Consider the following 225,835-nt stretch of genomic DNA (forward strand, 5'->3'; position numbering starts at 1 on the left):
CCAGCGGCCAGGGCCTGTGCCTCAGCCACCTTTTGCACACAGCAGCCGCTGGCGCCAGCGGCCACCAGGCGCTGGGCGATGCGCGCGCTTTTGTGCAGCTTGGCATGGGGCCGCCATTGCACGCCATGGGCGGCGGCAAACTCGGCCATGCGCTGGATGTTGCGCTCCATCGCGTCCAGATCCAGCACCAGCGTGGGCGTATCCAGCTCGGTCAGCGGCATGCCTGGCGCCACGCCGACGGCACCATCGAAGCCCTGTTCATGCATGCTTGTTGTCATCCGTCTTCCTCGATCTTTTGCCTGGCATCCCTCTTGCAGCAAAGCAGCGCACGCGCTGGCAAACAGTATGATGCCGCCCAATGCCACCAGCAACGCGCCGGGCGCCTGAGGCAATGCCCAGCGCCCGCGATTATTGCCATGAAAATCATCATTCTCGGCGCAGGCAGAATCGGCCAGGCCGTGGCCGACAGCCTGGTGCTCGAACGCAACGACATCACCGTCATCGATACCAACCGCGCCTTGCTGCAGGAGCTGGAGTCGCGCTACGACTTGCGCGGCGTGGTGGGTGACGGCATCGACCCCTCGGTGCTGGCCGAGGCCGGCGCCGACGACACCGACCTGCTCATCGCCTGCGCCTCGGCCGACGAGACCAACCTGGCCTGCTGCAAGATCGCGCACATGGTGTTTCGCATTCCGGTGCGCATTGCCCGCGTGCGCTCCAACGCCTGGGCCGAGGGCTCGGCCGTGCTGGGGCCGGAGGGTTTTGCCGTGGACCAGTGCCTGCGACCGGAGGATTCGCTCACCCGCTATCTGAGCAAGCTGGTGGAGTTCCCACAGGCCATGCAGGTGCGCGAGTTCGCTGGCGGGCGGGCTGTGCTCACCGCTGCGCGCGCGCGCGCAGCGGCGCCCATGTGCAGCCGCACCATCGCCGAGATCCGCGCACTGCACCCGGAAGTGCCCATGCGCGTGGTGGCCATCTACCGGCGTTTTGCCGATCAGCCCGACCGTTTCGTGCCCAGCGAGGGCAACACCCGCATCGAGCCCGACGACGAGGTGTTCGTGCTGACCACGCGCGAGCGCGCAGCCGAGGTGCTGACGCTGCTGACCAAGCCCGTCGAGGCGCCCACGGCCACCGTGCGCCGCATCATGATCGTCGATGGCGGCGTGGTGGCGCAAAAGCTGGCCCTGCAGCTGACGCAGCAGCGCAAGGGCTACTACCGCATCAAGGTCGTCGAAAGCCAGCGCGAGGCCAGCATGGAGCTCTCGGCCAAGCTGCCCGAAGACGTGCTGGTGTTCCACGCCGAGGCCACCGATGAGGACTTTCTCGACCAAGAGAACATCGAAGAGGTCGATCTGCTGCTGGCGCTGTCGGACGACGACGAGCGCAACATCATGACCAGCCTGCTGGCCAAGCGCATGGGCGCCAAGCGCGTGTTGGCGCTGATCAACCAGCGCAGCTATGCCGACCTGATGCACGGCACGCAGATCGACATTGCCCTGACGCCGGCGCAGGCCATGCTCGGCGATTTGCTGACCTACGTGCGCCACGGCGACGTGCAGGCCGTGCACAGCCTGCGCCGTGGCGTGGCCGAAGCGCTGGAGATCGTCGCGCGCGGCGACAAGAAGACCTCCCAGGTCGTGGGCCGCACCGTGGGCGAGCTGCGCCTGCCGCGCGACGTGCACATCGGCCTGATCGTGCGCGGCCTGGAGCCGCCTGTGCTGGCCCAGCGCAGCCCTGCCGCGCCGCAGCCAGAGGCCGAGCGCGACGCGTTCGCGCGCGCAGCGCCCGAGCACGAGGCTGCCGCCATGCAGGCTGACGCCGCCGCCGAGCCGCCCGAGCCCCAAGCGCTGGCCCCGCGCCTGCCCGAGGTGATCTTCCCGCACCGCGACACGGTGATCGAATCGGGCGACCACTTCGTTTTCTTCCTGCCGCACAAGCGGCTGGTGCGCGAAGTGGAAAAAGCCTTCAGCGTCAAACCCACCTTCTTCTGACCCCTCCCTCGCATGACTGCCCACACAATGCGCGCCATGCGCTGGCCTGCGCCGCAGCGCCCGGCCACCGATGAGCAAGCCTTTTTGTCATGAGCGACTACCTGCCCGTACTGCGTGTGCTGTGTGGCCTGCTGCTGCTGTTTTCGGCCTGTCTGGCCGTGCCGCTGGCCGCCTCGTTGCTGATGCACGAACCCCTGTGGCTGGACTACGCCCTGCCCGCGCTGGTTGGCATGGTGCTGGGCGCCGTGGGCTTTTACCGCCTGCGCCGCTGCCGCCAGGAGCTGCAGCCGCGCGATGGCGTGCTGCTGGTGGGCGCCGTCTGGGGCCTGCTGCCGCTGCTGGGCAGCGTGCCCATCTGGCTGGTCACGCGCCAGGTTGGCCAGCCGCTGAGCTTTGCCCAGGCCTACTTCGAGGCCGTCTCCGGCCTGACCACCACCGGCGCCACCGTGCTGGCCGGGCTGGAGTATCTGCCGCTGTCGCTCAACATCTGGCGCTGCTTCATGCAGTGGCTGGGCGGCATGGGCATTCTGATTCTGGCCGTGGCCGTGCTGCCCATGCTGGGCGTGGGCGGCAGCCAGGTGTTCAAGTCCGAAGTGGCCGGCCCGCTCAAGGACACCAAGCTCACGCCGCGCATCACGCAAACGGCCAAGGGGCTGTGGTCGGTCTATCTGGGCTTGTCGGTGCTGTGCTTTTGCGCCTACTGGGCCGGCGGCATGCCGCCAGTGGATGCGCTGCTGCACTGCTTCACCACCGTCAGCCTGGGCGGCCTGTCTTCATACGACAACAGCTTCGGGCACTTCAACTCGCCCGTGCTGGAGGGCATCGCCATTGCCATCATGCTGGTGGCCAGCTGCAACTTCGCGCTGTACTTCGTGGCCCTGCGCCGCCGCAGCCTGACTGGCTTTTGGCGCGAGGCCGAAGTGCGCGCCACATTGGCCACGCTGCTCATCGGCGGGCTGGTCATCAGCCTGTTCCTGTGGTCGCGCAACGTCTATGAGCTCGGCGACGCCGTGCGCTTTGGCATGTTCAACACCATCTCGCTGGCGACCACCACCGGCTATGCCACCACGGACTACCTGCGCTGGCCCGCCTTTGCGCCGCTGGCCATGCTGCTGCTGTCCTCGGTGGCCTCCAGCGCCGGCTCCACCGGCGGCGGCATCAAGATGATCCGCGCGCTGATCCTGGTGCAGCAAGCCAGGCGCGAGCTCACCCGCCTGGTGCATCCGCGCGTGGTCAACCCGGTACGCCTGGGCCAAAGCCCGGTGGACAACAAGATCATCTTCTCCGTGCTGGCCTTCATCCTGTTCTACATCATGGCCATTCTGGTGCTCAGCCTGGCGCTGGTCATCACCGACATGGATCTGGTGACGGCCTTCTCGGCCGTGCTGGCCAGCATCAACTGCGCCGGCCCGGCGCTGGGCAGCGTCGGCCCGGCCTCCAACTTCGGCGGCTTGAGCGACTTCCAGCTCTGCGTCTGCAGCCTGGGCATGCTGCTGGGCCGACTGGAGATCCTCAGCCTGATGGTGCTGCTGCTGCCCTCGTTCTGGCGCCGTTGATCGCCGGCCCAGGGCCTGCCTGCTCAGCCTCACCCACGCGCCGAGGTTGCATAAGTGACTGGAGCGGCCAGGCCCACGCGGTAGGATGCGCGGCATTTTTTGGGGCCTGTTCACGCTCTGTGCTTGAGGATTTTTGAGGACAGCCCCTTCAAGAAGCGCTACGGCCAAGCCGCAGCGATTGCCGCATCCCCTACGCAATTTGCACATCATGAGCCTGCGCGACACCCTGGACTTTCTGCTCTACGACTGGATCGACGTTCAATCCCTGAACCAGCGCCCGCGCCATGCCGATCACTCGCGCGAGACCTACGACGCCGTGCTGCAGACCTGCGAGCGCATTGCGCGCGAGAAATACGCGCCTTTCAACCGGCTGGTCGATACCGAGGAGCCGCACTTCGACGGCGAAAAAGTCATCCTGCCGCACGCCACCTACGAGGCGCGCCAGGCCTATGCCGAATCGGGCATGCTCAGCGCCGCGCAGGATTACGACATCGGCGGCATGCAGCTGCCCTTCGTGGTCGAGTCGGCGGCCAACACTTTTTTTGCCAAGGCCTCGATCAGCATCGGCTCGAACATGCTCACCAGCGGCAACGCCAATTTGCTGATGGCGCACGGCAGCGCCATGCAGCAGCGGGTGTTCGCGCACAACGAGTTCAACGGCCGCTTCACCGGCACCATGTGCCTGTCCGAGCCGCAGGCCGGCTCCTCGCTGAGCGACGTGACCACGCGCGCCGTGCCCGATGGCGCGGATTTCGAGGCCGACCCGCTGGGCCCGCGCTACCGCCTCAGCGGCAACAAGATGTGGATTTCCTCGGGCGATCACGAGCTGGCCGAGAACATCGTGCACCTGGTGCTGGCCAAGGTGCCAGGCCCGGACGGCAAGCTGGTGCCCGGCGTCAAGGGCATCTCGCTGTTCATCGTGCCCAAGCACCTGGTGGATAGCGACGGCCAGTGCACCGGCGAGCGCAACGACGTGGCGCTGGCCGGGCTGAACCACAAGCTCGGCTGGCGCGGCACCACCAACACCTTGCTCAACTTCGGCGAGGGCAAATACCCGGTGCGCGGCAGCGCCGGGGCCATTGGCTACCGCGTCGGCGCCGTGGGCGATGGCCTGCGCTGCATGTTCCACATGATGAACGAGGCGCGCATTGCCATCGGCATGGCCGCCACCATGCTGGGCTATGCCGGCTACGAGGCCAGCCTGGAATACGCCAAGACCCGCCCGCAGGGCCGGCCGCTGGGCGCAGCCGGCAAGGATGCGGCCAGCGCCCAGGTGCCCATCATCGAGCACGCCGACGTGCGCCGCATGCTGCTGGCGCAAAAGGCCTATTGCGAAGGCGCGCTGGCGCTGAACCTGATGGCCGCGCGGCTGGTGGACGAGCAACACACCGGCGCGCCCGAAAGCGCCGCGCAGGCGCGGCTGCTGCTGGAGGTGCTGACCCCGATCGCCAAGAGCTGGCCCAGCGAATGGTGCCTGGAGGCCAACTCCCTGGCCATCCAGATCCACGGCGGCTATGGCTACACGCGCGACTTCCCCGTCGAGCAGTACTGGCGCGACAATCGCCTGAACATGATCCACGAGGGCACGCACGGCATCCAGGCCAACGACCTGCTCGGGCGCAAGGTGCGCATGGAAGGCGGCGCCGGGCTGGCGCTGCTGGGCCAACGCATTGAAGCCACAGCCGCCGCCGCCCAGCACCACGAGGCGCTGGCGCCGCTGGCCGCGCAGCTGCGCGCGGCCTGGCAGCAGGTGCTGGGCACCACTGAGGCCGCCTGGCAATGGGCGCAGCGCACCGGCGATGCCAGGCGCACGCTGGCCAACGCCGTGCCCTACATGCAGGGCTTTGGCCACACCGTGCTGGCCTGGGTCTGGCTGGACCTGGCGCTGGCCACGCTGCGCGCCGATGCCGCCCTGCACAGCCCAGCCGCGCAGGGCCGCATGGCCTGCGCGCGCTACTTCTTCGCCTACGAGCTGCCCAAGATCGGCGCCTGGCTGGGCGTGGCCGCCGCCGGCGACATGACCTGCGCCGAGCTGGACACCGCCGCGTTCTAAGCCCGCCAAAGATCACCCCGAGATCACCCCAAAAGATCACTCCCGAGGAGACCCCGACATGACCCGCACCATCCAACAACTGTTCGACCTCAGCGGCAAGACCGCGCTCGTCACCGGCGGCTCGCGCGGCCTGGGCCTGCAAATGGCCCAGGCGCTGGGCGAGGCTGGCGCCAAGGTGCTGATCAGCTCGCGCAAAGCCGCCGACCTGGAGGAAGCCGCCGCCGCGCTGCGCGCCCAGGGCATCGATGCGCAGTGGCTGGCCGCCGATGCCTCCAACCCCGAAGACCTGGGCCGCCTGGCCGCCCACGCCCAGCAGCAGCTGGGCCAGGTGGACATCCTGGTCAACAACGCCGGCGCCACCTGGGGCGCACCCGCGCAGGAGCACCCGCTCGAAGCCTGGGACAAGGTCATGAACCTGAACGTGCGCGGCTACTTCCTGCTCAGCCAGCTCATCGCGCGCCAGAGCATGATCGCGCGGCGCAGCGGCAGCATCATCAATGTTGCCTCCATCGCCGGCCTGGGCGGCAACCCGGCGCAGATGACCACCATTGCCTACAACACCTCCAAGGGCGCGGTCATCAACTTCACGCGCGCGCTGGCCACCGAATGGGGCGCGCTGGGCATTCGCGTCAACGCCATCTGCCCTGGCTTCTTCCCCAGCAAGATGACGGCCGGCACGCTCAAGGCCATGGGCGGAGCCGATGCCGTGGCCCGCCACGCGCCGCTGCAGCGCCTGGGCGATGACGAAGACCTCAAGGGCATCACGCTGCTGTTTGCCTCCGACGCGGGCAAGCACATCACCGGCCAGCTGATGGCCGTGGACGGCGGCGTCAGCGCGCAGATCGGCGCTTGAGAGCCACACACGCAAAAGGCCATCCCATGAGCACCACATACGACCTGGCCCACGCCAGCCCCGCCCAGCAAGGCCAAGCCCAGAAGGCGCTGGACAACCTGGGCTTTACCGTGCCCTTCATCGAGCACCTGGGCATCGAGTTTCTCAGCTACGGCGAAGGCGCCTCGCACCTGCGCATTGCGCCGCTGCCCGAGCACATGAACGCCTACGGCATGGCGCACGGCGGCGTGGTCATGACGCTGCTGGACGTGACCATGGCCTTTGCCGCGCTGGAGCCCGATCGCCCCGGCCTGGGCGCCATCACGGTGGAGATGAAAAGCACCTTTTTGCGCCCCTCCACCGGCGTGCTCACGGCGCGCGGCCGGTTGATCCATCGCACCCGCACGCTGGTGTTCCTGGAGGCCACCGTCTTCAACGGCGATGGCCAGCCCAGCGCCCAGGCCAGCGGCACCTTCGTGCTCAAGGAGCGCCCTGCCACCGAACCGAGCCCACACGCTGGCGACGCAGACCGCGCCAGCAATCCCAGTGCCACCAGCGGCTGAAGCCGTGCGGCGCTGCCTTTTCTGATTCCCTCATTCCATACCGCAAGGAGACCCCGCCATGCCAAGCAACCGTCAAATTCTGCTGGACAACCGCCCCCAGGGCGAGGCCACGGCCAGCAACTTCAAGCTGGTGACCAGCCAAACCCCTGAGCTGCAAGACGGCCAGGTGCTGGTGCGCCACCACTACCTGAGCCTGGATCCATACATGCGCGGGCGCATGAACGACTCCAAAAGCTACGCGGCCTCGCAGCCGCTGGGCGAGGTGATGATCGGCGGCACCGTCGGCGAGATCGTGCAAAGCCGCAGCGACAAGTACGCCGAGGGCGATCTGGTCGTGGGCATGGGCGGCTGGCAGGAGTACAGCGTCGTCGATGCCAGCCAGAGCGGCATGCTGCGCAAGGTGCCGGCCGGGCCGGTGCCGCTGTCCGCTTACCTGGGCGCAGTGGGCATGCCCGGCGTGACGGCCTACTACGGCCTGGTGCACATCATCGACCCCAAGCCTGGCCAGACCGTGACCGTCACCGCCGCCTCCGGCGCCGTGGGCAGCGCCTACGCCGCGCTGGCCAAGGCGCGCGGCTGCCGTGTCGTGGGCATTGCCGGCGGGCCCGACAAATGCCGCTATGCCGAGCAGGAACTGGGCTTTGACGTCTGCATCGACTACCGCGCCCACAACCAGGACGTGCGCTCGCTGGCCAAGGCCCTCAAGGACGCCTGCCCCGACGGCATCGACGGCCACTTCGAAAACGTCGGCGGCTGGATCCTCGACGCCGTGATGCTGCGCACCAACGCCTTCGCGCGCATTGCGCTGTGCGGCATGATCGCCGGCTACGATGGCCAGCCACTGCCCATGCTCAACCCCGCGCTGATCCTGGTCAACCGCATGCGCGTCGAAGGCTTCATCGTCAGCGAGCACATGCACGTCTGGCCCGCCGCCCTCAAGGAGCTTGGCGAGCTGGTGGCCAGCGGCAAACTGCGCCCGCGCGAATCCATCGCCCAAGGCATCGAGGCCGCCCCGGAAGCCTTCCTGGGCATGCTGCGCGGCAAGAACTTCGGCAAGCAGCTGGTCAAGCTGATCTGAGCGCGCTCCCCAAGCCGCTACGCACGTAAAAAGGAGGACCGCCATGATCCGCGACTTCGATGGCAAGACCGCCGTGCTCACCGGCGCAGGCTCGGGTTTCGGGCTGGAATGCGCGCGCATTGCCGCCGCGCGCGGCATGCACCTGGTGCTGGTGGACGTGCAGCAGGACGCGCTGGCGCGCGCCGCCGCCGAGCTGCAACCGCAGCTGGCCGCGCGCGGCCGCCAACTGCTGGCCCAGCGCGTGGACGTCAGCGACGCCACCGCCATGCAGGCCCTGGCCCAGCAGGTGCAGCAGGCGCTGGGCGCGCCGCACTTCGTGTTCAACAACGCCGGCGTCTCCGCCGCCGGCCTGGTGTGGGAGAACACGCCCCAGGAATGGGCCTGGGTCATGGGCGTGAACCTGATGGGCGTGGTGCACGGCGTACACAGCTTCACCCCCATGATGCTGCAGGCCGCACGCCAGGATCCAGCCTGGCGGGGCCACATCGTCAACACCGCCAGCATGGCTGGCCTGCTCACGCCGCCCAACATGGGGCTGTACAACGTCAGCAAGCACGCCGTCGTGGCCCTGACCGAAACGCTCTACCAGGACCTGCGCCTGGTCACCGAGCAAATCGGCGCCAGCGTGCTGTGCCCCTACTTCGTGCCCACCGGCATCGCCGACAGTGGCCGCAACCGCCCACAGGCGCTGGCCGGGCAAGCGCTGACTGCCAGCCAGCGCGTGGGCGAAGCCATGGGCAAAAAGGCCGTGCAATCGGGCAAGGTCAGCGCCGCCGACGTGGCGCAGATGGTGTTCGAGGCCATCGCCCAGGATCGCTTCTACATCTACAGCCATCCCCAGGCCCTGGGCCCGGTGCAGACCCGGCTCGAAGACATCATGCAGCAGCGCAATCCCAGCGACCCCTTTGCCCACAAGCCTGAAGTGGGCGAGCAGCTGCGCCAGCAGCTGCGGCAGTGAAAGCCTGCTCCAATCTCGGCGCAAGCGGGCCTGAAAGCCTGTGCCCACGGCTGCCGCCCACCGGGCGGCAGCGCCGCTACCTCACGCCCACACGAGACACGCCATGCCTGCCTTCGCCCTCACGCCCGCCACCGCTGCCCTGCTGACCATCCCGCCGCTGCTGTGGGCCGGCAATGCCGTGGCCGGGCGCATGCTGGCGCCGCTGGTGCCGCCCATCACGCTGAACCTGCTGCGCTGGGTGCTGGTGGCGCTGCTGCTGTTGCCGCTGGGCTGGCGGCTGTGGTCATTGCGACATCAGGCGCTGGCCAGCCTGCGGCCGCTGTTGCTGATGGGGCTGCTGGGCATTGGCTGCTACAACGCCTTGCAGTACATGGCGCTGCGCAGCTCCAGCCCCATCAACATCACGCTGGTGGCCGCCAGCTCGCCCATCTGGATGATGCTGGTGGGCGCGCTGTTCTTTGCCGAGCGCCCCAGCTGGCGCCAGGGCCTGGCCACGTTGTTCTCGCTGGCGGGCGTGCTGCTGGTGCTCACGCGCGGCAGCTGGCAGCAGCTGGCGGCGCTGTCGCTGGTGCCCGGCGATTTGCTGATGCTGCTGGCCGCGCTGTGCTGGGCGGGCTACAGCTGGCTGCTGCTGCGCGCCCCAGTGGCCTCTGCATTGCGCAGCGACTGGGCGGCTTTTTTGCTGGTGCAGGTGCTGCTGGGCATCGGCTGGTGCGCGCTGGCCGCCGGGTTGGAATGGAGCAGCGGCGCGCAACCCATCCGCTGGGGCCTACCGTTGGCCGCAGGGCTGCTGTTCATCGCCCTGGGGCCGGGGCTGATTGCCTACCGCTGCTGGGGCATAGGCGTGCAGCGCGCCGGGCCGACGCTGGCGGCGCTGTTCTCCAACCTCACGCCGCTGTTTGCCGCGCTGATGTCGGCCCTGCTGCTGGGCGAGGCCCCCCAGCCCTACCACGCCGCCGCGTTTGCGCTGATCGTCACCGGCATCGTGATCTCGGCGCGGCGCTGAAAGCGCCTGTCAGGGCCGGGCGCACCCCTTGCCCTGGATGCGTCGCGCAGATCGTCGCCGTCAACCCGTGTTGCGCAGCGCGGCGGCGATGCCGTTGATGCTGATGTGGATGGCCGTTTGCACGCGCTCGTCGGCCCCGCCGGCGCGCCAGCGTTCGAGCAGTTCAACCTGGATGTGGTGCAGCGGGTCGATGTAGGGGAAGCGGTGGCGGATGGAGCGCGCCAGGCCAGGGTTGCCCGCCAGCCGCTGGCGCTGGCCGGTCAGCAGCTCCAGCGCGGCCACGGTGCGCTGCCATTCGGCGCTGATCTGGGCAAACACCGCCTGCGCCAGCGCGGCGTCGGGCACCAGGCGGCTGTAGCGCTCGGCCAGCACCAGATCGCTCTTGGCCAGCACCATGTCCATGTTGGAGAGTAGGGTCTGCAGGAAGGGCCACTGGCTGGCCATCTCTTGCAGCAGGGCCTGGCGTTGGGCGGGCGTGGCCAGCGGCGGCAGGGGCTGGCCGCCGGCCGCCGCAGCCGGCTGGGCCTGGCCTTCTACAAAAGCCTGCACGGCGCTGCCAAAGCCATACCAGCCCGGCAGCGTCAGGCGGCTTTGGCCCCAGCCAAAGCTCCAGGGGATGGCGCGCAAATCCTGCAGGCGCTGGCCGGGCTTGCGCGAGGCCGGGCGCGAGCCGATGTGCAGCTCGGCGATTTCGCGCACCGGCGTGGCGTTGAAGAAGTAGCGGGCAAAGTCGGGCGTCTCGAACACCAGCGCGCGGTAGGCGCGCATGCTGGCCTCGGACAGCGCCTGCGCCACGGCCAGATAGTGCGCAGGCACAGGCTGGCGTTGCGGCAGCAGCGTGGCCTCCAGGGTGGCGGCCACCAGGGTTTCCAGGTTGCGGCGGCCAATTTCGGCGTTGGCGTATTTGGAGGCGATGACCTCGCCCTGCTCGGTCAGGCGGATTTGGCCGCGCACGGTGCCCGGCGGCTGCGCCAGGATGGCGTCGTAGCTGGGCCCGCCGCCGCGCCCGACGGCCCCGCCGCGGCCGTGGAACATGCGCAGCCGGATCTGCCCGCCGTGGCGCTCGCCAATGTCGGCAAAGCACTGCACCAATGCAGTGCCAGCCATGTACAGCTCCCAGTGGCTGGTGAAGATGCCGCCGTCCTTGTTGCTGTCGGAGTAGCCCAGCATGATGTCCTGCTCACCGCCCGAGCGCAGCATCATGGGCGCGATGCCGGGGCAGCCGTAGTAGCCCTGCATGATGGCCGGGGCCTGGCGCAAATCGGCAATGGTCTCGAACAGCGGCACGACGATCAGGCTGGCCTGCGCCTGCTCGCTCAGGCGGCCTTGCACCAGGCCGGCTTCCTTGAGCAGCAGCAGGGCTTCGAGCAGGTCGCTAACGCTCTCGGTGTGGCTGATGATGCAGTGGCCAATGGCCTGCGGGCCGTAGGCCTGCAGCATCTCGCGTGCGGTGTCGAAGATTTCCAGCTCGCTGCGCGCCAGGGGCGAGTAGGCGTGCTCGGGCACGCGCAGCGAGCGCGGCTCATCCAGCAGTTGCAGCAACAGCGCCTGGCGCTGGGCTTCGTCCAGCGCACCGTAGTCGGGCGCCAGCCGCGCCACGCGCAGCAATTCGGTCAGCACGGCCTCGTGCTGGTCGGAGCTTTGGCGCAAATCCAGCGTGCTCAGGCAAAAGCCGAATACGTCCACCTTGCGCATCAGCGGCAGCAGGCGCTCGGGCATCAGGGCCTGGCCGTGGTGGGCGTGCAGCGAGTCGGCAATCACCTGCAAGTCGGCCAGCAGCTCGCCCGCATGCGCGTAGGCCGGGCGCGGCATTTGCATGGGCCGGGGCGCAGGCAGGGGCGCGCTGCCAGGCCCGGCATCGCCCAGTTGCGCCAGGGTGGCGGCCAGGCGCGCGTAGATGCCGCTGAGGGCGCGGCGGTAGGGCTCATCAGCGCGGTGCGGGCTGTCGTCGCCCGAGGCGTCCGCCAGGGCCTGCAAGGCGGCGCTGACAGGCACGCGCCGCTCGGACATGGACAGCTCCGCGCCCAGCGCATGCACCTGGGCCAGGTAGTGGCGCAGCGCCACGCCGCTTTGGCGCGCCAGCGCGTAGCGCAGCGTGTGCGCGGTGACGTTGGGGTTGCCGTCGCGGTCGCCGCCAATCCATTGGCCCATGCGGAAAAAGCTCGGCAACGCCAGGCGCGGCGATGCGGGCTGGCCAGGCAGCAGCAGGGCCTGCAAATGGGCGTACAGCTGCGGGATTTCCTCCAGAAAGGTGGCCTCGTAATAGCTCAGCGCGTTGTCGATCTCGTCGTGCACCGTCAGGCGCGAGTAGCGGTTCAGCCGCGTTTGCCACAGCTGGGTGATGCGCGCGCGCAGCGCCGCTTCGTTGGCCGCCAGCCGCGCTGGCAGGCGCGCGTCGGGCTGGCCCAGCGCCGCGTCGCGCTGCGCCTGCTGCTGCAGGCGGCCGCGCTCGGCCAGCAGCTGGGCGATGCGCTTTTCCGTATCCAGAATGCTTTTGCGCTGTACTTCGGTAGGGTGGGCGGTGAGCACCGGCGAGACATAGGCCTGCGCCAGCGTCGCCAGCACCTGCGGCGCATCGACGCCGGCTGCGCGCAGCCGCGCCAGCGCATCGGCCAGGCTGCCGCGCGGATGCTCGCCGCGGCGCTCGTGCACCTCGCGCCGGCGCAGAAAGTGCTGGTCCTCGGCCAGGTTGGCCAGGTGGCTGAAGTAGGTGAAGGCGCGCGCCACCGTGACGGTGTCGTCGTTGCTCAGGCTTTGCAACAGCGGCTGCAGGCCGCTGCTGGCCTGGCCTGCCTCAGCCTGGCTCGCCCGGCGGTCGGCCACGGCCAGCTGGCGGATGCGCTCGATCATCTCGAAGGCGGCATCGCCATCCTGCTCGCGGATCACCTCGCCCAGCAAACGCCCGAGCAGGCGGATGTCCTCGCGCAGCGGCTGCTCCTTGTCCGGCTCGTGCGTGTGCTGCAGGGCTGCGTCTGTGGGCTCTTTGGTGTGCATGGCGCTCAATCTCCCAGTCGAAAAGCAAAGTGCATATGGTAGGGCCCGGCTGGCAAACCGCGCGTCACACGCGCCGGCGCGCTGTGCGCTATGCGTCAGCGCGCGCCAGGTGCCGCTCCAGCCTGCGCAGCCCCAGGGTGAGCAAGAAGGTCATCAGCCAATAGGCCAGGGCGATGGCCAGATAAGGCTCCCAATAGCGGCTGTAGGCGCCGGCCACGGTGCGCGCGGCGTAGGCCATCTCGGCCAGGCCGATGGCCGAGACCAGCGAGGTGTCCTTGAGCAAGGCAATCATGTTGTTGCCCAGCGGCGGCAGCACGCGTCTGAAGGCCTGCGGCAGCACGATGTAGCGCATGCTTTGGGCGGGCGTCATGCCCAACGACAGCGCAGCCTGGCGCTGGCCGCGCGAGATCGATTGGATGCCGGCGCGAAACACTTCGGAGATGTAGGCGCCGGAGTTCAGCGTCAGCGCCACCACGCCCGAGAGCAGCGCGCCGTAGTCCTGCTTGAGCTGGCGCGCCAGCTCGCCGCTGACCAGCAGGCCGTCCTGCGGATGGATGAACACCGGCATCACGGCAAAGTGCATCAGCATGATTTGCACGAACAGCGGCGTGCCGCGAAAAAAGCTGACGTAGGCGGTGGACGGCCAGCGCAGCAGATAGCGGCACAGGCCGCGCCAGGGCGCATGGCGTGCCTGGGCCAGCCTGGCCAGCGCCAGCAGCAGGCCCAGCATGCAGCCCATGAGCACGCAGGCCAGCGTCATGCCCACGGTGATCAGGGCGCCGTGCCAGAACAGGGATTGGTATTCGACCAGGATGTCGGCGCGGAACCAGCCGAACCAGGCCGTGGCGTTGTCATTCATGGCGGGTGGGGGCCGGCGCGCCTGTGGCGGCCAGCTGGGCAAGCAAGATCGGTTGTTTTGGTAAGTGCGGCGCAGGCCGAAAAACAGGCACCAGCCCAAGGCCGAGCGCAGCGATGGCCCGGGCAAAGCCCCCTTCTGCCAGCGCCTGTGACGGTGGCCTGACAGGGCGGGCAGGCCCACACACAGTGGGCCTGCTTCGTTCATCAAATTTCGCTGCGGCTGTTTGAGCGCAGCGGCAAAGCCGCGCAGCGAGTTTCCGCAGCATCCGCCCTGGCAGGCCATCGGCACAGGTCGCCCCGGCGCGCAGCGCCGGGGTCGCGGGCAGTGGGGTCGCCTTCTTTTGCCTCCTTTTCTTGGCGAGACAAGAAAAGGAGGTGCGCCGCCGGGCGCACATCCCGGCCTCTGCACTCAACACCGGCGCAGGCGGCAGCTACTGGGTGCCCCTGCGCAGGTTGGCGCTGCACGGCCGCAGCGCGAAACTGGCAGAGCGGCGGCTCACGCCCCGCCCTCACGGCATCACTGCGCAACGTAATCCTTGTCGAACCACTTCTTGTAGAGGCGGTTGTAAGTGCCATCGGCGCGGATGGCGGCCAGGCCGGCGTCGATCTTGGCGCGCAATTCGTCATCGCCCTTGCGCACCACAATGCCGAAATACTCCTTGGGGAAGTTGGGGTCGTCCACCGTCTTCAGCCCTGGCGTCTGCGACACGCGGTAGGCGATCACGCCGTTGTCGCCAATGGCCGCATCCACGCCGCCAGCGGCCAGCTCGGCAATGATCAGCGGCGTGCTCTCGAAGCGGCGCACGTTCGGGCTGGTCTTGCCCAGCTCGCGGCTGGCCACGTCGTCGCCAGTGGAGCCGCTGACCACCGCCACCTTCTTGCCGGCGATGTCCTTGAGCGAGGCAATGGCGCTGTCCTGCGGCACGGCAATGAGCTGCTTGGCATCGAAGTACGGGGCCGAGAAATCAAAGCTTTGCTTGCGCTTGTCGTTGATGGTCACGCCAGAGATCACCAAATCCACATCGCCGTTGTTGAGCGCGGCAAAGATGCTGGAGAACGGCGTGTTGACCAGGCGCACCTTGAGCTGCTGCTGCTGCGCAATGGCGTTGATGATGTCGATGTCGAAGCCGACGATTTGCTTTTCCTTGTTCTCAAAGGCAAACGGCGCGTAGGTCGCGCTGGAGCCCACCACCAGCTGGCGGGTCTGCTCGGCCTGGGCCGGCGCCTGAGCAGCAAACAGTGCCGAGACAGTGAACATCAGTGCAGTGAAAGTACGTTGAAAGCGCATGATCTTTAAGCTTTGTTTGACAAATAAAGAGGGCGGCGAGTATGACACGAAGCAGGCCTTGCAACCGCGACCTGGCCGCCCTTGCGCAAGTTGCGCGAGAGGGCCTGCGTGCACCAGCGCATCGCGCGCCCATGCGGATTCGTACAGCCCTCCCCCTTGAGCAAGATGGGCAAGTTCTGCGGCCTACACTTGCGCCTACCTTGAGAATCTGACCCAAGCCTTTACTTTGTTGCCATGAAGCCTGCCAGCACTGCCCCCTCGGCCCATGATGCCGCCCCCGCCACCACCATCGAACTGGCCGTCAGCGGCATGAGCTGCGCGGCCTGTGTCGGACGCGTCGAGCGTGCGCTGGGCGCCGTGCCCGGTGTGGAACAAGCATCGGTCAACCTGGCCACGCAACGCGCCACGGTGCGCGGCGCCGCCAGTGGCCAGGCGCTGCTGGCGGCCATCGAGCGGGCCGGCTATGCCGCGCGGCAATTGGACGGCCCGGCCGGGCTGGAAGATGCGCAGGCCCAGGCCGAGCAAGAGGCCGAGCGCGTGCAGCTGCAGCGCGACTGGCTGCTGGCCACGCTGCTGGCACTGCCAGTGTTCGTGCTGGAGATGGGCGCGCACATGGTGCCGGGCATGCACCACTGGATTGCGCAGCACATCGGCGAGCGCAACAGCTGGCTGCTGCAATGCGTGCTGACTACGCTGGTGCTGCTGGGGCCGGGGCGGCGCTTTTACCGCCAGGGCATCCCGGCGCTGCTGCGCGGCGCGCCAGACATGAATTCCTTGGTGGCCGTGGGCACGCTGGCGGCCTATGGTTATTCGCTGGTGGCCACCTTTGCGCCGCACTGGCTGCCACAGGGCGCGAGCCATGTGTATTTCGAGGCCGCGGCGGTGATCGTGGCGCTGATTCTGCTGGGGCGGCTGCTGGAGGCGCGCGCCAAGGGCCGCACCTCAGCGGCGATTGCGCGGCTGCTGCGCCTGCAGGCCAAGACGGCGCGCGTGCGCCGTGGCGAGCAATTCGTCGATCTGCCCATTGACCAGGTGCTCGCCGGCGACGTGCTGCAGGTGCACCCGGGCGAGCGCATTCCGGTCGATGGTCAATTGCTCGAAGGTCAGAGCTTCGTGGATGAGTCGATGATCTCGGGCGAGCCGGTGCCGGTGGCCAAAACGCCAGGCCAGCCGCTGGTGGGCGGCACCGTCAACCAGACCGGCGCCTTCACCATGCAGGCCACGGCCGTGGGCGAAGCCACGGTGCTGGCGCAGATCATCCGCATGGTGCAGCAAGCCCAGGCGGCCAAGCTGCCCATCCAGGCGCTGGTGGACAAGGTGACGCTGTGGTTCGTGCCGGCCATCATGCTGATCGCAGCGCTGACCTTTGGGGCCTGGCTGCTGCTGGGCCCGGCCCCGGCGCTGACGCTGGCGCTGGTCAATGCCGTGGCCGTGCTCATCATCGCCTGCCCCTGCGCCATGGGCCTGGCCACGCCCACTTCCATCATGGTCGGCACCGGTCGGGGGGCGGAGCTGGGCATCCTCTACCGCAAGGGCCAGGCGCTGCAGGCCTTGCACGAGGTGCGGGTGGTGGCGCTGGACAAGACCGGCACCCTGACCGAGGGGCGCCCCACGCTCACCGATCTGGAAACCACTGGCGGCTTCACGCCCGAGCAGGTGCTGGCCCATGTGGCGGCGGTCGAGGCGCGCTCGGAGCACCCGATTGCGCGCGCCATCGTGCAAGCGGCCGAGCAACAGGCGCTGACGCTGCCAGCGGTGCAGGCCTTCGAATCCGTCACCGGGCTGGGCGTGCGCGCCGAGGTGGACGGGCAGCGCGTGGAGATCGGCGCTGACCGCTTCATGCAGCAGCTCGGGCTGGACTGCGGCGTGTTTGCCGCCACCGCCCAGCGCCTGGGCAGCGAGGGCAAGACACCGCTGTACGCCGCGCTCGACGGACGCCTGGCGGCCATCATCGCCGTGGCCGATGCCATCAAGCCCAGCACGCCTGCGGCCATCGCCGCGCTGCACGCACAAGGGCTGAAGGTGGCCATGATCACCGGCGACAACGCCCGCACCGCCCAGGCCATCGCCCAGCGCCTGGGCATCGATGAGGTGGTGGCCGAGGTGCTGCCAGGCGGCAAGGTGCAGGCCGTGCAGGCGCTGCGCGCCGCGCATGGCCCGGTGGCCTTCGTCGGCGACGGCATCAACGACGCCCCGGCGCTGGCCGAGGCGCACGTGGGCCTGGCCATCGGCACCGGCACGGACGTGGCCATCGAATCGGCCGACGTGGTGCTGATCTCGGGCAATCTGCAGGCCGTGCCCAACGCCATCGCGCTCTCGCGCGCGACCATGCGCAACATCGGCCAGAACCTGTTCTGGGCCTTTGCCTACAACACTGCGCTGATCCCGGTAGCCGCTGGCCTGCTCTACCCGCTATGGGGCGTGCTGCTCTCGCCGGTGTTCGCTGCCGGCGCCATGGCCTTGTCCAGCCTGTTCGTGCTGGGCAATGCGCTGCGCCTGCGGCGCTTTGCGCCGCCGCTGGCCGCTTAGAGCGTGTATGCACTTTGCGCGAATCGCAGCGCACGCCGCGCTTCGCGCAGGCCTTTGTTGACTCACGATTTCTTGTTCGTCTGCCGGCTGTGCGCTGCAGCCGGCGCGGGCAGCGCGCCCTGGTGCAGGATGCCACGGTGGTAGAGCAGCGGCGCCAGGGCCTGCGGGCACTGGGCCGGGTCGGCGCCGGGCAGCTCGCGCGGCCAGGCGCCACGGTAGCCCACGCGCTCGACCTGGCCGATGAAAATGGTGTGATCGCCCGCCAGGTGCTGGGCGTGGCGGCGGCATTCGAACCAGGCCAGCGCGCCAGGCAGCAGCGGCACGCCGCTGGCAGCGCGGACGGTGTGCAGGTTGCGGAAGCGATCCAGGCCCGGCGTGGCAAAGCGCTGCGCCAGCAGCAGCTGGTCGGCAGCCAGCACGTTGATGGCAAAGTGCTGACAGTGCAAAAAGTCCTGCAGGTGGCTGGAGGCGTTGAGCAAACTCCACAGCACCAGCGGCGGCTCCAGCGACACCGAGGCAAAGGAGCTGACCGTCAGGCCCGCAGGCTGGCCCTGGGCGTCCAGCGTGGTGACGATGGTCACACCGCTGGCGAAGCTGCCCAGCGCATCACGGAAGTGGCGGGTGCTGAAATGGCTTTGCAGGTGCTCGGCACTGTCGGGCATGGTCAGGGGCGCTCCCAAAGGCGGCAGGGGTGGAAGTCAAAAAACGTGGTGCGAGCAGGCCTCATCGCAGCAGGTTCAGCCCTGCTGCTGCGCCTGCACCAGCGCATCCAGCGCCTGTTCGAGCGCCTCGTCGCGCGTGAAGGGTTGCAGCTGCGCAGCCAGCGCATCCAGCGCTGCGGCCCCTTGGCGCTTAAGTTGCTGCACGGCCTGGCCGGCTTCGCGCCCGCTGGCGTAGGCCAGGCTTTGCAGCAGCGGCGCGCCGCGGGCGGTGGTGAGCTTGAAGTAGAACTGGCCGTCGGCTTCGCGGTATTGCTTGATCTGCGGCGGGGCTTCGGCCGCGGCGGCATCCGGCGCGGCGGGCCGGGCCAGCGGCTGGCGCAGGTCGCACAGGCCCACGGCGCGCTTGAGCTCTGCCAGATAGGGCGCGGCCTCGGCGCGGGCTTTTTCGGCGCCGCGCTGCAAGATGGCCTCGATGCGCGCCGGGTCGGCCATCAGGGCATCGAACTGCGCGCGCATCGGGGCAATCTCGGCGTCGATCAGCTCAAAGAGTTGCTGCTTGGCCTCGCCCCAGGCAATGCCCTGGGCGAAGGCTTGGCGCATGGCCTCGGTTTGCTCGGCGCTGGCAAAGGCCTGGTAGATCTGGAAGATGGCCGAGCCTTCGGTTTCCTTGGGCTCGCCCGGCGCGCGCGAGTCGGTGGCAATGCCCATGATGAGCTTGCGCAGCTGCTCGCGCGGCGTGAACAGGGCAATGGTGTTGCCGTAGCTCTTGCTCATCTTGCGCCCGTCCAGGCCGGGCAGCGTGGCCACGTGCTCGTCCACCAGCGCCTCGGGCGGCACCAGCAGCTCCTGCCCGTGGCCGTAGATGTGGTTGAAGCTGGCGGCCATGTCGCGCGCCATCTCGATGTGCTGCACCTGGTCGCGCCCCACGGGCACCTTGTGCGCCTTGAACATCATGATGTCGGCGGCCATCAGCACCGGGTACATGAACAGCCCGGCGGTGACGTCGGCGTCGGGGTCGGCGCCCGTCTCGGCGTTCTTGTCCACCGCGGCCTTGTAGGCATGGGCGCGGTTGAGAAGGCCCTTGCCGGTGACGCAGGTCAGCAGCCAGGTCAGCTGCGGGATTTCGGGGATGTCGCTCTGGCGGTAGAAGGTCACCTGCTCGGGGTCCAGCCCGCAGGCGATCCAGGTGGCAGCGATCTCCAGCGTCGATTGCTGGGTCTGCACCGGGTTTTGCGACTTGATCAGGCTGTGCAGGTCGGCCAGGAAGAAGAAATGCTCGGCGCCGGGCTGGGCCTGCGAGCGCACCGAGGGCCGAATGGCGCCTGCGTAATTGCCCAGGTGCGGGATGCCCGAGGGGGTGATGCCGGTGAGGAAACGGGTGGTCATGGATGGCAAGCGGAAAAGAGTGAGTGGCAGCAGGCAGCGCCCGCATCATGGCAGCGGCAGCCCCAGCCATTGCAGCGGCTGCAGCAGCACCTGCAGCCCGGCTTCAAGCAGCGGGTAGAGCCAGTAGCGATCGAGCAGGTTCAGCCACAACAGGCCCAGCACGATGAAAAAGCCCAGCGGCTCCAGCCGCGCCAGGTAGTGGGCCGGGCGCGCGGGCAGCAGGCCCACGGCGATGCGCCCGCCATCGAGCGGCGGCAGCGGAAACAGATTCAGCGCCGCCAGCACCAGGTTGACCATGATGCCGGCCCAGGCCATGCGGGCGAAGAAGGGCTCAAACAAACCCTGCTGGCCCAGCCACAGCAGCACGGCCAGCAGCAGCGTCCACAGCACGGCCTGCAGCAAGTTGGACAGTGGCCCAGCCAGCGCCACCCAGACCATGTCGTAGCGCGGGTTGCGCAGCTTGCGCGTGTTCACCGGCACTGGCTTGGCGTAGCCGAACATCAGCGCGCCCTGCGAGGCGAACAACAGCAGCAAGGGCAGCAGCACCGTGCCAAAGGGGTCGATGTGCTTGAAGGGGTTGAGCGTGACGCGCCCGAGCAAGGCCGCCGTGGGATCGCCCAGGCGCCGCGCCACATAGGCGTGCGCGGCCTCATGGATGGTGATGGCCAACAGCACCGGCAGCGCCATCACCGCTGCATTTTGGATGAAGGAGGAGAAATTCACGGCGCGCGATTCTCGCAGAAGATGCGCGCCATTGCCTGCTGCAGGGCGGTAAGCAGGCCTTGCCGTGGACTGGCGTTTTTTCTGCCCGTGCTGGGGATTGGGATAAAATCCGCCCTCGGCCCTGTGTGGGCCTGTCCATTGGTCGTGGCGATTTTTTCTATCAGTTGCGCGGGCTGCGGGCTTTGATCTCGCAGCTTTTTTTTGCACTGCAGCACCCCATGGCAGGCCCCTGCCAAGCAGGATTCTTTGATCCAGACAACGCTTATCTTTTATGAAAATCGCACAAGAAATCCGCGCCGGCAACGTCATCATGCATGGCAAGGATCCGATGATCGTCCTCAAGACCGAATACGCACGCGGCGGGCGCGGCGCGGCAACGGTGCGCATGAAGCTCAAGGCGCTGCTGTCGAACATGGGCACCGAGGTGGTGTTCAAGGCTGACGACAAGATCGACAACGTCATCCTCGACAAGAAGGAGTGCACCTACTCCTACTTCGCCGACCCGATGTACGTGTGGATGGACAGCGAATACAACCAGTACGAGGTCGAGGCCGCCAACATGGGCGACGCCCTGAACTACCTGGAAGACGGCATGAGCGCCGAAGTAGTGTTCTACGACGGCAAGGCCATTTCGGTGGAACTGCCCACCAGCGTGGAGCGCGAGGTCACCTGGACCGAGCCGGGCGTCAAGGGCGACACCTCGGGCAAGGTACTCAAGCCCTCGAAAATTGCCACAGGCTTTGAAGTGGCCGTGCCGCTGTTCGTCAACCAGGGCGATCGCATCGAGATCGACACGCGCACCGGCGAGTACCGCAAGCGCGTCTGATTTACCCCCCTGTCGCGTGGTGCACGGCACAGGCTGGCCATGCACCTGCTTGAAATCCTTGCTGGCCGATGGATCGAGGCCCTGGCGCTGATCGCCGCCGGTGGCCCAGGTGTGCGTGTGCGCATCCCCCCACGACGGGGCTTCGCACCACAGCGGCAAATTGCGTGGAGATGGCGTCATACAGCCCAAAGGCCGTGCGCGCGACACTCGCCAAGCAACCTGAGAACCCCTTGTTCTGAGACGTTGCCCCTGGGGCCTGCCCTGTGCGTGTCCGGTATCTGCCCCTGGCATGGGCAATGCAGCAGCGGCAGGCGCAAGCGGCATTTCGTTTGATTCTTTTTTTCAGGACCTCCCTACCATGTCTGATCTGTCCCTCCAGCAATTTCTCGACCACATCGCCCAGCGCAACCCCGGCCAGCCCGAATTCCAACAAGCGGCCACTGAAGTGTTTGAGAGCCTCTGGCCCTTCATCAGCAAGCACCCGCAATACGCCGAACACAATCTGCTGGAGCGCCTGGCAGAACCAGAGCGCATCATCATGTTCCGCGTCTGCTGGGTGGACGACGCGGGCAAGGTGCAAGTCAACCGTGGCTACCGCATCCAGCACAGCATGGCCATTGGCCCCTACAAGGGCGGCTTGCGCTTTCACCCCTCGGTCAACCTCTCGGTGCTCAAATTCCTGGCCTTTGAACAAACCTTCAAAAACGCGCTGACCACCCTGCCCATGGGCGGCGGCAAGGGCGGTTCGGACTTCGACCCCAAGGGCAAGAGCAATGGCGAAATCATGCGCTTTTGCCAGGCGTTTGCCGCCGAGCTGTACCGCCACGTCGGCGCCGACACCGATGTGCCTGCGGGCGACATCGGCGTGGGCGGGCGTGAGATCGGCTACATCGCCGGCTACATCAAAAAGCTCACCAACCGCGCCGACTGCGTGCTCACCGGCAAGCCGCTGAACCTGGGCGGCTCGCTGATCCGCCCCGAGGCCACCGGCTACGGCACCGTGTACTTTGCCGAAGCCATGCTCAACGAGGCGCGCAACTCCTTCCAAGGCATGAAAGTGGCCGTTTCCGGCTCGGGTAACGTGGCGCAATACGCCATCGAAAAAGCCATGGCATTGGGCGCCACCGTCGTCACCTGCTCGGACTCCAACGGCACCGTCTATGACCCCGCAGGCTTCTCGCCCGAGAAACTCGCCATCCTGATGGACATCAAGAACGTGCAGTACGGCCGCGTCAAGGACTACGCCGCCAAGGTCGGCGCCGAGTACATCGAAGGCAAGCGCCCCTGGCACATTCCGGCCGAAGTCGCCCTGCCCTGCGCTACGCAGAACGAGCTGGACGAGAACGACGCCAAGACGCTGATTGCCAACGGCGTGGTCTGCGTGGCCGAAGGCGCCAACATGCCCTGCACCATCGAAGCGGCCAAGGCGTTTGAAGCCGCTGGCGTGCTGTTCGCGCCCGGCAAGGCCAGCAACGCCGGCGGCGTGGCCACCTCCGGCCTGGAGATGAGCCAGAACGCCATGCGCCTGGCCTGGACGCGCCAGGAAGTGGATCAGCGCCTGTTCGGCATCATGCAAAGCATCCACAAGGCCTGCCTGGAGTATGGCCGCCGCGCCGACGGCAAGGTCAGCTACATCGACGGCGCCAACATCGCCGGCTTCGTCAAAGTGGCCGACGCCATGCTGGCCCAGGGCGTGGTCTGAGCCCGCTCTGCCACGGCGCAGCGCGCTGTGGCACAACAGGAGTCCCATACCGATGGCGGACATCCAGCACAACGGCCTGCTCGACAGGCCGTTTTTCATTCTCACCGGGCCCACGGCCAGCGGCAAATCCGCCCTGGCCCTGGCCCTGGCGCAGGCGCTTGCGCCTACGCAGCAGCTGGAGATCGTCAGCGTCGATTCGGCGCTGGTCTATCAGGGCATGGACATCGGCACGGCCAAACCTACGCGGGCCGAGCGCGCCCAGGTGCCGCACCATCTGATCGACATCCGCGCGCCGCAGCACAGCTACAGCGTGGCCGAGTTCCTGAGCGATTGCCTGCAGTGCATCGACCAAATCCTGGCGCGCGGCGCCTTCCCGCTGCTGGTGGGCGGCACGCTGATGTATTTGCAGGCCCTGCTGCACGGTCTGGACGCCCTGCCCCCGGCCGATGCCGCCGTGCGCGCCGAGCTGGAAGCGCGCGCGCAGCGCCAGGGCTGGCCGGCACTGCATGCCTGGCTGGCCCAGGTCGATCCGGCCACGGCCGCGCGCCTGGCGCCGCGCGATGCCCAGCGCATCCAGCGCGCGCTGGAGGTCTGGCAGCTCACCGGCCAGCCGCTGTCGCAGCTGCAGCAGCGCGCCCGGCAGGCGCAGCCTGGCCTGGCGGACTGGATCGCGCAACGCATGCTGTCGGTAGAGCCTGCCGAACGCGCCTGGCTGCACCAGCGCGTGGCGCAGCGCTTTGCGCAGATGCTGCAGGACGGCTTTCTGGACGAGGTGCGCGCGCTGCGCGCCAACCCGCTGCTGCACGCGCAGCTGCCATCCATGCGCGCCGTGGGCTATCGCCAGGCCTGGCAGATGCTCGATGGTCAACTGCCGGCAGATGCCTGGGTCGCGCAGGCCGAAGCCGCCACCCGCCAACTGGCCAAGCGGCAAATGACCTGGCTGCGCAGCATGCCCAGCCGCCAAGTGCTGCACAGCGACCAGCTCACCGCCGAGCAAATGCTGCAACAGGCCCTGCCTCGCCTGCAGCACGCCATCGCCAGCGCCGCCGATTTGCCATGATGGGGCCCGGTTTGGTTGAAATCACCGCCAACACAGGTGACAATCGCGCTCTTGCGCGCGGCGGCCGCACTGCTGACGCGCTGTTTTTGTGTCTTTTGGACTTTTTCTTTCATTGCCTTGGGTACTTCGATGTTGAACCTGAAAAAACTTTTGCTCGCCCCCGTTGTTGCTTCTTTGCTGGTGGCCCATGGCCATGCCGCTGCTGAAACCGCCAAGGCCGAGGCCAACGCAGGCACCATCGTCGTGGGCCTGGACGACAACTTCCCGCCCATGGGCTTTCGCGATGAGAAGAACGAGATCGTCGGCTTCGACATCGACATGGCCCGCGAAGTGGCCAAGCGCATGAACGTCAAGGCCGAGTTCCGCCCCATCGACTGGGGCGCCAAGGAGGCCGAGCTCAACAGCAAGCGCGTGGACGTGCTGTGGAACGGCCTGACCATCACCGAGGAGCGCAAGAAGCACATCGGCTTTACCGCCCCCTACATGGAAAACCACCAGATCATCGTCGTGGGCGCCAAGTCCGACATCACCAACAAGGCCGGCCTGGCCGGCAAGGTGGTGGGCGCGCAGGAAGGCAGCAGCGCCGTCGAGGCCATCAACAAGGAAGCGGACGTGGCCAAGAGCTTCAAGCAGCTCAAGACCTTTGCCGACAACATCACCGCGCTGATGGACCTGGGCACAGGCCGCCTCGATGCCGTGGTGGTCGATGAGGTCGTGGGTCGCTACTACGTGGCCAAGCGCGCCAATGATTTCCGCGTGCTGGAGGACAACTTCGGCACCGAGGACTACGGCGTGGGCATGCGCAAGGACGACGCCGAGCTGCTGCAAAAGGTCGACGCCACGCTGGCCGAGATGAAGAAGGACGGCACGGCACAGAAGATCTCCGAGAAGTGGTTCGGCGCCAACGTCATCAAGTAAGCCGCGCGGGCAGCGGCGGGCACACGTTTGATACTCGCCCGCTGCCGCAAACCCACCGCTTTTCGCGCCTTGCGCCGCCTGTGGCGGCACGGCGCGAAAAGCGGCTTCTTTTTGGGCCTTGCTGGCATCGCAGCAGGCCCATTGCCGTACCCGGGTGCGGCCCAGCGGCCCCAGCGGCCTTGCGCGCCGACATTCCTCTTGCCCCTTTGTCATGAACTACGTCCTCTCGATGCTGCCGGCCCTGTGGGATGGCCTGCAAGTGACACTGACGCTGTTTGCCATCACGCTGTCACTGGCCATCCCGCTGGGACTGCTGCTGGCGCTGGCGCGTGTCTCACGCCTGGGGCCGTTGAGCGCATTGGTCAACGGCTACATCTGGCTGATGCGCGGCACGCCGCTGCTGCTGCAAATTTTCTTCATCTACTTTGCACTGCCGGGCATGGGCATCACCCTGCCGGACTTTCCCACCGCCGTCGTTGCCTTCGTGCTGAACTACGCGGCCTATTTCGCTGAAATCTTTCGCTCGGGCATCCAATCGGTGGATCGCGGCCAGTACGAGGGCGCCAAGGTGCTGGGGCTGAACTACACCCAAACCATGCGCCGCATCGTGCTGCCGCAGATGGTGCGCCACATCCTGCCGCCGATGAGCAACGAGACCATCACCCTGGTCAAGGACACCTCGCTGATCTACGTGCTGGCGCTCAATGATCTGCTGCGCGCGGCGCGCCTGATCGTGCAGCGCGACTTCAACACCACCGCCTTCGTGGTGGCCGCCATCTTCTATCTGCTGATGACCTTGGTGCTGACCTGGCTGTTCCAGCGCCTGGAGCGACACTATGCCCGCTACGACCAGTAAGCCCCAGCCCCAAACCATGATCCGCGCCCAAGGCCTGGGCAAATCATTTGGTGCGCACCGCGTGCTCGACGGCGTTTCGCTGGACCTGGCCCAAGGCGAGGTGGTGGCCGTCATTGGCCCCTCGGGCTCTGGCAAGAGCACATTTTTGCGCTGTCTGAACCACCTTGAAACCATCGACGCGGGCAGCATCCACATCGAGGGCGAGGCCCTGGCCGAGACCGATGCCGCCACCGGCCAGGTGCGCTATGCGCCCGATGCGCAGCTGCGCCGCATTTGCCGCAAGATGGGCATGGTGTTCCAGAGCTTCAATCTGTTTCCGCACATGACGGTGCTGGAAAACATCATCGAGGCGCCGGTGACGGTCAAAGGCCTGGCGCGCGATGCGGCCATCGCCCAGGCCGAGGCGCTGCTGACCAAGGTGGGCCTGCTGGCCAAGCGCGACAACTACCCCGGCCGGCTCTCGGGCGGACAAAAGCAGCGCGTGGCCATCGCCCGCGCGCTGGCCATGGAGCCGCAGATCATGCTGTTTGATGAACCCACCTCGGCGCTGGATCCGGAGCTCACCGTCGAAGTGCTGCGCACCATGCGCGCCCTGGCCCAGGAGCACATGACCATGCTGGTGGTGACGCACGAAATGGGCTTTGCGCGTGAAGTGGCTGGCCGCGTGGTATTCATGGACCAGGGCCAGATCCTGGAAAACGCCCCCTCGGCGCAGTTCTTCGCCAACCCGCAGCACGAGCGCAGCCGGGCCTTTTTGTGCCAGATGCTGTAGAAGAGCCTGTTGCAAGCCTTGGCGACACCCCTCTCAGGCTACTGCCTCCCCCCAAGATTGGCCGCCTTCAGGCCTGCACCTCCCAAGGCTCAAAGCGCAGTTGCCGCAGCCGGGAGCGGTGCTGGGCATAGTCGGGCTGGATGCGCTCGACCCAGGCCCAGAAGCGCGGGCCGTGGTTCATCTCGTGCAGGTGCGCCAGCTCGTGCACCAGCACGTAATCGAACAGCTGCGGCGCGCACTGCGCCAGCCGCCAATGCAGGCGGATGTCCCCGCTGGCGCTGGCGCTGCCCCAGCGGGTCTGGGCGTTGGTCAGCGCCAGGCGGCGGGGGCTCACCCCCATCAGTGGCGCGAAATGCGCGCAGCGCTGCTGCAATTGCGCCATGGCCTGCGCGCGCAGCCAGTGCTGGGCCGCCTGGGCGATGGCGCTGGCGCTGGCATCACGGCGCAGCGGCAGGTGCAACAGCTGCCCGGCCTGGCAGGCCTCATCGCCCTCTTGCCTGGCATGGCCCAACCAGGCCGCGCGCCCGGCAATGCGCGCGCCACTGGCCAATGCCACGGGCTGGGCCAGGGGTTGCAGCAGCGCGCGCCGCCCGGCCAGGCCCAGGGCAATGCGCAGCAGCTGGCCTTGCCAGACCAGGCCACAGCCCTCGGCCCAGACCGCCGCTGCGCCAGCGCCCGGAGGGCCGTCTTGCCCCATCTTCTGCAAGGCCTGCCATTGGCCGATGAGCCAGCGCGCCCGCCCTTGCAGGATGGCTTCGAGCTGTGCCACCCCCAGCCAGTGCGGCGCGCGCACCTGCAGGCCCTGTGCGCTCACGCGCATGCCCACGCTGCGCCGCTGGGCCCCCTGCCAGTGGTAGGCCACGTACAGCGCCTGGCCGCCATGCTGCAGCACGACGTGGCGATTGGCCTGCGGGTGCCGCCACAGCGCGCTGGCCGCGCCTGTGGGCTGTTGTGACTGAGGCAGCGCCAGCTCAGCCTGCTGCATCGGACGCGCCATGCCCAGTCAGAGCCTGGTCTTGGGCCGGATAGGCCTGCGGATCGATGCGGCGCATCTCAGCCTCGATCCACTGCTCCACCTCGGCCATGACCTGTGGCGCGCTCTTGCCCTCGGTGCTGATGGGCGCTCCGATGGACACATCCACCGTACCGGGGTATTTGACGATGGCGCGCGGCGCCCAGCAACGCGCCGAGGCCACGGCCACCGGCACCACCAGCGCGCCCGTATCCACCGCCAGCCGCGCGCCGCTGGCCTTGTAATCGCCAGCCTGACCGCGCGGCACGCGCGTGCCTTCGGGGAACATGATGACCCAGTTGCCCAGCGCCATGACCCGCTGCCCCTGGGCCAGCACCTTGCGAAAGGCGCGGATGCCCTGCTCGCGGTCGATGTGCACCATGTCCATGCGGCCAATGCCCCAGCCGAAGAAGGGGATGGCCAGCAATTCCTTCTTGAAGACGTAGGACAGCACGACGTGGCGCAGCACCAGCGGCAGCAAAAAGGTTTCGTAGGTGGACTGGTGCTTGGCCAGCACCACCACCTTGGGCATCTGCCCTTGTTGGGCCTTGTCATAGGCTGGCAAATGTTCCATGCCTCGCACACGGTGGCGAATGCCCAGCAGCCAGCGGGCGCTGCGCACACACACATCCAGCCAGGCCACGCCAATGCGGTAAATGGGCTCGCCACGCACGAAAAGCGCTACCACCAGCAGCACCAAGGCATAGGGCACCATGGTGGCGCCCATCAGCAGCAGATGCAGCCAGGAGCGCAGCGCCGCCCAGGCATAGGCCAGGCCGCGCGGGCGCGACGGCAACAAGGGGGGGTGTGCGTTTGGGGGGGGCAAGGGGGCAGGCATGCGGGAATGGGGCGAGGTTAGGGGCGAGGCTGAACCTGTTCAGCCGGTCTGGGTGGTTTGCAGAAACGGGGTGTGCTGCAGTGCGTGCAGCGCCGCATCCACGATGCGCGGGGCAGTGCGCCCCAGGTCGAGCTGTTCGGGCCGGATCAGCCAAAGCTCGATCAGGCCAAACACCACCGACTTGAGATACACCGCCGCCAGCGCAATGTCCAGCGCCTGCGGCAAGCGCTGCTGTTGCACGCACAGGCGCAGTGCGCTGTGGATTTGTTCGCGCCACATGTCCTGGTAGCGATCCATCACGCCCAAAATGGCGGCATTGTCCTCGGTGTGCTCACACTTGAGGTAGAGAATGCGGCAGAACTTATGGTGCAGCGCATTGTGCTCAATGCGCTCAAAGTTGTTCAGCAGCGCCTGACGCAGGCTTTGCAGCATGTCCGGCGCCTGGTTGCGGATGTCCTCTGCCAAGCTGTGGCTGAGGTCTTCAAAAATGTGCTGGAACAGCGCATCGAACAAGTCCTCCTTGTTCTTGAAGTGCCAGTACAGCGCGCCACGCGTCACGCCGGCGCATTGCGCAATTTCATTGAGCGAGGCGCGCGAGACGCCGCGCTGGTCGAACACGTCCAGCGCGGCGCGCATCAGCTGGTCGCGGGTTTCCTGGGCCTGGGCTTTGGTTCTGCGCATGTCGGGGGTTTCAAAACGCGGGGGTTCTGCAGCGGCCCTTGCAGGCCGTGCTGCAAGGGCTCTTGGCCGCTGCGAGGCGGGATTATAAATTCATGAATGTATGTATATTTTTGGCAAAGCTGTGGCGCCCGATTTAAACATCCATTCATGCATGTATATAATTCGCCTTGCCCGATCGGGGCCTGCTCGCGCCTGGCCTGAAAGCCTGCTCAAAATCTCGGCGCGAGCGGGCAAACCGTGGTTTTGAATGGGCTGCCGCAAGGCGCAACGCCGCAGGGCGCCCCAATCCGCTGTCTTGACTGACGACACGCAGCGGCTTGGAGCACAGGCTCTGAACACACAGGCTCTGCCCCAGCCCCGCCACATCGCACATCCCCACAAGAACAGGACTTCCACATGGCGATTTCTCTGACACCGTTTCATGCCACCGTGCGGCGCACATGCTGGCTGGCGCTGGCCGCCGCCAGTACTTTGGGCCTGAGCGCCTGCAGCGATAGCCAGGCCAACGAAACGCCCGCACAGCAACAAGCGCAGCAGGCCCCATTGCCCGAGGTGCGCGTGGTGACGGTGCGTGCGCAATCGGTGGGCACCCACACCGATTTGCCCGGTCGCCTGGCCGCGCACCGCGTGGCCGATGTGCGCCCGCGCGTGGGCGGCATCATCCAAAAGCGCCTGTTCAAGGAGGGCAGCTACGTCAAGGCCGGGCAGGCGCTGTACCAGCTCGATGACGCGCCCTACGTGGCGGCGCTGGAGAGCGCCCGCGCGCAACTGGCTTCGGCCCAGGCGGCGCTGGCCAAGGCCAAGGCCGATTTGCTGCGCTACAAGCCGCTGGTGGCGGCCAATGCCATCAGCCAGCAGGAGTACGACTCGGCCGTGGCCACGCAGCGCTCGGCCGAGGCCAGCGTGAAGGCGGCCCATGCGGCGATCAAGTCGGCGCAGATCAATGTGAACTATTCGCGCATCACGGCGCCGATTTCGGGCTACATCGGTCAGTCCTACGTCTCTGAAGGGGCGCTGGTGACGGCCGGTGATGCCAACAAGCTGGCCACCATCCAGCAGACCCACCCGATGTACGTGAACGTGACGCAGTCGGCCAACGAGGTGATGCAGCTCAAGCAGGATGTTGCCGATGGCAAGCGCCAGTTGGTCGATGGGGCGATGCAGGTGAGCATCAAGTTTGAAAACGGCAAGGAGTACCCGCACAAGGGCCGCTTGCTGTTTGCCGATTTGACGGTCAATGAATCGACCGGCCAGGTGACGCTGCGCGCGGAAATCCCCAACCCCGACAACGTGCTGCTGCCCGGCCTGTACGTGCGCGTGGGCCTGCCCCAGGGTGACATCGGCAATGCCTTCCTGGTGCCGCAGCAGGCCATCACGCGCGGCAAGCAGGATGTGGCGCTGATCGTCGATGAGCAAGGCCAGATGCAGCCGCGCATGGTGACGGTGGGCGGCCAGCAGGGCGCGTATTGGATCGTCACCGGCGGCCTCCAGGATGGGGACAAGGTGATCGTCGATGGCACCATGATTGCGGGCATGAGCGGCGCCAAGAAGGTGCAAACGCGCGAGTGGACGCCGCCCGGCGCGGCGGCGCCCGCAGCGGGCGCTGCCCCTGGCGCCCATGCAGGCACCGCCCCGGCTGGCACAGACGCAGCGGCCAAGCCCGGCAGCGCCGCGCAGTAAACAGGCCATACCGCCCCCGTTCAGAACCAGGAGCTTGCATGGCCCAGTTTTTCATCAATCGGCCCATTTTTGCGTGGGTCATTTCGATTTTCATCGTCATTGCGGGCGTGATCGGCATCCGCAATCTGCCGGTGTCGCAATACCCGGCCGTGGGCGCGCCCACCATCACCTTGTCGGCCGCCTACCCTGGCGCTTCGGCCCAGGTGATGGAGGACAGCGTGCTGGCCGTGATCGAGCGCAACATGAACGGCCTGGAAGGGCTGGACTACATGAGCACCAGCGCCACGGCGGACGGCACGGGCTCGGTCAGCCTGACCTTCACGCCCGAGACCGACGAAGACCTGGCGCAGGTGAGCGTGCAGAACAAGCTCTCCGAAGTCACGGCTTTGCTGCCCGCCACCGTGCAGCAAAACGGTGTGCGGGTGAGCAAGTCGCGCTCGAACTTCCTGATGGTGCTGATGATGTCCTCGCAAACCATGGGCAGCGAGGAGGTCTCCGACTACATCGAGCGCAACATCAAGCCGGCCATCCAGCGCATCGACGGCGTGGGCGAGGCGCGGCTGTTTGGCTCCGAGCGGGCCATGCGCGTCTGGGTCGATCCGGCCAAGCTGCAAAACTACAACCTCTCGTTTGCCAACGTGACGGCGGCCATCGCCGCGCAGAACGCGCAGATTTCCGCTGGCGCCATTGGCGAGCAGCCCGTGGCCCAGGGCCAGACCATCACGGCCACCGTGGCCGTGGACGGGCAGTTGCGCACGCCCGAGCAGTTCGGCAACATCATGCTGCGCTCCACCACGGGCGGGGCCAATGTGTATTTGAAGGACGTGGCGCGCATCGAGCTGGGCAGCCAGAGTTATGGATCTTCCACCACCCTCAACGGCCAATCGGCCGTGGGCATGGCGGTGATGCTCTCCAACAGCGGCAATGCCATGGCCACGGCCCAGGCGGTGCGCGCGAAGATGGAGGAGCTGCAAAAGTTCTTCCCCGCCGATCTGCAATGGTCGGCCCCGTATGACACCTCCACCTTCGTCAAGCTCTCCATCGAGGCGGTGGTCAAGACCTTGCTCGAAGCCATCGTGCTGGTGTTCATCGTGATGTTCATCTTCCTGCAGAACATCCGCTACACGCTGATCCCCACCATCGTCGTGCCCATCTCGCTGATGGGGGCGTTTGCGGGCATCTGGTATCTGGGCCTGTCCATCAACGTGCTGACCATGTTTGCCATGGTGCTGGTGATCGGCATCGTGGTGGACGACGCCATCGTGGTGGTGGAAAACGTCGAGCGCATCATGAGCGAGGAGGGGCTGCCGCCCCTGCAGGCCACGCGCAAGGCCATGGGCCAGATCTCCGGCGCGGTGATCGGCATCACGGCGGTGCTGATCTCGGTGTTCGTGCCGCTGGCCATGTTCAGCGGCGCCACGGGCAACATCTACCGCCAGTTCGCACTGACCATGGCGCTGGCCATTGCCTTCTCGGCCTTTCTGGCGCTGTCGCTCACGCCCGCGCTGGCGGCCACCTTGCTCAAGCCCGTGGCCAAGGGCCACCACATGGAAAAGCGCGGCTTTTTCGGCTGGTTCAACCGCAACTTCAGCAAGCTCAACCGCGGCTATGAAGGCGTGGTGGCGCGGCTGCTGCGCCGCTCGGCCAGCCTGATGGTGGTGTATTTGGCGCTGGCCGCTGGCGCGGCGTGGATGTTCACGCGACTGCCCACCTCCTTCCTGCCCGAGGAAGACCAAGGCTCGCTGATCATGATCGTGCAACTGCCCTCGGGCGCGACCAAGGAGCGCACCGACGCCACGCTGGCCGTGGCCAGCCAGATCGCCAACCAGCTGCCGGAAGTGCAAAACTTTGTGGGCGTCTCCGGCTTCAGCTTCGCTGGCGCGGCGCAGAACATGGGCATGGGCTTTCTGACCCTGACCGACTGGCAGCAGCGCACCGCGCCCGGCAGCGACGCTGCCTCGGTGGCGGGCAAGTTCACCGGCGCGCTGATGGGCAGCGTCAGCGATGGCTTTGCGCTGGTCATCAACCCGCCGGCCATCTTCGAGCTGGGCAACAGCTCGGGCTTTGAGATGTACCTGCAAGACCGCAGCAATGCCGGCCACGAGGCCCTGTTGGCCAAGCGCAATGAGCTGCTGGGCAAGCTGCGCCAGAACCCCATGTTCGACCCCAGCCAAACGCGCGCCTCCGGCCTGGAGGACGCGCCGCAGGTGAAGATCGAGATCAACCGCGAGGCCGCTGCCGCGCAGGGCATCGACTTCGCCAGCATCCGCAGCGTGCTGGCCACGGCGCTGGGCTCGTCCTACGTCAACGACTTCCCCAACAACGGCCGCTTGCAGCGCGTCATCGTGCAGGCCGAGGCCACGGCGCGCATGCAGCCCGAGGACATTCTGGCGCTGACCGTGCCCAACAGCGCCGGTCAGGCCGTGCCGCTGGCCACCATCGCCAGCGCCAGTTGGCAAAAGGGCATGCAGCAAAGCGTGCGCTTCAACGGCTATCCGGCCATGAAGCTCGAAGGCGCGGCCCGGCCGGGCTCGGGCTATTCCTCGGGCGATTTGATGGCCGAGGTGCAGCGCCTGGTGGATGAAATGCCCGGCTTCAGCCTGGAGTGGGCCGGCCAATCGCGCGAGGAGGCCAAGGGCAGCACGCAAACCATGCTGCTGTACGGCTTTGCCATCCTGGCCGTGTTCCTGGCGCTGGCCGCTTTGTATGAGAGCTGGTCCATCCCGCTGGCGGTGATCCTGGTGGTGCCGCTGGGCTTTCTGGGCGTGGTGCTGGGCGCGCTGGGGCGCAACTGGTTCAACGCCCAGTTCTTCGGCCTGCCCGCGACCTACCTCAACGACATTTACTTCCAGGTCGGCCTGATCACGGTCATTGGCCTGTCGGCCAAAAATGCCATCCTCATCATCGAGTTCGCCAAAGACTTGCAGCAAGCCGGCCGCAGCGCGCTGGAGGCTGCACTGGAAGCCGCGCACCTGCGCTTCAGGCCCATTTTGATGACCTCGCTGGCCTTCATCCTGGGCGTGGTGCCGCTGTATCTGGCCAGCGGCGCCAGCGCCGCCAGCCAACGCGCCATCGGCACGCCCGTGCTGTGGGGCATGTTGGTGGGCACCTTGCTGTCGGTGTTCTTCGTGCCGATGTTCTACGTCGTCGTGCGCAAGCTCTTCAAGGGCGACAAGCCGCGCGCCGGCACGGATGGGGGCGAGGCCGCGGCCGTGGTGGCCGATGCCGCCGCCACACAGCACACGCCCCATGCCGCCTGACCGAGAGGAGAATGCCCCCATGAACCCGAACCGTCCCGCCCCGCCCTACCCCCTGCGGCCCCAGCAGCGCCGCCTGCTGCTGCGCCCTGCGCTGGGCGCACTGGCTGCGTTGGCCACGGCCGCCGCGCTGTCTGGCTGCGCCATGATCCCCGCCTATGAGCCGCCTGCTGTGAGCGTGCCAGAGCACTTTGCCTACGACACGCCAGCGCCGCAGGATCAGCCCGCCATCCAGGCCGCATCGCTGGGCTGGAAAGACTACTTTGCCGATGCGCGCCTGCACCGATTGATCGAGCTGGCCTTGGCGCGCAACACCGATCTGCGCCGCGCCGCGCTCAATGCGGAGGCCGTGCGCCAGCAGTACATGATTGCGCGCGCCGACCAACTGCCGGCCCTGGGCGCCAGCGCCGGCGCCTCGCGCGCGCGCGTGGCCCAAGACCTCAGCCCCAATGGCGCGGCCTACGTGGCCTCGTCCTACAGCGTGGGGCTGGGCATCACGGCCTACGAGATCGACCTGTTCGGCAAACTGCGCAGCGCCAGCGAAGCGGCGCTGCAGGCCTATCTGGGCAGCGCCGCCAGCCGCGACAGCGCCCACCTGGCACTGGTGGCCGCCGTGGCCAAGGCCTACTTCAACGAGCGCTACGCCCAGCAGGCCATGGCGCTGGCCCAAAGCGTGCTCACCACGCGCGAGCAAACCTACGCGCTCACACAGCTCAAGCACCGCTCCGGCGTGGTCTCCGCGCTGGACCTGCGCCAGCAGGAGGCCCTGATCGAATCGGCCAAGGCCGACTACGCCGGCGCCGTGCAGGCGCGCCAGCAGGCGCTCAACGCCCTGGCCATGCTCATCAACCAACCGCTGCCCGAGGACTTGCCCGAAGGCCTGCCGCTGGCGCAGCAGTTCAAGATCGAGCGCCTGCCCGCTGGGCTGAGCTCCGAAGTGTTGCTGAACCGGCCCGACATCCGCGCCGCCGAATTCGCCCTGAAGCAGGCCAATGCCCAGATCGGCGCGGCGCGCGCGGCCTTCTTCCCCAGCATCCGCCTGACCAGCAGCGTAGGCACCGGCTCCAACGAGCTGAGCGGCCTGTTCGGTGGCGGCAACCACACCTGGAGCTTTGCGCCTGCGATCACACTGCCCATCTTCAACTGGGGCAGCCTGCAAGCCAACCTCGACGCCGCCAAAGTGCGCCAGCAGGCCCAGATCGTGAACTACGAAGCCGCCGTGCAAGCGGCCTTTCGTGACGTGGCCAACGCCCTGGTGGCGCGCGAACAGCTCCAGCAGCGCCACGCCGCCAACACCCGCCAAAGCCAGGCCTACGAGCAGGCCCTGCAATTGGTGCGCCTGCGCTACCAGCACGGCGTGGCCAGCGCGCTGGACCTGCTCGACGCCGAGCGCAGCAGCTACGCCGCCAACATGGCGCTGCTGGCCAACCAACTCACACAGCTGGAGAACCTGGCCGATCTCTACAAGGCCCTGGGCGGCGGACTCAAGCCTTGAGTCGTTGTCCACGACCTTGGCGCGAGTGGGCTGGATCTGAGAGCCTGTTCAAAGTCTCGGCACGAGCGGGCAAGAAGCGGTTTGGGATGGGCTGCAAGGCGCAAAACGCAGCCATAGCCCCCGCTATGGCCAGGCCTTGCAACGCCGCAGGCCGCCCAAATCCGCTCTCTTGACCGCCGTGCAGAGACTTTGAACAGGCTCTGAAAAGGGCCGCGCAAAGCGGCGGCCCGGGGGAGACGGCCTACCCCTGTGCGCAGCAGCGAAGCGAAGGGGTCGCAGGCAGCAAGGTCTTTTTCTTTGGTCACTTTCTTTGTTCAAAAAAGAAAGTGACTGCGCCGCTGGGCGCTCATTCCAGCCTCGGCCCCCACAATGGCCACAAGCGGCAGCCAACGCACGCCATCTTCATGGCGCTCGCACTGGGCAGCAGGCCCGCCTGCATGAACGCAAATGCTCAACGCCCCCGGCGGCCCGGGCCGCGGCCTGCCGCGCCTGGCCGGCCTTTGCCGCCACGGCGCCCGACCATCGCCCCCAGCCCATCGGCGCCGATGTAGCCCTGGGCGGATTTGGGCTTGCCACGCGGCGCGGCCTGTGGCGCGCGCGCACTGCCAGCGCCCCGGCTGCGCGGCGCCGCTGGGCCTGAGGGCTTGTTGCGGCCGCGGCTGCGGTCGGGCGGGGCACTGCGGCCTGCGCCGCGCTGGCCCGGTGCGCTGGCCTGCGGCCGGGGCATGCCGGCCTCCTCCATCAGGCGCGCCACGTCGCGCTCGGGCAACTCCAGCCACATGCCTCGGCGCAGGCCGCGCATCAGCACCACGCTGCCATAGCGCACGCGGATCAGGCGGCTGACAGCATGGCCTACGGCCTCCATCATGCGGCGCACTTCGCGGTTGCGGCCTTCGCTGATGGTGACCTTGTACCACTGGTTGACGCCCTCGCCGCCGCCGTCCTGGATGCTGCCGAAGGCGGCATGGCCGTCTTCGAGCATTACGCCGTCGAGCAGCTGCTGGCGCTCGCTGCTGCTCAAAGCGCCCAGGATGCGCACGGCGTATTCGCGCTCCAGCCCGTAACGCGGGTGCATGAGCCGGTTGGCCAGGTCGCCCGAGTTGGTCAGCAGCAGCAGGCCTTCGGTGTTCAGGTCCAGCCGGCCCACGGCCTGCCATTTGCCATGCGCCAGGTGCGGCAGCTTGCGGAATACGGTCGGGCGGTTTTGCGGGTCTTCGCGCGTGACCATTTCCCCGGCCACCTTGTGGTAGGCCAGCACCCGCACTGCGGGCGGGGCCACGCGCAGGCGCAGGGGCTTGCCGTTGATCTTGATTTGGTCGCCATGCTGCACGCGCTGGCCAACGTGCGCAGGCTGGTCATTGACGGTGATGCGCCCCTGGGCGATCAGCGCCTCCATCTCCAGGCGTGAGCCTACGCCGGCCTGCGCCAGCAGCTTGTGCAGCTTGGGCTGCTGGGCATCGGGCTGCAGCACGCGCTTGTGCGCCTGGCGCTGCCCGGTGGCGACGGGGCTGGCTGGAGCGGCCTCAGGCGCTGCGCCCTGGCGCGGGCTGCGGCGTGGGCGGGGCGCGGGGGTGGAGGGCGCTGGCGGCCCGCCCCGGCCTGTGCCGGGCTTGCGGCTTGCTGCATTGCGGGAAGGTTTCTTGGCTTGCATGGTGGTGCTTTCGCTGGGCTGGGCGCCCTGCCCTCTTCGAGGGCTGGGCCGTGGAATTCTGGGGTTTGCCCACAGGGGCTTGGCGCTCACGAGGACAGTGGTCGTTGAGGCAACTCCGGAGGCCCCGATTGCTCGGCGGGCGCAATGGTGGTCATGCCGCCAATCACGGCATCGGCATCGGCCTGCTGCGCATCGGGCAAGCCCTCAGTCTGTAGCGACGATGGCTCCTGATGCAAGTCCTGGGGCGGCTGCTCGGCTGGCGCTGGCGGCTCGGCTTCAGCAGTGGCTGCTGGCGCCTTTTCCAATGCCGCGTCAATCGGCGCTTCGTCTGTGTCTTTGGTTGTTTCCTGGGTTGAAAGCGCTGCGGACTCGGCTGCACTGCTTTCGCCACTGCCAGCTGGCGCAGTGGCAGGGCCCAGGCCCAGCTGCTGCAACGTGGCTTCGCTGACGGCATCGATTTCGGGCAGGTCGCGCAGCGAGGCCAAACCCAGGTCATCCAGGAACTGGCCGGTGGTGGCAAACAGCGCCGGGCGACCGACGGACTCGCGGTGACCGATGACTTCGATCCAGCCGCGCTCCTCCAGCTGCTTGATGATCTGGCTGTTGACGGCCACGCCGCGGATTTCCTCGATGTCGCCGCGCGTGACGGGCTGGCGGTAGGCGATCACCGCCAGGATTTCCATCGCCGCGCGCGAGTAGCGTGGCGTGCGCTCAGGCTCGAGCCGGGCCAGAAACGGCAGCACATTCGCGCGGCTTTGGAAGCGCCAGCCACTGGCGACCTGCACCAGCTCCAGCCCACGGTGCGCCCAGTCGATTTGCAGCTGCTCAAGCCAGGCCTGGATTTGCGCTGCGTCCGGCGGCTCCTCGAACAAGGCCTGCAGGCTGGGCATGGCCATCGGTGCCGGGGCGCACAGCAAGGCCGCCTCCAGTACGGAGATCGGATCGACAGGACGGGCTGGCACAGAGTTCATGAATCACAGCAAATAGGGAGAAAGGCGCAGGCCAGGGCGCAACGCGCCGGCCTCTGCCGCGCATCAGCGATTGTCGGCGAACTGGCCAACGCCAGGCAGCTCAGCTTCAACGACCTCTGGCCAGGGCAGTTGCAGGGCCTGCAGCAGCTGCTGCATATCCTGCGGCGGCGCGGCGCAAAAGCGCAGCGGCTGGCCATGCAGCGGATGCGCCAAGGCCAGCTGCCAAGCGTGCAGGGCTTGCCTGGCAATGGCCGGATGAGCCTGACCACCATAAGTGGCATCGCCCACCAAAGGCCAGCCCAGATGCTTGGCATGCACGCGGATCTGGTGCGTGCGGCCAGTGTGCAGGGCGCAGTGCAGCAGCGCAAAACCGCCCTGCCGCGCCAGCAGGCGCATGTCGGTCTGCGCTGGCTTGCCAGGGTGGCGCTGCAGATCGACCACCGCCATGCGCAAGCGCTGCTGCGGGTCGCGCCCGATGGGCGCATCGACGCGCAGCGCCTGTCCGGCCTCGGGCCAGGCGCAGGCGCCTGGGCCAGCATGGGCCACGGCCAGGTAACGGCGCGCCACGGCGCGCTGTGCAATCTGCGCCACCAACGCCGTAGCCGCTGGCAGGCTTTTGGCCACGACCATCAGGCCGCTGGTGTCCTTGTCCAGACGGTGCACGATGCCCGCGCGCGGCAGCGTGGCAAACACCGGGGCATGGGCCAACAGGCCATTGAGCAAGGTGCCGCGCCAGTGGCCTGCGGCCGGGTGCACGACCAGCCCGGCCGGTTTGTTGAGCACCAGCAGCGCCTGGTCTTCGTAAACGATGTCCAGCGCCATGGGCTCGGGCACGAAGGCCTGGCTTTGTTCCGTGGGCTGCAGCGCCACGCGCAGGCATTGGCCCACGGCCACTTTCTGCGCGGGCTTGATGGCCGCCGCGCCATCCAGCCAGACCTGGCCGCTGCGGATGAGTTGCTGCAAATGGCTGCGGGAGAACTCCGGCGCCAGCTCCAGCAGCGCCTTGTCCAGCCGCGCGCCATGCAGCGCGGCGGCCACGGGCTGCTCGCGCAGCTCGCCGCTCAGATCAAATTCGGGCTGCGCCGCGCCCTGCAAGGATTCCAGATCGCTCATACCAAGGCGCGAAATGCCGTGCTCCCCCGACCGCCGATCGGGCTGGGGCACGGCATCAGGCAGGCAAGCCTCAGCGCTTGGGCAGATAGCCTGCAGGGTTGACGGGCTTGCCCTGACGGCGCACTTCGAAGTGCAGCTTGACGCGATCGGCATCGGTATTGCCCATTTCAGCAATCTTCTGCCCACGCGAAACGCGCTGGTCTTCCTTGACCAGCAGCACGCGGTTGTGCGCATACGCCGTCAGGTACTCGTCGTTGTGCTTGAGGATGATGAGGTTGCCGTAGCCGCGCAGGCCCGCGCCAGCGTAGACCACATGGCCATCGGCTGCTGCAACGACGGGATCGCCTGCTTTGCCGCCGATGTCGTAGCCCTTGTTGGTGGTCTCGTTGAAACCCGCCAGCAGCGGGCCGTTGGCCGGCCAGGCCAGTTGAATGCCGCCTGCCGGGGCCGCCGGCGGTGTGCCGGCCGTCACGGTGGGGATGGGGGTATTGCTGCGCACAGCCGGGGGCTCGGCGGCCGAGCCTGCCGGAGGGATGGGGCGCACCTCCACGCCACCGCCGCTGGGCGCGCTGGGCGCGCCCGTAGCGCCGCCAGCCACTGCAACCGGGGCCACGGCCGATCCGCCGGCATTGCCCGCGCCCGCCGCTGGCGGCACGGCGCCCGGCGGCACCACGCGCAGCACCTGGCCGACTTCGATCACATCGGCATTGGCCAGTTGATTCCAGGCGGCAATGTCCTTCCAGCTCTGGCCAGTCTCCAAGCCGATGCGGATCAGGGTATCGCCAGGCTTGACGGTGTAGTGGCCCGGCGGGGCAGGCACGATGGGCGCCACGCTGCCCACTTCCCCCACGCCAGCGCGGTCTTCGACGGGCGCCTGATTGAGCGAGACGCTGGAACAGCCAGCCACCAGCAAACAGGCAGCGATTGCGCTGCCCGCACCAAACCATGGTTTTTGCAATTGCATCATCGAATCTTCCCTAAGGATGTTCTGCACGGATCCAGCAGCTGTGTGCGCTGCGGATCAGGATGGGATGCCAGGCGCTAACCCCAGCGACACCAGAGAGTATCGCGAGGATTTGCGGGCTCTGCAGACTGCCCGAGCCGCAGTGCGCACAGCGCTGCGATTTGTGCAAAGCATCCCCAGCCCGTGTTATGAAACGCCGGATTTTAATGGAACGAAGTGTACGGCCTCCAGGGCCTGCTGCCGCACGCCGGCTGGTGTTTTGTCCAGCACCATCAGCACTTGTGCCCCGCCTTGAGCCACGGTGGGGGCGATGATGCGCCCCCCCATGGCCAGCTGCTCGACCCAGGCCTGCGGGATGGCATCGCCGCCTGCTGCGGAGACGATGGCCGCATACGGCGCGCCGCTGGCATAACCGGCCATGCCATCGCCAAAGAGCAGGTGCAGATTGGCCACGCGCATGGGCCGCAGATTGTGGCGGGCCCGCTCGTGCAGGCCACGCAGGCGCTCAATGGAATAGACCTCTGAAGCGATTTGGCTGAGCACCGCCGCTTGGTAGCCGCAGCCAGTGCCTATCTCCAGCACACGCCCTGCAATGCGATCGCCTCCAGATGCCATGGACAGCAGCAGCGAGAGCATCCGCGCCACGACCGAGGGCTTGGAGATGGTCTGCCCAAAGCCGATCGGCAGGCTGTTCTCGTCGTAGGCCTTGCCGCCCAATGCGGAGTCGATGAAGGCATGGCGCGGCACCTGGCGCATGGCCTCAAGCACCTGCGGGTGCATGCCTGGCAGCGTCGCCAGGCGCTTGACCATGCGCTCGCGCGCGCCCTGCTGGCTGGAGGCGTCGGCCGCCGCTGCAGGTTGGGGTTGACGCCAGCCGGCCGCTGACGTGGTCAGCGCAGGCTGCGCCATGCTGCTGCGCACGGAAGCAGCGGCGGGCCGGGCCAGCGCGCCGGGCGCGGCCACGCGCGCTGGCGATGCTGCGGGCGCTGGCAGCACCTGGGCCGGAAAGCGGGCTTTCTTCTGCATCACACCCCCATCTGCTGCCAGGCTGCGGCGCCAAAACCCGGCACATTCAGCCGACCCTGCCACGCCTGCAGCTGCGCGTGGTCGCTCAAATCCACCTGCAGCGGCGTAACGGCCACATGGCCCTGGGCCGTGGCGTGGAAGTCCGTGCCCTCGCTGGCGTCGCTGGCTGCGCCGGAGGCGCCGATCCAGTACATGGTCTCTCCACGCGGGTTCTGCTGGCGGATCACGCGCTCGGCCGCATGGCGCCGCCCCAACCGGCACCAGCGCAGGGGCCCCAAGGAATTCAGCGGCAGATTGGGGATGTTGACGTTGAGCAGCCAAGGCATCTGGCCGATGAGCTGCTGCTGGCGCAGTTGCGCCACCAACAGAGCAGCCGCCTGGGCGGCGCTTTCCAGATGGGCCCAGCCCTTGTCCACCTGCGACAGTGCAATGGCTGGAATACCGAACAGATAACCCTCCATCGCCGCGCCCACAGTGCCCGAGTAGATGGTGTCGTCGCCCATGTTGGCGCCGTTGTTGATGCCGGAGACCACCAGATCAGGCCGGTAATCCAGCAGGCCCGTCAAGGCAATGTGTACGCAATCGGCCGGTGTGCCATTGACGTAACGAAAGCCCATCGGCGCATCATGAACGTAAAGCGGCGCATTCAGCGTCAAGGCATTGGATTTGGCACTGTTGTTGTGCTCGGGCGCCACGACATCGACGCGCACATCGGGCAGAGCGCTCAAGGCCTCATGCAGCGCCACGATGCCCGGGGCCAGATAGCCATCGTCATTGCAAAGCAGAATTTTCAACATGCGCAAAGGGGATCAAAAAAGAGCCGGCACACAGGCGGGCGGCAACAGGGCAACGGCGCCTGGCAGGGCAAGGCTCAAGGCTCCAGCAGACTCTCGAGCTGCTCATCCCAGAACACCGTATGCACCTGCCACTGCGCCTGCGGCTTGTAAAAGGTGCAGGCCACGCGCAGGCCATGGTGCTGCAGCTTGAGCAAATACAGGTGCTGCACCACGCTTTTGCCGCCCTGGCGGCTACGCACCCATTCGTGGCCCAGGATCTTGCCGCCGCCGGCCAGCAGCTGACGAAACTGCCCTTCTGTCTCGGCCGCCAGCTGCGCCAGCTCGCGTTCGGGCAGCGGCCAGTGCGGCGCCAGCAACTCAAAGGCGGCGGCAATCTGCATCTGCGCCATGCGCTGCAGCGCCGCATCGCACAGCACGCGCGTGTGCTGCAACTTATCCAGACGCTGTGGCGGCGCGGCAGCAACGGATGCGGCCTGCGACTTGTCCGTCCGGGCTGTTGCCGCTACGTTCTGAGCGGGCTGCTGCGGGGAGAGCGGCACCTCCATCAACGGCACCACGCTGTCGCCGGGCAGCAGCGGCGCTTCATTAGATGCAGCTGCGCCCTGCGGCTGCGCCCAGGCCAGCGCACCGGCGGCTGCGCCTGCGACAAACAGCAGCGCCCAAAGCCTGCTGCGGCGCGCTGGCCGCGCCATGCGGACTGCCCGGGGCATCATTTGATGCGCCGCAGCGCCGGACGCTTGCCGGCCGGTCCTGGGGCACTGGGCGGGGGTGGCCCTTCATCGTCTGGCCCATGCTCGCCGCTGGGCGAAGCAGGCTGTGCAGGCGACGGCACGGCGCGCAACACCGGGCGCGGCGCAGCATCAGGCGGGGGGGCTGCCTCATGGGGCGGCTGGGCGGCAGGCGCGTCATCGGCATGCCCCTGCTCAAGACCACTGGATGCCAGCACCGTGTCGGGCACGGCAAACGCCATGCCCTGGCCGTTTTCGCGTGCATAAATGGCCATGACGCGGTTCACCGGCACGAGGATGTGGCGCAGCACGCCACCAAAGCGCGCCTGGAATTCAATGTATTCGTTGCCCAGCTGCAGCTTGGAGGTGGCGTCGTAGCTGATGTTGAGCACGATCTCGCCGTTGCGAACGAACTCTGGCGGCACACGCACCGAGCCATCGACCTTGACGGCGATGAAAGGCGTCAGCCCATTGTCGGTGCACCATTCGTGCAACGCACGCAGCAGATAAGGCTGCGTCGAAGGCAGGGGGGTATCGTCGTCAGAAGGGCTCATGGCGGCAGCAACCAGTCAACCAGTGGGCATGGTGCCGCTGGCCGATGCAGCGGCGGCGGGAGGGGCTGGAGCACAGGCGTTTTTCACGCCAACGCGGCCTACAAAAAAGCGATGCGCCCCAGGGCTAGGCTGAAGACTCTCGCCTTCAGCGACGCATGACCTTTTCCGAAGGCGTCAAGGCCTCGATATAGGCAGGGCGGGAGAACAGGCGCTCGGCGTATTTGAGCAGCGGCGCAGCATTGCGGCTGAGCTCGATGCCGTAGTGCTCCAGGCGCCACAGCAACGGGGCGATGGCCACATCCAGCATCGAGAAATTCTCACCCAGCATGTATTTGTTCTTGATGAAGTTGGGCGCCAACTGCGTCAGGCGATCGCGAATGTGGGCGCGCGCCTTGTCCTTGGCCTTGGCATCGCCAGACTCCAGCGTGCTCACGTGCACGAACAGCTCTTTCTCGAAATTGAGCAGGAACAGACGCACGCGGGCCCGGTCCACAGGATCGCCCGGCATCAGCTGCGGATGCGGGAAGCGCTCGTCAATGTACTCATTGATGATGTTGGACTCATACAGGATCAGCTCGCGCTCGACCAGAATCGGCACCTGCCCGTAGGGGTTCATCACACCGATGTCGTCGGGCTTGTTGAACAAGTCCACGTCGCGGATTTCGAAGTCCATGCCCTTTTCAAACAGGACAAAGCGGCAGCGGTGGGAAAACGGGCAGGTGGTGCCCGAATACAAGACCATCATTGGTGGGAATTCCTCAAAAAAATCAACGCCTAGCCAAGTTCTGGGCCGCTGCTCATGCACGCTTGGCTTGCCCTGTTGGGCAAACCACGCAGCGCCCCGGCAGGGCAACGCGGCATCATACAAAATTCACACTGGCGATTTCAAGCCAGGACAAGACTGCCCGCAGCGGGTTGCGGCAGGTTTTGTGCCGTTGGGCGCACGCCCTGGCCCAGGCGTTTTTTGTAACAGGACGCTTCAGCACCTATGCCGCCCAGCGCTGCGCCCTGCGGCCCCAAGCGCCCCCTGCCCCAACCCTGCCCCATGCGCTCAAGTCCCGGCTTCGAGGCAGAAAACCTTCTCATTTGCAGCCATTACAAGCAAAAATGCCGCGCATCAAGCATTGCCAGATGCCAAACCCGTGGCGCCATGGCCCAGCGCTCCCCCAGCGCTGCAAGCAGAAAGCCTGCCAAACAAGCTGTTTCCATTCTCATGCAACCATCGCCAAAACGCCGCACAACAATGGCGCCCATCATCATTAAAGAGAGGATATTTGCATGAGCTTCTTCAAGGAATTTCGCGAATTTGCCATCAAAGGCAATGTCATTGACCTGGCCGTGGGCGTCATCATCGGCGGGGCATTCGGCAAGATCGTCGACTCCGTCGTCGGCGACTTGATCATGCCCGTTGTCGGCTTGGCATTTGGCAAGCTGGATTTCTCCAACCTGTTCATCACCCTCGGCGAAGTTCCCCCCGGGACAGCTCCCTCGCTCGAAGCCTACCGCGCCGCTGGCGTGCCCGTGCTGGCCTACGGCAACTTCATCACCATTGCGCTGAACTTCCTGATCCTGGCCTTCATCATTTTCCTGATGATCAAGCAGATCAACCGCCTCAAGCGCAGCGCCCCGCCAGCGCCTGCAGCCACTCCCGAAGACATCGTACTGCTGCGCGAAATCCGCGACAGCCTGCGCCGCTGACCCCCAGGCCCAAGCCGGCCACAACAAAACAAAAGCGCTCTGCCAAGAGCGCTTTTTTCATGCCCTGGAGCAATGCGCCCACATGGCAGAGCGCAGGGCCTTACGCCGGGTTGTCGATTTCGATGAACTCATGCTCCAGGCCCAGTTGACTGGCAATGTGGCCTGCCAGCGCCGGCATTCCATAACGTTCGGTGGCGTGATGGCCTGCAGCAATGAAGCTCACGCCGCATTCGCGGGCCAGGTGGGCCTGAGGTTCGGAGATCTCTCCAGTGACGAAGGCATCGACCCCCGCATCAATGGCTTTTTGGAAATAGCCTTGCGCACCGCCCGTGCACCAGGCCAGGGTGCGGATGCTACGCCCCGCGTCGATGCAAATGGGCGTGCGGCCCAACCTGTGCTGCAACTGATCTGCCAGGGCCTGGCCATTGGCATAGGGCGTGGCCAGGTCTGCACGAAACACCAGCGATTTCTCGCGCAGCGGCGCGCCCGTCCCCCAGCCCATGTGCAGGCCCAGCTGGGCGTTGTTGCCCCACTCTGGGTGGGCGTCGAGCGGCAGATGGTAGGCCAGCACATTGATGTCGTGCGCCAGTAAGCGCTGCAGGCGCTGCTTCATCCAGCCGGTGACCGTGCCGTCCATGCCGCGCCAGAACAGGCCATGGTGCACGACGATGGCATCGGCGCCAGCGGCGATGGCTGCATCGATGAAAGCCGCGCTGGCCGTCACGCCGCTGACGATCTTGCCAATTTGCGGCTTTCCCTCGACCTGCAGGCCATTGGGGCCATAGTCGTCGAAGGCATCGGGGTCGAGAACCTGGGTAAAGGCATCGAGCAGGCGGTCGCGGGAAACAGTCATGGGGCGCGTTCAATCGTTCAAGCAATAAACAGCACACAGCGCGGGCAGCAACGCACGCTGCCAGGCCACGCAAGGCGCGCCAATCTACCACCGCTGACCGCAGGCGCTGGTGCCAGCGGTACAAACACACATCGGTGGCCCGCACATATGCTCATGCCTCATTGTTATTTGTTGCCCTGCAGCAAAGCGGATAAGCTGCGCCCGCCCTGCCAGAGCCAAAAGGATCTGGCCCCAGCCACCACACACCAAGGAGCTCACCATGCCCGAAAGCCACACGCCATCCGAAACGCAGGCCACATCCGCCGAGCGCGCCGCCCACTGGAAGCTGCAAACCATTGCCGTGCACGGCGGCTACACGCCCGATCCCAGCACCAAATCGGTGGCAGTGCCCATCTATCAGACTGTGGCCTATGCCTTTGACAACGCGCAGCATGGCGCGGATCTGTTCGACTTGAAGGTGCAGGGCAACATCTACACGCGCATCATGAACCCGACCACCGATGTGCTGGAAAAGCGCCTGGCAGCGCTCGAAGGCGGCGTGGGCGCGCTGGCGCTGGCCTCGGGCCAGGCGGCCATCACCTATGCCATCCAGACCATTGCCGAGGCCGGCGACAACATCGTCTCGGCCAGTGCGCTGTATGGCGGCACCTACAACCTGCTGGCCCACACCCTGCCACAGCTGGGCATTGGCACGCGCTTTGGCGATACGGCCGACCTGAGCAGCTTCGAGGGCCTGTTCGACGCGCGCACCAAAGCCTTGTACGTCGAATCCATCGGCAACCCACTGGGCAATGTCACCGACATCGCCGCGTTGGCCGAGCTCGCACACCGCCACGGCGTGCCCTTGATCGTTGACAACACAGTGGCCACGCCCTATCTGCTGCGCCCCTTCGAACATGGCGCCGACATCGTCGTGCACTCGCTGACCAAATACCTGGGCGGCCATGGCACCAGCCTCGGCGGGGCCATCATCGACTCCGGGCGCTTTCCCTGGGCTGAGCACAAGGAGCGCTTCAAGCGCCTGAACGAGCCGGATGTGAGCTACCACGGCGTGACCTACACCGAGGCGCTGGGCCCGGCGGCCTACATCGGCCGCGCACGCGTCGTGCCGCTGCGCAACATGGGTGCCGCGCTCTCGCCATTCAACGCCTTTTTGATTCTGCAAGGCATCGAAACCCTGGGCCTGCGCATGGAGCGCATCTGCAGCAACACGCTGGCCGTGGCGCAATACCTGCAGCAGCACCCCAAGGTGCAATGGGTCGGCTACGCCGGCCTGCCGGGCCACCCCGACCACGCGCTTGCGCAGAAGTACCTGGGCGGCCAGGCCTCGGGCGTGATGACCTTCGGCGTGCGCGGCGGCCGCTCGGCGGGCGAGCGGTTTCTTGACGCACTGCAGCTGTTCACGCGCCTGGTCAACATCGGCGACACCAAATCACTGGCCACACACCCGGCCAGCACCACGCACCGCCAGCTCTCGGCCCAGGAGCTGGCCCAAACCGGCGTCAAGGAAGAAACCGTGCGCCTGTGCATCGGCATCGAGCACATCGACGACCTGATCGCCGATCTGGAGCAGGCACTGCAGGCCGTGTGATCGGCCAGTCGCAGGGGCGCCAATCGCCTGGCGCCTTGCACAGGCCCGCGCGCCGTGTCACTGTCACTGCGGTTGACCATCGCGAGCAATGGCCGGCGGCTTGGGGCAGCCCCATCCTGCGGCATGATGCGCGCCTATGCCCCAAACCGCCCGCCCCTGCTCCCCGCTGCTGCGCACCCTGTTGATTGCCATGGCCCTGGCGGCCTTTGCCACGGTGCTGCTGCGCACGGCCTGGATTTCCGACGACGCGGCCATCACGCTGCGCACCGTGCTCAACACCATCCATGGCTGGGGGCCGCGCTTCAACCTGGATGAGCGCGTGCAGGCCTATACGCATCCGCTGTGGTTTCTGGCCCTGAGCGCGCTGAGCCTGCTGTGGCGCGGCGATGTGTTTGCAGCCAGCCATGCGCTGTCCATCGGCGTGTCGCTGGCCACGCTGGCGGCCTTATTGCTGGCCTTGGCGCCACGTGTGCCGCAGCTGCTGCTGGTGATGCTGGCAGTGCTGTTGTCGCAGGCTTTCATCGATTTCTCAACCTCTGGGCTGGAAAACCCGCTGGCGCATGCGCTGGTACTGCTGGCCTATGGCTGTGCTGCCCATGCGCTGCGCTTGAGCCCTGCTGGCGGCACGCTCCAGCCCGTTCCCTTGGTCGCATGCGCAGGCTTTTTCATCGCCTGTAGCCTGGCCTATCTGACCCGCCCGGACTTGGCCGTGCTGCTGGCGCCGCTGGCGCTGTGGCTGTCCTGGCAGCTGCGCGCACAACCCAAGACCTTGCTGGCCGCCTGGGCCTTGGGCGCATTGCCCGTGCTGGCCTGGAGTGCGTTCTCCCTGTATTACTACGGCTGGCCCTGGCCCAACACCGCCTACGCCAAGCTGGGCACTGGCATTGCTTGGGATGAGCGCGTGGCGCAAGGGCTGCGCTACCTGGCACACAGCGCACGCACCGACCCGCTGACGCTGCTGGTCATCGCTCTTGGGCTGGTTGCCGGCCTGCGCCCCCGCAAAGGCGCGCCAGCGCGCGCACTGGCCTTGGGCATTGCGCTGTACCTGGCCTATGTGGTGTCGATCGGCGGCGACTTCATGGCCGGGCGCTTTCTGACTGTGCCCTTCTTCGCAGCATTGATCGTGCTGCTGGCCAGCACCGCACACGCAGGCGGCACGCCACAGCATCTCGCCTGGACATTTGCAGGCGCTGCCCTGCTGCTGGCCCTGGGCCTGGGCGTGCCTCACACGCCCACGGTGTTGAGCGGCGCCAGCTACCACGCGCCTGAGATCGGCCCAAGCGGCATCGCCAACGAGCGCGGCCACTACTACCGCGACACCGGCTGGTTGCGCGGCCAGTTGCGCGCACCCGAGGCCGCAGCCTGGCGCGCCAGCGGCCAGCGGCAGGTCTATGCCATCTGCGGCGGCCTGGGCTTTACCTCCATCCACCAAGGCCCGCACGCGCACTTGATTGACACCTGCGCGCTGGCCGATCCGCTGCTGGCCCGGCTGCCGGCCAAGGCCAGCACGCCATGGCGCATCGGCCATTTCTACCGCGTGCTGCCGGGCAACTACATCGCCAGCATCCGCCAGGATCAGAACCTGCTCAGCGACCCGGCCCTGCACAGCGCCTACGAAACGCTGCGCACACTCACGCGCGCGCCGCTGAACGACCCACAGCGCCTGCGCCAAATCGTGCAGGCCAATCTGTTCGGGCTGGACATGGGCGATACCAGCGCCTACCGCCAGGGCGTGATTGCCGCCAGCAGCAGCGTGCACCGCGTGGCGCTGGGCGCGCTGCAGGCGCGCTTCGACCTCGGCAAGCCCTTCTACACCCAGCACTATCAAATTTTTGAGCACGCGCTGGAGATCGAACTGCCCCACCCCATGGCGCTGGACCAGCTGGAGCTCTCGCTCGACCCAGGCGATGCATACCAAGTCAGCGCCTTGGTCAATGGCCAGTGGCAGGCCATCGGCCACGTGCCCCCGGCAGCGTCCGTGGTCATGACCAACCACGCGCTGCCGGTGCCCGGCGGCCCCATCACCACCGAGCGGCTGCGTATCACCGGCAGCGGCGGCGATGGGCTGTACGTACTGGGCCATGCCATCGCCAGCCTGCAGGGCCAGGTGCTGGCCGTTGATGCGCCTGCGCGTTGATCACCGATGGTCTTGACCGGCGCACGTTTTGCATCCGTCGCCCGTGGATTGGCTCAACCTTTGCTGGCCTGCCGAAAGATGCGCAGCGCCAGCCGCAACGCGGTGCCGGGCACGGCCAGTTGGTTGACGGTGCCGGCAATGGCGATCTGACGCCGTGGGCAGTGCAGCGCCAGCGCGCCGGACAGGCCGATGTGCCCGAGCAGCGGCGGCGCGCGGCGCAGCGGGTCGAGCAGCCAGGGCAGCTTCAGCCGTTGCAGGCCCACGCCCGCCTGCATGGGAAACAACAGCGACAGGGGGCGGAACACTTGCAGCTCGTGCAAGTCGCTTGCGGGAAACAACTCGCCACCGAAAAAAGCCTGCACGAAGCGCAGCAGCTCGGGCGCGGTGGACACCATGCCGCCATCGGCGCGGAACGAGGCCATTGCCAGCGGCCGGTGCAGTGGCCGGGCGTGGTCGTAGATGTCGCGCGGTGTGCGGTCGGCAGGGTCTTGGTACAGATAGGTTTGCGTCAGCCCCAGCGGCGCGCAGATGTGCTGCGCGTAGCAGTGCGCCAGGGGCTGGCCCGTCAGATACTCGATCAACAGGCCCAACAACTGGTAGTGGCTGTCGGAATAGCGCGCCCGTCCGGTCGCGCCGGCGGGGCGGGCCGGGCCGATCTGGCGGCTGCGCGCCAGTGCCTCGGCGGCGCTCCAGCCAAAGTCCGGGCCGCGCCGCAGTTGGCGCAGCCAGCACCGGCCCTGGGCATCGGCGCCTTCGAAGTAGTCGGGCAGCCCGGCGGTGTGGGCCAGCAGTTGGCGTGGCGTGAGCGTTGCGGGCAGTTTTTGCAACAGGGCTGCGTCCAGATGGCGCGCCACAGGTTCGTCCAGCGCCAGTGCGCCTGCGCGGCGCAGTTGCATGATGAGCGCGGTGGTGAACAGCTTGGTCACGCTGGCGATGAAAAACGGCGTGTCCAGATCCAAGTCGCCCGCCGCCGCGCCATGCATTTGCCCCTGATGGCCCAGGCAGAAGGCCGCGCCGAAAATCCGGCGGCCATCGACGGCCTTGGCCAGCGTGTGGGCCAGCCGGGTTTGCAAATCCTGGGCGCCGTGTCCACTCATGCCTGGGCCTTGTCTCGCTCTTGTATGGGTGGGGCGGGCGCTTTAACGGCGGGGCAAAAACCGTGCAAAAGCTTCAGCCATGCGCGCGCCCCAGCAGCAGGTTTTCAAACGGGTGCTGGCGTTTGAAGCGGTAGGCGCCAAAGTCGCGCTCATCGGTGGTGAGGATGCGGCCATGGCCCAGGTGCTCGGCCAGCAGCACCAGCGAGGCGTCGGCCAGATCCATCGGCAGGGCCTGGTAGCGCGCCATCAGTTGCGACAGGCGCGCGTTCTGGGTGGCGGGCCAGTGCCAGGTGGCGATGCTGCCGTCGGCCACTTCGTCCAGCAGCGCGCGGGCGGCGTCGGGGCCGATCCAGCGCATGAGCAGGTGCGTGGCCTCGGTCAGCACGGGCCAGGTGGTCACCCAGCCCTCGGCCTGCGTGCCCAGCGCCGCCACGGCGCGGCTGTGCCAGGCATCGCGCCGGTCCACCAGCGCATAGAAAAAGCCGGCGTCGGCAATGATCATGCGCGGCCTTTTGGGGCGGCTTTACCAGCGCTTTTGGCGGCGCTTTGGGTTGCCTTGGGCCCGCCCTCGCCCGCCGTGGCAGGTGTGGCTGGGTACGGCGGCTGGGCAGGTTCAGCCACTTGCCAAGCCGGCGCGGCGGCGGGCGGCGCGTATTTGCCGGCCCAGCCTTCGGCCAGGCGCGCCTTGTAGCGGCCGGCCACGTCGGCGCGGCCGCTGTCGCCCTGGCCGATGAACGCGCCCAGGTGCCGCAGCCCGCTGCGCTGCGCGCGCACGGTATCGTAGTAATGCTGCACGCTGGTGCGCAGCACCTCGCTCACGCCCATGCCGGTCACTTCGGCCAGATAGGCCACTTGCTGCTGGGCTTCTTCATCAAAACGGGCATTGACACGCATGGCGCACTCCTTGGTCAACGGCAAAACGGCTTGTCATGCATTGTATGACAAGCCGTTTGGTTTGTGCAGAGCCTGTGCGCAGAGATTCTCAAACCATCAGCCGCATCTTGCGCGCGGCTTCGGTCAGCTCATCGCGGAACTTGGGATGGGCAATGGCGATGAGCGACTTGGCGCGCTCGTGCGCGGTGCGGCCGCGCAGCTGGGCCACGCCGTATTCGGTGACCACGTAGTCGATGTCGTTCTTGCTGGTGGTCACGTGCGTGCCAGGGCTGAGCACCGGGGCAATGCGCGAGATGGTGTCGTCCTTGGCGGTGGAGGGCATCACGATGAAGGCCTTGCCGCCGCGGCTGCGGTTGGCAGCGCGCACGAAGTCGGCCTGCCCGCCCGTGCCCGAGTACACCTTGATGCCCTGCGATTCGGAGCCGCACTGGCCCAGAAAGTCGATCTGCATGGTGGCGTTGATGGCAATCAGATTGTCGTTCTGGCCCGCCAGGTAGGGGTCGTTGGTGAAATCGACCGGGTGCATCTCCAGCGCCGGGTTGCGGTGCATGAACTGGTAGAGCTTCTTGCTGCCCAGGCCGAAGGTGGCCACCATCTTGCCCGGCAGGTAGTTCTTGCGGCGGTTGTTGACCACGCCCGCTTCCACCAGGGTCATGATGCCGTCGCCGATCATCTCGGTGTGCACGCCCAGGTCTTTCTTGTCGGTCAGCTGCATGACCACGGCGTCAGGAATGGCGCCGTAGCCAATTTGCAGCGTGGCGCCGTCGGGAATCATCTCCGCCACGTATTTGCCAATGGCCTGCTGCACCGGGCCAATGGTGGGCAGGCCCACCTCGAACACCGGGTCTTCGCTTTCCACCAGCGCCGCCACTTGCGAGATATGCACGTGGCAGTTGCCATTGGCAAAAGGCACGTTGGGGTTGACCTCCAGCACCAAGGCGCGCGCCTTCTTGATGGCGGCCATGGTGTAGTCCGGCCCCAGGCTGAGGGAGAACCAGCCGTGTTCGTCCATGGGCGAGGCCAGGGTGAACACCACGTCGGCAGGCATCAGGCCGCGCTCGATCAGCGCCGGCATTTCGGAGAAGTACGAGGGCCGGTAATCCACCCAGCCCTCCTGCCCGCCAGGGCGTGAAGCGCCGCCAAAGAAGTAGGCCACGTGCCGCACGTGGCGCACAGTCTCGGGATCGAAATAGTCATATTTGCGCACTGGCAGAATTTGCGAGACTGTCACGCCCTCAAACTCGCGCCGTTGCGCCGACAGCGCCTGCAGCAGCTTGGGCGGTTCGGCCACGCCAGTGGGCACGACGATGGTGTCGCCGTTCTTCACCACGCGCATGGCGTCTTCGGGGCTGCGGCGTTTTTCGCGGTAGAGGGTGTCAAAGCGCATGGGCTGTTCCTTTGGCTTGATGTCGAGAATGGTTCGCAAATTCAGCAAAGCGCGATCATGGCACAAACCATCGCCCACAGTGGCCGTACCCGATCAATAGCCGGGCTTGGATCCCTTGCGGCGCTGGGCGAACAGGCCCACGCCACGCGCACCCTGGCGGGCGAAACGCTCACGCCGCGCCTGCTTTGGGTCCACCAACAGCTCACGGTAGGCTTCGATGCGGTCGCCATCGCGCAGCACTTCATCGGGCTGCGTGCGGCGCCCCCAAATACCCCAGCGCCACTGGCCCTGCAGCGCCTGCCAGGTCTCCTCATCCAGCGAGCAGGGCCGCTGCTGCAACAGCAGCGCCACGGCCTGCGCCAGCGTCGTGCCCTGCGGCAGCTGCAGCAGGCGCTCTTCGATGCAGCGCGGCGCCAGGCACAGCGCCACCTCCACCTGCAGCATGGGCGGCGCGCTCGAGTCGCTGGCAGCAACTGGCGGGCGGGGGGCACTCATAGCGGCTTCGACTCGTGCAGGTCTTGCTCAAGCGGGCTTGCCATAGAGCTGCTCGGCGCGCTGCACAAAGGCCTGCACCAAGGTATTGGCGATCTTGTCAAACACCGGCCCGACCAGCAGACGCAAGGCGGCGGAGTCGAAGTCATAGCGCAGCACCAGGCCGACCTTGCAGGCCTGCGATTGCTCGGCGCTTTGCCCGCCGATGGGCTGGAAGGTCCACTCGCCCTGCAGCGTGGAAAACGGCCCGCGCACCAGCTGCATGCGCACCTGCTCCTGCCCCACATGCTCGTTGCGCGTGACAAACGACTGGCGCACCCGCGCAAATGCCATGCCCACCTCCGCCAGCATGCCGTGCTCGTCTTGCTCCAGCACGCGGGCCTGATCGCACCAGGGCAGAAATTGCGGGTAGCTCGCCACATCGGTGACCAGCGCAAACATTTGCGCGGGGCTGAACCAGACCAGCGCGGATTTCTCGACGTGTTTCATGGGCGCTCGCCAGCGAGCCAGGCCGGGGCAGCCAGGCCGCATTTGCATACAATGGCCGGTTTCGCAGGCGGCGCTGCGCCCGGCGCGGGCAAAGCGGCGATTCTAGCGCCGCCCTACCTGCCCAAGCCACGCACACCAAGCGGACGCGCCGCGCAGCGCCCTCGCACCCCATCCCAGCCCATGGCCAGCAAAGACAAAAAATCCCCCCCCAGCCGCATTGCCGAGAACAAGCGCGCCTTCTTCAACTACTTCATCGAAGAGCGCTACGAGGCAGGCATGGTGCTGTACGGCTGGGAGGTCAAGGCGCTGCGCAGCGGCAAGGCCCAGCTCACCGATGCCTACGTGGTCATCCGCGATGGCGAGCTGTTTCTCATCGGCGGGCAGATCAACCCGCTCAAGTCGGCCTCGACCCACGTGCGCCCCGAGCCCGACCGCACCAAGAAGCTGCTGCTGCACAAGGACGAGATCAAGCGCCTGGTGGGCAAGGTCGAGCAAAAAGGCTACACGCTGGTGCCGCTGCACCTGTACTGGAAGAACGGCCGCGTCAAATGCGAAATTGCGCTGGCCAAGGGCAAGGCCGAATACGACAAGCGCAACACCATCAAGGAGCGTGAAGGCAAGCGCGAAGTCGAACGCGCCATGAAGTCGCGCCAGCGCTGAGCCAGCTCGCGCCATCTTCTTTGCGCCCACCCATGCCCACACCCACAAACCCGACTAACCAGATTGGCAACACAGGCGCCAGCGGCCCCGCCCCGGCCGACTTCCTCAAGCGCTGCCGCCGTGCGGCGCTGGCGATGCTGCTGGCCGCCGGTATGAGCGCTTGCGCGCAAACCACCCCGGTGCCCACCACCGCCGAGCCGGCAGGCGTCTTGCCCGCGTCGGGCTTCGTGCTCATCACGCCCAATGGGCAGGCCCATGTGCACCTGTCCCGCCCGCTGGCAGCGGGCGAGCACCTGTGGGTGCAATGGCCCGATCATGCAGGCCAGCCCAGATGCTGCCGGCGCCTGGCGACCGACGCGCTCCAGCCCGTGAGCGCATCCGAGCAGAGCGCTGGGGACGACAAACCGGAGCACCCCATGGTCATGGCGCTGGATGGCAGCACGCCCGTGCACTACCGTCTGCGCGTCCCCGACGAACTCGCTGGGGACAGTTTTTTGGGCATGGCGCTGGCAGCGCCGCGCGTGCGCGCCCAAGGCGCCCATGCATTGCGCGCCGCGCCAGACATCCGCGTGCGCATGTGCGCAGGGGCCGAGGGCTTGAACCTGCTGACGCAAGCCGGCCAGCGACGCCAGGTGCTTTACCTGGGCCTGGGCTACCCGATCGAATCGCGCCACCCCTGCACGCCGCAAGACGAAGATTTCATTCGCCGCGCAAGCCAGTAAGGCTGAGCGCGTGCTGGAAAGCGCCGCCTCAGTCGGGGGTGGGCACCAGGCGCGGGATGCGCGCGCGGCAGTTGGGGTAGGCCTGCTGCACCGTCACCTCGATCAGGCGCGCGGCCGAAGGCCAGTCCTGCCAATAGTCGCCCACTTCGTCGATCACGCGCGCCGTGCCGTTGATGCGCACGCGCGTGGCGCTGGCAAAGTCGATGAACAGCATGCCGATGCGCGGGTTGGTCAGCAGGTTGCCGATGCTGTTGAAGAAGTTGTTGCCGGGGTAGTCGGGGAAGACGATGGTGCGCTCATCGGGCACGGCCAGCAGCGGCTCCGGATCGTTCGGCGGGGCGTGCTGGCGGCCCCGATAGCTGCAATCGCAATCGCCGCGGTCATTGGCGGTGGCGATGAAGAAAAAGGGCTGGGCCTTCAGAAACGCGATCAGGCGCGGGTTGAGCCGGTCGCGCACCGAGGCAGCCAGCCCGCGCGTCAGGCGCGCCGCGCCATAGCGCTGATGGGCTTGCAGCTCGCCCGCGTGGAAGACGCCGAAGCCGGGGTCGTCGTCGTGGATGGATTCGCTCATGGCGGATACCTTTGCGAAAGGTTCCCAAGAAAAAACGGCGGGCAAGCTGCCCGCCGTTTCGGCGCATGCCAGCCCGCCTGGGCCGCCGCGCGGCGCGCGCCCGCGAAGCAGACGGGCATCGCGCCATCGGTCTGGGCCGCAGCGGTCAGAAAAAGCCCATCGCATTGGCGTTGTAGCTCACCAGCAGGCACTTGGTTTGCTGGTAGTGCTTGAGGGCCATCTTGTGGTTCTCTCGCCCGATGCCCGATTGCTTGTAGCCACCAAAGGCCGCGTGCGCCGGATAGAGGTGGTAGCAGTTGGTCCACACCCGCCCGGCCTGGATGCCGCGGCCCATGCGGTAGGCGCGGGTGCCGCTGCGCGTCCACACCCCGGCGCCCAGGCCAAAGATGGTGTCGTTGGCAATGGCCAGGGCCTCTTCCTCGTCCTTGAAAGTGGTCACAGCCGCCACCGGGCCGAAGATTTCCTCCTGGAACACGCGCATGTCGTTCTGGCCGAACAGCATGGTCGGCTGCACGTAAAAGCCCTCGTTGATGCCCTCGCCGGGGCGGCTGCGGGCGCCGCCGGTGAGCACCTTGGCGCCTTCTTTCTGACCCACATCGAAGTAGCCCAGGATCTTGTCCATCTGCTGCTGCGAGGCCTGCGCGCCCACCATGGTGTTGGCATCGAGCGGGTGGCCCAGCTTCATGGCCTGCACGCGCTTGACCGCCTTCTCGATGAAGCGCTCGTAGATCGACTCCTGCACCAGGATGCGCGAGGGGCAGGTGCAGACCTCGCCCTGGTTGAGCGCGAACATCGACAGCCCCTCCAGCGCCTTGTCCAGAAAGGCGTCGTCGTGGTCCATCACGTCGGCAAAGAAGATGTTGGGGCTCTTGCCGCCCAGCTCCACGGTGCTGGGGATGAGGTTTTCCGCCGCGCACTTGAGGATGTGCTTGCCCACCGGGGTGGAGCCGGTGAAGGCCACCTTGGCGATGCGCTTGCTGGTGGCCAGGGCGTTGCCCGCCTCCTTGCCGAAGCCGTTGACCACGTTGACCACGCCCGGCGGCAGCAAGTCGCCAATCAGCTCCATCAGCAGCATGATGGAAGCGGGCGTCTGCTCGGCAGGCTTGAGCACCACGGTGCAGCCCGCGGCCAGCGCCACCGGCAGCTTCCAGGCCGCCATCAACAGCGGGAAGTTCCACGGAATGATCTGCCCCACCACGCCCACCGGCTCGTTGAAGTGGTAGGCCACGGTGTCGTGGTCGATCTCGGAAATGCCGCCCTCCTGCGCGCGCAGGCAGCCGGCGAAGTAGCGGAAGTGGTCGATCGCCAGCGGCACGTCGGCGGCCATGGTCTCGCGCAGCGGCTTGCCGTTGTCGATGGTCTCGGCCACGGCCAGGCGCTTGAGGTTCTGCTCCATGCGATCGGCAATGCGCAGCAGCACGTTGGAGCGCTCCTGCGGCGAAGTCGCGGCCCACTTCGGGAAGGCCGCGTGCGCCGCGTCCAGTGCCAGCTCGATGTCCTCCGCGCCCGAGCGCGCCGCCTTGCAAAACGGCTGGCCGGTGATGGGCGAGACGTTCTCGAAATACTCGCCCTTGACTGGCGGCACCCACTTGCCGCCGATGTAGTTGTCGTAGCTGGCGCGATAGGGGAAGTCGATGTCGATGCCCATGCGCTTGAGTTCCTTGGCGTCCATGCGTGTCTCCTTCTTTTGAAAATGCGTGGATGGTGAAGAGCCTGCCAGCGTGGCGCACCACGCTGGCAGTACAGCACACAAGGCAATATCCATACCAATATTCGCAAACTACGGGTTTATCCCAGGGCCATCCGCCTTCATCGGCCCGCCTGCGGCCCCAACGCCGCTCGCCAAGGCCATATCGGCCGCCTGACATGCTGCTGTAGGTACTGGCACCACCAGTTGCAAACAAGCAACTCTGTACCGTTTTGGCACAGCCCGGCGCGCCAAAACGGCGCAACTGCGCAGTGGCAGCAGGGTCAAATGCCCGCGTGCTAGGATGCCAGCCGCCCCGCAAAACGACGGGGCGCAATCCATGGCCTGTCCCACATTCCACGCCTGACGTGCCACGCCTGACGTGCCATCTGCCAGGCCATGCAGCACACAGACCTGGCACCCAAAAGCCAGGCTTTCCCAAGGAGACACAACATGGGAGCAATGCCTTTCCCCGCACGCCAGCGCCTGGCGCCCGCGGGCGCCGACGCGCTGCTGCAACAGGCGCGCCACGCACTGCAGACCGGAGCCCTGCCGGCCGAAGAGCTGCTGCCGCCAGCGCTGGCTTACGTCTCGCGCTCGTGGCAGCGCAGCGTCCAGGCCGGGCTGGACGCCTTCGCCCGCAGCACCCCCGCGCCGCACCACAGCCGCTTCGAGCTGGCCCGCGCCACCGAACGCCAGCACGAGCTGCTCACCCACGCCCGCCCGGTGATGGACTACCTCATGGGCCAAACGCGGGAACATCGCGGCATGGTCATCCTGGCCGATGCCGATGGACTGCTGCTGCACGCCCTGGGCGATCTGCACTTCCTGCAACGCGCCGAGCGCGTGGCGCTGGCGCCCGGCGCCTCCTGGCATGAGGCGCACCGCGGCACCAACGCCATCGGCACCGCACTGGCCGAAGCCGCCCCCGTCATGGTGCACGGGGCCGAGCACTTCCTCGAGTGCAACGGCTTTCTCTCCTGCGCGGCTGCGCCCGTGCGGGCGCCCGATGGACAGGTGCTGGGCGTGCTGGACTTCTCCGGCGAGCGGCGCCCGGCCTCGCCCCACTTGCTCGGCATGGTGTGTACGGCCGCGCACATGATCGAAAACCGCCTGTTCCAGGCCCGCCACGGTCATCAACTGCGCCTGCATCTGCACCCGCTGCCCGAAGGCTTGGGCACCGCCGCCGAAGGCGTACTGGCCATCTCCGAGCAAGGGATGATCGCCGGCGCCAACGCCGCTGCCTTGCAGCTGCTGGGCCTGCAGGCGGCCCGGCTGGGGCAACTGCATCTGCAGCGCCTCTTCCAGACCGACCTGGAGCAACTGCTGCGCAGCGCCCAGGCGGCGCAGCCACTGGTGCTGCAGCGCGCTGCCCCAGGCCAGCCCGCACAGCTGCATGCCCGCGCAAGGTTGGCCAGCCCTGCGCGCCGCCAGGACACGGCCTGCGCCACGCCCGCCCAGCCCGACACCTCCCGCCGGCCCAGCGCCCTGCCCACCCCACTGCAAGCGCTGGACACCGGCGATGCCCAATGGCGCAACCTGCTGGAGCAGGCCGCCAAAGTCTGCGATCACCCCATCGCCGTGCTGCTGCACGGCGAATCGGGCACTGGCAAGGAAGTGCTGGCCCGCGCCATCCACCAGGCCAGCGGCCGCGCCGCGCAGCCACTGGTGGCCGTCAACTGCGCCGCCCTGCCGGAAAACCTCATCGAAGCCGAACTGTTCGGCTATGCCCCAGGCGCCTTCACCGGCGCGCGGCGCGAAGGCGCGCCCGGCCTGATCCGCCAGGCCCACGGCGGCACCTTGCTGCTGGACGAAATCGGCGACATGCCCCTGACGCTGCAGGCGCGGCTGCTGCGCGTGCTGCAAGAGCGCCAGGTCACGCCGCTGGGCAGCGGCCAGCCGGTGGCCGTGGACTTTGCCCTGATCTGCGCCAGCCACCGCGACCTCAAAGCCGAAGTGGCCGCCGGGCGCCTGCGCGCCGATCTGTACTGGCGCATCAACGGCCTGACCCTGCACCTGCCGCCGCTGCGCCAGCGCAGCGACTGGCATGCCCTGGCCCAGCGCCTGCTGCAGCAACACGCCCGCGAACAAGGCCGCACCACCTGCCCCACACTGGGCGATGAACTTGCCCCCGCCCTGCGCCACTACCCCTGGCCGGGTAACCTGCGCCAGCTCGACAGCGTGCTGCGCACCGCCGCCGTGCTGGCCACAGACAGCCCGCACATCGACTGGCAACACCTGCCTGAAGACCTGCGGCAAGAGCTGCAACAGCCGTCAACGCCACACTCCCCACCCGCGCCACAGCCAAACGGCCTGCCCTCATCTGCCCAGCCCATGCCAGAGCAGCCCGCCACCGGCACCATGCCGCTGGCACAGCACACTCTGCTGGCTCTGCAACGCGCCGTGGCCGAAGCCGGCGGCAACATCTCCCAAGCCGCACGCAACCTGGGCATCAGCCGCAACACCTTGTACCGACACCTCAAGCGTCAGCGCTGAACAATTGCAGTCAGGCCCTGTCGCTGCAGTTGCGCGCTTGATTGACGAGGTCTGGGCCGCAGCAGAGAATCCACACCCTTTGCTGCGCGGGTTGGGCTCATTGCCTTGCCCGCTGGCATTGCGTTTTGCTTTTGTTTTGTTTTCCCCATCTGCTGATCACTGCCGCCTGGGCGCAGGGCTTTGCGCCCGGCGGTTGACGATGTGTCCCCTGCCATGACATCTAACGCATCCATTGCCACTTCCGAATCCGCCCACAACACCACGCCCGGCGCGGCGCATCTGAGCCCCGATGAAATCCGCACGCGCTTTTCCAGCGCCATGTCGGCCATGTACCGCGATGAGGTGCCGCAGTACGGCGCCTTGCTGGAGCTGGTGGTCCAGGTCAATGCGCAATACCTGGAGCAGCATCCCGAGGAACAAGCCTCGCTGGCTGCGCAGCAGGAGCTCGAACGCCTGAATCTGGAGCGCCACGGCGCCATCCGCCTGGGTACGGCGCAGGAGCTGGCCATGGCGCGGCGCATCTTTGCCGTCATGGGCATGCACCCGGTGGGTTACTACGATTTGTCGGTCGCTGGCGTGCCCGTGCATTCCACGGCCTTTCGCCCCATCAGTGACGAGGCGCTGCGCAAGAACCCGTTTCGCATCTTCACTTCGCTGCTGCGCCTGGAGCTGATCGAGGATGCTGCGCTGCGCGAGCAGGCCGCGCAGATCCTGGCGCAGCGGCGCATCTTCACGCCGCGCGCCATCGAGCTGCTGGAGCTGGCCGAACGCAACGGCGGCCTGGACCAGGCGCAGGCCGACGAGTTCGTTGCCGAGGTGCTGCACACCTTCCGCTGGCACAGCGAAGCCACGGTGGATGCGGCCACTTACCAGCGCCTGCACGATGCGCACCGCCTGATTGCCGATGTGGTGTGCTTCAAGGGCCCGCACATCAACCACCTCACACCGCGCACGCTGGACATCGATGCCGTGCAGCGCGCCATGCCAGAGCGCGGCATGGCTGCCAAGGATGTGGTCGAGGGCCCGCCTGCGCGCCAACACCCGATCCTGCTGCGCCAGACCAGCTTCAAGGCGCTGCAGGAGCCCATCCGCTTCGTGGGCGCCGATGCCACGGCCAGCGCCGGCACGCACACGGCGCGCTTTGGCGAGATCGAGCAACGCGGCGCAGCGCTCACGCGCAAGGGCCGCCAGCTCTACGACGCGCTGCTGGCGCGCGTGCGCGAGATCGGCAACGTCGGCAGCTCCGACGCCGGCTATGCCCAGCGTCTGCAGGCCGTGTTCGCCCAGTTCCCGGACGATCTGCAGCAGCTGCGCCAGCAGGGGCTGGCGTTTTTCCGCTACCGCGTGCTGGATGCCGCCCAGCTGCAGCGCCTGGCCCAGGCCAACGATGCGCCACTGGATCTGGAGCAGGCCATCGCCTGCGGCGCGGTGCAGGCCAGCCCCATAACGTATGAAGACTTCCTGCCCGTCAGCGCGGCGGGCATCTTCCAATCCAATCTGGGCGGCGCCGAGCAAAAAAGCTATGCCGCCAACGCCGCCCAGGCCGCGTTCGAGCAGGCGCTACAGGCGCCGGTGCTCGATGAGATCGAGCTCTACGCCCGCGCCCAGGCCGATTCGCTGCAGCAGCTGCAGCAGCAGTTTGCGCAATGCCGCGCCGCCGCCGCGGCCTGCGCCTGACAGGCTAAGCCGCACACCATCGCCATGACCGATTTGCCCAAGCCAAGCCCTGCGCCGCAAGTGCAGGATCGCCGCCGCAGCCACGGCCTGTGGGCCGCCAGCGCCCCGCCCGCACCGGCCACCAGCGCGCTTGAAGGCTTGGCCGAAGCCGACGTGGCCATCGTCGGCGCGGGCTACACCGGGCTGTCCGCCGCGTTGCACTTGAGCGAAGGCGGCGCGCGCGTGGTGTTGCTGGAGGCCCAGGAGATCGGCTTTGGCGCTGCCGGGCGCAACGTCGGCCTGGTCAACGCAGGCCTGTGGGTCATGCCCCAGCGCCTGCCCGAGCTGCTCGGCCCCATCTACGGCCCGCGCCTGCTGCAATTGCTGGGCCAGGCGCCGCAGTTGGTCTACGCGCTGGTGGACAAGCACGGCATGGACTGCGAGGCCGTGCACCGTGGCACGCTGCATTGCGCTGTCGGCGCCAGCGGGCTGGAGGAAATCCGCCAGCGCCACCAGCAATGGCAGGCGCTGGGCGCGCCGGTGCAATTGCTCGACGCCCAGGCCACGGCCCAGGCCACGGGCACCACGCTCTACCACGGCAGCCTGCTGGATTTGCGCGCCGGCACCATCCAGCCGCTGGCCTATGCGCGCGGCCTGGCGCGCGCGGCCATGGCCGCAGGCGCGCGCATCCACACGCACAGCCGCGTCAGCGCCGCCGAGGACGCAGGCAGCCACTGGCTGCTGCATACGGCCGCTGGGCGCGTGCGTGCGCCCTGGGTCATCGTGGCCACCGATGCCTATACCGGCGCGCTGTGGCCGCAGCTGCAGCGCGAGCAAATCCGCCTGCCTTACTTCAATCTGGCCACCCGTCCTTTGAGTGCGCAGCAGCGCGCGCGCATCCTGCCGCAGGGCTACGGCGCCTGGGATACGCGCCAGGTGCTGGCCTCGCTGCGCTGCGATGCCACCAGTCGCCTGGTGCTGGGCAGCGTTGGCGCGCTGCGCGGCCTGGGCGCGCAGCTGCATCCGCACTGGGGGCGCAAGGTGCTGGCGCGCTGGTTTCCGCAGCTGGGGCCGGTCGAGTTCGAACACGCCTGGTACGGCCAGATCGGCATGACCGGCGATGCCCTGCCGCGCTTTCACCAACTGGCGCACAACACCATCAGCTTCAGCGGCTACAACGGCCGCGGCATTGGCCCGGGCACCACGCTGGGGCGCGAGCTGGCGCGCCTGATACTGGGCCAGATCGACGCCACGCAACTGCCCGTGCCCGTCACCGAGCCACAGCGCCCCGCACTCAAGCCGCTGCGCGAAGCGGCCTACGAATACGGCGCGCTGGCGGCACACGCCACCGACCGCCTGCGGCCGCCGGCTTCGGCCTGAATCCCTTGCCGGCAAGGCGAGGCTGCAACTCGTAGCGTTAAAGCCTGTTCAGTCAGAGCCTTGCTGCGTTGCGCCGCCCGTGGCCACGCTGGCCAACTGCACCGGCGCGTGCTGCGCATCGCCGGCCAGAAACAACGACCGCGTTGGATAGGCAAACTGCGCGCCATGCTCGGCCACGATGTCCATGATCTTGAGCATCACCTGCTCCTTGATGGCGTGAAAGCGCACCCATTCAGTCGTCTTGGTGAAGCAATAGACCATGAAATCCAGGCTGGAGTCGCTGCAGGCATTGAAGTGCACGATGATGGTTTGCTCCGTGGCAATGTCCGGGTGGCTGCGCAGCATGGCGCGTACCGCATCGCAGATGGCTGCCATCTTGTGCTGATCCTCATAGCGGATGCCCATGGTCTCGTGGATGCGCCGGTGCAGCATGCGCGAAGGGTTCTCCACCACGATGCTGGTGAACAGCGAGTTGGGCACGTACAGCGGGCGCTTGTCGAAGGTGCGAATGCGCGTGATGCGCCAGCCGATGTCCTCCACCGTGCCTTCGATCTGGCGATCGGGCGAGCGGATCCAATCGCCCACGGTGAAGGGCTTGTCCAAATAAATCATCAGCCCGCCGAAGAAGTTGGACAGCATGTCCTTGGCGGCAAAACCAATGGCCATGCCGCCAATGCCGCCAAAAGCCAACACGCCCGAGACGGAGAACCCCAGCGTCTGCAAAGCCACCAGCGCCGCCGTGATGACCACCGACAACCGCAGCAACTTGCCCACGGCATACACCGTGGTCTTGTCCACCGGGCGCTGGTTGCGCTGGGCATCGGTCAGGTTCGCCTCCATGTTGCGGATAAAGCGCAACACGAACAGCGCCGCAATGGCAATCAACAGCACGCGCCGGGCCGCATCCACATGCGCAAACAGCGCATTGCGCTCAATGGCATTGAGCAAGGCCACTGCGGCCGACAGGCCAATGACCCACACCATCAGCCGCAGCGGCAGGCGCGCCGCCTGCAACAGCGCATCGTCCCAGATCGAACGTGTATGGCTGGTGACGCGAGCAAAAAAATCCAGCACTCGCAGCAGCACGAAGTTGCAGCACACCGTGGCAAACACGATGGCAAACAGCTGCACGGCCCAGATGCTGGGATCGCTGGAAACCTGAAGATAAGAAGCAAGCAAGCGCATAGAGCAAATGTTGAGTCACAGTCCGCAATGACAGCCCGAACAGCGCGCCCTGACGCGTGATCGGCCCGGCCACTGGGCGCGCGCTGCAGGCGCCCAAAAAGCCACTGCCGCCGGGCGGGCGATGTTAACCGCGCCATCCATCCATAGAATGCTGGCGCCCCACGCCCATCTGCCCGCCACCATGCCTTCTTCCACCACCACCTTTCTCTCCGGTCTGGCGCTGTCGCTGTCGCTCATCATGGCCATTGGCCCGCAAAACGCCCACGTGCTGCGCATGGGGCTGCTGCGCCAGCACGTGCTGCTCACCGTGCTGATGAGCGTGGCCGCCGACTGCCTGCTGATCTTCATCGGCGTGTACGGGCTGGCGCAGTTCGGTCACATGCCCGATAAGGTGCATGGCGCGCTGGTCGGCGCCGGTGTGCTGTTCTTGCTGATGTACGGCTGGCAGGCGCTGCAGCGCTTTTGGCGCGCACAGCGCACGGCACGCCACCAGGATGCCGCCGCCCAGGCCATTGATGATCTGGTGCAGGCGCCCGCTGCGCCGCTCATGGGCCGGGGCCAGGCCATGGCCACGGCACTGGCGTTCTCCTGCCTCAACCCCCATGCCTGGCTGGACACGGCCGTGCTCATCGGCTCGGCCTCGCTGGCCTATGGCAGCCAGGCCATGGTGTTCGGCCTTGGCGCCATGGCCGCATCGCTGCTGTGGTTCACCTGCCTGGGCGGCGCCTCGGCCTGGCTGGGCCAGCGCATCAACACGCCACGGCTGTGGATCTGGCTCGATGGCCTGGTCGCCGTGATGATGTGGGGCCTGGCCTGGTTCCTGGCCCGCAGCCTGTTCAAGTCATGACTTCAAAACGCACCATGCTCATTGCCCCAGCCACCGCCCCCGAATGCCCGCGCCGCGCTGCCGCGCCCGATGCCCGCCTGGCTGGCCTGCTGGAGCAGGCCAACCGCCCCGATGCCCCGCTGCAATCGGCCCAGCTCACGCCCACACTGGCGCGCGATGGCCTGGCCGGGCTGACCCACTCCCTGTGCGCCCCCGGCCCAGACATCGCCCAGGTGCACGAAGCCACGCTGCCCGGCGCCGATGGCCCCATCGCCCTGCGCCTGTACGACCCCGCACCGGCTGAGGCCAGCCTGCCCGTTTGCCTGTACCTGCACGGCGGCGGCCACATGGCCGGCAGCATCGCCGTGTACGCCCCCATTTGCCGCCGCCTGGCCATACAGGCACAGTGCCGTGTGCTCGCACTCGAATATCGCCTGGCCCCGGAGCACCCCTACCCGCAGGGCCTGCAAGACTGCGCACAGGCCCTGGCGGCACTGCCCGCATGGCTGGCCGCGCAGGGCCTGGCACTGCCTGGGGGGCTGGCCGGTGGGCTGACCGTGGCCGGCGACTCGGCCGGCGGCGCGCTCACTGCCAGCCTGGCCGCGCTGGCCCAGCAGCGCGCCGAGCTGCGCTTTGCGCGCCAGATCCTGATCTACCCCAGCCTGGACTACACCATGGCCCTGCCCTCGATCGAGGAAAACGGCAGCGGCTACCTGCTGGATGCGCGGCGCATCCGCTGGTACTTCGAGCAGTATTTCCAGAACGCGCAGCCACCACAGCGCCGCGCCGCCTCGCCGCTGCACATGCCCGCCACCGCCGCGCTGCCGCCCACGCTGCTGTTCACGGCCGGCTTCTGCCCGCTGCGCGACGAAGGCTACGCTTATGCCCAGCAGCTGCAGGCCCAGGGCGTGCAATGCACACACTGGCACCTGCCAGGCATGATCCACGCCTTCATGAACATGCAGGCCCTGGTGCCCGATGCCTGCGATGCGGTCTATCAGCGCATGGGCCAGTTCATGCGGGCTTGAGCGCCCGTTCGAAGCCTCTGCCACGGGCGGCAACCATGCGCGGTTGGACAGGTCTGGGCGTGACGAAGCCCCGCCATGCCTTCCCTGTAGGGCCAACGCTTATGCCTGCATGCCGGCATCCATGTCTCCCAGATACTCGGCCATGACCTGTTCGTAGTATTGCTGCGACAAGGGGGCCAGCAAACGATGCAAGTCGTTGAACACACGGCGCGCCGTGATGCCGATCCAATTGGCCGGCAGCAACTCGAGCGGCAACCCCGGATCCAGATAGGGCAGCCGGCGCCAACACGTCACCATGGGCAGGTAGCTTTTGAACGCATCCTGCGCGCTGAACTGCCCCTGGCGCATGCGCTTTTGCCAGCGCTCGAGCTCGGCCTGATAGGGCTCGACGAAGCTTTGATATTCCTTGCCCAGCGCTTGAAGATTCCACCAGCGCGCGACCTTGGCCTGCAGATCACCCAAGCCACAGGGCTGGCAAGTGAACATCTCCACGTAGTCCCACAGGCCATGCTCGCGGATGTATTCAATGGTCTCCTCCCGCAAGCGCGCCGGGCCGATATAAAGCGCCGCCCCCACGCTGCCGAACCCCAGGCGCGCCAGGCCGATGCGAATTTTGTGGCGATACTGGCGCTCACTCTCCGGCACGGAAAAAGACACCAGCAGCCACGGATCGCCCACCCCCATGGGGCGTGATGAAAAAATGCGCGCATCCCCTGCGCGCATGTGCGGCTCCAGGCCATCCGATAGCGCATAGCCATTGCCCGCCGGGGTGCTTTTGCTGACCAGCACACCTTTTTTCTTCATCCGTGAGATGGAGGAACGAATGCTGGACGGCTCGCAATCGAGCTCTGCCAGCATGCGCACAGCGGCGGCAATGGGGATGGCCGAGCCGGCCGGCCGGCCATAAATGCCGAAAAACGTCATGACCAGCCGATAGTGCGTCGGCTGCTCGTGCGCCTCATGGGCGCGGCCGGCGATGAACTCATCCAGGGCGATGGGGTGTTTCATGGCAGACGATTCTATTGACCTTTGCCAGCGGCCAATTTCCTGCTTGCCATGTCCCGGGGCGAGCCTTCTGCCCGCCGCCCTGCTTTTCAAGCCATGGGGCCAATGCCCAGCGCGGCCTGCGACCGGGCGCATCACGGGCGATGACAGGGCCGCTCATCAAGAGGGCTTCTGAAAGCCCGCCATCTTCACCATTGCCGCAAATGCCTCATCCGTCGCAAGGATGCGCGCCTGCAGCTCCTCGGGCGTGCTGCTGCTGGGCTGAATGGCCAGCTCAGAGAGCTTTTCCGCAAAAGCGCTCGATTGCACGACCTGGGCAATGGCCGCGTTGTAGCGCGCAATCATCTCGCGGGGCGTCCCGGCCGGGGCCAATGCCGAGACGAAATTGCTGATGCCATAGCCCTTGACGCCCTGCTCCACATAGGTGGGCACATCCGGCAGTAGCGCAAAACGCTGCGGCCCACTGATGGTAATGATGCGCAGGCGCCCGGCCTTGACGTGCTGCAGCATGACGGCAATCGAGCCGATGCCAGCAGGAATCTGCCCGGCCAGCAAATCCTGCACGATGGGCGCATCCCCTTTGTACGGCACGGGGCTGAGCGCCAACTGGTAGTGATTGGAGAGCATGTGCACACCGAACTCCGGATCACTGGCAGGTGCGGGAACGCCGATATTGGCCTGCTTTGGCTGCGCGCGCATCCATGCCATCAGCCCGGCCAGATCGTGTACCTGACCCACGATTTCCGGGTTGACCACCAGCACATCGGGCGAGATGGCCACCAGGCCCACCGGCGCAAAATCCCGGTGCGTCTCATAACCGGGTTGGCGCACCGTCAGCGGAATCATCGACAGTGCATGGCTGTTGGAAAGCAACAGCGTCGCGCCATCGGCCGGGGCCTGTTTCAGCGCATTGGCCGCAATCTGCCCGCCCGCGCCAGGCCGGTTCTCCACAATCACAGGGCGATCCAGGATGCGTGCCATGCCTTCGGCCAGTACGCGCGCCACCACATCGGTGCTGCCACCGGCCGGAAACCCGACCAGGATGCGAATTTGAGACGTCTGCGCCCTCGCTGGAGCCAGGCTCATGCCCAGGAGGCCCAAACCTGCTGCGCTCAGCACGCGGCGACGGGTGATGTAAAGCTTGCTCATGACAGAACCCTTTCTTTCAAGTGGCAAAAGGCACGCCGTTTGCAGGCGCGTGGGGCGCAAGGTCGCGCACGGTAAAACTCACAATCTCGGCCATCCAATGGCGTGACACCGCCTCAAGCATCTCCAGCCGCAGGCCAGCCAGCATGGGCGCATCCGCCCAGGCACTCAACTGGCCGAATTGAAAAGGCAGATCCAGACAGTGCCCGCTATGGAAACCGTCCAGCGGGCTTTCCAACGTAAACCGTGCCAATTGCACTGACTTGCCCAATTGCCGCAACTGTTTTGCGTATTCATGCGGGAAACGCTGGAACTGCCGCCACGACGCGGCAGCAACCAGTTGACGGTACGGGGACAGCCCACTTTGCGCCCCCAAGAATCGCCCGTGCCGGCACAAGCTGGGAGGCAAATCGGCCGCGGGCCAGCTCGCCAGCGCCTCATCGACCTGTTGCTGCGTTACCTGCCGCTGCGCTGGTGTTTGAAAAAAGAAAGCTGCGCATTCATCGGCCGTATGGCGCAAATACACGGCCCGGGCGTGGCATGCCTGAGCCGCCCAGCCTGGCTCCAGCAGGCCCTGCGGCAGGCCCGCACTGGCCACTGGCAAAAAAGCCGCCGCTGCATACCCCAAACGAAAAGCTTCGTGGGGCAAGGCACTCAGGCCGGCACGCAATACCAGCGCAGCTGACGCTGAATGCAAATCAGCGCCTCCACTGCTCAGATCGGCGACGCGCGCTGCTGCCGCAGCAGTCACCATGCGCTGGCGTTCGGTTGGCCAAGGCTGTCTCACCCCCATGCTCAGCAGCGCCACGCGATCGAGCATTCCACGCGCCTGCGGCAGCACCGACAGCAGATGCGCATACCAGCCGCCAGCGGACTGCCCCATCAGCGTGATGCGGCCGGCATCACCGCCATAGGCATGCACATGCTCGGCGACCCACTGCAACGCCAGCAACAGATCGGCTGCAGGCAATGGCAGCTCATGCGCTTGCGACCATCCCAAATGCCCCAGCGCGCCAATCCGGTAATTGACATTCACCACCACCAATCCTTGGGCCGCCAGGCGGGTGGCGTCGTACCAGGCCATGCTGCCGCCCCCGGTCATCCACGCCCCGCCATGAATGAACAGCAAAACAGGCAGACCCTGGGCCTGCGCAGGCGCCCAGACGTTCAGAAAAAAGGCATCTTCGTCCTGCGGGTTGGCTCCCCCCTCGCCCATGGCTGCTGTCAGCCGGCTCGGCAGTTGGGGGAACACGGGCACTTGCTGCAGGCACTGCACCGACAATTGCCCGCCGGCCGCCTCGGCAGGCGCAAAGCGCCTGGGCGCATGTGCATAGCGCAGGCCATACCAAGCCTGGACGTCCACGCCATCGACCCGGGCCTGGGATGAGGGGAAAGCCACGACCGTGCGCATCGTTTACAGCTTCAATGAAATATAGGGCGTGCCCGTCAGCGCATTGCCGTGCAGCTCATACCCCATCGGGGCAGTGATGGAGGCATGGCGGGTGCCCGTATTGATGTCACGCCACATGCGGCCCAGCAGACTGTTCTCGGCAAAAGCGGCTGTGCCATGCAACCAGCACAAATCGTTGACGGCATCGACCAATTCATGTCCAGCATGGCCAATGCCTCCCCGATGCGCGGCCCGGTATTCCAGCGGAATGGGGACGACGCCGCACGCGGCCGCATCAATCGCATCGGCCGCGCGCTCCAGCAGCAGGCGCGCGCCATCCACCTTGGCACTGACCATGCCCAGGTTTTGCACAAAGGCCCCCGAGTCGATTTGCCGTTTGTAGTGGGTATAGGTGATGCCACGCTTGCCAGCCAGCTCGACGACGTGATCGAGCGCAGCATAGGCAGCGCCCAGCGAGGGGGCCTGGATCGTGGTGGACATGGTCAGATGCGGTGTCAGCCGACGCCCGAAGGTCGCCGAGCCATCCTGCTCCATTCCGGGGCCCATCAATTGCTCAAAGGTGATGACCCGATCTCTGGGCACCCAGAGGTTTTCGGTCGCCATGGTGTTGGAGCCCGAGCCGCGCATGCCGATCGTGAACCAGGTGTCTTCCAGCCTGTATTCGCTGCGGTGCATCAGCACAAAGCCCACCTGCGGCACAGTCTGGTTCGCTGGTGCCGCCTCGGAATCCTGGATGAACAGAATGCCCAGCGCCCACTCGGCATGGCTGCTGTTGGAGGCAAATGGCCACTTGCCGGTAATACGCCAGCCATCACCATCTGGCGTGGCCGTGCCCTGTGGTTGCGCAAAGATGGAGGCTGCGCGAATCGGCCCATTGGCAAAGACCTCGTCGAGCACGGCATCGCCAAAGCGATTGGCCAGCATGACCGAGCCGTTGGAGATGACTACGCACCAGGCAGCCGCAGGATCGTAATAGGCCACCGTCCTGGCCACATCCAGCAGCATGCGCGCCCCGCCCTCGTAGCCACCATAGCGCTTGAGCGCAGAAATGCGCCACACATCGGCCTGCTCCAGCGCCTCGACGCTGGCCAGGGGCAAATCCCGCTCGCGATCGGCAACCACTGCCTGCTCTCGCAGTCGCGCTCCGACCTGATGCACACGCTCAATCAGCTCTGCCGTCGCGTCGGGCACAGGCGCCTGGGTAACAGTCAGGCGTTGATGGGTTGCAGTCACATCAGTCATGGCCTCTCCTTCCTTGTCAATCATCTTCAATCGAATCTCGCGAGAACAGGCCCTGGGGATGCTCTGCACGAATCGCCGCGTCGTGTGCATTTGCGAATTCGGGCAGCCCGCTTCGTGACTTCATCCTCGCAATGGCCGAGGCCGTTGCTGCGCCTCGCGCCTCGCGCCTCGCGCTCCATCCCGAACCGCAACGCACACTGGCCGCTGATTCATGCAGAGCACCCCCTGTGTGTTGTCCCGCAGGCGCCTGCCCACAATCGAACCGATGGCTTTCGCGTCGGGGCAAGGCGCAGTTTGATGTGCAGGCATTTGCAGCAGACAGCAGCACACTAGGCCAATACCCCTTGCAGCACACCTTCGCGCACCACCTCTTGCCCGTCCAGGCTCACCGTGCAATTGCGCATGGGGTAATCGAAGTGGCAGGACGTAAAGCGCCCAGCGGCCGGATTGGCTCCGGTGGAGATCAGAAAATTACCGGCAAAGGCGCGCAGTTCCGTACCGTTCGTATCGCGCTTGTCATACATCACCAATGCATCCCAACGCGCCGCTGGCGCCATGCCCCAACCCACGTGGCTGATAGCATAGGCATCACGACCTTCCCAACTGCTGTAGTACGAGCACAGCAATTGCGCGTCCAGTCCATCGCCCTCTATGGCAACGACGAAGTCGTTCTCGATGCGCAGCGTCACCGGCGCCTCCAGATAGCGCTTGAAGGTCAGATTCACATCCCCACAATCGAGCACCAGCGTGCCGTTGACGCTGCCATTGCTGGGATAGCAAATGCACAGGCCTGCAGGCCAATAGCCAAAACTGCCTGGACGATCCGCAATGCCGGCGCTGCCCCGGCCAGGCACCTGTGTCAAGTCCACCGTCAGATCCGTGCCGGCACGGGATGTGACGCGCATGGTGCGTGCATCGGTAATCATCTGCGCGCCCAGCTGGCATTTCTCATGCACCACGGGACAAGGCTTGAGCCGCTCCAGAATCTCCGGGTGCTCGTTGCTGATCATCATGATGCGCGCGCCCCTGGCCAGCAAAGCCGTGCGCTCCACCGCATGCAGCAAACCCTCCACCGTGCAATCGACGATGAAGTCACTGGAAGACAAGGCCGCAATGACCGGCTCCAGACCCTCGATGGCCAGTGAGGTGCCCGTGGAGCGCAACGGCGCCGCCTCCTTCAGCCGCGGCGAGGGCAAGCGGACATGAAACACCTTCGCCCCCATTTGCTCAAGCGCCAGCTCAGCCAGCTCCACCAACACCGAGCGCGACTGCGACTCCGACAAAATTGCCGCCACCTCGCCGCGCCGAACTTTGCACAAACCGAACACCTGCACAAAGTCGGCAACCCATTTGCCTTCCACACGCTCGATCAACATCACACACCCCCTTCGCCGTCCCTGGCCTCGATAGCAAAAACAATCGGCAGACCCACCCATTAAGGCGCACCACCCGCACAAGACGCCTGCTGCACCGGTGGCATCAAATGGGTGAATCGAGAGCAGTGAAACACCAGCGGATCCACCGCTTCATCAATGCGAAAGTCGTGCACCAGCAGCTGCACGGCATCGTGGTCCCCCGCATCGTGCAAGGCATGCACGCTGCAATCGAACCAGACCGAAGCCCCTTCGATCCGCACAGCCCCCATCGGAGTCTCCCGCGTTGGCACTCCGCAAAACCGCACCTCCTTGTCGCGACAGGCCAACTGCCGGCAAATGGCCGCATGCTTGGCCCCCAGGATGGACACGCCCAACCGAGGAGCTCGAACAAGCACCCTCCAGGTCGATGAGCCCTTTTGCACAAAAACACCAGCCAACGGAGGATCCAATGAGACCCCCACCGTGAAGCTCGATGCGACCAGCACCTGCAAGCGCCCCTCGCACCGTGCCGCAATGGCCGCCACTCCCGAAGGAAAGCGGCTGAACGCATCTCGCACCCGCTTGCCATCAAGCATCACCGACTTGCACATCTCCCCCACCCCTTCCATCAGACACATCCCCAACATCCATACATTCATGACGATCGAAAGATTAATGCAATAAGCAGATACGCAAAACAGGGGTTAACACCTAACTCCCCATGCGCCAAAGATATCAACATCAACCTAAGAATTGGAACAGCGTCCGCTCCGATCAGAGAGACGCCTTTTTGGTCTTTGGCAAAGAATGTCTTCCAACGCTGACGATCGCAACAATATCGATGAACACATTTTTTTCTGCATCATGCAGACAATCCCAAGGCGACAAGCCCTCCTCTGTAATGTCGCCGCCGCTACAAGGAGATCCCCGATGCAACTACACATCGTCCTGATGGCCTTCCACGCCACTCCATCCGACGAGCTGCAGCAACACATCGACACTGCATTCCGGCGCATGCCCGCCCTTTGCGAAGGCCTGCTTCGCTATGAATTGGTGAAAAACCATTCCTCCACCTCCGCCGAGTACAGCCATGCCCTGCTTTCCGTCTTTGCCAGCCCTGGCCACCTCAGCGCCTATCGCGTCAGCCCTGAACACGATGCCTTGATGCAACTGCTCAAGCCCCATGTCCGGGAAATCGTCGTGCTCGACACTCCCTGGCCCGCCAGCCTGTCCACACTGCCCGCCTGAAGCCAGGGTCGTTCGGTGCCTGGCCCATGGCCTCAGTCGGCGGCAATAGGCGCGCGCCTGCGCTCTTGGCAAGCCTAAACCCTTGATGAACGCGGGCTTCAGGCTTGATTTAAAGGTCACGGCCTATCATCGGTTCTTTATGCGCTGCCTGGGCTCCGGCTTGGGTGCCACGCTCTCATTCAACATACTTTGGAGGATTTCCCCATGAACCGTGCATTCCTGCTGGCGTTTCTGGTTGGTCTTGGCGCTACTGCCTGTGGCGGCGGCTCGGACAGCCCTGCTCCCGCTCCGGCCCCTGCTCCGGCACCGGCGCCCACACCTGCGCCGACGCCTGCGCCCACCCCGGCACCGACACCTGCGCCAGCGCCAGGCCCGCAGCAGCCTGCGGCAGCTTTGTTCGACTACTCGGGCACCTGGAGGGAGCACGATGAACGCTGCGAGTGGAGCAGCGCCGGTTACTACAAATGGGATGTGGATGTGGTGACGAAGAAGTCCGCCACCTTCTTCGAGCGCCAGGAACACACCCTGGCCTACAACAACCCACAGTGCACGGGCACGGTGTTGCACACCATCCCGAAAGAGGTGGAATACCTGAGCGTAGTGGGCCAGGGCCAGCTGGCCGATGGCACGCGCGTGGACTTGATCGACGAGAAGCGCCACCCCAATGGCCCGGTGGTCGAGAAGTGCGTGGCCGTCATTCAGGATGGCAAGCTGTTCTCCGAGTGCCATGATGCGCCTCGTGGTTACCCCACGTATGTGGAGCGCCATGAGTGGGACGTGCGTCTGCCCTGATGCTGATCGCCTGATGCCTTTGGCCGGCCAGCGCCGGTGCAAGGCATCGCAGTGGCCAGAGGCTGCTGCCCAGACATGAAAAAAGCGGCCTTGCCTGTGGGCAAGCCGCTTTTTTCATGCGCACAGGCCGGCGCAGCGTTGCACACCTCAACAAGCCGTGTTGCTGCGCTCAATGTCTGCGCCCAGGCCGCGCAGTTTGGTTTCGATGGCTTCGTAGCCCCTGTCGAGGTGGTGCAGTTCACCCACGATGGTCTGGCCATCGGCCACCAGGCCGGCGATGACCAGGCAGGCCGAGGCGCGCAGATCGGTGGAGCTGACGGCCGCGCCGCTGAGCTGGGCGCCGCCTTCAATGACGGCGACCTTGCCATCGGCCTGGATGTGCGCGCCCAGGCGCGCCAATTCGCTGACGTGCATGAAGCGGTTCTCGAAGATGGTTTCGGTGATGGTTGAGATGCCCTGCGCCACGCAGTTGAGCGCCATGAACTGCGCCTGCATGTCGGTCGGGAAGCCCGGGTATTCGGTGGTGCGAAAGCTTTGCGCCGTGAGCTTGCCCGAGGCCGCTCCCGGGCTGCGCACGCGGATGCCCTGCGGCTTGCACTCGATGTCCACGCCCATGTCGCGCAGTTTGTCCAGCACGGCGCCCAGGTGCTCGCATCGCGCGCCGCGCAAGAACACGTCGCCGCCGGTGGCGGCCACAGCGCACAGGAAGGTGCCCGCTTCGATGCGGTCGGCCACCACGCTGTGGCTGCAGCCCTGCAGTTGCTCCACGCCCTGGATGCGCAAGGTGGCTGTGCCATGGCCTTCGATGCGCGCGCCCATGGCAATGAGCATCTCGGCCAGGTCGATGATTTCGGGCTCTAGCGCGGCATTGCTCAACACGGTTTCGCCCTCGGCCAGCACGGCGGCCATGAGCAGGTTTTCCGTGCCGGTGACGGTGACCATCTCGGTGGTGATGTGCGCGCCGCGCAGCCGCGACATGCCCTGGGGCAGGCGCGCGACGATGTTGCCGTGCTCGACCGCGATCTCCGCCCCCATGGCCTGCAGGCCGCGGATGTGTTGGTCCACCGGGCGCGAGCCGATGGCGCAGCCGCCGGGTAGGGCCACGGTGGCGCGGCCGGCGCGCGCCATCAGCGGCCCCAGCGCCAGGATGGATGCGCGCATGCTGCGCACCAGCTCATAAGGGGCTTCGGGCTCGCCCAGCTGTTGCGCCCGCAAGCGCACCGTACCCTGGGCATCGTGCTCGGCCTGCACGCCCATGTGCTGCAGCAGCTGCAGCATGGTGCGCACGTCCTGCAGGCGCGGAACGTTGTGCAGCGTCACGGCCTCGCTGGTGAGCAAGGCTGCGCACAGCAACGGCAGCGCCGCATTCTTGGCGCCGGAGATGGGCACTTCGCCCTGCAGGGCTCGGCCGCCACGGATCAACAGTTGTTGCATGGTCTTTGTTCAATCGGCAAAGGTTATTGCGCGTTCTGCTGGGCTTGCCACTGCGAGGGCGTGAGCGTTTTCATCGACAGGGCGTGCACCTCATCGGTGTGCAGGCGCTGGCCCAAAGTGGCATAGACCAAACGCTGGCGCTGGATCAGCCCCAAGCCTTCGAAGGCGGATGAGACGATGGTGGCAAACCAATGGCGGCCATCGCCTTGCAGCTCGATGTGCTGGCATTCGAGGCCTTGCTGGATCAGCGATTGAAGTTCTTCGGCGGTCATGGCAGAGGCAATGTGTGTGAGTGAACGGGGCGAGGGCAGCAGGCCTTGGGCGGCGTGCGGCCATCAATGGCGGATTTTGTAGCCGATCTTGAGCAGGTGCAGCGCCAGCCAGCTCGTCAACGCCCAGGCGCCGCCGGTGATGGCCAGGCTCAACAGTGGCGAGAAATCGCTGTGCCCCAGAAAGCCGTAGCGAAAACCGTCAATCATGTAGAAGAACGGGTTGAGGTGGCTGATGCCCTGCCACAGCGCTGGCAGCGAGTTGATGGAGTAGAACACGCCGGAGAGGAATGTCATCGGCATGATGAGAAAGTTCTGGAAAGCGGCGAGCTGATCGAACTTATCAGCCCACAACCCGGCGATCAAGCCCAGCGTGCCCAGCAGGCCCGCGCCGATGATGGCAAACAGCAGCGCCCACAGCGGATGGGCCAGGCGCAAGGATGTGAACAGCAACGTCACCAGCATCACCCCCAGCCCGACGGCCAGACCACGCAGGATGGAGGAGCCCACGAAGGCCACGTACCAGGCGCGATGCGACAGTGGCGTGAGCAGCAAGAACACCAGGTTGCCGGTGATCTTGCTCTGGATCAGCGAGGAGGAGCTGTTGGCAAATGCGTTTTGCAGCACGCTCATCATCACCAGGCCCGGCACCAAAAAGCTGGTGTAGTTCAGACCGCCATAGACGGTGACGCGGCCATCGAGCACGTGGCCAAAGATCATCAGGTACAGCAGCGCCGTGAGCACCGGCGCTGCGATGGTTTGGAAAGCCACGCGCCAGAAGCGCTTGACCTCCTTGATCAGCAGCATCTGCCAGCCAAAGGAAGGTGGGGCGGGGGTCGGGGGCATGTTCGATGGAAAAGGCAAAGAGCAAGAGAGGGGCTGGGGTGGCGCCAGGCCGGGCGGCCAGCGCGGGCAGGATGGGGGTCAGTGGCCGCTGCCGTCTGGCGACTCGCCCATGATGGAGACGAACACATCTTCCAGATCGGCGCGGCGGATTTCCATGTCCTGCAGCTGCACACCCGCTTCGCGCAGCTGCGCCAGCAGCCGCTCCACATCACCGGGCTCGCGCGCCGGAATCTGCACCACGCGGCCCGTCACACGCGCCTGTGCCGCCAAGGCCTCGGGCAGCGGCTGATCGGTTTTGAACTGCAACACGCTTTGCGTGGCGGCCGCCAGCAAGGCGGTGGTGTCTTCCAGAGCGATGATGCGGCCGCGCTTGAGCATGGCAATGCGATGGCACAGGGCCTCGGCCTCCTCCAGGTAATGGGTGGTCAGCAGCACCGTATGGCCTTCGCGGTTGAGGCGGTCGATGAAGTGCCACAGCGTCTGGCGCAGTTCCACATCGACACCGGCGGTGGGCTCGTCCAGCACGATGATCGGCGGCTTGTGCACCAGCGCCTGCGCCACCAGCACGCGGCGCTTCATGCCGCCCGAGAGCTGGCGCATATTGGCATCGGCCTTGTCGCTCAGCCCCAGGTGGTGCAGCAGCTCGTCGATCCAGGCCTCATTGCGGCGCACGCCGAAATAACCGGACTGAAAGCGCAGCGTCTCACGCACCGAGAAGAATGGGTCAAAGGCCAGCTCCTGCGGCACGATGCCCAGCCGGCGGCGCGCCTGAGCGTAGTCTTGCTGCACGTCGAAGCCTTGCACCGTCACTGTGCCCGAAGTGGCCTTGGCCAGCCCAGCCAGAATGGCAATCAGCGAGGTCTTGCCCGCGCCGTTGGGCCCCAGCAGGCCAAGAAATTCGCCTTCGCGGATCTCCAGGCTGACCTCATGCAAGGCCTGAAACGGGCCTCGCGGCGTGGGATAGATCTTGCTGACGGACTGAAAGGAAACGGCGGCATGGGTCATGGTGGGCGCCGATTGTAGGTCAAGGCCTGATCTGCCGCCCTGCCCGCCCGCAACCGGGCATGGATCGGCCAGGCGCAACCGATACAATGCCCCGCGCATGATGCCCAGGCCCGGTCGCCGCTGCCTGTTCGCCCATTTTTTCCAGCCATCTTCGTGCCTGCCCTACCTGTTTTGCCATCCCGGCCCGCCGCCCGACCCAAGCGGCAGCGCACGCGCTCCTGGCTGAGTGGCGGCGCCAGCCACGTCCGTTACGACCATCGCCAACGCCCTGCGCAGCTCGATGTGCGCTGCCCACGCTGTGGCCAGCGCGCGCTGGCCACGCCGCCGCCGGCTCTGCTCGATGCCATGCCTGATGACGATGTGCGCATCGCCGCTGACGGCAACGCCTTGTGGGACCAGCCGTTTGACCTGCGCTGCACCGCCTGCCTGTATCGCGCGCAGGGCGTGGCCTACGCCCAGTTGCCTCCGCTGTTTCACCAAATCAGCGTCGGCGGCCGCACCCTGTGGGCCTGGAACAGCGAGCACCTGGACATGATTGCCCAGGCCCTGCAAGGCCGGGACGTGCGCCGCCACCCCTATGGCTTTTTTGCCACCTACATCCAGCGTGGTTGGATGCTGTGGCGCCACAAATTCATCCACGCCATTTCCCAACACCAACGAAAGCACAGCACATGAAAATCGCCATCCTCCCCGGTGACGGCATCGGCACCGAAATCGTCGCCGAAGCCGTCAAGGTGCTCCAGGCCCTGGGTCTGCCGCTCGAAATGGAGCAAGCCCTGGTCGGCGGCGCGGCCTACGCCGCGCACGGCCACCCGCTGCCCGAGGCCACGCTGAAGCTGGCCAAGCAAGCGGACGCCATCCTGTTTGGCGCCGTGGGCGATTTCAAGTACGACACGCTGGAGCGCCACCTGCGCCCCGAGCAGGCCATCCTGGGGCTGCGCAAGGAGCTGGGGCTGTTTGCCAACTTCCGCCCCGCCATCTGCTATGAGCAGCTCACCCACGCCTCCAGCCTCAAGCCCGAGCTGGTGGCTGGGCTGGACATCCTCATCATCCGCGAGCTTACCGGTGACATCTACTTCGGCCAGCCGCGCGGGCGCCGCACCGCCAGCGACGGGCACTTCCCCGGCAACGAAGAAGCCTTCGACACCATGCGCTACAGCCGCCCCGAGATCGAGCGCATCGCCCACGTAGCCTTCCAGGCCGCACGCAAGCGCGGCAAAAAAGTGCTGTCGGTGGACAAGGCCAACGTGCTGGAGACCTTCCAGTTCTGGCGCGACGTGATGACTGAAGTGCACCAGCAATACCCGGACGTGCAGCTCGAGCACATGTACGTGGACAACGCCGCCATGCAACTGGTCAAGGCGCCCAAGAACATCGACGTACTCGTCACCGGCAACATGTTCGGCGACATCTTGAGCGACGAGGCCGCCATGCTCACTGGCTCCATCGGCATGTTGCCCAGCGCCAGCCTGAACGAAAAGAACCAGGGCCTGTACGAGCCCAGCCACGGCAGCGCGCCCGACATCGCCGGCCAGGGCATTGCCAACCCGCTGGCCACCATCCTCAGCGCCGCAATGATGCTGCGCTACTCGCTGAACCAGCCCGAGGCGGCCGAGCGCATCGAGGCCGCCGTCAAGAAAGTGCTGGCCAGCGGCCTGCGCACGGCCGACATCTACAGCGAAGGCACGAAAAAAGTCGGCACCGCCGAAATGGGCGACGCCGTGCGCGCCGCGCTGTAAAAGCCTGTTCAAGGCACACACGCAAGCCCGCAGCATCAGAACGCCATGAGCCACGCCCTGCCCCCAACGCCAGAACCACCCCAGCCCGCCGCCCAGGGTCACACCGCCAGCCCCGGCCCAGCCGGTCAGCTCTCGGCCAGCGAAGTGCTGGTGCAACTGCTGGCGCGGCTGGACAAGCCCTCGTTCTCGGTGCGCGAGCTCATGGCCTTGATGGGCGACAAAGGCCTGCTGATGCTTTGCGCGCTCATGACGCTGCCCTTTCTTTTCCCGGTCTCCATCCCGGGCGTATCCACCGTGTTCGGCTGCGCCATCTTGCTCATTGCGCTGTCCATCAGCCTGGGCCGGCTGCCCTGGTTGCCGCCCTTCATCGCCGACCGCCAGCTCAGCGCCGAGCGGCTGCGCCCAGTGCTGCAGCGCGGCCTGGGCGTGTTGCGCAGGCTGGATTCCATCCTCAAACCGCTGCGCATGCACCGCCTCACCGGCGGGCCCATGCGCAACCTCAACGGCCTGGCCATCATGTTTGCCGCCGTGCTGCTGATGCTACCGTTGGGCCTGGTGCCGTTCTCCAATACCCTGCCGGGCATCGCCATTTTGCTGCTGTCGCTGGGCGTGGCCCAGCGCGATGGCCTGCTCGTACTGGGCGGCTACCTGGTCACGCTGGGCTCGGTGGTGTACTTCGGGCTACTGGCCTGGGCTGCCTGGAAAGCCGGCAGCCATTTTTTCATCTGATCTTCATCTGATGGATGGCCCACACGCAAAAAAGCCAAGCCCGAAAGCTTGGCTTTTTCACATTGCAGTGCGATAACTTTTGCGGGAAATAATGCGGGAATCTTTGCGGGAAACGTCATTTAAAAATGACGAAAAAAGCACATAACCCATTGATGTATATGGTGGGCCCCCTGGGAGTCGAACCCAGCACCAACGGATTATGAGTCCGCTGCTCTAACCAAGCATGAGCTAGAGGCCCGTGTGCCGCTTGCCCCAAAGCCTGCGCCAGGCCTGGGCAAGCCCACGATTGTAGCGGCGATCAGCTCTGCCAAAGCCTCGCGCGCGCAGGCTCATCGGGGCCTGCTGAGCGCATTGCTCAGCAGGCGGGCGGTGATGTCGACGATGTGCACCATGCGCTCATAAGGCATGCGCGTGGGGCCGATGACGCCCAGCGTGCCAACGATCTGGCCATCCACTTCGTAAGGGGCGCTGACGATGGACAGCTCGGAAACGGGCACGGTCTGGCTTTCCCCGCCGATGTAGATCTTCACGCCCTGGGCCTGGCCGGTCACGTCCAGCAGTTGCAGGATCTGGGTTTTTTGCTCGAACAGGTCGAAGGCGCGGCGGATGCTGTCCATGTCCTTTGAAAAATCGCTCACGGCCAGCAGATTGCGCTCGCCGGAGATGACCACATCCTGACCTGCGGGCTGGGCAGTGCTGGCCGGGTCGCCAATGGCCGCTTCCATCAGCGCCGCAATTTCGCCGCGCAGGCGGTTGATTTCGCCGCGCAGCCGCTCGCGCACCTGATCGACGCTCAGGCCGCTGTAGTGGGCGTTGAGGTAGTTGCTTGCCTCCAGCAGGTGCTCTTGCGCGATGTCGTCCTGGGTGTGCACGAGTTTGTTCTGCACATTGCCATCGGGCGAGACGAGGATGACGAGTACGCGCTGGGCCGACAGGCGCAGAAATTCGATGTGGTGCAGCACAGCGCTTTTTTGCGGCGCCACGACCACGCCAACGAATTGCGACAGATTGGACAGCAGCTGCGCAGCGCTGGCGATGACGCGCTGGGGCTGGTCGGGGCTGAGCGCAGCCGGGGCGCAGCCCTCGTGCAGCTGCTCGTGCCAGCGCTCGCGCTGTACGGTCATCATGCTGTCAACAAACAGGCGGTAGCCCTTGGGCGTGGGCACGCGCCCGGCCGAGGTGTGCGGGCTGGCAATCAGCCCGAGCTCTTCCAGGTCGGCCATGACGTTGCGGATCGTCGCCGCCGAGAGTTCCAGCCCGGAGGACTTGGCCAGCGTGCGCGAGCCCACCGGCTGGCCGTCCTCGATATAGCGTTCGATCAGTGTGGTCAACAAGACCTTGGCGCGCTCATCCAGCATGGCGGCATCTTTCCTTGCAGCGCGCTTCAGCAGTCCTGCTGCCCCGGCCCCACCTGGGCGCCCAGGGCCTGCAGCTGCTGGCGCAATGCCGCCACTTCTTCCATCAGGTCGGTGGTCAATGCGGCCAGTTGCGGGTCGGCATCGAAGGTGTGCTCCAGATGGGCGATGCGCCGCGCGCGCACCAGCGTGGCGCTGGCAAAGCGCCATTGGCCTTCGCCGGCGCCCGCTTCGGCCTGCAGCACACCGGCCTGCACGCGCGCGCGCACCCAGTCGGGGGCCATGCGGCAGCCGTTGGCAAATTGCTCCAGCGACAGCGCGGCGTCATCGAGCAGCTCAATCAGTTCTTCAGAAATCAGCGTCACAGCAGTGGTTGCTCTCGTCATGGCGTGGGCTCCTCGTTCTGTCCTCGTTCCGATTCAGGCGCGGCGCGGGTCAAAGCCGGGATAGGCCTCGCGCAGCGCCGCCCAGGCAGCTTGCTGCGCCTCGGTCACGGCGCCAGGCACGGCCAGATCCAGCTCCAGGTACAGATCGCCCGCAGCGCCTGCGGCATTGGCCGCCGGGATGCCGCGCCCTTTGAGGCGCAACCTACGGCCGCTGTTGGAGCCCGCAGGCACGCCCACCTCCACCGTGGTGCCATCGGGCGTGCGCACCTGCACGCTGGCGCCAAGCACAGCTTCCCAGGGCGCTACGCGCAGCTTTTGCGTCACGTCGCGGCCCTGCACCTGCCAGCGCGCATCGCTGCGCAGCTGCACTTCAAGGAACAGGTCGCCGGCAGCGCCGCCGTTCAGGCCCGGGTTGCCCTGGCCGGCCAGGCGGATGAGCTGGCCGGGCTTGACGCCCTTGGGGATCTTGACTTCCAGGGTGCGCTCCTCGGGCACGGGCTGGCCCTGCGCATCCAGGCGCATACCGCGCAGCGTCAGGGTGCGCATGGCGCCCTGGTAGGCGTCGGGCAGATCGAGCTCGATGCGCGCGTGCTGGTCCTGGCCGCGCAGCGGCCCGGCCGCTGCGCCCCGCGCCTGGCCCTGGCGGGCACGCGCAGCGCGGCCGAAAAGCTCCTCGAAAAAAGCACTGCGCGCATCCTCATCGCCTGCGGCATCGAAGCCGCCAAAGCCCCCGAAACCGCCAAAGCCATCAAAGCCTTGCGCGCCCTCTTGGCCGGAGAAGTCAAAGCCCGCATTCCAGCCCGGCGGCGGGCGAACGTCATCGCCCGAGCGCGCCCCTGCCGCCCAAGCCTGGGCCCCAACGGTGTCGTAGGCAGAGCGCTTTTCAGGGTCGGAGAGCACGGCATGGGCCTCGTTGACCTCGGCCATGCGCTGCGCCGCATCGGGCGCCTTGCTCACATCCGGGTGGTATTGGCGCGCCAGCTTGCGGTAGGCCTTTTTGATGTCGTCGGCGCTGGCGCTTTTGTCCACACCGAGGATTTGGTAGTAGTCCTTGTATTCCATGCGTTGCTGTGCTGTGGTGCAAGCGGCTGGCGCTTGCTGTCATCTCCCTCATGAGCGCTCAGGCCTTGCTTTGCAAAGCAGCAGGCATATGGCGCATCGCATCACGCCCATCACATGGGGACATTGCCGGGCTTGTCAAGCAGCACAGGCATTTTGCCCAAAAAGAAAGGCTGCGCCTCGATGCGCAGCCTGTTCATGCAGATGGTGTGCGCCTGTACAGCGCAGCGGGTGGGCTTTTTCAGCGGCCAGTGGTCAGCGATCGCTTGACGCGGATTTCCTCGAATTTGGTGCCGCCGATCATGGCGATCTTGGCGCTGCTGGCCTCGCGCTCGAAACCGGCGGTTTCGTGGAATTTCAACGCGCGCTCATTCTGTACCGGCACCCAGGCGGTGACGTTGGTGCAGCCTTCTTCGTGCAGGCCCTCCCGCGCAGCATCCCACAGCGCAGCGCCCACGCCCTTGTTCCAGTGGTTGGGGGAGATGTAGATGGCCCAGATCTCGCCGGTGGTGGGGCGGGTCTTCTCGTCGCGCGAGCGGTCAAAGCCGACGAAGCCGACGATCTTGTCGTTCTCGATGGCGACTTTGACCTGAGGCTCGCAATACTCGATGGCTTCACGCCAGTAGGCGATGCGCTTTTCCAGACTGATGGACTTCAGGTGCTCGTCCGGCACCAAGCCCTTGTAAGCGGCTTGCATGGCGGCAGTGTGGATCTGGGCGATGGCTTTGGCATCACGAAGCGTAGCGGCGCGAACCTGAATGTCAGACATAACGAATGCAAAAAAGAACGATCAGTGTGTGAAAAAACGGCGTATTCTGCACTCAAGGGCTGGCAAATATCAATAGCCAAAAGGGCTTGACAGACAAAATCCGATGACAATTGCGCCGCCCGCTTGCACCCGCACTGCATTTGATTCAGCACTGTTTTCGCGCCCGGGAAGGTCGGCACGAATCCAGCGGTCAGACTGCGCTGCGATTCGTACAACCCTTTCTTGAATTATTCAGTGCTTGCTCTACACTTTCGGGCTTTTTGTGCGCCCTGGTCGGCAGGCTGACGGCATCTGTGGATGCCTGCCAGGGCACTGGTTGTGTGCTCATGAAATCGCTGCTCTCGGATCTGACCGTGCTCTGGCGCATGCGTTCACTGCTGCGCGTGCTCACGCGGCGCGAATTGGCCGCGCGCTTTGCCGGCTCGGCCGGCGGCATCGTCTGGGCCTGGGTGCAGCCGATTTTGACGATCGCCTGCTATTTCATCGTCTTCGATCTGGTGTTTGCCATGCGCCTGGGCGAGCACGCCCCGGCCGAGCGCGTGGGCACGTTTCTGATCGTGGGCATGGTCGGCTGGATGGCCTTTGCCGAGATGACCCAGCGCGCCATGCACAGTCTTGTGGACGTGGGTGGGCTGCTGCAGAAGAACCCGCTGCCGCCAGTGCTGTTCCCGACCCGCTCGGTGCTCACCAGCGCCCTGGTCTACATCCCCTTGTTCCTGCTGCTGGCGCTGGCCTACTGGCCGCAGCACCACGGCCGCAGCGCGCTGCTGGCGCTGCCCGTGCTGGTGGGGCTGCAGGTGCTGCTGGCCTGGATGCTGGGCTTTTTGTTGGCCATGCTGATGGCGGCGCTGCGCGACGTGGCGCAAATCGTGACCTTTGCGTTTTCAATCGGCGTATTCGCAGCGCCCATCCTGTTTCCGCTGACGATGTTCCCCGAGCGCTGGCGCTGGCTGCTCTGGCTCAATCCGATGACGCCTTTTGTGCTGGGCTATCAGCATATTTTGCTGGGCGGACAATGGCCACCCGCCAGCATTTGGGCGGCCGTGGCTGCGGGGCTGCTGTTGGCGGCCTGGCTGCTCGATACCGTGCTGCGCCGCAGCCGCGATCAATTGGTGGACTGGCTATGAGCAGCGCCGCCGCCCAAACCCAGCCCAGCAGCAGCGCCATCGTGCTGCGCGCCAGCGGTATCGGCAAGGAGTACAAGCTCTACGACTCGCCGCGCCAGCGCTTCAAAGCCTTGCTCACCGGACGCGCCTACCACCGCAGCCACTGGGCGCTGCGCGATGTCTCGTTCGAGCTGCGCCGCGGCCAGTGCATTGGCATCATCGGCGATAACGGGGCAGGCAAGAGCTCGCTGCTCAAGCTGCTGGCTGGCACGCTGCAGCCCTCGACCGGGAAGATCGAGCGCCTGGGCCGCATCACCGCCATCCTGGAGCTGGGCGCTGGCTTCCATCCGGAGTTCACCGGGCGCGACAACCTGTATTTCGGCGGCAGCATGATTGGCATCAGCCATGAGCAAATGCGCGCGCTGGAGCCCGAAATCATCGCCTTTGCCGGGCTTGGCGATGCGCTGCAGCGCCCGGTCAAGACCTATTCCTCGGGCATGGTGGTGCGGCTGGCCTTTGCGCTGATGACGGCCGTGCCGCCGGACGTGCTGATCGTCGACGAGGCCCTGGCCGTGGGCGACCAGGTGTTCCAGAAAAAATGCGTCGAGCGCATCATGGCCTTCAAGGAGCAAGGCTGCACCATCCTGTTCTGCTCGCACAGCCCCTACCACATCCGCACGCTGTGCGACCAGGCCATGTGGCTCGATGGCGGGCGCATCAAGGAGTTCGGCCCGACCGAGCCCGTGCTGGGCGCATACGAAATGCACACCCGCCTGCGCCAGCAGGCCGAACAAGAACAGGCCGAGCCACCACCCGCACCCGCTGCGCCTACCGATGCCACCGATGCCATGGCCGGCACCGCGGCCCCCAGTGCAGCGCACACACCAGCGGCTGCGCCCGAGCCCAATGCTGCCCATCTGCTGTCGGTGGTGATGGCCCACACCGATCCGCACGAAGAGATCCCGCTGCTGCAAAGCCGCGATCTGGTGGTCACCATCACGGCGCGCGGCCAGGGCGATGAGCGCCCCAACATCGGCTTCATGCTGGAGCAATCCAAGGGCGTGGGCATTACCTCGCTGGCCACGCACGAGGAGGGTGCCGCGCCGCGCCAGCTCGCCGATGGCAGCTGGCAATCGGTGCTGACATTTCCCGATCTGCCCTTGCACAGTGGCCAATATGTCATCAGCGCCTTTTTGTTCGATGCCAGCGGCCTGGTCGTCTACGACGAGTGGCTGCGCTTCAAACACTTTCGCTTCGTCACACCCACGCTGATGCCCGGTCTGGTCAAGCTGCCGCACCATTGGTCCTGACCGCAGCGCTTGCGGTTTTCCTGTTGCCCCCCTAAACCCATTGCCATGATGCCCATTACCGACCCCGGCGCCGCGCAACAGTTGTTGGCGCAAGGCCAGGCCGCACTGCAACGCGGCGATCTTTCGGCCGCAGCCCAAGCCCTGGGCGCCGCCCGCGGCCATGCCGACACGCGGCTTGCGGCCCACAATTTGATCGAGCGCCACCGGCTCGATGGCGCTTTCGGCGCTTGGACCGGGCTGGACTGCACGATCTCGCCCGCCGACGATATCTTCCATTTCTTCGCCGGCCACCCCACCTCCATCAACCCGCTGCGCGACTACTTCGCCGATGGTTGGCGCACGCTGGCGGAGTTGATGCTGTTGATGGAGGCCGCAGGCAAGCCGCTTCTAAGCACGCAGCACTTCCTGGAGTTCGCCAGCGGCCACGGGCGCTTTACGCGGCATCTGGTCAAGGCCCTGGGCGCGCCGCGCGTGACGGTCTCGGACGTGGTGCCCGATGCCGTGGCCTTCGCCCGCCAGACCTTTGGCGTGGCCGGTTTCGTCTCCAGCAACGACCCGCAGGCCCTGGCCTGGCCGCGCCAGTGGGATGTGGTGTTCGTGCTGTCGCTGTTCAGCCATTTGCCCGCTTCGCGCTGGAGCCCCTGGCTGGCACATTTGTACGCTGCCGTGCAACCCGGCGGGCTGCTGATTTTCACAACCCACGGCGCCGAGGCGCTGCGCAAGCAAAACGTCCAGCTCGACGAGGGCGGCTTTCGCTTCTTTGCTTCCAGCGAATCGCACGCCATCGACGCCCAGGAGTACGGCACGACCTTCACCTCCAGCCAGTTCGTACGCCAGCAGATCGCGCAGCACCTTCCCGGCAGCCGCCTGCTGTGCCACCAGGAGGCCTGCTTCTGGAGCCATCAAGACGCCTTCGTGCTGCAAAAGCCGCAGACCGCAGGCTAAGACAGCTGAGCAGCAATGTGCCGCATGTGCAGCGCCAACCCGAGCATGCCCGCCGCCACAGGCCACGGTCACCACCGGCCTGCCCGATCGTTGCCGCCGGCGCGCTGGCTCATGGCCCTAATGCTGGTACTAGCATTGCTGATCGGGCCAGGGCAGGCCCGCGCAACAACAGCCCCTGCTGACAGCATCGCCACCGAAGCTGCCAGCCAAGCAGCCCCGCTCAAGGCACAGCAACCGCCGCTGCAGCCCGGTCAGGCTTTTCTGGAGAGCGTGCAGCTCGATGCCCAACGGCGCCTGACGCTCTCGGGCTGGGCCGGGCTCTACCACGGCAACGCCTTCATCACCCAAGCCACCGTCTGGGTCGACGACACCCCCATCTACACCGGCCGCCTGGGCTATGCCCTCGACCGGCCCGGCGTGGCCCAACACACCGGCCGCGCCCTATGGCAAAGCAGCGGCTTTGCCTTGCCAGTGCGCATCCCGGCGCACATCGCCGCCGGCCCGGCGCGCCTGCGCATGCAGGTGCTGGCCACCGATGGCAGCCGCATTGATGTGGTGCCGCTGCACGGCAGCGAACAGATCGACATCCCCCCCGCAGCGCAGGCCTCGCTCGCTGCGCGCTGGATGCTGTGGCTGGCTCTGGCGCTGCCCCTGCTGGCCTGGTGCCTGGGCCTGGAGCGCCCGCGCCGCGCCGCCGACCAGCCCTTGGCAGAGCCGCCCACACAAGCTGGCACCGCGCAGGCTGCCGATACAACAGGCGCACGCCGCTTCGGCCTGGCCTTGCTGGCATCGCTGGCGCTGCTGGTCGGCGCCGGCTGGACGGGCTCCTCACTGCCGCTGTTGCTGGAGCAAGCCAACCGCACTGCACCGCTGGTAGCGCACGACGCCCAGCTGCTCTACGGCCAGGCGCAGGCCGTGCGCTCGGACGAGTGGCTGGTGGTCACGCCACTGGCCATCAGCCAGGCGCACGCCACGCCACGCTGGCCGAGCATCAACCCCTTGCACGGTTGGCCGGGCCAGAACATGAACGTGGTGGGCATGACGGGCGTGCCCATTGCCAACTGGGCTGCCCTGGCGCGCCCTGCCAGCTGGGGCTTTTTCCTGCTGCCGCTGCGCCAGGCCCTGGCCTGGGCCTGGTGGCTGCCATTCTTTCTGTGCTTTGCCACGCTGTGGTGGCTGCTGCGCCGCACGTTTGCCCTGCCCTGGCGGCAGGCGGCGCTGCTGGCTGCCAGCGTCAGCGCCTCAGGCTATGCGGTAAGTTGGTCGGGCTGGCCTGCCTATGCCATTGGCCTGGCTGCGGCCGTTACCCTGGCGGCCCAGCAGCTGCTGCGCAGCCACAACTCCGTGCAGGCCGGGCTGGCCGCCATTGCCCTGGGCTGGGCCGGCGCGGCGCTGGTGCTGTTGCTTTACCCCGCCTGGCAGGTGCCTCTGGGCTATCTGATGGGGATGTTGGGCCTGGCATGGGTTTGGCAACAACGCCGCCAATTGCCCATGCTGCAAGCGCCGCAATGGCGGGGCCTGGCCCTGGCTGCCGTGCTGGCAGCACTGACTGCCACCGCCTTGCTGCTGGCCTGGCTGGGCGAAGGCCGCCCGGCCATCGAGGCCTTGCGCCAGACCATCTACCCCGGCGCGCGCTCCACCGACCTGGGCGGCTATGTCGATCCCTGGCACTTGCTCAAGGGCATGACCAACTTGGTGACGCTGCACACCTCGTCGCTGTGGTCCATCCCCAGTGACTCGGGCGGCTATATCTATGTGTTGCCGCCGCTGGCCCTGGCCACGGCGCTGCGCTGCTGGGCCTTGCGGCGTGTGGATGCCATTGCATTGGCGTTGTGGCTGTTCATCGCCTGGCTGCTGGCCTACATGTTCATCGGTCTGCCCGGCTGGCTGAGCAAGGCCTCGCTGTGGAGCCTGGCGCCTGCATTCCGCACCGACATCGCACTGGGCCTGGCCCAGGCCCTGGTGTTGGCATGGCTACTTGCACCAGCCAATCAGGCCACGACCGGCCAAGCCTGGCAACAAGCTCCGCGCTGGTTGGCGCTGCTGGCTGGCCTGGGTTTTGCCTGGCACACGCACCAGCTGCTGGGCATGCAACCCCTACCCAGCCAGGATTGGCTGCTGCCCGGCAGCTGGTGGCTGATCTGCGCCCTGGCAGGCCTGATCGCAGCCTGGTTGGTGCGCGGCCAGACCATGCAGGCCATGACCTTGCTTTGCCTGTGGGGGCTGGCCACGGCCTTGCCCTTCAATCCACTGGGCCTGGCGCCCAGCCAGCTGCGCCCAGCGCCCGCCTTGCAGCAGGCCCTAAGCGATTGGCCAGCCGCGACAGCCTCATCGCCCCAAGGCAACAACACAACAGGCCCAAGGCTGGCCGTGGTGGGTCAGCCCGCCTGGGCCAACGCACTGGCTGCCAGCGGTGTGGCAGTGCTCAACACCACCTTCTATGAGCCGCCGCTGGCCTTCTGGCACAGACTCGATCCACAGCAGCAGCTGCGCGAGCAATACAACCGCTACCAGCACCTGCATATCGTGCTAAAGCCCCAACCCACAGCAGCTGGCGGCTGGAGCGCTGCGGCACCAAACATGGATCGGGTCGAGCTGCGCTTGGATGCGGAGCGCTTCGATTTCCGTCTGCTGCCCATCGACGCCGTATTGGCCAACTGGCGCGACGCACAGCAACTGCAGGCCAACCCCAGCTTGCAGGAACAGGCCAAGCAAGCCGGCCCCAGCCAGGCCAGGGATGGTGCACAAGACGGCTGGGTACTGTTTGCCGTGCAGCGCGCTGAGTGAAACCGCATGTAGAACCACATGCGCAAAATCCCAGCGGAGAGGACAAAAGCGCTTGGAATGGGCAAAGCCGTCGCCTATCCCCCTTTGAGCAGCGCGGGCGGCTTGCGATCTCCTCATAGCGCGCAGGCTTTGTGCGGCACCACAGGCTGCCGCCCAGGTCACATGACTGCTCGCTTGCAGAGATTTTGAGCTGACTCCAAATACGCCAAACCCGAGCGCATCGCATATCACTTGCACTCCTTGCGATTCAGGCCGATAAGCGACAACCAGACAAACAATGCATAAAAAAAGCAAGCCACACTTTTGTGTGGCTTGCTTGCATTTGGTTGCGCGAGGAGGATTTGAACCTCCGACCTTTGGGTTATGAGCCCAACGAGCTACCAGGCTGCTCCATCGCGCGGTAAGCCGCTAGTATAGCACCGTTTTATTCTGCTGCTTGCTTTTCAGCAGAAATTTCTTCCTGCTCTTCGGGGCGGTCGACCAGCTCCATCAGCGCCATGGGGGCGTTGTCGCCCACACGGAAGCCCATTTTCAGGATGCGCGTGTAGCCACCGGGACGGGCCTTGTAACGCGGGCCCAGCTCGGTAAACAGCTTGGTGACGGCCTCACGATCGCGCAAGCGGCTGAATGCCAGGCGGCGGTTGGCCACCGAGTCGTTCTTGGCCAGGGTGATCAGGGGCTCGACCACACGGCGCAGTTCCTTGGCCTTGGGCAAGGTGGTCTTGATCAGTTCATGATGAATGAGCGAATTGCTCATGTTGCGCAGCATGGCTTGGCGATGTGCGCTGGTACGATTCAATTTACGAAGTCCGTTGCGGTGTCGCATAGTGTTTCCTTATCAAAATGGCTGCGGGCCGGATCAGGTACCCGCAGGTGCAACAAAAACAGGGATAGGTCAAAAAGATTTGTCTGGAAGGCCAAAGGCCCTTTGGGCCTAGCTGAGCGGCAGGCATAGAGAAGGGGGGCCAGGCGCGGCGCCCTTCACACCCAAGCATTCGCCCGCTGCCCAAGGCATCACTCGAGACCAGCAGGCGGCCAGTTCTCCAGCTTCATGCCCAGGGTCAGGCCACGCGAGGCCAGCACTTCCTTGATCTCGTTGAGCGATTTGCGCCCCAGATTCGGGGTCTTGAGCAGCTCGTTGTCGGTGCGCTGGATCAGATCGCCGATGTAGTAGATGTTCTCGGCCTTGAGGCAGTTGGCCGAACGCACCGTCAGCTCCAGCTCGTCCACCGGACGCAGCAGGATCGGGTCGAAGGTCGCGGCGCTGCGCGAGGCAGCAGGCGCATCGAAGGCGGCCAGATCGCCATCGTCAAGCTGTGCAAACACGGCCAGTTGCTCCACGAGGATCTTGGCCGAGGTGCGCACCGCATCTTCGGCCGTGATCGCGCCATTGGTCTCGATTTCCATGACCAGCTTGTCCAGGTCGGTGCGCTGCTCCACACGGGCGTTTTCCACTGTGTAGTTGACGCGCAGCACCGGCGAGAAGGAGGCGTCCAGCACGATGCGACCGATCGACTTGTTCGACTCATCGCCAAAGCGTCGCACCGTACCGGGCACATAGCCGCGGCCTTTCTCGACCTTGATCTGCATATCCAGCTTGGCGCCTTGCGACATGTGGGCAATGACGTGCTCGGGGTTCACGATCTCCACATCGTGCGGCGTCTGGATGTCCGCCGCCGTGACCACGCCTTCGCCGTCCTTGCGCAGGCTCAGCGTCACTTCATCGCGGTTGTGCAGCTTGAAGACCACGCCCTTGAGGTTCAGCAAGATGCCGACCACGTCCTCTTGGATGCCATCGATGCTGGAGAACTCGTGCAGCACGCCCGCGATCGTGACCTCGGTGGGTGCATAGCCAATCATCGACGACAGCAGGACCCGGCGCAGCGCGTTGCCCAAGGTGTGGCCATAGCCACGCTCGAACGGCTCGAGCTCGACCTTGGCTCGGTTGTGGCCGATTTGTTCCACGCTGATGGTCTTGGGCTTTAGCAAATTGGTCTGCATATTTACTTCCTGTCAATACCCCCGGCTCGTTACACCGGTAAGGCTGGTGAAGCGAATAAACCGCGAACGGAGTCGCGGTTCAAATGAGTGATTCCATTTCCCGATGAAGGCTGCACACGAAGTGTTGCTGTAGACATTGGCAGGCCAAGGCCGGCGGGTGCTCCAGCAGCAATGCTTGCATCGAAAAATGGAATGAATCAGGCCGGATCAACGCGAATACAGTTCGACGATCAGCGATTCGTTGATGTCTGCACCGAACTCATCACGATCGGGAGCCTTCTTGAAAGTGCCCTCTGCCTTGTCGACAGCCACTTCCACCCAGCCCGGGAAGCCCAGTTGCTGTGCCAGTTGCAGCGCTTCCTGCACACGGGCCTGGTTGCGCGACTTCTCACGCACAGCCACCACGTCACCGGCCTTGACCTGGTAGGAGGGAATGTTCACCGGCTGACCATTGACCAGGATCGCCTTGTGCGAAACCAGCTGGCGCGCCTCGGCACGGGTCGAGCCAAAGCCCATGCGGTAAACGACGTTGTCCAGGCGCGACTCCAGCAGCGAAAGCAGATTGGAGCCGGTGTTGCCACGGCGGCGGTCGGCCTCGGCGAAGTAGCGGCGGAATTGCTTTTCCAGCACGCCATACATGCGGCGAACCTTTTGCTTCTCACGCAGCTGCAGGCCATAGTCGGAAGTGCGCGCACCCGAAGTGCGGCCATGTTGGCCGGGCTTGGTATCGAACTTGGCCTTGTCGGCAATGGAGCGGCGAGCGCTCTTGAGGAACAGGTCCGTGCCTTCACGGCGGGACAGCTTGGCCTTGGGCCCAATATAACGTGCCACTTGATTTCCTTTGATTCAACTGCTGCATGGCCCAAAGCCATGCAGGAGCCACACGCGCCTTGGCGCAGCGACGGTGGCGGTGGTCTTGACGAAGAGATTAGATGCGACGGCGCTTTTGCGGGCGGCAGCCGTTGTGCGGAATCGGGGTCACATCGGAGATCGATGTGATGCGAATGCCCAGGGCGCCCAAGGCGCGCACCGAAGATTCGCGACCGGGGCCAGGCCCCTTGATTTCCACATCCAGATTCTTGATGCCGTGCTCGATGGCGGCGCGGCCAGCCACCTCGGAAGCAACCTGGGCAGCAAACGGGGTCGACTTGCGCGAGCCCTTGAAGCCCTGGCCACCGGAGGAAGCCCACGACAGAGCGTTGCCCTGGCGATCGGTGATGGTGATGATGGTGTTGTTGAACGATGCATGGATGTGAGCAACACCATCCGCAATGTTCTTGCGGACTTTCTTGCGCACACGCTGCGACGCGGAAGAGCCTTTAGCCATTGTGTTCCTTCAATGCCAACTGGATGAATCGCGATCCATTCCTATTGCCCACCCATAAAAACTGAAGATGGACATACCGCACTCTGAGCAGTGCGGCACATATTGCGCCGCGTTTGCTCATGCGACGGCAACAAGAATGGAAGGTCGAGGTAATTACTTGACGCCCTTGCGCGGACCCTTGCGGGTGCGGGCATTGGTGCGGGTACGCTGGCCACGCATGGGCAGGCCACGGCGATGACGGAAGCCACGATAGCAGCCGATATCCATCAGGCGCTTGATGTTCATCGTGGTTTCACGGCGCAGGTCACCCTCGATCGTGAACTGGGCGATCTGGTCGCGGATCTTCTCCAGGTCGGCATCCGTCAGGTCCTTGACCTTTTTGGAATACTCGATGCCTGCAGCCTCGCAGATCTTGCGTGCGCGCGAGCGACCGATGCCATAGATTGCCGTCAAGCCGATCTCAGTGTGCTTGTGCGGCGGTACGTTGATACCAGCAATACGTGCCATAACCGTCCTCTAATTCCTCAACCCTGACGCTGCTTGTGGCGCAGGTCTGTGCAGATCACGCGCACCACACCATTGCGGCGAATGATCTTGCAATTTCTACACATCTTCTTCACAGAAGCGGAAACTTTCATTGCGAACTCCCAAAATCCAAAAAGCCAAGATTCTCAAAAACCAATCCGAGCATGCAGGCATTCAAGACAACAGCACCTCAGCGGGCTGTGAGCTTGAAGTTGCCTTTTTTCAGCAGCGACTCGTACTGCTGCGACACCACATAGTTCTGCACCTGCGCCATGAAGTCCATGGTCACGACGACCAGAATCAGCAACGAGGTACCGCCAAAGTAGAACGGCACGTTGTACTTCAGTGTCAGGAACTCGGGGAAGAGGCAGACGGCAGTGATATAGATTGCACCTGCCAGCGTCAAGCGGGCCAGGATTTTATCAATATATTTCGCCGTTTGCTCGCCTGGACGAATCCCGGGCACGAAGGCGCCGCTCTTCTTCAGGTTGTCTGCCGTTTCACGGCTGTTGAACACCAGCGCCGTATAGAAGAAGCAGAAGAAGATGATCGCCGATGCCAGCAGCAGCACATAGATGGGCTGCCCTGGCGTGAGCTTGGCCGCCGCATCGCGCAGACCGCGCATGAACCAGTTCGACGACTCGCCGCTGCTGAGCCAGCTCACCAGGGTGGCCGGCAACAGAATGATCGAGGAGGCGAAAATCGGCGGAATCACCCCTGCCATGTTCAGCTTGAGCGGCAGGTGCGATGCCGGGCTGGCGTACATCTTGTTGCCGACCTGACGGCGCGCATAGTTCACCAGGATCTTGCGCTGCGCCCGTTCGACGAAAACCACGAAATAGGTCACCAGCACCACCAGGGCCATGATGAACAGCAGCGTGACGATGTGCATCGCACCTGTGCGAACCAACTCCAGCGTCCCCGAAATGGCGCTGGGCAAGCCAGCGGCAATGCCAGCAAAAATCAGAATCGAGATCCCGTTGCCGATGCCTCGTTCGGTGATCTGCTCGCCCAGCCACATCATGAACAGCGTCCCTGCCGTCAACGACACCATCGTCGTGACCTTGAAGCCCAGGCCTGGATTGAACACCAGACCAGGCTGGCTCTCCAGCATCACGGCAATACCCATGGACTGGAACAAGGCCAGCACCAGCGTGAAATAGCGCGTGTACTGCGTGATCTTGCGCCGGCCTGCCTCTCCATCCTTTTTCAGGGACACCAGTGCGGGCACCACATAGGTCATCAGCTGAATGATGATCGATGCGGAGATGTAGGGCATGATCCCCAGCGCAAGCACCGAGAAACGCTCCAATGCACCACCGGAGAACATGTTGAAGAGGTCGAGGATGCCCTGCGAGCCCGAGAACATCTCCTCAAGCCGCGCAGGATTGATCCCAGGCACGGGCACATGCGTGCCGATGCGGTAGACCACCAGCGCCAGCAGCAAAAACACCAACCTGCGGCGCAGGTCGGCAAATTTGCCGGGTTTTGCCAATTGAGCGGAATTCGTTGCCAAGATCAAGCCCCATTCATGGTAGGTCGATGCAGTGCAAGCCGTGCTGTGCAGCCTCTGCCTGGCTTTCTTGTGGAAACACCAGAAGAACCACACCCCACAGACAGAGCCGGCCGCTGGCCGGCTCTGTCACTGCAGCCTTGTCGCGCAAGATGTGCCAATTCAGGCCAGCGAGCCGCCGGCAGCTTCGATCGCAGCCTTTGCCCCGGCCGTGGCGCCAATGCCTGTCAGCTTAACAGCCCGGGTCAACTCACCGGACTTGACCACTTTGACCACCTTGGCGATGGAGCGCACCAGACCGGCCTGCTTGAGCACCAGGATATCGACCTCGGCGGCACCCAGGCGCTCCAGTTCGGCGAGTGTGACCTCGGCATTGAACTTCAGCGTCGTGGACTTGAAGCCGCGCTTGGGCAGGCGGCGTTGCAGCGGCATCTGGCCACCTTCAAAACCGACCTTGTGGTAGCCGCCGGCGCGGGATTTCTGACCCTTGTGACCGCGGCCTGCTGTCTTGCCCAGGCCAGAGCCAATGCCGCGACCGACACGGCGCTTGGCATGCTTGGCTCCCGCTGCGGGCTTGATGGTATTGAGTTGCATCATCCACCCCTTAGAGGACTCGGACCAGATAGCTGATCTTGTTAATCATTCCACGCACTTCGGGCGTGTCCTTGAGTTCACTGACGCTGTTGAGCCTGCGCAGGCCCAGGCCGCGCACCGTGGCGCGGTGCGATTGATTCGTACCAATCGGGCTGCGAACCAGTTGAACCTTGATGGTTTGGTTTGTAGACATCGTGTGCACCTCTCTCAGGCCAGCAGGTCTTCGACCGACAGGCCACGCTTGGCGGCGATTTCTGCCGGCGTCGTCGAGCGCTTGAGCGCATCCAGGGTGGCGCGAACCATGTTGTAGGGATTGCTCGAACCGTGGCTCTTGGCCACGATGTCGGTGATGCCGACCACTTCGAACACGGCGCGCATCGGGCCGCCGGCGATGATGCCAGTGCCCTTCGGGGCCGGCGCGAGCATGACGCGCGCAGCACCGTGCTGACCATGCACGCCATGGTGCAGCGTGCCGTTCTTCAGCGAGACCTTGATCATGTTGCGGCGCGCTTCTTCCATGGACTTCTGCACAGCCGAGGGCACTTCCTTGGACTTGCCCTTGCCCATGCCAATGCGGCCATCGCCGTCACCCACGACGGACAGCGCAGCAAAGCCCAGAATACGACCGCCCTTGACCACCTTGGTGGTGCGGTTGACGGAGATCATCTTCTCCTTCATGCCGTCATCACGGCTGTCGTCTTGCATTTTTGCTTGGTTTTTGGTTGCCATTGCCATTCGCCTCAATCAGAACTGCAAGCCTGCTTCGCGCGCGGCTTCCGCCAGCGCCTTCACACGGCCGTGGTATGCAAAGCCAGCGCGATCGAACGCCACTTTCTCGACACCGGCGGCCTTGGCCTTCTCGGCAATGCGCTTGCCCACAGCAGTGGCGCCTTCGGCGCTACCGCCCTTGACGGAGCCGCGCAGCTCGCCTTCGAGCGAGGATGCCGTGGCCACGACCTTGGCGCCATCCTCGGAGATCACGGTGGCATAGATATGCTGGTTGGTACGATGCACCGTCAGGCGTGCGACGCCTTGCTTGGCAATGCGTACGCGGGTTTGACGGGCACGGCGCAAACGCTGTTCTTTCTTGTTCAACATCTTGCAGCCCCTTATTTCTTCTTGGTTTCCTTGATCGTGACCACTTCATCCGAATAGCGGATGCCCTTGCCCTTGTAGGGCTCGGGGGGGCGCACTTCACGCACAACGGCAGCGAACTGACCCAGCACCTGCTTGTTCGCGCTCTTGAGCACAATCTCGGTGGGCGTGGGCGTTGCCGCCGTCACGCCTTCGGGCAGATCGAATTCGACCGGATGCGAGAAACCCACGGCCAGATTGAGCTTGTTGCCGCTGACAGCAGCCTTGAAGCCCACGCCTACCAGGTTGAGCTTGCGCTCAAAACCCTTGGAGACACCGACCACCATGTTGTTGACCAGCTGACGCAGCGTACCTGCCAGGGCATCGGCCTCGCGCGACTCGTTGGCAGGGGCGAACGTCAGCACGCCACCATCCTGGCTGATCTTGACCTGTGCGTTATCGGCCACAGACAGCTGGCCGCCAGAACCCTTGACAGCAATCTGACCATCCTTGATCGTCACTTCGACGCCAGAAGGGATCACCACAGGTGTTTTTGCAACTCGAGACATTTCAATATTCCTCCAATTGCACATCAAGCCACGAAGCACAGCACCTCGCCACCGACACCGGCGGCACGGGCTTTGCGATCGGTCATCACGCCTTTGGGCGTGGTCACGATGGCCACACCCAGACCATTCATCACCTGCGGAATGGACTTGCTGGGCTTGTAGACACGCAGACCCGGCTTGCTGACGCGCTCGATGCGCTCGATCACCGGACGGCCTGCGTAGTATTTGAGATCGACGCGGATGTCGGCCTTGGCGCCATCGCGCACAACTTCGAAACCGTCGATATAGCCTTCGTCCTTGAGCACCTGCAGGATGGCCTGCTTGAGCTTGGAGGAAGGAACCGTCACGGAAGGCTTGGAGACCATTTGCGCATTGCGGATGCGGGTCAACAAGTCGGCGATAGGATCACTCATGCTCATGATTCATTACTCCCGTCTGCTTACCAGCTTGCCTTGATGACACCGGGGATATCGCCCGACATGGCCAGCTCGCGCACCTTGGCACGTGCCAGACCAAACTGGCGGAAGGTGCCACGCGGACGCCCCGTCATTTCGCAACGATTGCGCTGGCGCGTCGGATTGGCGTTGCGCGGCAGCTTCTGCAGCGCCAGGCGAGCCTGGTAACGCTCTTCGTCGCTGCGCTTGGCGTCATCGACGATGGCCTTCAGTTCGGCGCGCTTGGCAGCGTACTTGGCCACCAGCTTCGTGCGCTTGAGCTCTCTTTCAATCAATGCTTTTTTAGCCACACTGCACCTCAATTCTTGAACGGGAAACGGAACGCAGCCAACAGCGCCTTGGCTTCCTCGTCCGTCTTGGCTGTGGTCGTGATGCTGATGTTCAGGCCACGCAGCGCATCCACCTTGTCGTACTCGATCTCGGGGAAGATGATCTGCTCTTTGACGCCCACGTTGTAGTTGCCACGGCCGTCGAAGGACTTGCCCGAAATACCACGGAAGTCGCGCACGCGCGGCAGCGCAATGGTCACGAAGCGATCAAGGAATTCGTACATGCGCACGCCACGCAGCGTCACCATGCAGCCGATGGGCTGGCCTTCGCGGATCTTGAAGCCCGCAATAGCCTTGCGCGCCTTGGTCACCACAGGCTTCTGGCCGGCGATCTTGGTCAGATCGGCCACGGCGTTTTCCATGATCTTCTTGTCGGCCACCGCTTCGCCCACACCCATGTTCAGGGTGATTTTGGTGATGCGCGGCACTTCCATGACCGACTTGTAGCCAAATTGCTTGGTCAGGTCGCCGACGACTTTTTCACGATAGAACTGTTGCAGACGCGCCATTTATGCCACCTTGATCGCTTCACCGCTGGAGCGGAACACGCGCACACGGCGCGCACCCTTGTCCGCCGACAAATCCACCTTGATCGCCACGCGATCGGCCTTGCCGGTCGCGGGGTTGTAGATCGCCACATTGGACTGATGGATGGGCATGGTCTTGTCCACGATGCCACCCATCTCACCCTTCATCGGGTTGGGTCGCACGTGCTTCTTGACCACATTGACACCCTCGACGATCAGATAGCTCTCATCCTTGCGGGACAGCACCACACCGCGCTTGCCCTTGTCGCGACCGGTCAACACGATGACTTCATCGCCCTTGCGAATCTTGTTCATGCCACACCTCAAATCACTTCGGGAGCCAGAGACACGATCTTCATGAAGCGCTCGCTGCGCAGCTCACGCGTGACCGGGCCAAAAATACGGGTACCAATGGGCTCAAGCTTGGCATTGAGCAGCACAGCCGCATTGCCATCAAACTTGATCAGCGAGCCATCCTGGCGGCGGATACCCTTGGCAGTGCGCACCACGACGGCGTTGTAGATTTCGCCCTTCTTGACGCGACCGCGCGGCGCAGCCTCTTTGACGCTCACCTTGATAATGTCGCCAACGCTGGCATAGCGGCGCTTGGAACCACCCAACACCTTGATGCACAGCACGGACTTGGCGCCCGTGTTGTCGGCAACCTCTAAACGAGATTCTGTCTGGATCATTTGATTTAATTCCCAACTTAACCTGCGCTCATGAACGCAGCCGCATACGGCAAGCCGTCATGCGCCATGCGCCACACAGTCAGTCTTGGACCCGTCGCCGCAATCGACGCCCCTCAGCGCGGAGCACATAGCCCACACCATAAAAGCATCGCCCGCGTCGTTTGGGCAGATACCCACCTAAGAACCACCAACAGAGGCCGCCATGCTTTCCACAGCGCCCTATACCAAGCAGTCAAAAGGCGAAGCTGGCGATTATCGCGCGCAATCCTTTTACACGTCAAGACTTTTTGTGCAATCGGGCCCAGATACGCCCCTATCACGATGGTCTGCCCGTCAAAATATCCCAGCGCAGCACCAGCAAAACCGCAAACGTTGCTTCTAAGCAACGCGCAGTACGCATCAGGCCAGGCCCTGGTATTGCTGGCACAGCGGCTCGAACTCGGCAGCCGAGACTGGCTGGCCCAACTCTTCGCTGAGGATTTGCGCTACGCGCGCACTGGCCTGATGCGCCGCGCTGGCGTGCAGAAACAGCAGGCGGCTACGCCGCGCCAGCACGTCTTCCACGGTGCGGGCGTATTCGTGCCGTGCGGCAAAGCGCACCATGGCTTCGGTCAGGCCGCTTTGTGGCGCCAGCATGACATCAGCGCCAGGCAGGGCCTGCACCCAAGCGGCCTCATCGCCATAGGTGGCCAGGCCTTGCACGTCGCCCAGCCCAGCGGCTGTCGCGGCCTGTGTCTGGCTGCGGTGGCCCAGCAACGGCAGCTGGCGCGTTGCGCAAGGCGGCAGCTTGGCCGGCAGCAGCTGTGCCAATTGACAATGGCGCAGCACGTCTTCAGCCATAGCGCGATAGGTCGTCCATTTGCCGCCCGTGACCGTCACCAGGCCGCTGCTGGCCACGTGCACCGTGTGCTCACGGCTGATGCTCTTGGTGCCGCCCGCATCGCCCAGCGGCTTGACCAGCGGCCGCAGCCCAGCCCACATGCTCAACACGTCACTGGGGCCTGGGGCCTGGGCCAGGTAGCGGCGCGCTTCGTCCAGGATGAAGCCCACCTCCTGCTGCAAGGGGTGCGGCTCCAGCGGGGTGTCGGGCCGGGCCGAGTCGGTCGTGCCCAGGATGACCTTGCCCAGCCAGGGCACGGCAAACAGCACGCGCCCATCGCGCGTCTTGGGCACCAGCAATGCGTGCTCGCCGGGCCAGAAGCGGCGATCGACCACCACGTGCGTGCCCTGGCTGGGGCTGACCATGGGCTGGGCAGCCTGTCCGTTCTGGGCTTCATCGAGGTTGCGCACAACATCGACCCAAACGCCCGTGGCGTTGATCACACAGCCTGCTTCGAGGCGCAACTGCGCGCCCGTTTCCTCATCCTGCGCCTGCGCGCCGCACACGCGCCCAGCACCGTCCTTGAGCAAGCCGGTGACGCGGCAGTAATTGAGCAGCAGTGCGCCATGCAGCGCAGCCGTACGCGCCAGCGCCAGCGCCAGGCGTGCGTCGTCGAACTGGCCATCCCAATACTGCACGCCGCCGCGCAGCTGCTGCGGGTTGACGTTGCCCAGCAGCGCCTGCACCTGCGCGCGCGACAGGAACTGCGTTGCCCCCAGACCTTGACCAGCGGCCAACATGTCGTACACGCGCAGGCCGGCGCCGTAGAACGGCGTCTCCCAAAGGCGGTATGAGGGCATGACAAAGGGCAGCGGCCGCGCCAGATGTGGCGCGTTGCGCAACAAGATGGCCCGCTCCTGCAAGGCCTCGCGCACCAGCGCGATGTTGCCCTGCGCCAGGTAACGCACGCCGCCGTGTACCAGCTTGGTGGCGCGAGAAGAGGTGCCCTTGGCGAAATCGTGCGCCTCCAGCAGCGCCACCGAAAGGCCGCGCGCGGCCGCATCCAGCGCCACGCCCAGGCCGGTGGCGCCGCCGCCGATGACCAGCACGTCAAAGCGCCCGGCGGCGGCCAGAGATTGCAGGATTTGCGCTCGGTCGGTCACGGCCGGGGCGGCGGGGTTGTGGGGGGCGGAAGCGGCGGAAGAAGCGGACTCGTTCATGGATCAAGCAGCCCCGCGCCAGGCGGCGGGACGAAGCGATGGCAAAGCCGCTTATTGTGCCCCGGGATGGGCCGCGCCCTGCCCTGCCGCAGCCTCTGCCACAGGCACAGCAGACCCAGGCGTGGCAAACCACTGGGGCACGGCATCGGCCATGCGCGCGAACACGGTTTGCACATCCAGCGCATCGGCGCCCAGCAGGGCCTGCAGCGCTGTGCGGTTTTCGAACAGGCCATGCAGATAGCAGCCCAGCACGTTGCCCGGGCCATTGGCCCAGGCCAAGCCAGGCAGCAGCGTTTGCAGGCCGTGACCGTTGGCCAGCATGGCCGCGTATGGCTGGGTCTGGCCCTGGTGGATTTCATAGGCCGTCAGCTCCAGCCCAGCCAGGGCCTGCCAATGGCCTTGCAGCGCGCCCAGGCGATAGCGCCCGTGACGCACCTGCTTGTGCGGCGCGAACTGCGTCACCAGCGGCAGCAGGCCCAGGCCGGGCTGGTTACCCTGCGTATGCTGCGGGTCGATCAGGCTCTCGCCCAACATCTGCAGGCCGCCGCAAATGCCCAGCACCGGCTTTCCAGCCTGGGCGTGGCGGGCGATGGCCGCATCCACCCCGTGCTGGCGCAGCCAGAGCAAATCGGCCACCGTGGCCTTGGAGCCCGGCAGCACGATCCAATCCGCCCCGGCCAGCTCTGCCGCGCTGCGCGCCCACACCAGGCGCACGCCAGGGGCCTGCTTGAGCGGCTGGAATTCATCGAGGTTGCTGCTGCGCGGATAGGCCACGATGGCCACGGTGCGCAACGTTTCGCCCACGCCGCCTGGCGTGCTGCTGGCGCTGGCGTCGAACACCCCGTCTTCCTCAGGCAGGCCGTGGCGCGGCCACATCGGGATGGTGGCCACCACCGGCACGCCGGTGCGCTGCTGCAATTGCTGCGGCGCAGGCGCCAGCAGGCGGGCATCGCCGCGAAACTTGTTGAGCACAAAGCCCTTGATCAGCGCCCGATCGGCATCATCGAGCAAGGCCCAGGTGCCATACAGGTGCGCGAATGCGCCGCCTCGGTCGATGTCCGCCACCAGCAGGCAATGCGCCTGGCAATGGCGCGCCACGCGCATGTTCACCACATCGCTGCGCGCCAGGTTGATTTCCGCTGGTGAGCCCGCGCCTTCGATCACCACGACGTCGTAGGCGGCGCGCAGCCCATCCAGCGCCTGCGCGATCACTGGCCAGACGCGCGGGCCGCGCTCACGCCAGGGCAAGGCCGTCAGCTCGGGCTCGACCTGCCCCAACAGCACCAACTGGCTGTGCGTATCGGCCTCGGGCTTGAGCAGCACCGGGTTCATATCCACCTGCGGCACCACGCCCGCGGCCAGTGCCTGGAAATACTGCGCGCTGCCGATCTCGCCGTAGCCGCCGTCAGGCCTGGCCACCACGCGGGCGTTGTTGCTCATGTTCTGCGCCTTGAATGGCGCAACGCGAAAGCCCTGGCGGCGGTACCAGGCGCACAGCGCCGTCGCCAGCCAGCTCTTGCCAGCGCCACTGCTGGTGCCCAGCACCATCACGCACAGCGCGCTGCGCTGGCCCGGTTGCGGCACAGGCAGGTTGGGAAGTTCGGAAGCGGACATGGAATTCAATGGACAAGCAAGAAAGCAGCCGAGGCGCAGCCAGCGCGCATTGTTGCAGGCTGCGGCCCGCGCCCAGCGCATCCGCGCATCACCCCCCGCCCGCACCCAAGGCCTGCCAGGCGCGCGCCAGGGCCCGCTGGCTGGCCGGCGGCTGCACGCTCAGGCGCCAATGCCCAGGCAGCCCCATGGAGCTGGTGTCGCGCACCTTGATGCCTTGCGCCCGCAGCGCCTGCTGCCACGCACCCAGCGCCTGCGGCGGGCCGGGTCGCACCACGAAGTAATTGGCCAGGCTGCCCGGCAGCACCTGCCACCCCAGGGAGCGGCACAGCGCCAGCTGCGCGCGCTTCCAGTCGCGCAGCTGCGCGCGGCTGCCAGCCAGCCACTGCTGCACTGGCGCCTGCATCCAGGCCTGCAGCAAGGCCACGCCGTGCGCGCCCAGCGGCCAGGAGGGCGCCAACGCATCGAGCTGCGCCAGCGTGGCCTGCAATTCCTGGCGCGCCGCCGCATTGGCCAGCTGCGGCGCAATCGCATAGGCCGCGCGCACGCCCGTCAGGCCCAGGGCTTTGTTGGGCGAGAACAGCTGCCAGCAGGCTTTCTGGCGCAGCTGCACGCCGGTCAACCAATCGGGCCAATCGGAACCAGGCGCGTCGGGCGCGCCGTCCTCAGGCTCGTCATCGGACCATTCATCGGGTAGCAGCATCAAGGGGGCATAGGCCGCATCCAGAAAGCGCCGCCCCGCCTGCGGCGAGCCGGCCTGGGCCATCCAGTGGGTCATCCGCGCATCGGCTGCGCCCAGCGGGCTGGAGGGCACGCACAACCATTCCAAGTCGGCCACGCTGGCTTGCTGCCCTGGGCCATCCTGCACGGGCCGGTGCGGCACATGCCGCACATTCAGCCCCAAGGCCTGGGCCTGCTGGGCGTAGTCGCCGTAGGCTGGGCTGGGCACTGCCACCGTGTGTAAGCCATGCAGCCGCGCCCAGACGTGGATGCGATGAATCAACTCGCTGCCGCTGGCGCCCAGCAGCAGCCGCTGCACCGGCACGCCATGCCAGGCGGCCAGCGCGGCGCGCAGCTCGGTGTAGTGCGGGTCCGGGTAGTGGCGCGCATCGGCCTGCTGCACTGCCTGCAAGGCCTGCGGGCAAGGGCCGCAGGCATTGCTGTTGGTGGAAAAGTCCAGCGGCGCCAGGCCCTGCGCATCGGCCCCGCCATGCTGGCGGCCCAGCCCTAGGCTCTTTCCGGTCAGCGGCATCACAACGCTCCTTTGACGCTGGCGCTGGCCGCCAGCGCCCACAGCCCACACAACGCAGCCAACAGCCAGGCAGCCAGCAGCCACAGGGCCAGCGCGCGGCCAGCCAGGGCTAGGGCCTGCGCCGTTTGCGCCGGCTGGGGTGCGGGCGCTTGCGGGTGCAGCACATAGGCCCCGGGCTTGCCCAGCCGGCAGCCCAGCAGCAAGGCCGTGGCGGCCATGGGCCAGCCGCCGTTGGGCGAAGGGGTCTTGCGCGCCTGCGCGCCCAGCTGCTGCCAGGTGCGCCTGCGCCAGCCGCCCTGGGCCGGGTTGGCCAGCAGCAGCAGCAGCGCCGTCAGGCGCGCCGGCAGCCAGGACAGCACGTCATCGGCGCGCGCAGCCCATTTGCCGGCCCATTGCCAGTCGCGCCCGCCGCGCTGGCCTGGGTAGCCCCACATGGCATCGGCAGTATTGGCAAAGCGGTACAGCGCCGCGCCGGGCAGGCCCAGCAGGGCGAACCAGAACAGCGGCGCAATCACCGAATCGCTGAGGTTTTCCGCCAGGGTTTCGATGGCGCTCTCGCGCACCTGGGCCGCGTCGAGCCGGGCTGTCTCGCGGCTGACCAGCCGCGCCAGCTGCGCCCGCCCGGAGGGCAGCGATTGGCCCAGCGCCTGCTCCACGGCCTGCACCTCCTGGCGCAGCATGCGCCAGGCCAGCAAGGGCTTGAGCAGCGCGCCCAGCAGCAGCGCCAGAGCCAGGCCGACCAGCAGCGGCGGCACGCGGCCCTGGGCCTGCCAGGCTGCCTGCAGCAAGGCGGCTTGCAGCGCCCAGGCCAGCGCCGTCCACAGCAGCGCCAGCGCCAGCCAGGCCAGCGCACCGCGCCGCAGCCGCTGACGCTCCTGGGCCGCGCCCTGCGCCCGGCCGCCAAACAGCCAGGGCTGCAGCCGCTGCAGGCTGCGCCCCATCCAGACCACTGGGTGCCAGCGCACGGGCGGCTCGCCCAGCCAGCGGTCCACGAGCAGCGCCACGCTCATGCCCAGCGCCAGCATCAGCGGCCAGGCGCCTGGGGGCCAATGCCATGCGTCCGTCATCAATGCCGCCCGTTGGTGGATTCGTTATTTGCCCCAACCACTGCTCTTGCTCATCGCGCAAAGACCATGAGCAGGCGCTCAGTCTTCAATACCGCGCTGCGCGGGCACGCCAGCCTGGTAGGCGTGCTTGACCAGCTGCATTTCCGTAACGGTGTCGGCCAGCTCGATCAAGGCCTGCGGGCAGCGCCGGCCGGTGAGCACCACGTGCACCTGCTGCGGGCGCTCGCGCAGGGTTTGCAGCACCTCCTCCAGCGGCAACCAGCCGTAGATCAGAGGGTAGGTGATTTCATCGAGCACGACCATGAAGTATTCGCCGCCAAGAATGGCCTGGCGCGCCTTGGCCCAGCCCGCGCGCGCCAGCTCGGCCGAGTGCTCCAGGTCGCGGCTCTTCCAGCTAAAGCCATCGCCCAGCCCTTCGATGGGCAAGCCCAGCTGCTCGAAACTGCGATGCTCGCCAAAGCGCGCCGAAGGCACTTTGACGAACTGATAGATTTGCACCGCCTTGCCGCGCCCATGCGCGCGCAGCGCCAGCCCGAAGGCCGCGGTGCTCTTGCCCTTGCCGTTGCCGGTATTGATCAGGATCAGCCCTCGGCGCTCGCCCTGGGGCTTTTGCCGCACCCGATCTACCGGGGGTTGCTCGATCTGGATGTCCATTGCATTGCTCCTTGTCTTGAGGGTTCAAAGCCGCGGCAAGGGCTGGGCCAGGGCCTTGATGTCGATGGCCTGGCCGGCTGCCACCAGCAGCACATGGCGGCAGTGCTGCGCCAGGGCCTGATTGAGCAGGCCCAGCTCATCGGCATAGGCGCGCACGGCCCGCCCCAGCGGCATCACGCCCCAGCCCATTTCATTGCTCACCAGCACCACCGGCCCGCGCGCCTGGGCCAGGGCCTGCAGCAGCGCGGCCTTGGCAGTGGCCAATGCGGCGCGGCGCTGGCGCAGCAGCGCGGCCTCGTCCGGCGGTGCGTCCAGCAATCCGCCCTGCGTTGCACCCTGCGCCGGGGCGGGCGCGGCGGGCTCGGCGGGCATCAGCCAGTTGGTCAACCACAGCGTCAGGCAGTCCACCAGCAGCAGGCGCTGCGGCCCGCTGTGCGCGGCAATGCTGGCGGCCAGCTGCAGCGGCTCTTCCAGCGTCTGCGCCGCCGGCAGGCGCTGGAGGCGCTGCTGGCGGTGGCGCGCGATGCGTGTGCGCATTTCCTCGTCCAGCGCCTGGGCCGTGGCGATCACCAGCACCTCGCGCCCGGGCTGCTCGGCCAGCCAGGCGGCGGCCAGTTGCTCGGCATGGCCGCTCTTGCCGCTTTTCTGGCCGCCCAGCAGCAGCACATGGGCCGGGCCAGGCGACCGCTGCGGCACGGGCTCATGCGACATGGCCGGCTCCTGCATGCGCTGCCGCCGCTTGCGCCGCGCCTGCCGCATCATCTGCGGCCCCTGGCCCAAGCAGGCGCAACACGGCCTGCGGGCTGGAGGGAAACCAGGCATGAAAGTAGCTGGCCGTGAGGCTGCCCAGGCGATAGACGGCCTCGCCCGCATCGGCGCGCGCTGCGGCCGTGGCGCGGCGGTGCGCCGGGCGCTGCGTGCGGCCCCAGGCCGGTAGCTCGGTCTGCAGGCGGCTGTAGTGGAAGGTGTGGCCGCGCAGCGCAGGCTCTCCCGCAGCGGCATCGGGCGGCAGCCACTGCTGCGGCCCCAGGCCGGCCAGGCGCGGCTGCATCACGGCCTGGGCCGGCAGCAGGCCCCACAGCGGTTGTAAAGCCCCATCGACCTGCTGCAGCTCGGTACACAGCGCCACCATGCCGCCGCATTCGGCCCAGATGGGCTTGCCCTGCGCCCAGTGATCGTGCAGGGCCTGGCGCAGCCCGGCATTGGCGTGCAGGCGCGCGGCATGCAGCTCGGGGTAACCGCCAGGCAGCCACAGCGCATCGCAGGCCGGCAAGCCATCGCCGGCCAACGGCGAGAACCACGCCAACCGTGCGCCCAGCGCCTGCAACAGCTCCAGATTGGCCGCGTAGATGAATGCGAAGGCCGCATCGCGGGCAATGGCCACGGTCTGCCCGCGCAGCGGCTGGCGCTGCAGCAGCGCCGGGGCGGCGGCCAGCGCCAGGGCGTGTTCGGGCGGCTGGACATGGCGCTGCGGGCCGCTGCTCACGCCCGCAGCGCCAGCGTCTGACGCGGGCGCGGCTGCGCGCGGCTCTTGCGCTGGCGCAGGCTCAGCAAGCGCAAAGGCTGTCTGCCAACGCTGCAGGGCGGCGCCATCCATCTGGCCCAGCGGCGTCTGGGCCAACGCATCGGCGGCCAGATCCAGACGCGCCAGCGCATCACGCAGCTCACCGCTGGGCACCAGGCCCAGGTGGCGCTCGGGCAGCAGCGACAGCGGCTTGGCGCCCGATGCGCCCTGCGGCGGCTGCGGCGGCTGCGGCACATCCTGCAGCTGCAAGGGCGGCAAGGCCCCGAGCCAATCGCCGCTGGGCTCCAGCGCCGCCTGCAGCAATTGCGCATGGTGGGCGCTGGCCACGCCATTGCACAGCACGCCGGCCCAGCGCAGGTCGCTGCGGTAATGCTTGAGGCCATACACCAATGCCGCGCAGGTCTGCGCCATGGCACCGGCCTGCAGCACCGGCATCACGGCAATGCCCCATTGCTGCGCCAAATCGGCGGCGCTGGGCGTGCCATCAAACAACCCCATCACGCCTTCGATGAGGATCAGATCGGCCTGGCAGGCGGCCGCGTGCAGACGCGCAGCCACGTCCTGCGGACCGGTCATCCACAAATCCAGGTTCTGCACCGGCGCGCCACTGGCCAGCTCGTGCCAGTGCGGATCGAGAAAATCCGGCCCGCACTTGAACACCCGCACCCGACGCCCCTGACGGCTGTGCAGGCGCGCCAGCGCCGCCGTCACCAGGGTCTTGCCCTGGCCCGAGGCCGCAGCCGCCACCAACAAGGCCGGGCAATGGGCCACGGCGGCGGACTGGGCCTGCTGCGGCCCGGCGGCCTGAACGCCCACTGCGGGCTGCTGCTGCGCTGGCATGGTCTTGGTCATCTCCTGTGGGGGGCTGGTGCGGCGGCGATTGTAGGGCGCACAGGCCGGCCTGCCGCGCCCTGCGCTGCCGGTGCTTGCCAGAGTTGGCCGATTGCGCTGCAATGACCGGACCGCGCCAGCCCGGCGTGGCATGACCACAAAGCCTGGCAACCTGCCCAAAGGAGATGAAAGATGCCTGAATTTCGCACGCTGCTGTCTGGCTACAGCTTTCTTGAGGGCCCGCGCTGGCGCGAGGGCCGCCTGTGGCTGTCGGACTTCTACACCCACCAAGTGCTGGCCTGTGACATGCAGGGTCAGGTCGAGCAGATGGCCCACGTGCCGGGCCAGCCCTCCGGCCTGGGCTGGCTGCCCGGCGGCCGCCTGCTCATCGTCTCCATGCGCGATCGCAAGATCCTGCGGCGCGAGCCGGACGGCCAATTGGCGCTGCACGCCGATCTTTCACACATTGCCAGTGGCCATTGCAACGACATGGCCGTGGATGCCCAGGGGCGCGCCTGGGTGGGCAATTTCGGTTTTGACCTGATGGGCGGCGCGGCGGTGCGCACTGCCGCACTGGCGCGCGTCGATCCCGACGGGCAGGTGCATCAGGCTGCCAGCGGGCTGTACTTTCCCAACGCCATCCTGCCCACGCCCGATGGCCGCTCGCTGATCGTCAACGAGACCCTGGGCAATCGCCTGTCGGTATTCGACATCGCCGCCGACGGCAGCCTGGGGCCGCGGCGCGACTGGGCCGTGTTCGGCCCGCTGGTGCAAAGCGCCGCGCTGGACGATTTCATCGCCGGCGGCAAGGTGGCGGCTGACGGCGCAGCGCTGGACGCCGAAGGCGCCGTCTGGGTGGCCGACGCCATCGGGCAACGCGTGCTGCGCGTCGCCCAGGGCGGGCGCATCCTGCAGGAGGTCTCCACCGGCGCCATGGGCTGCTTTGCCTGCGCGCTGGGCGGCCCAGACGGGCGCACACTGTTTCTGTGCGTGGCGCCCGACTTCCTGGAGCACCAACGCCGGGCCGCGCGCGAGGCCCAGGTCTGGACGCTGCAGGTCGATGTGCCAGGACTGTCAGGCTGAAACCCCCTGCATGCCAGCGGCACACGCCTGCACCGCTGTCGCGGCAAGCGCTTTCCCGCATTGCATTCGGGCATGCTCGCCGCTATGCTGCGCGGCCCGCAGCGTTGGCGCTGCCTGCGCGCGCCTTGATGAATCGAACCCGGTCGGGCTTCGTGGCGCGACCCTCATCCCATTGCAACCGAAAGGAGACTTTTTCCATGACACAGAACTCTTCCCGCCCCAGCCGTGGCCTGGCCCTGCGCGGCATTGCCTGCGCCAGCATGCTGGCCCTGGCCGCTGGCGGCGGGGCCCAGGCCGCCGAGCCCAAGCTGACCGATGGCCTGGTCAAGATCGGCGTGCTGACCGACATGGCCGGCCCTTACTCCAGCATGGGCGGGCCAGGCTCGGTGGTGGCCGCGCGCATGGCCGTGGAGGACTGCCTCAAGGCCGAGTGCAAGGGCATGAAGATCGAGGTGGTCAGCGCCGACAACCAAAACAAGGCCGACATCGCCGCCTCGCGCGCGCGTGAGTGGCTGGATGTGCAGCAGGTCGATGCGCTGGTGGATTTGACCAATTCCGCTGGCGCCCTGGCCGTGCAGCAGATCATCAAGGAGCGCGGCGGCATCGCCATGTACTCCGGCCCAGCCACCACGCGCCTGACCAATGCCGACTGCGCGCGCAATGGCTTTCACTGGATGTTCGACACCTATTCGCTCTCGGCCGCGCCCGTGGCGGCCATGACTCAAGCCGGCGCGAAGAAGTGGTTTTTCGTAACGGTGGATTACGCTTTCGGCCACTCGCTCGAAAAGGACGCCACCGAAGTGCTCAAGGCCAACGGCGGCGAGGTGGCCGGCTCGGTGCGCCACCCGCTCAATGCCAGCGACTTCTCCTCCTTCTTGCTGCAGGCCCAGGCCTCGGGCGCCGATGCCATCGCGCTGGCCAATGGCTCGCAGGACACGGTCAACGCCATGAAGGGCGTGCATGAGTTCGGCCTTTCGAGCGGCAAGCAACAGGTCACGGCGCTGCTGGTGTTCCTCTCGGACGTGCACGCCATGGGGCTGGAGACGGCCAAGGGCCTGAAGTTCTCTGAAGGCTTTTACTGGGATCTGGACGACAAGACGCGCGAGTTCTCCAGCCGCTTCGAGCAGCAGCACCGCGGCAACAAGCCAACCATGGTGCACGCCGGCGTGTATTCGAGCACGCTGCACTATCTGAAATCGGTGGCCGCCGCCGGCACCGACGACTGGAAGGTCGTGGCCGAGAAAATGCGCGAGCTGCCCATCGAGGACGCGGTGATGCGCAATGCCTCGATCCGCGACGATGGCCGCGTGATCCACGACATGTATGTGTTCCAGGTCAAGACGCCCGAGGAATCCAAGGGCGCCTGGGATTACTACAAGCTGGTCAGCACCATCCCGGCCGACAAGGCCTTCCAGCCGCTGGCCACATCCAGCTGCCCGCTGGTGAAGAAGTAAGCGCCAGCTCGCCCGCAAGTAGCCTGCAGCTGGCCTGCGCTGCACGCGCAGGCCAGTTGCAGATCTTCTCTTGCACACACGCCCCCACCGGCTTGCCCAACAGGCCCGGCGGGGGCGTGTGCCTTCATAGAATCGTGGCTTTGCGCCTTGCAGCCCATCCCAAGCCGCTGCTTGCCCACTCGCCCCAGATTTTGAGCAGGCTCTCAGCGCCTGCCGAACACACATGAGCACCCTCTCCCTCCGCGCCACCCAGACTCGCCCGTTTTACGTCATGGAGGTGGCCAAGGCCGCGCAACGCCTCATCGCCGAGCGCGGCAACACGCCGCCGATGCGCTATCTGAACATTGGCGAGCCCGATTTCACCGCTCCGCCGCGCGTGCAGCAGGCCGCCATCGCGGCCATCGAGGCCGGTCACAGCCAATACACCGCCGCGCTGGGGCTGGATGCGCTGCGCCAGGCCATCAGCGGCTGGTATGCCACGCGCTTTGGCGTGCAGGTGGCGCCCGAGCGCATCGTCATCACCGCTGGTGCCTCGGCCGCGCTGCACCTGGCCTGCCTGGCGCTGCTGCAAGAGGGCGACCAGGTGCTGCTGCCCGACCCCTGCTACCCCTGCAACCAGCAGTTCGTGCAGGTTGCCGGCGCGCAGCCGGTGTGCATCCCCGTCGATGCGGCCAGCCGCTTTCAGCTCACGGCCGAGCAGGTCGCGGCGCACTGGGGGCCGCAAACCCGCGGCGTGCTGCTGGCCTCGCCCTCCAACCCCACCGGCACCTCGATGCCGTTTACGCAGCTGCGCGCCATCCACGATTTTGTGCGCGCCCGCGGCGGCGTGACCCTGGTCGATGAGATTTACCTGGGCCTGTCCTACGACAGCGAGTACGGCCAGACGGCCCTGGCCCTGGGCGAGGACATCATCAGCGTCAACAGCTTCAGCAAGTACTTCAACATGACCGGCTGGCGCCTGGGCTGGCTGGTGGTGCCGCCAGCGCTGGTAGCGCCCATCGAGCGGCTGGCGCAAAACCTGTTCATCTGCCCCAGCACCATTGCCCAACATGCGGCGCTGGCCTGCTTTCACCCCGACAGCATCGCCGAGTACGAGCGCCGCCGCGCCATCTTCCGCGAGCGGCTGCAAAGCTTCATCGCTCCGCTGCCCGGCCTGGGCTTGCAGGTGCCCGTGCAGCCCGACGGCGCGTTCTACGTCTGGGCCGACTGCCGCGAGGCGGCCCAGCGCCTGGGCGTGCAAGGCAGCTGGGACTTTGCCTTTGCGCTGCTGGAGCAAGCGCGCATTGCCGTAGCCCCCGGCAAGGACTTCGGCCAGAACGGCATGGAGCATTTCGTGCGCTTTTCCATCGCCACCTCCAACGACAACCTGCGCGAAGCCATGGCGCGCATGCAGCAATTGCTCGAGCGTTGACTCTGCCCAGGCCGTTGGGCGCTGCCGCCGGTGCCGCCGGTGCCGCCCCAGGGCGGCGGGGCATCGGTTCTATAATCGCCATTTCCCCCATCCCCCGAGACATGACCAAATTCGTCTTCGTCACCGGCGGTGTGGTGTCGTCCCTGGGCAAGGGCGTCGCTGCCGCCTCGCTGGCTGCCATCCTGGAATCGCGCGGCCTCAAAGTCACCCTCATCAAGCTCGATCCGTACATCAACGTCGATCCGGGCACCATGAGCCCCTTCCAGCACGGCGAGGTGTTCGTCACCGACGACGGCGCCGAGACCGATCTGGACCTGGGCCATTACGAGCGTTTCATCGAAACGCGCATGAAGCAGGCCAACAACTTCACCACCGGCCGCATCTACCAGAGCGTGCTGGAGAAAGAGCGCCGCGGCGACTACCTGGGCAAGACGGTGCAGGTGATTCCGCACATCACGGGCGAGATTCAGGAATTCATCAAGCGCGGCGCAGGCATTGGCACGCCCGACGCGGTGGACGTGGCCATTGCCGAGGTCGGCGGCACGGTGGGCGACATCGAATCGCTGCCTTTCCTGGAGGCCGTGCGCCAGCTGGCGCTGAAGCTCGGGCCCAACAACAGCGCCTTCGTGCACCTGACCTATCTGCCCTGGATTGCCGCCGCGGGCGAGCTGAAAACCAAGCCCACGCAGCACACGGTGCAAAAGCTGCGCGAGATCGGCATCCAGCCCGATGTGCTGCTGTGCCGCGCCGACCGCGCCATTCCGCAGGACGAGCGCGACAAGATCAGCCTGTTCACCAACGTGCCGGCCTGGGGCGTGATCTCCATGCCCGATGTGGACACCATCTACAAGGTGCCGCGCCTGCTGCACGAGCAGGGCCTGGACGGCCTGATCTGCGACAAGCTGCGCCTGAACACGCCGCCGGCCAGCCTCAAGCGTTGGGACGACCTGGTGCATGAAACCGAGCACCCGCAAGGCGAGGTGCGCGTGGCCATGGTGGGCAAGTACGTGGAGCTGAGCGACAGCTACAAGTCCGTCAACGAGGCGCTGCGCCACGCCGGCATGAAAAACCACGTGCGCGTGCGCATCGACCACATCGACTCCGAAACGCTGGAAGGCCCGGCAGGCGCCGCCGCGCAGAAGCTGGCCGCCTACGACGCCATCCTGGTGCCCGGCGGCTTTGGCGCGCGCGGGGTGGAAGGCAAGATCGCCACCGCCCGCTACGCGCGCGAGCACCAGGTGCCCTACCTGGGCATTTGCTTAGGCATGCAGGTGGCCACCATCGAATACGCGCGCCACGTGGCCGGCTTGGGCAAGGCCAACAGCACCGAGTTCGACCCGCACACGCCCGAGCCGGTGATCGCCCTCATCGACGAGTGGGAAGACCAGGACGGCAGCATCCAAAAGCGCGACGCCAGCAGCGACCTGGGCGGCACCATGCGCCTGGGCGCGCAAAGCTCCGACGTGCAACCCGGCACGCTGGCGCACCAGATCTACGGCGACGTGGTGACCGAGCGCCACCGCCACCGCTACGAGGCCAACACCAAATACCTCGACCAATTGCGCAAAGCCGGCCTGGTGATCTCGGCGCTGACCCAGCGCGAGCACTTGACCGAAATCGTCGAGCTGCCGCAAAGCGTGCACCCCTGGTACATCGGCGTGCAATTCCACCCCGAGTTCAAGAGCACGCCCTGGAACGGTCACCCGCTGTTCAACGCCTTCATCAAGGCGGCGCTGGCGCGGCAGAAAAAGGCCGCTGCTGCCGCTGCGCCCGGCACATCCCCTGCTCGCAAGGCCTGAACCAAGGGCGGCTTGCCAAGCCCGCGCCCGGCATCTAGCATCGTTGCGTCAGCATGATGCTTTGATGCAAAGGAGAACACCCCATGCGCAGCACCTTCAACCTGGACGACGACATGCTCATCCTCGCGCAGCAAACCGCCCAGCGCGAGCGCATCACGCTGGGCCAGGCCGTCTCGCAATGGATGCGGCGCGGCGCGCAGCACATGGCCGACGCCCCTGCGCCCCTGGCCAGCCAGCCGCGCAGCCCTTACAGCGTGTACCCAGCGCGTAGCGGCCCGCCCATCACCTCGCAAGATGTCTATCGCCTGATGGACGAGGACGGCGTGTGATGCCAGCCACTTCCCGCCGCCTGCTGCTGGACGTGAACGTCTGGGTCGCGCTGCTCGACGAGCAGCACGTGCACAACCAGACCGCCATCGCCCTGTGGCAGCGCCCCGGCCTGCGCATCGCCACCTGCCCGCTGACCGAAAACGGCGCGCTGCGCATCTGCGCCATGCCCGGCCTGGGCCGGGGGCGGCCCGCCAGCCTGGCCACCATCCGCGCGGCCATGCAGCGCGCCTGCGGCGACGTGGACCACCAATTCTGGCCCGATGCCCTGTCACTCATCGGCGGCGACGCGCTGGACTTCAACCGCATCAGCGGCCACAACCAAATCACCGACGCCTACCTGCTGGCCCTGGCCGTCCACCACGGCGGCACCCTGGCCAGCTTCGACCAGCGCATCGCCCTCTCGGCCGTGCGCGGCGCCACCTCTGACCACTTGCTCCTGCTATGAACCTCTGCGGCTTTCCCATCGGCCTGGATCGGCCCTTCTTCCTCATCGCCGGCCCCTGCGTGGTCGAATCCGAACAGCTGCAAATGGACGTGGCCGGGCAGCTCAAGGAGATCACCGCGCAGCTGGGCATCCCCTTCATCTTCAAAAGCAGCTACGACAAGGCCAACCGTTCCAGCGGCGCGAGCTTTCGCGGCCCCGGCATGGAAAAGGGGCTGGAAATCCTCGCCAAGGTGAAGAAAGAACTGGCCGTGCCCGTGCTCACCGACGTGCACACCGAGGCCGAAATCCCTCAAGTTGCCACCGTGGTGGACGTGCTGCAAACCCCCGCCTTCCTGTGCCGCCAGACCGATTTCATCCGCGCCGTGGCGCAGTCGGGCAAGCCGGTGAACATCAAGAAAGGCCAGTTCCTCGCGCCCCACGACATGAAAAACGTCATCGACAAGGCCCGCGCCGCCGCGCGCGAAGCGGGCCTGCCCGAAGACAACTTCATGGCCTGCGAGCGCGGCGCCAGCTTTGGCTACAACAACCTGGTGTCCGACATGCGCTCACTTGCCATCATGCGCGAGACCGGCGCGCCCGTGGTGTTCGACGCCACCCACAGCGTGCAACTGCCCGGCGGCCAAGGCACCTCAAGCGGCGGCCAGCGCGAAATGGTGCCCGTGCTCGCGCGCGCGGCCGTGGCCGTGGGCGTGGCTGGCCTGTTCATGGAAACCCACCCCGACCCGAACAAGGCCCTCTCCGACGGGCCCAACGCCGTGCCCCTCAAACACATGAAGGCGCTGCTGCAAACCCTGCTGGCGCTGGATGCGGTGACCAAGCGAAACGGTTTTCTGGAAAACGACTTCAGCGCATGAGCGAGCACGCCCCGCCCAGCCCACAGCAAGCCCGCCAGGCCATCCGCCAATGCCTACCGCAGGCGCGTGCGGCCTGGCTGTTTGGCAGCGCCGCGCATGGCGGCGCGCGCTTTGGCGCGGGCAGCGACATTGACATTGCCGTGCGCCTGCCACACCCCCTGGGCGGGCCAGCGCAGCTGCACGCCGCAGAACAGCTGGCGCAGCGCCTGGGGCATGAGGTGGACTTGCTCGACTTCGACCGCCTGCCCACCGTGATGCAGGTGCAAATCATGTACACGGGCGAGCTGCTGTTCAACGACAGCGGCGCAGAGCACCTGGACCACTGCAGCCGCATCCTGACCGAATACCAGCACATCCAGCGCTGGCGCCAGCCCATGGTGCAGCAGCTGCTGGCGCAACTGCAGCAGGCCCAGCCATGAACGCCGCCTTGCAAGACGCCCTGGCCCAAAAAGCCGACCGCATGCAGCGCTGCATCGCGCGCGCCCGTGAGGAGCTGCGCCTGGCCGGGGCGCATTTTGCCAGCGATTTCACCCGGCAGGATGCCGCTATCCTGAACGTGCAACGCGCCTGCGAGCTGGCCATCGACATGGCCAATATGTTCATCGCCCACCATCAATGGGGTCTGCCGCGCAGCGCGCGCGAGGCCTTTGCGCTGCTGGGCGAGCACCAGTTGCTGCAAGGCGAGCAGGTGCAGGCGCTGCAGCACATGGTCGGCTTTCGCAACATTGCCGTGCACCAGTACGATGCGCTGGACATGGACATCGCCGCCGCCGTCATCGCCCATCGGCTCGATGCCCTGACCCAGTTGGCCGCCGTGCTGCTGCAGCGCAGCCTCGATAGCAGCGCCCCTGAAAGCCCCTGATCCATGCCGCCAACGGCGGCCACCGCCCCAAAAAAGAGGAACAAACCCATGCCCTACGGCTACGTCATCGCCAACGTCCACGTCACCAACCCCGAGCAAATGGCCGAGTACCGCGAATGGAGCACCCAGGCCGCCCAAGCCCACGGTGGCGAGTTCATCGTGCGCGGCGGCCAGCAGCAGGTGCTCGAAGGCCAGGCCCACGCACGCACCGTGGTGCTGCGCTTTCCCAGCTACGCAGCGGCGCAGGCGTTCTATGATTCGCCCGAATACCGCAAGGCGCGCCAGGTACGCGAAGGCGCGGGCGTGTTCAATATGCTGTGCGTCGAAGGGCTGTGAGCGCTTCTTTCTGAACCCAGGCGCGCCCGCTTTTCATTTCCCAATTCACTTGACCTGAAACCCGCAAAGGAAACCATCATGAGTGCCATTGTTGACATCGTCGGCCGCGAAATCCTCGACAGCCGCGGCAACCCCACCGTCGAGTGCGACGTGCTGCTGGAGTCGGGCGTGATGGGCCGCGCCGCCGTGCCCTCGGGCGCATCCACCGGCGCGCGCGAAGCCATCGAGCTGCGCGACGGCGACAAGAGCCGCTACCTGGGCAAGGGCGTGCTCAAGGCCGTGCAGCACATCAACACCGAAATCTCCGAGGCCGTGCTGGGCCTGGATGCGGCCGAGCAGGCCTTCCTCGATCGCACGCTGATCGACCTGGACGGCACCGACAACAAATCGCGCCTGGGCGCCAATGCGCTGCTGGCCGTGTCCATGGCCGTGGCCCGCGCCGCCGCCGAGGAAACCGGCCTGCCGCTGTACCGCTACTTCGGCGGCATGGGCGGCGTGACCCTGCCCGTGCCGATGATGAACGTCATCAACGGCGGCGCGCACGCCAACAACAGCCTGGATCTGCAGGAGTTCATGATCATCCCCAGCGGCGCGCAGAGCTTTCGCGAGGCGCTGCGCTGGGGCGCCGAGGTGTTCCATGCGCTGAAGAAAATCATCCACGACAAAGGCATGAGCACCGCCGTGGGCGACGAAGGCGGCTTTGCCCCCAACGTGGAAAACCACGAGGCGGCCATCGGCCTGATCCTGCAATCCATCGAGGCGGCCGGCTACCGCCCCGGCGAGCAAATCGCCCTGGGCCTGGACTGCGCTTCCAGCGAGTTCTTCAAGGACGGCATCTACACCCTCGAAGGCGAAGGCGGCCTCAAACTCTCGGCGGCCGAGTGGACGGAAAAACTCTGCACCTGGTGCGAGAAATACCCCATCGTCAGCATCGAGGACGGCATGGCCGAAGGCGACTGGGACGGCTGGAAGCTGCTGACCGCGCGCCTGGGCAAGAAAGTCCAGCTGGTGGGCGATGACCTGTTCGTCACCAACACCAAGATCCTCAAGGAAGGCATCGACAAGGGCATTGCGAACTCCATCCTCATCAAGATCAACCAGATCGGCACGCTGACCGAGACTTTCGAGGCCATCGAGATGGCCAAGCGCGCGCGCTACACCGCCGTCATCAGCCACCGCTCGGGCGAGACCGAAGACGCCACCATTGCCGACATCGCCGTGGGCACCAACGCCGGCCAGATCAAGACCGGCTCCTTGAGCCGCAGCGACCGCATGGCCAAATACAACCAACTGCTGCGCATCGAGGAAGACTTGGGCGACGTGGCCGTCTACCCCGGCGCCTCGGCCTTCTACAACCTGCGCTGAGCGCTGGCGCGCCCCCAGTCTGAACCCACTGCAAGACGGCCCCTGCCATGCGACTGCCCCTGCGCCTGCGCCATCTCACCACCGTCGCGCTGCTGCTGCTGCTGGCTTGGCTGCAGTGGCAACTCTGGACTGGGCGCGGCAGTTACCCCAACGTCGAGCTGATGCGCGAGGAAATTGCCGTGCAGCGCCACTCCAACGCGCTGATGCGGCAGGACAACGAGCGCCTGCTCAACGACATCGCCGACCTGCGCGAAGGCCGCGAGATGATGGAGGAAATCGCCCGCCAGGAGCTGGGCATGATCCGCCCCAACGAAGTCTTCGTGCAATACACCAAGCCCTGAGAGTCTGTTCAACATCTCGGTGCGAGTGGGCAAGAAGCGGTTTGGGGTGGGCTGCAAGGCGCAAAACGCAGCCATAGCTGGGGCTATGGCGAGGCTTTGCAACGAAGCAGAGCGCCCAAATCCGCTCTCTTGACCGCCGTGCAAAGATTTTGAACAGGCTCTGTGAGTCTGTTCAACATCTCGGTGCGAGTTCGGATTGGGCAGGCCAAACCCGCTGCCATGACACCCAGCATCGCCAATTCCCCCGCACTGCTGCGCCGCCTGCTGGATGCGGCCATCGCCGCCGCGCAACCGGCGCAGCAGCTGGCGCGGCACCTGCCACCGCTGCCGCCAACCGTTGCCGCCGGCAAGGGCCGGGTGCTGGTCTTGGGCGCTGGCAAGGCCTCGGCCGCCATGGCTGCGGCGCTGGAGCAGGCCTGGCCCCAGGCGCCACTGGGCGGACTGGTGGTCACGCGCTATGGCCATGCCGTGCCCTGCCAACGCATTGAGATCGTGCAGGCCGCACACCCCGTGCCCGATGCCGCCGGCCAGGCTGCCGCGCAGCGCATGCTGGCGCTGGCGCACAGCGCCGGCGCGCAGGATCTGGTCGTGTGCCTGTTCTCCGGCGGCGGATCGGCGCTGCTGCCGCTGGCCCTGCCGGGGCTGACGCTGGCCGACAAGCAGGCCCTCAACCAAGCCCTGCTGCGCAGCGGCGCCAGCATCCAGGAAATGAACTGCGTGCGCCGCCACCTCTCGGCCATCAAGGGCGGGCGGCTGGCGCTGGCTTGCTCGCCCGCGCCAGTGCTCAACCTGCTGATCTCCGACGTGCCCGGCGACGAGCCGGCCGACATCGCCTCCGGCCCCAGCGTGCCCGATGCCAGCAGCTGCGCCCAGGCGCTGGAGATCCTGCAGCGCTACCACATCGCCGTGCCCGAGGCGGCGCGGCAGCTGCTGCAATCGGGCGCGGGCGAAAGCATCGCCCCGGGCGACGCCCGCCTGCCGGCCATCACCACGCGACTGCTCGCCACCCCGCAGCAAGCCTTGCAGGCCGCCGCCGCCGCTGCGCGCCAGGCTGGGCTGCACGCCTACATCCTGGGCGACGCGCTGGAGGGCCAGGCCGCCGAGCTGGCCCGCGCCCTGGCCGGCATGGCCTGCTACGCCCAGCGCCATGCGCCGCAGCCCACCCTGCCCTGGCAGCGGCCCTGCGTGCTGCTCTCGGGCGGTGAAACCACCGTCACGCTGGCGGCCAGCAACAGCCCCACGGCTCGGGGCGGGCGCAATGCGCACTTCCTGCTGGCGCTGGCTTTGGCGCTGCGCGGCGCGCCAGGCATCCACGCGCTGGCGGCCGACACCGACGGCGTGGACGGCAGCGAAGCCATCGCCGGCGCCTGCATCGGCCCGGATACACTGGCACGCGCGCGCCAGCAGGGGCTGGGCGCCCAGCAGGCGCTGGACGGGCACGACGCGCACAGCTTCTTCGAAGCCCTGGGCGATGCCATCGTCACCGGCCCTACGCGCACCAACGTCAACGACTTTCGCGCCATCCTGATCCTATGACGCACGCCGCACGCCGCCGCCCGAACGCGCCCCCCAGCGCCCTCCACACCCAGGCCAAGATCGTGGCCACCATCGGCCCGACCACCGACGACAAGGAGCGCATCCGTGCGCTGCACGAGGCCGGCGCCAACGTATTCCGCCTGAACTTCAGCCACGGCAGCCATGCCGACCACCAGCGCCGCCACGCCTGGATCCGCGAGATTGAGGCCGAGAGCGGCCGCCCCATCGCCATCCTGATGGACCTGCAAGGCCCCAAGCTGCGCATTGGCAGCTTCGCGCAAGGCTCGGCGCTGCTGGAGCCAGGCCAGCCCTTCCGGCTCGATATGGACACGGCCACCCCCGGCAGCGAGCAGCGCGTGGCCATGCCGCACCCGGAAATCTTCGCCGCGCTGCGCCCGGGCACGGAGCTGCTGCTCGACGACGGCCGGCTGCGCCTGCGCGTGGCGCACTGCGGCGCGGACTATGCGCACACCGTGGTGACCGTGGGCGGCGTGCTCAGCAACCGCAAGGGCGTGAACGTCCCGGGCGTGCTGCTGCCCATCTCTGCGCTGACCGACAAGGACTGCGCCGACCTGGAATTCGGCCTCTCGCTGGGCGTGGACTGGATAGCCCTGTCCTTCGTGCAGCGCGCCAGCGACATCGCCCAGCTGCGCCAGCGCATCGCCGGGCGCGCGGCCATCGTCGCCAAGCTGGAAAAGCCTGCCGCCATCGACGCGCTGGAGAGCATCGTCGCCGAAACCGATGCCGTGATGGTCGCGCGCGGCGACCTGGGCGTGGAAATGCCCGCCGAGCAAGTGCCCGCCATCCAACGCCGAATCATCCGCGCCTGCCGCCGCCAGGGCCGCCCGGTCATCGTCGCCACGCAAATGCTCGAATCCATGGTCGGCTCGCCCGTGCCCACGCGCGCCGAAGCCTCGGACGTGGCCACCGCCATCTACGAAGGCGCCGATGCCGTCATGCTCTCGGCCGAATCGGCCTCGGGCCACTACCCGCTGCAGGCCGTGCAGATGATGCAACGCATCATCGAGCACAGCGAAGCCGACCCCACCTGGCGCGAAGGCCTGCAGGCCAGCCAATCGCCCCCCGAAGCCACCGTTGCCGACGCCATCGGCCTGGCCATGCGCCACGCCATCGCGCTGCTGCAAGCCTCGGCCACCGTGGCCTACACCAGCTCCGGCTACGCCGCGCTGCGCACCGCACGCGAGCGCCCAGCCGCGCCCATCATCGGCCTGACCCCACACCTGACCACCGCACGGCGGCTGACGCTGGTCTGGGGCGTACACCCCATCGTCACCCCAGAGCTGGCCGTGGGCACCAGCGTCGAACACATGGCCGAGGTGGCCGAGCGCAGCGCCTGCGACGCCGGCTTTGCCGGCCCGGGCGACTATTTGGTGATCTCCGCCGGCCTGCCCTTTGCCACGCCCGGCACCACCAACCTGCTGAAAATCATCCGCATCGCCGCGCCCGCCGCCGGCAGCGCAGCAGCGCCATGAAAGTGCCATGAAGATCGACCTGACTTGCCAACTGCCCTGCAGTCTGGCCCAAGCCGCCGCCCAGGCCCGGCGCCCCGGGCTGCTGCACCACGTGGCCCACCCGCTGGTGCAGTTTCGCGCCCAACAACCGCCGCAACTGCCGGACACCTGGCAGGAAGGTTGCTATGAGATGCGCATGTATTTATTCAGACTGATTCCGCTGGGGCGGCAGACCATCGTGATTACATTTCCGGACCACGGCGGCGGCTTTGCGCTGCGCGACAACGGCCATGGAAGCCTGGTGCGCCGCTGGGATCACCTCATCACCCTCACCCCCAACGATGCCGGCACCTGCTACCGCGATCAGGTCGCCATCGAAGCTGGCTGGCTGACTGGGCCGGTATGGCTGTTTGCCCAGCTGTTCTACCGCCACCGCCAGCGGCGCTGGCGGCAATTGGCAGCGCGGGATTTCAAGGGGATTTAAGAATCTGCTCAAAAGCACTCCACCGCGCCGCGACCAGAAATGAGGCGAGCGGCAAGCTCACAGATGTTGAGCGACGCGCCCCCACGCGTTCACCGTTCACGCCCCGAGAGCCTGGGCCAGTGGCGGCTGCGTCCACACCGGTTGCAGATCGGGCGGCAGCGGCGGCAGGCGGCCCAGCTCCACGCCGCAGTCGGTGGCAGGCGGGCGGTGGAAGTCGCTGCCGCGCGAGGCCAGCAGGCCGTGGCTGCGGGCCATGGCGGCCAGCTCGGCGATGTGCTCGGCCGGCTGTGGGCCGGAGATGACTTCAATGCCCTGGCCGCCGCTGGCCTTGAAGTGCTGCAGCAGGGTTTGCAGAGCTGGCGGCGGCAAGTCGTAGGCCAGCGGATGCGCCAGCACGGCCAGGCCGCCGGCGGCGCGGATGGCGGCGATGGCCTGCTCCAGCGGCAGCCATTGCGTGGGCACGAAGCAGCGGCCCTGCTCGCCCAGATAGCGCTGGAAGACCTGCTGCTCGCTGCCGGCCTGGCCGCTGTGTACCAGGTAGCGCGCCAGGTGCGGCCGCGCCAGCTGGCTGGGCTGGCCGCCGGCCTGCGCCAGCGCGCCTTGCCAGACGCCGCGAAAGCCGGCCTGCTCCAGGCACTGCGCCATGCGCCAGGCGCGCTGCACGCGCAGTTGCTGGTTGGCCGCCAGCGCCTGCTGCAGCGCGGCGTGGTCAATGTCCATGCCCAGGCCGACGATGTGCAGGGTGCGGCCTTGATACAGCGCCGAGATTTCCACCCCGCTGACCCAGGCCAGCCCCAGCGCACGTGCGGCCTGTGCAGCCTGCCGTTGGCCGGCCAAGGTGTCGTGGTCGGTCAGCGCCCACAGCGCCACGCCCTGGCGTTGCGCGCGCGCGGCCAGCTCGGCCGGAGCCAGCGTGCCGTCCGATGCGGTGGAGTGGCAGTGCAGATCGGCCGCCAGCGCGGCAGCATCGCCCTGCGCCGGCGCGCCGGGCCGAGGATCCGGCCAATGTGCTGGCCCATCAGCCGGCCGATCGGTCTGCCTATCAGTCTGCGTAGGGGTTGGCATAGCCCAGCCGCTCGAGGATGCGCACTTCCTGCGCCTCCATGGCTTGTGCGTCGGCCTCGCTGGTTTCGTGGTCCCAGCCCTGGGCGTGCAGCACACCATGCACCACCATGTGCGCGTAGTGCGCCTCCAGCGTCTTGCCTTGCTGGAGCGCCTCTTGAGCGATGACAGGGGCGCACAGCACCAGATCGGCCATGACCAGCGGCTGCTGCGCGTAGTCAAAGGTCAGCACGTTGGTGGCGTAGTCCTTGTGACGGTAGCTGTGGTTGAGCGCGCGCCCTTCCTCGGCATCGACGATGCGCACGGTGATTTCGGCATCGCAGTCCAGCGCGTGGCGTATCCAGCGTGCCACGCGGTGGCGCGGCAGGGCCTGGCGGTGCTGGCGCACCTGCTCGGTGGATGCGAATTGCAATGACAGCGACAGTTGCGGCAAGGCCATGGCGTCACTCCTGCGGCGCGCCTGACGCCCCTGCGGCGTGCTGGCAGCCCTGCAGCAGCGGCACTTCCATGGCGGTGCTGCCTGGGGCCTTGATGCTCAGGCCGCCAGCGCCATCGCCCTGCCCTGCGTGCCAGCGGTAGCTGGCCTGCTGCGTACTTTGCGCCTGGGCCACGTAGTGCGGCTGCAGCGCTTGCTCCACGTGCTGCATGGCGATGCGCTGCCCGCCAAACTCCACGATGGCGTTGCCTGCCGGGCTGCTGCCCTGGTGTTCATAGCGCACCTGCAGTTGCTGGCCATCGGCGCAGCGGTACTGCACTTGCCGCACCTGAGCGGGGCGCTGCGGCTGCGAACGTGAGGAGGGCTTCGCCAGCGCGGCAGCCGCCGTGCGCGCCGACGGGCGGTCGGCCTGGCCTGTCGGCGCGGCACTGCAAGCGGCCAGCAGCAGCGCGGCGCTCAGCCAAAGTCCTGCCCAAGGCCATGCGGCGCGGCGCGCCTGCATGGTTGCGACTGCGGCGATGGCGGGGGTGGGGGGCGGTACGTCACGCATGGCCGGCCTGCTCCTGCGCGTCGTCACTGCCTGCTGCCGCTGCTGCGGCGCGGGCCGGGCTGGCGGCCTTGGCCCCTGCCTTGCCCCCGGTTTGAGCGGCAGCGGGACGCGGGGTCACGCGGTCGTAGGCATCAACGATGCGCGCCACCAGCGGGTGGCGCACCACGTCGCCGCTGTCGAACTGCGTGAAGGCAATGCCCTGGACGTTCTTGAGCACGCGCCGCGCATCGAGCAGGCCGCTGACCGCGCCCTTGGGCAGGTCGATCTGGCTGGCGTCGCCGGTAATCACCGCCTTGGCGCCAAAGCCGATGCGGGTGAGGAACATCTTCATCTGCTCTGGCGTGGTGTTTTGCGCCTCGTCAAGGATGACGAAAGCGTTGTTGAGCGTGCGCCCGCGCATGAAGGCCAGCGGCGCGATCTCCAGCGCGTTGCGCTCAAAGGCTTTTTGCACGCGCTCAAAACCCATCAGCTCATAGAGCGCGTCGTACAGCGGGCGCAGGTAGGGGTCAACCTTCTGCGTCAGATCGCCGGGCAGAAAGCCCAGGCGCTCGCCGGCCTCCACCGCCGGGCGCGTGAGCACGATGCGCTGCACGGCATTGCGTTCCAGCGCATCGACCGCGCAGGCCACAGCCAGATAGGTCTTGCCAGTGCCGGCCGGGCCAATGCCGAAGGTGATGTCGTGCTCGGCAATGTGGCTGAGGTAAACGCTCTGGTTGGGCGTGCGGGCGCGCAAATCACTGCGCCGCGTGGACAGCCGGGCCACGCCGTCCTCGCCCTCGTTTACGCTGGCCGCATCACCCGCAAGCATCAGCTGCACGTGCTCGGCCGAGATGGCGCGGCCGGCCATCTCGTACAGCGCCTGCAGCACCTCCAGCGCCTTTTGGGCATTGCGCTTGGCCCCTTCGATCTTGAAGGCGCCCTCGCGGCGGCTGATGGCCGTTTGCGTGGCCGCCTCGATGGTGCGGATGTGGGACTCCATCGGCCCCACCAGATTGGCCAGGCGCTGATTGCTGGCCGGCACGAAAGCATGGCGCAAGACTGTGGACAAGTGCGGACTCTCCCAAAGTGAAAAAACTCCAGCCGGACTCTGCGGCACCCTCTGCCGTGCAAAGTAGACTGCGCCTGCATTATCGCGGCGGCCGCAGCCTCTGCAGCCCAGTTCAAACAAGCTTGCCATGATCGGAAAACTCACTGGAACCCTGGCGGAGAAAAACCCGCCGCATATCCTCATCGACTGCCAAGGCGTGGGCTACGAGGTGCTGGTGTCGATGAACACCTTCTACCACCTGCCCGCACCGGGCGAACGCGTCAGCCTGGCCACGCAGCTGATCGTGCGCGAGGACGCCCACCTGCTCTACGGCTTTGGCAGCGCGCAAGAGCGCAGCTGCTTTCGCGAGCTCATCAAAGTCTCAGGCCTGGGGCCCAAGACGGCGCTGGCCGTGCTCAGCGGACTGACGGTGCAGGAGCTGGCCGCGGCCATTGCCCAGCAAGAGCTCGGCCGCCTCACGCGCATCCCCGGCATTGGCAAGAAAACCGCCGAGCGCCTGCTGCTGGAGCTCAAAGGCAAGATCGGCGACGCCGCCGATGCCAGCCTGCCTGCAGCGGCCGGCCAGCAGGCCTCGCCAGAGCATGCCGACATCTTGCAAGCGCTGCTGGCGTTGGGTTATTCCGACAAAGAGGCCCAACAATCGTTAAAAAATCTACCAAACGCGATAAGTGTAAGTGAAGGTATCAGGTTCGCCCTAAAATCGCTCTCGAAGTGAGTTTGCGCATTGCCACGGCGCCCCGCTCTGGCCATGCGGGCAGAGGCATACATCGTTTTCCAACTGGAGAGGCACATATGAAGAAACTGAACATCCATGCCGCGTTGGCTGCAGCCATCGGCCTGACTGGCGCGCACTGCGCCAGCGCCCAGGAGGCCGCGTTTGCGCCGTCCTATTACGCCCACGAGCAGGCCCCGCAGGCCAATGCCACATTCACGCCCGCCGTTGCCAAGCAGGCCCGCGTCGCCCCCGCCGCCAAGCTGATCGCGCTGGGCGCCATGGATGAGCAGGCCCTGTTCACCAAGCTGGCCAGCGCCCCCATGGCCGGCGCGCACCAGGTCGGCGCGGCCCGCGCCAGCGCCGCCACCGGCACCGCCAAGGCCACGGCCCAAAACCTGCAGTGGCAGGCCCTGCCCAGCGGCGCGCACGCCGCCGCGCTGCAATACCAGTCGGACAACGCCTTCGCGCTGCGCCTGGGCCTGCTGGTCGATGCCCTGCCGGCCACAGCCATCGTGCGCGTTTACGCGCCCGGCCAGGCCGATGCCGCCATCGAAATCAGCGGCGCGCACATTCAGGAAACCCTGGCTCTGAACGCCAGCAACAGCGTCGGCGCCGCTGGCCTGACACCCGAGCAAATCAACACCTACTGGCTGCCCACCGTCGCTGGCGATGCGGCCGTGCTTGAAATCGAAGTGCCCGCCGGGCTGGATCCGGCCGGCGTGCAGGTGGCCATGCCCACGCTGTCGCACTTCTTTGAGTCGCCCGAGCTGGCCCTGGCCCAGATGGAGAAGCTCGAACGCATCGGCATGTCCGAAGGCTGCAACTACGACGCCACCTGCGCCACGGAAATCAGCGAAGTGCGCAAATCCGTAGGCCGCATGCTGATGACCGTGGACGGCAACAGCGGCTACTGCACCGGCACTCTGGTGGCCGATCAGGCGCGCTCGGGCACGCCTTACTTCATCACGGCCGAGCACTGCATCAGCACCCAGCCCGTGGCCTCCTCGCTGGAGACCGACTGGCGCTTCCACACCGAGACCTGCACGCCTGACAGCGGCGTCTCCAAGGAGCACAACCGCCTGTTTGGCATCGAGGCCGGCGCGCGCCTGGTCTATTCCGAGCGCCGCTTCGACACCACCTTGCTGGTGCTCAACGCGCTGCCGCGCGGCAATGTGCTGTTCTCCGGCTGGTGGGCCAGCCGCGAGCTGAACCAATCGGTCTATGGCATCAGCCACCCCAGGGGCGACCTGCAAAAAGTCAGCTACGGCCGCATCAGCAGCTACGCCGTGTGCACGCCCTTCAATGCCGACGGCCTGACCTCCTGCCGCCCCGGCACGGCCGACTACAGCGATTTCTTCAACGTCAACTACAGCTACGGCACCACCGAGCCCGGCAGCAGCGGCTCGGGCCTGTTCGCGCGCCATGCCGACGGCAACCACTACCTGATCGGCGTGCTCAGCTCCGGCAGCGCCTCGTGCAGCATGCGCGATGGCTCCAGCGTCTATGGCCGCTTCGACATGGCCTATGCCGATGGCCTGAAGTACTTCCTGGGCGAGAAAAACAGCACCTATGCCACGCTGCGCCCGATCTACCGCTTCTACAACCACGCCAGCGATTCGCATTTCTACACCCAAAGCCCTGAGCAGCGCGACATCGTGATCCGCAACATGCCGGGCTTCACCTACGAGCATGAGCAATTCATGGCCTACACCTACCAGGCCCCTGGCACCGTGCCGGTGCACCGCTTCTACAACCATGTGGTCGGCTCGCACTTCTACACCGCCAATGAGGCCGAAGCCCAGACCATGCGCACCCAGTTCGCCGACAGCCACGTCTATGAAGGCGTGGCCTGGTTCGCCCGCACCACCCCGGGCGATGGCACCAGCCCGGTGATGCGCTACTTCAACACCCATCGTGGCACCTACTTCTACACCATGATCCCCGAACAGCAACGCATCATCGAGCTGATCATGCCCTACTTCCGCAAGGATGGCGCGGCCTACTACGCCTGGCCCATGACCAGCCAATGACCGACCAGTAGGCACGCCAGTGCGGCCCAGCGCCCCACTGCCCACACAGGCCCCGCAAGGGGCCTGTTTTTTTGCGCTGGCAGCTTGTGCATGGCGGCCCTTGCCCAGCCCTACAATGATTCGCAACAGGTTTTCAGGCGCGCCGCAGCGCGCGGCTGCAAGCCTTTGCCAACAACACCAAAGAGGGGCAAATCCATGGCACACAGGCAGACACCGATCCGCACCCACCTGCGCCGCAGCCGCGCATGGCTGGCCGGGGCCCTGGGCGCGCTAACAGCGCTGGCAGCGCTGGGCGCGCAGGCAGCGCAGATCACCTCCATCACCCCCGCAGACGTGGCCAACCACCCCAGGCAGGTGCTGGTGACGCTGAGCGAGGCGGTCGTGCCCATCGGCCAGCCGCAGGCCACGCCGCCGGTAACGCTGCAATGCGATGGCGCCCAGCCCAAGGGCCAGGGCCGCTGGCTGCACGAGCGCCAATGGGCCTACCAGTTCGAGCAGCCGCTGCCCGGCGGCATGCGCTGCCAGGTGGCGCGCAACCCGCAGTTTCGCGACCTGGGCGGCCAGCCCCTGGCCGAGCTGGCCGAACACCGCTTCAACACCGGCGGCCCCAGCATTGTGGACATCCACCCCTCGCACTGGGATGGCGTGATCGAGGAGGAGCAGTACTTTCTGCTCACGCTCAACAGCCCCGTCGATCCGGCCAGCCTGGCCAAGCACGCCTGGTGCCAGATCGAGGGCGTGGGCGAGCGCGTTGCGCTGCGCGTGCTGCCCGATCAAGAGCATCAGCAGATGCGCGAGCTGCTGCGCGAGCGCCGGCGCAGGCACGATGAGCACACCGGCCCAACCCTTGCCGTGGCCTGCCAGCGGCGCATGAGCCCCGGCGCCACCTTGACGCTGGTCTGGGACAAGGGCATGGCCGCCCCCAACGGCGTCACCACCGAAAAACGCGAGCACTACGACTACACCGTGCGCCCGCAATTTGCCGCCACCTTCAGGTGCACGCGCGAGAACGCCAGCAAGAAATGCATCCCCATGCTGCCCATGGATTTGCACTTCAATGACGACGTGCCCATGCAGTGGCTGCCGCACATCGTGCTGCGCGCCGGCGATCGGCAATGGCTGCCCAGCGTGGAGCTCGATGACGGCAGGCTCACGCCCGAGCAATGGCAGGCCCAGGCCAAGCAGCTCGAAGGCCGCCACATGAATTGGCTGCGCTTTGATGGGCCATTTCCTGAGAACACGCGCTTTGAGCTCGTGCTGCCCACCGGGCTGCAGGACGACTCCCAGCGCCTGCTGAGCAATGCCAGCGCCTTCCCACTGCAGGTGGCCACCGATGCCGCGCCAGCGCTGGCCAAGTTCGCCACCGGCGACTTTGCCATCATCGAGCGCTTTGCCGAGGGCTACCACCAGGCGCCGCTGCTGCCCATGACGCTGCGCAGGGTCGAGCAGGAGCTGCCGCTGCGGGTGCTGCGCCTGGACAGCGATGCCGAGATCATCGAGTGGATGTACCGCACCGAGCAGCTGCGCCCGGGCGACTACGTGCATCGCCACTATGCACAAAGCCTGGGCCTATCGCCCCTGCCCACGCGCTCGAAATTGAGCGACCCGGACGAGCGCGAGCCCAAATTCATCCGGGCGCGCATGCTCGGCCTGCTGGAGCGCCAGCCCCAGGCGCAAAGCCGCAGCATCGCCCCCAGCCCAGGCAATGCCGATCGCCAGGCCACGGAGGTCATCGGCATCCCGCTGGAGCCGGGCTTTCAGGTCATTGAAGTGGCCTCGCCGCTGCTGGGCAGCGCGCTGCTCGACCCCAAGTTCGATGCGCCGCGCACGCTGTACGCGCGCACCACGGTGCTGGTGACCAACCTGGCCGTGCACTTCAAGCTCGGCGCGCACAACTCGCTGGCCTGGGTCACCTCGCTGGACACGGGCAAGCCCGTGGCCGGCGCGCGCGTGCAGGTCAACCAATGCGATGGCAGCGTGGTCGCCCAGGCCACCACCGATGCGCAAGGCCTGGCGCGTTTCGACGACGTGGCCGGCATGCCCGAATGCGAGCGCGCCGAAACCCGCTACTGGCACCGCAACGCCTACCTGGTCAGCGCGCGCTCGCCCGACGGCAAGGATCTGGCGCTGGTCTGGAGCGACTGGCAGCGCGGCATCGAGCCCTGGCGCTTCCAGCACAGCTACAGCGACCACCTCCAGCCCCAGAGCAAGACCAAGCTGCACACGGTGCTCGATCGCAACCTGCTGCGCGCCGGCGAAACCGTGTCCATGAAACACTACGCCCGCGCCGAGGTGCCCAGCGGCCTGGCCAGCCCGGCCGCCGATGCCCTGCCCGAGACCTTGTTCGTGCGCCACCACGGCAGCCAGCGCGAGTTCGAGCAAAAGCTGCAATGGGAGCGCACCGCCGGCGGCGGCATGGTGGCCACCAGCAGCCTGAAGCTGCCGGCCATGGCCCCGCTGGGGCGTTACAGCATCAGCCTGCAACGCCAGGGCCCCAACCATATGGATACCACCACCGCCCAGTTCCGGGTCGAGGAATTTCGCCTGCCGGTGCTGGAGGGGCGCATCACGCCCCTGGCCGCAGCCGAGGGCAAAGCGGCCGAGGGCGGGGCGCTGGAGATGGCCCTGCAGCTGTCCTACCTCAGCGGCGGCCATGCCTCGAACTGGCCGGTGAAGATCTCGGCCATGCTCGAGCCGCATTGGCTGCAATTCGACGACTACCACGACTACCAATTCACGCCGCCGGCCCGGCCCAGCGAGCGGCCAGATGGCCACGGCCCACACGAGCAGGACGGGCCATCGTCCAGCGAGCCGCGCCGCCTGCTGCTGGACAAACACCCGCTGACGCTGGACGCCCAGGGCCAGGGGCGCTTTACCGTGCCGGCCGCGCCCGCGCAGTATGCGGCGCAGCCGTACCAACTGCGCATCGAGGCCAACTTCGAAGACCCCAGCGGCGAGACGCAGACCATCACCCGCCTGCAGCCCGTCTGGCCCAGCGATGTGCTGGTGGGCATCGCCACCGAGGAGTGGATCTCGGTCAAAAAGCCGCTGAAGGTGCGCGCCATCGCGCTCTCGCCCCAGGGCCAGCCGCTGGCAGGCCAGGCCATCACCGTGCGCGCCCGCGCCCACACCACGCTGAGCACGCGCAAGCGCATGGTCGGCGGCTTCTACAAGTACGAGCACCACCACGAAACCCAGGATCTGGGCACCGTCTGCGAAGGCCGCAGCGACGCCCTGGGCCGCTTCGATTGCACGGCCGAGCTGACGCAGCCCGGCGAGATCGAACTGGTGGCCAGCGTGCAGGATGCGCAGGCGCGCCCCTTCAGCGCCGCCACCAGCATCTGGGTCACGCGCGAGGGCGAGCAGTGGTTCGATGCCGACTCCTCCGACCGCATGGACGTGTTGCCCGAAAAGCCCAGCTACCAGCCCGGCGAGACTGCACGCTTCCAAGTGCGCATGCCCTACCGCCAGGCCCAGGCGCTGCTGACCGTCGAGCGCGAGGGCGTGCTGCACAGCCAGATCATCGAACTCTCGGGCAAGGACCCGAGCTTCTCCCTGCGCATCGACCCGAGCTGGAGCCCCAACGTCTACGTCAGCGTGCTGGCGCTGCGCGGGCGGCTGCGCGAGGTGCCCTGGTACAGCTTCTTCACCTGGGGTTTTCGCTCGCCCATCCTGTGGTGGCGCGCCTGGCGCAGCGACACTGGTGAGGCCGTGCCGCCCACTGCGCTGGTGGACTTGAGCAAGCCCAGCCACCGCCTGGGCGTGGCGATGCTGCGTGTGGGCGACGACGGCCACCGGCTGCGCGTGCAGGTCACGTCCGACAAGCCGCGCTACCAAAGTGGCGAGACCGCCACGCTGACGCTGCAGGCCCAGCTGCCCGATGGCCAGCCCGCAGCCCATGCCGAGGTGGCGCTGGCCGTGGTGGACAAGGCCTTGCTGGAGCTCTCGCCCAACCCCAGCTGGGCGCTGCTCAAAGCCATGATGGGCGAGCGCGCCTGGCGCGTGCAAACCGCCACCGCGCAGATGGAAGTGGTCGGCCGGCGCCATTACGGCCGCAAGGCCGTGGCCGCAGGCGGCGGCGGCGGCGAGGGCGAAGGCCAGCACGCCACGCGCGAGCTGTTCGACACCCTGCTGCTGTGGCAGCCGCGCATCGCGCTGGACGCCAACGGCCGCGCCAGCGTGCAGGTGCCGCTCAACGACAGCGTCACCACCTTCCACGCCCAGGCCGTGGCCGATGCGGGCGTGCAGTTCTTCGGCGAAGGCAGCGCCGAGCTGCTGGCCACGCGCGATCTGCAAATCATCAGCGGCCTGCCGCCCGTGGTGCGCGAGGGCGACCGCTACGACGCACGCTTCACGCTGCGCAACACCACCGACCAGCCGCTGACCGTGCAGCTCACGGCGCGCCACGGTCAGCAGGAGCTGCCCGCCAGCAGCGTCAGCCTGGCCGCCGGCGCAGCGCAAACCGTGCAGTGGCAGGTCACCGCGCCCATGCTGGAGGGCGACTTGGCCCAGGCCAGCCTGGACTGGCAGCTGCAGGCACAGGCCCAGCAGACTCAGGGCAATGACAAGGCCGCCCCGCAGGACAGCCTGCGCATCACGCAAACCCTGCTGCCGGCCGTGCCCATGACGGTGCGCCAGGCCAGCCTGCGCCAACTGGGCGCGGCCAGCGAAGCGCCGTTGCAACTGCAAGTGGCCATGCCCGAGGGCGCGCTGGAGGGGCGCGGCGGCATCGTGCTGCAGGCCCAGAGCCAGCTCGGCGGCGACCTGCTGCCTGGCCTGCAGCGCTGGTGGAAGCACTACCCCTACGCCTGCCTGGAGCAGCGCCACAGCAAGGCCATCGGCCTGCTGGACGAGCAGCTGTTCCAGTCCGTGCAGGCCGATCTGCCCAGCTTCCTGGACGACAACGGCCTGGCTGGTTACTTCCCGCCCAGCAGCCGCTACCCAGGCAGTGTGCCCTTGACGGCCCATTTGCTGCAGGTGGATGCCGTCATGCAGCAGCTGGACATGCGCCACATGCGCATCAACGCCGACTCGCGCCAGCGCATGCTCAAGGCGCTGGAAGACTTCGTGGTCGGCCGGCTCGATCTCAAGGCCCCGCCCTACTACCCGAGTGCGCCGCATGAGCGCAGCGCCGAGCGCCTGATGGCCCTGGCCGCACTCAGCATGCACGGCGCGGCCCAGCCCAGCATGATCGAAAACCTGCAGATCACCCCCAGCGCCTGGCCCACCTACGCCGTGCTGGACTGGCTGCAAACCCTGCGCAATCTGCCCAGCCTGCCCCAACGCGCCAAGCTGCAGGCCCAGGCCGAGCAAACCCTGCGCAACCGCCTGCAGCACACCGGCACGCAGCTGATCCTGAGCCAGGACGGGCCGCACCGTGGCTGGTGGCTGATGCAAAACCCCGACAGCGACGCCGCGCGCCTGCTGCTGCTCACCGCCGACCTGCCCGGCTGGAAGGACGATGCAGGCGCCCTGGCCAGCGCCCTGCTGGCGCGCCAGAGCAACGGCGCCTGGCGCACCACCACCGCCAACCTGTGGGGCCAGCTGGCACTGCGGCGCTTCTCCAACCTGCACGAGAGCGAGCCCGTGGGCGGCGCGCTGCAGGCCCGCCTGGGCGGCGAGCAGCAGCAGCGCGACTGGCCCGCGCCCTCGACCAGCGAAGGCCAAGGCGCAGCGCGCGGCGAAGGCAAGGGCATATCGCGCCTGCAAATGCAGTTTGCCTGGCCCGACGCCATCGCCCGCCTGGGCGATGCCCAGACCGCCGCGCAGCTGGAAGTGGCGCAGCTGGGCACCGGCCGACCCTGGCTGACCATCTCGGCGCTGGCGGCCATGCCGCTGACGGCCCCGGTGCACAGCGGCCTGCGCGTGGAAAAGCGCATCACCCCCGTGGTGCAGGCTACGCCCGGGCGCTGGAGCCCTGGCGACGTCTACCGCGTGCACCTGCTGCTCGACAGCGCCGCGCAGCTGAACATGACCGTGCTGACCGACCCTATCCCCGCCGGCAGCACCATCCTGGGCAGCGGCCTGGGGCGCGATTCGGCCATCGACAGCCAGGCCGGAGGCGACGAGGGCCACGATGACAGCTGGTGGCGCATCGCCTGGGTCGAGCGCAAGCACGACGCCATGCGCGTGTACTACCACGGCCTGCCCGCCGGGCAGACCCGCTACAGCTACACCGTGCGCCTGAACCAGCCCGGCCAGTTCCAGCTGCCGCCTACGCGCGCCGAGGCCCTGTACATGCCGCAGTTCTTCGGCGAGACCCCCAATGCCCAGTTCAGCGTGGCCGCGCCCGCAGCGCAGTAAGCGCTATCTGCGCTATCTGCGCAGTTGGCGCGGCGCGGCGCGGCGCGTGCTGGCCAGCGGCCTGCTGCTGGCTGGCCTGGCGTTGGCAAGCGCGGGCGCGCCGGCGCTGGCCGATGCCCTGCCCAGCTTTGAGCAGGTGCGGCAGGAGTTCCACTCCTCCGAAACCTGGCTGCTGGACCGCCACGGCCAGCGCCTGCAGCGCCTGCGCACCGACTTCAGCGTGCGCCGGGGCGATTGGGTGGCGCTACAGGCCGTCTCCCCCGCGCTGCTGCACGCCATCGTGCTGACCGAGGACAAGCGCTTTTACGAGCACAGCGGCGTGGACTGGGCCGCCGTGGGCGCGGCCGCCTGGGGCAATCTGTGGAACGAGCGCACGCGCGGCGCCTCCACCATCACCATGCAGCTGGCCGGCCTGCTCAACGAGGCGCTGCGCAGCCGCCCCGGCGGGCGCAGCTGGGGGCAGAAGTGGCGCCAGCTGTGGTCCGCGCGCGATCTGGAGCAGGACTGGAGCAAGGCCCAGGTGCTGGAGGCCTATCTGAACCTGGTGCCCTTTCGCGGCGAGCTGCAAGGCATCGACGCGCTCTCGCGCAGCCTGTTCGACAAGGCCCCGCATGGTCTGGACCAACGCGAAGCCGCCATTGCCGCCGCGCTGCTGCGCGCGCCCAACGCGCCCGTGGCGCGCGTGGCCGAGCGCGCCTGCCTGGCGCTGCAAGCGGCCCAATCGCCCTGGGGGCGCGACTGCAAGGCGCTGGCCTTCTACACCGAAGCGGCCCTGCGCCGCCGCCATTTCGAGCCCGAGCAAGGCGATGCACCGCACTTCGCCCGCTATGCGCTGCAGCAATACCAAGAGCAGCAAGCGCCGCAAGGGCTACAAGATCAGCCACTACCGACCGAGCTCCCCAGCTCGCTGGACGCCGGGCTGCAACGCCACGCCGCGCACACGCTGCGCCGGCAACTGCAACAGCTGCAACACCAGAATGTGCGCGACGGCGCCGTGCTGGTGCTGGACAACGCCAGCGGCGAAGTGCTGGCCTGGGTCGGCTCCTCCGGAGCGCAGCTGAGCCAGGCCGCCGAAGTGGACGCCGTGCAGGCGCTGCGCCAGCCCGGCTCCACGCTCAAACCCTTCCTCTACGCCCAGGCCATTGCACAGCGCCGCCTGACGGCCGCCTCGCTGCTGGACGACTCGCCCGCGCGCATCCCCACCGCCTTCGGGCTGTACGCGCCAGAGAACTACGACCTGCGCTACCGCGGCTGGGTCTCCGTGCGCCAGGCGCTGGGCAGCTCGCTGAACATCCCGGCCGTGCGCACGCTGGGCATGGTCACGCCCGATGCCTTCGCCCAGCAGCTGCTCGCGCTGGGTTTTGCCCTGCCCGAGCCGGCCGGCTTCTACGGCTACAGCCTGGCGCTGGGCGGCGTGGACGTCAGCCTGCTGCAACTGACCAACGCCTACCGCACCCTGGCCAATGGCGGCCTGCACGGCGCCGTGCGCAGCGCCCGCGCGCCAGCCAATGCGCTGCACCCGGCCGATGCGCAGCCACGCATCTGGGACGAGCGTGTGGCCTTCATCGTCGGCGACATGCTCTCGGACCGCCACGCCCGTCTGCTGACCTTCGGCACCGACAGCGCGCTGGCCACGCGCTTTTGGAGCGCCGTCAAGACCGGCACCAGCAAGGACATGCGCGACAACTGGGCCATCGGCTACACACCGCGCTTCACCATCGGCGTGTGGGTCGGCAATGCCGATGGCTCGCCCATGCACGACGTCAGCGGCATCTCCGGCGCGGCCCCGGTCTGGGCCAGCGTGGCCGCCTACCTGCACGCCCGCCACCCGGCCGCTGCGCCCCAGCCGCCTGCGGGCTTGGTGCGCCTAGGCGTGCACTACCAGCCAGAAAGCCCCGATGCCCCGCCCCCCATCGACAGCAGCCGCCAGGAATGGTTTTTGCCCGGCACCGAGCAGGCCATCTTCACCCTGCCCACGGCCACAGACCATGCCGCCAGCGACAGCGCCGGCCACGCCACGGCTGCGCGCATCATCGAGCCGCAGCCGGGCACCATCATCGCGCTGGATCCGGACATCCCGCCGGCCAACCAGATGCTGCGTCTGCAAACCCAGGCTGCACAGGCACAGTGGTGGTTCAACGGCCAGCGCGTCACCGGCCTGGCCGATGCGCACCGCTGGTACTGGCCCCCCATGCCCGGCCGGCACCACATCGAACTGCGCAGCGCCGACGGCCGCACCGTGTACGACCAGGTTCACATCGAAGTGCGCGGCGCCTTCCTCAAGACCGATGCGCCTTGAGCGCCTCAAACGCCCCAAAAGAAGAAAAGCCCCGGCAGCGAGAACGCCAACGGAGCGCTTGTCGCGCGCATCAGCCCTGTGGCTCGAAACCTGAAACGGACGGCGCATCCGGATGCAACCAAGCCGGCATGTCGCGCCGCTCATGCAGCACGCACCAGACGTCGATGCGATCCGATCGCGCAACGTAAAACACCAGACAGTAGGGGTAGCGCATTCAGGCTTTCGGGCAGGGAGATGCTCATCGTGCGCATGGCGCCGCATGGTTCTGGCAGGCGGGCCAATCGTCAAGCGCCTGTACGCTCACGCCCTGTTCACTCACACATCCAAGGGCTGCACCGAAAACGGCACGCGCTGGGCCACGGCGCACATCAGCTCATAGCCTACGGTCTGCGCGCAGGCGGCCACCTCGTCGATGGATAGCAGCGCGCCGCCGTGCTCGGCGCTGGCCTGGCCCCAGAGCACGGCCTCGCTGCCAATGCCGCTGGCGCGCCCGGCCGCCAGCGGCGCGCTCAGATCAACGGCCAGCATGTCCATGCTGATGCGCCCCAGCGTGCGGCTGCGCACCCCGTCGATCAGCACCGGCGTGCCGGTGGGGCACAGGCGCGGGTAGCCATCGGCATAGCCGCAGGCCACGATGCCCAGCGTCATGGCCTGCGGCGCGGTAAAGCATGAGCCATAGCCCACCGTCGCGCCGGCCTGCAATTGCTGCGTGGCGATGATGCGGCTGCGCAGGCTCATGGCCGGCTGCAGGCCCCAGCTGGCGGCCGTGCCGGCCGGGTAATCGGGCGCGCTGCCGTACAGCGCAATGCCGGCGCGCACCCAGTCCAGATGGGTGTGCGGCGCGCGGCCAAAGCGCAGTGCGGCGGCGCTGTTGCTGATCGTGCGCTCGCCCGGCAGGCCTTGCGCGGCCTGCTCGAACAGCGCCTGCTGCGCAGCGATGCCGCCTGGGCCATCGGCATCGCTGAAGTGCGTCATCAGCGAGATTTCATCGACCTGCGGCAAGGCATTCAGCCGCGCCCAGGCGGCGCGAAAGCCCGTCAGGCCAAAGCCCAAACGGTTCATTCCGCTGTTGAGTTTGAGAAACACCCGGTGCGGCACATGTGTTTTGTGCGCGGCCAGCATGTCGATCTGCTCCTGGCAGTGCACGGTGTGCCACAACGACAGGCGCGAGCACAGCTCCAGATCGCGCGGCTCGAACACGCCTTCGAGCAGCAAGATGGGCCCGCGCCAACCCAGCTCCCGCACGCGCTGCGCCTCCTGCAGATCGAGCAGTGCAAAGCCATCGGCGCCGCGCAGCGCCTCATAAACCCGCTCAATGCCATGCCCATAGGCATTGGCCTTGACCACCGCCCACAGCTTGGCATCACCTGCATGGGAGCGCACCACAGCCAGGTTGTGCCGCAATGCAGGAAGATGAACAGTGGCTTGGATGGGGCGCGGCATGGACAAACAGCAGTCAAAAGGGCCAAAACGGCGCGCGTATTGTGGCACCCCTGAGAGCCTGTGCGGAGTCTCGATGCAGGCCAGCAAAGGGCTGAGTCACCCCAAGCTGCAAAAAGATTTTGACGATGTTTCGCGACTGGCCGGGCGCGCCTACAATTTGTTGCGCTCCGCAGTTCAGCACTCTCTGGGGCTGCATGCTTTTTTGACTTTACGGATTTTTTGCACCATGACTTCACTACGCTTTCAACTGCAGGCCACTGCACTCGCTGCTCTGCTGTGCGCCACAGGCGCTGCCCAGGCCAAAACCTGGGTTCTGTCCTCCGACAAGAAAGGACTGTCCAGCTACGACACAGGCATCAGCATCGTCAACTCCATTTACAACACGTTTGAAGCAGCATCTGGCGGCGCTGCGAAAACCATTGACGGTCGCGGTCTGCTGCATGCCAGCGCAACCGAGGCCTTGCCTGCCGACGTGCCCGCCGGGGTGGACATCGTGGTGGTTGCCACCGTCCAACCCAATCAAACCGTCACAGGTGTGCAGCACGGCGTCGATGCCGCGCGCTTTGCCAAAGTCATGAATTGGGCCAAAACCCGCAGCGATCTGACCTTCGTCTTCCTCAACGACGGCTGCTGCCGCCCTGCGGACACTGGCAGTGTAGCGGACTTTCTCAACAACAGCCTGGGCCTGAGCGGCGCGGACGAGATCACCAGAGTCGGTAGCGTGCCCCCCCAAGGCAACTCCGTCTATCTCAACACCAACTCGCCTTACAAAGACAGCTTCGCTGCACTGGACCCCCTGGCTGTCGAGGTCTATGGCAAATACGTCAACGTCCCTGCTCCCTACGCCGTCTATCTGGCCCCCGCCGCTGCCGACACCCCGCCCGCCCCCATGCCTGCAGCTGCGGACAAAGTGCAGGCCTATGGCGTCGTCGTCCCCCGCGCAGCCACCAATGGCGGCGCTTGTGTGATCGCCTTTACCGACACCAGCCAATTCGCTCTGGCCTCCGCCCAGGCACAAGCTGGCCAGCTGGCCAATAGCATCATGGCTGCCGCGAAAGACTCTGCGGGCGCCTGCCAGGTGAAAACTGTGGCGACTGCCGATCTGGTGCCCTCCATCACCCTCTCTTCGCCCCTGCAAGTAGGCGGCAGCGGCACGCTCACCGTCAAGGTGGACAACCTCGGCCAAAGCGACAGCGCCGCTGGCGGCAAAGTTGTGGTTACTTTGCCAGCACAGGCGCAAGTGGATGACACGGCCTTGCCCGCAGGCTGCACCAAACCGGCGCCCTCGGAAGTGGAATGCACACTGGGCGCCATCACCGCACAAAGCCACAAAACACTCACGCTGCCCATCACCATCGTTGGCTCTGGCGCAGACAGCACATTCAAGGCCCAAGTCATCGGCGGCTCCGCCGACACTGGCGAGCTTGCCCCCCAGTTGCAAAACAACGGCCCCATCGACAGCAAAATCACCATCGCCGCTCCCACAGCCACCATCACCGGCCCGGCAAGCGCCCAACCCAACAAAGCCACCACCGTCACTGGCTCAGCCGCCAACCTGGCCGATGGCACAGTCATCAATGTCACCGTCAATGGCACCACCGTGCAGGCCACAGTGAATGGCGGCCAGTTCTCCGCCAGCTTCCCCAAGGGCTTCCCTGAAGGCCAGCACCCCGTGACCATCACCGGCCCTGGCCCGCTGAAAATGACCGCGCCGCACAGCATTGAAGTCAAGGCGGCTCCTGCCACAGCCACCATCAGCGGCCCAGCCACCGCCCAACCCGATGCAGCCACTACCATCACCGGCACCAGCAACGCCGCTGACGGCACCGTCATCCAGGTCACCGTCAACGGCACCACCGTGCCTGCTACCGTCAACGGCGGCCAATTCAGCGCCCTCTTCCCCAATGGCTTCCCTGCTGGCACCCACGCGGTGACCATCACGGGCGCCACGCTGACTGCACCGCACACCATCAATGTGACGGCTGCACCCACAGCACCGAGCAACGCAGCACCCGTACCGGCGCTGAACGTTTGGGGCTTGGGCGCCCTGGCGGCCTTGCTGGGGGCAGCTGGCCTGCGTCGCCAGCGCAAGCGCAGCTGATTTCACGCCCCCATACTGCTCTTCAACCAGATCAGCGCAGGCAAACAATGCCGCGCACGCATGATTTGGCGATTGAACATGGGGGCATGAATTGCATAAGCCACTTTGTGCGGCTACAGGCCACAGCACACACAGCGCCCTGCGGGGCGCTGTTTTTTTGCGCGCCAACAGGCTGGGCCATTGGCGCTACCCCATGACAGTAGTGATATAACCAACCGCTTTGCTGCCCGTGGCGCTGACGCGCCGCAGACATCCCCTGCCCCACCTGCGGCCGCTGCGCCTGCCTGTCATGAAACCTGGCTTTTCCACCATCATGTCCGCCCAGTTCTTCAGCTCTCTGGCGGACAATGCCTTGTTCGTGGTGGCGGTGGAATTGCTGCGCCGCAGCGGCGCGCCTGAGTGGCAAAGCGCAGCATTGGTGCCGATGTTTGCACTGTTTTATGTACTGCTGGCGCCGTTCGTGGGCGCTTTTGCCGATGCGCAGCCCAAGGGCCGGGTGATGTTCATCAGCAATGCCATCAAGGTCGTTGGCTGCCTGATGATGATTTCCGGCGCGCCGCCGCTGCTGGCCTATGCCATCGTGGGCCTGGGGGCTGCGGCCTATTCGCCAGCCAAGTACGGCATCCTCACCGAGTTGCTGCCCCCGTCGCTGCTGGTCAAGGCCAACGGCTGGATTGAGGGGCTGACGATTGCCTCCATCATCCTGGGCGTGGTGCTGGGCGGCGCGCTGGTCAGCGATGCGGTCCATGCCTGGCTGCTGGCGCTGCAATTGCCAGGCATGGCGCCGGCCCTGCACAACCCGGTGCAGGCGGCCATGGCCTGCATCATCGTCATCTACGCGCTGGCGGCCTTCATCAATCTCTTCATCCCGCGCACCAGCGTGGCGCGCCGCCCGATGTGGAAGGGCTCGAACCTGGGCGTGCTGGGCAGCTTCCAGGCGATGATGCGCGACTTCGTCACCTCCAACAACCGCCTGTGGAACGACCGCCTGGGCCAGATTGCGCTGGCCACGACAACCTTGTTCTGGGGCGCCTCGGGCAATTTGCGTTACATCGTATTGGCCTGGAGCGCCGTGGCCCTGGGCATGGGCACGACCGAGGCCTCGTCGCTGCTGGGCATCGTGGCGCTGGGCACGGCCGTGGGGGCCGTGGTGTCGTCAACGCGGGTGCGGCTCGAACGCGCCACCAGTGTGCTGCCGGTGGGCGCAGCCATGGGCGCAGTGGTCATGCTGATGCATTGGGTTGGGAGTCTGTACGGTCACTTCCACACACCAGCGCATTGGAGCGGCCACCTGTACTGGGTGGTGCCCATCTTCGTGCTGGTGGGCTTGCTGGGCGGATACATGGTGGTGCCCATGAATGCGCTGTTGCAGCACCGTGGCCATACGCTGATGGGCGCAGGGCGCTCCATCGCGGTGCAGAACTTCAACGAGCAGGCCTGCATCCTGGCGCTGGGCCTGCTGTATGTGCTGGCTACGCACCTGGGGCTTTCGGCCCCGGCGGCGATGACGGCATTTGGCGCCGTGGTGCTGGGCATGACGCTGCTCATCATGGCCTGGCATCGGCGCAACCTGCGCACCGACGGCGCGCGCATCGCCCACGATCTGGAGATGATTCGCCAAGACCACCATCGCCTGGACTAGAGCGTGTTATGCACTTTTCGCCCCCCGCACTGGCACAGGCCATGATCCTGGCCGCCGGCCGCGGCCAGCGCATGCGCCCGCTGACCGACAACACCCCCAAGCCACTGCTGGTGGTGCGCGGCCAGCCATTGCTGGCCTGGCACCTGGCGGCACTGGCCAGCGCCGACATTGACTGCGTGCTCATCAACACCGGCTGGCTGGGCGAGCAAATCCCGGCGCGCCTGGGCAAGCGCTTCGTCCCCATTGAGGCCAGCACTCCCGCCAGCGCCGAGTGCCTGGGTTCGCCAGCGCCTGCACCGGCTGCCGTACAGCTGCTCTATTCGCGCGAGGATCTGGACTTTGGCGGCGGCATCGAGACCGCCGGCGGCATCGCCCGTGCGCTGCCGCAGCTGCAAGAGGTGTTCTGGCTCATCGCCGGCGACGTGTATGCGCCGCAGTTTCGCTTTGATCCGCAGGCGCGCGCGCGCTTTGCCGCCAGCGATGCGCTGGCACACCTGTGGCTGGTACCCAACCCGCCGCACCACCCGCGCGGCGACTTCCTGCTCGAACATGGGCTGGCGCGCCCATTGCCCGAGCACGCCAGCGATGCGCAGCATGGCCAGTCGTACACCTACAGCACCATCGCACTGCTCAAGCAGGCCTTGTTCGCCCCGCCCTGGTGCGAGCTGCCGCGCGGCAACCCCCAAGGCCAAGCCGCCGCGCTGGGGCCGCTGCTGCAGCGCGCCGCGCGCGCCGGGCGCGTCAGCGCCAGCCTTTACCAAGGCGACTGGACCGATGTAGGCACCCCGCAGCGCCTGGCCGCCCTGAACCGGCCGCCTGCCTGAGAGCCGGTTGAAAACACATTGCACAGATCTTCTGGCTGGCGCCACGTCATCTTCCATGGGCCCCAATTGGCATTTGGTAACGAGTCCAGCGCAGCGCAGCCCGCGGGAGTGCGCCACATTCGATTAGTATTGCCGCAGCGCATGGGCATCCGCCATGCATCGTCCGTCCAAGAAAAGGCCCTTGACCCATGTGGGATCGCATCAAGCAGCTCTGGAGCAAAGCCCCTCGTCCGCCGCAAACCCTTCAGCTGCCAGAGCAAGAGCAGCGCGCCTTGCTCGCGCAGGCACAGCAGGCCCTCGATCAAGGCCAGTACGCCCAGGCCGAGCGCCAGGCCCATGAGCTGGCAGGCTCCAGCATTGCCGAGCTGTCTGAACAAGGCATACGCCTACTTGGGCTGGTGTACTTCCATCAGCAGCAGTATCTGCAGGCCTGGCCAATCTTCCAAAAACTGGCCCAGCGCACCGGCAGCGTCAAAGACTGGTTCAATGTCGCCACCTCGGCCACGCTGGCCGGCGAGATCGCTCAGGGCGCCAGCGCCTTCGAAAGCGCTCTCAAGGCCCATGACGGCAGCGACGAAAGCCCCGCCCTGAGCGCCGCCAGCATGCACCTGTACTACGCCTGCGCGCTGCGCGACCGCAGCGAGCACGCCAAGGCATTCGAGCACGTGCAGGTGCTGCGCGCCCTGTACGAAAAACTGCCGCAGACCGATGCCCGCACGCTGGAGCTGCGCAACTTCCCGCGGCTCGATGCCGTGCTGGACATGATGGCCGATGTATTGGCCCACTCCGGCGACATCCCCGAGGCCGAAGCCTGGCTGCGCAGTTTCGGCCAGCAGCTCAAAGGCAGCAGCATCCATAAGGACATCGCCCAGGCCATCGAACGTCTACACCGCAAAGCCCCGCCTGCACCGCCCCCGCAAGAGACAGCGGCTGCCGCCGCCACGCCCGGTGCGGCCCCGGCATCAGCGCCAGAGCCAGCTTCTGCCGCCCATGCACCCCTGGCCGAGGACAGCACCGCACAACAAAGCCTGCCCCTGGAACGCCAGGACAAAGAGCCTAGGCTGGACTGAGCGCCGCCGCTGGCGCCCGAGCCACTACAGCGGCGAGAGCGCGCCGGGGCCGTTCAGAGCCTGCCCGCCAAAAACCCCGGAAGATGCGGGAATCCAGCCGGACAGGCGCTGCGCGGGCAGACACACGAATCAACAGACAGCGCTTCGGCCCTAGGCAGGGCCTGCTGCCTGACCCAGGCGCCGCCGCGCCAAGGCTTGCACAGCCAGCCACAGCAACCCGGTCAACCCAGTGTACAGCCCGACCAGAAAGCCGACGGCATGGCGCGGCACTTCGACGTAGCCATCGCCAAACACCGAGGAAAACAGGCTGTAGAACATCACCATGCCGCCCAGGCCCAGCAGCATGTATGCGGCCCGCACGCTGCCATTGCCGCTGCCGCGCAGCACGGCCAGGCCCAGGCACAGCGGGCTGGCCAACGCCGCCAGCCAGAACAGCGCCTGCCAGGCCCAAGGGGCCTGCTGCAGACCCAACCAGGCCGCCAAGGCCGTGGACAGCGAGCTGCCGCGCGCCACCTGGCGGCGCAGCGCAGCGCTGCTGCCATCTGGCGAAGCCGCCTCGAAAGCGATGATGCCTGGATGGGCATGGAAGGGGCTGAGATTGGCCAGGCCTATGCGCATCGGGGTGAAGAAGGTGGCCGGTTGCTGCACGAACAGCGCCAGCAGGCGCTTTCTGGAGAACTGCTTCAAGGCCGGGCAAGGGTGGTTTTCGATCATGCCCGGCGCGTACCAGTTCAGGCCCTTGCCGGCCATGCAGCTGGGCGGCAGCTGCAGCGTCTGCAGCGCGGCCTGCGGGTCAGGCGCTGCGGGCAGCACGGCCTCCAGCACGGTGTTGGTGCTGTTGACCCAGGGGATCACGGCGTGAATTCCTTTGGGCTTGTTCATCTGCCCGTAGGCCAGCGGGATCAGCAGCGCCAGTGCCAGCATCAGCGCGCCGGGCCGCCAGATGCGCCAGCGCGCCAGGCACAGCGCGGCCAGCGCACACAGCACTGCCGCCAGCGGCATGTACTGGTGCTTGCTCAAGCCCAGCCACAGCAAGATGAGCACCCACAACAGCCAGTAGCCGCTGCCGCGCTGGCTGGCCCTGCCCTGCTGCTGCGCCAGATCGGCCAGCAGCAGCAGCGCCAGGCACAGGCCGGCGATGGTCGAGACCTCGTGGTAGAGGGTGTTGAAGTACAGCAGGTGCACCCAGTCGCCCAGCACCAGCGCCAGCAGGAAGGCCGCGGCCAGGCGCAGCGGCGCGCTGCCCAGCGCCCCCAGCACGGCGGCGGCCATGGCGGCCACAGCAGCGATCTTGATCAGCCCGATGACGCGGATATCGAACACCGCGCCTTTCTCGAACACCCAGGTCGTCGCCTTGGAGAACAGGTTGTCGCTGGAGCGCGTGCAGTTGGACTTGGCTTTTTCGCCATCGAAATGCAATTGGGTGTGCACGTGGCCGATATCACCCTGCACGCGCTGGCCTTGCGCATCAATGAGCCAGACACCGTGGCAGGAGGATTGGCGCACGAAATCCCAGTTGTCGGCGTAACCGAGCACGGGCGCGCCCAGCACCGCCCAGCACATCTTGGCCAGCGTCAGGGCCAGCAGCAGCGCGGCCAGCCAGCCGGCGATGCGCGTATGGCGCTGCGTTGCGGGACGCTGCGCCGCGCCCGCCTGGGTTTTCAGCATGTCCGTCCTCTCTTGTGTCGTGCCGTGCATGACGCTCAATCGTTTCAACGGCGTGCGCTGCCGCCAGGCGTCTTGGCCTGGCGCTCGAAGCTGAAGGGTGCCGAGATGGCGCAGGACTGCAGCAGCGGCATTTGCACTCGGCCCTGGCCACGCATCTGCGTGGGGCTGAGCACATGCAACTCATAGTGCACGTCCAGCGGCAAGGCCAGGCCCTGCACTTGCACGCCCTGTGCCGTGGCCACAAAGTGGTTGGGGCCAGGCTGCTGCCAGCGCACGGCCTGGTGCTGCACCAGCTGCGCGGGGTGGAAGGGTTTGCCAAAGCGCACTTGCTCGCCGCGCTGCTGCGGCAGCAACTGGCGCAGAGTTTCTGCCAGGCCGGGCATGCAGGTGGCACTGGACTGAGTCGCGCCCATGTCCCAGCGCCAATAGCCATCGCGCGGCTGGATGCGCTTGGGCTGGGCAGCGGGCTTGGCCGTCGCATTTTTCACGCCCTGCGCAACGCCAGCCGCTGGCCAGGCCAGCAAGGCCAAGGCCAGCCAGGCCGCGCAGATCGCCCAGAGGGCAGGCAGGCTGCGACGCATGGGCCGGCAGTGGGCTGGGTTGGCAGGCTGGGCTGCAGCCTGACGGAGCAAATTCTTCATGGCAATGTCTTGGGGGATGGGAGGGACAAAAGAAAACCCATGGCAAAGGCCTGCGGGCAGGTCTGGGGCCTGGGCCTGGAGCTGGCGCTGCGCCGGTGTTGCTATAGCTCCTCCACCCGCCGGGGCGGGAAGCTCTCCCAGCTCTGGCAGCCGGGGCACTGCCAGAAGTAATGCTGGGTCTCGAAGCCGCATTGCGTGCAGCGGTAGTGCAGGCGTGGTTGCAAGGCCTTGTACAGCGAGGCCTGTACGGCGGCGGCGCTGTCGCCACCCTCTTGCGCGGCAATGCCTTGCAGGCTATCGAACTGGGCCTGCATCCAGCGCGCTGCCGCCACCAGCGAGGGCCGGCGGCGCACGTGCTCCACATACCACTGCGTGGCCTGCGGCCAACCCAGGCGCTGTTCGATGGCCACCAGCGTCAGCAGCACGTCCAGGCTGGGCTCGCGCTGGTACTGCGCACGCAGCAGTGTGTGCAGCTGCTGCAGCGCGGGCTGCTGCGCATCGACACGGGGCAGCAGCTCACGCACGCAGGAGGCCACCAGCGGCATGGCCTCGGGCTGCTGCCGGGCCAGCTCCAGCCCAGCTTGCAAGGCCTGCAGATGCTGGCCCTGCTGTTGCAGCAGCTGGATGTGCTCCATGGCCGGGCGCACATGCTGCTGCGCGCCACCGGCTGCGGCCAGTGCACTGGCCTGCGCCTGGGCCTGCTGCAGCAACGCCTGGGCCTGCGGGTAATCGCGCGCACGGGCGGCCTGCTGGGCCTGTTCGCACCAGTAGTGCACCTGGCGGCCGAGCATTCTGGGTTGCCGGCCAGCGGCATCGGCGCCAGGCGCGCTATTGGCCTGCGCATCAATGCGTTCGAGCAGCGCCAGGGCCTGCGGCCAATCGCGCAGGCGTTCATAAACGTACAGCAGCGCCGTCTGGGCCTGGGGCTCCAGCTCGGTGCCAATCAATGGTTGCAGGGCCTGCTCAGCGAAATCGAACAGGCCGATCTTGAGGTAGTCCTGCGCCAGCCCCCATTGGGCGCGCGCGCGATCAGCGGCGCTGAGGTCGGCGCGGGCCAGCAGGTGCTCGTGTACGCGCACAGCGCGGTGGTATTCGCCACGGCGGCGAAACAAACTGCCCAGGGCAAAGTGCAGCTCAATCGTCTCGGGGTCGGATTGCACCGCCTCGACGAAGACGTCAATCGCCTTGTCCTGCTGCTCGTTGAGCAAATAGGTCAGGCCTTGAAAATAGGTACGCGGCGAGCTGCGCTGCAGCACGCGCATTTGACGCCAATCCAGGCGCGAGGCCAGCCAACCCAGCATGAAGGCCAGCGGCAGGCCCAGCAACAGCCAGCTCCATTCGAAATCCATGCTTACTCCTGTGCGCCCTGTCCGCCTGCCGCGCGGCGAGCCCCGGCCTGATGCACGCCTGCGCCCGGCGGCATGGTGGGAGGGTACATGCTGGGTTGGTAGGCGCTGCTTTGAAACATGCTGGGCATGGCCGCCGAGGCTGCATGCTGGCGCCAACGGCGCCAGCGCCCGATCGCCGTGGCCAGGCCCAGTGCCAGGCCCAGTGCAAACGCCACCAGCATGGCCAACACCAGCGGTCCTTGCCATTGCAGGCCGAAAAAGCCATGCACGGTCACGCGATGCTGGTTGTTCAACGAAAAGGCGAACAATAAAAAGAAAAAGGCTGCCCGAAGCAGCCACACGAGGTATTTCATGGGAATGGGCAATGGGTCTCAACAGCGGCGGCAAGCACAGGATGCAAGCAACGCCAGCCATCATACCCACTGCTGCACAACGGCTGCCGGGCCAGTGTCACTGTGGCTTGGTGGCCTGTTGCTTGGCGGCCTGATCCACTGCCTCGCGCAAAGCCTTGCCGGGTTTGAAGTGCAGCACGCGCTTCTCGGGCACTTGCACGGCCGCGCCATTGCGCGGATTGCGCGCAGTGCGCGGTGCGCGGCGGTTGACGGTGAAGCTGCCAAAGCCGCGGATTTCAATGCGATGGCCCTGCTCCAGAGCATCGCCCATGGCCTCCAGCAGCACCTTGACCGCGTATTCGGCATCGGTCTGGCTCAGCTGGCTGAAGTGGGCAGTGAGTTCTTCGACGAGATCGGATCGGGTCATGGCTCGCAGCGTCCAGTACGACATTCCATGCGGCCTGGGCGGCATCCGCCTGCAATGTGAGCGGGCCGGGCCATACAGGCCCGGCCCTGCTGACTGACTACCAGCGGATGGCCGTGCGCACAGCCCTCAATCATGGGGGCGTGTGCTGGCCGTCACGGCATCACTTCTCTTCGACAGCGCCGCCGAGCTTGGCCTTGAGCAGCGCGCCCAGGCTGGTCGTGCCGGCATTGCCAACCGATTGCTGCGCCAGGTGGTCCAGAGCCTCTTGCTGATCAGCGGCGTCCTTGGCCTTGATGGACAGCTGGATGCTGCGGTTCTTGCGGTCGATGTTGGTGATGACGGCGGTGACTTCGTCGCCTTCCTTGAGCACGTTGCGGGCATCCTCGACGCGGTCAGCGGAAATGTCCGAGGCGCGCAGGTAGCCGGTCACGTCCTCGCCCAGTTCGATCTCGGCGCCCTTGGCGTCCACGCTCTTGACCTTGCCGGTGACGGCCTGGCCACGGTCATTGACGGACACGAAGGTCGTGAACGGATCGGCGTCAAGCTGCTTGATGCCCAGGCTGATGCGCTCGCGGTCCACGTCCACGGCCAGCACGATGGCCTCGACTTCCTGACCCTTCTTGTAGTTGCGCACGGCCGATTCGCCCGGCTCGTTCCAGGAGAGGTCCGACAGGTGCACCAGGCCATCGATGCCCGAGGCCAGGCCGACGAACACGCCGAAGTCGGTGATGGACTTGATCGGGCCCTTGACGCGATCGCCACGGTTGGTGTTCTGGGCGAAGTCTTTCCAGGGGTTGACCTTGGTCTGCTTCATGCCCAGGGAGATGCGGCGCTTGTCCTCGTCGATGTCCAGCACCATGACTTCGACTTCCTCGCCCAGCGAGACGACCTTGGAAGGCGCAACGTTCTTGTTGGTCCAGTCCATTTCGGAGACGTGCACCAAGCCCTCGATGCCGGGTTCGAGCTCGACGAAAGCACCGTACTCGGCAATGTTGGTGACCTTGCCGAACAGGCGGGTATTGGCCGGATAGCGGCGCGAGACGCCGATCCACGGATCTTCGCCCATTTGCTTCAGGCCCAGGGAGACGCGGCTCTTCTCGGCGTCGAACTTGAGCACCTTGGCCGTGATTTCCTGACCGGCCTGCACCACCTCGGAGGGGTGACGCACGCGGCGCCATGCCATGTCGGTGATGTGCAGCAGGCCATCGATGCCACCCAGATCGACGAAGGCGCCGTATTCGGTGATGTTCTTGACCACGCCATCGACGATGGCGCCTTCCTTGAGGGTGGCCAGCAGCTTTTCGCGCTCTTCGCCCATGGAGGCTTCGACCACGGCGCGGTGGCTCAGCACCACGTTGTTGCGCTTGCGGTCGAGCTTGATGACCTTGAACTCCATGGTCTTGTTTTCGTACGGAGTCAAGTCCTTGACCGGACGGGTATCGACCAGCGAACCGGGCAGGAAGGCGCGGATGCCGTTGACCAGCACGGTCAGGCCGCCCTTGACGCGACCAGAGGTGGTGCCGGTGACGAATTCGCCCGATTCCAGCGCCTTTTCCAGCGCCAGCCAAGAGGCCAGGCGCTTGGCGGTATCGCGCGAGAGGATGGTGTCGCCGTAGCCGTTTTCGATGGAGCCGATGGCCACGGAGACGAAGTCCCCGACCTGGACTTCGACCTCGCCTTGGTCGTTCTTGAACTCTTCCAGCGGAATGAAGGATTCGGACTTCAGGCCAGCGTTCACGACCACGAAGTTGTGCTCGATGCGCACGACCTCGGCGGTGATGACCTCACCGGGGCGCATTTCAGTGCGCTGCAGAGACTCTTCGAATAAGGCGGCAAAAGATTCAGACATGTGTTTCCTTGGCCAGGCTGCCCGCTTCCGCCAGCACCATTGCTGGGCGTTTCTACCGTGGCAGCCGGCAGTGTGGGCCGAAGCCCTGGGGGATGATGAAAAAAACCAGCCAAAAGCTGGCTGGGCGAACTTCGCAGCCGGGTTTTAGGCGCTGGCCGCAAACGGCTGCCGCTGCTCCCACCACTGCAGCACCTGCTCGGTGGCGGCGGTGATGCTGAGCTCGGAGTTATCCAGCATCAGCGCGTCGGCAGCAGCAGCCAGCGGGGCGACCGGGCGCGTGGCATCGCGCCGGTCGCGCTCCTCAAGCTCGGCGCGAAGGTCGGCAAGTGTAGCCGTAAAGCCTTTGGAAATCAATTGCTTATAGCGGCGTTCAGCGCGTTTTTCGGCGCTGGCCGTCAAAAACACTTTCAGCTGCGCCTGCGGGAACACCACCGTGCCCATATCGCGCCCGTCGGCCACCAGACCGGGCGCCCGCGCGGCCTGGTGCTGCCAGTCCAGCAGGGCCTGGCGCACTTCGGGCAGGGCCGAGATCAGCGAGGCGTCGCGGCTGGCCGCATCGCTGCGGGTGGCATCGCTCACATCCTGGCCGTCCAGCCAGATGCGCTCACCCTCGAACACCAGCGCCATGCCGCGCGCCAGCGCTGCCAGGGCCTGAGCATGGGCGGGCTCGATCGTCAGCCCGGCGTGGCGCGCGGCCAGCCCGGCTGCGCGGTACAGCGCGCCCGAGTCCAGCACGGCATAGCCCAGGCGCTGCGCCACCTGCGCCGCCAGCGTGCCCTTGCCCGAGGCGCTGGGCCCGTCGATGCAGATCACGGGCACGGCTCCGGGATGGGCCTGCACCACGCTGAACAAAGTCTCGAAATATTCGGGGAAGGTCTTGCCCACGCAGCGCGGATCCTGGATGCGCACCGGCAAGCGCGCCGGGTTGAAAGCCGCCAGCGAGAAGCACATGGCCATGCGGTGGTCGTCGTAGGTGGCAATGGTGGCGGCGCGCCACTGCCCGGCATCGGCCGGGGGCGTGATGGCGATCCAGTCCGCGCCACTGTCCACTCGCGCGCCCAGCTTGGTCAGCTCGGCGGCCATGGCGGCGATGCGGTCGGTCTCTTTGACGCGCCAGCTGCCGATGTTGCGAATGCGCGTCGTGCCTTGCGCGTACAAGGCCATCACCGCCAGCGTCATGGCCGCGTCGGGGATGTGATTGGCGTCAATGTCAATGGCCTGCAGCGGCCACCGACCGCGTTGCACCTTCAGCCAATTGGGGCCAGCCTGCACCTGCACGCCCATCTGGCGTGCGGCTTCGACAAAGCGGATGTCGCCCTGGATCGAGTCCTCCCCCACGCCCTGGATGGTCAGGCTCTGGCCCTGGGCTGGGTCGCAGGCGATGCCGCCCAGCGCGATGAAGTAGCTGGCCGAAGAGGCGTCGGCCTCCACATCCAAGCGGCCGGGTGACTGGTAGCGGCTGCCCGCCGCAATGGTGAAGCGCTGCCAGCCTTCATTGGCCACGACCACGCCAAAACGCTGCATGAGATTGAGCGTGATGGCGATGTAGGGCTGGGAGATCAGCTCGCCCACGACCTCGATGCAGCAATCGCGCTGCTGCGCCGCCAGCGGCAAGGCCATCAGCATGGCGGTGAGGAACTGGCTGGAGACATCGCCACGAATGCGAACGCACAGCGGCCCCTCGCCCTGCGCCCCGGCCTGGGCTGCGCCGATGCGCAGCGGCGGATAGCCCTCGCGCCCGATGTAGGCCACGTCAGCGCCGAGCTGGCGCAACGCATCGACCAGATCGCCAATGGGGCGCTCCTGCATGCGCGCCACGCCGGTGAGGGTGAATTGCTGGCCCGCACCGGCCAGCAACGCCAGCGCAGCGGTCAGCGGCCGCATGGCTGTGCCGGCGTTGCCCAGGTGCAGCTCGGCGCTTTGCGGCAGTGCGGCGCGGCGCAGCGCCGTGATGCGCAGCGCGCCGGGCGCACCTGGCAGCGCACCTGACGGCACATCTAAGCGCTCGATGCGGCAGCCCAGCGCCTGCAGCGCGCCGAGCATGGCTTCGGTGTCGTCCGAGTCCAGCAGGCCGTGCAGCTCGGTGCTCTGGCCCTCGCACAGCGCCGCCAGCAGCAGCGCGCGGTTGGAGATGCTCTTGGAGCCAGGCAACGCCACGCTGCCATGTGCCGCGCACAGCGGCGGGAGATCGAGAAACGGGATGGAGAACATGGGCAAGGGGGCGCAAGGGGCTGCGCCAGCAAAGCGATGAAGGGCCAGAGAGGTTGCCGCTCGACGGCGGCAAGGCTCAGTGCTGCTGCCACTGGCCGCGCGCGCTGCTGGCGCTGGCGATGAGCTTTTCCAGCGCCTGGGCATCCTGCGCGTGCAGCGCGCGCTGGAACTCCTGGATGCTCAACACCAACTCACGCAGCCGGCCAGCGACTTCGGTGCGGTTGGCCAGCAGCACGTCGCGCCAGAGCACCGGATCGCCAGCGGCAATGCGGCTGAAATCGCGAAAGCCAGGCCCGGCCAGGCGCAACAACTGCTCGCTGTCGCGCTGCGACAGCAGGCTGTTGACGTAGGCAAAGGCCACCAGATGCGGCAGGTGACTGACGGCGGCCAAGGCGCTGTCGTGCTCCAGCGCCGACATCACCTGTACCTGCGCGCCCAGCGCCGTCCACAGCGCCTGGGCCTCCTGCACCTTGTTCAGGTCGGTGGCCGGCGTGGGCGTGAGCACCACCTTGGCGCCTTGGTAGAGCGCGGCATCGGCATGCTCCACGCCCGAGCGTTCCTTACCGGCGATCGGGTGCGCGGGCACGAAGTACTGGGCGTTCCAGCCCAGCAGTTTTTCGGCGGCCTGCACCACGTCCTGCTTGGTTGAGCCCAAATCCATGGTCAGCGCATCGGCCTGCACGAATTGGCGGATGGTCTTGAACATCTCGGCCGTGGCCGCCACCGGCACGGCCAGCACGATCAGGTCAGAGCCGGCGCAGGCCTGCATGGCCGACAGCGCCTCGGTGTCGATGACGCCCATTTGCCGCGCGCGCGCCGTGGTCGAGGGTGACTTGCTGTAGCCGACCACATGCCGCACGAGCTGGGCCCGTTTGAGCGCCAGCGCCAGCGAGCCGCCCATCAGCCCGCAACCGATCAGGCCAAGTTGGTTGTATGTTTTTGCCATGAAATGAATGCCATCAATTGGCGCAGCGCAGAGACTGCGCGCAGTCAGTCCTTGACGGGATAAGCCCCCAGCAGCTTGAAGAAAGCGCTCAGGCCGCGCAGCTCCTGCAGCGCTTGAGCGACCTCGGGCTGGCCGGGGTGGCCGTCAATGTCGATGTAGAAGTAGTACTCCCACTGGCCGGTGCGCGCCGGGCGCGATTCAAAGCGCGTCATCGACACGCCGTGCTTTTTCAGCGGCGTGAGCAGGTCGTGCACTGCGCCGGGGCGGTTGGGCACGGCAATGACCAGGCTGGTGGAGTCGCTCCCGCTGGGCTCGGGCATGGGCATGGTCTGCGGCAGGCAGATGATGCCAAAGCGGGTGCGGTTGTAGGCATCGTCCTGAATGGCCGGGGCAACGATGTGCAGACCGTACTGCGTGGCCGCGCGCTCGCTGGCCAGGCCGGCCCAGGCTGGATTGGTGGCCGCCAGACGCGCGCCCTCGGCGTTGCTGGAGACGGGCCTGCGCTCGGCATGCGGCAAGTGCTTGGCCAGCCAGGCATGGCATTGTGCCAGCGCCTGCGGGTGAGCCAGCACGGCCTCGATGCCCTCGGCATCGCCGCGCAGGCGCAGCAGGTTGTGGCGCACCTGCAGGCTGACCTCACCGACCATGTGCACCGGCGATTGCAGCAGCAAGTCCAGCGAGCGCGTGACCACGCCTTCGTTGGAGTTCTCCAGACCGACCACGCCGTACTGCGCATTGCCAGAGAGGGTGGCATGGAACACTTCGTCGAAGCTGTTGCAGTAGACGATGTCGGCCGCGCCGCCAAAGTACTGCAGCGCCGCCTGCTCGCAAAATGTACCTTCGGGCCCGAGCACGGCCACGCGTTGGGGCGACTCCAGCGCCAGGCACGCCGACATGATCTCGCGCCAGATGGCGGAGACATGGCCATCCTTGAGCGGCCCGGCGTTGGCCGCCTGCATCTTCTCGATCACCTGGGCCACGCGGTCGGGGCGGAAAAAAGTGCTGCCCTCCTTCTTCTTCAGCTCGCCAACCTCCTGCGCCACCCGTGCGCGCTGGTTCAGCGTCTCAAGCAGTTGGCGATCCAGCGCATCGATGCGCTGGCGCAGCGCCAGCAGCTCGGGGGTAGCAACGGGTTCGGTCATGGTCTTGTTCATGCAAAGCAAGGGGGAAATCAATCGGGCCAGGCCCTCAAGGCCACGTGGGCCGCAAGGCGGCGCGCATCATGCAGCGCGCTGCTCGAACTCACGCAAATAAGCGATCAGCGCATCCACCCCAGCTTCGGGCATGGCGTTGTAAAGGCTGGCGCGCATGCCGCCCACGGAGCGGTGGCCCTTGAGTTGCAACAGCCCGCGCGCCTTGGCCCCGGCGAGGAAATCGGCATTGCGGCTTTCATCGGCCAAAAAGAACGGCGCGTTCATGCGCGAGCGCGCGGCAGGCTGCACGGGGCAGCGGTAAAAGCTGCTGGCGTCCAGAAAATCGTACAGCTTGCCGGCCTTGCGGATGTTGCGCGCCTCGATGGCGGCCAGGCCCGTCAAATCGCCTTCTTGCTGGCGCAGCACCCAGTCGAACACCAGCCCGGCAACGTAAATGCCCCAGGTGGGCGGGGTGTTGTACATGGAGTCGTTCTTGGCCACGGTGGCGTAATCGAAGGCGCTGGGGCAGATGGGCAGGGCGTGGCCGATCAAATCCTCGCGCACGATGACGATGGTCAGGCCCGAGGGGCCGAGGTTTTTCTGCGCCCCGGCAAAGGCCAGGCCGACGCGGCTCCAGTCGATGGGGCGCGAGGCGATGTGCGAGGAGCAGTCGATCACCAGCGGAATGTCCGCGCCCAGCGCCGCCAGATCGGGCAGCTCGTGGAACTCCACGCCGTGGATGGTTTCGTTGCTGCAAATGTGCAGATAGGCCGCATCGGGGCTGATCTGCCAGGTGGCAGGGTCGGGGATGGCGGTAAAGCCGCCCGCCTCGCCGCTGGCGGCGCAGCGGGCGGTGGCGTATTTGGCCGCTTCCTTGAGGGATTTCTGGCTCCAGCCGCCGGTGACGACCACATCCACCACGCCGCCGCGCGAGAGGTTCAGCGGCACGAAGGCGTTTTCGCCCAGGCCGCCGCCTTGCATGAACAGGATCTTGAAATGCTCGGGCACGGCCAGCAGCGTGCGCAGATCGCGCAAGGCTTTTTCATAGATGGCGATGAACTCGGGACCGCGGTGGCTCATCTCCATCACGCCCATGCCGCTGCCGTGCCAGTCGAGCATTTCGGCGGCGGCGGTTTGCAGGACTTCTTCAGGCAGCACGGCCGGGCCGGCGGAGAAGTTGTAGGGGCGCGAATTATTGGTGGGCATGGTCGGGGTTAAAAAACAAACGTGGCAGCCTGCGGCGCTCAGCGCTGGCGCGGGCGGCCTTCAGGGTGGGTGAGAAATGCATTGGCGGCGGCCAGAAAGGCCGCCTTGGCTTCGACGTGAGCGCCGTGGCCGGCAAAGGGCAAGCACAGCAGCCCGGCGCCCGCAATGCGCTCGCGCAGCGCCAGGGCCTCGTCCAGCGGCATGTAGGGATCGCGGTCGCCGCAGGCGATCAGCACCGGCGCACTGATCTGCCGCACCTGCTCGCCGGGATAGCCGGTGGCCGGGTCGGTGTCCAGCCACAGCGCGCGGATGTCGTCGATCAGCGCCCCCAGATCGGGTTGGGGGTTGCCGGCCTCGTAGCGCGCCACCACGGCCGGGAAGCGCGCCTGCCAATCGGCCTGGTTCAGACCATGCAGCAGCGGCAGCGAGGGGTCATCGGGCAGCAGCCGCCATTGCGAGCCCACCGTGACCAGGGCGCGCACGCGCTGCGGCGCATGCACGGCCAGCCGGTAGCCGACGATGCCGCCATCGCTGAAGCCCAGCACGCGGGCACTGGCAATCTGCAATTGATCAAGCACGGCCAGCACATCGGCCTGGTATTGCACGTAGCGCAACGGCGCCGCGCCCCGGCTGGATCGGCCCTGGCCGCGCAGCTCCAGCGCGATCAGGCGCAGCTGCTGCGGCAGCTCAGGCACGATGCGGCGGAAGTCGTAGGCATCGCCCAGGCCGCCGTGCAGCAGCAACAGCGGCTCGCCGTTCGGGTCGCCAGCCTCGGCCACGAACAGACGGGCATCGCCCACGTCCACATAGCGACTGCGGCGGGCGTCATAAACCTCATGGGACATTGGGAGCGCTCCTTTGCATCAGTTGGGCCATCTCGTGAGCCATGGCCGTGCCATTGGCCTGCAGCCCGGCGATGACGCCTTGCCGGTTGGCTTCGGGCTGGTTCTGGCTGGCCTTGCATTTGCCTTGCAGGCGGGTGATGACCATTTCGATGCCGACCACGGCGCGCAGCATGGCGTCGATGTAGTCCGCCGGCGCATCGCCCACTTGCCAGGGCTGGGCCAAAGCGGCTTCTTGCTGCTGCGTCAGCGCCTGCACTTGCTGCATCAGCCAATCGGCATCGCGCACCACGCGCAGCGCGCCCCAGGCGTGCACGGCCAGGTAGTTCCAGGTGGGCACGACTTTGCCGGTCTCGGCCTTGGTGGCGTACCACGCGGGGCTGACGTAAGCCTGCGGGCCTTGAAAAATCACCAGCGCCTGGGCCCCTTCAGGGTGCTCGCGCCACAGCGGGTTGGCCTTGGCGATGTGGCCGCGCAGCACGCCCAGCTCGCCCTCGTCGGCGCTCAGGTGCAAGGGGATGTGGTTGGCCTCCAGCGCGCCGCCTTGGGCCAGAGTGACCAAGGTGGCCAGCGGCTGCGCCTGCATCAAGGCGTGCAGCGCGGCGGTGTCGTTGTGCTGGAAGTGGCGCGGCTGGTACATGGCCTGAACGGGATGCGTGGGGGGATGGGCGGCCTATGCGGCCTATGCGGCAGGGCGGGCGGCCAAGGCCAGCGACCCCGGCCTTGGCATCGCCCCCAAGCGCATCAGGCGCTGCCGCCTTCTTCGGGGGGGCTGGCCTCGTCGTCGCCAGCGGCATTGGGGGCAGCATCGCCAGCATGGCCCTCTACCGGCGGCGGGGATGCGGCGCCCTGGCCCTCGCTTTCGCCCGCCTCGCCGCGCTCGTCACGCTCGCTATTGGCATCGTTTTCGACGATGCGTTGCAGGCCGTTGAGCTTGGCGCCTTCGTCCAGCGCGATCAGCGTCACGCCCTGGGTGGCGCGGCCCAGCTCGCGGATTTCCGCCACCCGGGTGCGCACCAGCACGCCGGTGTCGGTGATGAGCATGATTTCGTCCTCGGGGCCAACCAGCGTGGCGGCAACGACCTTGCCGTTGCGCTCGGATTGCTGGATGGCGATCATGCCCTTGGTGCCACGGCCGTGGCGGGTGTATTCGGCAATGGCGGTGCGTTTGCCATAGCCGTTTTCGGTGGCGGTGAGCACGCTTTGCGCGCTGGGGTCGCCCTCGGCCTGGGCCACCAGCATGGCGATCACGCGCTGGCCTTCTTCCAGGTTCATGCCGCGCACGCCACGGGCGTTGCGGCCCAGCGGGCGCACGTCGTTCTCGTCAAAGCGCACGGCCTTGCCGCCGTCGGAGAACAGCATCACATCGTGCGCGCCATCGGTCAGCGCCGCACCGATGAGGAAGTCGCCCTCGTCGAGCGAGACGGCGATGATGCCTTTCTTGCGCGGGTTGCTGAACTCAGCCAGCGCGGTTTTCTTCACCGTGCCCTTGGCCGTGGCCATGAAGACGTAGAGGTGCTCGGGGAAGGTGCGCGCATCGCCGGTGAGCGGCAGCACGACGGTGATTTTTTCGCCGTCTTCGAGCGGGAACATGTTGACGATGGGCCGCCCGCGCGAGCCGCGCGAGCCTTCGGGCACCTCCCAGACTTTGAGCCAGTACAGCCGCCCACGGTCGGAAAAGCACAGGATGTAGTCGTGCGTGTTGGCGATGAAGAGCTGGTCGATCCAGTCGTCCTCTTTGGTGCTGGCCGCCAGCTTGCCGCGCCCGCCACGGCGCTGCGCGCGGTATTCGGACAGCGGCTGGCTCTTGATGTAGCCGGTGTGGCTGAGCGTGACCACCATGTCGGTGGGGGTGATGAGGTCTTCGGTGGATAGATCCTGCGCGCTGTATTCGATCTGGCTGCGGCGCGCGCCCAGCTTGGTCTCGCCATACTCGGTTTTGATAGCGGCCAGCTCCTCGCCAATGATGGCGGCCACGCGCGCGGGCTTGGCAAGGATGTCCAGCAGGTCTTCGATCTGCGCCATGACCTCTTTGTACTCGGCCACGATCTTGTCCTGCTCCAACCCGGTCAGCCGCGCCAGGCGCATGGCCAGGATTTGCTCGGCCTGCACTTCGGAGAGGCGGTACAGCCCATCGCGCCCCAGGCCGTACTGGCGGCCCAGCGATTCGGGGCGGTAGTCGTCGGCGTTGACCACGCTGCCGTCCTCGCGCGCGCGGGTGAGCATTTGCTTGACGATCAGACTGTCCCAACTGCGCGCCATCAGCTCGGCCTTGGCCACCGGCGGCGTGGGCGATTCGCGGATGATGCGAATGAACTCATCGATGTTGGCCAGCGCCACGGCCAGGCCTTCGAGCACGTGGCCGCGCTCGCGCGCCTTGCGCAATTCAAAAATCGTGCGTCGCGTGACGACTTCTCGGCGGTGCTCCAGAAAGACTTGCAGCAAATCCTTGAGGTTGCACAGGCGTGGCTGGCCGTCGATCAGCGCGACCATGTTCACGCCGAAGGTATCCTGCAACTGGGTTTGCTTGTAGAGGTTGTTGAGCACCACCTCGGCGACCTCGCCGCGCTTGAGCTCAATCACCAGACGCATGCCGGATTTGTCCGACTCGTCCTGAATGTGGCTGATGCCTTCGAGCTTTTTCTCGTGCACCAGCTCAGCCATGCGCTCCTGCAAGGTCTTTTTGTTCACCTGGTAGGGCAGCTCATCGACGATGATGGCCTGGCGCTGGCCGCGGTCGATGTCCTCGAAATGCACCTTGGCGCGCATGACCACCCGCCCGCGCCCGGTGCGGTAGCCATCGCGCACGCCATTCATGCCGTAAATAATGCCGCCGGTGGGGAAGTCCGGCGCGGGCATGAATTCCATCAGCTCGTCGATGTCCGCCTCCGGCTTGTGCAGCAGGTGCAGGCAGGCGTTGATGGTTTCCGACAGGTTGTGCGGCGGGATGTTGGTGGCCATACCCACGGCAATGCCGCCCGAGCCGTTGACCAGCAGATTGGGAAAGCGCGCCGGCAGCACCAGCGGCTCCTGCTCCGAACCGTCGTAGTTCGGGCCGAAATCCACGGTTTCCTTGTCGATGTCGGCCAGCAGCTCGTGGGCGATCTTGGTCAGGCGCACCTCGGTATAACGCATGGCCGCAGCGTTGTCGCCATCGACCGAGCCGAAGTTGCCCTGCCCGTCCACCAGCATGTGGCGCAGCGAAAACGGCTGGGCCATGCGCACGATGGTGTCGTACACCGCGCTGTCGCCGTGCGGGTGGTACTTACCGATCACATCGCCCACGATACGGGCCGACTTCTTGTAGGGCTTGTTCCAGTCGTTGCCCAGCTCGCGCATGGCATACAGAGCCCGGCGATGCACTGGCTTGAGGCCATCGCGCGCATCGGGCAGCGCCCGCCCCACGATCACGCTCATGGCGTAATCCAGGTAGCTGCGGCGCATCTCCTCTTCCAAACTGATGGGCAGGGTTTCTTTGGCAAATTCGGTCATGACACCCCAGCAAGTACACAAGATATAAAAAACAGCTGTTTATTGTAGCCCTGCACCCAATGTTGCAAGCTAGCAACACAGCAGCTGAGTTTCCGCCCTTGTGCCGCGCCAACAGGACATTAACAGTGGCAAGCGCGCAATGCGCTATGGCACAATCGGCTCCAGCGTTCTTGGTGCAAGCACCGAAAACGTTCTTTTTTCGCAGCGAGGCTGCGGCCCTTTCCCCCAAGAGGAGAACCATGAAGAAACTCAACAAAGTGGCGGTTTTGTTTGCCTCTGCTGCACTCGCAACAGCCGCCGCACACGCACAGACCACTCTGGCCAACGGCTCCCAAGTTCGCGTGCAAGCTGCTGATGGCGGCAACGTGATCGACAACTGGCAAAACGGCAGCGGCGAGCTGATCTGGGTCAACGGCACCAACGAATTGTGCTGGCGCAATGCCTTCTGGACGCCGGCCACCGCTGCCCTGGGCTGCGATGGCGCTCTGGTTGCCAAGGCTCCGGAACCTGCTCCGCAAACGCCCCCTGCTCCCCCGCCAGCTCCTGAGCCCCAGTGGATCAAGGAAACCTTTGCTGCTGATGCGTTCTTCGACTTCGACAAGTCCACGCTCAAGCCCGAAGGCCGCGCCAAGCTCGACGAGCTGGCCCGCCGCGTGCAATCCGAAAACTTCCGTCTGGAAGTCATCGTTGCAACTGGCCACACCGACTCCATCGGCTCCGACAAGTACAATCAAGGCCTGTCCGAGCGCCGTGCTGCCACTGTCAAGGCCTACCTGGTCAACAAGGGCATCGACGCCAACCGCATCTACGCTGAAGGCAAGGGCGAGAAGCAGCCTGTGGCCACCAACAAGACCCGCGAAGGCCGCGCACAAAACCGCCGCGTGGAAATCGAAGTGGTCGGCACCGCACTGGAACAGCGCGTGCGCTAATCCTGGCTTTCCCGCCATTCAAAAGCCCCTGCATGCCCAGCCTGCAGGGGCTTTTTTACGCCCGCCACCTCTCGCATCACATTTCGCAGCCCTGGCTTACGGGCATAATCGCCGCATGGATTCCACACCACTCCCAGACAATGCCGATGCTGGCGAACTGAAAAAATTCTCCGACCTGGCCCACAAATGGTGGGATCCCAATGGCGAATTCCGCCCGCTGCACGCCATCAATCCGCTGCGTCTGGACTGGATTGTGCAAACCGCTGGCAGCCTGCAAGACCGGGCCATCGTAGACGTTGGCTGTGGCGGCGGCATCCTGGCCGATGCCATGGCGCGCGCTGGCGCCGCGCGGGTGCTGGGCATCGACCTGGCCGACAAATCACTCAGTGTGGCGCGCCTGCACGCATTGGAGGCGCAGACCCCAAACATCGAATACCGCTCCATCAGCGCTGAAGCCCTCGCGGCCGAGCAGCCCGCACAGTTCGACGTGGTCACCTGCATGGAAATGCTCGAACATGTGCCCGACCCTGCCGCCATCGTGCAAGCCTGCGCCGACATGGCTAAGCCCGGCGGCTGGTTGTTCTTCTCCACCATCAACCGCAACGCCAAATCCTGGCTGTTTGCCATCCTCGGCGCCGAATACATCCTGCGCCTGCTGCCACGCGGCACCCACTCGCACGCCAAATTCATCACCCCCGCCGAGCTAACCAGCTGGCTGCGCCGCAGCGATTTGGACCTGCAGGCCAGCAAGGGGCTGCAATACAACCCCTTCACCGACCGTTACTGGCTCAGCGACAACACCGACGTCAACTACATGCTGGCAGCACGCAAGCCAATTTGATGGCGCATTGCCAAAACCCCACATCGCATGGCCCTGACTCAAGCCATGTTTAGCGACTCATGGCTCGTTCACGCCTGCACGCATTTGCACCACCATCATGTCAGCACCGCGCCAGCACGACATTCGCGCCGTCTTGTTCGATCTCGACGGCACCCTGATCGACAGCGCCGTTGAGCTGGCTCAAGCCCTCAACCACATGCGTGCCCAACGCGGGCTGCCTACCCTGCCCGTGGAGCGCTATCGCCCCCACGTGGGCAGCGGTGCGCGCGGGCTACTGCCCATCGGCCTGGACATAGGCCCTGCGCACACCGCATTCGAAGCGCTGCGCGAAGAATTTTTCGACACCTATGCCCAGTGCCTGGGCGCGGGCACCCAGGCCTTCGAAGGCGTCGCGCCCATGCTGCAGCGGCTGCAGGCACGCGGCATCCGCTGGGGCATCGTCACCAACAAAATCGAGCGCTTTGCGCGCCCCATCGTCGCCCAGACCCCGGCGCTGGCGCATTGCGCCGCGCTCGTGGCCGGCGACACCACCGCACACACCAAGCCCCACCCCGAGCCCCTGCTGGAAGCAGCCCGGCGGCTGGACATCGCACCGGCACACTGCATCTACGTCGGCGACGACCCGCGCGACATGCAAGCCGGCCGCAGCGCCGGCATGGGCACCATCGCCGCGCTGTACGGCTACATCGCCCCAGGCGAAAACCCCGCGCAATGGGCCGCCGACCACAGCATCCAAGCACCGATGGAACTTCTGCAAAAACTGGGAATCGACTAGAATCGCTTCTTCTTCGGGGCTGTCCTGGTTTCGACGTGGGTACGGATCTGGAGTGGCGCATGCCGAGCTTGAGTCACGCTCGTAAATCTCGATTCACTAAACTAACTGCAAACGACGATCGTTTCGCACTCGCCGCCTAAATCCGGCGAGACTTGCAACAGCTCGCTGATGGGCTGGGCCAAAGCCGCAAGGTAATGGCTGCAAGTGAATTCACATCAGCTGGCCACATGCCGGGCATCTTGGCATGTGGCGAGACCCAAGGATGCTGGCCTGATCGATAGCGTGTGGCTGCGCGATCGACCCGGCGAGATCAAAACAGACCACTAAGCATGTAGAACTGCCCGGCAAAGGCTTGCGGACGCGGGTTCAACTCCCGCCAGCTCCACCAATACCTTGTACAAAGGCCGCTAGGAAAGACCACCTAGCGGCCTTTTTCATTGGGAAATCAAGGCATTACACAGCAGGAAAGTACAAGAAAGAACATGAGCAGCCAGAGAACGCGAGAGGGGACAGCGCGCAGTGGAACAAGCCGCAGAAGCCCCCAACAGAGCTGCTTTATCGGATTGCCCATGTTGACGAGGCCCAATGCAAGAACGGCGCCGGCCCACGCGCCCTTGATCAGATCGCCCAGCCAGTGCACAGCCATGAGTCGGCATGGCAACGGGCGAAGGGGTACGGGCGCAGATGGATGCTGACCATCCCGGAAATTTGCCTGCGTTTGCCGTTTGTCTTTAGCTGCCCATGTGGCCTGAGCGTGCTCTTGCCCTGGCCCAGCCAGGCAATGAATTGCTTGCGCAAACTCACCTCTGGGGTTGGCGTAGACGATGGTGTCAGTGCTCTCGCAGCAAGATGTGTCAAGCGCGATCATCGGGGTACACGCGTTTGAGTGTGCGTGAGATTTGCTCGCGGCGATTTGTGGCACCACTCACGGCTGATGTCGCAGGGACTGCACACCCCATCAAGGTAGCCGTGGCCCTGTGGCTCAAGCCCTGCTGGTACAGCGACGCCAGAGTGATGCGCTACTCTGGCTGCAGTTGCTTGTGTCGTGCTGCCTTCTGTGCAGCTTGCCCGTTTTAGCATGTTGCACTTCGGGTTTGAGATCGCCCGCATATTGATTGATGAACAGGCCGCCTTCAGCGCAGCGCAAAGTGCTGCTCCCATCAGGCCGAAATGACAGCAGCGTCAGCATCGGAAATGACGTCCGTATCGGAAACACCAGAAACAAGCCGCACACCCGTGATGCCAGTAATGCCAGTGACAAAATCCTGAATGTTGCAGCCATTGACCTGCCCAGCCGGTCACATTCAACAAGGAGCGTGTCATGACTCAAGAAATCAACGATTTTTCCCGCCGTATTCTGGACAAGATCCTGGCAAGCGCCCAACAGCACGATGTCGCCATCATCGGCATCCTGGACGACCAAACCGACGAACCGCAGCGGCAAGCCCGCCTGCTGCGGGCGTTCTTGGAGCGCCGCCGCTACGGCGTGCAGGTGCTCACCCTTCACTGGCCATCACCGCAGACCCATTTTGTAGTGAGCAATATCGGCAAGCGGGATGACTTTCGCCTGACTTTGGCGCGGCTTGGCCGCCACTTTGGCTCCCGTTGGGTGCTCATCATTCCCGAGGGGGGCGAAGGCATCCACACCTTGCAGACCGATGAAAGGCGTTACGGCTGGGTCAAGCCCATCGAAAACGGCAGGATCATCCAATACTTTTGCCGCATCAACCAAAGCAGCCGTCCGCCGGACGTTGCCAGCTTGGCCGAAGTCATGCCGATCATGGACGGCATCGGCACCATCATGGGCAAATTCGGGCTTGACGTCTCCGTGAAAAAGCTGGAGAAGACCCTGGCCGACATCGAAGCGCCGCCGGAAAAGCCAGCGCAATCGCCAAGCCTCCATCTGCAGGATGAGCAGGCCTCGTTGCATGAGGCTTGATTGCATCATTGCCTGTGATCTGCATGGCGCCCATATGTCGCTCCCAACGATCTGTATGTAATCAGTCAGCGCCATGAAGCTGATGGCCACTCCATCGGGCAGATCGACTTCGCGCTGCGCCGCCGCTTTCTGTGGCTACTGTGCCTGTTTGATGCCAAGGCGCTGATCGGTGCCGCCAAAATCCAGGTGGCGTTATCTGAAGTCGGGGTTTGTGAAAGGTTGCCCAAACTGCACTTGCGCAAGTTGGCGGCGACTGCAGCAGCTTTGAACAAGCAAATCATCACGACCCGCTGCTTGGCACGCAGTACGAGATTGGGCAAACACCGGGCTGCTCGACGACTTGATCGTATTCCTGCGCAATTTCCCCTCATCGCGAGCTACACAACTGGGCACAAATTTCGAATCCTGCAGCGCCAGAGATGTGCACAAAAAAAGCCAAGTGAGCAATCACTTGGCTTTGTATTTGGCGGAGACGGAGGGATTCGAACCCTCGATGCAGCTCATCACCGCATACTCCCTTAGCAGGGGAGCACCTTCGGCCTCTCGGTCACGTCTCCGCAAAGCATGCGATTATGCCTGATTTTTTCGCCCGCTTTGGCAAGTTGCCAGCTTTTCTCTTACTTTTCGTCGTTGCGCTTGGGCACTTCGATGCTGACCTCGCCGTCCAGGCCGAAGGCGGTGTGCAGGCTGCGCACGGCCAGCTCGACGTATTTCTCGTCGATGACCACCGAGGTCTTGATTTCCGATGTCGAGATCATCTGGATGTTGATGCCTTCCTGGCTGAGGGCGCGGAACATGGTGCTGGCCACGCCGGCGTGGCTTTTCATGCCGATGCCGACGATGCTGACCTTGCTGATTTGCTTGTTGCCGTCGAGGCTGGCGCCCTGATCCAGGTTGGGCAGCACTTTCTCGTTAAGCACCTTGACTGCGCGGTCGTAATCGGCGCGGCTGACGGTGAAGCTGAAGTCGGTCTTGCCGTCCTTGCTGAGGTTCTGGATGATGACATCGACCTCAATGCCGGCCTCAGCCACGGCCCCGAGGATGGCATAGGCAATGCCGGGCGTGTCGGGAACGCCCAGCACCGAGATTTTGGCTTCGTCGCGGGTGAAGGCAATGCCTGAAACGACTGCTTTTTCCATTTTTTCGTCCTCTTCGAAAGTGATCAGTGTGCCCGAGGCGGCTTCCTCTGCCAGGTCGATGTCCCAGGGGGTGAAGCTCGAGAGCACGCGCAGCGGCACGCGGTATTTGCCGGCGAATTCCACGGAGCGGATTTGCAGCACCTTGGAGCCCAGGCTGGCCAGTTCGAGCATTTCCTCGAAGCTGATGGTCTTCAGGCGCTGGGCGTTGGGCACGACGCGCGGGTCGGTGGTGTAGACGCCATCGACATCGGTGTAGATCAGGCATTCATCGGCCTTGATGGCGGCAGCGATGGCCACGGCGGAGGTATCCGAGCCGCCCCGCCCCAAGGTGGTGATGTGGCCTTGCTCGTCGATGCCCTGAAAGCCGGTGACGATGACCACGCGGCCCGCGTCAAGTTCTTTGCGGATGCGCGTGCTTTCGATGGACTCGATGCGCGCCTTCATATAAGCGCTGTTGGTGCGCACTGGCACCTGCCAGCCAGTGAAGCTGATGGCTGGCTGGCCTTCGGCCTGCAGCGCGATGGCCAGCAGCGCGGAGGAGGCCTGCTCGCCCGTGGCAGCCAGCGCATCGAGCTCACGGCAAGTCTGCGCGCTGCGCTCGGCCGGTTCGAGCTCGGCGGCCAGGGCCAGCAGGCGGTTGGTCTCGCCGCTCATGGCGCTGGGGACAACGACCACCTGGTGGCCGGCCCTCACCCATTTGACGATGCGCTTGGCCACGTTGCGGATGCGCTCGGTGGTCCCCATCGAGGTGCCGCCGTATTTATGAACAATCAGTGCCATCTTCGTACATGAATGAAATGCGGTGCCGCGCGCTGCTGCACCAAGGCGCGCCACCCTGCAGCGGGCGCCGCGCAAAGCTGACTATTCTATCCACAGCAGGTGCTCGCCCTGGCGCTGCACGCGGCCGCGCCCCAGCCGCAGGTTGATGGCATGGCCGCGCGTGGTGCAGGCCATGATCTGGCGCTGCAGCTCTTGCAACTGCGCAGCGCTGGGCACGGTGGCGTGGCTGTGCCACAGCCAGTGGCGCAGCGCATTGGCCTGGCGCCCGGGGCTCAGTTGCTGCAGGGCGCCGATGGCTGGCGGCGCGCCCATGTGCCGCAGGTCTTGCTCGGCCAATTCATGCAGGATTTGCTGGGCCTGCGCCGCGTGGGCGCTGCTGCGCGCAAAGGTCTGGCGAAAGCCCGGGAAGGCCAGCTCCAGCACGGGCAGCAGTTGCTGACGGATGCGGTTGCGGGTGTAGCGCACATCGGTGTTGCTGGGATCCTCGACCCAGCCCTGCCCCTGAGCCTGCAGCCATTGGCGCAGTTGCGCGCCAGGCACGGCCAGCAGCGGCCGGTGCCAGTGCAGGCCCTGGCGCTGCCAGCTGGCGGGCATGGCCGCCAGGCCGGGCAGGCCGGCGCCACGGCTCAGGGCCAGCAGCAGGGTTTCGGCCTGATCGTCGGCGTGGTGCGCCAGTGCGATGTCCGGCTGTTGTGCCCAGCCCTGCTGCAGGCGCAGCGCCGCCACACCACGCGCCAATGCGGCATAGCGCGCCTGGCGCGCAGCGTCTTCGGGGCTTTGGCCGCTGCCAGGGCGTGCGTCGCAATGCTCGATCTGCAGGGCGATGCCGTGCTGCGCGCAGAAGTCGCGGCAGAAGCTGGCAAAGTCGTCAGCGGCCTGTTGCAGGCCGTGGTGCACGTGGATGGCCGCCACTTGCTGGGGCCAGCGCCGCCAGCAGGCCAGCAGCAATGCGGTGGAGTCCGCGCCGCCGCTGAAGGCCACAGCCAGCGGCAGCCTGGGGGCAAAGCGCGCCAGAGCCTGCTCGAATGCCGCCTGTGTGGCTTGTGTAGTCACAAACGCTGCTGCGCCGCCGCCATCGGCCCGCTGCATGGGCATGGCATCAAGCGCCGGGCCTGCCCCGCCCGGCAATGGCTTGGCAATGCGCCCCATCCAACTCCTCACCGAAGCCCCCGTGCCGGGGCGTTAGCGCCGGGTTGGGGCAGCTGTTTCGTTGAACTTGCCGTAGTGCATGATGCGCTGGTAGCGGCGCTCCAGCAGATCCTTGAGCGGCAGCTCACGCAGCGTGCCCAAAGCTGCCAACAGCTCGCGCTTGAGCTGGTAGGCCATGTGCTTGTGATCGCGGTGTGCGCCGCCGGCCGGCTCATCGACCACGGTGTCGATCAACCCCAGGCCCTGCAGGCGCTGCGCGGTGATGCCCAGCGCCTGTGCGGCTTCTTCGGCTTTCTCACCGGTCTTCCACAGGATGGAGGCGCAACCCTCGGGGCTGATGACCGAGTAAACCGAGTACTGCAGCATGATGACGCGATCGGCCACGCTGATGGCCAGCGCGCCGCCAGAGCCGCCCTCGCCAATGATGGTGCTGATGATGGGGGTTTGCAGCTGGGCCATCTCGAAGATGTTGCGGCCGATGGCCTCGGACTGGTTGCGCTCCTCGGCATCGATGCCAGGGTAGGCGCCAGGGGTGTCAACGAAGGTGAAGACGGGAAGACGGAATTTCTCCGCCAGCTGCATCAACCGCAGCGCCTTGCGGTAGCCCTCGGGCTTGGTCATGCCGAAGTTGCGGCGCGCGCGCTCCTTGGTGTCGCGGCCCTTCTGGTGGCCCAGCACCACGCAGGGCTGCTCATCCAGGCGCGCCAGACCGCTGACGATGGAGGCGTCCTCTGCAAAGTGGCGGTCGCCGTGCAGCTCGGTGAAGTCGGTGAAGATCTCGCGCACGTAGTCCAGCGTGTAGGGCCGGTCGGGGTGGCGCGCGACCTTGGTGGTCTGCCAGGGCGAGAGGTTCTTGAAGATGTCGCGCGTGAGCTGCTGGCTCTTGCGGGTCAGCTGCTCGATTTCGCTGCTGAGGTTGACCGATTCATTGCCTTCGTGCAGTAGGCGCAACTCGTCGATGCGCTGCTCCAGATCGGCAATGGGTTGTTCGAAGTCGAGGTAGTTCTTCTTGGCCATGGTCGAGAAAAGGCGAGTGCGGGCAATGCCAGCCGTAGGGCAACAGCCCGGCCAGGCAAGGCCGGTGCGCAGCGCTGTGGCGCGCACCGGCAAAGGCGTTCAATTGTAGGGCGCACGCATCACGGCGCGGCTTTTTCCCAGGTCGTGCCCTGGGCCGAGTCCTTGAGCACGATGCCCTGTGCCAGCAGCTGATCGCGCAGCGCGTCGGCGCGGGCAAAATCGCGCGCAGCCTTGGCTGCGGCGCGCTCGGCGATCAAGGCCTCGATGGCTGCCGCATCCACGTCATCGACGCCACCTTGCAGGAACTGCTGCGGCGGTCGCTGCAAAATGCCCAGCACGCCGCCCAGGGCCTGCAACAGACCGGCCAGCTGCGCATCCTGGCTGCGATTGACTTCACCGGCCAGCTCGAACAACACGGCCACCGCCTCGGGCGTGCCAAAGTCCTCGTCCATCGCCGCCTTGAAGCGTGCAGCCAGCGGCTGCGCCCAGTCGATTTCCACAGCAGCCGGCGGCACGGCATCCAACGCTGTGTACAGGCGCTTGAGGGCGGCGCGCGCGTCCTTCAGGTGTGCGTCGCTGTAGTTCAGCGGGCTGCGGTAGTGGCTGCGCAGGATGAAAAAGCGGATGGTTTCGGCGTCGAAGGCCTTGAGCACGTCGCGGATGGTGAAGAAGTTGCCCAGGCTTTTGGACATTTTCTCGTTGTCCACATTGATGAAGCCGTTGTGCATCCAGACGTTGGCCAGCGGCTTGCCGTGTGCGCCTTCGCTTTGCGCGATCTCGTTCTCGTGGTGGGGGAAGGCCAGGTCAGCCCCGCCGCCGTGAATGTCGAAATGCTCGCCCAGCAGCGCGCAGCCCATGGCCGAGCATTCGATGTGCCAGCCAGGGCGACCCGGGCCGAAGGGGCTGTCCCACTTGGCCTGCTCGGGCTCCTCGGGCTTGGCGCTTTTCCAGAGCACGAAGTCCAGCGGATCTTGCTTGCCATCGAGCACGGCCACGCGCTCGCCCGCGCGCAGCTCCTCAATGGACTTGCCCGAGAGCTTGCCGTAGCCGGGGAATTTGCGCACCGAGTAGTTCACATCGCCACTGCCGCTGCGGTAGGCCAGGCCCTTGGCCTCCAGCGTCCCGATGATGGACAGCATTTGCGGCACGTAGTCGGTGGCGCGCGGCTCGTGCGTGGGGCGCTCGATGCCCAGGGCATCGGCGTCCTCATTGAGCGCGGCGATCATGCGGTCGGTCAGGCTGCGGATGGTTTCGCCGTTTTCGGCGGCGCGGCGGATGATTTTGTCGTCGATGTCGGTGATGTTGCGCACATAGGTGACGCGATAACCACTGGCCTTGAGCCAGCGCTGCACCACGTCAAACGCCACCATGGAGCGCGCATGGCCCAGGTGGCTGTAGTCGTACACCGTCATGCCGCAAACGTACATGCGCACATGGCCGGGCTCCAGCGGCGTGAAGTCGCCCACGGCGCGCGTGAGCGTGTTGTAAATGCGAAGACCCATGGCAGAAACCATCCTGTCGAACCAAGGCATCCGGCCCGCCGCGACCGGCCTGGCAGGCACTGCCCTCGTCAATGGCAAAAGGCGCGATTATCCGGGGTTTTGCCGCAGGCCCCATGGGCTGGGGCAGCGCTGCGGCATCGGCGTGCCAGCATGGCTGGTGTCTCTATACTACGCGCCCATGTTTTCATTTCGGACGATTGCCTCGCCCCTCCAGCCCGCCGCGCGTCTGCGCCGGCTCCGTGTGCTGCCCACCATGCCCTGGCTGCAGGCCAGTGCCGCCTTGCTGGCCGCTGCGCTGCTGGCAGGCCAGGCACTGGCCCAGACGGTCGAGCACACGGAGATCGCCCGCCTGCTGCAAGGCGGCCAAGCCGCACAGGCGCTGAGCTTGGCCCAGCGCGCCATCGAAGCTGCGCCGCGCGACCCTCAATTGCAATTCCTCAAAGCCAATGCCGAGCTGGCCCTGGGGCAGACCCAGGCCGCAGATGCCAGCCTCACGCAGCTGACCCAAACCTACCCAGAGCTGCCCGAGCCCTGGAACAACCTGGCCGTGATCCGCGCCGGGCAAGGCCGGCTCGACGAGGCCCAGCGCCTGCTGCAAGAAGCCCTGCGCAACAACCCCGACTACGCCCAGGCCCACGCCAACCTGGCCGATGTGCTGGTGCAGCAGGCTGTGCAGCACCTGCACAGCGCCCAGCAGCTGGCCCCGCAGGCCAGCACTGCACAGCGGCTGCAGGCCCTGCAACAGGCCGTGCAAGCCACCACTGGCAGCAGCGCGCCGCCGCCCGCAGCCGCCCCGGCCAAGCCATGAGGCACCCCACCGGGGAACTTTGCCGATAGGGCCTGTTCACACTATGCCCTATGGCCAGCGCCACGCGGCCCGCACTGCACTGCCGGCCCTGCCGCCCCCTCCCATCCATCTCACCACACAAGGAACCCGTTTCATGCACACCCGCCCAGCCAAACGCCTGACCCTGCGCCGCCTGCTGGCCGCTGCCAGCCTCAGCGCCTGCGCCGCCATGCTGCTGACCAGCCCGGCAGCCGCCCAAGGCAAGGACAAGCAGCCCGCCGCCAGCCAGCCGCGCGTCAAGCTCAGCACCTCGATGGGCGACATCGTTGTCGCGCTTGAGCCGCAAAAAGCCCCCAAGACGGTGGAAAACTTCCTGCAGTACGTGCAGGACAAGCACTACGACGGCACGATTTTTCACCGCGTCATCGACGGCTTCATGATCCAGGGCGGCGGCTTCAGCGCCGACATGGTGCAAAAGCCCACGCGCGCGCCCATCGTGCTGGAGGCAGACAACGGCCTGAAGAACGAGCGCGGCACCATCGCCATGGCGCGCACCATGGTGCCCAACTCGGCCACCAGCCAGTTCTTCATCAACGTCAACAACAACGTGCCACTCAACGCCACCCCCGGCAACCCCGGCTATGCCGTGTTCGGCAAGGTCGTCGAAGGCATGGACGTGGTGGACAAAATCAAGGCCGTATCCACCACCAGCAAAGGCCCGCACCAGAACGTGCCGGCCGAGACCATCACCATCCTCTCGGCCACCAAGGTCGATTGATTTTCATCCCTTCACTGAAAGCACACCATGAGCAATCCCAAGGTTCAACTGCACACCACCCACGGCGTCATCACCGTCGAGCTGGACGCTGAAAAAGCCCCCAAGTCCACCGCCAACTTCCTTTCCTACGTCAACAGCGGGCACTACGACAACACCATCTTTCACCGCGTCATCGGCAACTTCATGATCCAGGGCGGCGGCTTCGAGCCAGGCATGAAGCAAAAGCCCACCGGCGCGGAGATCGAGAACGAGGCCAAGAACGGCCTGAAGAACGACCAATACACCATCGCCATGGCCCGCACCAGCGCGCCACACTCGGCCACGGCGCAGTTCTTCATCAACGTGAACAACAACGACTTTCTCAACTACCCCGGCCAGGACGGCTGGGGCTATGCCGTGTTCGGCAAGGTCGTCGAAGGCACGGAAGTGGTGGACAAGATCAAGGCCGTGGCCACCGGCCGCCGCGGCTTCCATGACGACGTGCCCAAGGACGACGTGGTCATCACCAAGGCTGTGGCGCTGTAACAGCAGCCCCATGGCGCCCGCCAGCCCGCCAACGCCAGCGACAGTGCCAGCGCTGCCCCCGCAGATTGGCCAGCTGCGCCTGCCCCTGCCGCCGCAGGGCGCCGCGCCGCTGGTGATCGACTGCGTGGCCGACATGCACCTGCAGCGCAGCCAGCCCGGCACCTGGGCAGCGTTTGCGCACTACCTGCGCCACACCCCGGCGCAGCACGTGCTGCTGCTGGGCGATGTGTTCGAGGTCTGGGTGGGCGACGACGCCCTGCGCGAGCCCGGCAGTTTCGAGGCCGAGGCCGCCCAGCTGCTGCGCGCCTGCACGCAGGCGGGCAAGGCCTTGTACCTCATGCACGGCAACCGCGATTTCATGATCGGCCAGGGCTTTGCCCAGGCCACGGGCGTGCAGTTGCTGCCAGACCCCTGTGTGCTGCAACTGGGCAGCAGTCCCGATGCGCCGCGCTGGCTGCTCTCGCATGGCGATGCGCTGTGCACCGACGACCTGCCCTACCAGCAGTTCCGCGCCATGAGCCGCCAGCCCCAGTGGCAACAACACTTTCTCGCGCAGCCACTGGCGGCGCGGCGCACACTGGCCAGCCACATCCGCAGCGAAAGCGAGCAACGCAAGCAAGGGCAGGACAGCAGCAACTATGTGGACTTGAACCCCGCCGCCACCTGCCAGTGGCTGCAGCACAGCAGCTGCGCCACCCTGATCCACGGCCATACCCACTGCCCTGGCGAGCACGCCCTGGGCCAGGGCCTGGCGCGCATCGTGCTCTCCGATTGGGATGCCGATGCCCAGCCGCCGCGCCTGCAGGCCCTGCGCCTGCGCAGCGACCAGGGGTTGCACTGGACGCGCATCGACTTGAGCACCGCTGCCAGCACCGCAGCCAACGATCACGACAACACTGCAGCGCCATAACCAGGGCCCGTTCAAAGCGCCTACCCGATCACCACCTCCATCCTGCCGGCCTTTGCCATGCTTGATCTTCGCCACAGCGGCGTGCAGCACTTCGCCCTGCCCCACGGCCCCATGGAGGTGCTGATCGATGCCGCCTGCGCCCAGCCGCCGCGCGGCATTGCCTTGATCGCCCACCCTCAACCACTGCTGGGCGGCAGCGCTCGGCACAAGCTGCCGCAGTTTCTGGCCCAAGCCCTGTGCCAGGCTGGCTGGAGCACCCTGCGCCCCAACTTCCGCGGCGTGGGCGATAGCGCCGGACAGTACGACCACGGCCAGGGCGAAGCCCAGGACTTGTACGCCCTGTACCAGGCCGTGCGCAGCGCGCAGCCGGATCTGCCCATTGCCCTGTTGGGCATTTCTTTTGGCGCCTTTGTGCAAGCCTTGCTGGCTGAGCGCCTGCAGCAACAGGGCCAGCCCGCCGCGCGGCTGGTGCTGGCGGCCATGCCTTGCGGCCAAGTCAATGCCCAGCGCCACTACGCCACCCCCGATGCCATCGGCGCGCCGCTGGTCATCCACGGCGAGCACGACACCAGCGTGCCACTGCCGCTGGTGCTGGACTGGGCGCGCCCGCGCAGCCACCCGGTGCTGGTCGTACCCGGCGCCAGTCACTTGTTCACCGGCAAGCTACCACTGCTGCGCGAGCTGGTGCTGCGCCATCTGCAAGCCTGAGAACCTGTTCAAAATCTCGGCGCGAGTGGGCAAGAAGTGGTTTGCGATGGGCTGCAAGGCTTTGCGAGCGCCGCAGACCGCAGACCGCCCAAATCCGCTTGATTGCACACCGTGCATAGATTTCGAACGGCTTTGAGAACCCCGCCACCGCCGCCAAGCGACAAACCGGGCGTGCGAGAATACGCCGATGTATTTGTTGTTTGAAGAAGCTGGCAAATTCCAGGCCGGCCGCATCCTCTCCGAGGCCGATGCCTCTGCCCAGGTCGAGCTTGACAGCGGCAAGCGCGTCAAGGTCAAGAAAGCCAACGCCCTGTTGAGCTTTGCCCAACCCAGCCCGCAGGAGCTTTTGGCCCGCGCACAGACCCTGGCACCCGAGATCGATCTGGATCTGGCCTGGGAATTTGCCCCTGAAGACGAATTCGGCTTTGTCGATTTCGCACGTGAATACTTCAGCGCCGACGCCAGCCTGGCCCACCAGGTGGCCGCGCTGCTGCGCCTGCACGAGGCGCCGCACTACTTTCGCCGCGCCGGCAAGGGGCGTTTCAAGAAAGCGCCGGAGGACGTGCTCAAGCAAGCTCTGGCGGCGATCGAGAAAAAGCGCCAGCAGCAGCTGCAAATCGATGCCTGGGCCGCCGAGCTGGCCAGCGGCCAGACGCCCGAGCCAGTGCGTCAGCAGCTCTACAAAATCCTCTTCAAGCCCGACAAGAACGCCCCTGAGTACAAGGCCGTGGTCGAGGCTGCGCGCCAGACCCAGCTGCCGCCGCTGACGCTGCTGCAAAACGCTGGCGCCATTGCCTCGTGCTACGAATTTCACTGGCAGCGCTTTCTGTTCGAGCAATTCCCCAAGGGCCATGCCTTTGCCCCCGTCGCTGCGCCCGAGCCCGATGCCCAGTTGCCGTTGGCGGCTGTAGAGGCCTTTTCCATCGACGACTCCAGCACTTCGGAAATCGACGACGCGCTGTCCGTGCAGGGCCTGGGCAGCGGCGAAGTCACGCTGGGCATCCACATCGCCGCGCCGGGCCTGGCCATCCGCCCCGGCGATGCGCTGGACCAGCTGGCGCGCGCGCGCCTGTCCACCGTTTACATGCCAGGCGCCAAGTTGACCATGCTGCCCGATGCCGTGGTGCAGCAATACACGCTGGATGCTGGGCGCGCCAACCCGGCCGTATCGCTGTACGTGCGCATCGATGAGGCCAGCCTCACACCCACGGCCTACGAAACCCGCATCGAGCGCGTACAGACCAGCCACAACCTGCGCCACGACCAGATCGACCACATCGTCACCGAGGCTTGGCTGGCCGATGCCCAGCTGCCGACCGCCGAAGCAGCCGATGCCCACGCCAGCGCCGAGCTGCTGGCGCTTCGGCCTCAGCTGGCCTTTCTCTACCGGCTGGCCCAGACGCTCAAGCAGCGCCGCGAAGACGTGCGCGGCAAGCCCGAGAACTTCAGCCGCCCAGACTACAACTTCCGCCTGTTGGGGCAGCAGGGCGATCTGCCCACAGGCGATGAAACCGTGCAGATCACCACGCGCCAGCGCGGCGCGCCGCTGGATTTGATCGTTGCCGAGGCCATGATCGTGGCCAACAGCCACTGGGGCGGCTGGCTGGCGCACTATGGCGTGCCGGCCATCTACCGCAGCCAGCACAGCCTGGCGCCGGGCGTCAAGGTGCGCATGGGCACCAAGGCGCTGCCCCATGCAGGCATCGGCGTGCCCAGCTACGCCTGGAGCACCTCGCCGCTGCGCCGCTATGTGGATCTGGTCAACCAGTGGCAAATCATCGCCGCCGTGCAAGGCGGGCAAACGGCCGCGCTGAGCGCACCCTTCAAGCCCAAGGATGCGGAGTTGTTCTCCATCATCAGCGCCTTCGATGCCGCCTACACCGCCTACAACCGCTACCAATCCGACATGGAGCGCTACTGGACGCTGCGCTACCTGCAGCAAAACCAGATCACCGAGCTGGATGCCGCCATCATCCGCGACGCCATCAACGGCGAGCCCGCGCTGGCGCGCGCCGACACCCTGCCGCTGGTGCTGCGCGTGCCGGGCGGCAGCGAGCTGGTGCGCGGCACGCGCGTGCGCCTGCGCCTGGGCCAGGCCGATTTGCTGGCGCTGGACATCGGCGCCAGCGTCATCGCCCGCCTGGACGGCCCCGCCAGCGCCGAGGACATCGGCGGCGACGATGCCGAGCAAGAGGACGCCCAGCTCTCCCCGGCCCTGCACATCGCGCTGGAAGTGTCGCCAGAGGACGACAGCGCAGCCATCGGCGCGCCTGCAGCCTGAAGTCCCCACCCATATGCACGCATAATCGGCCGCCGTGAACAAGCTGCTCGCCCACTTCAGAAACCTCTCGGCCTTCTCGATCGCTCTGATCGCTTCGTTGGTCGTGCATGCCGTGCTGCTGACGATTCGCTTCGTCAGCCCAGAGGCCTTTGAACGTACGCTCAGCGCCCAGCCGCTGGAGGTCATCCTCGTCAACGCCCGAAGTGACGACGAGCGCCCCGAGGAAAGCAAAGCCGTGGCCCAGGTGGCGCTGGCCGGCGGCGGCGATGCCGACAGCGGCCGCGCCACCAGCCCCACGCCCTACGCTGCGCTCACGCGCATTGGCAGCGACACCGAGGACGCCCAGCAGCGCCAGGAGACCCCGCGCGAGCGCCAAAACCGCCTGCTGGCCGAGCTGCGCGAGCAGGTTGCGCAACTGCCCGTGCCCGACCCGCGCCGCACCGATCGCACCCCGGAAGAAGTTGCACAGGAGGAAAAGCGCCTGCTGCTGGTCGAGCAGCTTGCCGAGATCGAGCGGCTCGTCAAGGAAGAAAACGAGCGCCCCAAGAAGCGCTACATCAGCCCGGCCACGCAAGACTCGGTCACAGCCCTTTACCTGGACCACGTGCGCCGCAGCATTGAGGAGCGCGGCACCAGCAACTTCCCGACGCAAAACGGCCGCAAGCTCTACGGCAAGCTGATCCTGACTGTGATGATCGACCACGACGGCAGCGTGCTCTCGGCCGAGGTCGATACCAGCTCGGGCAATCTGGCGCTGGACGTGCGCGCCCAATCCATCGTGCACGCCGCCGGGCCGTTCGGCCCCTTCTCGCCGGAAATCCGCCGCACGGCCGACCAGATCGGCTTTACCTCCACCTTCGAATTCCGCCGCGACGCCACACTGGCCACACAGCTGCAAAGCAGGCCTGCCCAACAGTGAGCAAGCGCCACAGGCTCGCGCAGCCTATGCCTAACGCCCCCACACCCGCCGCCGCACAGCCCATGCCTGAAGACATTGCAACACAGGCTGAACTGGCAGAACTGATTGCCCAAGGGCAAGACGCCTACGTGGTCATCGGCAACCCCATCACCCACAGCCGCTCGCCCGCCATCCACCAGCACTTCGCCCAACTTACCGGGCAGCGCCTGGTCTACGCCCGCTGCCTGAGCCCCCTGGAGGACTTTGCCCAGACTCTGGACAGCCTGCGCCAGCACGGCATCAAAGGCTGCAATATCACCGTCCCCTTCAAGCATCAGGCCGCGCAACTGGCCAGCCAGTGCGATGCGCGCGTGCAGCTGGCCCAGGCCGCCAACACCTTGGTGCTCAACGGCCCGCAAGGCCCGGTGCAGGCCTTCAACACCGATGGTCTAGGCCTGGTGCGCGACCTGTGCGACAACGCCGGGCTGCGCCTGGCCGGCGCGCACATCCTGCTGCTGGGCGCTGGCGGCGCGGCCGCAGGCGCGTTGGCGCCGCTGCTGCAGGCCGGCCCCGCCAGCCTGTACATTGCCAACCGCAGCGCCGAGCGCGCCCAGGCCCTGGCGCAGCGCCACGCCGCCCTGGCCGCCGAGCACGGCGTGCAGCTGCAGGCCCTGGCGCTGGACGAGATCGGCCACACGCCGCTGCCGGCCATGCAATTGCTCATCAACGCCACGGCCAGCAGCCTGCAAGGCGCTGCACTGCCCATCCAGAACCTGGCGCGCCTGCTGGCGCCTGGTGCCATGGCCTACGACATGATGTACGGCGCTGCCGCCCAGCCCTTTCTGCAATGGGTCAGCAGCCAGGGGCAGAACGTCCGTACGCGCGATGGCCTGGGCATGCTGGTGGAGCAGGCAGCCGAATCCTTTGCGCTCTGGCGCGGCCTGCGCCCGCCCAGCGCGCCTGTGCTGGCGGCGCTGCGCCAGCAGATCAGCGCGCCCTGATGCCCCTGGCCCAACCAGTGCCCGCCACCAACGTGCGCCCAGGCTTGGTGCGGCGTCTGATTCTGTTCTGCAAACGCTGGCTGGGCATGCTGCTGTTGGCCGGGCTGTGCCTGCAGCTTTACTTTATGGCGCACAGCCTGGCATTGCGTTGGCTGGAGCCAGGCTCCACCGCCTTCCAGCGCAGCGCGCTGTGGCACATCCTGCAAGGCAGGCAGGACACCCAGGGCCGCCATTGGCTGCACCAGCCCGTGCCCAGTGGGGCCATCAACGACCATGCGCGCAAAGCCGTCATCGCAGCCGAGGACAATCTATTCTTCCAGCACAGCGGCGCTGACTGGCGCGCCATCGAACAAGCCTGGCGGCGCAATGCCCAGGGCCAGTCGCGGCTGCTGGGCGGCTCGACCATTACCCAGCAACTGGCCAAGAACCTACACCTCTCGGGCCAGCGCAGCCTGCTGCGCAAAGGCCAGGAGCTGCTGCTGAGCTGGATGCTCGAAGCGACGCTGCCCAAGCAGCGCATCCTCAACCTCTACCTCAACCAAGTCGAATGGGGCACTGGCATCTACGGCATCGAAGCGGCAGCGAAGCATTACTTTGGCGTCAGCGCAAGCCAGCTCAATGCCGCACAAAGCGCCCGCCTGGCTGTCATGCTGCCGCAGCCAAGGCGCCTGGGCCTGGCGCCGCACAGCCCCTACATGAACCGCCGCACCCAGGTCATCGTGCAGCGCATGCCGGCCATTGCGCTACCATCGCCAGCCCCTTGAGCCTCATCTTTCCATGCGCATTCTTGGCATCGACCCCGGCCTGCAAACCACCGGCTTTGGCGTGATCGACGTACACGGCACGCAGCTGCACTACGTGGCCAGCGGCACCATCAAGACCAACGCCGTGGCGCGTGGCGACCTGCCCGCGCGCCTGAAAATCCTGTTCGACGGCATCGCCCAGCTCAGCCGCCAGTACCAGCCCGACCAGGCCTGCGTGGAAATCGTCTTCGTCAACGTCAATCCGCAATCCACACTGCTGCTGGGCCAAGCGCGCGGCGCCTGCGTCACGGCGCTGGTAGCCCAGGGACTGCCGGTGGCCGAGTACACCGCGCTACAGATGAAAAAAGCCGTCACCGGCCACGGCCGTGCAGCCAAATCGCAAATCCAGGAGATGGCGCGCCGCCTGCTGCAACTTCCCGGCCTGCCCGGCACCGACGCTGCCGACGCCCTGGGCCTGGCCATCACCCACGCCCATGCCCAGCGCACCCACAGCGCCTTGCAGAAAACCACCACCTTGCAACGCCGCCAGCACGCCATGTACCGCGCCGGGCGCAGTTACTAGGGCCTGCGCGCCATGCATTAGAATCGCGCGTTTTCCCGCGGCCATTGGCCCCCAGGCTGGGGCGCCAACGGGCAATGCGCTTGACCCATCAGGTCGGCGCGCATTGCCCGATTCGCGCCGCCCTACCCTTCCGCAGGAGCCGTCATGGGCAACAAAATCGTTACCGAAGCCGATCGCAAATTCACCCCGCCACTGCCCGCCCCCAAAGGCTACGCCATGCCCAAGCATGGCGGCGGCCAGCGCGTGAGCAAGGAGCGCGGCGTGCACACTCGCAGCAAGAAGAACCCGGGCAAGCGCGCGCACAGCGGCGGCTCCTGATCCCTGACCTGCCCGGGCAGCAGTCTTGCGCCTGCTGTGGCGGCTTGCTTTCTGTGAAGAGCGGGCTGCCTACGCTTTCCACGCCCGGCGCTTTTCTCACTGCAACGGCGCGCCATGCGCCATCAGCACAGGCCTCGTCGCGCCCCAGTAGTGTCATTGGTGCAACGCAAACCGGCCGTGGCCACGCAAGCCACCACTTGCCGCAACCCCGCATTGCCCGCACGCACAGGAGCCTGAGAGCCTGTTCAGAATATCTTCACCGCGGGCAAGAGCGCGGATTTGGGCCGCCTGCGGTGCCCGCAAAGCCTCACCATAGCTCTTGCCATGGATGTGTTTTGCGCCTTGCAGCCATCTCCCAAACCGCTTCTTGCCCACTCGCACCGAGATTTTGAACAGGTTCTGACCATGCAACCAGACATCGTCTTCATCGGTGGCGGCAACATGGCCCGCGCCATCATCGGCGGCCTGCGCCAGCACGGCCAGCCCGCCCCCGCCCTGGCCGCCATTGAGCCCAATGCCGCTGCACGCGAGGCCCTGACCCAAGACTTTGGCATCCGCACTGCCGGCACGCTGCAGGCGCTGGGCGCCAGCGCTGCTGCGCCACTGGCGGCCACCATCGTCTGGGCCGTCAAGCCCCAGGTGCTCAAGGACGCCATGCTCGCGGCGCGCCCGCTGCTGAGCAGCCAGCAATGCCTGCACCTGAGCATCGCCGCCGGCGTGACCACCGCCTCCATGCAGGCTTGGCTGGGCGATGATGTGCGCATCGTGCGCGCCATGCCCAACACCCCTGCCCTGCTGGGCCAGGGCATGACCGGCCTGTTCGCCACCGCCAGCGCCAGCCAAGCCGATCGCAGCAAGGCACAAACCATTGCCGCGGCTGTGGGCCAGACGCTGTGGGTCGAGCAAGAGTCGCTGCTGGACGCCGTGACCGCGCTGTCGGGCTCCGGCCCGGCCTATGTGTTCTATTTCCTGGAGGCCATGCGCGAAGCCGGCACGCAACTGGGCCTCACACCCGAGCAGGCCTACCAGCTGGCCGTGGCCACCTTCGCCGGCGCCTCGGCCTTGGCAGCACAATCGCCTGAATCGCCCGAAGTTTTGCGCCAGCGCGTGACTTCCAAAGGCGGCACCACCTTCGCCGCCACACAGGCCATGGACGCCCAGCACATGCAGCAGCACTTCATCGCCGCCATGCGCGCCAGCCACGACCGCGCTCGGGAAATGGCGCGTGAATTTGGCTGATCCTCTGCAGCCTCCCATCGCGAGCAAACGCAGCACTTTGTGAGCTTGCCCCACGCCTTGACCATGCCCGCTCAAACCACAGCCCGCAAAGGCATCATTCTCGCTGGCGGCTCCGGCACGCGCCTGCACCCGGCCACACTGGCCATCAGCAAGCAGCTGCTGCCGGTCTACGACAAGCCGATGATTTATTACCCGCTCTCGACCCTGATGCTGGCCGGGATCCGGGACATTCTCATCATCAGCACGCCGCAGGACACGCCGCGCTTTGCGCAACTGCTGGGCGATGGCAGCGCCTGGGGGCTGAACCTGCAGTACGCCGTGCAGCCCAGCCCCGATGGGCTGGCCCAGGCCTTTCTCATCGGCGAGTCGTTCCTGGCCGGTGCGCCCAGCGCCCTGGTGCTGGGCGACAACATCTTCTACGGGCACGATTTCGAGACCCTGCTGACCCAGGCCGATGGCCGCAGCGCAGGCGCGACGGTATTTGCCTACCACGTGCACGACCCCGAGCGCTATGGCGTGGTGGCCTTCGATCCCCAGGGCAAGGCCGTCTCCATCGAGGAAAAGCCGCAGCAACCCAAAAGCTCGTACGCCGTCACCGGGCTGTATTTCTACGACGCCCAGGTGGTGGAAATCGCCAAGGCCGTGCGCCCCAGCGCCCGCGGCGAGTTGGAGATCACCTCGGTCAACGAGGCCTACCTGCAGCAGGGCCAGTTGAACGTGCAAATCATGAAGCGCGGCTACGCCTGGCTGGACACCGGCACCCACGACAGCCTGATGGATGCTGGCCAATTCATTGCCACGCTGGAGCGCCGCCAGGGCCTGAAGATCGCCTGCCCCGAGGAGATCGCCTGGCGCAAGGGCTTCATCGACAGCGCCCAGCTCGAACGCTTGGCCCAGCCACTGGCCAAGAGCGGCTACGGCCAGTACTTGCTGCGCATGATTCGCGACTGACCCCATAGCCACACCATGCACACCTGCGCCACAGCCATTCCCGACGTGCTGATCCTGGAGCCCAAGGTCTTCGGCGACGCACGCGGCTTTTTTCTGGAGAGCTTCAACGCCCGCACCTTTGCCCAAGCCACCGGACTGCAGCTCGATTTCGTGCAAGACAACCACAGCCGCAGCCGCAAAGGCGTCTTGCGCGGCCTGCACTACCAGCTGCAACAACCCCAAGGCAAGCTGGTGCGCGTGGTGCGCGGCGCCGTGTTCGACGTGGCCGTGGACATCCGCCGCGGCTCGCCCACCTTTGGCCGCTGGGTGGGCGTGGAGCTGAGCGAGGACAACCAGCGTCAGCTATGGGTGCCACCGGGTCTGGCGCATGGCTTCGTCGTACTCAGCGACAGCGCCGACTTCCTCTACAAAACCACGGACTACTACGCGCCTGAACACGAGCGCAGCATTGCCTGGAACGATCCGGACATCGGCATTGCCTGGCCACTGGCCGAGCACGGCATCGAGCAGCCGCAGCTATCGGAAAAAGACGCCCGCGCGCTGCCGCTGGCCCAGGCCGAGCTGGCCTGAACGACACCGAGTTGACGACGCCAATCAAAACCTGCCTGGATTCTGTTGCTGGCTCCATTCGAATCTGGGCAACAGCTGATGGGCCATTGATGGCCCCCCACCGTCTGCGGCATTGACAAGACAAAGCCCATGTACGAGGCACAACAGGTGCCATCCCGTACATGGGGACAAGCAATGTCAGCGCTTGCGGCGCTGCAGGGCTGCTTGCACGGTGTCGGCCACGTTCTCGGCGGTGAAGCCAAAGTGCTGGAACAGATCGGCCGCCGGGGCCGATTCGCCATAGCAGTCGATGCCCACCACGGCGGCGCAGCCGTATTTCCACCAGAACTGCGTCACACCGGCTTCGACGGCGATGCGCGGCAGCTTTTCCGGCAGCACCTTGATCTGGTACTTGACGTCCTGGCGGTCGAACACCGTGGTGCTGGGCATGGAGACCACGCGCACGGCGATCTTGCGCTGCGCCAGCAGTTGCTGCGCCTGCAGCGCCAGCGCCACTTCGGTGCCGGTGGCCAGCAGCACGGCCTGCGCGGCTTTCTTCAGGCCCACATCGGCCGGCTCGCTGAGCACGTAGGCGCCGCGCTTGATGTCGGCCACGTCCTTCTTGGCTGCATAGGGCACGGCCTGGCGCGAGAGCAGCAGGGCCGTGGGGCGATCGTGCTGCAGCAGCGCCTCGGCCCAGGCGATGGCGGTTTCGGCGGTATCGGCCGGGCGCCAGACGTCCAGATTCGGGATCAGCCGCAAACTGGCGGCGTGCTCAATGGATTGGTGGGTCGGGCCGTCCTCGCCCAGGCCGATGGAGTCGTGCGTGAAGACGTGCACGACGCGGCGCTTCATCAGCGCGGCCATGCGGATGGCGTTGCGGCTGTAATCGCTGAAAGTCAGGAAGGTGCCGCCGTAGGGGATGAAGCCGCCGTGCAGCGCGATGCCGTTCATGATCGCGGCCATGCCGAACTCGCGCACGCCGTAGTTGATGTGGCGGCCAATCTGGCCGGCTTCGTCGCGCTGCACCGCGCCTTGCGCATCCAGGCGCAGCGCAGGCGTGCTGGCCGTTTGCGTCAGGTTCGAGCCGGTCAGATCGGCCGAGCCGCCCAGCAGCTCAGGCAGGCTGCGGGTGAGCGCTTCCAGCGCGATCTGGCTGGCTTTGCGCGTGGCGACTTTCTCTTGTTTGGTGTGCGCATCGACCACCATGTCCACCACGGTCTGGTGGAAGTCCTTGGGCAGGGCGCCGGCCATGCGGCGCGTGAACTGGGCGGCCAGCTCGGGGTGGGCGGCGGCATAGGCCTCAAAGCGCTGCTGCCAGTCTTGCTGGGCGCGCGCACCGGCGGCCTTGGCGTCCCAGTCGGCATAGACGTCATCCGGGATCTCGAACGGCGCGTGCGGCCAGGGCAGGTTTTGGCGCACCAGGGCGATTTCCTCGTGGCCCAGCGGCTCGCCATGGGCCTTGGCGCTGTCCTGGCGGTTCGGGCTGCCCTTGCCGATGTGGGTTTTGCAGATGATGAGGCTGGGCTTGTCCTGCACGGCCTTGGCCTTGGCGATGGCGGCATCCAGGGCTTGCACGTCGTGCCCGTCGATGGGGCCGATGACGTCCCACTGGTAGGCAGCAAAGCGCTGCGCCGTGTCGTCGACGAACCAGGGCGCGACCTGACCGTCGATGGAGATGCCGTTGTCGTCGTACAGCGCGATGAGCTTGCCCAGCTTCCAGGCTCCGGCCAGCGCGCAGGCCTCGTGGCTGATGCCTTCCATCAGGCAGCCATCGCCCAGGAAGACATAGGTGTGGTGGTCAACGATGGCATGGCCGGGACGGTTGAACTCGGCGGCCAGCAGCTTTTCAGCCAGCGCAAAGCCCACGGCATTGGTCACGCCCTGGCCCAGCGGGCCAGTGGTGGTTTCCACGCCGGGGGTCACATCCACCTCTGGGTGGCCAGCGGTCTTGCTGTGCAGTTGGCGGAAGTTCTTCAACTCCTGCATGGGCAGGTCGTAGCCGCTCAAGTGCAGCAGCGCATACAGCAGCATCGAGGCATGGCCGTTGGAGAGCACGAAGCGGTCGCGGTCGGCCCAGCGCGGGTCGGCCGGGTTGTGACGCAGGTGGCGGCTCCACAGTGCCACGGCCATCTCCGCCATGCCCATGGGCGCGCCGGGATGGCCGGAGTTGGCTTGTTGAACGGCATCCATCGCCAATGCACGGATTGCATTGGCCATCGCAGTGGTGTTGGCCATGGGGGAGAGGCTCCAGAGAAAAGAAACAGCGATCAGAAAAAAGAAAGCTCTGCGGCGACCGTAAGGGTGGCAGAGGCTCCAAAACAAAAAAGCCGCGCGCCACAGGCGTCGGCAAGCGGCGCGGTATTTTAGAGCCTGTCCTCAAAAATCCTCGTGCCGCACTCATCCGCAAGATCGGGCCATTTGCTGCGCTACGGCGCCACCGCAACGGCTGGGGCCACTGCGGTGGCGCGCGTCTTGCTTTCCCGCCTGATCTGCAACGCACATTGGTCGCAAGCGGCGCGGCGTCGGCGGGCTGGGCCGAGCTGGTTCTACGGTATGCTTGCCGCGCCTCGGTGCGCGCCGCCTTCATACATTCATCGGCCATAGCCCGCACAGCGCGCGCTGCCCTCACACCCAATCCATTGCCTACAAGACATCCATGCCCGGCCTGCTGCCCCACGTCGATCCCGACGGTTTGCTCGAATTCTCCGTGGTCTATACGGACCGCGCCCTCAACCACATGTCGCAACGCTTCGTCGGCGTGATGCAGGACATTCTGCGCACGCTGCACAGCGTCTACAACGCCCACAGCGCGGCGCTGGTGCCGGGCAGCGGCACTTTTGGCATGGAGGCGGTGGCGCGCCAGTTCGCCCACGGCAAGAAGGTGCTGGTGGTACGCAATGGCTGGTTCAGCTACCGCTGGTCGCAAATCTTCGAGGCCGGCCACTTCGGCGGCACGGCCACCATCTGCCAGGCCCGGCAGCTGGGCGATGACGCGCAGTCACCTTGGGCGCCCATGCCTGCGCAAGAGGTGGCCGAGCAGATTCGCCGGCAACGCCCGGAGCTGGTCTTCGCCCCACATTGCGAGACCGCCAGCGGCATCCTGCTGCCCGATGACTACATCCGCACACTGGCAGATGCAGCGCATGAGGTGGGCGCGCTGCTGGTGCTGGACTGCATTGCCTCGGGCGCGATCTGGGTGGACATGCAGCGCTGCGGCGTGGATTTGCTGATTTCGGCACCGCAAAAGGGCTGGAGCAGCACGCCCTGCTGCGCCATGGTCATGTTCTCCGAGCGCGCGCGCCAAGCCATTGAGGCCACGAGCAGCAGCAGCTTTGCCTGCGATCTGAAGAAATGGCTGCACATTGCCGAAGGCTATTTGCGCGGCCAACACGCCTACCACACGACCATGCCCACCGATGCCCTGCTGCAACTGCGCGACACCATGCTGGAGACCCAGGCCCTGGGCTGGGACTTCCTGCGCGAGCGGCAGATCGAGCTGGGCACGCAGGTGCGCGCACTGTTGCAAGCGCATGGCTTTACCAGCGTGGCCGCGCCTGGCTTTCAATCGCCTGGCGTAGTGGTCAGCTACACCAACGACCCTGACATCCAGAACACACGCAAATTCCTGCAGGTCGGCATCCAGGCCGCTGCCGGCGTGCCGCTGATGTGCGGCGAGGGCGAGGAGTTCCGCAGCTTCCGCCTGGGCTTGTTCGGGCTGGAGAAACTGCAGCACATCGAACGCAGCGTCGCGCAGTTGCGCGATGCGCTGCAGCAGATCGCGCCCCGACAGGCTGCGGCGGCCTGAGAGCCTCTGTGCGCAGGGCGCACGGGCAGCACGCCCGGCCCCTTGAGAGCCTGTTCAAAATCTCGGCGCGAGTGGGCAAGAAGCGGTTTGGGATGGGCTGCAAGGCGCAAAACGCAGCCATAGCTGGGGCTATGGCGAGGCTTTGCAACGCAGCAGAGCGCCCAAATCCGCTCTCTTGACCGCCGTGCAAAGATTTTGAACAGGCTCTGAGAAGGTCTGCACGAATTCAGCCGTCAGGTGCCTGCCGCGATTCGTGCAGAGGCTTTGAATAAGCGCCTTTGCCGCTCACTTCTCGGCAAAAGCGCGCTCGACGACGAACTCGCCCGGCGTGGAGGTATTGCCTTCAATGAAGCCGCGCTGCTCAAACAAGGTCTTGAGGTCAAACAGCATGGCCGGGCTGCCGCAGATCATGATGCGGTCCTCGGCGCGGTTGATCGTCGGCAGGCCCAGGTCGGCAAAGAGCTTGCCGTTCTCGATCAGCGTGGTGATGCGGCCCTGGTGGTGGTAGTCCTCGCGCGTCACCGTCGGGTAGTACAGCAGCTTGCCCTTGACGTATTCGCCCAGGATTTCGTGCTCGGGCAGCGTGCGGGTGATGAGCTCCTGATAGGCCAGCTCGTTGACGAAGCGCGTGCCGTGCACAAGCACGACCTGCTCGAAGCGCTCGTAGGTTTCCGGGTCGCGGATGGTGGACAGAAACGGCGCCAGCCCGGTGCCGGTGGCCAGCAGGTAGAGGCGCTTGCCCGGCAGCAGATAGTCCAGCAGCAAAGTGCCGGTGGGCTTTTTGCCCACCAGAATGGTGTCGCCGGGCTGAATGTGCTGCAGGCGCGAGGTCAATGGCCCATTGGGCACCTTGATGCTGAAGAACTCCAAATGCTCTTCATAGTTGGCGCTGGCGATGCTGTAGGCGCGCAGCAGCGGTTTGCCATCCACGCGCAGGCCAATCATGGTGAAGTGGCCATTGGAAAAGCGCAGCGAGGCATCGCGCGTGGTGGTGAAGCTGAACAGGGTGTCGTTCCAATGATGGATGGAGAGAACGCGTTCTTCGTTAAAGGCACTCATCTTGCGTTGTCGATGTAGCTACACGGGCCTGCTGCCCGCAAGAAAACCGCCAGGCCTGGCGCACGGCGCATAGCGCATGGGCTAGGGCAATGCCTGGCTGGCACGGGGGCCCTCTCAGGGGTCTATCTATTGGGGGATTGCTGCCAGACAGCAGGGCGGCCACCAAGAGGCCGCCGCCAACCGCTGGCATTCATCGCGTGGGCAGGCTGCCGCGCCCATGCAGGGCGCGAGCGTATGCAAAAGCGCCAGAGGATAGCGCACATTCACCAGTCAGGCTGGCGGCGTTGCAGCGCATCCAGGAACATCGCGGCCACGTCAAAGCCAGTCTGCGCGGTGACTTCCTGAAAACCCGTTGGGCTGGTGACGTTGATTTCGGTCACGCAGTCGCCGATCACGTCCACGCCCACCAGCAACAGACCGCGCGCGGCCAGCACCGGCCCCAGACGCGCGGCGATTTCGGCATCACGCGCGCTCAGCGGCTGGGCTACGGCCTTGCCACCCACGGCCATGTTGCCGCGGATTTCGCTGCCCTGCGGAATGCGCGCCAGCGCATGAGGCACGGGCTGGCCGTCAATGAGCAGCAGGCGCTTGTCACCCTGGCGGATCTCGGGCAGGTAACGCTGCACCATGACGGAGGTGCTGCCATGGGCATTGAGGGTTTCGATGATGCTGCCCAGGTTCAGGCCATCGGGGCCGACGCGGAAGATGCCCATGCCCCCCATGCCATCGAGCGGCTTGAGGATGATGTCGCCATGCTCGGCGTGGAAGGCGCGGATGCGCTCGGGCTCGCGCGTGACCAGGGTCGGGCCGATCAGCTCCGGGAACTCCAGGATGTCGAGCTTCTCCGGGTGTTCGCGCAACGCCGCCGGGCGATTGAAAACCTTGGCGCCCTCGCGCTCGGCCTGGCTCAACAGGTGCGTGCAGTAGAAGAACTCGCTGTCAAATGGCGGATCCTTGCGCATCAGCACGGCATCGAAATCGGCCAAAGCCTGCTCGCCCTGGCGCAGCAGCTGCCACCAAGGGCCATCGGCCGGGGGCTGGGCCAGCAGCTCAATGTGCTGCACCTGGGCGCTCACACGCGCGCCGCGCTGCCAGTACAGCGCACGCGGCTCGCACACGGCGATGCCGTGGCCACGCCGCTGCGCCTCGCGCATCATGGCGTAGGTGGTGTCCTTGTGGATCTTGAAGCTGGCCAGTGCATCGGCCACGAACAGCAGGTTCATAGGAAGGCTCAAAACATCAGCGTCTGATCGGCATCGAACACCTTGCGGCGCGCCAACGCCAGGTTGGAGCGCTGGCGATCGAGCACCAGGTAGAGAAACACGCCGTCCTTGCGCGAGGCCGGACGCATGATGTGGTACTGCTTGCCCAGCGTGATGAGGATGTCCTCGATCACATCGTGCAGGCCCAATGCGCGCATGGTGTTGATCTTGGCGCGCATCACCTCGGTATTGCCGGCGGCAGCCACTTCCAAATCGATACCGGCGCCGGCCGAGGCCAGCATCATGCCGCTGCTGCTGTCCACCACGGCGCAGCACAGCGCGCCTTCAAGCGTCATCAGCTCATCCAGGGTTTGTTTGATCGTTGCCATAAAAGAAAGAAAAGCGCCTGTTTGTTCGTCACAGCTGGCGCGCCAGCCGGCCAATCTGCGCCGCCTGGGCCAGCACGGCCTGCCAGTTCAGCGCCACGCCATCTTGGCTGAGCAGCACCAGCACCATGTCTGCAGTACAGGGCACGATGGTCATGCGCATTTGTTGGTGCATCAGCACGCAATAGCGCAGTGGCCCGAGGGTTTCAAAAAAACTGCCGTGGCGCTGGTAGATACGCCAGTAATTGCTTGCGGCTTCAGCCAGTGCGCCATCCTCCATCAGCGCACCTGTGCTGTGCAACACCATGCCCGTGGTGACCTCCACCAGCGCACAAGCTTGCAGAGCCTCGAAAGCCTGGGGCAAATCGTCAATGGCCGCTTTGAGCGCCGCAAAGCGGGATTTCCAAACGGGTTTGAATGGTGCAACAACTGGGGTGGAAGTCATCTCTGAATATCAATTCTGTTGATCATGGCGCGCCACGCTGCTGCACAAAACCACGCGGCAATGCCAGAGCCCAGCCATGGCATTCATCCTGGCGCACAATCCGTGCCAGCATGCCAGGGCCTGCCTCACGCGGGCCAAGAGGATACGCGAATTTCACAGCCCTGCCTGCCACAGCCAGGGATGAGCCATCCACTGGCCCAATGCGCACCTGCATTGACAGCCCCGCCAAGACTTTGCACCTCACACACTCACACGCCCCCATCGCCATGCACACTTCCTTGCAACAGGAAATCGCCCAGGCCGCCGCCGCCCTGATCGTGGACGAAGGCCTGGAGATCGGGCCCGCCAAGCAGCGCGCGCTCAAGCAGCTGGGCCTGCGCCCCAACACCGCTCTGCCCGACAATCGCAGCGTCGAAGACGCCGTGCGCGAGCACATCGCACTGTTTCACGCCGACACCCAGCCCCAAGTGCTGCAGGCCCTGCGTGACATCGCCGCGCACTGGATGCAGCAACTGGCCGAGTTCGAGCCGCTGCTGGGCGGCGCCGTCTGGAACGGCACAGCCACGCACTGGAGCCCGATTCACCTGCAGCTGTTCTGCGACGACAGCAAGGCCTTGCCCATCTGGCTGCTCAACCATGGGCTGGACTTCGATACCCAAGAGGCCAAAGGCCTGGGCGGCCAGCCCACAGAAGTACTGGGCGTGCACGTGACCACGCAGCATCCTGCACTGCAACCGCAGGTGCTGCTGTGCCTGTGGAACAACCCCAGCCAGGCATTGCGCGGCGCGCTGCAGGCCGATGCCGACGGTCAAGCGCCGCGCGGCACGTTGCAGGGCTTGCAGGCCCGCATGGCCGAGACTGGCGCCATGCCACAATCGCCCAAGCCATGAAGACTGCTGCTCCTGCCCCAAGCCCTGTGCCCCCCCCTTTGCCCAATCATGAGGGCCATGGTGCCCACCTCAGGCCGGGGCGCCGCCAATGGCTGCTCTGGGGCGGCGGCCTGGCGCTGGCCGCCGCTGGCGCTGGCGGCTATTGGGGCTGGCTGCGGCGGCAGCACTCGGCGGCCGAGGCCGCGCTGTGGTCCATCGCCCTGCCCCGGCTCGACGGCCGCCAATTGGCGCTGCGCGATTACCAGGGCCGCCCGCTGCTGCTGAATTTCTGGGCCACCTGGTGCGCCCCCTGCATACAGGAGCTGCCGCTGCTGAACCAATTCCAGCGCCAGCGGCCTGATTGGGCCGTCGTTGGCATTGCCGTTGATACGTTGCCGAACGTGCAACGCTTCGCCCAGCGCATGGCACTGGACTTTCCCATCGCCATTGCTGGCGGCGGCCAAGGCATGGAGCTGGCCCGCGCCCTGGGGGGAACAGGCGGCCTTCCCTTGACGGTCCTGGCCGATGCCCAGGGCCAGATCCGAGCGCGAAAGCTGGGGCAGATCGAACCGGCCGACCTGCAGCAGTGGCAGGGCCTGCTGGCATGAACCGCAGGCACCAAAGCGCCCTCGGCAAGGCCCTTAGAGCAATGGCCGTAGAATGCCGGGTTTGATCGCACGCGCGATACGGACATAGCCGGCCGTGCCTGCCCCTCTCAAAAGTGAGCTCGCGCATCGCCACTCCCAGGTGCGAGGCAAACGCCAACCCAGCGCGCCAATCCCGCAATCTTTAACTCTCAAACGAAATTTGGCACGAAATAGCAATTTCGCGCCATCCGCCACGAGAAATCAACTTCAAGGTTTCCGCGGCATCGTGTTTTTTTCTGGAGCCTGAAACTTTATGGATCTGAGGAAACTGAAGACTCTGATCGACCTGGTGTCCGAGTCGAATGTGACGGAACTGGAAATCACCGAAGCCGAAGGCAAGGTGCGCATCGTCAAGGGCGGCGCCCCGGTGTTGGTGCCTGCGCCCGTAGCGGCTGCACCGGCGCTGACCGCCATCGCCCCCGCAGCCAGCGCCCCGCAGCAAGAGGCCGCGCCCCCCGCCACCGCAGCAGCCCCAGCCGCTGCCGGAGCCAGCATCACAGCGCCGATGGTCGGTACCTTCTACCGCGCCCCCAACCCCTCGGCCGATGCCTTTGTCGAAGTCGGCACACAGGTCAAGGAAGGCCAGATCGTCTGCATCATCGAGGCGATGAAAATCCTCAACGAGATCGAGGCCGATCGCTCCGGCACCATCAAGCAAATCCTGGTGGAGAACGGCCAGGCTGTCGAATACGGTCAACCGCTGTTCATCATCGAATAACCCGTTCACCAGAAGGCACCGCTGCACGGCGCCCACGCCCGTCGCACTGCCTTCGTTTCGGCGTGGCCATGCCGGCCACTATGGATCTGCCGATCCGCCCAAGGCTGCACCGGGGCACGCTTGAACCCAGGCCGCAGCCTCGTCGAGGCTGCGACAACTGACGCAGCACGGCGCAGCCAAGCCGGCCCCATGCACACGAGACTTCCCGCATGTTCAAGAAAATCCTGATCGCCAACCGCGGCGAAATTGCCCTGCGCATCCAGCGCGCCTGCCGCGAGCTGGGCATCAAATCGGTCATGGTGTACTCCGAGGCCGACCGCGATGCCAAGTACGTGCGCCTGGCCGACGAGGCCATTTGCATCGGCCCTGCACCCGCCAACCAGAGCTACCTGCAAATGCCCGCCATCATCTCGGCCGCAGAGGTCAGCGATGCCCAGGCCATCCACCCCGGCTACGGTTTTCTGAGCGAGAACGCCGACTTTGCCGAGCGCGTGGAAAAAAGCGGCTTTGCCTTCATTGGGCCGACGGCCGAATCCATCCGCATCATGGGCGACAAGGTCTCGGCCAAGCAAGCCATGATCAAGGCCGGCGTGCCCTGCGTGCCCGGCTCCGAAGGTGAGCTGCCCAGCGACCCGGCCGAGATCCGCGCCATCGCCCGCAAGATCGGCTATCCGGTCATCATCAAGGCCGCAGGCGGTGGCGGCGGGCGCGGCATGCGCGTGGTGCACACCGAGGCAGCCCTGCTGGGCGCGGTGCAAATGACCAAGAGCGAGGCCCAGGCCGCCTTCGGCAACCCGGCCGTGTACATGGAGAAGTTCTTGGAGAACCCGCGCCACATCGAAATCCAGGTGCTGGCCGACACCCACAAGAACGCCGTGCACCTGGGCGAGCGCGATTGCTCCATGCAACGCCGTCACCAGAAAGTCATTGAAGAGGCCCCGGCCTTCGGCATTCCGCGCCGCCTGATCGAAAAAATCGGCGAGCGCTGCGCTGCAGCCTGCAAACGCCTGGGCTACCGGGGCGCAGGCACCTTCGAGTTCCTGTATGAAAACGGCGAGTTCTATTTCATCGAGATGAACACGCGCGTGCAGGTCGAGCACCCGGTCACCGAGATGATCACCGGCATTGACATCGTCAAGACGCAAATCCTCGTGGCCGCAGGAGAGAAGCTGCCTTTCACACAAAAGGACATCCAGCTGCGCGGCCATGCCATCGAATGCCGCATCAACGCCGAGGACCCATACAAATTCACCCCCTCGCCAGGCAAGGTCAGCACCTGGCACGCCCCGGGCGGGCCAGGCGTGCGCGTGGATTCGCACATGTACTCCGGCTACACCGTGCCGGCCAACTACGACTCGATGATCGGCAAGCTCATCGTCTATGGCGACAGCCGCGACCAAGCCCTGGCGCGCATGCGCAGCGCCCTGCTGGAAACCATCGTCGAAGGCATCAAGACCAACATCCCGCTGCACCGCGAGCTGCTGCTGGACGCCAACTTCATTGCTGGCGGCACCAACATCCACTACCTGGAAAAGTGGCTTGAGCAACACGCCACACGCCCCTGAACGCCGGGCTCGGCCTTGGCCGCGCCCGTACCACACAGCCCTCCACTTGCCCGTACCTCTGTATGTACGCCCTGACCCTGCTGTGCCCGCAAGAGCGGGTCGAAACCATCAGTGAAGCGCTCGACGCCCTGGGCGCACTGAGCGTCTCCGTCGAGGACGCCGACGCCCAGACCGAGGCCGAGCAAGCGCTGTTTGGCGAACCAGGCATGGAGCCCGAACGCCAGGCCTGGCTGCGCAGCACCGTCAGTGCGCTGTTCAGCCAACGGCAACAGGCCCATGAGGCGCAGCAACTGCTGGCACTGCAGGATTTCTACGCCGGCTGCCAGCTGCAAGGTCTGGAGGAAGTGCCTGACCTGGACTGGGTCAGCCTCACCCAGGCGCAATTCAGCGCCGTGGACATCACACCCGATTTCTGGATCGTACCCAGCTGGCATGAAGTGCCCAGCCAGGCGCGCACCAGCATCGCGCTCGATCCGGGCATGGCCTTTGGCACCGGCACACACCCCACTACCCGCATGTGCCTGCGCTGGCTGGCCGCCCAGCACGAAGCCGGCCAGGCCCTGGCCCAGCGCAGCGTGCTGGATTACGGCTGCGGCTCAGGCATCCTGGCCATTGCCGCAGCCAAGTTCGGCGCCACCCCGGTGGACGCCGTGGACATCGACGAGGCCGCCATCGCCGCCACCGCCAGCAATGCCGAAAAAAACCAGGTTGCACTGCGCTGTGGCCTGCCCGACATCATCAGCGACCAGCGCTACCACGTCGTGCTCGCCAACATCCTGGCCAACCCGCTGCAGGTACTGGCGCCATTGCTGTGCAGCCACGTCGCCCCCGGCGGGCACTTGGTGCTGGCCGGTATCCTCGAGCGCCAGGCCGAGCTGCTGCAACAGGCCTACGCCCCCTGGCTGGCGCTGCAAGTGGCCGACACGCAGGACGGCTGGATTCTGATGACCGCACAGCGGCCTGCCTGAGAGCCCGTATCTGCGCGAGCGCTGACCGTCTGCTGCGCCCGCCCTGCCCTGGTGCGCGGCGGCGCCAGCCCTTTGCACGCGCCACTCTCGGGCACAATACGGGCCTTTGCCATCCCCACCGCCCGCATGCCATCCGTCACCCGCTGCCCAAGCTGCGAGACCCGCTTCAAGGTCTCTGCAGACCAGTTGCACGCCTCGCAAGGCTGGGTACGCTGCGGGCGCTGCCACCACATCTTCGATGCCACCCAGCACCTTGTGGCAGAACAAGATGGCGCTCAAGCCTCGCCAGGCCCGTCAGACCTGACACCCACCAGCCAATCCCAGCAGCCTCAAGGCTCATCCCAATTGCTGCTTGGCAGCGAGAGCGAGCTTGCCGGCCCCGCAGCAAATCAGGCCAACGCCACGCTGCCAGCCGCTACAGCAGCACAAGCGCCTGCTACGGCGCCAGACAAGCAGCATGACGAAGCCAAGGCGAGCTTCTCCAATCCGCCTGCAGACGACCTGGCCTCCCCAGCCCTGACGGACAAGGCCCCGCTGGCTGAATCCGGCCATTTCACCGCGCACTCCACCGAGCGCCCCATTGAGGAGCGTCCCACCGAGCGCTGGCTCAAGGAGTTGTCGGAAACCTTCTCCCCCTCCAGCCCGGTCGACACGCTGCCCGCTGCCGATGTGGGGGCCGGTGCGGATGCCGAAAAGCCCGCGCCCCAGGCGCCGGCCAGCGAAGCGGCCACGCCCTCCGCCTTGGCCGAACCGCTTGCCGAGGCCCCCGCCGAACAGCCCTTTGCCGAGCAGCAACTGGACGCCGCCGATGTCGAGCTGATCGAAGCCGTTGCCCTGGCCGATCTGCCGGACGCCGCATTCGACAACAGCCCACTGTCTGCAGAACAACCGGCTCCGCAGAACGCCAACGCGCCTGCGCCTGCGCCTGCTGCCGCCGACGATGACAACAGCCACATCGACGCCTTCCAGAAAGAGCTGGAGCGTTGGCAGGCCATGCAGGCCGCAGCCCAGTCCCAGGATGCCCCAGGCAGCCCAGCCACGCCCGAGCCAGCCGACGATGCGCCCAGTGCTGCTGCGGCCAATGATGTGCCCGCTGACGCCATCGTGCTGGCCCCGGCCGTGCTGGTGGACAAAACGCCCGAGCCCGAGCCCGCAGCATCGCCAAGCGCAGCAGCAGGCGCCCGCGGCTCCCGGCCGCCGGCCACGACCGGTAAAAGCGCATCGCGCAAGCAGCCGGGCAAGACCAAGGCCGTCAGCCCGCCGCCTGCCACTTTGCGCAAGAAAAGCCAGGAGCCTGCCGACAGCGCTGCCGCCCCCGCCAGCCAGCCAGCCTCTGGCCAGCCCAGCAGCCTGCCAGGCAGCACAGACCCTGCCCCAAAGAAAGGCTCTGCCCGACGGGAAAAACGCCTCACCGACCTGGACGATGCGCTGCGCGCAGACGCCGATGAATCGTTGCGCGAGGTCTACCGCACCGCCTTCAGCGAAACCCAGGAGCTGAACTTCGTACGCCAGGCCGCGCGCCAAGCATTCTGGTCACACCCTGGGGTCAAGGCCGGTCTGGGCGTACTCGCCGCCGTTTTGGCGCTTCTTTTGGCGCTACAGGTCGTGCTGCAGCAGCGCGACCGCATCGCCGCCACCAGCCCAGCCATGAAATCGCGCATGCAATCGCTGTGCGAGCTGCTGGGCTGCACCGTTGCCCCGCTGCGCGCCATCGAGCAACTGGTGCTCGATGGCTCCACCTTCCAGGCCGAAGGCGATGACGTCTTCACCCTGTCATGGACGGTGCGCAACCCCAGCCAGCTCTGGCTGCAAACGCCGCACCTGTGGCTGAGCCTGCGCGACCATGGCGGCAACACACTGATTCGCCGCCCGCTCTCGCCCGCTGACATGGCCGATGCCCCCATGGAGATTGCCCCCGGCCAAAGCTGGCAAGGCCGCCAGACCTTGCGCCTGAGCCAGTATGCGCAGGCCGTGACCGACTATCAGCTGCAGATTTTCTATCCGGCCTCGCCCTGACCCGGCAGCGCCGCTGGCCGCCCCGCGCCGGCCCCACCCCACCACCTCTTCGCTAGAAAGGAATCGACGATGGCCGTCCTGGTATGTGGTTCGATGGCATTCGACACCATCATGAATTTCGAAGGCAGCTTCGCGCAGCAGATCATGCCCGACCAGCTGCACATCCTGAACCTGTCCTTCCTGGTCAACACCCTGCGCCGCGACTACGGCGGCTGCGCCGGCAACATCGCCTACGGCCTGCAATTGCTGGGCGGCCAGCCCCTGCCCATGGCCACCATCGGCCAGGATGGCAACGACTACCAGCAGCGCCTGCGCGAGCTGGGCATCGACTGCCGCTACCTGATGCAGCTGCCCGATGCCTACACCGCCCAGGCCATGATCATGACCGATCTGGACAACAACCAGATCACCGCCTTCCACCCCGGCGCCATGGCCCAAGCGCACAAAAACGAAATCGGGCAGCTGCCCGAGCAGATCAAGTTGGCCATCCTCTCGCCCGATGGGCGCGAGGCCACGCTCAGCCATGCCCAGCAGCTCAGCGCGCTGGGCCTGCCCTGGGTGTTCGACCCCGGCCAGGGCCTGCCCATGTTCAACGGCGCCGAGCTGCGTCAGCTCACCAGCCAGGCCAGCTGGGTCACCGTCAACGATTACGAAGGCCAGCTGCTGGTCGAGCGCACCGGCCTGTCATTCAAGGACATCTCGCACCAGGTTCAAGGCCTGATCGTCACCCTGGGCGCGCAGGGCTGCGACATCTGGGTGCAGGGCGAGAAAACCCGCATCCCCGCGCTGGAAGTACAACACCCGCTGGATCCAACCGGCTGCGGCGATGCATGGCGCGCAGCGCTGCTGTACGGGCTGGAGCGCGGCTGGTCGCTGACGCAATGCGCCCGCCTGGGCAATGAAGTGGCCGCGCGCAAGATCGCCACGCGCGGGCCGCAAAACTACCAGCTCGACGGCCTGGACGTCGACAGCTTCGCCACCGGCGCCTGAGCAGCACCATGCACATCCACATCCTCGGCATCTGCGGCACCTTCATGGCCGGCGTGGCCGCTCTGGCCAAAGCCTGCGGCCACACCGTCACCGGCTGCGATGCCCAGGTCTATCCGCCGATGAGCGATCAGCTGCGTGCGCTGGACATCGAGCTCATCGAAGGCTACGACCCCGCGCAAACCGCCCTGGCGCCCGATTGCTACGTCATCGGCAACGTCGTCAGCCGCGCGCGCCTGGCCGATGGCAAGCCGCGCTACCCGCTGATGGAAGCCATCCTCGACCAAGGCCTGCCCTACACCAGCGGCCCGCAGTGGCTGGCCGAGCACATCCTGCCCGGGCGCCACGTGCTGGCCGTGGCCGGCACGCACGGCAAGACCAGCACGGCCTCCATGCTCGCCTGGATCCTGCAGGCCAATGGCCTGGAGCCGGGCTTTCTGATCGGCGGCATCGCGCAGAACTTCGGCATCTCCGCCCGGCCTGGGCGCGCCGCGCCGCCCGGCCAGCGCAGTTGCTTCGTCATCGAGGCCGACGAGTACGACACCGCCTTCTTCGACAAACGCAGCAAGTTCCTGCACTACCGCCCGCGCACCCTGGTGCTGGGCAACCTGGAGTTCGACCACGCCGACATCTTCGACGACCTGGCCGCCATCGAGCGCCAGTTCCACCACCTGATCCGCACCGTGCCCGGCCAGGGCCGCATCCTCTGCAACGCCGAGGACGCCAACCTCGCCCGCGTGTTGCAGCAAGGCCTGTGGAGCGAGCTGCGCGGCTTCGGCCAACCCGGCGCGCACGCCCCAGCTGCGCTGGCGCAGCACAGCCTCACCGCCCAGGGCAGCGACCAGCACTTCAGCGTCTGCCGCGATGGGCAGGCGCTCGGCCAGGTGCAATGGGCGCTCAGCGGCCGCCACAACCAGCTCAACGCCCTGGCCGCCATCGCCGCCGCCGAACACGTGGGCGTGCCCGTGGCCGATGCCGCGCACGCGCTGGCGCGCTTCGAGAGCGTACGCCGCCGCATGGAGCTGCGCGGCAGCGCATGCGGCGTACAGGTCTATGACGACTTCGCCCATCACCCCACAGCCATCGCCACCACGCTGGACGGTCTGCGCCGCAAACTGCCAGCCGGCCAGCGCGTGCTGGCCGTGTTCGAGCCGCGCAGCAACACCATGAAGCTGGGCACCATGGCCGCGCAACTGCCCGCAGCGCTGCAAGTGGCCGACCTGGTCTTCGCCTACAACCCGCAGCTGGGCTGGGATGTGGCCAGCGCACTGGCGCCACTGGGCCTCAAGGCCCAGGTTCACGAACAGCTCCAGACCTTGGTGCAGGCCGTCGCCAGCGCCGCACAGCCCGGCGACCACATCGTCTGCATGAGCAACGGCAGCTTTGGCGGCATCCACGACTTGCTGCTGCAAGCGCTGGGCAGCGCCGGCTGAGCATCTTCAAACAGGCTCTCGGCCCCCGCGCAGCCCAGGCTGCTCGGGGGCGCGTCATGCACAGCTGGGGCTGCCACACTTTTGCCCAATACCGCCATGCTGCTCGAATCCCTGCTGGCCTTCGCACACCTCTCGGCCATCCTCGGCCTGACCGCCTTCATCACCGCCATGGCCGTGCTGTGCCGCCCGCAATGGGCCAACGCCGACGCCCTGCGGCGCCTGCGCATCCTTGATCGCTGGGTGCTGGCCTGCACCCTGGCCGTGCTGCTCACCGGCCTGGCGCGCATCCACCTGGGCGTCAAGGATGCCGCCTGGCTCTGGAGCCAGCCGCTGCTGCACGCCAAGCTGGCCTTGTTTGCGCTGATGGGCTGGTGCGGCTGGCAAGCACACCGGCGCATCACCGCCTGGCACTCCAGCCTGCAGCAAACGGGCGCCCTGCCCAGCGCCGATGAACTGCGACGCACGCGCCGCTGGCTGATGCTGCAAGCCCATCTCATGGCCCCCATCCCGCTGGCGGCCGTGCTGCTGGCACGGGGCGCGCTGACCCTGTAGCGCCAACCGCCAACCGCCAACGCTCAACGGGCACTGTGCGCCAGACGGCACATCTGCATGCCCAGGCGCTGCAGCGCAGCGGGCGCATCCTGCGGCCAGGCCGGGTGCTTCAGGCCCTTGCAAATGCCATCGACCACATGGGCCGATTGCAGCAGCCGCGCCAGCGCGGGCAGGCGCAGCTTGGGCAATAGGCGTTCGAGCAGTTTTTCCTTCGGCCCCCAGGCACGCGCCAGGCGCAGCGCTTGCGGCATGGGCGCGCCGTCGTCCAGCGCCTGGCGCGCCCGGTACAGGCTGAGGATGTCGCCAGCCAGCACGCCGTGCAGGCGCACGGCGGCCTCGCCCTCGGCCAGCAAGGCGGCCAACACGCGCTGGCTGCGCAAGGTTTGGCCCGAGAGGATCGCCTCGGACAAATCCTGCAGGCTGTAGCGCGCCACGTTGAGCACGCTGGCCTCGATCTGCTCGCGCGAAAGCACGCCTGGCGGGTAGAGCAGGCCCAGCTTTTGCACCTCCTGGTGCGCGGCCATCAGATTGCCTTCCACGCATTCGGTGAAGAAAGCCAGCGTCTGCAGGCCCTCCTCGCCGCTGGCCACGCTCTGGCCCTGGGCCTTGAGGCGCTGCGCCAGCCAGGCAGGCATGTCGCGCCGCGCCACGGGGTCGATGCGCAGCACCACGCCGGCCTGCTCCATGGCGGCAAACCAGGGCGTTTGCTGCATGCTGCGATCGGCGCGCGGCAGCAGCACGATCAGCAAAGTGGCATCGGCGCTGGGGCCACTGGCGGCGGCCTGCTCGGCCAGCTGCTGCAGCACCTGAGCGCCTTCCTTGCCGGGCTTGCCGGTGGGCAGGCGGATTTCAACGATCTGCCGCTGGGCAAACAGGCTTTGGCTGGCACTGGCGGCCAGCACCTGCGACCAGTCGAACTGGGTGGCCGAGCCAACAAAAGCGCTGCGCTCGGTAAAGCCCTGGGCGCGCGCTGCGGCGCGCAACGCATCCAGCGCCTCTTGCTCCAGCAGCGGCTCGTCGCCGTGCAGGACATACAGCGGCGCCAGGCGCTGCGTGAGGTGCTGGGGCAGTTGCGAGAGGGTCAGGGCGGGCATGGGCAAGCATGGTGGGCCGGGCGTGCGGTGCCGGGCAAAGCAAGGCGCACTATACCTGCGGCATTGGGGGTGGATGGCAAAGCCTGTTCGCAGTTGGCTTGCGTTGGGGCGGCGTGTCTTGTTGCATCGTCCGCAGGGATTCATCCATGACTGGCCTGGCAGCGCTTGGCCTTGCGTCATGCGGTTTTGGCGTATAACCGCCTCTGTTTTGCGCTTGGGGGGCAGCGCAGTCAAAGGCCCCTCGACACAGGCATTCACACATTTCAAAGGAGCAGATTGCCATGCAGGCTTCAGCACCGCTGCTGGCCCAGCTGGGCATGGCCTGGCCCATCATCCAGGCACCCATGGCCGGAGTGGCTACGCCGCAGCTGGCGGCGGCGGTGTCCAATGCTGGCGGGCTGGGCTCGCTGGGCCTGGGCGCCAGCACTGCGGCGCAGGCGCAGCAGATGATCGAGCAGACGCGCGCCTTGACCTCGCGGCCTTTCAACGTCAACGTGTTTTGCCATGCCCCGGCGCGGCGCGATGCGGCGTGCGAAGCGCGCTGGCTGGCCCATTTGGCGCCTCTGTTCGCTCAGGCAGGCGCGGCCGCGCCGCAGGGCTTGAGCGAGATCTACCGCAGTTTTGTGGAGGATCAGGACATGCTGCAGATGCTGCTGGCGCAGCGCCCGGCAGTGGTCAGCTTTCACTTTGGACTGCCGCCGGCCGACTGCATCCAAGCCTTGCGCCAGGCAGGCATCCGCTTGCTGGCCACGGCCACCAGCGTGCAGGAGGCCCAGGCCATCGAGCAGGCCGGGCTTGATGGCATCGTGGCCCAGGGCATCGAAGCTGGCGGGCACCGGGGCATGTTCGATCCGCAAGCACCCGATGAAGGCCTGAGCACGGCTGTGCTGCTGCGGCAACTGGTGCGCCGCAACCGGCTGCCGGTGGTGGCCGCAGGCGGCATCATGGATGCGGCAGGGGTGCAAGCGGCGCTGGCGCTGGGCGCCGCCGCCGTGCAGCTGGGCACGGCCTTCATCCTGTGCCCAGAGTCGGCCGCCAATGCGCGTTACCGCGCCGACCTGCAATCGCCGCGCGCTGCACAAACGCGGATGACAGCGGTGCTCTCGGGCCGCCCGGCGCGCGGCATTGCCAGCGCCTTCATGGCCTATGGCCAAGCACCCGATGCACCGCCACCGCCCGATTACCCAGTGGCCTATGACGCAACCAAGCAATTGCTCGCTGCCCTGGCCCACTTGCCTGCCGATGGGCAAGGCGGCTGTGCCACCTTGTACGAAGCGGCACGGCAGGCGGCCCCCCACTGGGCTGGGCAAGGCGCTCCACTGGCCCAGGCCCTGCCAGCGGCCGAGCTGATGGCGCAATTGACGCAGGGCTTGCGCCCGCTGGCTTGAAAACCACCTCACGGGCCGCAGCGCCGCACACATCTTTTCTTTTGGGGCGGCCTGCAGGGCGCAAAGCCACACCATGGGGCCACAGCCCGCCATGGCGGCGTTTTGCTACGCCAGCGCCTGCAGCAGCAAAGCCTGTACGGTGGCGTCGTCCACCTTTTGCGTGATGGCCTTGCCCGGCTGCTGCAACACCACGAAGCGCAGCGCCCCGGCCTGGGTTTTCTTGTCCACGCGCATCAACTCCAGGTAGCGCTGGGCGCTGGCGGCGGCATCGGCGGCCAGCGGCGGGGCCTGCACAGGCAGTTGGGCCTGTTGCAGCAGGGTCTGCAGGCGGGCGGCGAAGTCGTCTTGCACGGCCAGGCCCAGCCGCTGCGACAGCGCCGTGGCCAGCACCATACCGGCGGCCACGGCGTGGCCGTGCAGCCATTGGCCGTAGCCCATGCCGGCCTCGATGGCATGGCCGAAGGTGTGGCCGAAGTTGAGGATTTCGCGCAGCCCGGCCTCGGTTTCATCGGCGCTGACCACGGCGGCCTTGATCTCGCAGCTGCGCCGGATGGCGTGGCGCAGCGCCTCGGTCTGGCGCGCCATCAGCTCGGGCATGTGCTCTTGCAGCCAGTCGAAGAACGCCATGTCGTAGATCGGGCCGTATTTGATGACTTCGGCCAGGCCGGCGCTGTATTCGGCCGCCGGCAGGGTCTGCAGCGTGTCCAGGTCGCAGACCACCAGGCGCGGCTGGTAGAAGGCGCCGATCATGTTCTTGCCCTGTGGGTGGTTGATGGCGGTCTTGCCGCCCACCGAGGAATCGACCTGCGCCAGCAGCGTCGTGGGCACTTGCACGAAGGGCACGCCGCGCATGTAGCAGGCGGCGGCAAAGCCGGTCATGTCGCCGATCACGCCGCCGCCCAGCGCATACAGCACCGTCTTGCGGTCAGCGCCCTGCGCCAGCAGCACGTCGAAGATTTGGTTGAGCACCTGCCAATTCTTGTGCGCCTCGCCATCGGGCAGCACGATGGTTTCGACCTTGGCGTAGTGCGGCTGCAGGCGCTGGCGCAGGGCCTGGGCCAGCAGCGGCGCGACGCGCTCATTGCTGACGATGTAGGCGCTGCTGCCAGCCGGGAAGTGCGCCTGGGCCTGTTGCCACAGCGCCTGGCCCTGGCCGATCAAAATGGGGTAGGAACGCTCGCCCAGCGCGATCGGCACGAGGTCGATGGCTGCGTCCGCTGCACTGGTCTGGGGGGTGGATGGGTTCATGTGCTTGGCGTGCCGCCCAGGGGCGGGCTGAAAAACAAGAGACGAAAAAACAAGCAGCGGCGCGGCCCTTCAACCAGGGGCGCCACCAGGCGCGTGGCTGGCTGGCTGCGGGCAAATGCCCAGCGGGCGCAGATGGCGCTCGATGGCTTGCAGAGTGCCGCGCATGCCCAGGCCTTCAACATGCACGGTGCAATCGGCCGTGTCTTGATAAAGCTGCTGGCGCTGGGCGTGCAGCTCGCGCAGCCGCTGCAGCGGGTCGGCCACCTGCAACAGCGGGCGCGTGCGGTCCTGGCGCACGCGCTGCAGCAGCATCTCTGGCGGCGCGCTGAGGTAAATGGCGTGGCTGTGCTGGCGCAGCGCGGCGCGGTTCTCGGGCCGCAGCACGATGCCGCCGCCGGTGGAGATGACCAGTGGTTCGCTGCCCTGCAATTGCTCGGCCAATACGCGGCTTTCAACATCGCGGAAAGCTGCCTCGCCCATGCGCTCGAAGTATTCGGCGATGCGGCAGCCGATGTGCTGCTCGATGACGTGATCCAGATCGACGAAGGGCCGCCCGTAGTGGCGCGCCAGCTTGCGCCCGATGGTGGTCTTGCCGATGGCCGGCATGCCAATCAGCGCAATGTGCAATGCCATGCCTGCGCCTTCCCTGTTCAGGCAGCGCCGCCGGCCTGCTGCGCCGCAGGCTGCAGCAGGCGCGCCACCAGCGCCCCCTGGGCCGGCCCTTCGAGCGGGAACCACACGCGCAGCGGGTTGCCAGCGGCCACGTCAATCGACGCGCCATCGGCGTTTTGCATGGTTTCCAGCTTGATGAGGCGGTTGCCGCTGGGGTGGATGATTTCCAGCGTGTCGCCCACGGCGAAACGGTTTTTGGTTTCCACCTCCACCCAGCCATCGGCGCGCACGCCGCGCACTTCGCCCACGAACTGGCTGCGCTGGGCCACGGAGTGGCCGGTCTCGTAGTTCTGGTAGCTGTGCGCCGGGCGGCGCTCCAGCAGGCCGCCGGTGTAGCCCCGGTTGGCCAGGCCCTCCAGCTCGGTGATCAGCTCAGGGTTGAAGGGGCGGCCGGCCACGGCATCGTCGATGGCGCGGCGATACACCTGGGCTGTGCGCGCCACGTAGTACAGGCTTTTGGTGCGGCCCTCGATCTTGAGCGAATCGACGCCGATGCGCGTGAGGCGCTCGACGTGCTCGACGGCGCGCAAGTCCTTGCTGTTCATGATGTAGGTGCCATGCTCATCTTCCATGATGGGCATCAGCTCGCCGGGGCGGCCCACCTCCTCGATCAGATAGACCTGATCGGCCTTGGGGTGGCGAATGCCGTCGCCGCAAGCGGAAAAGGCCTTGTCGGCTTCTTCCTGCAGGCCCTGGAAGCTGAAGTCCCGGCCCAATTGGTCAATGGCCAGCGCCTCGCCCGTGTTCGGGTCGACGGCGGCGGCGTGGGTCTTGTAGTCCCAGCGGCAGGCATTGGTGCAGGTGCCCTGGTTGGGGTCGCGGTGATTGAAATAGCCCGAGAGCAGGCAGCGGCCCGAGTAGGCAATGCACAGCGCACCATGCACGAAGACCTCGATCTCCATGTCGGGGCAGTCCTGGCGGATTTGCTCGATCTCTTTGAGGCTCAATTCGCGCGAGAGGATGATGCGCGAGACGCCCACCTTCTGCCAGAACTTCACCGAAGTGGAATTGGTGGTGTTGGCCTGCACCGAGAGGTGGATGGGCACGTGCGGCCACTTCTCGTGCACCAGCATGATCAGACCCGGATCGGCCATGATGAGCGCGTCGGGCTTGAGCGCGATAACCGGCTCGATGTCGCGCAGATACGTGCGCACCTTGTCGTTGTGCGCCAGCAAATTGCTGGTGACGAAGAACTTTTTGCCGCGCGCGTGGGCTTCCTCGATGCCTTGCTGGAGCTGCTCCAGGCGGAACTCGTTGTTGCGCGCGCGCAGGCTGTAGCGCGGCTGCCCGGCGTACACGGCATCGGCGCCAAAATCGTAGGCGGCGCGCATTTTTTCCAGCGAACCGGCCGGCAGCAGCAATTCAGGGCTGAATGTGGTGGTCATGGTGCATCCCATACAGGCAGGCAGCGGCACATGAGCGGTGAGAGATTCTCATGGGGAAGGCCGCAGCCAAGGCCGCGATTATCCCCGGCCAGGCCAGCGCCTGCCATGCACGCGCCAGCAGGGCAAACAAAAAATTGCACCAGTTTTCCAGCAACGGCCAAAAACACCCCTATAATCGCGGGCTTCGGCAAACAGGCGCGTAGCTCAGTTGGTTAGAGCACCACCTTGACATGGTGGGGGTCGTTGGTTCGAATCCAATCGCGCCTACCAATGCTGCAACAGCAGCATGGGCCAGGGCCATATGCAAGGCTGCGACGACCTCCTGATCAGGAGGTTTTTTTACGCCTGCCGCATCCCCGCGCGCAAGCACAGGCTGCGCTGGCGCACCCTCAGGAGGCATGCATGAAACAGCACATCGTCGTCTTCAGCGGCGCGGGCATCAGCGCCGAGAGCGGGCTGCGTACCTTCCGCGATTTCGACGGCTATTGGCACGAGTACCACATCGACGAAGTGGCCACCCCCGAAGGCTATGCCGCCAACCCCGCGCTGGTGCTGGAGTTTTACAACCTGCGCCGCCGCGAAGTGCGCGCCGCCCAGCCCAATGCCGCGCACCTGGCGCTGGCGCAACTGCAGCAGCACTACGAGGTCACGGTCATCACGCAGAACATCGACGACCTGCACGAGCGCGCGGGCTCGGCGCGCGTCATCCACGTACACGGCGAGATCACCAAAGGCCAGAGCAGCCGCGACAGCCAATTGATCGTGCCACTGAGCAAGCCCGACATCGCCTTGGGCGAGCTGGCGCCCGACGGCAGCCAGCTGCGCCCGCACGTGGTCTGGTTCGGCGAGGCCGTGCTGTACCTGGACGAGGCGCTGCAGGCCATGGCCAGCGCCGACAAGGTGCTGGTCGTAGGCACCTCGCTGTCGGTCTTCCCCGTCGCCGCGCTCGTGCAAGAGGCCCCGCCCCATGCCGAGAAAATCCTCATCGCGCTGGATGTGCAGCAGGTGCCGCCGCACTACCAGTTCCGCCCTGGCCGCGCCACCGAGCTGGTGCCGCCGTTGGTGCAGCACTGGCTGCAGCAGGCCGCTTGAACCAGACCTGACGCCAGGCCGCTATTCGCCCACCGAGGCCGCCATCAAACCCATGCCAACCCCCACCTCACCCCCGCTGGTCGTCGATCTGGACGGCACGCTGATCCTGACCGACTCGTTGCAAGAGCTGGCCCTGGCGCAATGCAAGAACAGCCTGTGGCAGGCGCTGCGCATTCCCGCCTGGCTGCAGCAGGGCAAGGCCCGGCTCAAGCAGGCCCTGGCCGAGCGCAACCCGCTGGATGCCGCCAGCCTGCCCTACCACCAGGAGCTGCTGCAATGGCTGCGCGCCGAGCAGGCCCAGGGCCGCACGCTGGTGCTGTGCACCGGGGCCGACCAGCGCGTGGCCCAGGCGGTGGCCGAACATCTGGGCCTGTTCAGCGCCGTCATCGCCAGCGATGGGCAGCACAACCTCACGGCCGCCCGCAAGGCCCAGGCCCTGGTGCAGCGCTACGGCGCGCAGGGTTTTGACTACGTGGGCAATTCGCGCGATGACCTGCCCGTCTGGCAGCAGGCGCGCCAGGCCATCGTCGCCAACGCGGCCCCTGCCGTGCAGCAGGCAGCGCAGCAGCAAGGCAATGTGGCGCGCAGCTTCCCCACGCCCGCGCGCGATGCGCGCAGCCTGCTGCGCACGCTGCGCCCGCACCAATGGCTCAAGAACCTGCTGCTGTTCGTGCCCCTGCTGGCGGCGCAGCAGTTCGGCAACGGCGGCGCCTGGGGGCTGCTGCTGCTGGCCTTTTTGTCCTTCAGCCTGTGCGCCTCGGCGGTGTACATCGGCAATGATTTGCTCGACCTGCAAAGCGATCGCCAACACCCTCGCAAATGCCAGCGCCCCTTCGCCAGCGGCCGCATCCCCGTAGCCTGGGGCGTGGCGCTGGCGCCGCTGCTGCTGGCCGCCAGCCTGGGGCTGGGCTTGCTGGTCGGCCCGGCCTTTCTGGCCTGGCTGGCGGTGTACTTTGCGCTGACCTGTTGGTATTCGCTGAGCCTCAAGCGCCTGGTGCTGCTCGATTGCCTGACGCTGGCCGGGCTGTACACGCTGCGCATCGTCGCCGGCGCGGCGGCCGTGGGCCTGGTGCTGTCGCACTGGCTGTTCGGCGTCTCGGGCTTCATGTTCCTCTCGCTGTCCTTTCTGAAACGCTACACCGAGCTGCACATGCTGGCGCAGCGCGGCAGCGGCCAGGCCAGCGCCCACGGGCGCGGCTATCTAGCCCAGGATGCGCCGCTGGTGCAGGCGCTGGGCGTGGGTGCGGGCTACGCCGCCGCCGTGCTGTTGGCCCTGTACCTGGACAGCAATACCGCGCGCACGATGTACCGCCTGCCCGAGGCCATCTTCCTGGCCATTGCCGTGCTGGTCTATTGGATCAGCTGGCTGTGGCTGCAGGCGCACCGCGGCCAGATGCACGACGACCCGGTGTTCTTCGCCATCAAGGACCGCACCAGCCTGCTGTGCGGCCTGGCCTTTGCCGCCACGCTGGCGCTGGGCATGCTGGGCCTGCCATGGGCATGAACGCCAGCCAGCGCCAGGCCACCACGCCGGCCACCGTGCCCGTCAGCGCCTGGGGGCGGCTGCAGGCGGCCGAGCACCAGCTGCTGGCGCCCGATGCACTGGCCCCAGAGCAGCCCTGGCCGCAGGCGGCGCAGGGCGCCAGCGTGCTGCCGCATGGCATGGGGCGCAGCTATGGCGACGTCTGCCTTAACCCCGGCGGGGCGCTGTGGCTGGGCCGCGCACTGGATCAATGGCTGGAATTTGACGCCCAGCAAGGCCTGCTGCGCTGCCAGGCTGGGGTGCAGCTGGGCGAGATCCAGCGCCTGCTGGCGCCACGCGGCTGGATGCTGCCCGTCACCCCCGGCACGCAGTTCGTCACCGTCGGCGGGGCCATCGCCAACGATGTCCATGGCAAGAACCACCACGTCATGGGCAGCTTTGGCGAGCACGTGCGTGCGCTGACGCTGCTGCGCAGCGATGGGCGTCGCATCGCCTGCGCCCCCGGCCAACACGAGGACTGGCTGCGCGCCACCATCGGCGGCCTGGGCCTGACCGGGCTGATCACCGAGGCCACGCTGCAACTGCGCCGCGTGGCCGGCCCCTGGCTGAAGGCGCAAAGCATCGCCTTCGAGCGCCTGGCTGATTTCTATCCGCTGGCCGAGCAGTCCGAAGCCGACTGGGAATACACCGTGGCCTGGATCGACTGCCTGCATCCTCAAGGGCGCGGCATCTTCATGCGCGCCAACCACTGCCAGGCGCACGAGGCCACGCCCGCGCATGCACCGCGACAGCCCCAGCGCAGCATGCCCGTCACGCCGCCGCTGTCGCTGGTCAACCCGCTGAGCCTGCGCGCCTTCAACTGGGCCTACTACCACCTGCAGCGCCGCAGCGCGCAGGCCACTGCGGCGGGCCAGGCCGGTGGCGCCGTCAGCCATTACCGGCCATTTTTCTACCCGCTCGATGGGCTGGCGCACTGGAACCGCATGTACGGGCCACGGGGCTTTTACCAGTACCAATGCGTGATCCCGTTCGCGCCCGCGCCGGGCGCGGCCGGGCCGGTAGGGGCCGATGCCATTGCCGCGCTGCTGGAGCAGATTGCGCGCAGCGGCCAGGGCTCCTTCCTGGCCGTGCTCAAGACCTTCGGCCAGCGCCCGGCGCCCGGCATGCTCAGCTTCGTGCAACCGGGCATTACGCTGGCGCTGGACTTTCCCAACCGGGGCCAGGCCACGCTGCGGCTGTTCGAGGCGCTGGACGCCATCGTGCGCGCCGCCGGCGGGCGTCTTTACCCGGCCAAAGACGCGCGCATGCCCGCCGAACTCTTTCAGGCCAGCTACCCACAGCTGGCGCAGTTCCTGCCCTACCGCGACCCGGGCATCAGCTCGGCCATGTCGCGCCGCCTGCTGGGCTCATGAGCCAGGCGGCCCGCAACCCCTGCAACGCCCGCATCCCCCTGCACCACCCACACCACACCATGAGCACAAGCCAATACATCGTCGTCATCGGCGCCACCTCCCACATTGCCCAGCAATGCTGCCGCATCTGGGCCGAACAAGGCCCTTGTGAGTTCCTGCTGGTGGGCCGCGATGCGCAGCGCATCGAGCAAGTCGCAGCCGACCTGCGCGCGCGCGGCGCGGCCGTCAGCGCCCAGGTGCAAACGCTGGATTTCGACGACCCGGACGCCGCAGCAGCCCTGGCGCGCAGCGCGCAGGCCCGGCGCCGCGTGGACATCGCGCTCATCGCCCACGGCGCGCTGCCCGATCAGGCCCAATGCCAGAGCGAGCTGCGCGCCGCGCAGCAGGCGCTGCAGATCAACGGCCTGTCGCCAGCGCTGCTGGCCGAGGCCTTTGCCGGCCCCATGCAGCAGGCCAACCATGGCCGCATATGCATCATCGGCTCCGTGGCCGGGGATCGCGGGCGCAAGAGCAACTACGTTTATGGCGCGGCCAAGGGCCTGCTCGAACGCTACGCCCAGGGCCTGCAGCACCGCCTGGCCGGCACGGCCGTGCGCGTGACGCTGGCCAAGCCCGGCCCGACCGACACGCCGATGACGGCCCACCTCAAGCAAGGCGGCGCGCGCCTGGCCAGCGCCCAGGCCGTGGCCCAGCGCATCGTGCGCGCCATCGAGGCTGGCCGCCCCGTGGTCTATGCCCCGGCCAAATGGGCGCTGATCATGCTGGTCATCCGCAACCTGCCGCGCTGGGTGTTTCACAAGCTCGATATTTGAAATGCGCCTGACCCTGCTCTACAGCCTGTTTTGCGCCCTGGCCATTGCCGTCAACATCGGCACGCAGGAGGCCGTGGTGCGCCTGGGCCACTGGCTGCAGCAGCAGCTGGACATGGCCACGCCGCTGCCGGGCCTGATCCTGCTGTCCATCGCCGCGGGCACGGGCACTGGGCTGGTCGTCAAATACCTGCTGGACAAGCGCTACATCTTCCGCTTCCAGCCCAAGAGCGCCGCACACGATGGCAAGACCTTTGTGCGCTACACCCTGATGGGGCTGGCCACCACGCTGATCTTCTGGGGCTTCGAATACGGCTTCTGGCTGATCTTCCAGAGCGCGACCATGCGCTACCTGGGCGGCGTCATCGGGCTGGTGCTGGGCTACATCAGCAAATACCATCTGGACAAGCAGTTCGTCTTCACCCCTGCTGCAGCGGGCTCGCAGGGCCGTTCGGCCTGAGACGCTGCCACCGCACTGCCATGCCCGCCACCGACACAGCACCGCCGCCCCTGGCCTGGGACCTCTTTTGCCGCGTCATCGACAACTACGGCGATGTCGGCGTCTGCTGGCGCCTGGCTTGCGATCTGGCCGGGCGCGGCGACAGCGTGCGGCTGTGGATCGACGAGCACAGTGCGCTGCGCTGGCTCAGCGACGCGCCGGCCTCGCTCTGGGATGCGCCGCCGCCCTGGCAGCACCAAGGCGTGCGCATCCTGCCCTGGGCGCTGGCCGAAAGCCTGGCCCCTGGGCAACTGGCTACGCTGGCAGACCTGGCGCCAGCCCCACCGGCCCGACCAGCGCCGCGCCAAGTGCTGATCGAAGCCTTTGGCTGCGAGATCCCCGATGCCTACCTCAACGCCCTGGCCCAGCTCGCCAGCGGCCAAGCCAGCCCTGCCAACGCCATTGGGCCGCGCCCCTGGCCGCTGTGGCTGAACCTCGAATACCTCTCGGCCGAGCCTTACGTGGAGCGCATGCACCGGCTGCCCTCGCCAGTGATGTTCGGCCCGGCCGCAGGGCAGAGCAAAACCTTTTTCTACCCTGGGCTGACGCCGCGCACCGGTGGCCTGCTGCGCGAGCCGGCACTGGCGCAGCGCCAGGCGCAATTCGACGCCCTGGCCTGGCGCCGTGCCTTCCTGCAGGCGCAGTCCGCCGCCGCACAGGCCGCAAACCCGATCGACCACGCCACCCAATCCAGCTGGATCAGCCTGTTTGCCTACGAGCCTGCCTGCCTGCCACAGTGGCTGCGCGCCTGGGCCCAGGCCGCGCAGCCCGTGCAGCTGCTGGCTGCGGCCGGGCGCTCGCAAGCCTGGCTGCGCCAGTGCTGGCAGCAGCTGGGCTGGGCCGGCGCGCAGCAGGCCACGGCCAGCACGCCCAGCACGCAAGGCGCGCTGACGGTGCACTGGCTGCCCTTCATGCCGCAGGCGCAATTCGACGAACTGCTCTGGGCCTGCGACCTGAACATCGTGCGCGGCGAGGATTCGCTGGTGCGCGCCCTGTGGGCCGCGCGCCCCTTTTTGTGGCACATCTACCCCCAGCACGACAACGCCCATCACGGCAAACTGCAGGCCTTCATGGACTGGCTGCAACCGCCTGAGCACTGGCGCGCCGCCTTGCTGCAACTCAACGGCATGGCCAGCGCCAACGCGCCGCCGCAGCCCTCGCCCGGCAGCGCCTTTCAAGGCGCACAACAGGCAAGCTGGGCGCACTGGCAAGACTGCGCACGCACCGCCTGCAGCCGCCTGCAGGCCCTGCCGGACCTGGCCACACAGCTGCGCGCCTGGGCCGCCACCGGTGCGCAGCAGCCCACGTAGAATGCCCGCCATGCTCCAATACCACACCCTCCCCGTCACCGCCTTTGCGCAAAATTGCAGCATCGTGTGGTGCGATGAAACCCGCGAGGCCGCCATCATCGATCCGGGCGGCGATTTGCCGCAGATCCGCGCCGCCATCGAGCAGCTGGGCCTGACGCCCAAGGCCATCTGGCTGACCCACGCCCACATCGACCACGCTGGCGGCGCGGGCGAGCTGGCGCAGGCGCTGGGCCTGCCCATCATTGGCCCGCACCCGGAGGACCAGTTCCTCATCGACAGCCTGCCTGCACAAAGCCAGGCCTATGGCTTTGCGCCGGCGCAGACCTTCACGCCCGCGCGCTGGCTGGGCGATGGCGATCAGGTGCAGATCGGCCAGCAGGTGCTCAACGTCCACCACACCCCCGGCCACACCCCTGGGCACGTGATCTTCCACGCCCCGGAAAGCCGCCTGGCCTTCGTCGGCGACGTGCTGTTTGCCGGCAGCATCGGGCGCACGGATTTTCCGCGCGGCAACCACCAGCAGCTCATCGACAGCATCGTGCACAAGCTCTGGCCGCTGGGCGACGAGACGCGCTTTGTGCCCGGCCACGGGCCCGAGAGCAGCTTCGCCCGCGAGCGCGCCAGCAACCCCTTCGTCGGCGGCACCTGAGCCCCGGCGGCCACAGCCCCCTGCCCTGCCCGGGCGGTGCGCCCGCCCACGCCCCTTGCGCGCCACTGCAGACGAATTGCCCCGCATCTCCGCATGCCCAGCTCCACACCGCCGCCGCCCGCTGCTGCGCCTGCCGCGCCTGCTGCACCTGCCACGGCCGCCATGCACTGGCTGCAGGCGGCGCGCGTCTATCTTGAGCCGGCCAGCCTGCGCATGCTGCTGCTGGGCTTCTCGGCCGGGCTGCCCATGCTGCTGGTGTTCAACACGCTGGGCTTCAGGCTGCGCGAGGCCGGCATCGACCGCAGCACCATCGGTTTCATCAGCTGGGTGACGCTGGCCTACGGCTTCAAATGGGCCTGGTCGCCGCTGGTCGATCACCTGTCCATCCCCTGGCTGACGCGCCGCCTGGGGCAGCGGCGCAGCTGGCTGCTGCTGTCGCAGTGCTGCATCATGCTGGCGCTGCTGGGCATGGCGCTGCTCGATCCGCGCCAGCAGCTGGGCGCGCTGACGCTGTGCGCCGTGGCGGTGGCCTTTGCCTCGGCCACGCAGGACATTGCGCTGGACGCCTACCGCATCGAAACCGGCGATACCCAGCGCCAGGCCGCCATGGCGGCGATGTACCAGGGCGGCTACCGCGTCGCCCTGATCTGGGCTGGCGCAGGCGCGCTCTGGCTGGCCGCGCGCGGCGAAAGCGCCGGCCAGACAGGCTACCAACAGGCGGCCTGGGCCTTTTCCTACATCGTCATGGCCGCCACCATGCTGGTGGGCATGATCGCCACGCTGCTGGCGCCTGAGCCGCAACGCCCGCCGGCAGCGCCCATGCGCGATGTGCGCCAATGGCTGGCGCAGGCCGTGGTGGCCCCCTTTGCCGACTTCATCGGCCGCTACGGCCGCCAGGCGCTGCTGATCCTGGCGCTGATTTCCGTCTACCGCATCAGCGACATCGTCATGGGCGTGATGGCCAGCACGTTCTACGTGGACATGGGCTACACCAAGGACCAGATCGCCGCCGTCACCAAAATCTACGGCGTGCTCATGACGCTGCTGGGCGCCTTCGCTGGCGGCTGGGTCGCCATGCGCATCGGCGTGCTGCGCGTGCTGATGCTCGGGGCGCTGCTGTCCTCGGCCACCAATTTGCTGTTTGCCTGGCTGGCCCAGCAGCAAGGCCCGCACTTCATCGGCCTGGTGCTGGTGGTCTCGGCCGACAACCTGGCCGCTGGCCTGGCCTCCTCGGCCTTCATCGCCTATCTCTCCAGCCTGACCAATGTGCGCTACTCGGCCACCCAGTACGCGCTGTTCAGCTCCATGATGACGCTGCTGCCCAAGTGGCTGGGCGGCTTCTCGGGCCAGTTCGTCGATGCCAATGGCTACGCCCAGTTCTTCACGCTGACGGCCTGCCTGGGCCTGCCCGTGCTGCTGCTGATTGCCTGGATCGCCCGCCTCGACGCGCGCGCTGCGCCCCATCAAGCTCAGACCAGCGGCCCGGCGCGGCAGGACAGCGCCTGACGCACTGTGTTTGCCTTCTCACCGATTGGACCGCCATGCGACAACTCTGGCATGACCTGAGCGCCTCGACCGCCACCGCCGGCTTTGTGGCCGTGCTGGTGGCCTTCACCAGCTCCACGGCCGTGATCTATCAGGCCGCGCAGGCGCTGGGCGGCACGCCTGGGCATGTCACCTCGTGGATCTGGGCCATTAGCCTGGGCTGCGCCACGGTGGCGCTGTTGCCCTCGCTGCTGCTGAGAAAGCCGGTAATGCCCGGCTGGTCCGTGCCGGGGGCGGTGGTCATCGCCACCACCGCGGCCTCGGGCGGCTTCACGCTGGCCCAGGGCGTAGGCGCGTTCATGATGAGCGCGGCGCTCATCGTGCTGGTGGGCGCCACGGGCTGGTTCGAGCGCATGATGGGCCGTATCCCGCTGGCCCTGGCCAACGCCCTGCTGGCGGGCGTGCTGGGGCGTTTTGCGCTCGATGGCTTTGGCGCGGCCCGCACCGCGCCGCTGCTGCTGACGCTGATGCTGCTGGCCTACCTGGCCGCGCGCCGCTGGCTGCCGCGCTACGCCGTCATCGTCACCTTGCTGGTGGGCATGGCCCAGGCCACGCTGGCCGGGCAGATGCAGTGGTCGGCCATTGGCCCGCTGGAGCTGGCGCGGCCCATCTTCGTCTGGCCCGAGTTCAGCTTCAGCGCCTTCATGAGCATGGCCTTGCCACTGTTCATCGTCACCATGGCCTCGCAAAACCTGCCGGGCGTGGCCGTCATGCGCGCCACCGGATACTTCATGCCCGTCTCGCGCCTGATCACGCTCACCGGCCTGGTGACGCTGGTGCTCTCACCCTTTGGCTGCTTTTCGGTCAACCTCTCGTCCATCACCGCCGCCATCTGCATGGGGCCGGGCGCACACGAAGACCCGGCCCGGCGCTACAGCGGCGCCGTGGTCTGCGGCCTGCTGTATTTGCTGGTGGGCTGCTTTGCCGGCATCATCACCGGCTTGCTGCTGGCTTTTCCGCAAGAGCTGGTGCTGGCCATTGCCGGCATCGCCCTGCTGGGCAGCATCGGCAGCGGCCTGGCCCAGGCCATGGCCGACGAAAGCCAGCGCGAAGCGGCGTTGATTTCCTTTCTGGTCACGCTCTCGGGCGTGAGCATCGCCGGCATCGGCTCGGCCTTCTGGGGGGGCGTGGCCGGCGCTGCCGCCTTGCTGATCCAGCGCTGGCGCGCAGCGCCGCTATCGCAGCCGTGAACACGCTCTAACTTAAGGAGAGTCGCCACCATGGAGCATTCCTCACCCGAAAGCCAACAATTGCTGCTGGCGCTTTGTCAGGCCCTGCGGCAAGACCCGGGCCTGATCGCGCCGGGCGTGGCCTGGCACAAGCTGATCGTGGTCGGCGTGCAGGGCAAGGGCCACAGCCGCATGTACGGTTACCGCTTTGACGCCCAGGGCGAAGACGAGGCCGTCTCCCCCGACGACGGGCACGCGCAAGACGCCTTGCGGCATTTGCAGCAGGCCATGCAGGCCGAGCACCCCGCAGGCCGCGCCTGGCAGGCCTGCCTGATTCGGCTGGGCAGCGACGGGCGCTTTGGCGTGGAGTTCGAATACGACAACGCCCAGCGCTGGGCCGTGACGCCGGCCAATTACCAGCAGCGCGTGCAAGAGTTTGCGCACATGCCGGTGTGAAAGCCGGCCCGCGCGCCTGCGCCGCGCCCAAAGCCCAACCATGGGGCGTGCGCAGGGCCTGGCCAAGTTTGAATGCCCCATGAAGTTGGTATCAAAAACCACCTTCGGCGCCACTGCGCCTCGCCCCCCAGCAAGCCGAGCCCCCTATGACAAAGCCGCCTCTTGCCGACATTTGATGCCTGTAGCGCCCACTTTGACGACCATTTGCTGAAAATTACCAGCGCACCGTTGCTGGATTGGCGCGCCATCCCCAGGCACTTGGGGGCAGGCGCTCAGCCGCACGCCCCATCTGAAAAGCCCTGTCCTGGGCGCAAGGACTTTGACGGGTCTGTAGACTGCTGCTCGTCTTGGGATCTGTCCTATTCCCATCCAATCAGAGGAGTCACAGCATGAAACTCATCCAAACCGCCGTTGCCGCTTCGCTGGCCTGCCTGTCGCTTTCGGCCATGGCCAGCAGCCATTCCGTCACCTACGCCTGCGAGGGCGGCAAGCAAGTGCAAGTGCGCTACCAGTTCAACAAGGCCGGCATCCCCACCCGTGCCGAGGCCCACATCCGCGGTGCCAAGCGCGTCATGGCCTATGACATGAACCGCTCGGACGATGTGGACACCTTCTTTGCCAACAAGTCCGGCTATCGCCTGTCTTCGGACTACATGGACTCCAAGAACTTCCGCAAGAGCAGCATCATGATCACGGCGCCCAATGATGAGATTCTGTTCAAGAGCTGCACGGCCCAGTCGGGTGCTGCATCGTCCGGGCGAAATGCAGGCGGCTCCCAAAACACCCAGCAAGTGGCCTATACCTGCAACAACGGCCGCCTCTCGGTGGCCTACCAGTTCAACTCCGCCGGCATCCCCGTCAGCGCCACGGCCCAGTTGCAAGGCAAGCGCCGCACCCTGAACTACGACCTGAACAACTCCAGCAACGTGGAGACTTTTTTCACGGCCCAAGGCTATCGCCTGGCCACCGACGCCATGACGCGCGACAACTTCACATCGCTGCCCATCATGGTCACGGCCCCAGGCAACAAAATCCTGCACAAGTCCTGCATGCCGAACTAAGGCAACGCTGAACAGTCCCCGCAGTGCAGAGCCCTGGCGTGAGGGCATGGACTGCAGGCAAAAAACACCAAGAAGCCCCATCGGCCCTTGGTGTTTTTTTTGCCGGGTGCCCTGGCCTTGCCGCAACCATGGGCTGATCGCATATCTTTTGCCAACGGCACAGGTGCCGTGTGCACAGGCCTTATTGCAGCAACTGATCGATGCCCCGCAAGTCGAACGGGTGGCCGTTGATGCTGGAGTAGCCGCCCTGGTACTGCAAGACCGTGCGGATTTGCCCCCCCTCCTGCCGCACCAGGCCTTGCTGCACGAGCAGCGCCAGGTTTTCCCGACCCTGCCAATGCAGGGCCAGGGGCTGGGAGATCTCCAGCTGCACGCTGGCATGGAGCTTGGCCATCAGGCTGTGCGGCAAGAAACCCAGGTCAATGCCATGCAGCTTTGGCGCGCTGGCCTGGCCACTCAGCGCCCACTGCCCTTCGGGAAGCTGCCCCGCAAGGCGCTCGACCTTCAAACGCAGGCCCTGCGCCAACAAAGCAGCAAGGCGCTCTCGCACCTGGGTTTGCTCGGCCAGGGGCAATTGCCCCCAGGCCGTCGGGGCCCCCATTTGCGCCAGTAGCCAGCGCCAGCCCCAAGGGCCTAAAGCCTCATAGCTCGGCTGGTGCAATTGTTCTACGGCAGCCTTGAATTCCAGCGTGCTCAATGCGCTCTGGCTGGATGCCTGGCTGGCCTGCGCTTGCGCCCCATCGCCGGCCATGCGCAGCTGCTGCAATTGCAGATGCAGCGGCAGTCGCAGCCATTGTTTGTCTTGAGCCTGAATGTCAAACGCCAGCGCCAAGCCCTGCAATTGCCAGCCGCCCGCCTGCACACCTTGCACACCGGACTGCTGCCATTGCCCCAGGCTGTAGCGGCTTTGGCCCAGGTAGCTGTGCTGCAAGCCGGCAGGCCGGTGGTAATCGTCACGCCCCTGTAACTGCTCAATGTGCAACAGCTGCTCGCCTTGGGCATTTTGCAGCGTCATGCCGCCCCATTGCAGGGCGCTGCGCAGGCTGCGCCCGTCAGGGCCGAGTTCGCCCTCCCAGTGCAGGGGCCGCATGTGCAGCGTTTGCGCTGCGCCCTGGGCGTCCTCCCAGGGGCGTTGCCAGGATGGGCCAGCCAACCGCCAATGCACACTGCCACGGTAACCCAGCACGGCATCCAGCACGTAGGGCGGCGCATCGCCCAGGCTGGGGCGCAATGCAGCCTGCACCGCTGGGCTGAGCACTGGCGTGCTGCGCAGGGCCACCCATCCCCGCTGAGGCGCAGCAAGCAGTGGCAGGTGACGTATGCGGTGTTCCAGCACGATGGTTTGGCCACCCAGGCCTCGGCTGACCCGTCGCTGTGGGGCAGATGCCTTTGCGGCTGCGTCCTGCTCCGATGACGCTATGTGCACAACGCTGCGCGCACTGGAATGGAACAGCCCTCGCTCGTACTGGGTGAGCTGCGCCGCCACCCCCAGCGCAGCGCTGAGCGCTGCGTGGGCTTGTTGCACATGCCGCTGCGTCTGCACGCCCACATACCAGGCTGCGGCGCTGTACCCCACCCCGAGCAGCGCCAACAGCAACACCGCCACACCCGCCATCTTCTTGCGCATAAACCCGCCATTCCTCCGTTTCTTTTCTGTGCGCGGCATTGTTTCACAGGCTTTGCCTGACCAGTCCACGCCGCCCGCTATAGTGCCGGCTTTTCGGCGCGGGAGGGTCTGCACGGCCCGTGGCAGCGCCCCATCACCCAAGGAGTTTCATGTTCACCGGCATCATCACCGCCATTGGCCAAATTCAACATGTCGAGGACCTGGGCAGCAGCCAAGCCCATGGCAAGCGTTTGAACGTCTCCTGCCCGCCGGGCTATCTGGACGACGTCGTGCTGGGCGACAGCATTGCCCTGAATGGCGCCTGCATGACGGTGACAGCGCTGGCGCTGGATGCACAAACATTCATGGTTGAAGTCTCGGCAGAATCGCTGCGCCTGACCACTGGACTGGATCAAGTCGGCGAGGTCAATCTCGAAAAAGCCTTGCGCGCAGCCGATCGACTGGGCGGCCACATCGTCAGCGGCCATGTGGACGGGATCGGCACCGTCAGCGCCATCAACCCTGTGGGCGAAAGCCATGAGCTGCGCATCCTCGCCCCCAAGCAGCTGATGCCTTACATGGCCGTCAAGGGCTCCATCACCGTGCAAGGCGTCAGCCTCACGCTCAACAGCGTGCGCGACCTTCAGGAGGGCTGCGAGTTCAGCATCAATTTGATTGCCCACACCATGGCCCACACCACCCTCAAGCACCTTCGCCCAGGCCGCGCCGTGAACCTGGAAGTGGATCTCATCGCCCGCTACGTGGCGCGTATGCTGCAGACGGGCAGCGCCATGCCAACCGACCTGCCCTCCTGAGCGCTCATTGGCCCAACAAAAAGCCTGCTGGCATCACTTGCACAGCAGGCTTTCTGACAAGAATCCGCCCGCATTTGCCTGCGGGCGGAAGCTTATTGTTTGCGCAAGGCCTGTAATCAGGCCGCAGCGTCTGCACCGCCTTCTGCAGCGGGTGCGTCTTCTTCCACAGCCGGGGCGGCCGTGGCCGTGGCCAGCACGGGGTTGATCGCGGCCAGGCGCTTGACGGCGCTGACGCCACGGGGCAGCTTGATGTCGCGCAGGCGCAGCACGCCGTTCTTGCCCAGCTTGCTCAGGTTCACCAGAATGAATTCCGGCAGATCGGAAGGCATGCAGGTCACGTCGATTTCCGTTGTGACCGTGCTCACCACCTGACCTTCAACCTTGACGGCAGGAGACTCTTCAGCGCCTTCGTAATGCACGGGCACTTTCATGTGCAGGCGGGTGCGTGCGTTGACGCGCTGGAAATCCACGTGCAGCACGAGCTGCTTGTAGGGATGGTATTGCACGTCGCGCAGCAGAACTTTCTCCGTCTTGCCGTCCAGCTCCAGATCCAGCACGCTGGAGTGGAAAGCCTCTTTCTGCAGCGCAAACCACAGCGGGTTGTGATCCAGTTCGATCATTGTCGGCTCTTGATCGCCGCCGTAAATGATGCCGGGCGTACGGCCCGAATGGCGCAGGCGGCGGCTCGCACCCGTTCCCTGCTTTTCACGTGCAAATGCAACTACTTGCATGTTTTCTCCTGATAGAGGCAGGTCGCGACCAACTCTGCCCCGGTTTGAGAGGCTGCCCGCCAGACACTGCGATCCGCCAACAGCCTCAGACAACGCATGGCCATCGCCATGCACGAAAAACATCAGTCAAGCCCTGCTGCCGGGCTCAAACTGCAATACTCAAAACAGACCGCCTTGCTCCTTGAACAGGCTCATCACCGAGTCGCCACGGGCAATGCGTTGAATGGTTTCGGCGATCAGCGGCGCCACCGTGAGCTGACGAATCTTGCTGCAGGCGCGCGCCTGCTCGCTCAAAGGAATGGTGTTGGTGACCACCACCTCATCGAGCGCCGAGCCGGCGGCAATGCGCTCGATGGCCGGGCCAGAGAAGATCGGATGCGTGCAGTAGGCATGCACGCTCTTGGCGCCTCGCTCTTTGAGCACTTCAGCGGCTTTGACCAGCGTGCCGGCGGTGTCGATCATGTCGTCCATCACAACACAGTTGCGGCCTTCGATGTCGCCGATGACGTTCATGACTTCGCTGACGTTGGCCTTGGGGCGGCGCTTGTCGATAATGGCCAGATCGCAGCCCAACTCCTTGGCCAGCGCGCGCGCGCGTACCACGCCACCCACGTCGGGCGAAACCACGATCAAATCCTCATAGCGCTTCTTGTTCAGATCGTTGAGCAGCACCGGCGAGGCGTAGATGTTATCCACCGGGATATCGAAAAAACCCTGAATCTGGTCAGCGTGCAAGTCCATGGTCAGCACGCGCGCCACGCCCACGGTCTGCAGCAAATTGGCCACCACTTTGGCCGAGATCGGCACGCGCGTCGATCGCGGCCGGCGATCCTGACGGGCATAGCCGAAATAGGGGATGACGGCGCTGATGCGCTCAGCCGATGCGCGCTTGAGCGCATCCACCATGATCAGCAACTCCATCAAGCTGTCGTTAGTGGGCGCGCAGGTGGGCTGCACCACGAAAACGTCTCGTGCACGCACATTCTGTCGGATCTCGACCGTCACTTCCCCATCGGAGAAGCGCCCCACGTGCGCCGCGCCCAGCGATGTGCCCAGGTGCTCGGCAATCTCTTTCGCCAGCGAGGGATTGGCATTGCCGGTAAACAGCATGAAGTCGGAGTGGTGAGAAACGCTCATAAAGCCGCCGCAATACTCAGCTTGGGAAAGAGACGAAGTTTTTTTCAGCCAGGACGCCGCAAGCAGGCCTACGGCAACCACCAGAAGCAAACCATGAGTGCATTGGGGCACAGCGCACACTGCGCACAGCCAATACGAAAACCCGTCAATCTAAAACAAAACGCCGCAAATGCGGCGTTATTCATCAGATCAAAGAATCAAACAATGGCAGGGGAGGAAGGATTCGAACCCTCGAATGCCGGAATCAAAATCCGGTGCCTTAACCAACTTGGCGACTCCCCTGCAAAGCCCATGTGCAAAGCACAAAGACAAAAAACTATGCAGTACAAATCCAGTTACTCAACGGATGACTTGGCAATCCATTGCAAAGTCTAACCACCCAGCCTGAAGATACGGCTTTCGCCCCTTCAAGCACATTGAGCAAATGCTCTTGACTGCAACCCTGCGGCACCCTTGCGAATACTGCAGAACCAGAGCCCGTCATTCTAGCCTGAAATCCTTGCTCCGAAAGCCAATCTATGGCTTTTTTTATTTCGGGGCAGAGAATTTGCGCCACGGGCTGCAGAGTATTGCAACCAAATCCAAAAGGATCAGCACTGAAGCGCGAGATTGTAGCACGCTCGCTGGCCCTCTGGAGTGCTGGATGCGAGAAAATTGCTGCCGTGGCCACGCCCGCAGCAGGTTTGATGACGATGAAGCGCGCCGGCGGCAAGGCATGCTCACCCTGCAGGGGCGTGAGCCGCTCGCCAATGCCTTCGACCCAGGCGTTGCCGCCCCCCAGAAAGAACGGCACATCGGCGCCCAGCTGCAGACCGATGTCCTGCAACTTCTGCACAGGCCAGTGCAGGCCCCACAGGCGGTTCAATGCCAGCAAGGTGCTGGCCGCATCGGATGAGCCCCCGCCCATGCCGGCCTGGGCCGGGATGTGCTTTTCCACCCGGATGTGCACGCCGCGGCGTTCGCCAGCGGCCTGCTGCAAGGCCACGGCCGCGCGCACGATCAAGTCGTGCTCTGGCAGTGGCTGGCCTAGGTCCTCACGGCTGATGCGCGGGCCTTCGGGGCGCAGCGCAAAATCCAGCCAATCGCACCAATCGATAAGCACGAAAGCCGATTGCAGCAGGTGATAGCCGTCCTCGCGGCGGCCCAGAATGTGCAAGAACAGGTTGAGTTTGGCCGGCGCTGGCACGCGCAGGAACTCCTCTGCAGCCGCCAACGGCGTGGGCGCGTCACAGGCTGTCATCGGCATGCAGAATCACCCGCAGGCTCGCCCGTGGCAGCGGTTGTTCACGCAGCGCATGAATGCGCCCTTGCCCATAGCGTGACAGATCAACCTGCCAGCCCGGCTCTTGCCTGGCCTGGCCTGAGAGCCAGTCAAACAGCGCCGCAATGGGGATGGGCGCGCCGAACACCTGCGCCACCAACGCATCGAGCGACGCGCCTGCAATTTGCTCCGTCCCCTTGTCCAGCAAGGCCTGGTGCGGGCTCCAGCGCAGGCGCGCAATGATGTTACCCAACGGGTTGTAAATCTCCAGCTCGCCTTGCTGCGGGCTGCCACGCAAGGCGAATTCGGCACTGAAGGACTGGGGCCTCTCTTCTTCGGTGTTCAGGGCGATGCGCCCGCGCCAGATGCCCTGGCGCAGCACATAGGGGCGCGGCGCGGCGCAGGCGGCCAGCAGGCAGGCCGACGCCAACAACGCCAGCCATGTGCGCCGACTACTGCGCGCAGCCACTGGATGGGGGACAGTGCTCATGTCGCAATGGTCTCTCATCATGGCGCCATCGTCGGCTCTGGCGGACTGGGCATGACCTCAACCTCTGCCGGGGCCAGGCTCTCGTTGCCAAGCGCCGGCGCCAGCAGCGAAGGCCTGGTCTTTGGCCGCGCAGCGGAATATGTTTGCAGCAAGGGATGGACCGCCCCGGCCAGGCGCGCAATGGTCTTGCGCAGCACTTCGTTGCGGGCATTGCTTTGCAGGCCGCGCTCCCAGACCTCATTGGCCTGGCCCTGCCGCCCGAGTTGCCAGAGCACCTCGCCCAGGTGGGCGGCGATTTCCGCATCCGGCTCGATGGCAAAAGCTTTTTGCAGCAGCTCCAGGGCCTGTAACAGATTGCCCTGGCGGTATTCCAGCCAGCCCAGGCTGTCAGTGATGTAGGGGCTGCCCGGCTCCAGCTCCAGCGCCTTGGTGATGAGACGCCGCGCCTCGGCAAAGCGCACGCCCCGGTCGGCATAGGAATAACCCAGGGCATTGAGTGCATGGGCATGCTCGGGCGTGCGCGCCAGCAGGCTGCGCAAGCGCTTTTCCATCTCCTGAACGCGGCCCAGGCGCTCGGCCATCAGCGCGTATTCGTAGAGCAGCTCGTCGTCATCCGGGTGCTGGCGCAGCATGGTCTGCAGCAAGGCGTAGGCCTGCTGGTATTGACCGCCGTCGCGCAGCAATTGCACTTCGGCGCGCGACTTGAGCTGTTGGGTCTGCTCGTCCGGGGCGGCGATGGCGCGCACGACCTGACGCGCCAGGTCGAACTGGCCTTCCTCGGCCAGGATCTGCGCGCGCTGGAGCTGCGCGCGCAGCAGCGTCTGGGGGGTGCCGACCTTTTCCAGCGCGCGCTGCGCCTGCTCATGCCGGCCCTGCAGATCTGCCATCTGCGCCCGCAGGATTTGCGCCTCATCCAAGCCACGCTGGCGCAGCGCCGGCCTGGGCACGGCATCCAGCGTTGTGACAAAAACGTCCAGCGATTGCTCGGCCGCGGCAAACTCCCCCTGCGCGGCCTGCAATGCAGCCTTGGCGATCCAGGCCTCTGGCATCTGCGGCTGCTTGGCCAGCAGGCGCTCCAACACCTGCAGTGCCTGGGCATTGTCTTGCTGCGCCACCAACAGACGCGCATAGGCCAGCAAAAAAGGGGTTGCCGCCGCATCCTGGCTGGCGTAATCCTTCAGCAGCGCCTGCGCGCTTGTTTCTCCGTGGGCTGCCAGCTCCAGAGCCAAAAAACCCAGGCCGCTGGCCTGGGGGTTGACCGCATGGGCCTGGTTCAAAATCTGCAAGGCCTTTGGAGCGTCCCCGGCCTGCAGATGCATGCGTCCGAGCGCTGCCAAGGCATCGGCCCGCCAAGGCGAGTCAGGCTGGAGCTGATCTTCCAGCGCCGCCTGCACTACCTGCAGAGCCTGGCGCTTATCCGGCACCCGCTGGTAGAGCAACGAGATGGCCTGCAGGTTTTCGGCCATTTCATCGACCTGCGACAGCCGCAGCTCCTGCTTGAGGTGCCACTGGGTTTGCGGCACCTGGTTGAGCAGCACCAGCACCTGCAGCACAGCCTTGTTGGCCTCACGCGAATGTGGCAACGTCTTGTGCCAGCTCTCGGCCGCGCGCAAAGCCCGGCGGCCATCGCCGAGTTGGAAGGCCGACTGGATGGCACGCTGGAACAACTCATCCTGGCGCCGTGTCTGCGCAGCATGCAGCAGCAACTCGTAGCTGGCCTGCCAATCACCGGCCTGCCCCAGCAACTCGCCCACCAGGGTTTCGTAAAAGCTTTGCGCCATGGCTCGCGAGCTGAGCAATGGCTGAGGTTGCTCTTCTTGCACGGCGGTGTGCAGGCTCTGGGCCGGCGCATCGTGCATGGTGGCAGCCTGACAACCGGCCGTCAGCACCGCTGCGGCCATGCTGCTGGCCAGCAAGCCAGAGAATCTGCTCACCTCCGTACGGCGGGCAAGCGGCGCGGTCTTGGGCGGGCCGCTGCGGCTCGCATCTAGGCAACGAACAGATTCTGAACTTTGATCGTCTCTTTGCATGAGACGATAATAATTCAATTGCCCACAGCGCCCTGCGTGCTGTCGCGCAGATCACTGCACGAATCAAACCGATGCCTGTCGTGTCAAAGCAAGGCGCAAAGCATCGCGATACCGGGCGGTATCGCGCGAATTTGCAACGCGACCCTAGCGCGCCAGACGCGGTTTGACGTGTAGCTATTTGCGGGGCAGCACACCAGAAGATTGTTGAAATTTTGCGTGCAAAGCGGTTTTTCCAGGCAAAAGCCGCAGATACAAGGCGAAACGCGGCAGTTGCGGGTTTTGACCGACAACACCGCAGCAACACGCTATCTCAACACCCCCAGTGCTCCGCGGGCTTTTGCACGCCATGCCAGAACTCCCTGAAGTCGAAGTCACCCGCCAGGGCATTGCCCCGGCCATCACCGGCCAGCGCATTGCCGCACTGGTGCTGGGCAAGCCATTGCGCTGGCCACTGGGCTGCGCGCCTGCGGCGCTGGCCGGCCGCACCGTGCAAGCTGTGCGCCGCCGAGGCAAATACCTGCTGATAGAGCTGGACGGCCCCGACCTGTTGTTGCTGCACTTGGGCATGTCTGGCAGCGTGCGCATCTTGCCGCTGGACACTCCAGCGGGGCCGCACGACCACGCCGATCTGGTGTTTGGGCACGTACTGCTGCGGCTGCACGATCCACGCCGCTTTGGCGCGCTGGTGTATGCGCCCAGCGCGGATGCGCCTGTCGTGCAAAAGCTGCTGGGCCGCCTGGGGGTGGAGCCGCTCTCGGAGGACTTCACCCCTGCGCATCTGGCGGCCGCTCTGCGTGGCCGGCGCGTGAGCATCAAGCAGGCGCTGCTGGCTGGCCAGGCCGTGGTGGGCGTGGGCAACATCTACGCCAGCGAGGCCTTGTTTCTGGCCGGCATCGACCCGCACACGCCTGCAGGGCAACTGCGCCGCCCCCGGCTGGAGCGCCTGCACGGCGCGATTGTCCAGGTGCTCAGCGAAGCCGTGCAGCGCGGCGGTAGCAGCCTGCGCGACTTCGTAGCCAGTGACGGCAGCCACGGCCACTTCCAGCTGGCCGCCCGCGTGTACGGCCGCCAGGGCCAGCCCTGCCCGCGCTGCGGCGCGGCCATCCGGCTCAGCACACAGGGTCAGCGCAGCACCTATCACTGCCCGCGCTGCCAGCGCTGAGCACAGCCCTGCGCACTGGGGCAAAGCCCATGCGATGCACGCTGCAAGGGCCATGCTGCTGCAAAGCTGCCAGGTGCAAGGCCGTGCCATAGCCCTTGTGTTGCGCAAAGCCGTACTGCGGCCACTGCCGGTGCGCCTGCATGCACCAGGCATCGCGATAAACCTTGGCCAGGATGGAGGCCGCCGAGATGG

207 protein-coding genes, 5 tRNA genes and 1 other RNA gene (2 of these 213 cut by a window edge) are annotated in these 225,835 nt (G+C 66.4%); 104 read left to right on the plus strand and 109 right to left on the minus strand.

Going from position 1 to position 225,835, the window contains the following annotated elements; translation table 11 throughout:
* Positions 1–266, minus strand: partial view of a DSD1 family PLP-dependent enzyme gene (locus CK620_RS06720; protein ID WP_095549676.1) — the 5' portion only. It extends 937 nt beyond the left edge of the window; the window shows 266 of its 1,203 coding nt (coding positions 1–266); the start codon lies at positions 264–266; the stop codon falls past the left edge of the window.
* Between the two features lie 150 nt (positions 267–416).
* Between CK620_RS06720 and trkA the strand changes: the two genes are divergently transcribed.
* The 8 genes from trkA to CK620_RS06760 all read left to right on the plus strand — a co-directional run bounded on the left by trkA (position 417) and on the right by CK620_RS06760 (position 10,037).
* Complete coding sequence (trkA, locus tag CK620_RS06725; RefSeq protein ID WP_095549897.1) at positions 417–1,991, plus strand: Trk system potassium transporter TrkA; 1,575 nt, start codon at positions 417–419, stop codon at positions 1,989–1,991.
* Between the two features lie 89 nt (positions 1,992–2,080).
* Positions 2,081–3,547 carry a TrkH family potassium uptake protein gene (locus CK620_RS06730; protein WP_095549677.1) on the plus strand — a complete coding sequence of 489 codons (1,467 nt, stop codon included), beginning with the start codon at positions 2,081–2,083 and terminating at the stop codon, positions 3,545–3,547.
* Between the two features lie 208 nt (positions 3,548–3,755).
* On the plus strand, positions 3,756–5,600 hold the full coding sequence (locus CK620_RS06735) for an acyl-CoA dehydrogenase (RefSeq protein ID WP_095549678.1): 1,845 nt from the start codon (positions 3,756–3,758) through the stop codon (positions 5,598–5,600).
* Positions 5,601–5,658: 58 nt separating this feature from the next.
* Positions 5,659–6,453: an SDR family oxidoreductase gene (locus CK620_RS06740; RefSeq protein WP_095549679.1), complete on the plus strand. Its 795-nt coding sequence runs from the start codon at positions 5,659–5,661 to the stop codon at positions 6,451–6,453.
* Between the two features lie 26 nt (positions 6,454–6,479).
* On the plus strand, positions 6,480–6,995 hold the full coding sequence (locus tag CK620_RS06745; RefSeq protein ID WP_095549680.1) for a PaaI family thioesterase: 516 nt from the start codon (positions 6,480–6,482) through the stop codon (positions 6,993–6,995).
* Between the two features lie 58 nt (positions 6,996–7,053).
* Positions 7,054–8,073: an NADP-dependent oxidoreductase gene (locus CK620_RS06750; protein WP_095543058.1), complete on the plus strand. Its 1,020-nt coding sequence runs from the start codon at positions 7,054–7,056 to the stop codon at positions 8,071–8,073.
* A 43-nt stretch (positions 8,074–8,116) separates the two neighbouring features.
* Positions 8,117–9,031, plus strand: a complete 915-nt coding sequence (locus CK620_RS06755; protein WP_095549681.1) for an SDR family oxidoreductase — start codon at positions 8,117–8,119, stop codon at positions 9,029–9,031.
* 103 nt (positions 9,032–9,134) lie between these two features.
* Positions 9,135–10,037, plus strand: coding sequence for a DMT family transporter (locus CK620_RS06760; protein WP_095549682.1), 903 nt, complete (start codon positions 9,135–9,137; stop codon positions 10,035–10,037).
* A 60-nt stretch (positions 10,038–10,097) separates the two neighbouring features.
* Here CK620_RS06760 and ppc read toward each other — a convergent pair whose 3' ends face one another.
* From ppc to CK620_RS06775, 3 genes are all read right to left on the minus strand, one after another.
* Positions 10,098–13,031, minus strand: coding sequence for a phosphoenolpyruvate carboxylase (gene ppc / locus CK620_RS06765; RefSeq protein ID WP_095549898.1), 2,934 nt, complete (start codon positions 13,029–13,031; stop codon positions 10,098–10,100).
* Between the two features lie 88 nt (positions 13,032–13,119).
* Positions 13,120–13,890: an amino acid ABC transporter permease gene (locus CK620_RS06770; RefSeq protein WP_095549899.1), complete on the minus strand. Its 771-nt coding sequence runs from the start codon at positions 13,888–13,890 to the stop codon at positions 13,120–13,122.
* Positions 13,891–14,406: 516 nt separating this feature from the next.
* Positions 14,407–15,147, minus strand: a complete 741-nt coding sequence (locus tag CK620_RS06775; protein WP_095549900.1) for a basic amino acid ABC transporter substrate-binding protein — start codon at positions 15,145–15,147, stop codon at positions 14,407–14,409.
* A 264-nt stretch (positions 15,148–15,411) separates the two neighbouring features.
* On the opposite strand from CK620_RS06775, the gene CK620_RS06780 reads away from it, so the two are divergent.
* Positions 15,412–17,706, plus strand: coding sequence for a heavy metal translocating P-type ATPase (locus CK620_RS06780; protein ID WP_095549683.1), 2,295 nt, complete (start codon positions 15,412–15,414; stop codon positions 17,704–17,706).
* 62 nt (positions 17,707–17,768) lie between these two features.
* Here CK620_RS06780 and CK620_RS06785 read toward each other — a convergent pair whose 3' ends face one another.
* From CK620_RS06785 to CK620_RS06795, 3 genes are all read right to left on the minus strand, one after another.
* A complete protein-coding gene (locus tag CK620_RS06785; RefSeq protein WP_095549901.1) occupies positions 17,769–18,368 on the minus strand; it encodes a flavin reductase family protein in 600 nt (199 codons plus the stop codon).
* Positions 18,369–18,443: 75 nt separating this feature from the next.
* Entirely contained in the window at positions 18,444–19,754 is a 1,311-nt protein-coding gene (locus CK620_RS06790) for a tryptophan--tRNA ligase (RefSeq protein ID WP_095549684.1), read from the minus strand.
* A gap of 45 nt (positions 19,755–19,799) precedes the next feature.
* Positions 19,800–20,477, minus strand: a complete 678-nt coding sequence (locus CK620_RS06795; RefSeq protein WP_238946052.1) for a site-2 protease family protein — start codon at positions 20,475–20,477, stop codon at positions 19,800–19,802.
* Between the two features lie 271 nt (positions 20,478–20,748).
* Here CK620_RS06795 and efp point away from each other — a divergent pair, with 271 nt between their 5' ends.
* The 6 genes from efp to CK620_RS06825 all read left to right on the plus strand — a co-directional run bounded on the left by efp (position 20,749) and on the right by CK620_RS06825 (position 26,611).
* Positions 20,749–21,303, plus strand: coding sequence for an elongation factor P (efp, locus tag CK620_RS06800; RefSeq protein ID WP_095539444.1), 555 nt, complete (start codon positions 20,749–20,751; stop codon positions 21,301–21,303).
* Between the two features lie 358 nt (positions 21,304–21,661).
* Entirely contained in the window at positions 21,662–23,005 is a 1,344-nt protein-coding gene (gene gdhA / locus CK620_RS06805; RefSeq protein WP_095549685.1) for an NADP-specific glutamate dehydrogenase, read from the plus strand.
* Between the two features lie 52 nt (positions 23,006–23,057).
* Positions 23,058–24,065, plus strand: a complete 1,008-nt coding sequence (gene miaA / locus CK620_RS06810) for a tRNA (adenosine(37)-N6)-dimethylallyltransferase MiaA (RefSeq protein ID WP_095549686.1) — start codon at positions 23,058–23,060, stop codon at positions 24,063–24,065.
* A 138-nt stretch (positions 24,066–24,203) separates the two neighbouring features.
* On the plus strand, positions 24,204–24,983 hold the full coding sequence (locus CK620_RS06815) for an amino acid ABC transporter substrate-binding protein (protein ID WP_238944970.1): 780 nt from the start codon (positions 24,204–24,206) through the stop codon (positions 24,981–24,983).
* A 211-nt stretch (positions 24,984–25,194) separates the two neighbouring features.
* Positions 25,195–25,839, plus strand: a complete 645-nt coding sequence (locus tag CK620_RS06820; protein ID WP_095543535.1) for an amino acid ABC transporter permease — start codon at positions 25,195–25,197, stop codon at positions 25,837–25,839.
* Between the two features lie 16 nt (positions 25,840–25,855).
* Positions 25,856–26,611, plus strand: a complete 756-nt coding sequence (locus CK620_RS06825; RefSeq protein WP_095543536.1) for an amino acid ABC transporter ATP-binding protein — start codon at positions 25,856–25,858, stop codon at positions 26,609–26,611.
* 67 nt (positions 26,612–26,678) lie between these two features.
* On the opposite strand, the gene CK620_RS06830 is transcribed toward CK620_RS06825, so the two are convergent.
* From CK620_RS06830 to mtrR, 3 genes are all read right to left on the minus strand, one after another.
* Entirely contained in the window at positions 26,679–27,608 is a 930-nt protein-coding gene (locus CK620_RS06830) for a M48 family metallopeptidase (protein ID WP_095549687.1), read from the minus strand.
* Positions 27,583–28,350 carry a lysophospholipid acyltransferase family protein gene (locus CK620_RS06835; RefSeq protein WP_095549903.1) on the minus strand — a complete coding sequence of 256 codons (768 nt, stop codon included), beginning with the start codon at positions 28,348–28,350 and terminating at the stop codon, positions 27,583–27,585. The genes CK620_RS06830 and CK620_RS06835 overlap by 26 nt, the downstream gene beginning before the upstream one ends.
* A 150-nt stretch (positions 28,351–28,500) precedes the next feature.
* A complete protein-coding gene (gene mtrR, locus CK620_RS06840) occupies positions 28,501–29,142 on the minus strand; it encodes a multidrug efflux system transcriptional repressor MtrR (RefSeq protein WP_095549688.1) in 642 nt (213 codons plus the stop codon).
* Positions 29,143–29,538: 396 nt separating this feature from the next.
* Here mtrR and CK620_RS06845 point away from each other — a divergent pair, with 396 nt between their 5' ends.
* From CK620_RS06845 to CK620_RS06855, 3 genes are read left to right on the plus strand one after another with little or no spacing between them, the layout of a single operon-like run.
* Positions 29,539–30,822: an efflux RND transporter periplasmic adaptor subunit gene (locus tag CK620_RS06845; RefSeq protein WP_095549689.1), complete on the plus strand. Its 1,284-nt coding sequence runs from the start codon at positions 29,539–29,541 to the stop codon at positions 30,820–30,822.
* A 38-nt stretch (positions 30,823–30,860) separates the two neighbouring features.
* Positions 30,861–34,082, plus strand: a complete 3,222-nt coding sequence (locus CK620_RS06850) for an efflux RND transporter permease subunit (RefSeq protein ID WP_095549690.1) — start codon at positions 30,861–30,863, stop codon at positions 34,080–34,082.
* A 19-nt stretch (positions 34,083–34,101) separates the two neighbouring features.
* Positions 34,102–35,574, plus strand: a complete 1,473-nt coding sequence (locus CK620_RS06855; RefSeq protein ID WP_095549691.1) for an efflux transporter outer membrane subunit — start codon at positions 34,102–34,104, stop codon at positions 35,572–35,574.
* A 451-nt stretch (positions 35,575–36,025) separates the two neighbouring features.
* Here CK620_RS06855 and CK620_RS06860 read toward each other — a convergent pair whose 3' ends face one another.
* The 9 genes from CK620_RS06860 to CK620_RS06900 all read right to left on the minus strand — a co-directional run bounded on the left by CK620_RS06860 (position 36,026) and on the right by CK620_RS06900 (position 44,123).
* Positions 36,026–37,225: a pseudouridine synthase gene (locus CK620_RS06860; protein WP_095549692.1), complete on the minus strand. Its 1,200-nt coding sequence runs from the start codon at positions 37,223–37,225 to the stop codon at positions 36,026–36,028.
* 86 nt (positions 37,226–37,311) lie between these two features.
* Positions 37,312–38,196 (minus strand): SMC-Scp complex subunit ScpB, encoded by an 885-nt coding sequence (scpB, locus tag CK620_RS06865; RefSeq protein WP_095549693.1) that lies wholly within the window; start codon positions 38,194–38,196, stop codon positions 37,312–37,314.
* Between the two features lie 63 nt (positions 38,197–38,259).
* Positions 38,260–39,309, minus strand: a complete 1,050-nt coding sequence (locus tag CK620_RS06870; RefSeq protein WP_095549694.1) for an RluA family pseudouridine synthase — start codon at positions 39,307–39,309, stop codon at positions 38,260–38,262.
* 70 nt (positions 39,310–39,379) lie between these two features.
* The gene (locus CK620_RS06875; protein WP_095549904.1) at positions 39,380–40,273 is read right to left on the minus strand and encodes a peptidoglycan DD-metalloendopeptidase family protein; all 894 of its coding nucleotides are present in this window, start codon (positions 40,271–40,273) and stop codon (positions 39,380–39,382) included.
* Positions 40,274–40,459: 186 nt separating this feature from the next.
* Positions 40,460–41,299, minus strand: coding sequence for a protein-L-isoaspartate(D-aspartate) O-methyltransferase (locus CK620_RS06880; protein WP_095549695.1), 840 nt, complete (start codon positions 41,297–41,299; stop codon positions 40,460–40,462).
* Entirely contained in the window at positions 41,299–42,093 is a 795-nt protein-coding gene (surE, locus tag CK620_RS06885; protein ID WP_095542626.1) for a 5'/3'-nucleotidase SurE, read from the minus strand. Before surE ends, CK620_RS06880 begins: the two co-directional genes overlap by 1 nt.
* 77 nt (positions 42,094–42,170) lie before the next feature.
* A complete protein-coding gene (locus CK620_RS06890) occupies positions 42,171–42,806 on the minus strand; it encodes a hypothetical protein (protein WP_143325988.1) in 636 nt (211 codons plus the stop codon).
* On the minus strand, positions 42,806–43,378 hold the full coding sequence (locus CK620_RS06895; protein WP_095549697.1) for a ClpXP protease specificity-enhancing factor: 573 nt from the start codon (positions 43,376–43,378) through the stop codon (positions 42,806–42,808). Before CK620_RS06895 ends, CK620_RS06890 begins: the two co-directional genes overlap by 1 nt.
* 145 nt (positions 43,379–43,523) lie before the next feature.
* On the minus strand, positions 43,524–44,123 hold the full coding sequence (locus CK620_RS06900) for a glutathione S-transferase N-terminal domain-containing protein (RefSeq protein ID WP_095549698.1): 600 nt from the start codon (positions 44,121–44,123) through the stop codon (positions 43,524–43,526).
* 533 nt (positions 44,124–44,656) lie between these two features.
* On the opposite strand from CK620_RS06900, the gene mscL reads away from it, so the two are divergent.
* On the plus strand, positions 44,657–45,076 hold the full coding sequence (gene mscL, locus CK620_RS06905) for a large conductance mechanosensitive channel protein MscL (RefSeq protein WP_095549699.1): 420 nt from the start codon (positions 44,657–44,659) through the stop codon (positions 45,074–45,076).
* A 100-nt stretch (positions 45,077–45,176) separates the two neighbouring features.
* Here mscL and CK620_RS06910 read toward each other — a convergent pair whose 3' ends face one another.
* Entirely contained in the window at positions 45,177–45,929 is a 753-nt protein-coding gene (locus CK620_RS06910) for a Nif3-like dinuclear metal center hexameric protein (protein WP_095549700.1), read from the minus strand.
* Positions 45,930–46,188: 259 nt separating this feature from the next.
* Between CK620_RS06910 and CK620_RS06915 the strand changes: the two genes are divergently transcribed.
* Together CK620_RS06915 and CK620_RS06920 are read left to right on the plus strand one after the other, a co-directional pair.
* Positions 46,189–47,520, plus strand: coding sequence for an O-acetylhomoserine aminocarboxypropyltransferase/cysteine synthase family protein (locus CK620_RS06915; protein ID WP_095549701.1), 1,332 nt, complete (start codon positions 46,189–46,191; stop codon positions 47,518–47,520).
* A 136-nt stretch (positions 47,521–47,656) separates the two neighbouring features.
* Positions 47,657–49,657: a hypothetical protein gene (locus tag CK620_RS06920; RefSeq protein WP_095549702.1), complete on the plus strand. Its 2,001-nt coding sequence runs from the start codon at positions 47,657–47,659 to the stop codon at positions 49,655–49,657.
* Between the two features lie 53 nt (positions 49,658–49,710).
* Here CK620_RS06920 and CK620_RS06925 read toward each other — a convergent pair whose 3' ends face one another.
* The 6 genes from CK620_RS06925 to CK620_RS06950 form a co-directional block, all read right to left on the minus strand.
* Positions 49,711–50,754 (minus strand): serine hydrolase domain-containing protein, encoded by a 1,044-nt coding sequence (locus CK620_RS06925; protein ID WP_095549703.1) that lies wholly within the window; start codon positions 50,752–50,754, stop codon positions 49,711–49,713.
* Between the two features lie 73 nt (positions 50,755–50,827).
* Positions 50,828–51,256: a type II toxin-antitoxin system VapC family toxin gene (locus CK620_RS06930; protein WP_095549704.1), complete on the minus strand. Its 429-nt coding sequence runs from the start codon at positions 51,254–51,256 to the stop codon at positions 50,828–50,830.
* Complete coding sequence (locus CK620_RS06935; RefSeq protein ID WP_143325990.1) at positions 51,253–51,648, minus strand: hypothetical protein; 396 nt, start codon at positions 51,646–51,648, stop codon at positions 51,253–51,255. Before CK620_RS06935 ends, CK620_RS06930 begins: the two co-directional genes overlap by 4 nt.
* 88 nt (positions 51,649–51,736) lie before the next feature.
* Entirely contained in the window at positions 51,737–53,035 is a 1,299-nt protein-coding gene (locus CK620_RS06940) for an acetyl-CoA hydrolase/transferase family protein (protein WP_095549905.1), read from the minus strand.
* Positions 53,036–53,128: 93 nt separating this feature from the next.
* Positions 53,129–53,530, minus strand: coding sequence for an RnfH family protein (locus tag CK620_RS06945; protein ID WP_238945544.1), 402 nt, complete (start codon positions 53,528–53,530; stop codon positions 53,129–53,131).
* A 27-nt stretch (positions 53,531–53,557) separates the two neighbouring features.
* On the minus strand, positions 53,558–54,016 hold the full coding sequence (locus CK620_RS06950) for a type II toxin-antitoxin system RatA family toxin (RefSeq protein ID WP_095539467.1): 459 nt from the start codon (positions 54,014–54,016) through the stop codon (positions 53,558–53,560).
* A gap of 180 nt (positions 54,017–54,196) precedes the next feature.
* Between CK620_RS06950 and smpB the strand changes: the two genes are divergently transcribed.
* Positions 54,197–54,676 carry an SsrA-binding protein SmpB gene (gene smpB / locus CK620_RS06955; protein ID WP_095539468.1) on the plus strand — a complete coding sequence of 160 codons (480 nt, stop codon included), beginning with the start codon at positions 54,197–54,199 and terminating at the stop codon, positions 54,674–54,676.
* Positions 54,677–54,708: 32 nt separating this feature from the next.
* Positions 54,709–55,398, plus strand: coding sequence for a hypothetical protein (locus CK620_RS06960; RefSeq protein ID WP_095549705.1), 690 nt, complete (start codon positions 54,709–54,711; stop codon positions 55,396–55,398).
* A 28-nt stretch (positions 55,399–55,426) separates the two neighbouring features.
* On the opposite strand, the gene CK620_RS06965 is transcribed toward CK620_RS06960, so the two are convergent.
* Together CK620_RS06965 and exaC are read right to left on the minus strand one after the other, a co-directional pair.
* On the minus strand, positions 55,427–55,969 hold the full coding sequence (locus tag CK620_RS06965) for a pyridoxamine 5'-phosphate oxidase family protein (protein ID WP_179290595.1): 543 nt from the start codon (positions 55,967–55,969) through the stop codon (positions 55,427–55,429).
* 145 nt (positions 55,970–56,114) lie between these two features.
* A complete protein-coding gene (gene exaC / locus CK620_RS06970) occupies positions 56,115–57,641 on the minus strand; it encodes an acetaldehyde dehydrogenase ExaC (protein WP_095549707.1) in 1,527 nt (508 codons plus the stop codon).
* A gap of 468 nt (positions 57,642–58,109) precedes the next feature.
* On the opposite strand from exaC, the gene CK620_RS06975 reads away from it, so the two are divergent.
* The 3 genes from CK620_RS06975 (at position 58,110) to CK620_RS06985 (ending at position 63,188) form a co-directional block, all read left to right on the plus strand.
* Positions 58,110–60,152 (plus strand): sigma-54-dependent Fis family transcriptional regulator, encoded by a 2,043-nt coding sequence (locus CK620_RS06975; protein ID WP_238946053.1) that lies wholly within the window; start codon positions 58,110–58,112, stop codon positions 60,150–60,152.
* Positions 60,153–60,365: 213 nt separating this feature from the next.
* Positions 60,366–61,829 (plus strand): 2-oxoadipate dioxygenase/decarboxylase HglS, encoded by a 1,464-nt coding sequence (gene hglS, locus CK620_RS06980; RefSeq protein WP_095549709.1) that lies wholly within the window; start codon positions 60,366–60,368, stop codon positions 61,827–61,829.
* Between the two features lie 24 nt (positions 61,830–61,853).
* Positions 61,854–63,188 (plus strand): NAD(P)/FAD-dependent oxidoreductase, encoded by a 1,335-nt coding sequence (locus tag CK620_RS06985; RefSeq protein ID WP_238946054.1) that lies wholly within the window; start codon positions 61,854–61,856, stop codon positions 63,186–63,188.
* 48 nt (positions 63,189–63,236) lie between these two features.
* Here CK620_RS06985 and CK620_RS06990 read toward each other — a convergent pair whose 3' ends face one another.
* Positions 63,237–64,373: a mechanosensitive ion channel family protein gene (locus CK620_RS06990; protein ID WP_095549710.1), complete on the minus strand. Its 1,137-nt coding sequence runs from the start codon at positions 64,371–64,373 to the stop codon at positions 63,237–63,239.
* Between the two features lie 181 nt (positions 64,374–64,554).
* Here CK620_RS06990 and CK620_RS06995 point away from each other — a divergent pair, with 181 nt between their 5' ends.
* Together CK620_RS06995 and CK620_RS07000 are read left to right on the plus strand one after the other, a co-directional pair.
* Complete coding sequence (locus CK620_RS06995; RefSeq protein WP_095549907.1) at positions 64,555–65,220, plus strand: LysE/ArgO family amino acid transporter; 666 nt, start codon at positions 64,555–64,557, stop codon at positions 65,218–65,220.
* Positions 65,217–66,227, plus strand: a complete 1,011-nt coding sequence (locus tag CK620_RS07000) for an alpha/beta hydrolase (RefSeq protein WP_095549711.1) — start codon at positions 65,217–65,219, stop codon at positions 66,225–66,227. The genes CK620_RS06995 and CK620_RS07000 overlap by 4 nt, the downstream gene beginning before the upstream one ends.
* Before the next feature lie 99 nt (positions 66,228–66,326).
* Here the strand turns inward: CK620_RS07000 and CK620_RS07005 are convergent, their stop codons facing one another.
* The 6 genes from CK620_RS07005 to CK620_RS07030 form a co-directional block, all read right to left on the minus strand.
* Positions 66,327–67,235 (minus strand): PaaX family transcriptional regulator, encoded by a 909-nt coding sequence (locus CK620_RS07005; protein ID WP_095549712.1) that lies wholly within the window; start codon positions 67,233–67,235, stop codon positions 66,327–66,329.
* Positions 67,236–67,391: 156 nt separating this feature from the next.
* Positions 67,392–68,381, minus strand: coding sequence for a tripartite tricarboxylate transporter substrate-binding protein (locus tag CK620_RS07010; protein ID WP_095549713.1), 990 nt, complete (start codon positions 68,379–68,381; stop codon positions 67,392–67,394).
* 16 nt (positions 68,382–68,397) lie between these two features.
* Positions 68,398–69,789, minus strand: coding sequence for a carboxylesterase family protein (locus tag CK620_RS07015; protein ID WP_095549714.1), 1,392 nt, complete (start codon positions 69,787–69,789; stop codon positions 68,398–68,400).
* A 3-nt stretch (positions 69,790–69,792) separates the two neighbouring features.
* Positions 69,793–71,031: an acyl-CoA dehydrogenase family protein gene (locus CK620_RS07020; RefSeq protein WP_095549908.1), complete on the minus strand. Its 1,239-nt coding sequence runs from the start codon at positions 71,029–71,031 to the stop codon at positions 69,793–69,795.
* Positions 71,032–71,360: 329 nt separating this feature from the next.
* Positions 71,361–72,407: a 2,5-dihydroxypyridine 5,6-dioxygenase NicX family protein gene (locus CK620_RS07025; RefSeq protein ID WP_095542590.1), complete on the minus strand. Its 1,047-nt coding sequence runs from the start codon at positions 72,405–72,407 to the stop codon at positions 71,361–71,363.
* A 59-nt stretch (positions 72,408–72,466) separates the two neighbouring features.
* On the minus strand, positions 72,467–73,045 hold the full coding sequence (locus CK620_RS07030) for a flavin reductase family protein (protein WP_238946055.1): 579 nt from the start codon (positions 73,043–73,045) through the stop codon (positions 72,467–72,469).
* Positions 73,046–73,316: 271 nt separating this feature from the next.
* On the opposite strand from CK620_RS07030, the gene CK620_RS07035 reads away from it, so the two are divergent.
* Positions 73,317–73,634: a Dabb family protein gene (locus tag CK620_RS07035; RefSeq protein WP_095549715.1), complete on the plus strand. Its 318-nt coding sequence runs from the start codon at positions 73,317–73,319 to the stop codon at positions 73,632–73,634.
* A 204-nt stretch (positions 73,635–73,838) separates the two neighbouring features.
* Positions 73,839–74,426 (plus strand): hypothetical protein, encoded by a 588-nt coding sequence (locus CK620_RS14045; protein ID WP_179290596.1) that lies wholly within the window; start codon positions 73,839–73,841, stop codon positions 74,424–74,426.
* Positions 74,427–74,573: 147 nt separating this feature from the next.
* Here the strand turns inward: CK620_RS14045 and murA are convergent, their stop codons facing one another.
* The 4 genes from murA to CK620_RS07060 all read right to left on the minus strand — a co-directional run bounded on the left by murA (position 74,574) and on the right by CK620_RS07060 (position 77,980).
* Positions 74,574–75,860 carry a UDP-N-acetylglucosamine 1-carboxyvinyltransferase gene (gene murA, locus CK620_RS07045; RefSeq protein ID WP_095549717.1) on the minus strand — a complete coding sequence of 429 codons (1,287 nt, stop codon included), beginning with the start codon at positions 75,858–75,860 and terminating at the stop codon, positions 74,574–74,576.
* A 23-nt stretch (positions 75,861–75,883) separates the two neighbouring features.
* Positions 75,884–76,132, minus strand: coding sequence for a BolA family protein (locus CK620_RS07050; protein WP_095549718.1), 249 nt, complete (start codon positions 76,130–76,132; stop codon positions 75,884–75,886).
* Between the two features lie 63 nt (positions 76,133–76,195).
* Positions 76,196–76,975: an ABC transporter permease gene (locus CK620_RS07055; protein WP_095549719.1), complete on the minus strand. Its 780-nt coding sequence runs from the start codon at positions 76,973–76,975 to the stop codon at positions 76,196–76,198.
* 78 nt (positions 76,976–77,053) lie between these two features.
* Positions 77,054–77,980 (minus strand): ABC transporter ATP-binding protein, encoded by a 927-nt coding sequence (locus CK620_RS07060; protein ID WP_095539481.1) that lies wholly within the window; start codon positions 77,978–77,980, stop codon positions 77,054–77,056.
* Between the two features lie 171 nt (positions 77,981–78,151).
* On the opposite strand from CK620_RS07060, the gene CK620_RS07065 reads away from it, so the two are divergent.
* Genes CK620_RS07065 through CK620_RS07075 form a run of 3 tightly spaced genes read left to right on the plus strand, consistent with a single transcriptional unit; the run spans position 78,152 to position 80,448 of the window.
* Positions 78,152–78,655 carry a hypothetical protein gene (locus tag CK620_RS07065; protein ID WP_095549720.1) on the plus strand — a complete coding sequence of 168 codons (504 nt, stop codon included), beginning with the start codon at positions 78,152–78,154 and terminating at the stop codon, positions 78,653–78,655.
* Positions 78,652–79,719 (plus strand): 3-isopropylmalate dehydrogenase, encoded by a 1,068-nt coding sequence (leuB, locus tag CK620_RS07070; RefSeq protein WP_095549721.1) that lies wholly within the window; start codon positions 78,652–78,654, stop codon positions 79,717–79,719. The genes CK620_RS07065 and leuB overlap by 4 nt, the downstream gene beginning before the upstream one ends.
* Positions 79,720–79,764: 45 nt before the next feature.
* Positions 79,765–80,448 (plus strand): exopolysaccharide biosynthesis protein, encoded by a 684-nt coding sequence (locus CK620_RS07075; protein ID WP_095549722.1) that lies wholly within the window; start codon positions 79,765–79,767, stop codon positions 80,446–80,448.
* A gap of 159 nt (positions 80,449–80,607) precedes the next feature.
* Here the strand turns inward: CK620_RS07075 and CK620_RS07080 are convergent.
* The 5 genes from CK620_RS07080 to CK620_RS07100 form a co-directional block, all read right to left on the minus strand.
* Positions 80,608–80,686: transfer RNA gene (locus tag CK620_RS07080), tRNA-Ile, on the minus strand.
* A 91-nt stretch (positions 80,687–80,777) separates the two neighbouring features.
* Positions 80,778–81,806: a heat-inducible transcriptional repressor HrcA gene (hrcA, locus tag CK620_RS07085; protein ID WP_095549723.1), complete on the minus strand. Its 1,029-nt coding sequence runs from the start codon at positions 81,804–81,806 to the stop codon at positions 80,778–80,780.
* Positions 81,807–81,832: 26 nt separating this feature from the next.
* Complete coding sequence (locus CK620_RS07090; RefSeq protein ID WP_095549724.1) at positions 81,833–82,189, minus strand: chaperone modulator CbpM; 357 nt, start codon at positions 82,187–82,189, stop codon at positions 81,833–81,835.
* A 33-nt stretch (positions 82,190–82,222) separates the two neighbouring features.
* Positions 82,223–83,251: a DnaJ C-terminal domain-containing protein gene (locus CK620_RS07095; protein WP_095549725.1), complete on the minus strand. Its 1,029-nt coding sequence runs from the start codon at positions 83,249–83,251 to the stop codon at positions 82,223–82,225.
* A gap of 238 nt (positions 83,252–83,489) precedes the next feature.
* Complete coding sequence (locus CK620_RS07100) at positions 83,490–84,017, minus strand: GNAT family N-acetyltransferase (protein ID WP_095543672.1); 528 nt, start codon at positions 84,015–84,017, stop codon at positions 83,490–83,492.
* A gap of 326 nt (positions 84,018–84,343) precedes the next feature.
* On the opposite strand from CK620_RS07100, the gene CK620_RS07105 reads away from it, so the two are divergent.
* From CK620_RS07105 to CK620_RS07120, 4 genes are all read left to right on the plus strand, one after another.
* Positions 84,344–85,144 (plus strand): ABC transporter permease, encoded by an 801-nt coding sequence (locus CK620_RS07105; RefSeq protein WP_095549726.1) that lies wholly within the window; start codon positions 84,344–84,346, stop codon positions 85,142–85,144.
* Positions 85,141–86,433 (plus strand): ABC transporter ATP-binding protein, encoded by a 1,293-nt coding sequence (locus tag CK620_RS07110; RefSeq protein WP_095549727.1) that lies wholly within the window; start codon positions 85,141–85,143, stop codon positions 86,431–86,433. Before CK620_RS07105 ends, CK620_RS07110 begins: the two co-directional genes overlap by 4 nt.
* Before the next feature lie 45 nt (positions 86,434–86,478).
* Positions 86,479–87,378 carry an SAM-dependent methyltransferase gene (locus CK620_RS07115; protein ID WP_238946056.1) on the plus strand — a complete coding sequence of 300 codons (900 nt, stop codon included), beginning with the start codon at positions 86,479–86,481 and terminating at the stop codon, positions 87,376–87,378.
* A gap of 120 nt (positions 87,379–87,498) precedes the next feature.
* Positions 87,499–90,165 (plus strand): DUF7657 domain-containing protein, encoded by a 2,667-nt coding sequence (locus CK620_RS07120; RefSeq protein WP_143325993.1) that lies wholly within the window; start codon positions 87,499–87,501, stop codon positions 90,163–90,165.
* Positions 90,166–90,488: 323 nt separating this feature from the next.
* On the opposite strand, the gene CK620_RS07125 is transcribed toward CK620_RS07120, so the two are convergent.
* The 25 genes from CK620_RS07125 to CK620_RS07240 all read right to left on the minus strand — a co-directional run bounded on the left by CK620_RS07125 (position 90,489) and on the right by CK620_RS07240 (position 108,772).
* Positions 90,489–90,565, minus strand: a tRNA-Met gene (locus CK620_RS07125).
* A 24-nt stretch (positions 90,566–90,589) separates the two neighbouring features.
* Positions 90,590–90,991 (minus strand): 50S ribosomal protein L17, encoded by a 402-nt coding sequence (rplQ, locus tag CK620_RS07130; protein ID WP_095539495.1) that lies wholly within the window; start codon positions 90,989–90,991, stop codon positions 90,590–90,592.
* A 188-nt stretch (positions 90,992–91,179) separates the two neighbouring features.
* Complete coding sequence (locus CK620_RS07135) at positions 91,180–92,166, minus strand: DNA-directed RNA polymerase subunit alpha (RefSeq protein ID WP_095539496.1); 987 nt, start codon at positions 92,164–92,166, stop codon at positions 91,180–91,182.
* 207 nt (positions 92,167–92,373) lie between these two features.
* On the minus strand, positions 92,374–92,997 hold the full coding sequence (gene rpsD / locus CK620_RS07140) for a 30S ribosomal protein S4 (protein WP_095539497.1): 624 nt from the start codon (positions 92,995–92,997) through the stop codon (positions 92,374–92,376).
* 97 nt (positions 92,998–93,094) lie between these two features.
* Positions 93,095–93,493, minus strand: a complete 399-nt coding sequence (gene rpsK, locus CK620_RS07145) for a 30S ribosomal protein S11 (RefSeq protein ID WP_095539498.1) — start codon at positions 93,491–93,493, stop codon at positions 93,095–93,097.
* Positions 93,494–93,646: 153 nt separating this feature from the next.
* Entirely contained in the window at positions 93,647–94,000 is a 354-nt protein-coding gene (rpsM, locus tag CK620_RS07150; RefSeq protein WP_095539499.1) for a 30S ribosomal protein S13, read from the minus strand.
* A 17-nt stretch (positions 94,001–94,017) separates the two neighbouring features.
* Complete coding sequence (gene rpmJ / locus CK620_RS07155; protein WP_084824836.1) at positions 94,018–94,131, minus strand: 50S ribosomal protein L36; 114 nt, start codon at positions 94,129–94,131, stop codon at positions 94,018–94,020.
* Positions 94,132–94,208: 77 nt separating this feature from the next.
* Positions 94,209–95,534: a preprotein translocase subunit SecY gene (gene secY, locus CK620_RS07160; RefSeq protein ID WP_095549911.1), complete on the minus strand. Its 1,326-nt coding sequence runs from the start codon at positions 95,532–95,534 to the stop codon at positions 94,209–94,211.
* Positions 95,535–95,693: 159 nt separating this feature from the next.
* Positions 95,694–96,125: a 50S ribosomal protein L15 gene (rplO, locus tag CK620_RS07165; protein ID WP_095539684.1), complete on the minus strand. Its 432-nt coding sequence runs from the start codon at positions 96,123–96,125 to the stop codon at positions 95,694–95,696.
* Between the two features lie 10 nt (positions 96,126–96,135).
* Entirely contained in the window at positions 96,136–96,318 is a 183-nt protein-coding gene (rpmD, locus tag CK620_RS07170) for a 50S ribosomal protein L30 (RefSeq protein WP_095539500.1), read from the minus strand.
* A 14-nt stretch (positions 96,319–96,332) separates the two neighbouring features.
* Positions 96,333–96,854: a 30S ribosomal protein S5 gene (gene rpsE / locus CK620_RS07175; protein WP_095549729.1), complete on the minus strand. Its 522-nt coding sequence runs from the start codon at positions 96,852–96,854 to the stop codon at positions 96,333–96,335.
* Between the two features lie 15 nt (positions 96,855–96,869).
* Complete coding sequence (gene rplR / locus CK620_RS07180) at positions 96,870–97,223, minus strand: 50S ribosomal protein L18 (protein ID WP_095549730.1); 354 nt, start codon at positions 97,221–97,223, stop codon at positions 96,870–96,872.
* A gap of 11 nt (positions 97,224–97,234) precedes the next feature.
* Positions 97,235–97,768 (minus strand): 50S ribosomal protein L6, encoded by a 534-nt coding sequence (gene rplF, locus CK620_RS07185; RefSeq protein ID WP_095541441.1) that lies wholly within the window; start codon positions 97,766–97,768, stop codon positions 97,235–97,237.
* Positions 97,769–97,791: 23 nt separating this feature from the next.
* Entirely contained in the window at positions 97,792–98,187 is a 396-nt protein-coding gene (gene rpsH / locus CK620_RS07190; protein ID WP_095539504.1) for a 30S ribosomal protein S8, read from the minus strand.
* A 20-nt stretch (positions 98,188–98,207) separates the two neighbouring features.
* Positions 98,208–98,513, minus strand: coding sequence for a 30S ribosomal protein S14 (gene rpsN / locus CK620_RS07195; protein ID WP_095539505.1), 306 nt, complete (start codon positions 98,511–98,513; stop codon positions 98,208–98,210).
* Positions 98,514–98,521: 8 nt separating this feature from the next.
* Entirely contained in the window at positions 98,522–99,061 is a 540-nt protein-coding gene (gene rplE / locus CK620_RS14050; RefSeq protein ID WP_095557455.1) for a 50S ribosomal protein L5, read from the minus strand.
* The gene (rplX, locus tag CK620_RS14055) at positions 99,062–99,394 is read right to left on the minus strand and encodes a 50S ribosomal protein L24 (RefSeq protein ID WP_172424579.1); all 333 of its coding nucleotides are present in this window, start codon (positions 99,392–99,394) and stop codon (positions 99,062–99,064) included. It abuts the gene before it with no gap.
* Between the two features lie 8 nt (positions 99,395–99,402).
* Positions 99,403–99,771 (minus strand): 50S ribosomal protein L14, encoded by a 369-nt coding sequence (gene rplN / locus CK620_RS07205; protein ID WP_095539506.1) that lies wholly within the window; start codon positions 99,769–99,771, stop codon positions 99,403–99,405.
* A 399-nt stretch (positions 99,772–100,170) separates the two neighbouring features.
* The gene (locus CK620_RS07210) at positions 100,171–101,811 is read right to left on the minus strand and encodes a glycerol-3-phosphate dehydrogenase/oxidase (protein WP_095549731.1); all 1,641 of its coding nucleotides are present in this window, start codon (positions 101,809–101,811) and stop codon (positions 100,171–100,173) included.
* A gap of 51 nt (positions 101,812–101,862) precedes the next feature.
* Positions 101,863–103,425: a cobyric acid synthase gene (locus tag CK620_RS07215; protein WP_095549732.1), complete on the minus strand. Its 1,563-nt coding sequence runs from the start codon at positions 103,423–103,425 to the stop codon at positions 101,863–101,865.
* Positions 103,426–103,513: 88 nt separating this feature from the next.
* Entirely contained in the window at positions 103,514–104,674 is a 1,161-nt protein-coding gene (locus CK620_RS07220; RefSeq protein ID WP_095549733.1) for an aminotransferase class I/II-fold pyridoxal phosphate-dependent enzyme, read from the minus strand.
* Positions 104,674–105,741, minus strand: coding sequence for an adenosylcobinamide-phosphate synthase CbiB (gene cbiB / locus CK620_RS07225; protein WP_095549734.1), 1,068 nt, complete (start codon positions 105,739–105,741; stop codon positions 104,674–104,676). Before cbiB ends, CK620_RS07220 begins: the two co-directional genes overlap by 1 nt.
* 78 nt (positions 105,742–105,819) lie before the next feature.
* On the minus strand, positions 105,820–106,389 hold the full coding sequence (gene cobO / locus CK620_RS07230; protein WP_420894215.1) for a cob(I)yrinic acid a,c-diamide adenosyltransferase: 570 nt from the start codon (positions 106,387–106,389) through the stop codon (positions 105,820–105,822).
* 30 nt (positions 106,390–106,419) lie between these two features.
* Positions 106,420–107,106, minus strand: coding sequence for a bifunctional adenosylcobinamide kinase/adenosylcobinamide-phosphate guanylyltransferase (cobU, locus tag CK620_RS07235; protein ID WP_095549912.1), 687 nt, complete (start codon positions 107,104–107,106; stop codon positions 106,420–106,422).
* Positions 107,096–108,772 carry a nucleotide-binding protein gene (locus CK620_RS07240; RefSeq protein WP_238946057.1) on the minus strand — a complete coding sequence of 559 codons (1,677 nt, stop codon included), beginning with the start codon at positions 108,770–108,772 and terminating at the stop codon, positions 107,096–107,098. The genes cobU and CK620_RS07240 overlap by 11 nt, the downstream gene beginning before the upstream one ends.
* A 171-nt stretch (positions 108,773–108,943) precedes the next feature.
* Between CK620_RS07240 and CK620_RS07245 the strand changes: the two genes are divergently transcribed.
* The 15 genes from CK620_RS07245 to CK620_RS07315 all read left to right on the plus strand — a co-directional run bounded on the left by CK620_RS07245 (position 108,944) and on the right by CK620_RS07315 (position 122,523).
* The gene (locus tag CK620_RS07245; protein ID WP_095549736.1) at positions 108,944–109,834 is read left to right on the plus strand and encodes an SMP-30/gluconolactonase/LRE family protein; all 891 of its coding nucleotides are present in this window, start codon (positions 108,944–108,946) and stop codon (positions 109,832–109,834) included.
* A gap of 260 nt (positions 109,835–110,094) precedes the next feature.
* The gene (locus CK620_RS07250; RefSeq protein WP_238946070.1) at positions 110,095–111,288 is read left to right on the plus strand and encodes an ABC transporter substrate-binding protein; all 1,194 of its coding nucleotides are present in this window, start codon (positions 110,095–110,097) and stop codon (positions 111,286–111,288) included.
* A gap of 223 nt (positions 111,289–111,511) precedes the next feature.
* On the plus strand, positions 111,512–112,699 hold the full coding sequence (locus CK620_RS07255; RefSeq protein WP_095549738.1) for a pyridoxal phosphate-dependent aminotransferase: 1,188 nt from the start codon (positions 111,512–111,514) through the stop codon (positions 112,697–112,699).
* A gap of 101 nt (positions 112,700–112,800) precedes the next feature.
* Positions 112,801–114,498 carry a CTP synthase gene (locus tag CK620_RS07260; RefSeq protein ID WP_095549739.1) on the plus strand — a complete coding sequence of 566 codons (1,698 nt, stop codon included), beginning with the start codon at positions 112,801–112,803 and terminating at the stop codon, positions 114,496–114,498.
* Positions 114,499–114,581: 83 nt separating this feature from the next.
* On the plus strand, positions 114,582–114,827 hold the full coding sequence (locus CK620_RS07265; protein WP_095549740.1) for a hypothetical protein: 246 nt from the start codon (positions 114,582–114,584) through the stop codon (positions 114,825–114,827).
* Positions 114,827–115,273: a TA system VapC family ribonuclease toxin gene (locus CK620_RS07270; protein ID WP_095549741.1), complete on the plus strand. Its 447-nt coding sequence runs from the start codon at positions 114,827–114,829 to the stop codon at positions 115,271–115,273. The genes CK620_RS07265 and CK620_RS07270 overlap by 1 nt, the downstream gene beginning before the upstream one ends.
* On the plus strand, positions 115,270–116,127 hold the full coding sequence (gene kdsA / locus CK620_RS07275; protein WP_095549742.1) for a 3-deoxy-8-phosphooctulonate synthase: 858 nt from the start codon (positions 115,270–115,272) through the stop codon (positions 116,125–116,127). The genes CK620_RS07270 and kdsA overlap by 4 nt, the downstream gene beginning before the upstream one ends.
* Positions 116,124–116,546 carry a type VII toxin-antitoxin system MntA family adenylyltransferase antitoxin gene (gene mntA, locus CK620_RS07280; protein WP_095549743.1) on the plus strand — a complete coding sequence of 141 codons (423 nt, stop codon included), beginning with the start codon at positions 116,124–116,126 and terminating at the stop codon, positions 116,544–116,546. Before kdsA ends, mntA begins: the two co-directional genes overlap by 4 nt.
* The gene (hepT, locus tag CK620_RS07285) at positions 116,543–116,989 is read left to right on the plus strand and encodes a type VII toxin-antitoxin system HepT family RNase toxin (protein WP_095549744.1); all 447 of its coding nucleotides are present in this window, start codon (positions 116,543–116,545) and stop codon (positions 116,987–116,989) included. The genes mntA and hepT overlap by 4 nt, the downstream gene beginning before the upstream one ends.
* Before the next feature lie 48 nt (positions 116,990–117,037).
* A complete protein-coding gene (locus CK620_RS07290; protein WP_095541454.1) occupies positions 117,038–117,325 on the plus strand; it encodes a DUF1330 domain-containing protein in 288 nt (95 codons plus the stop codon).
* A gap of 78 nt (positions 117,326–117,403) precedes the next feature.
* A complete protein-coding gene (gene eno, locus CK620_RS07295) occupies positions 117,404–118,690 on the plus strand; it encodes a phosphopyruvate hydratase (RefSeq protein ID WP_095549745.1) in 1,287 nt (428 codons plus the stop codon).
* 47 nt (positions 118,691–118,737) lie between these two features.
* A complete protein-coding gene (locus CK620_RS07300) occupies positions 118,738–119,031 on the plus strand; it encodes a septum formation initiator family protein (protein WP_095539518.1) in 294 nt (97 codons plus the stop codon).
* 219 nt (positions 119,032–119,250) lie between these two features.
* Complete coding sequence (locus tag CK620_RS07305) at positions 119,251–120,567, plus strand: glycerate kinase type-2 family protein (protein ID WP_095549914.1); 1,317 nt, start codon at positions 119,251–119,253, stop codon at positions 120,565–120,567.
* On the plus strand, positions 120,564–122,060 hold the full coding sequence (gene pyk, locus CK620_RS07310) for a pyruvate kinase (RefSeq protein WP_095549746.1): 1,497 nt from the start codon (positions 120,564–120,566) through the stop codon (positions 122,058–122,060). Before CK620_RS07305 ends, pyk begins: the two co-directional genes overlap by 4 nt.
* A 7-nt stretch (positions 122,061–122,067) precedes the next feature.
* The gene (locus CK620_RS07315) at positions 122,068–122,523 is read left to right on the plus strand and encodes a hypothetical protein (RefSeq protein ID WP_095549747.1); all 456 of its coding nucleotides are present in this window, start codon (positions 122,068–122,070) and stop codon (positions 122,521–122,523) included.
* A 96-nt stretch (positions 122,524–122,619) separates the two neighbouring features.
* Here CK620_RS07315 and CK620_RS07320 read toward each other — a convergent pair whose 3' ends face one another.
* Genes CK620_RS07320 through CK620_RS07335 form a run of 4 tightly spaced genes read right to left on the minus strand, consistent with a single transcriptional unit; the run spans position 122,620 to position 125,619 of the window.
* Entirely contained in the window at positions 122,620–123,588 is a 969-nt protein-coding gene (locus CK620_RS07320) for a PHP domain-containing protein (RefSeq protein WP_095549748.1), read from the minus strand.
* A complete protein-coding gene (ybeY, locus tag CK620_RS07325) occupies positions 123,566–124,024 on the minus strand; it encodes an rRNA maturation RNase YbeY (RefSeq protein ID WP_095541460.1) in 459 nt (152 codons plus the stop codon). The genes CK620_RS07320 and ybeY overlap by 23 nt, the downstream gene beginning before the upstream one ends.
* 4 nt (positions 124,025–124,028) lie before the next feature.
* Positions 124,029–124,571 (minus strand): hypothetical protein, encoded by a 543-nt coding sequence (locus CK620_RS07330; protein WP_143325995.1) that lies wholly within the window; start codon positions 124,569–124,571, stop codon positions 124,029–124,031.
* Positions 124,564–125,619, minus strand: a complete 1,056-nt coding sequence (locus CK620_RS07335) for a PhoH family protein (protein ID WP_238946058.1) — start codon at positions 125,617–125,619, stop codon at positions 124,564–124,566. Before CK620_RS07335 ends, CK620_RS07330 begins: the two co-directional genes overlap by 8 nt.
* Before the next feature lie 127 nt (positions 125,620–125,746).
* Here CK620_RS07335 and ruvA point away from each other — a divergent pair, with 127 nt between their 5' ends.
* The 4 genes from ruvA to pbpC all read left to right on the plus strand — a co-directional run bounded on the left by ruvA (position 125,747) and on the right by pbpC (position 136,966).
* Positions 125,747–126,334: a Holliday junction branch migration protein RuvA gene (gene ruvA, locus CK620_RS07340; RefSeq protein ID WP_095549751.1), complete on the plus strand. Its 588-nt coding sequence runs from the start codon at positions 125,747–125,749 to the stop codon at positions 126,332–126,334.
* 77 nt (positions 126,335–126,411) lie between these two features.
* Positions 126,412–128,364: a trypsin-like peptidase domain-containing protein gene (locus CK620_RS07345; protein WP_095549752.1), complete on the plus strand. Its 1,953-nt coding sequence runs from the start codon at positions 126,412–126,414 to the stop codon at positions 128,362–128,364.
* Positions 128,365–128,559: 195 nt separating this feature from the next.
* Positions 128,560–134,667 carry an alpha-2-macroglobulin family protein gene (locus CK620_RS07350; RefSeq protein WP_179290597.1) on the plus strand — a complete coding sequence of 2,036 codons (6,108 nt, stop codon included), beginning with the start codon at positions 128,560–128,562 and terminating at the stop codon, positions 134,665–134,667.
* Entirely contained in the window at positions 134,630–136,966 is a 2,337-nt protein-coding gene (gene pbpC / locus CK620_RS07355) for a penicillin-binding protein 1C (RefSeq protein ID WP_179290598.1), read from the plus strand. The genes CK620_RS07350 and pbpC overlap by 38 nt, the downstream gene beginning before the upstream one ends.
* Positions 136,967–137,281: 315 nt before the next feature.
* Here the strand turns inward: pbpC and alr are convergent, their stop codons facing one another.
* Positions 137,282–138,409, minus strand: a complete 1,128-nt coding sequence (gene alr, locus CK620_RS07360) for an alanine racemase (RefSeq protein WP_095549754.1) — start codon at positions 138,407–138,409, stop codon at positions 137,282–137,284.
* A gap of 226 nt (positions 138,410–138,635) precedes the next feature.
* Between alr and CK620_RS07365 the strand changes: the two genes are divergently transcribed.
* The 4 genes from CK620_RS07365 (at position 138,636) to CK620_RS07380 (ending at position 144,046) form a co-directional block, all read left to right on the plus strand.
* The gene (locus CK620_RS07365; protein WP_179290599.1) at positions 138,636–140,510 is read left to right on the plus strand and encodes an IPTL-CTERM sorting domain-containing protein; all 1,875 of its coding nucleotides are present in this window, start codon (positions 138,636–138,638) and stop codon (positions 140,508–140,510) included.
* 289 nt (positions 140,511–140,799) lie between these two features.
* Entirely contained in the window at positions 140,800–142,152 is a 1,353-nt protein-coding gene (gene lplT / locus CK620_RS07370) for a lysophospholipid transporter LplT (RefSeq protein ID WP_095549916.1), read from the plus strand.
* A gap of 8 nt (positions 142,153–142,160) precedes the next feature.
* Positions 142,161–142,976, plus strand: coding sequence for a nucleotidyltransferase family protein (locus tag CK620_RS07375; RefSeq protein ID WP_238946059.1), 816 nt, complete (start codon positions 142,161–142,163; stop codon positions 142,974–142,976).
* A gap of 188 nt (positions 142,977–143,164) precedes the next feature.
* Positions 143,165–144,046 (plus strand): tetratricopeptide repeat protein, encoded by an 882-nt coding sequence (locus CK620_RS07380; protein WP_095549756.1) that lies wholly within the window; start codon positions 143,165–143,167, stop codon positions 144,044–144,046.
* 150 nt (positions 144,047–144,196) lie between these two features.
* Here the strand turns inward: CK620_RS07380 and wsfD are convergent, their stop codons facing one another.
* The 13 genes from wsfD to gyrA all read right to left on the minus strand — a co-directional run bounded on the left by wsfD (position 144,197) and on the right by gyrA (position 160,142).
* On the minus strand, positions 144,197–145,714 hold the full coding sequence (gene wsfD, locus CK620_RS07385) for a glycan biosynthesis hexose transferase WsfD (protein WP_095549757.1): 1,518 nt from the start codon (positions 145,712–145,714) through the stop codon (positions 144,197–144,199).
* A gap of 44 nt (positions 145,715–145,758) precedes the next feature.
* Entirely contained in the window at positions 145,759–146,355 is a 597-nt protein-coding gene (locus CK620_RS07390; RefSeq protein WP_095549758.1) for a hypothetical protein, read from the minus strand.
* Between the two features lie 101 nt (positions 146,356–146,456).
* Entirely contained in the window at positions 146,457–147,704 is a 1,248-nt protein-coding gene (locus CK620_RS07395) for a tetratricopeptide repeat protein (RefSeq protein WP_095549759.1), read from the minus strand.
* A 2-nt stretch (positions 147,705–147,706) separates the two neighbouring features.
* Positions 147,707–148,057, minus strand: a complete 351-nt coding sequence (locus CK620_RS07400) for a lipopolysaccharide assembly protein LapA domain-containing protein (protein WP_095549760.1) — start codon at positions 148,055–148,057, stop codon at positions 147,707–147,709.
* 97 nt (positions 148,058–148,154) lie between these two features.
* Positions 148,155–148,463, minus strand: a complete 309-nt coding sequence (locus tag CK620_RS07405; RefSeq protein ID WP_095549918.1) for an integration host factor subunit beta — start codon at positions 148,461–148,463, stop codon at positions 148,155–148,157.
* Between the two features lie 160 nt (positions 148,464–148,623).
* The gene (rpsA, locus tag CK620_RS07410) at positions 148,624–150,312 is read right to left on the minus strand and encodes a 30S ribosomal protein S1 (RefSeq protein ID WP_095541473.1); all 1,689 of its coding nucleotides are present in this window, start codon (positions 150,310–150,312) and stop codon (positions 148,624–148,626) included.
* 144 nt (positions 150,313–150,456) lie between these two features.
* Positions 150,457–152,523, minus strand: coding sequence for a bifunctional 3-phosphoshikimate 1-carboxyvinyltransferase/cytidylate kinase (locus CK620_RS07415; protein WP_095549761.1), 2,067 nt, complete (start codon positions 152,521–152,523; stop codon positions 150,457–150,459).
* 76 nt (positions 152,524–152,599) lie between these two features.
* Positions 152,600–153,469, minus strand: a complete 870-nt coding sequence (locus CK620_RS07420) for a prephenate dehydrogenase (protein ID WP_095549762.1) — start codon at positions 153,467–153,469, stop codon at positions 152,600–152,602.
* 44 nt (positions 153,470–153,513) lie between these two features.
* Positions 153,514–154,611, minus strand: a complete 1,098-nt coding sequence (gene pheA, locus CK620_RS07425; protein ID WP_095549919.1) for a prephenate dehydratase — start codon at positions 154,609–154,611, stop codon at positions 153,514–153,516.
* 78 nt (positions 154,612–154,689) lie between these two features.
* A complete protein-coding gene (gene serC / locus CK620_RS07430; RefSeq protein ID WP_095549763.1) occupies positions 154,690–155,808 on the minus strand; it encodes a 3-phosphoserine/phosphohydroxythreonine transaminase in 1,119 nt (372 codons plus the stop codon).
* Between the two features lie 38 nt (positions 155,809–155,846).
* A complete protein-coding gene (locus CK620_RS07435; RefSeq protein ID WP_095549764.1) occupies positions 155,847–156,653 on the minus strand; it encodes an alpha/beta fold hydrolase in 807 nt (268 codons plus the stop codon).
* Positions 156,643–157,290 carry an FMN-binding negative transcriptional regulator gene (locus CK620_RS07440; RefSeq protein ID WP_095549765.1) on the minus strand — a complete coding sequence of 216 codons (648 nt, stop codon included), beginning with the start codon at positions 157,288–157,290 and terminating at the stop codon, positions 156,643–156,645. The genes CK620_RS07435 and CK620_RS07440 overlap by 11 nt, the downstream gene beginning before the upstream one ends.
* Positions 157,291–157,394: 104 nt before the next feature.
* Entirely contained in the window at positions 157,395–160,142 is a 2,748-nt protein-coding gene (gyrA, locus tag CK620_RS07445; protein WP_095549766.1) for a DNA gyrase subunit A, read from the minus strand.
* Positions 160,143–160,381: 239 nt separating this feature from the next.
* Here gyrA and ompA point away from each other — a divergent pair, with 239 nt between their 5' ends.
* The 5 genes from ompA (at position 160,382) to CK620_RS07470 (ending at position 164,626) form a co-directional block, all read left to right on the plus strand.
* A complete protein-coding gene (ompA, locus tag CK620_RS07450) occupies positions 160,382–161,071 on the plus strand; it encodes an outer membrane protein OmpA (protein ID WP_095549767.1) in 690 nt (229 codons plus the stop codon).
* 115 nt (positions 161,072–161,186) lie between these two features.
* Complete coding sequence (gene ubiG, locus CK620_RS07455) at positions 161,187–161,912, plus strand: bifunctional 2-polyprenyl-6-hydroxyphenol methylase/3-demethylubiquinol 3-O-methyltransferase UbiG (RefSeq protein WP_095549768.1); 726 nt, start codon at positions 161,187–161,189, stop codon at positions 161,910–161,912.
* Between the two features lie 97 nt (positions 161,913–162,009).
* Positions 162,010–162,687: a phosphoglycolate phosphatase gene (gene gph / locus CK620_RS07460; RefSeq protein ID WP_095549769.1), complete on the plus strand. Its 678-nt coding sequence runs from the start codon at positions 162,010–162,012 to the stop codon at positions 162,685–162,687.
* Between the two features lie 15 nt (positions 162,688–162,702).
* Positions 162,703–163,075, plus strand: a transfer-messenger RNA (tmRNA) gene (gene ssrA / locus CK620_RS07465).
* 933 nt (positions 163,076–164,008) lie between these two features.
* The gene (locus CK620_RS07470) at positions 164,009–164,626 is read left to right on the plus strand and encodes a hypothetical protein (protein ID WP_095549770.1); all 618 of its coding nucleotides are present in this window, start codon (positions 164,009–164,011) and stop codon (positions 164,624–164,626) included.
* Positions 164,627–165,090: 464 nt separating this feature from the next.
* On the opposite strand, the gene CK620_RS07475 is transcribed toward CK620_RS07470, so the two are convergent.
* From CK620_RS07475 to cysS, 5 genes are all read right to left on the minus strand, one after another.
* Positions 165,091–165,183, minus strand: a tRNA-Ser gene (locus tag CK620_RS07475).
* A gap of 60 nt (positions 165,184–165,243) precedes the next feature.
* Complete coding sequence (locus CK620_RS07480; RefSeq protein WP_095549771.1) at positions 165,244–166,545, minus strand: aspartate kinase; 1,302 nt, start codon at positions 166,543–166,545, stop codon at positions 165,244–165,246.
* An 81-nt stretch (positions 166,546–166,626) separates the two neighbouring features.
* Entirely contained in the window at positions 166,627–167,634 is a 1,008-nt protein-coding gene (gene tilS / locus CK620_RS07485) for a tRNA lysidine(34) synthetase TilS (protein ID WP_179290604.1), read from the minus strand.
* 93 nt (positions 167,635–167,727) lie between these two features.
* Positions 167,728–168,711 (minus strand): acetyl-CoA carboxylase carboxyltransferase subunit alpha, encoded by a 984-nt coding sequence (locus CK620_RS07490; protein WP_095549773.1) that lies wholly within the window; start codon positions 168,709–168,711, stop codon positions 167,728–167,730.
* 119 nt (positions 168,712–168,830) lie between these two features.
* Positions 168,831–170,213: a cysteine--tRNA ligase gene (gene cysS, locus CK620_RS07495; RefSeq protein ID WP_095549774.1), complete on the minus strand. Its 1,383-nt coding sequence runs from the start codon at positions 170,211–170,213 to the stop codon at positions 168,831–168,833.
* A 178-nt stretch (positions 170,214–170,391) separates the two neighbouring features.
* On the opposite strand from cysS, the gene CK620_RS07500 reads away from it, so the two are divergent.
* The 14 genes from CK620_RS07500 to rfbC all read left to right on the plus strand — a co-directional run bounded on the left by CK620_RS07500 (position 170,392) and on the right by rfbC (position 182,505).
* A complete protein-coding gene (locus tag CK620_RS07500; protein WP_179290600.1) occupies positions 170,392–171,021 on the plus strand; it encodes a tetratricopeptide repeat protein in 630 nt (209 codons plus the stop codon).
* A 208-nt stretch (positions 171,022–171,229) separates the two neighbouring features.
* Positions 171,230–171,778, plus strand: coding sequence for a peptidylprolyl isomerase (locus CK620_RS07505; RefSeq protein ID WP_275249198.1), 549 nt, complete (start codon positions 171,230–171,232; stop codon positions 171,776–171,778).
* Between the two features lie 27 nt (positions 171,779–171,805).
* The gene (locus tag CK620_RS07510; RefSeq protein ID WP_095549776.1) at positions 171,806–172,303 is read left to right on the plus strand and encodes a peptidylprolyl isomerase; all 498 of its coding nucleotides are present in this window, start codon (positions 171,806–171,808) and stop codon (positions 172,301–172,303) included.
* Between the two features lie 10 nt (positions 172,304–172,313).
* Positions 172,314–173,213: a UDP-2,3-diacylglucosamine diphosphatase gene (locus CK620_RS07515; protein ID WP_095549777.1), complete on the plus strand. Its 900-nt coding sequence runs from the start codon at positions 172,314–172,316 to the stop codon at positions 173,211–173,213.
* Positions 173,214–173,270: 57 nt separating this feature from the next.
* Positions 173,271–173,921, plus strand: coding sequence for an alpha/beta hydrolase (locus CK620_RS07520; RefSeq protein WP_095549778.1), 651 nt, complete (start codon positions 173,271–173,273; stop codon positions 173,919–173,921).
* Positions 173,922–174,108: 187 nt separating this feature from the next.
* Positions 174,109–176,202, plus strand: a complete 2,094-nt coding sequence (locus tag CK620_RS07525; RefSeq protein WP_095549779.1) for a ribonuclease catalytic domain-containing protein — start codon at positions 174,109–174,111, stop codon at positions 176,200–176,202.
* A gap of 34 nt (positions 176,203–176,236) precedes the next feature.
* Positions 176,237–177,121: an energy transducer TonB family protein gene (locus CK620_RS07530; RefSeq protein WP_420823116.1), complete on the plus strand. Its 885-nt coding sequence runs from the start codon at positions 176,237–176,239 to the stop codon at positions 177,119–177,121.
* A gap of 104 nt (positions 177,122–177,225) precedes the next feature.
* A complete protein-coding gene (gene aroE, locus CK620_RS07535) occupies positions 177,226–178,101 on the plus strand; it encodes a shikimate dehydrogenase (protein WP_420894216.1) in 876 nt (291 codons plus the stop codon).
* The gene (gene mtgA / locus CK620_RS07540) at positions 178,101–178,865 is read left to right on the plus strand and encodes a monofunctional biosynthetic peptidoglycan transglycosylase (protein WP_095549781.1); all 765 of its coding nucleotides are present in this window, start codon (positions 178,101–178,103) and stop codon (positions 178,863–178,865) included. Before aroE ends, mtgA begins: the two co-directional genes overlap by 1 nt.
* Before the next feature lie 13 nt (positions 178,866–178,878).
* Positions 178,879–179,427, plus strand: a complete 549-nt coding sequence (ruvC, locus tag CK620_RS07545; RefSeq protein WP_095541501.1) for a crossover junction endodeoxyribonuclease RuvC — start codon at positions 178,879–178,881, stop codon at positions 179,425–179,427.
* A gap of 144 nt (positions 179,428–179,571) precedes the next feature.
* A complete protein-coding gene (locus tag CK620_RS14060) occupies positions 179,572–179,745 on the plus strand; it encodes a hypothetical protein (RefSeq protein WP_172424212.1) in 174 nt (57 codons plus the stop codon).
* Between the two features lie 405 nt (positions 179,746–180,150).
* Positions 180,151–180,984 (plus strand): pyrroline-5-carboxylate reductase, encoded by an 834-nt coding sequence (gene proC / locus CK620_RS07550; RefSeq protein WP_095549782.1) that lies wholly within the window; start codon positions 180,151–180,153, stop codon positions 180,982–180,984.
* Positions 180,985–181,047: 63 nt separating this feature from the next.
* Entirely contained in the window at positions 181,048–181,935 is an 888-nt protein-coding gene (gene rfbA, locus CK620_RS07555) for a glucose-1-phosphate thymidylyltransferase RfbA (protein ID WP_095549920.1), read from the plus strand.
* Between the two features lie 15 nt (positions 181,936–181,950).
* Positions 181,951–182,505: a dTDP-4-dehydrorhamnose 3,5-epimerase gene (gene rfbC / locus CK620_RS07560; RefSeq protein ID WP_095549783.1), complete on the plus strand. Its 555-nt coding sequence runs from the start codon at positions 181,951–181,953 to the stop codon at positions 182,503–182,505.
* A gap of 177 nt (positions 182,506–182,682) precedes the next feature.
* Here rfbC and tkt read toward each other — a convergent pair whose 3' ends face one another.
* On the minus strand, positions 182,683–184,722 hold the full coding sequence (gene tkt / locus CK620_RS07565; RefSeq protein ID WP_095549784.1) for a transketolase: 2,040 nt from the start codon (positions 184,720–184,722) through the stop codon (positions 182,683–182,685).
* A 421-nt stretch (positions 184,723–185,143) separates the two neighbouring features.
* Here tkt and CK620_RS07570 point away from each other — a divergent pair, with 421 nt between their 5' ends.
* Positions 185,144–186,292 (plus strand): aminotransferase class V-fold PLP-dependent enzyme, encoded by a 1,149-nt coding sequence (locus CK620_RS07570; RefSeq protein ID WP_095549785.1) that lies wholly within the window; start codon positions 185,144–185,146, stop codon positions 186,290–186,292.
* Between the two features lie 285 nt (positions 186,293–186,577).
* Here CK620_RS07570 and CK620_RS07575 read toward each other — a convergent pair whose 3' ends face one another.
* From CK620_RS07575 to CK620_RS07590, 4 genes are all read right to left on the minus strand, one after another.
* A complete protein-coding gene (locus tag CK620_RS07575) occupies positions 186,578–187,351 on the minus strand; it encodes a ferredoxin--NADP reductase (protein WP_095549786.1) in 774 nt (257 codons plus the stop codon).
* Between the two features lie 263 nt (positions 187,352–187,614).
* A complete protein-coding gene (gshB, locus tag CK620_RS07580; RefSeq protein ID WP_095549787.1) occupies positions 187,615–188,574 on the minus strand; it encodes a glutathione synthase in 960 nt (319 codons plus the stop codon).
* A gap of 8 nt (positions 188,575–188,582) precedes the next feature.
* Entirely contained in the window at positions 188,583–188,942 is a 360-nt protein-coding gene (locus CK620_RS07585; protein ID WP_095541508.1) for a hypothetical protein, read from the minus strand.
* A 28-nt stretch (positions 188,943–188,970) separates the two neighbouring features.
* Positions 188,971–189,384, minus strand: a complete 414-nt coding sequence (locus CK620_RS07590; protein ID WP_124855863.1) for a hypothetical protein — start codon at positions 189,382–189,384, stop codon at positions 188,971–188,973.
* A gap of 266 nt (positions 189,385–189,650) precedes the next feature.
* Between CK620_RS07590 and CK620_RS07595 the strand changes: the two genes are divergently transcribed.
* The 9 genes from CK620_RS07595 to CK620_RS07635 all read left to right on the plus strand — a co-directional run bounded on the left by CK620_RS07595 (position 189,651) and on the right by CK620_RS07635 (position 199,139).
* The gene (locus CK620_RS07595; RefSeq protein ID WP_095549921.1) at positions 189,651–190,274 is read left to right on the plus strand and encodes a hypothetical protein; all 624 of its coding nucleotides are present in this window, start codon (positions 189,651–189,653) and stop codon (positions 190,272–190,274) included.
* A 38-nt stretch (positions 190,275–190,312) separates the two neighbouring features.
* Positions 190,313–190,861, plus strand: a complete 549-nt coding sequence (locus CK620_RS07600; RefSeq protein WP_238946061.1) for a TlpA family protein disulfide reductase — start codon at positions 190,313–190,315, stop codon at positions 190,859–190,861.
* 292 nt (positions 190,862–191,153) lie between these two features.
* Positions 191,154–191,618 (plus strand): acetyl-CoA carboxylase biotin carboxyl carrier protein, encoded by a 465-nt coding sequence (gene accB / locus CK620_RS07605; protein ID WP_095549789.1) that lies wholly within the window; start codon positions 191,154–191,156, stop codon positions 191,616–191,618.
* A gap of 209 nt (positions 191,619–191,827) precedes the next feature.
* On the plus strand, positions 191,828–193,183 hold the full coding sequence (accC, locus tag CK620_RS07610; protein WP_095549790.1) for an acetyl-CoA carboxylase biotin carboxylase subunit: 1,356 nt from the start codon (positions 191,828–191,830) through the stop codon (positions 193,181–193,183).
* 62 nt (positions 193,184–193,245) lie between these two features.
* A complete protein-coding gene (gene prmA, locus CK620_RS07615; protein WP_095549791.1) occupies positions 193,246–194,151 on the plus strand; it encodes a 50S ribosomal protein L11 methyltransferase in 906 nt (301 codons plus the stop codon).
* 126 nt (positions 194,152–194,277) lie between these two features.
* Positions 194,278–196,167, plus strand: a complete 1,890-nt coding sequence (locus CK620_RS07620; RefSeq protein ID WP_095549792.1) for a zinc-ribbon and DUF3426 domain-containing protein — start codon at positions 194,278–194,280, stop codon at positions 196,165–196,167.
* 69 nt (positions 196,168–196,236) lie between these two features.
* Complete coding sequence (locus tag CK620_RS07625; RefSeq protein WP_095549793.1) at positions 196,237–197,157, plus strand: carbohydrate kinase family protein; 921 nt, start codon at positions 196,237–196,239, stop codon at positions 197,155–197,157.
* Between the two features lie 8 nt (positions 197,158–197,165).
* Positions 197,166–198,587: a UDP-N-acetylmuramate:L-alanyl-gamma-D-glutamyl-meso-diaminopimelate ligase gene (gene mpl / locus CK620_RS07630; protein ID WP_095549794.1), complete on the plus strand. Its 1,422-nt coding sequence runs from the start codon at positions 197,166–197,168 to the stop codon at positions 198,585–198,587.
* Positions 198,588–198,683: 96 nt separating this feature from the next.
* Positions 198,684–199,139 carry a DUF2214 family protein gene (locus tag CK620_RS07635; RefSeq protein WP_095549795.1) on the plus strand — a complete coding sequence of 152 codons (456 nt, stop codon included), beginning with the start codon at positions 198,684–198,686 and terminating at the stop codon, positions 199,137–199,139.
* Between the two features lie 23 nt (positions 199,140–199,162).
* Here CK620_RS07635 and holA read toward each other — a convergent pair whose 3' ends face one another.
* Positions 199,163–200,233, minus strand: coding sequence for a DNA polymerase III subunit delta (holA, locus tag CK620_RS07640; protein WP_095549796.1), 1,071 nt, complete (start codon positions 200,231–200,233; stop codon positions 199,163–199,165).
* A 281-nt stretch (positions 200,234–200,514) separates the two neighbouring features.
* Between holA and CK620_RS07645 the strand changes: the two genes are divergently transcribed.
* The gene (locus CK620_RS07645; protein WP_095549797.1) at positions 200,515–201,621 is read left to right on the plus strand and encodes an NAD(P)H-dependent flavin oxidoreductase; all 1,107 of its coding nucleotides are present in this window, start codon (positions 200,515–200,517) and stop codon (positions 201,619–201,621) included.
* Positions 201,622–201,726: 105 nt separating this feature from the next.
* On the opposite strand, the gene aroB is transcribed toward CK620_RS07645, so the two are convergent.
* The 3 genes from aroB to trhP form a co-directional block, all read right to left on the minus strand.
* Positions 201,727–202,869 carry a 3-dehydroquinate synthase gene (aroB, locus tag CK620_RS07650; protein ID WP_095549798.1) on the minus strand — a complete coding sequence of 381 codons (1,143 nt, stop codon included), beginning with the start codon at positions 202,867–202,869 and terminating at the stop codon, positions 201,727–201,729.
* 69 nt (positions 202,870–202,938) lie between these two features.
* On the minus strand, positions 202,939–203,502 hold the full coding sequence (locus CK620_RS07655) for a shikimate kinase (RefSeq protein WP_095549799.1): 564 nt from the start codon (positions 203,500–203,502) through the stop codon (positions 202,939–202,941).
* Positions 203,503–203,519: 17 nt separating this feature from the next.
* Entirely contained in the window at positions 203,520–204,926 is a 1,407-nt protein-coding gene (trhP, locus tag CK620_RS07660; protein ID WP_095549800.1) for a prephenate-dependent tRNA uridine(34) hydroxylase TrhP, read from the minus strand.
* 193 nt (positions 204,927–205,119) lie between these two features.
* Here trhP and CK620_RS07665 point away from each other — a divergent pair.
* The 12 genes from CK620_RS07665 (at position 205,120) to CK620_RS07720 (ending at position 216,411) form a co-directional block, all read left to right on the plus strand.
* Positions 205,120–205,196, plus strand: a tRNA-Val gene (locus tag CK620_RS07665).
* Between the two features lie 132 nt (positions 205,197–205,328).
* A complete protein-coding gene (locus CK620_RS07670) occupies positions 205,329–206,018 on the plus strand; it encodes an SIR2 family NAD-dependent protein deacylase (protein WP_095549801.1) in 690 nt (229 codons plus the stop codon).
* Positions 206,019–206,070: 52 nt separating this feature from the next.
* Entirely contained in the window at positions 206,071–207,522 is a 1,452-nt protein-coding gene (locus CK620_RS07675; RefSeq protein ID WP_095549802.1) for a UbiA family prenyltransferase, read from the plus strand.
* The gene (locus tag CK620_RS07680; protein WP_238946062.1) at positions 207,513–208,913 is read left to right on the plus strand and encodes an FAD-binding oxidoreductase; all 1,401 of its coding nucleotides are present in this window, start codon (positions 207,513–207,515) and stop codon (positions 208,911–208,913) included. The genes CK620_RS07675 and CK620_RS07680 overlap by 10 nt, the downstream gene beginning before the upstream one ends.
* 59 nt (positions 208,914–208,972) lie before the next feature.
* Positions 208,973–209,725 (plus strand): SDR family NAD(P)-dependent oxidoreductase, encoded by a 753-nt coding sequence (locus CK620_RS07685; protein WP_095549923.1) that lies wholly within the window; start codon positions 208,973–208,975, stop codon positions 209,723–209,725.
* A 1-nt stretch (position 209,726) separates the two neighbouring features.
* Positions 209,727–210,182 carry a GtrA family protein gene (locus CK620_RS07690; RefSeq protein ID WP_095549803.1) on the plus strand — a complete coding sequence of 152 codons (456 nt, stop codon included), beginning with the start codon at positions 209,727–209,729 and terminating at the stop codon, positions 210,180–210,182.
* A gap of 20 nt (positions 210,183–210,202) precedes the next feature.
* Positions 210,203–211,531 (plus strand): elongation factor P maturation arginine rhamnosyltransferase EarP, encoded by a 1,329-nt coding sequence (earP, locus tag CK620_RS07695; RefSeq protein ID WP_095549804.1) that lies wholly within the window; start codon positions 210,203–210,205, stop codon positions 211,529–211,531.
* A 10-nt stretch (positions 211,532–211,541) separates the two neighbouring features.
* Positions 211,542–212,180 (plus strand): MBL fold metallo-hydrolase, encoded by a 639-nt coding sequence (locus CK620_RS07700; protein WP_095549805.1) that lies wholly within the window; start codon positions 211,542–211,544, stop codon positions 212,178–212,180.
* A gap of 93 nt (positions 212,181–212,273) precedes the next feature.
* Entirely contained in the window at positions 212,274–213,686 is a 1,413-nt protein-coding gene (locus CK620_RS07705; RefSeq protein ID WP_095549806.1) for an AmpG family muropeptide MFS transporter, read from the plus strand.
* Positions 213,687–213,721: 35 nt separating this feature from the next.
* Complete coding sequence (locus tag CK620_RS07710; RefSeq protein ID WP_095549807.1) at positions 213,722–214,915, plus strand: benzoate/H(+) symporter BenE family transporter; 1,194 nt, start codon at positions 213,722–213,724, stop codon at positions 214,913–214,915.
* Between the two features lie 30 nt (positions 214,916–214,945).
* Positions 214,946–215,350: a hypothetical protein gene (locus CK620_RS07715; protein WP_143326001.1), complete on the plus strand. Its 405-nt coding sequence runs from the start codon at positions 214,946–214,948 to the stop codon at positions 215,348–215,350.
* 389 nt (positions 215,351–215,739) lie between these two features.
* Positions 215,740–216,411, plus strand: coding sequence for an ACP-like domain-containing protein (locus CK620_RS07720; RefSeq protein WP_095549809.1), 672 nt, complete (start codon positions 215,740–215,742; stop codon positions 216,409–216,411).
* Between the two features lie 181 nt (positions 216,412–216,592).
* On the opposite strand, the gene CK620_RS07725 is transcribed toward CK620_RS07720, so the two are convergent.
* Positions 216,593–218,038, minus strand: coding sequence for a DUF945 family protein (locus CK620_RS07725; RefSeq protein WP_179290601.1), 1,446 nt, complete (start codon positions 218,036–218,038; stop codon positions 216,593–216,595).
* A gap of 149 nt (positions 218,039–218,187) precedes the next feature.
* On the opposite strand from CK620_RS07725, the gene CK620_RS07730 reads away from it, so the two are divergent.
* Complete coding sequence (locus CK620_RS07730; RefSeq protein WP_095549811.1) at positions 218,188–218,832, plus strand: riboflavin synthase; 645 nt, start codon at positions 218,188–218,190, stop codon at positions 218,830–218,832.
* Between the two features lie 116 nt (positions 218,833–218,948).
* On the opposite strand, the gene CK620_RS07735 is transcribed toward CK620_RS07730, so the two are convergent.
* The 6 genes from CK620_RS07735 to CK620_RS07760 form a co-directional block, all read right to left on the minus strand.
* Positions 218,949–219,563 carry a 50S ribosomal protein L25/general stress protein Ctc gene (locus CK620_RS07735; RefSeq protein WP_095549812.1) on the minus strand — a complete coding sequence of 205 codons (615 nt, stop codon included), beginning with the start codon at positions 219,561–219,563 and terminating at the stop codon, positions 218,949–218,951.
* A 159-nt stretch (positions 219,564–219,722) separates the two neighbouring features.
* Positions 219,723–220,700, minus strand: a complete 978-nt coding sequence (locus tag CK620_RS07740; RefSeq protein ID WP_095541537.1) for a ribose-phosphate pyrophosphokinase — start codon at positions 220,698–220,700, stop codon at positions 219,723–219,725.
* 205 nt (positions 220,701–220,905) lie between these two features.
* A tRNA-Gln gene (locus CK620_RS07745) sits at positions 220,906–220,982 on the minus strand.
* A gap of 34 nt (positions 220,983–221,016) precedes the next feature.
* A complete protein-coding gene (ispE, locus tag CK620_RS07750; protein ID WP_095549813.1) occupies positions 221,017–221,940 on the minus strand; it encodes a 4-(cytidine 5'-diphospho)-2-C-methyl-D-erythritol kinase in 924 nt (307 codons plus the stop codon).
* Complete coding sequence (locus CK620_RS07755) at positions 221,927–222,451, minus strand: lipoprotein insertase outer membrane protein LolB (RefSeq protein ID WP_095549814.1); 525 nt, start codon at positions 222,449–222,451, stop codon at positions 221,927–221,929. The genes ispE and CK620_RS07755 overlap by 14 nt, the downstream gene beginning before the upstream one ends.
* 17 nt (positions 222,452–222,468) lie before the next feature.
* Complete coding sequence (locus CK620_RS07760; RefSeq protein ID WP_179290602.1) at positions 222,469–224,385, minus strand: tetratricopeptide repeat protein; 1,917 nt, start codon at positions 224,383–224,385, stop codon at positions 222,469–222,471.
* Between the two features lie 442 nt (positions 224,386–224,827).
* Between CK620_RS07760 and mutM the strand changes: the two genes are divergently transcribed.
* Complete coding sequence (gene mutM, locus CK620_RS07765; RefSeq protein WP_095549816.1) at positions 224,828–225,643, plus strand: bifunctional DNA-formamidopyrimidine glycosylase/DNA-(apurinic or apyrimidinic site) lyase; 816 nt, start codon at positions 224,828–224,830, stop codon at positions 225,641–225,643.
* On the opposite strand, the gene rnhB is transcribed toward mutM, so the two are convergent.
* Positions 225,591–225,835, minus strand: the end of a protein-coding gene (gene rnhB / locus CK620_RS07770; RefSeq protein WP_095549817.1) for a ribonuclease HII. The gene runs 439 nt beyond the window's last position; only the last 245 of its 684 coding nucleotides appear in the window; the start codon falls outside the window, past its right edge — the gene reads right to left on this strand; its stop codon occupies positions 225,591–225,593. The two genes, mutM and rnhB, sit on opposite strands and share 53 nt — an antisense overlap.

The organism is Vandammella animalimorsus, from assembly GCF_002285285.1.
Taxonomy (GTDB): domain Bacteria; phylum Pseudomonadota; class Gammaproteobacteria; order Burkholderiales; family Burkholderiaceae_C; genus Lampropedia; species Lampropedia animalimorsus.

Coding starts and splice junctions, on each gene's coding strand:
- rplR (WP_095549730.1), bottom strand. CDS start 97,223: ATGTTGAACAAGAAAGAACAGCGTTTGCGCCGTGCCCGTCAAACCCGC.
- CK620_RS07265 (WP_095549740.1), top strand. CDS start 114,582: ATGCGCAGCACCTTCAACCTGGACGACGACATGCTCATCCTCGCGCAG.
- CK620_RS07060 (WP_095539481.1), bottom strand. CDS start 77,980: ATGACCCATGCCGCCGTTTCCTTTCAGTCCGTCAGCAAGATCTATCCC.
- lplT (WP_095549916.1), top strand. CDS start 140,800: ATGAAACCTGGCTTTTCCACCATCATGTCCGCCCAGTTCTTCAGCTCT.
- CK620_RS07645 (WP_095549797.1), top strand. CDS start 200,515: ATGCAGGCTTCAGCACCGCTGCTGGCCCAGCTGGGCATGGCCTGGCCC.
- CK620_RS06745 (WP_095549680.1), top strand. CDS start 6,480: ATGAGCACCACATACGACCTGGCCCACGCCAGCCCCGCCCAGCAAGGC.
- CK620_RS07675 (WP_095549802.1), top strand. CDS start 206,071: ATGCCAACCCCCACCTCACCCCCGCTGGTCGTCGATCTGGACGGCACG.
- CK620_RS07240 (WP_238946057.1), bottom strand. CDS start 108,772: ATGACCAAGACCATGCCAGCGCAGCAGCAGCCCGCAGTGGGCGTTCAG.
- CK620_RS07055 (WP_095549719.1), bottom strand. CDS start 76,975: ATGCCCCCGACCCCCGCCCCACCTTCCTTTGGCTGGCAGATGCTGCTG.
- CK620_RS06950 (WP_095539467.1), bottom strand. CDS start 54,016: ATGAAACACGTCGAGAAATCCGCGCTGGTCTGGTTCAGCCCCGCGCAA.
- proC (WP_095549782.1), top strand. CDS start 180,151: ATGCAACCAGACATCGTCTTCATCGGTGGCGGCAACATGGCCCGCGCC.
- CK620_RS07595 (WP_095549921.1), top strand. CDS start 189,651: ATGCACACTTCCTTGCAACAGGAAATCGCCCAGGCCGCCGCCGCCCTG.
- CK620_RS07680 (WP_238946062.1), top strand. CDS start 207,513: ATGGGCATGAACGCCAGCCAGCGCCAGGCCACCACGCCGGCCACCGTG.
- aroB (WP_095549798.1), bottom strand. CDS start 202,869: ATGAACCCATCCACCCCCCAGACCAGTGCAGCGGACGCAGCCATCGAC.
- pbpC (WP_179290598.1), top strand. CDS start 134,630: ATGCCCAGTTCAGCGTGGCCGCGCCCGCAGCGCAGTAAGCGCTATCTG.
- scpB (WP_095549693.1), bottom strand. CDS start 38,196: ATGAACTCTGTGCCAGCCCGTCCTGTCGATCCGATCTCCGTACTGGAG.
- CK620_RS06910 (WP_095549700.1), bottom strand. CDS start 45,929: ATGACTGTTTCCCGCGACCGCCTGCTCGATGCCTTTACCCAGGTTCTC.
- CK620_RS07250 (WP_238946070.1), top strand. CDS start 110,095: ATGCTGGCCCTGGCCGCTGGCGGCGGGGCCCAGGCCGCCGAGCCCAAG.
- CK620_RS07395 (WP_095549759.1), bottom strand. CDS start 147,704: ATGGATTTCGAATGGAGCTGGCTGTTGCTGGGCCTGCCGCTGGCCTTC.
- CK620_RS07100 (WP_095543672.1), bottom strand. CDS start 84,017: ATGTCTGACATTCAGGTTCGCGCCGCTACGCTTCGTGATGCCAAAGCC.
- CK620_RS07525 (WP_095549779.1), top strand. CDS start 174,109: ATGTATTTGTTGTTTGAAGAAGCTGGCAAATTCCAGGCCGGCCGCATC.
- CK620_RS07500 (WP_179290600.1), top strand. CDS start 170,392: ATGTTTTCATTTCGGACGATTGCCTCGCCCCTCCAGCCCGCCGCGCGT.
- pyk (WP_095549746.1), top strand. CDS start 120,564: ATGACGCACGCCGCACGCCGCCGCCCGAACGCGCCCCCCAGCGCCCTC.
- rplQ (WP_095539495.1), bottom strand. CDS start 90,991: ATGCGACACCGCAACGGACTTCGTAAATTGAATCGTACCAGCGCACAT.
- eno (WP_095549745.1), top strand. CDS start 117,404: ATGAGTGCCATTGTTGACATCGTCGGCCGCGAAATCCTCGACAGCCGC.
- CK620_RS07725 (WP_179290601.1), bottom strand. CDS start 218,038: ATGCGCAAGAAGATGGCGGGTGTGGCGGTGTTGCTGTTGGCGCTGCTC.
- CK620_RS06975 (WP_238946053.1), top strand. CDS start 58,110: ATGGGAGCAATGCCTTTCCCCGCACGCCAGCGCCTGGCGCCCGCGGGC.
- CK620_RS06925 (WP_095549703.1), bottom strand. CDS start 50,754: ATGAGTGGACACGGCGCCCAGGATTTGCAAACCCGGCTGGCCCACACG.
- accB (WP_095549789.1), top strand. CDS start 191,154: ATGGATCTGAGGAAACTGAAGACTCTGATCGACCTGGTGTCCGAGTCG.
- tilS (WP_179290604.1), bottom strand. CDS start 167,634: ATGCAGCGGGCCGATGGCGGCGGCGCAGCAGCGTTTGTGACTACACAA.
- CK620_RS07740 (WP_095541537.1), bottom strand. CDS start 220,700: ATGAGCGTTTCTCACCACTCCGACTTCATGCTGTTTACCGGCAATGCC.
- alr (WP_095549754.1), bottom strand. CDS start 138,409: ATGCCGCGCCCCATCCAAGCCACTGTTCATCTTCCTGCATTGCGGCAC.
- CK620_RS07390 (WP_095549758.1), bottom strand. CDS start 146,355: ATGAAGAATTTGCTCCGTCAGGCTGCAGCCCAGCCTGCCAACCCAGCC.
- CK620_RS07050 (WP_095549718.1), bottom strand. CDS start 76,132: ATGACCGCCGAAGAACTTCAATCGCTGATCCAGCAAGGCCTCGAATGC.
- rplF (WP_095541441.1), bottom strand. CDS start 97,768: ATGTCTCGAGTTGCAAAAACACCTGTGGTGATCCCTTCTGGCGTCGAA.
- rfbC (WP_095549783.1), top strand. CDS start 181,951: ATGCACACCTGCGCCACAGCCATTCCCGACGTGCTGATCCTGGAGCCC.
- cobU (WP_095549912.1), bottom strand. CDS start 107,106: ATGTCGCATGAGCCCGTGCCGCAGCGGTCGCCTGGCCCGGCCCATGTG.
- mtrR (WP_095549688.1), bottom strand. CDS start 29,142: ATGCGCAGAACCAAAGCCCAGGCCCAGGAAACCCGCGACCAGCTGATG.
- CK620_RS06790 (WP_095549684.1), bottom strand. CDS start 19,754: ATGACCACCCGTTTCCTCACCGGCATCACCCCCTCGGGCATCCCGCAC.
- rplN (WP_095539506.1), bottom strand. CDS start 99,771: ATGATCCAGACAGAATCTCGTTTAGAGGTTGCCGACAACACGGGCGCC.
- CK620_RS06930 (WP_095549704.1), bottom strand. CDS start 51,256: ATGATCATTGCCGACGCCGGCTTTTTCTATGCGCTGGTGGACCGGCGC.
- CK620_RS07700 (WP_095549805.1), top strand. CDS start 211,542: ATGCTCCAATACCACACCCTCCCCGTCACCGCCTTTGCGCAAAATTGC.
- miaA (WP_095549686.1), top strand. CDS start 23,058: ATGGCGGACATCCAGCACAACGGCCTGCTCGACAGGCCGTTTTTCATT.
- CK620_RS07270 (WP_095549741.1), top strand. CDS start 114,827: ATGCCAGCCACTTCCCGCCGCCTGCTGCTGGACGTGAACGTCTGGGTC.
- CK620_RS06830 (WP_095549687.1), bottom strand. CDS start 27,608: ATGGCGCGTCCGATGCAGCAGGCTGAGCTGGCGCTGCCTCAGTCACAA.
- rpsH (WP_095539504.1), bottom strand. CDS start 98,187: ATGAGCATGAGTGATCCTATCGCCGACTTGTTGACCCGCATCCGCAAT.
- CK620_RS06895 (WP_095549697.1), bottom strand. CDS start 43,378: ATGAGCCCTTCTGACGACGATACCCCCCTGCCTTCGACGCAGCCTTAT.
- holA (WP_095549796.1), bottom strand. CDS start 200,233: ATGCCCGCCCTGACCCTCTCGCAACTGCCCCAGCACCTCACGCAGCGC.
- ispE (WP_095549813.1), bottom strand. CDS start 221,940: ATGACAGCCTGTGACGCGCCCACGCCGTTGGCGGCTGCAGAGGAGTTC.
- CK620_RS06770 (WP_095549899.1), bottom strand. CDS start 13,890: ATGAATGACAACGCCACGGCCTGGTTCGGCTGGTTCCGCGCCGACATC.
- CK620_RS07120 (WP_143325993.1), top strand. CDS start 87,499: ATGCTGGTACTAGCATTGCTGATCGGGCCAGGGCAGGCCCGCGCAACA.
- CK620_RS06730 (WP_095549677.1), top strand. CDS start 2,081: ATGAGCGACTACCTGCCCGTACTGCGTGTGCTGTGTGGCCTGCTGCTG.
- CK620_RS06900 (WP_095549698.1), bottom strand. CDS start 44,123: ATGATGGTCTTGTATTCGGGCACCACCTGCCCGTTTTCCCACCGCTGC.
- CK620_RS06945 (WP_238945544.1), bottom strand. CDS start 53,530: ATGAGTGCCCCCCGCCCGCCAGTTGCTGCCAGCGACTCGAGCGCGCCG.
- CK620_RS07590 (WP_124855863.1), bottom strand. CDS start 189,384: ATGACTTCCACCCCAGTTGTTGCACCATTCAAACCCGTTTGGAAATCC.
- prmA (WP_095549791.1), top strand. CDS start 193,246: ATGTACGCCCTGACCCTGCTGTGCCCGCAAGAGCGGGTCGAAACCATC.
- ruvC (WP_095541501.1), top strand. CDS start 178,879: ATGCGCATTCTTGGCATCGACCCCGGCCTGCAAACCACCGGCTTTGGC.
- trkA (WP_095549897.1), top strand. CDS start 417: ATGAAAATCATCATTCTCGGCGCAGGCAGAATCGGCCAGGCCGTGGCC.
- wsfD (WP_095549757.1), bottom strand. CDS start 145,714: ATGCTGAAAACCCAGGCGGGCGCGGCGCAGCGTCCCGCAACGCAGCGC.
- CK620_RS07110 (WP_095549727.1), top strand. CDS start 85,141: ATGAGCAGCGCCGCCGCCCAAACCCAGCCCAGCAGCAGCGCCATCGTG.
- pheA (WP_095549919.1), bottom strand. CDS start 154,611: ATGACCGAACCCGTTGCTACCCCCGAGCTGCTGGCGCTGCGCCAGCGC.
- CK620_RS07035 (WP_095549715.1), top strand. CDS start 73,317: ATGCAACTACACATCGTCCTGATGGCCTTCCACGCCACTCCATCCGAC.
- CK620_RS06760 (WP_095549682.1), top strand. CDS start 9,135: ATGCCTGCCTTCGCCCTCACGCCCGCCACCGCTGCCCTGCTGACCATC.
- CK620_RS07670 (WP_095549801.1), top strand. CDS start 205,329: ATGAAACAGCACATCGTCGTCTTCAGCGGCGCGGGCATCAGCGCCGAG.
- rpsA (WP_095541473.1), bottom strand. CDS start 150,312: ATGTCTGAATCTTTTGCCGCCTTATTCGAAGAGTCTCTGCAGCGCACT.
- CK620_RS07215 (WP_095549732.1), bottom strand. CDS start 103,425: ATGTCCGCTTCCGAACTTCCCAACCTGCCTGTGCCGCAACCGGGCCAG.
- CK620_RS07420 (WP_095549762.1), bottom strand. CDS start 153,469: ATGGCAAAAACATACAACCAACTTGGCCTGATCGGTTGCGGGCTGATG.
- CK620_RS06850 (WP_095549690.1), top strand. CDS start 30,861: ATGGCCCAGTTTTTCATCAATCGGCCCATTTTTGCGTGGGTCATTTCG.
- mtgA (WP_095549781.1), top strand. CDS start 178,101: ATGCCCCTGGCCCAACCAGTGCCCGCCACCAACGTGCGCCCAGGCTTG.
- rplX (WP_172424579.1), bottom strand. CDS start 99,394: ATGAACAAGATTCGCAAGGGCGATGAAGTCATCGTGTTGACCGGTCGC.
- CK620_RS14045 (WP_179290596.1), top strand. CDS start 73,839: ATGAACCGTGCATTCCTGCTGGCGTTTCTGGTTGGTCTTGGCGCTACT.
- gdhA (WP_095549685.1), top strand. CDS start 21,662: ATGTCTGATCTGTCCCTCCAGCAATTTCTCGACCACATCGCCCAGCGC.
- CK620_RS07720 (WP_095549809.1), top strand. CDS start 215,740: ATGAAACTCATCCAAACCGCCGTTGCCGCTTCGCTGGCCTGCCTGTCG.
- accC (WP_095549790.1), top strand. CDS start 191,828: ATGTTCAAGAAAATCCTGATCGCCAACCGCGGCGAAATTGCCCTGCGC.
- CK620_RS07655 (WP_095549799.1), bottom strand. CDS start 203,502: ATGGCATTGCACATTGCGCTGATTGGCATGCCGGCCATCGGCAAGACC.
- CK620_RS07735 (WP_095549812.1), bottom strand. CDS start 219,563: ATGCAAGTAGTTGCATTTGCACGTGAAAAGCAGGGAACGGGTGCGAGC.
- CK620_RS06825 (WP_095543536.1), top strand. CDS start 25,856: ATGATCCGCGCCCAAGGCCTGGGCAAATCATTTGGTGCGCACCGCGTG.
- CK620_RS07400 (WP_095549760.1), bottom strand. CDS start 148,057: ATGAAATACCTCGTGTGGCTGCTTCGGGCAGCCTTTTTCTTTTTATTG.
- CK620_RS06960 (WP_095549705.1), top strand. CDS start 54,709: ATGCCCACACCCACAAACCCGACTAACCAGATTGGCAACACAGGCGCC.
- CK620_RS07505 (WP_275249198.1), top strand. CDS start 171,230: ATGCTGCTGACCAGCCCGGCAGCCGCCCAAGGCAAGGACAAGCAGCCC.
- hrcA (WP_095549723.1), bottom strand. CDS start 81,806: ATGCTGGATGAGCGCGCCAAGGTCTTGTTGACCACACTGATCGAACGC.
- CK620_RS07210 (WP_095549731.1), bottom strand. CDS start 101,811: ATGAACGAGTCCGCTTCTTCCGCCGCTTCCGCCCCCCACAACCCCGCC.
- CK620_RS07375 (WP_238946059.1), top strand. CDS start 142,161: ATGCACTTTTCGCCCCCCGCACTGGCACAGGCCATGATCCTGGCCGCC.
- CK620_RS06835 (WP_095549903.1), bottom strand. CDS start 28,350: ATGGGCGCCACCATGGTGCCCTATGCCTTGGTGCTGCTGGTGGTAGCG.
- CK620_RS07290 (WP_095541454.1), top strand. CDS start 117,038: ATGCCCTACGGCTACGTCATCGCCAACGTCCACGTCACCAACCCCGAG.
- CK620_RS07000 (WP_095549711.1), top strand. CDS start 65,217: ATGACTTCAAAACGCACCATGCTCATTGCCCCAGCCACCGCCCCCGAA.
- CK620_RS07415 (WP_095549761.1), bottom strand. CDS start 152,523: ATGTTCTCCATCCCGTTTCTCGATCTCCCGCCGCTGTGCGCGGCACAT.
- efp (WP_095539444.1), top strand. CDS start 20,749: ATGAAAATCGCACAAGAAATCCGCGCCGGCAACGTCATCATGCATGGC.
- smpB (WP_095539468.1), top strand. CDS start 54,197: ATGGCCAGCAAAGACAAAAAATCCCCCCCCAGCCGCATTGCCGAGAAC.
- CK620_RS07365 (WP_179290599.1), top strand. CDS start 138,636: ATGACTTCACTACGCTTTCAACTGCAGGCCACTGCACTCGCTGCTCTG.
- hglS (WP_095549709.1), top strand. CDS start 60,366: ATGACATCTAACGCATCCATTGCCACTTCCGAATCCGCCCACAACACC.
- CK620_RS06915 (WP_095549701.1), top strand. CDS start 46,189: ATGCCCGAAAGCCACACGCCATCCGAAACGCAGGCCACATCCGCCGAG.
- ompA (WP_095549767.1), top strand. CDS start 160,382: ATGAAGAAACTCAACAAAGTGGCGGTTTTGTTTGCCTCTGCTGCACTC.
- CK620_RS07585 (WP_095541508.1), bottom strand. CDS start 188,942: ATGGCAACGATCAAACAAACCCTGGATGAGCTGATGACGCTTGAAGGC.
- CK620_RS06995 (WP_095549907.1), top strand. CDS start 64,555: ATGCCTTCTTCCACCACCACCTTTCTCTCCGGTCTGGCGCTGTCGCTG.
- earP (WP_095549804.1), top strand. CDS start 210,203: ATGCCCGCCACCGACACAGCACCGCCGCCCCTGGCCTGGGACCTCTTT.
- CK620_RS06940 (WP_095549905.1), bottom strand. CDS start 53,035: ATGCGCTTTGACACCCTCTACCGCGAAAAACGCCGCAGCCCCGAAGAC.
- CK620_RS07025 (WP_095542590.1), bottom strand. CDS start 72,407: ATGTTGATCGAGCGTGTGGAAGGCAAATGGGTTGCCGACTTTGTGCAG.
- serC (WP_095549763.1), bottom strand. CDS start 155,808: ATGCCCACCAATAATTCGCGCCCCTACAACTTCTCCGCCGGCCCGGCC.
- gph (WP_095549769.1), top strand. CDS start 162,010: ATGTCAGCACCGCGCCAGCACGACATTCGCGCCGTCTTGTTCGATCTC.
- CK620_RS06775 (WP_095549900.1), bottom strand. CDS start 15,147: ATGTTCACTGTCTCGGCACTGTTTGCTGCTCAGGCGCCGGCCCAGGCC.
- CK620_RS07710 (WP_095549807.1), top strand. CDS start 213,722: ATGCGACAACTCTGGCATGACCTGAGCGCCTCGACCGCCACCGCCGGC.
- CK620_RS06860 (WP_095549692.1), bottom strand. CDS start 37,225: ATGCAAGCCAAGAAACCTTCCCGCAATGCAGCAAGCCGCAAGCCCGGC.
- mntA (WP_095549743.1), top strand. CDS start 116,124: ATGAGCGAGCACGCCCCGCCCAGCCCACAGCAAGCCCGCCAGGCCATC.
- ubiG (WP_095549768.1), top strand. CDS start 161,187: ATGGATTCCACACCACTCCCAGACAATGCCGATGCTGGCGAACTGAAA.
- CK620_RS06735 (WP_095549678.1), top strand. CDS start 3,756: ATGAGCCTGCGCGACACCCTGGACTTTCTGCTCTACGACTGGATCGAC.
- CK620_RS07620 (WP_095549792.1), top strand. CDS start 194,278: ATGCCATCCGTCACCCGCTGCCCAAGCTGCGAGACCCGCTTCAAGGTC.
- CK620_RS07625 (WP_095549793.1), top strand. CDS start 196,237: ATGGCCGTCCTGGTATGTGGTTCGATGGCATTCGACACCATCATGAAT.
- tkt (WP_095549784.1), bottom strand. CDS start 184,722: ATGGCCAACACCACTGCGATGGCCAATGCAATCCGTGCATTGGCGATG.
- CK620_RS06920 (WP_095549702.1), top strand. CDS start 47,657: ATGCCCCAAACCGCCCGCCCCTGCTCCCCGCTGCTGCGCACCCTGTTG.
- CK620_RS07470 (WP_095549770.1), top strand. CDS start 164,009: ATGACTCAAGAAATCAACGATTTTTCCCGCCGTATTCTGGACAAGATC.
- leuB (WP_095549721.1), top strand. CDS start 78,652: ATGAAAATCGCCATCCTCCCCGGTGACGGCATCGGCACCGAAATCGTC.
- CK620_RS07260 (WP_095549739.1), top strand. CDS start 112,801: ATGACCAAATTCGTCTTCGTCACCGGCGGTGTGGTGTCGTCCCTGGGC.
- CK620_RS07005 (WP_095549712.1), bottom strand. CDS start 67,235: ATGAAACACCCCATCGCCCTGGATGAGTTCATCGCCGGCCGCGCCCAT.
- CK620_RS14060 (WP_172424212.1), top strand. CDS start 179,572: ATGGGCAACAAAATCGTTACCGAAGCCGATCGCAAATTCACCCCGCCA.
- rpmD (WP_095539500.1), bottom strand. CDS start 96,318: ATGTCTACAAACCAAACCATCAAGGTTCAACTGGTTCGCAGCCCGATT.
- CK620_RS07015 (WP_095549714.1), bottom strand. CDS start 69,789: ATGCGCACGGTCGTGGCTTTCCCCTCATCCCAGGCCCGGGTCGATGGC.
- murA (WP_095549717.1), bottom strand. CDS start 75,860: ATGCAACAACTGTTGATCCGTGGCGGCCGAGCCCTGCAGGGCGAAGTG.
- CK620_RS07255 (WP_095549738.1), top strand. CDS start 111,512: ATGAGCACCCTCTCCCTCCGCGCCACCCAGACTCGCCCGTTTTACGTC.
- CK620_RS07105 (WP_095549726.1), top strand. CDS start 84,344: ATGAAATCGCTGCTCTCGGATCTGACCGTGCTCTGGCGCATGCGTTCA.
- CK620_RS07320 (WP_095549748.1), bottom strand. CDS start 123,588: ATGCCAACCCCTACGCAGACTGATAGGCAGACCGATCGGCCGGCTGAT.
- CK620_RS06880 (WP_095549695.1), bottom strand. CDS start 41,299: ATGCAGAAGAAAGCCCGCTTTCCGGCCCAGGTGCTGCCAGCGCCCGCA.
- ppc (WP_095549898.1), bottom strand. CDS start 13,031: ATGCACACCAAAGAGCCCACAGACGCAGCCCTGCAGCACACGCACGAG.
- mutM (WP_095549816.1), top strand. CDS start 224,828: ATGCCAGAACTCCCTGAAGTCGAAGTCACCCGCCAGGGCATTGCCCCG.
- CK620_RS07115 (WP_238946056.1), top strand. CDS start 86,479: ATGATGCCCATTACCGACCCCGGCGCCGCGCAACAGTTGTTGGCGCAA.
- CK620_RS06935 (WP_143325990.1), bottom strand. CDS start 51,648: ATGCGTGTCAATGCCCGTTTTGATGAAGAAGCCCAGCAGCAAGTGGCC.
- CK620_RS06870 (WP_095549694.1), bottom strand. CDS start 39,309: ATGAGCGATCTGGAATCCTTGCAGGGCGCGGCGCAGCCCGAATTTGAT.
- rplO (WP_095539684.1), bottom strand. CDS start 96,125: ATGCAACTCAATACCATCAAGCCCGCAGCGGGAGCCAAGCATGCCAAG.
- CK620_RS06875 (WP_095549904.1), bottom strand. CDS start 40,273: ATGCAATTGCAAAAACCATGGTTTGGTGCGGGCAGCGCAATCGCTGCC.
- CK620_RS07010 (WP_095549713.1), bottom strand. CDS start 68,381: ATGAGCAAGCTTTACATCACCCGTCGCCGCGTGCTGAGCGCAGCAGGT.
- CK620_RS07490 (WP_095549773.1), bottom strand. CDS start 168,711: ATGGCCAAGAAGAACTACCTCGACTTCGAACAACCCATTGCCGATCTG.
- cbiB (WP_095549734.1), bottom strand. CDS start 105,741: ATGACGGACGCATGGCATTGGCCCCCAGGCGCCTGGCCGCTGATGCTG.
- CK620_RS07245 (WP_095549736.1), top strand. CDS start 108,944: ATGCCTGAATTTCGCACGCTGCTGTCTGGCTACAGCTTTCTTGAGGGC.
- CK620_RS06890 (WP_143325988.1), bottom strand. CDS start 42,806: ATGCCCCGGGCAGTCCGCATGGCGCGGCCAGCGCGCCGCAGCAGGCTT.
- CK620_RS07635 (WP_095549795.1), top strand. CDS start 198,684: ATGCTGCTCGAATCCCTGCTGGCCTTCGCACACCTCTCGGCCATCCTC.
- rpsM (WP_095539499.1), bottom strand. CDS start 94,000: ATGGCACGTATTGCTGGTATCAACGTACCGCCGCACAAGCACACTGAG.
- CK620_RS07300 (WP_095539518.1), top strand. CDS start 118,738: ATGCGACTGCCCCTGCGCCTGCGCCATCTCACCACCGTCGCGCTGCTG.
- rplE (WP_095557455.1), bottom strand. CDS start 99,061: ATGGCGCGTCTGCAACAGTTCTATCGTGAAAAAGTCGTCGGCGACCTG.
- CK620_RS07685 (WP_095549923.1), top strand. CDS start 208,973: ATGAGCACAAGCCAATACATCGTCGTCATCGGCGCCACCTCCCACATT.
- CK620_RS07315 (WP_095549747.1), top strand. CDS start 122,068: ATGAAGATCGACCTGACTTGCCAACTGCCCTGCAGTCTGGCCCAAGCC.
- CK620_RS07570 (WP_095549785.1), top strand. CDS start 185,144: ATGCCCGGCCTGCTGCCCCACGTCGATCCCGACGGTTTGCTCGAATTC.
- hepT (WP_095549744.1), top strand. CDS start 116,543: ATGAACGCCGCCTTGCAAGACGCCCTGGCCCAAAAAGCCGACCGCATG.
- CK620_RS06750 (WP_095543058.1), top strand. CDS start 7,054: ATGCCAAGCAACCGTCAAATTCTGCTGGACAACCGCCCCCAGGGCGAG.
- CK620_RS06965 (WP_179290595.1), bottom strand. CDS start 55,969: ATGAGCGAATCCATCCACGACGACGACCCCGGCTTCGGCGTCTTCCAC.
- exaC (WP_095549707.1), bottom strand. CDS start 57,641: ATGGACGCCAAGGAACTCAAGCGCATGGGCATCGACATCGACTTCCCC.
- CK620_RS07520 (WP_095549778.1), top strand. CDS start 173,271: ATGCTTGATCTTCGCCACAGCGGCGTGCAGCACTTCGCCCTGCCCCAC.
- CK620_RS06740 (WP_095549679.1), top strand. CDS start 5,659: ATGACCCGCACCATCCAACAACTGTTCGACCTCAGCGGCAAGACCGCG.
- CK620_RS07515 (WP_095549777.1), top strand. CDS start 172,314: ATGGCGCCCGCCAGCCCGCCAACGCCAGCGACAGTGCCAGCGCTGCCC.
- CK620_RS07095 (WP_095549725.1), bottom strand. CDS start 83,251: ATGGAATACAAGGACTACTACCAAATCCTCGGTGTGGACAAAAGCGCC.
- CK620_RS07405 (WP_095549918.1), bottom strand. CDS start 148,463: ATGACCCGATCCGATCTCGTCGAAGAACTCACTGCCCACTTCAGCCAG.
- rpsK (WP_095539498.1), bottom strand. CDS start 93,493: ATGGCTAAAGGCTCTTCCGCGTCGCAGCGTGTGCGCAAGAAAGTCCGC.
- rfbA (WP_095549920.1), top strand. CDS start 181,048: ATGCCCGCTCAAACCACAGCCCGCAAAGGCATCATTCTCGCTGGCGGC.
- CK620_RS07715 (WP_143326001.1), top strand. CDS start 214,946: ATGGAGCATTCCTCACCCGAAAGCCAACAATTGCTGCTGGCGCTTTGT.
- CK620_RS07730 (WP_095549811.1), top strand. CDS start 218,188: ATGTTCACCGGCATCATCACCGCCATTGGCCAAATTCAACATGTCGAG.
- CK620_RS06755 (WP_095549681.1), top strand. CDS start 8,117: ATGATCCGCGACTTCGATGGCAAGACCGCCGTGCTCACCGGCGCAGGC.
- CK620_RS06820 (WP_095543535.1), top strand. CDS start 25,195: ATGAACTACGTCCTCTCGATGCTGCCGGCCCTGTGGGATGGCCTGCAA.
- gyrA (WP_095549766.1), bottom strand. CDS start 160,142: ATGACCGAATTTGCCAAAGAAACCCTGCCCATCAGTTTGGAAGAGGAG.
- ruvA (WP_095549751.1), top strand. CDS start 125,747: ATGATCGGAAAACTCACTGGAACCCTGGCGGAGAAAAACCCGCCGCAT.
- CK620_RS06985 (WP_238946054.1), top strand. CDS start 61,854: ATGACCGATTTGCCCAAGCCAAGCCCTGCGCCGCAAGTGCAGGATCGC.
- mpl (WP_095549794.1), top strand. CDS start 197,166: ATGCACATCCACATCCTCGGCATCTGCGGCACCTTCATGGCCGGCGTG.
- CK620_RS06785 (WP_095549901.1), bottom strand. CDS start 18,368: ATGCCCGACAGTGCCGAGCACCTGCAAAGCCATTTCAGCACCCGCCAC.
- CK620_RS07075 (WP_095549722.1), top strand. CDS start 79,765: ATGAGCCACGCCCTGCCCCCAACGCCAGAACCACCCCAGCCCGCCGCC.
- gshB (WP_095549787.1), bottom strand. CDS start 188,574: ATGAACCTGCTGTTCGTGGCCGATGCACTGGCCAGCTTCAAGATCCAC.
- mscL (WP_095549699.1), top strand. CDS start 44,657: ATGAGCTTCTTCAAGGAATTTCGCGAATTTGCCATCAAAGGCAATGTC.
- CK620_RS07330 (WP_143325995.1), bottom strand. CDS start 124,571: ATGCGTGACGTACCGCCCCCCACCCCCGCCATCGCCGCAGTCGCAACC.
- CK620_RS07705 (WP_095549806.1), top strand. CDS start 212,274: ATGCCCAGCTCCACACCGCCGCCGCCCGCTGCTGCGCCTGCCGCGCCT.
- kdsA (WP_095549742.1), top strand. CDS start 115,270: ATGAACCTCTGCGGCTTTCCCATCGGCCTGGATCGGCCCTTCTTCCTC.
- CK620_RS06780 (WP_095549683.1), top strand. CDS start 15,412: ATGAAGCCTGCCAGCACTGCCCCCTCGGCCCATGATGCCGCCCCCGCC.
- trhP (WP_095549800.1), bottom strand. CDS start 204,926: ATGACCACCACATTCAGCCCTGAATTGCTGCTGCCGGCCGGTTCGCTG.
- CK620_RS07030 (WP_238946055.1), bottom strand. CDS start 73,045: ATGAATGTATGGATGTTGGGGATGTGTCTGATGGAAGGGGTGGGGGAG.
- CK620_RS07090 (WP_095549724.1), bottom strand. CDS start 82,189: ATGACGAGAGCAACCACTGCTGTGACGCTGATTTCTGAAGAACTGATT.
- CK620_RS07220 (WP_095549733.1), bottom strand. CDS start 104,674: ATGCCGCTGACCGGAAAGAGCCTAGGGCTGGGCCGCCAGCATGGCGGG.
- CK620_RS06845 (WP_095549689.1), top strand. CDS start 29,539: ATGGCGATTTCTCTGACACCGTTTCATGCCACCGTGCGGCGCACATGC.
- CK620_RS07480 (WP_095549771.1), bottom strand. CDS start 166,545: ATGGCACTGATTGTTCATAAATACGGCGGCACCTCGATGGGGACCACC.
- CK620_RS06855 (WP_095549691.1), top strand. CDS start 34,102: ATGAACCCGAACCGTCCCGCCCCGCCCTACCCCCTGCGGCCCCAGCAG.
- rpsE (WP_095549729.1), bottom strand. CDS start 96,854: ATGGCAACCAAAAACCAAGCAAAAATGCAAGACGACAGCCGTGATGAC.
- CK620_RS07305 (WP_095549914.1), top strand. CDS start 119,251: ATGACACCCAGCATCGCCAATTCCCCCGCACTGCTGCGCCGCCTGCTG.
- CK620_RS07755 (WP_095549814.1), bottom strand. CDS start 222,451: ATGAGCACTGTCCCCCATCCAGTGGCTGCGCGCAGTAGTCGGCGCACA.
- ybeY (WP_095541460.1), bottom strand. CDS start 124,024: ATGGCCTTGCCGCAACTGTCGCTGTCATTGCAATTCGCATCCACCGAG.
- CK620_RS06990 (WP_095549710.1), bottom strand. CDS start 64,373: ATGCGCTTGCTTGCTTCTTATCTTCAGGTTTCCAGCGATCCCAGCATC.
- CK620_RS07690 (WP_095549803.1), top strand. CDS start 209,727: ATGCGCCTGACCCTGCTCTACAGCCTGTTTTGCGCCCTGGCCATTGCC.
- CK620_RS07440 (WP_095549765.1), bottom strand. CDS start 157,290: ATGTACCAGCCGCGCCACTTCCAGCACAACGACACCGCCGCGCTGCAC.
- rpmJ (WP_084824836.1), bottom strand. CDS start 94,131: ATGAAAGTTTCCGCTTCTGTGAAGAAGATGTGTAGAAATTGCAAGATC.
- CK620_RS07380 (WP_095549756.1), top strand. CDS start 143,165: ATGTGGGATCGCATCAAGCAGCTCTGGAGCAAAGCCCCTCGTCCGCCG.
- CK620_RS07135 (WP_095539496.1), bottom strand. CDS start 92,166: ATGCAGACCAATTTGCTAAAGCCCAAGACCATCAGCGTGGAACAAATC.
- CK620_RS07020 (WP_095549908.1), bottom strand. CDS start 71,031: ATGACTGATGTGACTGCAACCCATCAACGCCTGACTGTTACCCAGGCG.
- CK620_RS07345 (WP_095549752.1), top strand. CDS start 126,412: ATGAAGAAACTGAACATCCATGCCGCGTTGGCTGCAGCCATCGGCCTG.
- cysS (WP_095549774.1), bottom strand. CDS start 170,213: ATGGGTCTTCGCATTTACAACACGCTCACGCGCGCCGTGGGCGACTTC.
- CK620_RS07350 (WP_179290597.1), top strand. CDS start 128,560: ATGGCACACAGGCAGACACCGATCCGCACCCACCTGCGCCGCAGCCGC.
- CK620_RS07575 (WP_095549786.1), bottom strand. CDS start 187,351: ATGAGTGCCTTTAACGAAGAACGCGTTCTCTCCATCCATCATTGGAAC.
- CK620_RS07435 (WP_095549764.1), bottom strand. CDS start 156,653: ATGTCCCATGAGGTTTATGACGCCCGCCGCAGTCGCTATGTGGACGTG.
- CK620_RS07510 (WP_095549776.1), top strand. CDS start 171,806: ATGAGCAATCCCAAGGTTCAACTGCACACCACCCACGGCGTCATCACC.